The organism is Rhizobium sp. AQ_MP (genome assembly GCF_014237835.1).
In the GTDB taxonomy this organism is placed as follows: domain Bacteria; phylum Pseudomonadota; class Alphaproteobacteria; order Rhizobiales; family Rhizobiaceae; genus Allorhizobium.
In genome coordinates, this window is sequence record NZ_JACJVI010000008.1 from 1 (window position 1) to 223,433 (window position 223,433).

Below are 223,433 nucleotides of genomic sequence, written 5' to 3' on the forward strand. Positions count from 1 at the left end.
AGATCGGGGCTGATCGGCAGTGTTAGTGTCGCGTTTCTAAGTGGCTAGTGAGCACGCGTCTCTAACCAGCTTTGACACCGTTGGCTTCGGCGATGACGGCCGCTTCTGCAAGCCATTTTGCTTCGCGGCCGGCGAGCTGCACCATGTGCGGGGTCAGGCCCGCGCCCTTCAGACGCGTCCAGCTTTCTGCGGCATTGAAGACCAGTTCGCGGCTTGCCACCATTTCGGTCACAACAAGGCCGGCCCCGAAGCGGAAGGCCAGCTGACGGAACGGCAGATCGGTGACACCGGACATTGGCGCAAGCACCACCCGGTTCCGGACGGGAACCGGGCCGATACTGAATGGCGTGTCCAAGGCGACAGAAACCAACTGATTATCTTTCAGGCAAAGAATATATTTGCACTATTTTTAGCCAGCCATTGATGGCTTGCCAAGAGGCAAAGGTCACGCATCGACAAAAATTCGGGCAAATGCTGGAAAAGGTCGTTTCGAGCCGATAGAGCACGGTTGCGAAGGAAAGGTTGTCATGGACCAGGCGGGGCGATGGAGCAAGAGCTGAGCGGAACAATCGGGATTGTCGTTGTTGCCGCTGGCCGCGGCGAGCGCGCCGGCGCATCGGTCGACGGACCCAAGCAGTATCGGCGGATCGGCGGGAAGCCGGTCATCTGGCACACGCTGAAACTCTTTCTCGACTGGCCCAAAAGTGGTCCTGTCGTCGTGGTCATTCATCCTGATGATCGCGCGCTTTTCGACGCGGCCGTTTCGGACCTGCCTGCAAGGCATGCGCTTCTGGTCGTCACCGGTGGCGCAACGCGACAGGAATCCGTGCTCCATGGCCTGAGGGCCCTGCGTGAGAGCAATATCGAATCCGTGATGATCCATGACGGCGTGCGACCGTTTGCCGATCCGGCACTTCTCGATCGGATCGCGGAAGAGCTTGCGGCGGGCAAGCCAGCAGTTCTGCCAGCCGTTGCGGTGTCTGACACGCTCAAGCGGGCGGATGCGGGGAAGATCGTCACGGATACCGTGCCACGCAAGGACCTACATGCCGCGCAAACGCCGCAGAGTTTCCACTACCAGAGCATCCTGAGCGCCCATGAACGGGCAGCACGCGAGGCCGGATCCGACTTTACCGACGATGCCTCGATTGCCGAATGGGCCGGCATTCCGGTTCAGCTGGTCGAGGGATCGATCGACAATGTCAAACTGACCGTGAAGAGGGATATCGCCATGGCCGACGAGAAACTGAGGGGCAACGCCCTGCCCGACGTTCGCACCGGAAACGGCTATGACGTGCACCAGTTGGAGCCCGGCGATGGCGTGACCCTTTGCGGGATCTTCATTCCGCACGACCAGAAGCTCAAGGGGCATTCGGATGCGGATGTCGCGTTGCACGCGCTGACCGACGCGCTGCTGGCCACCTGCGGGGCCGGCGATATCGGCGACCATTTCCCGCCATCGGACATGCAATGGAAGGGCGCGCCATCACGGATCTTTTTGGAGCATGCGGCGAAGATCGTGCGCGACGCCGGCGGCACGATCATGAATGCCGATATTTCGCTCATTGCCGAAGCGCCTAAGGTTGGACCACATCGGCAGGCCATGCGGGAGAAGCTTTCGGAGATCCTTGGCATTTCGCTCGATCGCTGCTCGGTGAAGGCCACGACCAACGAGAAGATCGGCTTTGTCGGTCGCCGCGAGGGGATCGCGGCGATCGCCACGGCGACCGTCGTCTTCCAGGGAGCGGACTGATGGGGCTTTATCCGGCGGATATCGAAGACAAGGCACAGGCGATCATTGCCGCCTATCGCGACCTAGGCTGGATGATCGCAACGGCTGAATCCTGCACGGGCGGATTGATCGCAGGCGCACTCACGGAGATCGCCGGTTCATCAGCGGTCGTCGACCGGGGTTTCGTCACCTATACCAACCAGGCGAAGATGGATCTGATCGGCGTGAGCGCCAAAACGCTAGAGGGTTTCGGGGCCGTCTCAAGGGAGACCGCGCTGCAGATGGCACATGGAGCGCTCATGCGTTCCGATGCCCAGGTGGCCGTTGCGGTGACGGGCATTGCAGGGCCGGGCGGCGGCTCGCCGGAGAAACCGGTCGGGCTCGTGCATCTGGCGTTGAAGACCCGAAGCGGGCCGATCGATCACCGGGAGATGCGCTACGGTGATATTGGCCGTGATCAGGTCCGGCTTGCGACGCTTAGGACCGCACTGGACATGTTTCTCGCCGCGTGTCAGCCGCCGGCATAGATCTTGTCGGCCCGCTCCTCGAAGGCTTCCGAAAACATGCGGAAGGCGCGGTCGAACATAGAGCCCATCAGGGCGCCAAGGATACGGTTCTTGAACTCGTAGTCGATGTAGAAATGCACCGAGCAACCGCCCTCGCCTGCCTCTTCGAAGCGCCAGCGATTGTCGAGATATTTGAACGGGCCCTCGATGTATTTGACGTCGATGGCACGCTCGGCAGCCGTCAGCAGGACCTGGGTCGTGAACGTCTCGCGGATCGCCTTGTAGCCTACCGTCATATCGGCCAGCAGCAGCTCCTTGCCGTCGCGTTCGCGGCGCGAGCGAATGGTCAGCGCTTCACAGAGCGGCAGGAATTCCGGGTAGCGCTCGATATCCGCGACAAGCGCGTACATGCGGTCGGGCGAGTGTTTGACGAGACGGCGGGTTTCGAACTGGGGCATGCCAGCGACTTAATGAGGAAGCCCCGCAAGATCAAGCAGCTGCGCCATTTCGCCATGGGATTTCAGAATGACGACCGGTACATTCGGTCCGTGACGCTCGATTTCCTGGATGATGCGCGGGGCGAAGCGGCGCTCGAAGTTCCAGATGTAGGAGAGGAAATCGCGGTCGGGGAAGGGTTCGGGGCAGCCTTCCGCCATATCCGGTCTGACTGTACCTTTGTACCGCGCCACTCTTTTCGCAACGCCCAGAAGGCATCTCCATCTGGAAAGCCGCAGCCAAATGATGAGATCGGTGCGCGGCAGCCTGATGTCGAATGACGAAGAGCCGCTGCCATCAATTACCCAAGCTTCGCTGGTAACGAAAGCGCTCAATCGCGCACGTTGCTCCTCCCTGCCCCGCTCTTGCCACCCGGGCAGCCAGCGCACATCCCTGTCGATGGAGATGTACTGGAGACCGAGACCGCTTGCGAGTTTCTGCGAGAGAGTGCTTTTTCCGCCGCCGGAGGATCCGATGACGCAAATGCGACGCGCGTTGCGCAGGTGGTTTGCGGCTTCTTGAGCGATCGGAAGGTTACGCACTCGATCCCTCTCCCTCTCATGCAGTGCGCCAAGCTTTGACATTTTAGTCAGACGCGAGCAACATTCGGACACAGGAGACAGATGTATGGCCAAGCTCAGCATTCGGCTGCCCGACAAGATGAAGCAGTTCGTCGACGATCAGGCCCAGGAGGGTCAGTTCGCCAACGAGGAGGCCTATATCCAGGACCTGATCACCCAGGACCAAGAGCGCCAGAGAGAGGTTGCCCGTGTCCAGGCAATTGTCGACGAGGGGATCGCCAGCGGCGAGAGCGATGAGAGCATGCAGGATATCCTCCACTCCCTGAAGGACCAACGGAGCAGATCTGCTTGAGCTATCGGCTCACCCGTCGAGCAGCGGAGGATGTCCGCAAGATCTATCGGCGCGGTGTTGAGACGTTCGGCGAGGCGCAGGCCGAGGCCTACCATCTCCATCTCGTACACGTTTTCACTCTGATTGCCGAGAACCCTCGCATGGCGCGCGAACGTTGAGAAATCAGGCCACCCGTGCGCGTTCATCCCACCGGATCACATCTGGTGATCTACAGCATCAAGCCCAACGGCGACGTCCTGATTATAGCAGTCCCGAACGCACGCGAAGATTGGCAGGACAATCTCGGTTACCCCGTCACGCCTTGGCGATAAGCTTCTCTCGCGCCGCCTTCAACCGCGCAAAGTCATCGCCGGCATGGTGCGACGAGCGGGTCAGCGGGCTCGAGGACACCATCAGGAAGCCCTTGGTATAGGCGATGTCCTCGTAGGATTTGAACTCTTCCGGCGTGACGAAGCGCTCGACCTTGTGGTGCTTGCGGGTCGGCTGGAGATACTGGCCGATGGTCAGGAAATCGACGTCGGCGGAACGCAGGTCGTCCATCAGCTGCAGCACTTCGTTCCGCTCTTCGCCAAGGCCGACCATGATCCCCGACTTGGTAAACATGGTCGGGTCGAGTTCCTTGACCCGCTGCAGAAGACGGACGGAGTGGAAATAACGGGCACCCGGGCGAACCGTCAGATAGTTGCCCGGAACGGTTTCCATATTGTGGTTGAAGACGTCGGGCTTCGCGGCGACGACGCGCTCAAGCGCGCCCGGCTTCTTCAGGAAGTCGGGGGTGAGGATCTCGATCGTCGTTTCCGGCGATGCCTCGCGGATGGCCCAAATGACCTTCTCGAAATGTTCGGCGCCGCCATCAGCCAAGTCGTCACGGTCGACTGAGGTGATGACAACGTGCTGCAGTCCCATCTGGCGGACGGCCTTGGCGACGTTTGCGGGCTCTTCGAGATCGAGCGGGTTCGGCTTGCCGGTCGCGACATTGCAGAAGGCGCAGGCGCGGGTACAGATCTCACCCATGATCATGAAGGTCGCGTGCTTCTTGTCCCAGCACTCGCCGATATTCGGGCAGCCGGCCTCTTCGCAGACCGTCACCAGCTTGTGGGAGCGAACCAGCTCGCGGGTCTCGTGATAACCCTTTGATGTCGGCGCCTTGACGCGGATCCATTCCGGCTTGCGCAGCACTTCGGTGTCGGGCTTGTGGGCCTTTTCGGGGTGGCGGACGCGCTTTTCCTCGCCGGATGCCACGGGGGCAACGATCGGAAGATTGGTCCTGTCGAGAATGGTGACCATGGTCAAAACCCTGTCCCGCCGCGTCTGCGGCCTAGTCGATTGTCAGCGCCGAACCAGCTTTGCGACGAAGAGCAGAATGCTGGCGCCCACGAAGCTGGTGATCAGGTAGCCGAGCCAGTCGCCTTCAACGAAGATGCCGAGCCGGCGGAAGATCGCGGCAGCGATCGCGGCACCGACAATGCCGATGATGATGTTCAAGATCACGCCAAAGCGCATGTCCATGAGCTTGCCGGCCAGCCAGCCTGCGAGACCGCCAAAGAAAATCGTCGCGATGATGCCCACTTCGAAACCAGCCATGTCGAGCCCCTTTCGGACCGTTCAGTTGGAACCTGCCGCTGATATAGGCGGCAGAGTTCTGTTTCACAACCGGACTTTAGGCGTTCAGCACCCGCCCATAGGCGTCGAGCACGCTTTCCTTCATCATCTCCGACAGGGTCGGATGCGGGAAGATCGTGTGCATCAGCTCTTCTTCCGTCGTCTCGAGGTTCATTGCGACGACGAAGCCCTGGATGAGTTCGGTGACTTCCGCGCCGACCATGTGGGCGCCGAGCAGTTCACCGGTCTTCTTGTCGAAGATGGTCTTGATCATGCCCTGGTCTTCGCCGAGCGCGATGGCCTTGCCGTTGGCCGCAAAGGAATAGCGGCCGACGCGGATGTCGCGGCCCTCAGCCTTCGCCTTGGCTTCCGTCAGACCGACAGAGGCGACCTGCGGGTTGCAATAGGTGCAGCCCGGGATCTTCGCCTTGTCCATCGGATGCACGCCCGGCACACCGGCGATCTTCTCGATGCAGATGACGCCCTCATGCTCGGCCTTGTGGGCGAGCATCGGCGGGCCGGCGACGTCGCCGATCGCGTAGAGGCCGGGCACGTTCGTCTTGCCGTAGCCGTCGACGACGATGCAGCCGCGATCGGTCTTCACGCCCAGCGCTTCGAGACCGAGGTTCTCGATATTGCCCTGGACGCCGACGGCGGAGATCAGGCGATCAGCGGTGATCGTCTGGACCTTGCCGTCCTTGGTCTCGACATGGGCGGTGATGGAGTTGGCACCCTTCTCGACCTTCGAGACCTTGGCTTCGGTGATGATCTTCAGGCCGCGCTTTTCCAGCTGCTTGCGGGCGAAGGTGGAGATTTCGACGTCCTCGACCGGCATGATGTTCGGCATCAGTTCGACGACGGTGACATCCACGCCCATGGAGCGATAGAAGGAGGCGAATTCGATGCCGATCGCGCCCGAGCCCATGACAACCAGCGACTTCGGCATGAAATCCGGCTTCATTGCCTCAAAATAGGTCCAGATCAGCTTGCCGTCCGGCTCGATGCCCGGAAGCGCACGCGGGCGGGCACCGGTCGCGACTATGATGTGCTTGGCGGTGTAGGTGCCCTCGCCCAGAACACCCTTCGGAACCGGGTTCTGCGGCTCGACGACGGGCTTTGTCATCTTGCCGACGACGATTTCGCCGGGCTTCGTCAGCTTGGCTTCGCCCCAGATGACGTCGATCTTGTTCTTCTTCATCAGGAAGGCGACGCCGCCGTTGAGGCGGGCTGACACGCCGCGCGAGCGGGCGACCACGTCCTTGACGTCGGCAGTCATCGTGCCGTTCAGCGTCAGACCGTAGGATTTGGCGTGGTTGGCATGGTCGAGGATCTCGGCCGAGCGCAGGAGAGCCTTGGTCGGGATGCAGCCCCAGTTGAGGCAGATGCCGCCCAGATGCTCGCGTTCGACGATCGCGGTTTTCAGGCCGAGCTGGGCCGCACGGATGGCGGTGACGTAACCGCCGGGGCCGGAGCCGATGATGATGACGTCGTAAGCATTCGACATGGGCGCTTCCACTCCTCGGTTTCTTGCGAGCCCCCGCTCCAGCGGAGGCCCGTTTCGGGACTGGAAGCGAGACCCTCAGGCTGCGGGTGTCTCGGCCTCCGGTTCATGACGAACCAGCATCCCGTAGATTTCATCCTTGAGCTGCATCCGCTTCTTGCGCATTTCCACGACATGGAAGTCGTCTGCAGGCTCGACGTCTGTTTCGGCACGGTGGATGGCCCGATTCACCTCGTGATAGGTTTCGAACAATCTTGCGAAATGACCATCCGTTTCCTTCAGATGACGCATCAGCGCGACGTGTTCCGGGAATTCCACTGCCAGTTCGTGCGGTGTGTTCGACATGATCCCATCTCCTCTTTCGGGGTTGATGGGCTCAGGTTAGACGCAGCGCACAAGACCTCCTTGATTTTGATCAACGCGCCCCGACGGAGATTTCAGGCCGCGGTTTTTCTTCAAAGACCGAGCATCATCCGGACGATCGGCTCGAGGCCGCGTCCAATGGCGCGGGTGTTTTCGGCGTCCAGATGGATGCCATCCAGCGGCGTGGTTTCGGCAACCGATCCCGCGTCAAAGAAAGCACATCCCGATTCGTCTGCTGCATCGCGGTACATACTGGCGAGCATGGCGCCTTCTTCCACCGAGTGGTTGAACATGGCGCCGAACACCGAATTGGCCGTCTCGCGGATCGCGGGCGGTGCGACGATCAGGATTCCGGGCTCCTCGAACTCAAAACCCCAGTCATGCTTCTGGACGAGTTTGACCAGTCGGTTCACGCCACTGGTCGCGCCGATTGCCGTTCCCTGGATGCCACGCTTGAGGTCGTTGGTCCCCAGCATGATGATCACGAGATCGATCGGCTTGTGCGTCGCAAGGATCGTCGGCAACAGCTTTGCGCCATTGCGTTCACAGTCACCCAGATGATCATCATAAGCCGTCGTGCGTCCGTTCAGGCCTTCGGCGATCACCCGGACACCGTGGCCGAGCGCCTTCTGCAAGACGCTTGTCCAGCGATCCTCGTGGGCATGCCGACCCAGGTTTACCGGGTCGTATCCCCATGTCAGGCTGTCGCCATAAGCGAGAACGGTCTTCATCGCACCGCTCCCTGATCAGACCAGCATGCCCATCGGATTTTCGATGTAGCGCTTGAAGGCGCCAAGCAGTTCGGCTCCCAGCGCGCCATCGACGCAACGGTGGTCGGTGGAAAGCGTCACGGTCATGACATTGGCGATCTTCATCTCGCCGTTCTTCACAACCACCCGCTCTTCGCCGGCACCGACCGCGAGGATCGTTGCATGCGGCGGGTTCACGACAGCCGAGAAGCTCTTCACGCCCATCATGCCCATGTTGGACACGGCAGTCGTGCCGCCCTGATATTCCTCGGGCTTCAGCTTGCGGTCCTTGGCGCGCTTGCCCAAATCCTTCATCTCGTTCGAGATGGTGGACAGGCTCTTTTCCTCGGCCTTGCGGATGATCGGGGTGATGAGGCCGCCCGGGATCGAGACCGCCACGCCGACATCGGCATGCTTGTGCTTGACCATGTTGGTGTCGGTCCAGGAGACGTTGGCATCCGGCACGTCGCGCAGAGCGAGAGCCAGAGCCTTGATCACCATGTCGTTGACCGAGAGCTTGTAGGCCGGCTTGCCGTCCTTTTCGGGGGCAGCGGCATTGAGCTGGGCACGCAGGGCCAAGAGCGCATCCAGTTCGCAATCCACGGAGACGTAGAAATGCGGGATGGTCTGCTTGGATTCCTGCAGGCGCTTTGCGATCGTCTTGCGCATGCCGTCATGCGGCACGAGCTCGTAGGAGCCTTCGGCGAAGTTCTTGAGAACCGACTCGTCGGACGGACCCTTGGCGAGAGCCGGTGCCGGTGCGGCGCTTGCGGCCGCTGCTGCCGGTGCCGGAGCAGCCTTGGCACCACCGGTGCTGACGGCCTTTTCGACGTCGCTCTTGACGACGCGGCCCTTCGGACCGGAGCCCGAGACGGCCTTGAGGTCAAGACCGGCTTCCTTCGCCAGGCGACGGGCGAGTGGCGAAGCGAAGACGCGCTCGCCGGTCGAGGCCGCCGGTGCAGCCGATGCGGCCGCGGGAGCCGGTGCCGGAGCAGCCACAGGGGCGGCTTCAGCCTTCGGAGCCGATGCAGCCTCCGCCTTCGGGGCGGCAGCGCCGCCACCGGCCGCAGCCGCAGCGAGATCCTCGCCATCAGCGGCGAGGATTGCGATCACGGCATTGACCTTGACGGCTTCGGTGCCGGCGGGGACGACGAGCTTGGCCACGACACCTTCATCGACGGCTTCCACTTCCATGGTCGCCTTGTCGGTTTCGATCTCGGCGATCACGTCGCCGGACTTGACCTTGTCGCCTTCCTTGACCAGCCACTTCGCCAGATTGCCCTCTTCCATGGTCGGAGAGAGAGCCGGCATGGTGATATTGATCGGCATGAGCCTCGCCTCCCCTTACTTGTAGCAGACGGCTTTGACCGCCTGGATCACTTCGCCGACGTTCGGCAGAGCGAGCTTTTCGAGGTTTGCCGCGTAAGGCATCGGCACATCCTTGCCGGCGATCGTGATGACCGGGGCATCCAGATAGTCGAAGGCTTCGCGCTGGACAGTGTTGGAGATGAAGTCGCCGACGGAGGATTGCGGGAAGCCTTCCTCGACGGTGACGAGGCGACCGGTCTTCTTCACCGATTCGATGATCGCCGGCAGGTCCATCGGACGAATGGTCCTGAGGTCGATCAGTTCGACGTCGATGCCTTCCTTGCTCAGCTCGTCCACGGCCTTGACCGCATAGGTCATGCCGATGCCCCAGGAGACAACGGTCACATCCTTGCCGGCCTTGTGCAGGCGAGCCTTGCCGATCGGCAACACGAAATCGTCCATCTTCGGCACTTCGAACGAGTGACCATAGAGGATTTCGTTTTCGAGGAAGATGATCGGGTTTGGATCGCGGATGGCGGCCTTCAGAAGACCCTTGGCGTCAGCTGCCGAATAGGGCTGGATGACCTTGAGACCCGGGATGTGGCTGTACCAGGCGGCGTAATCCTGGCTGTGCTGGGCGGCAACGCGGGCTGCCGCACCGTTCGGACCACGGAAGACCATCGGGGCGCCCATCTGGCCGCCCGACATGTAGAGCGTCTTGGCCGCCGAGTTGATGATCTGGTCGATCGCCTGCATGGCGAAGTTGAAGGTCATGAATTCGACGATCGGACGCAGGCCAGCCATGGCGGCACCAACGGCGATACCGGCAAAACCATGCTCGGTGATCGGAGTGTCGACAACGCGCTGCGGGCCGAATTCCTGCAGCAGGCCTTGCGTGATCTTGTAGGCACCCTGATATTCAGCGACCTCTTCACCCATGATGAAGACATCAGGGTTGGCCCGCATTTCCTCGGCCATGGCTTCACGCAGCGCTTCGCGCACGGTCATGGTCACCATTTCGGTGCCGGCCGGAATAGCCGGATCGGCGGCGACCTCGATCTTCGGTGCAGCCGGGACCTTGTTGTCAGCGGAAGACGCCGGCTCGTCCGATGCCGCGCGGGCCTTGCCGCCGGCGTCACCAGCAGCAGCGGCCGGCGTGTCCGCATCGGCCTTTTTCGGCGCAACGGCAGCATCGGCGCTTTCACCATCCTGCAGGAGGACGGCAATCGCTGTGTTGACCTTGACGTTTTCGGTGCCGGCGGCGACCAGGATCTTGCCGAGGACGCCTTCGTCGACGGCTTCGACTTCCATGGTTGCCTTGTCGGTCTCAATTTCGGCGATCACGTCACCAGACTTGATGGTGTCGCCTTCCTTCTTGACCCATTTGGACAGCGTGCCTTCTTCCATGGTCGGAGAGAGGGCGGGCATGAGGATTTCGATCGGCATGGGTTCCCTCCCCGATTAGAGCAGAATGTCGGTGTAGAGCTCGGATACGTCCGGCTCCGGATCGGCCTGGGCGAAATCGGCCGAGTCGGCGACGATGTCGCGGACGTCCTTGTCGATCGCCTTCAGCTCGTCCTCCGTGGCCCAGCCCTTTTCCAGGAGACGGGCGCGGACCTGCTCGATCGGATCCTGTTCGGAGCGCATCTTCTGCACTTCTTCCTTGGAGCGGTACTTGGCCGGGTCGGACATGGAGTGACCGCGATAGCGATAGGTCAGCATCTCGAGAATGATCGGACCCTTGCCGGCGCGGCAGTGCTCGACGGCCTGATCGGCCGCAGCCTTGACCGCGCGGACGTCCATCCCATCGACCTGAATGCCCGGGATATTGAAGGACACGCCGCGCTGCGAGAAGTCGGTCTGGGCCGAGGCGCGCGAAACGGATGTGCCCATGGCATAGCGGTTATTCTCGATGATGTAGATCACCGGCAGGTTCCACAGGCGAGCCATGTTGAAGCTCTCGTAGACCTGGCCCTGGTTGGCAGCGCCATCGCCGAAATAGGCGAGCGAGACATTGTCATTGCCGCGATACTTGTTGGCGAAGGCGAGACCGGTGCCAAGCGACACCTGGGCACCGACGATGCCGTGACCGCCATAGAAATGCTTCTCCTTCGAGAACATGTGCATCGAGCCGCCCTTGCCCTTCGACAGGCCGCCGCGACGTCCAGTCAGCTCGGCCATGACGCCACGGGCGCTCATGCCACAGGCCAGCATGTGACCATGGTCACGATAGCCGGTGATGACCTGGTCGCCCTCCTTCAGCGCCATCTGCATGCCGACGACGACAGCTTCCTGGCCGATGTAAAGGTGACAGAAGCCGCCGATAAAGCCCATGCCATAGAGCTGGCCGGCCTTTTCCTCGAAACGGCGGATCAGCAGCATCTCGCGATAGGCCAGGATTTCCTGGGCCTTGTCGAACTCGACGATCGCTCCTTGAGTGAATTCTTTCTTGGCAGGCTTGGCCGCGGATTTCCGGCCGGTCGCAGTCGCAGGCTTGCGAGCCATGCATCCCTCCCATGGGTTATTATGGTCCAGAGTGGGCCACAGAATAGGGAAGAAAGACGACGGCGGCAATGCCATAAATGCATGGCTCTCATTCGCCGCAAGCAACTGTAAACAAATAAAAATTTCTGATTAACCAAATTCAGGTTAATCAGAAATACGTGTTGAATATCACGATTTCATCGGGGCGCGACATGTTCAGCTGATAACGCGCCTTTTCATCGATAATGTCTTCGTCCAGCGAGCCATCACTGAGCAGACCGACTTCCTTTTCGAGCGTCATCCGCTGCGCGACAAGCTTCTCCAGCTCGGCCGCGCGCTCCTGCCGAATGCGCTCGAACTGCTGCCCGGCCTTCAGGCCATAGTCGCCGTGAACCGAATGATAGCCAAAATAGGAGAGGAAAGCGATGGTGACGGCAGGAAGGACGAGTCGACCGTATTTCTTCTTTTTGTGATGTCTGGTCCACATGCCGACAAATGCCCTGAAACGCGAAACTTGCCGCAAGGGTAACCGTCATATCTTAACCGACCGTTGACCTTGATTGCAGCGCAAAAGAAAAAGCCCGCGCCGGAGGGAACCGGCACGGGCTTCCAGTCAGGAGAGGCGTAAATCAGCCGCGCAGGATGGACGTGCCTGCATAGACCGCCTGCGGACCGAGTTCTTCCTCGATACGGATCAGCTGGTTGTACTTGGCGGTGCGGTCGGAGCGGGCCAGCGAGCCGGTCTTGATCTGACCGCAGTTGGTGGCAACCGCGAGATCGGCAATCGTCGAGTCCTCGGTCTCGCCCGAACGGTGCGACATCACGGCGGTATAGGCCGCGCGGTGGGCGGTCGAGACGGCATCGAGCGTTTCAGACAGCGAGCCGATCTGGTTGACCTTGACGAGGATCGAGTTGGCGACACCCATCTTGATGCCGTCGCGCAGGCGGGCCGAGTTGGTGACGAAGAGATCGTCGCCGACGAGCTGAACCTTCTTGCCGATCTTGTCGGTCAGCGCCTTCCAGCCATCCCAATCGTCTTCTGCCATGCCGTCCTCGATCGAGAAAATCGGATACTTGGCAGCGAGTTCGGCGAGATATTCGGCCATGGCTTCCGGCTCAAGCGTGCGGCCTTCACCTTCCAGAACGTATTTGCCGTCCTTGAAGAATTCGGTCGAGGCACAATCGAGCGCGATGTGCATGTCTTCGCCCGGACGATAGCCGGCCTTTTCGATCGACTTCATGATGAAATCGAGAGCGGCAGGAGCAGATGCCAGACCCGGGGCGAAGCCGCCCTCGTCACCGACATTGGTGTTGTGGCCGTCGGCGGCGAGCTGCTTCTTCAGCGTGTGGAAGACTTCCGAACCCATGCGGACGGCGTCGCGGATGGTCTCGGCACCAACCGGCACGATCATGAATTCCTGGAAGTCGATCGGATTGTCGGCATGGGCGCCGCCATTGATGATGTTCATCATCGGGACCGGCAGGACATGGGCGTTCGGGCCGCCGACATAGCGGTAGAGCGGCAGACCGGAGGACTGCGCAGCAGCCTTAGCGACGGCGAGCGACACGCCGAGGATCGCGTTGGCGCCGAGGCGCGACTTATTCGGCGTGCCATCGAGCTGGATCATCAGGTTGTCGATCTGGATCTGGTTCTCGGCATCGTGACCGCCGATCGCGTCATAGATCTCGCCATTAACCGCTTCCACGGCCTTCTCCACGCCCTTGCCGAGATAGCGTTTTCCACCGTCACGCAGTTCGACGGCTTCATGCGCACCGGTCGACGCGCCGGAGGGAACGGCTGCGCGGCCCATGCTGCCGTCTTCAAGATAGACGTCGACCTCGACGGTTGGGTTGCCGCGGCTATCGAGAATTTCGCGGCCGATGATGTCGGTGATGGCAGTCATGTTCACTTCCTGATGGCTGGAACGGTTGGAAACTTACCGCCCCCTCATAATCCAAGAGGCAGAAAATACAATGGCAGGTTCATGACAGGCTTCCGGCAAACCGCCATCGCCACAACCCCGCCTTTCAAAACCCTGCAAGAATTAACACTATGAGTTTAATAGAATTTTAACCGACTGGTAAGTGGCGGATCATACACTGAGCAAACAATCGGCCGACGATGAAGCGCTCGGCGCATTTCACTGTGTTGGAGGACAGATGAAAATCAGCATTTCCCAGAGCATCACCCTGTTTGGCTGCGTCGTCGGTGTCGGCATCACCCTGGCGGTTGCGAGCAACCAATATGCCCTGCGCGAATTGCAGGTGAACGGTCCCGCCTATCAGCAGATCGTCAACGGCAAGGACCTCATTGCCGACATCCTTCCGCCGCCGCTCTTCGTCATCGAAGCCTATCTCCTCGCAACCGAGGGGGCATATCACGAGGAGCTGGCAAAACCCAATCTGGAGCAGATCCGTACGCTCAAGGCATCCTACGACCTGCGTCGCGACTTCTGGGCTGCATCCGACCTGGCACCTGGTCTCAGACAAAGCCTGAAGACCAACGCGATCGAGACCGCAGACAAACTCTGGGCGATGATCGACAGTCAGTATGCGAATGCGATGCAGTCCGGAGATGCGGCGGTGAAAATGGCCGCGCTCGACGCGATGATGGACGCCTACAAGGCACATCGCGACGCCGTCACCGTGCTGGTCAACGAGGCCAACACGTTCCTCGCCGAAGCCGAGAAAAATGCCGCCGTCGAGTCGGGGCAGTTGTCTAGCCTTTCGGCCACGATGGCAGCGCTATCAGGGATCATCCTAATCGTTGGCCTGTTCGCCCTGCGCAAACGGGCGATTTCGCCCCTCAACGCCATGAAGGCCTACATGAGCAATCTCGCTCGTGGCGATTATTCACAGCCGGTGCCCTACGTGGAACGGGGTGACGAAATCGGTCAGATGGCCGCTGCCGTCCAGGTGTTCCGCTCGGCAGCCATGGAACGCAGGGCCAATCGCGAGCGCCAGGAGGCAGAGCAGGCGTTGGCGACAGACCGCGAACGCGCCGAAATGGAAGCAAGGGCTGCCGCCGATCACCAACGGGCGCGCGTCATCGACAGCTTGAGCGTTGGTCTTGAAAAGCTCGCATCCGGTGATCTGACCGTCGAAATCACCGACCCCTTTGCGCCGGACTACGAAAAACTGAGGCTGGAGTTCAATGCCAGCATTCGCTCGCTCGCGCTCACCCTCACCGACATATCGAAGACGGTCGGCACCGTCCGTTCAGGCGCTGACAACATTGCTAGCGGTACCAATGATCTGGCACGGCGAACGGAGACGCAGGCAGCCTCGCTTGAGGAGGCTGCTTCCGCTCTCGACGAAATCACAGCGACCATCCGGACTTCATCGGAGCGGGCACGTGAAGCCAACATCATGATGACCCGGACCAAGCAGAGTGCCGAAGTCTCGGCCTCCGTGGTGCGCGACGCGGTCGTCGCGATGGCCAAGATCGAGGAGTCCTCGGCGCAAATAGGTCAGATCATCTCCGTCATCGACGACATCGCCTTCCAGACGAATCTGCTGGCGCTGAATGCCGGCGTGGAGGCAGCACGTGCCGGTGAGAGCGGCAAGGGGTTCGCCGTTGTCGCGCAGGAGGTCCGGGAACTGGCCGGGCGATCCGCGAGTGCCGCCAAGGAAATCAAGGCTCTGGTGGATGCCTCGGCAACCCAGGTCGGGAATGGCGTGTCGCTTGTCAACCGCACCGGCGAGGCGCTTTCGGCCATCGACCAGGAGGTACAGCAGGTGCACCAATTGATCCACGCGATCGAAATGTCGGCCGTGGAACAGTCAAGCGCGCTGGCCGAGGTCAACGCTGCGGTCAATCACATGGACCAAGTGACCCAGCAGAACGCCGCCATGGCGGAAGAGGCGAATTCCGCCTGCCGCGAACTGAATGGCGAGGCGGAACATTTGCGGCAGATGCTGGCCCGCTTCCAGCTCAGCGGACGCTCTTCAGCAGAGATGCGGCAACCCGGCGCCTATCGCCTGGCATCGTGATCGATCACCTGGGCTGCCATCAGGCAGCCTTGGCAATGTCGTCGAAGGCGATCAGTTTTTCGAGCAGACGGCGCATGTCGGTGATCTTGACCATGTTCGGGCCGTCCGAGGGTGCGTTGTCCGGGTCCTGGTGAGTCTCGATGAAGAGACCGCCGACGCCGACAGCGACCGCGGCACGCGCCAGCGTTTCGACGAATTCGCGCTGGCCGCCGGAGGAGCCGCCCTGCCCGCCCGGCTGCTGCACCGAATGGGTGGCGTCAAAGACGACTGGCGCACCCATCGCCGCCATGATCGGCAGCGAGCGCATGTCGGAGACGAGCGTGTTGTAGCCGAAGGACGCACCGCGTTCGCACAGCAGCACGTTGGGATTGCCGGAGCCGGTGATCTTGTTGAGGACATTCTTCATGTCCCAGGGGGCGAGGAACTGGCCCTTCTTGACGTTGATCGCGCGGCCGGTCCTGGCTGCTGCGATCAGGAGGTCCGTCTGGCGGCAAAGGAAGGCAGGGATCTGAAGGACATCGACGGTCGGGGCGACGGCGGCGCACTGCTCTTCCGTGTGGATGTCGGTGAGAACGGGAACGCCGAATTCCTTCTTGATGTCGGCGAAGACTTCCATGGCCTTTTCCAGACCGATCCCGCGCTCGGCCGACAAGGAGGTGCGGTTCGCCTTATCGAAGGAGGACTTGTAGACGAGGCCGAGGCCGAGCTCGCGGCAAAGCTCGACGAGCTGGCCGGCGATCATGAAGGCGTGGTCACGGCTTTCCATCTGGCAGGGGCCGGCGATCAGGGCAAAACGGCCCTTCTGGGAGAAGACGGCCTTGGCCGAACCTTCGCCGACCACGACTTCCGAATTGGGAGACACGCTCATTTCAACTCCTCGAAGGCGAAGGCGACACCCTGCCCCTTTTCCGGCGCGACAACGAGGCGCGCGCCCGTTTTGTGATGGTGGATGCCATTAGCAGCGAGGCAGGCTTCTGTCACGCCGAGATCGGCGACGGCGACAACCACGGCGGCTCCGATCAGGCCTCGCTCCGCAAGCGTGCGCTCAAGGCCGTAATGGGCGTGGAAACCATCCGGAGTCAAAACCTCGACCGTAGCATTGGCGGTTGCGATAGACAGGCCAAAGGAATGAGCGGTGATATCCCGCTGCCTGAGGACCGTTTCCAGGAGATACTGGAAGTCACTGGGGTTGTCTTCGACAAGGACGACGCGAGCCAGACCCGCCGCACCATTCGCATGAACCAGCAAGGCACCACGATCGGTCGGAAGCGGGTTCACGCGCTCGCAGGCAAAGGCGAAGAAATCGGGCGCTCTCAGATCCGCAGCGAACGCAAGACGAAAAGCCCCTTCAGCCGTCCGGCCATCCGGGAAGCGAAACTGGCGGGCAAACTCAAGGACTTGGCCGCCGCTTAGCCCCTGCTCCCGATAATGCGCATCATCGGCTGCTGCACCCTCGGTCTTGACCACGATGGCAGACAGTCCCTCGCCGCGACGGAAGCGGAAAGCCTGGTCGCGCGCCACAAAGACATTGCCTTTGCGCGCCGCCTCAAGACAGTCTTCCCGGCTGCCGACGGACAGAGGTTCGAGATAGGTGTCGTCAGCGAAGAATATGCAAGCGTTTTCGGTGCCGAAGGGGTGCCGCGCATCAGCCGCCACCGTAAAGCCAAGCGCAGAGAGGCGCTGCCGGCTCGTTACAAGATCTGTCACCGGCAGGACGAGGTGATCAATCGGGCGTGGTGGGCCAAGCGTCTGGGACATCATTGTTTCTTTTCGCCGGTGAATGAAGAGATATCCTGCATCTAGGAAGCAGGCTTCTCACTTTGTAGAGCCTCGATGGTCTGCCGCAGCGAACTCAGTTCCTGCCGCGCCTCGCGAAGTTCCTTCAGCACGAGTTCGTCGATCTTGTGATGCAGAGCAAGTACCTCGATCTCGGCCTTCAGATTGATCTCGTAGTCCTTGGCCGCCATGTAGCGGTCGCGCTCGGCCTGGCGGTTCTGGCTCATCATGATGATCGGCGCCTGGATCGCGGCAAGCATCGAGAGCAGCAAATTGAGAAAGATAAAGGGATAGGGATCAAGGGAGCCACGGGCGAGGATGACGGTGTTGAGGATCACCCAGGCGACCAGAAACAGCATAAAACCGATGATGAAGGCCCATGAACCGCCGATCCTCGCAATTCCGTCGGCCAGTCGTTGACCGAAGGTTGCGTTGGCCAGAAAGTCTTCGCTGGCATTGGTCGAGACGGTTCGGCGCTCACGCGCTCGCACCAGAACCTTTCTTTCCGCCGAAGACAGCTCCGACGCGGCCTTGCCCAAAACGATTCTCTCCAAATCCTTCAGCATGTGCAGCTTCCCAATTGCGGCCACGACAGCCGTTCAACGCATGTTCGGGCGACCTCTGGCGCAGACCCTCCGACCCTTTTCAGGAATTTTCCAGCGTCATGCCGCTTTTTCAGCCGTTCTTCACGAAAATTTATCCACTTGCGGAACACAAATGGAACATATAGTGTCTGTTCTGGATTTGTTTCACCCTAGGGGCACCGAATATGCTGACGCGCAAGCAACAGGAACTGCTTCTGTTCATCCATGAAAGGATGAAGGAATCAGGTGTCCCGCCGTCCTTCGACGAGATGAAGGATGCGCTGGACCTCGCATCGAAATCCGGCATCCATCGATTGATCACGGCGCTCGAGGAACGCGGCTTCATCCGTCGCCTGCCGAACAGGGCACGGGCTCTCGAAGTCATCAAGCTTCCGGAGGCCTATTCCCCGAGCATCCAGCCGCGTCGTGGCTTTGCCCCGAGTGTTATCGAGGGCAGCCTGGGCAAGGCCCCGCCGCCGCCAGCGCCCACCAAGTCCGCCGAGCAGGACAACGGCTCGTCGGTCTCCGTCCCTGTGATGGGCCGCATCGCGGCAGGCGTACCGATTTCGGCTATCCAGAACAACACGCATGACATCACCGTCCCCGCAGAGATGATCGGTTCCGGCGATCATTACGCGCTCGAGGTCAAGGGTGATTCGATGATCGAGGCCGGCATTCTCGACGGGGATACGGTGATTATCCGCAACGCCTCGAACGCCAATCCGGGCGACATCATCGTGGCCCTGGTCGACGACGAGGAAGCAACGCTCAAGCGCTTCCGGCGTCGCGGCGCGTCCATCGCCCTCGAGGCGGCCAATCCGGCCTATGAGACGCGCATCTTCCCTCCGGACCGCGTCAAAATCCAGGGCAAGCTGGTTGGCCTTATCCGCCGCTATCACTGATGAGCGTCCCCGCAGGGGCCTGCTTTGTCTTGAGCAAGCCTTCCGGCAGTGCGTGTTCAGGCGCAGTGGATCCGCTGCGCCAGTCGTAGAGACGGTGCGCAGTCCAGGGACGCGGGGGGCCTGCATACGCTGGAACGACCTTGATGGCGTTGAGGTCACCGTCCAGTCCGGAGACTTCCAGGGATCCGGTTGCTCGAAGGCTTGTTTCGGAGATCAGCAGCGCACCGGATCGGCATTCCTGCATGTGCGTGCGCGCCGAGAGAACCACAATGTCGGCACGATCACAGGCCATTCCGACAAGATCCGGCCGCTCCAGCGTCATGAGCGTCGCGCCGTTGTTCAGCTTGATCGTGCAAGCCTGCTTGATGCAGACGAACTGACCTTCGACGGCCGACATGTGCAGAGCGTCTAGCACGTCTTGTGCGGCTTTGCGCTGCTCGGGCAGGAAGCCCTGTCGCAATTCTCTCTCGGGGGCCGGTGGCAGAGGGCCGAAGGGCAGCATGGCCGGAGGAATGGCGTCTTCAATGCCAAGCACCGGCCGCCATTGATCGAAGATGAAGGCGGCCGGGCGTGCGCGGTTGATCGCAATGGCGGTTGCCTCGCCCCCTCTCACTTTGAGCGCCACCAGGCGGGCATCCTCACTGATCGACAATTCACCGACCGGCGCCCTGGGAGCACTCCAGGTCACGACGATCGTTGCGGCAATCACAGCCGTTCCAATATGCCGCACAGGTGTCCGCAAGAGCGTCAGCAACAGCATGCCGGCGATGCTGCCCAGCATGAAAATGTCAGGCAGTCGCGGAAAGACGTATCCCTCACCCCAACTCGAGACTTCGTAGGCGACAGCGAGGACAAGTTCGAGCCCCTGCCCCATGATCCAGAAGAAGGGTGCGTCCAGCCCGAAGGGCATCAGCAGCATCGCGATGAAACCCGACGGCATCACGACGAGGGAGATCAGCGGCATGGCGGCCAGATTGGCTTCCAGGCCGTGAGTCGAAAGTCGGTGAAAATGACTGATGGCAAATACCGCTGTCGCGATCCCGCCGATCAGGGAGGTTGCGAGTGTACCGCCGACAAACTTCGCGCCGCTCGCCGCAATCCGCATGGGCAGTGAGCGGGGCGGCGGAATGATCGCTCGCGGTCGCGCCCGCCAGCCGGCATAGCCGGCGATGAGGGCGGCGGTCGCGGCGAACGACATCTGAAAGCTCGGCCCCATTACGGCGGAGGGCTGCACCGCCAGGATCGCCGTGGCCGCGAGTGCGAGATTGTGCAGGCTGACGGCCGGGCGATCAAAAAGCACGGCTCCCAGCATGATGGCCGTCATCAGGAAAGCGCGCAGCGCCGACACCTGATAACCAGAGATCAGGACATAGCCGGTCGTCGCCATCAAGGCACCGGCCGCGGCGATCTTCTTGATCGGGTATCGATGCGCCAAGGAAGGGAACAAGCTGAGCAGTCCCCGCAGGCCAACGAAGAAGATGCCCGCCGCCAGCGCCATGTTCAGTCCCGAAATGGCGGTGATGTGCGCCAGACCTGAGACACGCAGAGCCTCCGTTGCCTCTTGCGACATCGATCTGCGCTCACCGGTGATAATCGAAGCGGCAAAGGCCCCGGGGTCACCGGGCAAAACTGTCCGGATGCGATGCGAGATGGAATCCCGCACCGAGAACAGTGCGGCATCGAAACGGGTGGCGAGATCCCCTGCGTTACCGTTTGTCGCGGCCCGCGCCTCAGGGGGGCCGAGAAAGAAGCCGACGGCACCGATGCCGGCGAAGTAGCTCTGAAAGGCAAAATCATTCAGTCCGGGCAAGGCGGGCCCCGATGGCGGCGACAGACGCGCGCGGCCCGTCAGGTCTTCGCCGATTTCTGCCGCGACATGGTTGCTGCGTGCCAGCAGCGACACCCGTCCCGGAGGCCGACGGATGGACGGCTGCACGGTCTGGGTCACCCGCAGCGTGTATCGCCACTCTCCCGATGCCCCCTGCTCGCGTCGTTCGACCACGCCTGTAACAGTCGTGACGACTGGCTGGTCCAGGATCACAGTCGAAGCCCGCCAGGTTTCCCAAGCGGCCAACAGCATTCCCAGGCAGATCAGGCACGCGCTCCAGAGAACGATATGGCCGGCAGTGCCACGAACCGAACGTGAAAGGACAAGGCTCAGACAGCCGAAGGCAAGTCCGAGTGCGACCGGGGACGGGGGTTGCCTGATGGAAAACCAGATTGCGGCGCCAGTCCCGATCCATACAGGGAGAAAGAGGAAAAAATGACCGTATCGACTTTCGTCTGAAACATACCGACGGACACGACCGATCGCCTGCCGTGCGAAGTCTTTCACCAAGGCCGGATGCCCCAAGGCGGTTGGTCTTGGGGCATATGGGAATTCCGGGGGTCGCGATTGCTCTGGCCGGACCAGCGCTCGACTGGACCGGCTATCCGCTTGCCCCTTTGTTTCCGCCACTTCCACCATCCGGCACACCCGTCCGGAGCCACCCAATCCGCACCCAGAATAGGCGAAATTGCTGATCAATCAATGCGTGCAAAAAGCTGTTATTCCGCGCCCTATCCTTGCTTCAAACGATTAGAACCGATCGGTTCGATTGTTGCCGTTTTCGCGACGCACAATTTGCCCTTTGGATAGCTTGGCATTAACTTCGGTATCATATAGCTACATCACACGCTTAACCGATGGCGGCTTTTTCGAGACGCCTTCCCGCCAATTCCGGAGGATCAGCATGACGGACAAAAGCGCTACTTTGAAACTCGGGGACAAGACCGTCGACCTGAGCGTCAGGGCCGGCACGATCGGCCCCGACGTCATCGACATCGGAGCCCTCTACAAGCACACCGGTACGTTCACATACGATCCGGGCTTTACGTCCACTGCATCCTGCGAATCCAAGATCACCTATATCGACGGTGACGAAGGCGTCCTTCTGCATCGCGGCTACCCGATCGAACAGCTGGCTGAAAAGGGCGACTTCCTGGAAGTCTGCTACCTGCTGCTCTACGGCGAACTGCCGACGGCTGCGCAGAAGAAGGATTTCGACTACCGCGTCACCCACCACACCATGGTGCACGAGCAGATGAGCCGCTTCTTCACCGGCTATCGTCGCGACGCCCATCCTATGGCGGTCATGGTCGGCACGGTCGGTGCACTCTCGGCCTTCTATCACGACTCAACCGACATCACCGATCCGCACCAGCGCATGGTCGCTTCGCTGCGCATGATCGCCAAGATGCCGACGATCGCCGCCATGGCCTACAAGTACCATATCGGCCAGCCCTTCGTTTATCCGAAGAACGACCTCGACTACGCATCGAACTTCCTGCGCATGTGCTTTGCCGTGCCGTGCGAAGAGTATCAGGTGAATCCGGTTCTGGCGCGCGCCATGGACCGCATCTTCATCCTGCATGCCGACCACGAGCAGAACGCGTCCACCTCGACCGTGCGTCTTGCCGGCTCGTCGGGTGCCAATCCGTTTGCCTGCATCGCGGCCGGCATCGCTTGCCTCTGGGGCCCGGCGCACGGCGGGGCGAACGAAGCAGCCCTCAACATGCTCCAGGAAATCGGCTCGGTCGACCGTATCCCGGAATACATCGCCAAGGCCAAGGACAAGAACGATCCGTTCCGCCTGATGGGCTTCGGTCACCGCGTCTACAAGAACTACGACCCGCGCGCCAAGATCATGCAGAAGACCATGTACGAGGTGCTGGAAGCGACCGGTCACGGCGACGATCCGCTGATGAAGGTGGCGCTCGAGCTCGAGAAGATCGCGCTCAACGACCCCTACTTCATCGAGAAGAAGCTCTACCCGAACGTCGACTTCTATTCGGGCATCACGCTGCGTGCGCTCGGCTTCCCGACGACCATGTTCACCGTCCTCTTCGCGCTTGCACGTACCGTCGGCTGGATCGCGCAGTGGAACGAGATGATCGAGGACCCGCAGCAGCGCATCGGTCGTCCGCGCCAGCTCTATACCGGCGCTCCGCAGCGCGACTACAAGCCGCTCTCCGAGCGCTGAGACGCAAAGACGTCGAACAAACTCTGGAAGGCCGGCTTGTCCGGCCTTCTTGCGCTTTGATGGCCATTCCTGCGCCGCGGCTCCGAAGGACGATCAAACTCCCCGTGAAGCCTGCGCATTTCGCCTCGGCATGCCTTCATTTCCCGGAAGCTTTGTTCTAAGGAAGTCAACCTGCTTCGTCCCGGACGAAGATTTACAATGAGGTTTATGCGTCCCGATGCTCGTCTTCTTGAGAAAAGCTTCCCAAACCCTGTTCGCCAAGATCTTGCTTCTGCTGCTCGTCGTATCCTTCGGCGTCTGGGGCGTTTCGGCTTCGCTGTTCAGCAACACGTCGGACACCGTCGTCGCCGTGGGCGACCAGAGCGTTTCGTCCGCCGACTTTGCCTTTGCCTATCAGCGGCAGGTGGCGGACATGAGCAACCGCTTCGGGATGCAACTGACGACCGAACAGGCGCGCGCGTTCGGCATCGAGGCACAGGTATTCTCACAGCTTGCCGCTGGTGCGGCACTCGACCAGCTGGCCTCCGACATGAATCTCGGCCTTTCCCAGGATCGGCTGGCGCAACTGATCGCCGATGACCCTGCGTTCAAGAATGCAGCGGGCAATTTCGATCGCGCCCTGTTCTCGTCGCGCCTGCGCAGTGCCGGTCTGCGTGAGGACGATTACATCGAAGAGCGTTCCAAGGTCGCGATCCGCAGCCAGATCGTCGACGCGACGGCAGACGGCTTCGTCGCTCCCAAGGTGCTGGTCGATGCCATCAAGGCCTATCGCTACGAGAACCGTGACATCAACTACGTCCTGCTGACCAATGCCAATATCGAGCCGATCAAGGCGCCGGATGACGCAACGCTCGCAGCCTGGTTCGAAACCACGAAGTCCGGTTATCGCGCGCCCGAGTATCGCAGCTTCAGCTATGTGAAGCTGGAACCGGCCGATATCGCCGACCGGGCGTCCGTCACGGATGAGCAGATCCGCGAGGACTACGAGAGGCGCAAGGCTTCCTATGAAATTGCCGGCACGCGGACGGTCGAGCAGCTCTCTTTCGAAAACCGGGAGATGGCGGAAGCAGCCCTGCAGGAACTGAAGAATGGCACGAGCTTCGATCAGCTTGTGACGGATCAGGGGAAGACTGCCGGCGACGTCCTGCTCGGTGACTTTACCCGCGACCGCCTGCCTGACCCGGCCTTGGCCGAGGCTGCCTTTGGTGTGACGACGGAAGGCGGGACGACTGGCGTCGTCGACGGCGCGCTTGGACCGGTCATCCTGCGCATCACGAATATCAAGGAAGGCCGCACGCAGAGCCTTGACGAAGTGAAAGACACGATCCGCGAAGCGCTGGCAGAAGCTGCGGCGATCGCAGACATCACCGCCGTGCATGATCAATTCGAGGACCTGCGCGCAGGTGGTTCGACCCTGAAGGAAGCCGCCGACCAGTTGAAGCTGCAGACGGTCACCGTCACGGAGATCGATCGCCGTGGTCTGGACGCGCGCGAAACGGAGGTCGCCGGCATTCCCGAGCGCGACAGGCTTCTCAACGAAGTCTTCCGCACCGACATCGGTGTCGAAGCACTTCCTGTCAATCTCGGCAGCAGCGGCTTTATCTGGTTCGAAGTCACCGACATCAAGGCGGAGCGGGATCGCGAACTCGCCGAGGTCCGTGAGAAGGCCGTCACCGACTGGACGGCCGAGCAGCAGCGCATCGCGCTTGGCGCCAAGGCCGAAAGCCTCCGCAAACGGGTGGCCGATGGTGGCAAGCTCGAAGACATTGCAACGGAGCTCGGTGTGGCGGTTGAAAGCAAGGCCGGGATCACGCGCCGTAGCGAAGATGCCGTTCTCGGTCCTGCGGCAATCCTTGCAGCCTTTTCCGGCCCGCAGGGCACGGCTGCGACGGCATCCGGTGCCGATCCCGCCACGCAGATCCTGCTGACCGTGACGGCTGTGCGGGACCAGCCCACTGGCGGGGTTCCGCTTGGCGAAGATGAACAGATCGCCCAGATGGCAAACTCTGCCGGCGACGACATCCTGGATCAGATGGTCGGGCAGTTGCAGGCCGAGTATGGCGTCACGATCAATCAGGCGCTGGCCCAGCAGGCAATCGTGCGCTAAACGTCGGCAAAGGGGGAGCTGAAGTATGTCCGGGTTGAAGCCCTTCATCGCCAAGATCGCCGCACGCCAGCCGCTGACCCGGCAGGAAGCGAGCGACGCGTTCGAAATCCTGATGTCGGGCGAAGCCAGCATGGCGCAGGTCGGCGGCTTCCTGATGGGGCTTCGCGTCCGTGGAGAGACCGTCGACGAAATCGCCGGTGCCGTCTCGATCATGCGGCAGAAGATGGTGCCGGTGGATGCTCCAGAGGATGCCATCGACATCGTCGGAACCGGTGGCGACGGCACCAATACCTACAACATCTCGACGCTCGCCGCCCTGATCGTGGCCGGCGCCGGTGTGCCGGTTGCCAAGCATGGCAATCGGGCGCTGAGCTCGAAGTCCGGCACGGCAGACGCGCTGTCGCAACTCGGCGTCAAACTCGACATAGATCCAGACCTTATCTCCCGCTGCGTTCGCGAAGCGGGGATCGGCTTCATGTTCGCGCAGTTGCATCATCCGGCCATGCGCCATGTCGGCCCTGCGCGCGTCGAACTCGGCGCACGGACGATCTTCAACATCGTCGGTCCGCTATCGAGCCCGGCGCGGGTCAAGAAGCAGCTCTTCGGCGTATACTCGCCGGAATGGCTGATCCCCGGCGCGGAAGCCCTGCGGGATCTTGGCCTGACCAGTGCCTGGGTCGTGCATGGCAGCGGCCTCGACGAGATCACCACCACGGGCCCGAGCCAGGTTGCCGAGCTGAAGGACGGCGAGATCCGGACCTTCGAACTCACCCCCGGCGATTTCGGCGTTGCAACCGTTTCGCTCGACGCGATCCGGGGTGGTGACGGAGCCGTGAATGCCGCAGCGCTTCGCGATGTCCTGGGCGGCGCCAAGACCGCCTATCGTGACGTGGCGCTCTGCAACGCAGCTGCTTCTCTCATCGTGGCCGGCAAGGCGAGCGATGTCACCGAGGGCATGCATCTCGCCAGCCAATCTCTGGACACCGGCAGTGCGGCGCGTGCGCTCGAAACGCTGGTTGCCATTTCCAACTCGGCCGCTTGAGGATAAATTCAAAGCATGACCGATATCCTGAAGCGCATCGAAACCTACAAGCGAGAAGAAATCGCGGCCGCCAAGGCCGCCGTTTCGCTTGCTGAACTCAAGGACCGGATCGCGGGCCAAGACGCGCCGCGCGGGTTTTACCAGGCACTTGCGCGGGCCCGGGACGAAGGCCGTTTCGGCCTGATCGCCGAGATCAAGAAGGCAAGCCCATCCAAGGGCTTGATCCGCCCGGATTTCGATCCGCCATCCCTGGCTGCAGCCTATGAGGCCGGTGGTGCTGCCTGTCTTTCCGTACTCACGGATACACCGAGCTTCCAGGGCGCCCCGGAATTCCTGACTGCGGCGCGCAAGGCCTGCGCGCTTCCGGCGCTGCGCAAGGATTTCATGTTCGACGCCTACCAGGTCTATGAAGCCCGCGCCTGGGGTGGTGACTGCATCCTCCTGATCATGGCCTCCCTGTCGGATGGCGAAGCAGCGGAGCTTGAGGCGGTCGCCTTTGAACTCGGCATGGATGTGCTGATCGAAGTGCATGATGCTGACGAGATGGAACGGGCGCTGAAGCTCAAGTCGCCGCTGGTCGGGATCAACAATCGCAATCTGCGCACCTTCGAGGTGAGCCTCACGGTGAGCGAGGAACTGGCGCCGATGGTGCCTGCGGATCGCCTGCTCGTCGGCGAAAGCGGCATCTTCACCTATGAAGACTGCCAGCGACTTCAATCGTCCGGCATCACCACCTTCCTCGTCGGCGAGAGCCTGATGCGCAAGGACGACGTGACGGAGGCAACCCGGATGCTCTTGACCGGCAAGACCGGCGCGCTGGCTGCGGAATGACGTCCGGGTCGAATGGTCTGACACATATCGGCGCCTCCGGCGAGGCGCACATGGTCGATGTCTCGGCCAAGGACGAGACCGTCCGTATCGCGGTGGCCGAAGGTTTCGTGAAGATGAAGCCGGACACCCTTTCGACCATCCGGGATGGCAACGCCAAGAAGGGCGACGTGATCGGAACGGCCCGGATCGCCGGCATCATGGCTGCCAAGCAGACGGCCAACCTCATCCCGCTCTGCCATCCCCTGATGCTGTCCAAGGTGACCGTCGATATCACCGAGGACGCGGAACTCCCCGGTCTCCGCGTCGAGGCGACAGTGAAGCTCACCGGCAAGACAGGAGTCGAGATGGAGGCTCTGACCGCCGTCTCCGTGACCTGCCTGACGATCTATGACATGGCCAAGGCCGTGGACAAGACGATGGAAATCGGCGGCATCCGCGTCATGGAAAAGAGCGGCGGCAAGTCGGGCGACTTCCGCCATCCGGAGCGAGGCTGATGTCGCTCCTGCCGGTAGAGGACGCGCTCTCACGACTTCTCGCCGCAGCGAGACCTATTGCCGAAACTGAGCAGGTTTTGCTGCATGAGGCCAACGGCCGGGTGCTGGCGGCCGATCTGATGGCCCGCCTCACCCAGCCTCCCTTCGATGCTTCGGCCATGGACGGCTATGCGCTGCGTGCTGAAGACGCCGCCGAAGTCGGGTCCATTCTGACGGTTGTTGGCGAATCGGCAGCCGGGCATGGTTTCTCTGGAACCGTCGCTTCGAGCGAAGCCGTGCGCATCTTCACCGGGGCTCCCGTTCCTGCGGGTGCTGACAGCATTCTTCTGCAGGAGGATGCCGAAAAGCTTGAGGGCGATCGGATCCGCACCAATTTCCCCGTCACGAAAGGCCGACATATCCGACCGCGCGGGCAGGATTTCGCCGAGGGCGATGTCGCGCTGTCTCAAGGCATCCGCCTCGATTTCAGCCACCTGACGCTTGCGGCCGCGATGAACCATGCCGAACTTCCCGTGTTCCGTCGTCCGCGAGTCGCGATCCTTGCCACGGGCGATGAACTGGTCTCTCCCGGGACTGCCCCCGGCCCGAGCCAGATCATCGGTTCCAACACCTTTGGGATTGCAGCACTCGCCCGAGACAATGGCGCCGAAGTCATCGATCTCGGCATCGTCGCCGACAACCGGGACCTGTTGCTTAAGGCAATCGAGCGGGCGCGTTCCAGTGGCGTGGATGTACTGGTGACCCTGGGCGGCGCCTCGGTCGGCGATCACGATCTCGTCCAGTCGACGCTTGTCTCGGCCGGCATGGAACTCGACTTCTGGCGGATTGCCATGCGGCCTGGAAAGCCGCTGATGGTGGGTCGGCTGGATGGTGTGCAGGTTTTGGGACTGCCCGGCAATCCCGTCTCCAGCCTCGTCTGCGGGCTTTTGTTTCTGGAGCCACTTCTTTGCAATCTCGGGCATCGGCGGCCGCCCCGGCGCTTGTCGACTGCGAAACTTGGTCACGCCCTGCCCGCCAACGACAAGCGGCAGGATTATGTGCGGGCAAGGCTGTTGTCCTATGCAGAGGCTATGCCGGTCGTCGAAAGCTTCGGCAAACAGGATTCGTCGATGATGCGGATCTTCTCGCAGTCAGACTGCCTGATCATTCGACCACCGCACGCGCCTGCGGCCAACGCGGGCGAAACAGTCCCGGTAATGCTTCTGCGGGTTTGAGGGCGATGGTCAGTCGAGGCTGACTGTCTTCGGACCGTCTTTCGCTGTGGCATCCTCCAGACCGTACTGACGCTTGATCAAGGCAGCGATTTCCTCTTCAACCGCCTTGCGGTCCTCATCCGGCATGTCGGCAAGCGCCTCTTCCGTGAGGCCGTGCTCCTCCAGGTATCGCTCACGGATGCGTTCGGCGGGTGTCTTGGCGCTTTCCTCCAGGAATTCACTCCGGAGATCGTCCCGCTTCGTGGCCGCCTCCAAAGCCGTCTTGCTGGAATAGACACCCGCCTGCAACTGCCAGAGGCTGGAGGCAAGGCCCGAAGCGGACTGATCGCGTACCAGCATGCCTTGAGCGGAAGTTTGAGGACTGGCGGTCATGGTCGCCACCTGTTCCTGCGCAGGCTTGCTGCGGGTGGCGTAGGTCGGGGTGTAATACTTCGAATCTGAAATGCGCATAGCGAACTCCTTTTCTACCGGAAGTAGCCGTTGTTCCTTGCGCAGGCCTTGAACGAAAAGACCCGGCACTCGGGCCGGGTCTCATGCATCTTCTCGCTATTGCTTGTCTCAGACCAGCCGGCTCTGTTCCAGCGCCGCACCGATGAAGCTCGCAAAGAGCGGGTGCGGGTCCAGCGGACGGGACTTCAGTTCCGGATGGTATTGCACGCCGATGAACCAGGGATGGTCGGGATATTCGACCGTCTCCGGCAGCAGGCCGTCCGGGGACATGCCGGAGAAAACCAGGCCGCAGGTTTCCAGACGATCCTTGTAGTCGACATTGACTTCGTAGCGATGGCGGTGACGCTCGGAGATATCCTGGGAGCCGTAGATCTCGGAGATCTTGGTGCCCTTCTTCAGCGAAGCCTTGTAGGCGCCAAGACGCATCGTCCCGCCGAGATCGCCCGCTGCGGAACGCTTCTCGAGCTCGTTGCCCTTCATCCACTCCGTCATCAGGCCGACAACCGGCTCATCGGTCTTGCCGAATTCGGTCGAGGACGCATTTTCGATGCCAGCGAGATGACGGGCGGCTTCGACGACGGCCATCTGCATGCCGAAGCAGATCCCGAAATAGGGAACCTTGCGCTCACGGGCGAACTGGGCAGCCAGGATCTTGCCTTCCGAGCCGCGCTCGCCGAAGCCACCGGGCACGAGGATACCATGAACTTTTTCAAGCCATGGGGCCGGGTCTTCCTTTTCGAAGATCTCCGACTCGATCCATTCCAGCTTCACCTTCACGCGGTTGGCGATGCCACCGTGATAGAGCGCTTCGATGAGCGACTTATAGGCGTCCTTGAGGCCGGTATACTTGCCGACGATCGCGATGGTGACTTCGCCTTCCGGCGTGCGGATGCGGTTGCAGACTTCTTCCCAGGCATCCAGACGTGGCTTCGGCGCCGGCTCGATGCCGAAGGCGGCCAGAACCTCGTTGTCGAGGCCTTCCTTGTGATAGGCCATCGGCACGTCATAGATGTTGGCGACGTCAAGGGCCTGGATCACGGCGCTTTCGCGCACGTTGCAGAACAGGGACAGCTTGCGCCGTTCGGCCTGCGGGATCTCGCGGTCGGCGCGGACGAGCAGGATGTCGGGATGGATACCGAGCGCCTGCAGCTCCTTCACGGAATGCTGTGTCGGCTTCGTCTTCAGTTCGCCGGCTGCCGGGATATAGGGCATCAGGGTCAGGTGAACGTAGACGGCGGTGCCGCGCGGCAGGTCGTTGCCGAGCTGGCGGATCGCTTCCATGAAGGGCATGGCTTCGATGTCGCCGACGGTGCCGCCGATCTCGCAGATGACGAAATCATAGTCGTCATTGCCTTCAATGACGAAGTCCTTGATCTCGTTGGTGACGTGCGGAATGACCTGAACGGTTGCGCCGAGATAGTCGCCGCGGCGTTCCTTGTCGATGATGTTCTTGTAAATGCGACCGGTGGTGATGTTGTCGGTCTTGGTGGCCGAGCGCCCCGTGAAGCGCTCGTAGTGACCGAGATCGAGATCGGTCTCTGCGCCGTCGTCGGTGACGAAGACTTCGCCGTGTTGAGTCGGGCTCATGGTGCCCGGGTCAACATTGAGGTAGGGGTCCAGCTTGCGCAGACGCACGCGGTAACCCCGTGCCTGCAACAATGCTCCGAGTGCCGCGGCCGCAATTCCTTTGCCAAGAGAGGAAACCACGCCGCCAGTGATGAATACATATCGCGCCATGGGCTTCACCGGATACCGTTTCAGATTCGATTCCGCCAGCCCCAATCGGGCTTGTCCCACATTTTTCGTGAGCAAGGCGGAATATGGACAAAAGAAAACCGGCGGACCCGTGAGCCCGCCGGAGTGATGGAAGTCGTTCCGATCAGTTGTTCGGAACGGCGTTGGGGTCTGTCGCCGGGGCAGGTGCTGCCGGGGTGGTGGCGGGCGCTGCGGGCGTCGATGCTGCCGGTGCGGTCGTCGACGGCTGTGCCGGTGCTGCACCCGGAAGCTGATCGAGAACGCTGCCGCCGCCCTGCGTCGTGCCATTGCCGGCCGGAATCCGGTCAAGGATATCGGTCGGACGCGACTCGTGACGGGCCAGGATGCCGAGCGCCAGCGAAATGACGAAGAACAGCGTTGCCAGAATCGCCGTCGTCCGGGTCAGGGCATTGGCGGTGCCACGTGCCGACATGAAGCCCGATCCGCCGCCGATGCCAAGACCACCGCCCTCGGAGCGCTGGATGAGGACGACGCCGATCAGGGCGACGACGACCATGAGGTAGATTACGAGCAATACGGTCTGCATGGAATGTCCATCCTGCCCTATCAGGGCAAAATCAATGAGGTTGGCGGCTCTTTACATGAGAGGACCGGGCTTTGAAAGCCCCTCTCCCGCTTTTCAGGGTTTGGCCCTCAGGCGGTCAATTCCTCGTAGACCCTGTATATGGCGAGGAAATCCGCAGCCTTCAAGCTTGCGCCACCGATCAGGGCGCCGTCGACATTTTCCACGGCCATGAGTTCACGGGCATTCGACGGTTTGACCGAACCACCATAGAGCAGCCGCATCTTCTTGCCTTCCTCACCGAAGCGCTTGACGAGCTCTGCGCGCAGGAAGGCATGGGCTTCGGCGACATCAGCGGCGGTCGGCGTCAGGCCCGTGCCGATGGCCCAGACGGGTTCATAGGCGATGACCGTGCGCTCCGCCTTCGCATCGTCAGGGACCGATCCGGCAAGCTGGCGCTTCAGGATGTCGAGCGTCTGGCCCGACTTGCGCTCTTCGGCTGTTTCGCCGATGCAAATCACGGCCGTCAGATCCGCCTTGAATGCAGCCTCGGCCTTCGCTCGGACCAGGTGATCGGTTTCGGCGTGGTCGGTGCGTCGCTCCGAATGGCCGACGATGACATGGGTTCCGAAGCAGTCCGCGATCATTTCGGCCGAGAGATCACCTGTATGGGCGCCAGACGCATTCTGATGGCAATCCTGCGCGCCGATTTCCAGCGGGCTGTCGGTGCAGAGCGCAGTTGAAACATAGAGCAGGGTCGCCGGCGGGCAGATCAGGGTGTCGACCTTCTCCGACAGCGGACCCTGCACACCTTCAGCGATGGCCTTGATCTGGTCGAGCGAATCCCGTGTGCCGTTCATCTTCCAATTGCCCGCAACGAGCGGACGAACATCCGGTGTCATGTCGTAAAAATCCCCATTTCGCTCCTGCGAACTAGCAAATCCGGACCGCCAATGGAAGCTTAAGACACGAAATTGGCTTCGCAATCAGGCGATATGGTGAAAACGTGAAGCTTCCCTGCCCTGACATCTGCACCGGCTCGTCACTCTGTGCGCATTCGATGGCATTTCCTGCAGTCATGTATTCAGCGAGTTTTCAGATTTGACGAATAGAATTCAACAGGAAATGGAGAGGGTGACTTGGACAAGCTGGGGCTCGACAGCATCGAACGGCAGATCCAACGCGGCTTCCGCTGGCTCCGCTTCATGCCTGAAATCGAGGCCGGCTACCGGCAGGAGTTTGCCGAGCACCGCATCCGGCGAGCGCCTCTGTGGGCAGTCGTAGGCACGGTCATCTATGATCTGGTCTTCTTCGGCGACGCGACCATGGTGCCTGATCAGCTCCATGCGCTAATCTTCGCCCGCTTCGCGATCTTCACACCCTTCGCAATTCTGGCGACCGCGCTCGTCCTGAAATGGCGTAGCGCCAGAAATTACGACCTCTTGTCCCTGGCCGTCGTATTGCTTGGCGGCTCGCTACCTATGCTGGTTGCCATGCACAGCACGAGCGAGCACCTGTTCATTTATCAGACGGGCAATGTCGCGACCTTCCTGTTTCTGGTGGTCGGGCTCAGACCGCGTTTTCCAGCGGTTCTCTCGGGCCTCGTATCGCTTTGCGCGATCCATCTTACACTTTGCGCCCAGATCCCGAGCTTCGGCGAGATCAGCTACCAGGGCCTTGTGACATTCTACATCACGATCTCGATCTTCCTCGCCCTCGGCGCCTATTTCCAGGAACATGCGGATCGCATGAACTATCTCAATCGCATCCGGGCCACCTCGCTGCATCGCCAGTTGGAGGTGCAGTCCGAACGGGACGAATTGACGGGTCTGCTCAACCGGCGCTCGCTTGCGCGGGTCGAGCGTGAACTCTGGCAGTTCGACCAAAGCCGTTCGGTGTCCGTCATCATGCTCGATATCGATCGCTTCAAGCTGTTCAACGACGTGCATGGCCACCTCGATGGAGACGATTGCATCCGTGCCGTTGCAAGAACGATCGTTACAACAGCCGATGACCGGAGCACGGTCTTCCGCTTCGGCGGCGAAGAAATCCTCATCGTGACGCCCGATATCGGCTGCGACGAAGCAGCGGTGATGGCCGAACGCATCCGTCGGGCCATCGAGACACTCGCGATCCCACATCGGGGCCTGACACCTTCTGGCGTGGTGACGGCCAGCCTAGGGGTTGCCTGCGGCCAGACGCACGACGTGTCCCTGCAGGACCTGCTGAGGCGGGCTGACCAGGCGCTGTATGACGCGAAGAAGCTCGGGCGCAACCGTGTCAGCACCGGCAATGTTTGCCTACAGCGGATTTCATGATTTCAGACCAGGCGTTCCCGCCTAGCGGATGATCCAGTTCAGAACTGCGCGCCAATCAGTCATGCGGACAGGCGTGCCGTGGGAGCCGGTTTCGAACAGCGTGAAGCGAACCGGTTGGCCGGCGGCTCTCAGCTTCCGGTAGATAAAAATCTGGTCCTCGGCGGCATATACGCTGTCACGGCTGCCATGGGTAAACCAGATTGGCAGCTTTGCCTTAGCCGCCGCACTCTTCGGCAAGGCCGGATCGGGTGCACCGCCAAGGATCGCCATTCCGGAGAGTTTCGCAATGGTTGCCGCATCGCGCGATAGGCCCCAGCAGATGAAACTGCCCATGGAGGCGCAGGCGAGGACCACGGGCTTTCCGCCGGACTGCGTCGCGGCGTGGGCGATCAGTGCGGCAACCTCTGCCACGCCCTTGTCGTCGAAGCTTCTGACCGAGGGCGCGTAGTATGTTCCGCCGTTTTCCGCAGCGAGGTTCTTCAGGCGGTTGAAGTTGCCGCCGAAACTGATGTCGTTCAGCCCGAGACGCCGGTCGCCGCCCCGGCCGTGTATGAAGATCACGGTGAAAGCCTGCCCCTGGTCGCGCCCGACGCGTCCGAGCTCCATTGGCCCCGTCGAAAGCTGCAGCGTCTGGTTCTCCTGAACCCGCCGGACCTTGAGGGAGACGTAGCGATCCTTCACGCGTCGCTCGGGAATGCTGTCACGACCGTTGATGTCCCGCAGCTCATCGTAGTCCACACGGGTAAAGTCGCCGCCATCCAGCGATTCAATCACCGTCTGCGCCGAGAAAAGCTCGTCCTTGAAGGGTCCGACAGTCTCGGCGCGGACACTGGCGAGAAACAGAAACGGAAAGAGAACGCAGGAAATCGCCGCAGTGCGGAAATGAGCTGTGGACATCTGCATGGAAGATGGGTTTCCTCTCGCCTCGCGCTTGCCTTCGCGAAATGGCCCACGCAAAGCTGGCCCGAATTCAACATGCGCCGGCTGTCTGGCCCTTCGCGCCTGCCCTGCCTTTCTGGCACAATCCGACCGATTCGCAACAGCGACGGGCCTGGAGCGGCGGCTTTCCGAAGGGGCCGCAGATCCGGCAACGAACAGCAACAGAGTATCGAACGACGCCATGGACGACAACGATCTCTTTTCCGGCATGCCGATCGACCGCAAGGTCGAGGCAGAACCGACGCCCGCGCCCTCCCCGGCGCCGGTCGCCCGACCCGCAGCAACGGCTCCGACGCCGGGTGCGGAAGAATACGGCGCATCCTCGATCCGCGTTCTCGAGGGGCTCGAGCCGGTACGCATGCGTCCCGGCATGTATATCGGCGGCACCGACGAGAAGGCGCTGCATCACCTCTTTGCCGAAGTCATCGACAACTCGATGGACGAAGCCGTCGCAGGCCATGCCAACTTCATCGACGTACATCTGGATGCCGAAGGTTTCCTGACGGTCACCGACAACGGCCGCGGCATCCCGGTCGAGCTCCATCCGCAGGTGCCGGGCAAGTCAACGCTTGAAGTCATCATGACCAAGCTGCATGCCGGGGGCAAGTTCGACGGCAAGGCCTATGAGACCTCTGGCGGTCTGCACGGTGTGGGTGTCTCCGTCGTCAATGCGCTGTCCGATCTTCTCGAAGTCGAGGTCGCGCGCAATCGCAAGCTCTATCGACAGCGCTTCTCCCGGGGCGTGCCGCTGGGCGGGCTTGAGGAACTGGGCGAAGTCCACAATCGTCGCGGCACGCGGGTGCGTTTCCATCCCGATCCGCAGATCTTCGGCGACCACGCGAAATTCGATCCGGGCCGCATCTTCCGCATGGCGCGGTCCAAGGCCTATCTCTTTGGTGGCGTCGAAATCCGCTGGTCCTGCGACCCCGGCATGGTGCCGGAGGGTGGTGATATTCCGGAAAAGGCGGTCTTCCATTTCCCCGGAGGTCTGAAGGACTATCTCGCTGCCACACTCGGCAAGGACTTCACGGTTACCCGCGAGATCTTCGCCGGCAAGACGGAAAAGACCGGCGGCCACGGCGCGCTGGAATGGGCCATCACTTGGTATGGTGGTGATCCACAGGTCCACTCCTATTGCAACACGATCCCGACACCCGAAGGCGGCACGCATGAGGCGGGCCTTCGCATTGCGCTGACCAAGGGCCTTAAGAACTACGCGGAACTCACACAGAACAAGCGGGCGCAGCAGATCACCACCGACGACGTGATGATCTCGGCGGTCGGAATGCTCTCGGTCTTCATTCGCGAGCCGGAATTCGTCGGACAGACCAAGGACAAACTCGCGACCGTCGAGGCCCAGCGCATCGTCGAAAACGCACTGCGCGACCCCTTCGACCACTATCTCGCCGACAACCCGAACGAGGCGGCAAAGCTGCTCGACTGGGTGATCGAGCGCGCTGAAGAGCGCCTGCGCCGCCGCAAGGAGAAGGAAGTCAACCGCAAGACGGCCGTGCGCAAGCTGCGCCTGCCGGGCAAGCTCGCGGATTGCTCGCAGAATACGGCCGAAGGTGCGGAACTCTTCATCGTCGAAGGTGACTCGGCCGGTGGCTCGGCCAAGCAGGCGCGCAACCGTGCCAATCAGGCGATCCTGCCGCTGCGCGGCAAGATCCTGAATGTCGGTTCGGCAAGCCGCGAAAAGCTGATGGCCAACCAGCAGATCGCCGATCTGATCCAGGCACTCGGTTGCGGTACGCGCTCAAAGTACCGCGAGGAAGATCTGCGCTACGAGCGCATCATCGTCATGACAGATGCCGACGTTGACGGCGCGCATATCGCGTCGCTGCTGATCACCTTCTTTTACCAGGAAATGCCGGAACTCATCCGGGGCAATCACCTCTATCTGGCGGTGCCGCCGCTTTATGTCATCCGCCAGGGTGCAAAGACGGTCTATGCCCGTGACGACGCGCATCGGGCGGAGCTGATGGAAACGGTGTTCAAGGGCAAGAAGGTCGAAATCGGTCGCTTTAAAGGTCTCGGCGAAATGATGCCGGCACAGCTCAAGGAAACCACCATGGATCCGGGCAAGCGCACGCTGCTGAAGGTGGAGATCGATGAAGTCGACTTCGAGGGTACGCGGGACGCCGTGGATGCCCTCATGGGAACCAAGCCCGAAGCCCGCTTCCGGTTCATCCAGGAGCGTGCTGCCTTCGCTGAGAATCTCGACATTTGAGGCGGCAACCGCGATGAGTGGCGCCGCCGCTTGTGTCCAGAGCGATAATGCTCCATATGCAGGGCAGCTTCAACGGGACGTTCGAGATCGTGAGCCAGGCTGAAATCCACACCCCGCCCAGAGGGCCGCGTTGGCTCGGTCAGGCGACTGCCCACCGAATGGCACTGATCACACCGATCTCGATGGCACGCTGGTTGCTGGTGCTGATCGGCATAGCCGCCATCTATTTCTTCCATGGATTCGTCGTGCCGGTGCTGGCCGCGCTGGTCATTGCCTTTGCCAGCTGGCCGCTTTATCGCCGGCTGCTCGCTCGGATCGGCGGCAATACGACGATCGGCGCAACCATCGCGCTGATCGCCATCCTGACCTTTCTCATCATCCCCATCGGAATCGCGATTTCCTATGCCGTGGATGAAATGCGCCAGTGGATCAGTTGGGCGTCACAGGCCAATGAAACCGGCGCCGCGCCGCCGGCCTGGATTGCCGCGCTCCCCCGCGTTGGCGATTGGCTCGCGGAACAATGGTACGAGTATATCGGTGAGCCGGGTGCGATCGGAGAACTGATCCAGATGGTGAGCGGTGCCAATATCGGCAACATCTACAGGGCTGTCATCGCGGCCGGCGACGGTATCTTCCATCTCGTTCTGACGCTACTCTTCATGCTGATCGCGCTGTTCTTCGTCTATCGCGATGGCGCCAGCTTCTCCCGTCAGCTCGACCTGCTCGGTGAGCGCATTCTCCCCAATCGCTGGGAACGTATTTCCCGCGTCGTTCCCGCAACGATCAGCTCGACCGTGACCGGCATGACGCTGATCGCTATCGCTGAGGGCATCATTTTGGGTATTGCCTATTGGCTGGCCGGCGTGCCCTCGCCTGTCACGCTCGGCGTCATCACCGGCGTCATGGCACTCATCCCGGGCGGCGCACCGCTGTCGTTCACGCTTGTATCGATCTATCTCGTGGCCAGTGGTTCGCTGGTCGAGGGTGTGGCGCTCTTCGCGTGGGGTTCCATTGAACTCTTCATCGTCGACAAGACGGTTCGCCCAAGACTCGTCGGTGGCCCCATCCAGCTCCCTTTCCTGCCGACCTTCTTCGGCCTGGTGGGCGGTGTGAAAACCATGGGTTTCCTGGGGCTGTTCCTGGGGCCGGTGCTGATGGCGCTGCTCGTGTCGATCTGGCGGGAGTGGATCCGCGAGGTCGAACTGTCCGACGAAGGGTCAAGCGTCGAGGCCCAGGGGGAACTCGATCTAGTTCAGCAGGCTGAGCCGGAAGCGCGTCGACTTTCGACGGGATGACACCGGACCGCCCAACTTAGTCGGCTCCATGACTTTTTCGATGTAATCGATCCCCCGGAAATTCCAGGCCCGGCACGCCTTGGTTTGGCTCCAATCCTCATGTTTCTTCCTCCCCCTAAGAAGTCCTTCGGAGCGCAGAAATGAAGACCGCCCTGATCATGATGACGATCCTTGGCTGCGACGATAGCGTCAGCCAATGCGAGTTCGTCGAAACGCCTCCGGAACGCTTTGTTTCCATCGACCTTTGCAACGCGGCTTCTGAGCAGGTTCTCGGGCGCTATACGAATATCGGCTATCCCACTGCGGTCGCCGTCTGCCAGATGCCACCGCCGGAGATCACCGACGCGCTTGCGGCACAGCCCGACATGACGCAGGCAGCCGCCGTGCCTGAACCAACCGAAGAGCAGAAGAAGACCCTCAAGGACAAGGCCATCGACGCAGTACGCGAGGTCCTTCCCGGCACGGCTGAGATCAAGATGATCTTCGAGAAGCCCATCCACGTCGTGTCGGAGAGTTACTCCTGGGTGGCGAAGAAAATCATCCCCTGACCGGATCAGGCTGCGGCCAGGGCAAAACCGGTTGCATAATCGCGTGCCATCCGTCGCTCTTCCGCAATGGCCAGCCGCTCGACCATGTCGATCAAGGCGCGAGCCGGCTCGCTCAGACTGGCATCGCCACGGTAACGCTGCACGAGACGCTGGGCAATGTGATCAAGCTCAATGCCGCTGGCCGACTGGATCAGATTTCTCCACAGCATGATCGCTTCAACAAACAGCGAGCTTACGTCGCGACTCAGTCCCGCTGATTCCAGGAGAGCACGGACCGCATGGAAGCGCCCCGTCGCCAAGATCGATCTGACGCGGCGTTCCTCCAATCCGGAGATTGCCACGATCGCTGAGGAGAAGAAGTCGGTGCGCGCGGCACAAAGCGCATGCATCAGGAAGGCGGGCGTCAAGCGACCGGCACAACGCAGTTGATCGGTCAGTCGGGTGAGTTCATCTCCATGGACATCAGCCAGAAGCGCGATCGTCGCAGTGTCGCCGGCTTCGCGTGCGATTCGCTCAATGCGGCGGCTGCCGATGGCTCCGACCACCAGATCGGACCCCGCAAGAGCTTCGGCGACAAACTGGACCAAGAGCTGGCGCACGGCGCTTGTCAGATCCTCGCGTTCCAGAAGAAGGGCGCGGATGCGGTCGCTCCGGCCATGACGCTCGGCAATCCTGCGCAACGTGAAAACTGTGATTCGGGCTCCGGGATTCTCCAGGAGCACCTCGAGTTCAGCCGCATCGCCGATTTCGGCAAGCGCTGCCGCGACGCCGACGTTAACCTCACGGCGCGCAGCGATCAGGGCGCGCGTTTCCACCGTACCGCGTCCCGCGATGTCGACGAGGTCCGCGTCACACAAAACGGGGGAATGAAGGATGACAGCCGAGGCGATCTCTGGCTGATCCTCTGCTAGAGAGACCATCAGCGTGCGGGGCGCCCGCGCTTCATGGGCAAGAGCGTCGGCCAGGGCCAGGCGAACCTGAGGCGACGGGTCATCCAACAGATAGGTCATCGCCATCAGGGCAGACTGGCGCTCCTGCGGCTCCATGTCGGACTTCAGATAGGCGCGCGCCAGAGCGTTTGCGGCACGCGCCCGCTCATGCGACTTCGCTGTTTCGACCCACCTGAGAAAAGCTGCAACGATCAAAGCCGAACCCACTCTTTACCAGTCCAGATACCGAAGCATTTCGGTGATTTCGACAGTAGGTTCAAAGTGTTTAAGAAACGTTCACCACGTCCGTTAACCAGAAAAACATCACGCTGAAGGGCTCTTGGTCCCGATGGTCGCAGATCAGGTTTGCTGGTTCGGCCGCCTCAACTCGAAGACCGGGCCCATACCGGCATAGTCCATATAGCCGAGCCTCATGATCGGATCGGCAGCGGCGAGATCGAAGCGGCCATCGCGGATGACCGCTTCGTCGATATGAATTCCAACCACCTGGCCAAAGACCGCGTGACTGTCGGTCTCGTTTCCATGCATGTCGGGCAAGGTCAGGACCTTGGTCACGCGGCATTCGAGCGCAGCCACCGCTTCACCGACATAGGGCGCATCTACGAGCTTGGCGGGGGTTGCCGCCAGGCCCGCCAGATCGAATTCGTCCGTGCCATAGGGGACTGCGGCAGATGATGCATTCATCCGGTCGATCAGCGCACGGCTGACGAAGCTTGCGGTGAAGACACCGGTTTCTTCGACATTGCGCAGACTGTCCTTGCGGCCACTGGACGAGAACATCACCATCTTCGGGCGATCGCCGACGGCGTTAAAAAAGGAGTAGGGCGACAGATTGCGGCTGCCGTCCCTCCCCTTGGTGCCAATCCAGCCGATCGGTCTCGGTGCCACGATCGCCTTGAAGGGATCGTGCGCCATGCCATGGGCATTCGTTGCGGTATCCCAGAACATCAGTGCCCGTCGCCGCGCCAGGAGACGACGTCCTCCAGCGCTGGTCGCGGACGCTCGACGATCGGGAACTCGGTCGAGCCGATATGGATGAAACCGGCCACCTTTTCACCCGGTTTGACGCCGAGAAGTGGGTAGGCCCGTTCATCGAAGGCAAACCATTCCGTGAGCCAGTTGGACACGTAGCCATGGGCGTTGGCCGCCATCAGCAGATTGAGGCAGACGGCACCAGCGGACATGACCTGTTCCCATTCCGGAATTTTCGCATGCGGAGCGGCCGTCGATACCACCGCGATCACGACGGGGGCGCGGGTAAAGCGGGCGCGCTCGACCTGAACCATCTCCTCGGACAGGTCCGGGTTCTTCTGCAAAGCCATCGTCAACAGTTGCTCACCGATCCGAACGCGCTCTTCACCCCGGTAGACGATGAAGCGCCAGGGGGCGAGCTTGCCATGGTCTGGAACGCGGACCGCCAGCGTCAGAATCGACTCGATTTGCTTCTTGTCCGGTCCCGGCTCACACATCTGGAATGCAGGCACGGAGCGGCGAACTGCGAGATAATCGAGCAGCTTGATGTCTTTTTTCATTTTCTTGATACCTTCATAGGCCTTGGCGGTGTCGGCAGGTCTTGAAATTGCCACGCGGTTCGGCTTGAAGTTGCCGGCATTGGGAAGGAAGTCAACACATAGTGCGTCGCATGCTCCGCCAAGATGGTCTGGTTCGACTGCTGCTCTGGCTCCTGGTGGCCTCGGCTGCGGCGTTTCCTGTTTTTGCCCAGGAAGCTTTCGATACCTTCAAGCAATTGAACGGCTCGACCAAGATGCCGAAGCTGAAGGCTTTTTCTGCGCCAGCGGCCGGGGCTATTGCCAATGCCACCCAGGGGCGCAGCGTGAGGCTTGATGCGAAGCTCACCGAAAATGGCCAGCCGATGCAGCACGGCCTGTCCTGGCGGGTGTTCAGCCCCATCCCCGGTGCCGATGGGAAGCTGCCGCTTCTCGCCAGCGCCGAAGGCGGTTCGGCTGCGTTCCAGCTCGCGCCGGGCGATTATTTCGTGAATGTTTCCTTCGGTCGGGCCGGTGCGACGAAGAAGTTGAGCGTGCCCACGGAAGGTAATGTCGACGATCAGGTTCTGGTGCTTGATGCGGGCGGCATGTCGCTCAACGCCATTTCGGGTTCCGACACGCATATTCCCGACAAACAGCTGAGCTTCGACATTTATTCTTCCGAAGTGCGGGAAGACGGTGAACGGGGTCTGGTCCTTGCAGATGTCAAGCCGAATACCATCGTTCGGCTGAATGCCGGCACGTATCATGTGGTGTCCGAATACGGCTCGATCAACGCGGTTGTCCGGGCCGACATCTCGGTCAAGGCCGGGGAACTTACGGAAGCGACCATTCAGCATCGTGCTTCCCAGGTCGGCTTCAAGCTTGTTTCTGAAGAAGGCGGGGAAGCCATCGCAGATACCGCCTGGTCGGTCCTGACATCCGGCGGTGACATCGTTGCAGAAAGCGTCAGTGCCTTTCCCGTCATGGTCCTTGCTGAAGGGCAGTACACGGCTGTTGCGCGCAACAAGGACCAACTGTTTCAAAAGGACTTCGAGGTCAAGGCCGGCGTCAACATGGATGTCGAATTGCTGCTCGACCAATCCTGATACGTTCAGGCCGCGCGGCTGACCTTCTTGCGTTCAACGGGCGCCATGCTGAAGACCGCGCCAAACAGCCGCGCGAGCAGATCCTTGCGATCGGCATGGCTGCTTAGTTCGGCCCAGGGGATGAGTTCGCCGACGCGTGCCCGTATCGTTGACCCCGACAGGCGGCGGAATTCACGGATCAAGAGGGAGATGCGAAGCGTCAGCGATATCTTGCTGGCGAGATGGAAGAGCCTGCCGTTCTGTCCTTCAAAATACACAGGCACGACATTGGCCTTGGCGGCCTGGATGAGCTTGGCCGGGAACATCTTCCACGGCAAATCTTCGGCACGGCCAAAGCCTTTCTTGGCGGTTGCGACACCGCCCGCAGGGAAAATCACCACGGTGACACCTTCCTTCAGCAGCCGCAGGGCCTCGTGGCGTGTCTGCATGTTGATCGCCAGCGCTTCCTTGGTTTCCTCGAAGGAGACGGGCAGCGAGTAAGGCGCCATTTCCGGCACCTTCAGGAGTTCGTTGTTGATCAGGACCCGGAACGGCCGACCGAGCTGCTCTGCGAGCGCGAGAACAGCGATGCCGTCGCCGATACCGAAGGGATGATTGGCAACAATGACGATCGGACCATCGGGAATGTTTGCCGGCGGCCACGCCCCATCGACCTTCAGATCGACATTGATCAGATCGAGCATCTTGCCGAAGACGCGATCGGTCTTGCCGACGATGTCGTTGCGCCAGATCTCGTAGAGCCGTGTGTATCGGTCGCGGCCGGACAGGCCTTCAATCGAGCGGATGAACCAGCGCTTCAGCTTGGGGTCGCGCTCATTGGCATAAGACAGTTCTTTGAACTTCACGGGAAGGCTCCAGATGGGCGGGGAGTCATTATACCGTCATATGCCGTTTTAGTGACAGCCGTCTGACAGCGACAAAAGCGCTGCCAGACGGTGTTTTTTTGTCAGACCTTGTGGCTGGCAAGCTTGCGCTTGACATCCGGAGGGGTCGCTTCGCCCGCCAGCATGGCAACGGCTTCGGCCAGGGGCAACGACACCTGCTCCTGAGACCCGAGGCGGCGGATGTTGACGGTCTTTTCTTCCGCTTCGCGCTTGCCACAGACGATGATGACCGGGACCTTGGTCACGGAGTGCTCGCGAACCTTGTAGTTGATCTTCTCGTTGCGGAAGTCCGTTTCGACATGCAGGCCGGCATCGCGGAGCTGCTCGGCCACTTCGCGACCGTAGTCGTCGGCATCCGAAGTGATCGTTGCCACGACAACCTGCAGCGGAGCGAACCACAGCGGCATATGGCCGGCGAAGTTCTCGATCAGGATACCCAGGAAACGCTCCATCGAGCCGCAGATGGCGCGATGGATCATGACCGGCTGAACCTTTTCCGAGTTCTGGTCGATGTAGAAGGCCCCGAAACGTTCCGGAAGGTTGAAGTCGACCTGGGTCGTGCCGCACTGCCATTCACGGCCAATGGCGTCGCGCAGCGTGTATTCGAACTTCGGACCGTAGAAGGCGCCCTCGCCCGGCAGGATCCCGGTCTTGATGCGTCCGCCGGACTGTTCCTCGATCTGCTTCAGGACATCCATCATCACGCTTTCGGCGCGATCCCAGAGCTCGTCGGAGCCAACGCGCTTTTCCGGACGGGTCGAGAGCTTCACGACGATTTCGCCGAAGCCGAAGTCCTCGTAGACGGATAGAATCAAATCGTTGATGCGCAGGCATTCGGCTGCCATCTGCTCTTCCGTGCAGAAAACGTGCGCATCGTCCTGCGTGAAGCCACGCACACGCATCAGGCCATGCAGCGCGCCGGAGGCTTCATAGCGGTGAACCGTGCCGAATTCGGCGAGACGGACCGGAAGCTCGCGATAGGATTTGAGACCATGCTTGAAGATCTGCACGTGGCCCGGGCAGTTCATCGGCTTCAGCGCGAAGACCTTTTGGTCGGCTTCTTCGTCGTCCGGGTGGGTGAAGGCATGGGCGGATTTCACCGCAAACATGTTCTCCTGGTACCAGCCCCAGTGACCGGAGGTCTCCCACAGCGACTTGTCGAGCACCTGAGGGGCGTTGACTTCCTGGTAGGTGCCTTCGAGACGGCGACGCATATAGGAGGTGAGCGTCTGGAACATGCGCCAGCCCTTGCCGTGCCAGAAGACGACGCCCGGGCCTTCTTCCTGGAAATGGAAGAGGTCCATTTCACGGCCGAGCTTGCGGTGATCGCGCTTTTCGGCTTCGGCGAGGATGTGCAGATAACGGTCCAGATCTTCCTGTTCGGCAAAGGCGGTGCCGTAGATGCGGCTCAGCATGGCATTGTTGCTGTCACCGCGCCAATAGGCGCCGGCCACCTTCATCAGCTTGAAGGCCATGCCGATCTGCCCGGTGGAGGCCATATGCGGCCCACGGCAGAGGTCGAACCAGTCGCCCTGATAATAGATCTTCAGATCCTGGTCTTCCGGGATCGCATCGACCAGCTCGACCTTGTACTTTTCGCCCTTGGAGGCAAAAACTTCCTTGGCCTTGTCGCGCGACCAGACTTCCTTGGTGAAGGGCTTGTTGCGCTGGATGATCTCTTTCATCTTCTTTTCGATCTTCGGCAGATCGTCGGGCGTGAAGGGCTCAGCCTTGGCGAAGTCGTAATAGAAGCCGTTCTCGATCACCGGGCCGATGGTGACCTGCGTGCCGGGCCAGAGTTCCTGCACGGCCTCGGCCATCACATGGGCGGCATCGTGGCGGATGAGTTCCAGCGCACGCGGATCGGTGCGGGTGACGATCTCGATCTTGCCGTCAACGATGGGGTCTGAGAGGTCGCGCAAGGTGCCATCGAGCGCAATGGCGACGGCCTTCTTGGCAAGCGACTTGGAAATGGATTCAGCGACCTGCGCACCGGTCGTGCCGGCTGCGAATTCGCGGATGGAACCATCGGGGAAAGTGAGAGATACGGAAGCCGACATAAATGTCTCCTGATCCAGTCCCGCCAACGAATGCGGGTGGTGAAAATTGCGGGATAATGAACCCCGCCACGAACCGGCGCTTGATAGGCCGAAAGTGCTGCGGAGTAAAGGATCTTGCTAGGCCTGGTTCATGAACCAGAAGCTGTGCGCTTCCGGTGGAAGTGCGCTGAGGATCCGCTCGAAGGCTGCCGAATCGACGTGGCGGCGGATGGTCGACGTGACGTCCTCGATGGCGGTATCGGTCGAGAGATTGTGGTCGTGGCGAAAGGCCAGAACCTCCTTCATCAGCGTATCACGATCGGCAAAGGGCTTTATCGGCGCCTCGGTGTCCCAGTCGCTGACAAAGATGGCGCGCAGGACAGGCGGCAGGACATTGGCAAAGGCAATCGCTTGCCCGACTGTCAGGCGGTGCCGGAAAACCTGCAGAACCGCCTGCAGCATGGTGTATGCCTGGTGAGACGTCTGGATCATCGAGGTGGCGACCAGATCCTTCATGAAGGCGTCAAAGTCGGCGGAGGCCTGACGATATTCGAGCGGCATAGGCATGGCGCGGTGCTTCCGTAAAGCGAATCGACAGTCCAACTATGCCGCGAACCTCGATCGCCGTCAGCCGCCTTGCTTGCGGCCGAAGATCCAGAGGCGCCAGGGCGTGTACCAGGAAAAGCCGCTCCCCAGCGTTTCCGGTACGGGATCGGGACCCCAGGTGCCGCCGGGTCCACAACGGGCGACCCTGAAAAGGGTCAACCAGCCACCGGACCAGAGGCCATGACGCGCCACGGCCTCGTAGCCGTATTCAGAGCACGTCGGCATATGCCGGCAGGAGCTGCCGACAAGGCTCGAGAAGGTCAGCTGGTAGAGGCGAATGAAGCCCATGCCGAACAGGCGGCCCGGGGTCTTGCGAAACGGACCCTGCCAGTTGCGGCTTCTTGGGACTACAGGAGACCGCTCATGCCCACAGTCGGGGCCGTTGCACATGATCAGCTCGCCTCGGCAGGCATGGCGGGATGTTCGATCTGATCCAGACAATCGACCACAGCATCGAAGGTCAGCATGGTCGAGGCGTGGCGGGCCTTGTAGTCCCGCACGGGTTTGAGGAAACGCATGTCCTCGAAACGCCCTTCCGGCCCCTCGCCGTCCTCCTTCAGCATCGCCAGCATATCGAGCCGTGCCTTGCGCAACTCCCCGGCGCTTGCACCGACCACGTGGCGGGCCATGATGCCGGACGAGGCCTGGCCGAGCGCACAGGCCTTCACCTCATGGGCGAAATCCGTGACCATGCCATCCTTGACCTTCAGATACACCCTCACCTTCGAGCCGCAGAGCTTCGAATGCTTTTCAGAGACGGCGTCGGCATCGGCGAGTTGCCCGATGCGGCCGATGTTTCCGGCAAATTCGAGGATCTTGGTGTTGTAGATGTCGTCCATGGTCAATCCGCTCCGGCGCTTCTCCCGTATATAGGGACTGACTGCAGCAATGCAGCCATCATCATGTCGCAGGCACCGTCTTATCATCCTACTGATCAGCCACTATATCGGAGGGACGGGCACAGAACAAACGCAAGCCGTCCCTTGGGGCGGACAATCTTCTCTCCGAACCGATCGACAACGGACTTGCATTATGAGCCGCATTACGCATTTACAATCCGGCAAAGCCAAACCAGCGGCTCGCCTTGGGCGGGACCGGGAGATCAAGGCCATGGATGCCATCGTCAAGAAACTGACCGTCGAAGCCCCGCGCCCCACCCGCGAAGAAGCCGAGCAGGCTGTGCGTACGCTTCTGTTGTGGGCGGGCGATGATCCGGAACGCGAGGGCCTGCTCGATACGCCTTCGCGTGTCGCAAAGGCCTTTGAGGAATTGTTCTCAGGCTACAGCGCCGACATTGACGACGTGCTCGGCCGGACCTTCGAGGAAGTCGGCGGCTATGACGACATGGTCCTGGTGCGCGACATCTCCTTCTTCTCGCATTGCGAACATCACATGCTGCCGGTGATCGGCAAGGCGCATGTCGCCTATCTGCCGAAGGGCCGCGTGCTTGGCCTGTCGAAGATCGCGCGTATCGTCGATGTGTTCGCAAAGCGCCTGCAGACTCAGGAGAACATGACCGCGCAGATCGCCCAGGCGATCGACGAGACGCTCAAGCCGCGCGGGGTTGCGGTTTTCCTTGAGGCCGAGCATATGTGCATGGCGATGCGCGGGATCCAGAAGACGGGGTCCACGACGCTCACCACAACATTCACCGGCGCCTTCAAGGACAATGCAGCCGAGCAGGCCCGCTTCATGTCCATGGTTCGGGGCCGTTAAGCTCGCGAGTTTTGACATGTCTGGTTTTGCTTTCGATGCGCCCTCGAGCGACAAGAAAATCCTTGAGGAAGGCCTCGCCTTCACGCCGAAGTTCGACGATCACGGTTTGGTCACCGCCGTGGTCACCGATGCGCGTGACGGCGAACTGCTGATGGTCGCGCATATGAATGCCGAGGCCATCGCGCTGACGCTCGAGACCGGCATCGGCCACTACTACAGCCGCTCGAGGGGCAAGATCTGGAAGAAGGGCGAAAGCTCCGGCAATCTGCAGACGGTCAAGGAAATGCGGGTCGATTGCGACCAGGATGCGATCTGGCTGAAGGTGGAAGTTGCCGGGCACGATGCCACCTGCCACACGGGCCGCCGCTCCTGCTTCTATAGGACGGCTCAGGTCGTGGATGGCAAAGCGTCGCTGACGATTGCCGACGATCACCGGCATTTCGATCCCGATCACGTCTACGGCCATTGACGCATGCCCCTTGCATAACGAAATCGTAAGCAGACAGTGTCCTAATATGAGCCGGAGTGTTCAGCTTATGGGGTACGGAGATGCTGAACTGGAGTATGATTTCGCATGGCGGCGCGACGGTAGCGCAGCCCGCCAAGGATGGCGCGACATCGCCATCCGGACCGGTTCTTCCTGAAAAGAAGGCGAAGGCAAAGGTGGCGCTCGCCCTGGGCGGTGGTGCCGCCCGTGGCTGGGCGCATATCGGCGTCCTCAGGGCGCTGGACGAGGAGGGTATCGAAGTCGGCATGATCGCGGGCACCTCGATCGGCGCGCTCGTCGGCGGATGCTATCTGGCCGGCAAGCTCGACGAACTCGAAGCCTTTGCGCGATCGCTGACCATGCGCCGCATCGCATCACTGCTCGATCTCACCATCGGTGGCGGCGGGCTTTTGGGCGGCATGCGGCTCACCAAGCGTATGCAGGAGCATCTCGAGGGGCTGAGGGTTGAAGATTTGCCGAAACCTTTTGTGGCGGTCGCCTCAGAGCTCAATAGCGGCCACGAAGTCTGGATCGATGGCGGAAGCCTGATTACGGCGCTTCGGGCGTCCTATGCCCTGCCCGGCATTTTCGAGCCCATCCACTGCAACAATCGCACGCTCATCGATGGCGCCCTGGTCAATCCGGTGCCTGTTTCGGTCTGCCGGGCCTATGAACAGCCGCTGGTGATGGCCGTCAACCTGCATTACGACGTCTTCGGGCGCTCGGCGGTGGTGAAACACAAGGCCTCCACGCCTGACAAGGCCAGTGAGGAGACGTCAAGAGCGCCGAACAAGGTTGGCCTCACCGGGGTGATGGTTCAGGCCTTCAACATCATCCAGGACCGCATATCGCGGGCACGCCTTGCCGGAGATCCGCCGGATCTCGCGCTGCATCCCCGACTCAATGATATCGGCCTGTCGGAATTCCACCGCGCCGGCGAAGCGATCGAGCGGGGCTATGAAGAGACCAAGGTGCGGGTGACCGAAATCCGACGCATGCAGGAAGCCGTTCTTCGTTGAAGGCGGCGCAGGCACCGCCTTCAAACATGTGCATGCGCAAACCGCTGGGTCAGCCGGCGATGTACGCCTTGATGTGCTCCGCTTCCTGTTCGATCTCGCGAATGCGCGACTTGACCACGTCACCGATGGAGATAATGCCGGACAGCTTGCCGTTGTCCTCGACGGGCACGTGGCGGAAACGGCGGCTCGACATCAGTTCCATCAGTTCGTTGACGCTGGTCTCCTCGCGGCAGCGATAGACGTTTGCGGTCATGAAGACGGAGACGGGCTGGTCGAAAGCGTCCTTGCCAGCGGTTCCGATAGCGCGCACAACGTCACGCTCCGTGAAGATTCCGACGATGCGGCTTTCCATGCCGACAACGACGACAGCACCGATCTTGTGCTCTTCGAGCACCCGGGCAGCCTCGCCGAGGCTAACGGTCGGGCTGATCGTGATGACGTTACGGCCCTTTTGTTCGAGTATGCTTCTGGCTGATGCAGGCATGCGTTCCTCCTCGCATAGAACACTCGGAAGGCAGCCCGATCCTCCTCAGGCCGCCCATCAAAAAGGGTGCCCTCAATTCAGCAAGAATGCAACTGGCACGGTTTCAAGCGGCCGTGTGGCGATGGCTATGGGGATCAAAAACGGCGAAACAGAAGAATCCGAGCAGGAAGCCTCCGATATGGGCGTCCCAGGCAATCGCCGCCGAATCGGCACCGATCATCGGCAGACCGAGGGCAATCGCGAGGTTTCCGAGAAACCAGACGATGATGAAGACACGTACCGTGCGATCAGCGAGCGCCTGGCCGACGGAGAGCAAGGGAGGCTCGCGGCCACCCGAACGCATCAGGCTGCGTTGCCGTTCGCCAAATGCGAATCGGCATGCCGCACCCATCAAGGCCGAGATAACGCCGGAGGCACCGACCATCAGCGATGGCACTCCCCAGTTCACCAGCGCATGAAGTGCGGCGGCCGCGACCGACGATATCACCCAGAACAGGAGAAAGCGTGTTTCGCCGATGCGGCGGCAAACCGGTGTGCCGAAGGCGGCCAGCCAGAGACTGTTGAAGGCGAGATGTTCGAAGCTGCCATGCAGAAGGGAATAGCTAATCGGCGTCCACAGCCACGCCAGGGATTGCTCGTCAAGCGGATAAATGTACCGGATGGGAGAGAAGCCGAACTCCACTGCAATCCATTGATTCAGGGCGGGAGACAGCAAAAATTCCTGAATGCCGTAAATGCCACAGATCAAGGCAAGGGCGGCCAGGATACCCGCCGGCAGGTTGAAGACGGGAGGATTGGACGGTGGGTCCTGCAGATATGACGTCTGACCTGCCTCATTGGTCGCGCTGCCTTCGCCACGAGATCCTGTGTCATCCTGCATCTAGCTATCCTTCCGCTGCGCCATCCATCAGGTAATGCAAGCAGAGACCAAAAAAAAGGCCGCCCGGTGGACCGAGTGGCCTTGGTGGCGCCGGGCGGATCGTCGCGCCGACTGGAGTTGGTGCCGAAGGCTTTGCTTCGCGTGTGATGAGGCCGTCATGCCATTTCCGCGGCAGCCCGACAATGGAAAGCCACTTTTAACCTTAACCCAGAACAGAATGACGTTCCGTCTGGAAAAAGCATGGCCAAAAGCAAACACTATATTAACGGCTCAACGGCTAATCTTGAGACACAGAGGAACAGACAGAACTTCCATGATGTACTCGACCCAGGCAAGCCAGAGCAACACGATCGCCTCGCCGGGACAGCAGCGCGCATTCCAGCGCGTCGCCGTCAGCCTGCAGGGCAGGCTCATGCTTGCCAATTACGAAGAGTATGTCTGCAAGGTCGTCGACATGTCGCCGGGCGACGTGCGTTTTGCCTGCGCGGGCATGCCGCGACCGGGTGAACGGGTTGTCGCATACATCGATCACCTTGGACGCATCGAAGGCACGGTCGTCAAGCTTACCGAAGACGGCTTCGTCATTACGATCAACGCCACCATCCGCAAGCGCGAGAAGCTCGCGGCCCAGCTCACCTGGATCGCGAACAAACATGAACTCGGCCTTCCGGAAGACCGTCGTCACGATCGTCTGACACCGCGGCAGACCCGCACCGAACTTACACTCGAGGACGGCAAAACATATCCCTGCCGCCTGATGGACCTCTCGCTGTCGGGTGCAGCTGTCGATATCGACATCCGGCCTCCTATTGGGTCTGCGGTCCGGCTCGGCAATATGCGTGGTCGCGTCGTTCGTCACTTCATGGAAGGTGTTGCCATCGAATTCCTATCCCTTCAATCGAAGGAAGCGCTCACCGAATTCCTCTGAAGGCATTCATATCTGGCATTCAAGGCGCCCACGGACCCCGTGAGGCGCCTTTTTCATTGCCGCATGCCGAGATCGTCCCAGAGCGGCACATGTTTTCCAAAAAATTTTTGTGCCAGATCGGACGAAAAACTAAGGCCCGACGGTCTGGTCCACGCCCCTGACCCCGTCAGCCTCGCACCCAAACACGCGTCCGATCGGCCGCACGACCTTGGCCGCCTCAACAGTCATCATTCAACTGCAAGCCATCAAGCCCATGTTTCCTAACGACAAATCCGGATTTTCAGGCCCTGACCCCGATGCAATCGGTAAAATGTCGCTCAAATTTGATCTTTATTTTCATCAATACATAATCAAATAAAACGCAAATACATGTAAATATAGAATCTGATTTGCATTTATTTCTCGCCTAATCTTACCGCTATTCTTCGCGGCCCATCAAATTATCTCTGTCATTGCTGTCTCCACTACCAGGAGGCAACCAATGACAACAAAGAAAAATCTGGGTATTGGAACTCTGGCCGCCGCCATCGCAGGCGCTCTGGCCTTTCAGGTTTCGGCGATGCCGGCCAACATGCAAATCGTCGGCAAGGCCAATCCGCCGATCGGACACTATGAATTCTGCCAGACCTATTCCGGAGAATGCGCCGGAAGCCAGACTGACAGCGGCCCGATGGTGCTGACCGAGGACCTTTGGAAGGCAATTCTCGAAGTCAACTACACCGTCAACAGCTCGATCACGCCCCTGACCGACATGGAAATCTATGGTGTCGAAGAGCGCTGGGCCTACCCCCGCAGCGTCGGCGACTGTGAAGACTTCGCGCTGCTGAAGCGCAAGATGCTGGTCGATCGCGGCGTCGATCCCGCCGATCTGCTGATGACCGTCGTGCTGCAGCCGAACGGTGAAGGCCACGCCGTGCTGACCGTCCGCACCGATCACGGCGACTTCATTCTCGACAACATGCGCAACAAGGTGCTGCTGTGGTCGGAAACGGAATACACCTACCTGAAACGTCAGTCCTCGAGCAATCCCGGTCGCTGGGTGAAGCTCCAGGATGGCCGCGCAGGAATCGTCGGCAGCGTGTCGCCGTAAGTCGCTTCGTATTCGCTTCTGGCCCGGTCTGTCCCCGCCTACCCGTCCCCCGACCGGAGCCAATGAGCCGGTCCCGTCCAACCGGGACCGGCTCTCCTTTTTTGACGAGGTCCGCGCCCCGCCTTTAACTGCAAATTAACCACGATCGCCGAACTCTGATGTCGCGGCCGCCATGGGATGTGCCGCGCCGAAAGGACGAGGGCATGGTGCGGGGCAACCCCAACAGTTTGCAGGCCGATGATGGGCGCATGCCGCTGATCTCCACGCGCTTCCTCGTCATGGCCACCCTCAGCATCCTGGTGCTTGCCCTTGCCTCGGTCGCGATCAGCTGGTTCGGCCGCTCCTATGGTGAGCGCCTATCACGCGCAGGGCACAGCGAGAGCACCGAGATCGTCAACATGATCGTTGGTCGCGACAGGCTCTCCGTTCCCGCCAATACCATCCGGTTCGAAAATCAGCGCACGGCTGGCATCGCCGAGCGGGTCGACATGTATCTGCTCTGGCCCGAGATGACAGGCTACTCCAGTGCCCAGCGCCGCCGGTTCGACGACCTTTCGCTCGCACATTCGCTGCTCTTCCTACAGATCTCGCAGAGCACCATGTCCCGCGACATGTCAGGGCGGGTGGAGCCGATCTATCGTCACCTGCTGTCGGACGGGAGCGCCACCGGCCCGGCCGGGCTGACCCTTCACACCTTCGAGACGGGCACCGGCTACGAAGGCGAGAGCCTGCTGACCGGCGAGCTTCCGGACGGATCGAGCTACGCCATTCGGTGCATGCTGCCCAAGGCAGGCGAAAAGCCGACCGGGAGCGATTGCCAGCGCGACATTCATGTGGGCGAGGATCTGACCGTCCTTTATCGCTTCTCGAGCGAGCAACTCGGACAGTGGAAGGCCATCGACATGGCGGTTCGCGACTATGTCGAAAGCCGCGCGAGCGCTGCGCTGCCGGCCTCGGCGCTTAAAAATCAATCCAAAACATCAACCGACCGTTCATCATAAACCTCTTGGTAAGCCTATTTCCGTAGGGTCCACCGAGATGGTCGCGATTGGGGGAGAGCGTCCGGTCGTCAATGGTGAGATTTAAAGAGTATCGTGGTGCATAAAGTTTTCGGAAGCTCCAACTTCGCAGCCGCTGTGCGTCGGCTAGTCCTCGCGGCGTTTGCGGTCTTCGTGACACTTGTCGCTGCCGTTGGCACTGTCCAGGCAAATCCCAAATATGCCGGCATCGTCATCGACGCGAAGACAGGCAAGGTGCTCTACAGCGAGAATGCCGACAGCCTGCGATACCCAGCCTCGCTGACCAAGATGATGACCCTTTACATGGTCTTCGAAGCGCTGGAGGCTGGTCGCATCTCGTTGAACAGCAAGGTTCCCTTTTCTGCCAATGCTGCCAAGGAGCCCCCGTCGAAGCTCGGCGTCGGGACCGGTCGCAGCATCACGGTCGAGCAGGCAATCCTGGCACTCGTCACCCGTTCGGCCAATGACGTGGCCACGGCTCTCGCGGAACATCTCGGTGGCTCTGAGCAGAGATTTGCACAGATGATGACAGCGAAGGCTCGCGGCCTCGGCATGACCAAGACGACCTATCGCAACGCCCACGGCCTGCCGAATACCGCGCAAATGACGACCGCGCGCGATCAGGCGCGGCTCGGCATCGCCCTGCGACAGCATTTCCCGCAGTATTACGGTTACTTCTCGACCCGCAGCTTCCGCTTCGGCAAGCAGACCATCGGCAACCATAACCGCCTGCTCGGCCAGGTGCGCGGCGTCGACGGCATCAAGACCGGCTATACGCGTGCTGCCGGATACAATCTTGCCACATCCGCAGAGGCTGGTGGACGCTCGATCGTGGCCGTGGTGCTCGGCGCCACCTCCGGCGCACGCCGCAATGCACAGATGACCAATCTGGTGCAGCGCTATCTGCCCGCAGCTTCCAGCACCCGCGGCGGCAGCAACCTGATTGCCAAGAACGATACGTCCGTCGCGCCGGTGGCTGCGACCGCATCGGTCTCCGCAGATTTGCCGAACCTGCCGCACACGGGTCCTCTGCCTGACCCGCGCTACAATGGCGTGGCGCAGGCCTATGCGGCCTCGCCTTCCGGTAATGCGGCCAGCGCCGCTCTGAACACGCTGCGCCCCGTGGCGCCGGCGGCTTCCAATGCTTCTCCGGTTCCGGTCCCGCAGCCTGCGCCTGCCTATCTGCCGAACGAAGGTGCGGCCGTTGCGCCTGCTCCCGCGACGCAGTCCGTTGCTGCTGCGGCGACGACGCCCCCAGATGTCGATGCAATGACCACCGCATCTACGGTGCCGTCAGCCGGCTGGGTGGTTCAGATCGGGACTTCGCCAGACAAGGAGCTGGCCATGAATCTGCTGCGTGATGCGCAGGAGAAAGGCGGAAAGGTATTGCGTTCCGCCACCCCCTTCACGGTCGCCTTCGGTGATGGCGCCAGCCAGATCTACCGCGCCCGCTTCGGCGGCTTCGACGACCAGCGTGACGCGGTGAATGCCTGTAATGCACTGAAGAAAAAGGGAATCCGCTGCTGGGCTGCAGCCCAGTAAAACGGTCGCCCAAAACCCTCGATTTGTACTGTTTACGAGGATAGTGGAATGGCATCGAAAGACTTCAGATACGGTCCCGTCGAGGATCAGGACAATGGCGGGCAGCTGGCGGCGACCAGTGTTCTCCATCCGCTCCACGAAGCGGCCTACCGGCTCGCAGATCTCGGGCTACGGGAGAAGCGGTCGAAGACCAAGGACCTGATCGGGCTGCTGCTGAGCCATGGTGCCCGCGCATGGCGCTATTCCCAGCCCGAAGCCAATATTCATCTGCACGTCTCGGCCCAGGGCGGTCGTTTCCCCGTCGTGCTACGGCTGCGCTGAGAACGGCGATCCTTCTATGCCGCTCTATCGCCTGGGTGACCGGATCCCTCAATTGCCCGCCTCCGATCGGTTCTGGCTGGCACCCGATGCGCAGGTCATCGGTGATGTGCGCCTCGGCGACGAGGTCGGCATATGGTTCGGGGCCGTCCTGCGTGGCGACAATGATCCGATCGTGATCGGTGCCCGGACCAACATCCAGGATGGCGTGATGGTGCATACGGACCCCGGCAAGGGTGTGACCATTGGCGAGGGCTGCACCATCGGCCACCACGCCATCATTCATGGCTGCAGCATCGGCAATAACTCGCTGATCGGGATGGGATCGACGGTTCTCAACGGGGCGCGCATCGGCGACAATTGCCTGGTGGGTGCCAATTCCCTGATCACCGAAGGCAAGGTCTTCCCCGACAATTCCCTCATCGTCGGATCGCCGGCGCGCGTCGTCCGGACACTGGACGACATCGCAATCGCGGGCTTGCGGCTCTCAGCAGAAAACTATGTGCGCAACTGGCGCCGCTTCGCAAGCGATCTGCAGCCTCTTTAATCTCTGAACTTTCAAGCAGCGATTTCGGCGCAGGACGAGCATGTCCCGCGCACTTCGATCGTGGTTTTCTCCGACTTGAACCTCAATCCGCGTGCGACCGTCGCCAGCTTGTGGTCGATATCGTGGTCGTGGAATTCGGTGACATGACCGCATTTGTTACAGATCATGAAGGCAACGGTGCCATGGCCGGAGCAGCCGTCATGCGGGTGGGCGCAGGCGACGAAGGCATTCAGGCTCTCCAGCCGATGGACCATGCCGAATTCCACAAGCTTGTCGAGCGCGCGGTAGACCTGGAGCGGGGCGCGAAAGCCATGTTCCCGCAGCTTGTCGAGCAGCGTGTAGGCCGAGAGCGGTCCTTCCGAATGGACAAGTGCGTCGAAGACGAGCGACTGGTTGCGCGTGAGATCGGTCTTGGTCATGGTCATGCACCCGGTCTGGCGTCTGAGGATCTGATGCCCGGCTTCGGCAGCAGGCTTATGAGGAAGAGCAGCAGGGCCGCAACGACAATCGAGGGGCCCGAGGGCGTGTCATAGGTCAGCGAGCCGAAAAGGCCCATGACGACGGCGACCGCGCCGATCACAGAGGCCAGAACCGCCATGACCTCCGGCGTCGAGGCAAAGCGGCGTGCGGCGGCGGCCGGGATGATCAGCAGCGAGGTGATCAAGAGGATCCCGACGATCTTCATGGCAATCGCGATGACCAGGGCCATCAGCAGCATGAAGATCAGTCGAGCCCGCTCAGGCTGCATGCCCTCGGCTTCGGCCAGTTCGACATTGACGGTGCCGGCGAGCAGCGGACGCCAGAGCCAGGCGATGATGGCGAGGACGAAAAGGCCGCCAATCCAGACAATGGCAACATCCGTCGGGGTCACCGCGAGGATATCGCCGAACAGGAAGGCGATAAGGTCGAAGCGGACCCAGCTCATGAAGGCGACCATGACAAGGCCGATGGCGAGCGTCGCATGGCTCAGGATGCCCAGGAGGGCGTCGGCCGACAACCCCTGCCGCTTCTGCAGGACGATCAGGATCAGCGACACCATGGAGGCGACGACAAACACGCTGATCATCAGGTTCAACGAGAAGAACAGCGACAGGGCCACACCCAGGAGTGCCGAATGGGCCATGGTGTCGCCAAAATAGGCCATGCGCCGCCAGATGACGAAACAGCCGAGCGGACCGGTGGTCAGGGCGAGGCCGATGCCGGCGAGAATGGCGCGGACAAAAAAATCATCCAGCATGGCCATGCTCCCTGTCCTTCACGACGGCCGCAACGCCATGCGCGTGGTCGTGGTCATGACTGTGGTCGTCGTGGTGGTCGTCATGACCATGGTCATGATGGTGATCATGGTCATCGTGATGGTGGTGGCCGTCATCCGGATGGCAATGGTCCGTGACGCTGCCATCGGCATGCAGAACGCGGCCATCGGGCAGATGGGTGTGATCGTGGTCGTGGCTGTAGACGGCCAGCGTCTGGGCCGCCTTGGCGCCGAAGAGCCGCATGTATTCGGGGCTTTGGCTGACAGCCGCCGGCGTTCCGCGGCAGCAGACATGGCCGTTGAGACAGATCACGGTGTCGGTTTCGGCCATCACCACATGCAGGTCGTGGGAGATCAGCAAGATGCCGCAGCCCGTTGTGTTCCGGATCGAGGTGATCAGGTCATAAAGTGCAATTTCACCGGAGAAATCGACGCCCTGGACGGGTTCGTCGAGCACCAGGATATCCGGCTTTCTGGCCATGGCACGGGCAAGAAGCGCGCGCTGGAATTCGCCACCCGACAAATGCTGCACTTCGGCATTGGCAAGATGTGCGATGCCGACCGCCTCGAGCGCGTTTTCAACTTCCGACGTCGACAGCGGGGCGGTCAGCGTCATCAGGCGGCGAACGGTCAGCGGCATGGTCCAGTCGACCGTCAGTCGCTGCGGGACATAGCCGACCGTGAGACCGGGCTTGCGCTCCACCCTGCCCTCGTCCGCCTTGATCACGCCAATCGCCATCTTGGCACTGGTGGATTTGCCAGAACCATTCGGGCCGATCAGGGTCACGATTTCACCCGGGCGGACGGAAAAGTCGACGCCGCGCACCAGCCAACGACCGTTTCTGCTGACACCGGCGCCGGTCAGCGACACCAGCGGCGCGGCCTCCCGTGATTTCATGGCATTCATGGAGTTCTCGAGATTTTGATGTTGCCACCTCCTATGCCACACGTTATAGCATAACGCAACGCAGGTAATAGTATTACATAACCACTCGCAGGAGCTTCGCATGACCCGCTATCGCCTCGGACTGGCTGCCTCGACGGCGTTTCTTCTTCTCTCGCCGACACTGGCGTCTGCCGCTCCCGACGTCGTGGTTTCGATCAAGCCGGTGCATTCACTCGTCGCCTCGATCATGAAGGGCGTGGGTGAGCCGTCGCTGATCGTTGAGGGTGCTGCTTCTCCGCATACCTACACGCTGAAGCCGTCCAATGCGCGCGCGCTGGAAAACGCCGACCTCGTCTTCTGGGTCGGCCCTGGCCTTGAAGCCTTCCTCGAGAAACCGCTGGAAGCGCTGCCGAAGGATGCCAAGGTGGTCGAGCTCGAAGATGCCGATGGCCTGACGAAGCTGCCCTTCCGCGAAGGCGGTGCCTTCGAGGGCCATGACCACGGCGAGCATGCCGAGGAAGGCGGTGAGCACGCCCATGGCGAGGCGGAGGAGCATGGACATGATCATGCTCACGAAGATGGCCACGACCATGGTGCGGAGAAGGCTGCAGCATCGGGGGGTCACGATGACCACGCGCATGGCGATCATGCCCATGACGAGCACGAGCATGGCGGCATCGACATGCATCTCTGGCTCGACCCGACCAATGCCAAGGCGATGGCGGCCGATATCGCGAAAAGTCTTGCTGAGGTCGATCCGTCGAACAAGGCCACCTATGAGGCAAACCTGACCGCCCTGAATGCGGAGATCGACGCGCTCGATGCCGAGATCGCCGCACAGTTAAAACCGGTCTTGGAAAAGCCCTTCATCGTCTTCCATGACGCCTACCAGTATTTCGAGAAGCGCTACGGTGTGCGTGTGGCCGGCTCCGTGACCGTCAGCCCCGAGACCATGCCGGGCGCCGAGCGCCTTTCGGCCATCCACGCCAAGATCGAAGAACTGGGTGCTGCCTGCGTGTTCGCGGAGCCACAGTTCGAGCCGAAGCTGATCGGCGTGGTGACCGAAGGCACCGAGGCGAAGTCGGGCGTGCTCGATCCCGAAGGCGGCGCGCTGGAGGCCGGCCCCGCGCTCTATGGACAGCTGATGCGCAACCTCGCAACGTCGATGAGCACCTGCCTGTCGCAGTAATCCTCCCTCCCCCGGGCAAGAAGGCGGGACCACGGTTCCGCCTTTTTCGGATAATCATGTGTTATGTTATTACATTAAGTGAGCCCATCATGAAGAAGCTTCCTGTCACCGTTCTCTCCGGTTTCCTTGGCGCCGGTAAAACGACGCTGCTCAACCACGTGCTTGCCAATCGCGACGGTCTGCGTGTCGCTGTCATCGTCAACGACATGAGCGAGGTCAACATCGACGCGGCCCTTGTGCGCGGTGGTGATGCTGCCCTCTCCCGCACCCAGGAACAGTTGGTGGAGATGAGCAATGGCTGCATCTGTTGCACGCTGCGCGATGACCTTCTGAATGAAGTGCGCGGGCTCGCCGAGCAGGGACGCTTCGACTACCTGCTGATCGAGGCAACCGGCATTGCCGAGCCGCTGCCGATCGCCACGACCTTTGATTTTCGCGACGAGGAGGGCCGCAGCCTGTCCGACATCGCGCAACTCGATACGATGGTGACGGTTGTCGACGCGGCCAATCTGATCGGCGACTATTCGTCGAGCGATTTTCTGGCTGATCGTGGCGAGACGGCCGGCGAAGGGGATAACCGGACGCTTGTCGATCTGCTTGTCGAGCAGATCGAATTCGCGGACGTCATCATTCTCAACAAGGTTGGGACGGCAACGCCGGATCAGCTCGATGCGGCGCGCAAGATCATTGCCGGCCTGAATGCCGATGCCCGCGTCATTGAAACGGATTTCGCCAAGGTCGCGGCACAGGACATTCTCGGGACAGGTCTCTTCGACTTCGCCAAGGCAGAGACCCATCCGCTGTGGTTCAAGGAACTGCATGGCTTCCGCGACCATGTTCCGGAAACCGAGGAATACGGGATCCGCTCTTTCGTCTACCGCGCCCGAGCGCCCTTCGATCCCAGCCGTTTCAGAACCTTCCTCGATCGTTCCTGGCCGGGTGTGATCCGGGCCAAGGGCTTCTTCTGGCTGGCGACCCGCCCGCATCATGTGGGGGAATTGAGCCAAGCCGGACCGCTGGTCCGGACCACCAAGATGGGGCTCTGGTGGGCTTCGGTGCCGAAGTCGCGCTGGCCCGACGACCAGGGCTTTCTGAACGCTATGGCACCCTATCTCGACAAGGAATGGGGAGACCGGCGGCAGGAAATCGTCTTCATTGGTGCCGACCCGATGAACCAGAAGACGATCGAGGCCGAGCAGGATGCCTGCCTGGTGCCTGCCAAGGCCTTCACGCCCTCGGCCTGGGAGGCACTGCCCGATCCCTTCGCCCGTTGGGCCTGAGGATCACAGGCGCCCTCTCTTTTCGAGAAGCGACAGAACCACGACCGCGCCGGTTTCGCCGGCCGACCGTTCCGTCGACAGGCGCTGCCAGACATCGTCGTAGCCCGACAGCATCGTCGCGCGCTGCGGTGTCTCGGTTGAGAGCCGCTCGGCCCAACGCACCAGGCTTGCGGGGCGCAGGACATCGTTGAAATATTCCGGAACCACCGCGTAATCGGCAATCAGGTTCGGCAGTGCACCGGTCCAGATCTTGATCCGGTGGCTCAGCATGCGGATGATCCAGTCGCCTCTGTAGGTCGAGACGACAGGGACATGGGCGAGTGCCAGTTCCAGGATCACGGTTCCGGAAGCGGCGATGGCGGCGTCAGCCTCTTCGAAGGCGCGCCACTTCGCCTCATCCCCCAGCACGATCTCCGGTCGCAGCGCCCAACCTGCGGTGATCTCCCGAACACGTGCCTCCTGGCGCGGTACGGTCGGCAGGACAAAGCGCGTGTCGCCGTTGCGGGCGACGAACTCCTCCATCGCCTGCCCGAAGATGGGCAAAAGCTGGGTAATCTCGCCCCCGCGTGACCCTGGAAGCAGGAGGATGGTTCGCCTCTCGCCGACTGGCCTCGTGCCGCTTGCCTTGCGCGCCTGGCGGACGCGGCGGATATCCGGATGACTTGCAAGGCGGTGCCCGACAAAGTGCGTCCCGGGTCCACCGAGCCGCTGCATTACGGCGGGCTCGAACGGCAGCACGGCCAGCACGGCATCGACATAGTCGAGCATGGCCTTGGCGCGGTATTCCTTCCAGGCCCAGACGCTGGGGCAGACATAATTCACGACCGGCAGATCAGGCAGTTTGCGCCTGACCTTCCTGGCCACCCGATGGGTGAAATCGGGGCTGTCGACGATCAGGAGCAGATCCGGCCTTGCCTTGACGATCTCGTCTGCGGTCCAGGAGATCAGCTTGATCAGCCTGGGCAGTTTCGACAGGACCTGCGTGATCCCCATGATCGAAAGCTCGGAGAAGTCGAAGAGTGACTTCAAGCCCTGAGCCTCCAGCGCCTCGCCGCCAACGCCGATGAGTTCGACGGGGCCTGAGTGCATCGTCCTCAAATGCGCGATCAGATCGGCACCCAGAAGATCTCCGGAAACTTCGCCGGCGATCACGGCAATCTTCAACGGTCTGTCGCTCATCAATCTCGCTCCTTGCCGGTGCGGTCAATGCCAACCACGAAAATGCCGGCTGCATCAGCCGCGACGATCACGGCCTCGCGTTCCACCACAAGCGCGCGCCCAGCCTCGACGGCAATACCGGCGAGGCCCGCAGCCTTGGCGTTTTCGACCGTCGACACACCGATCGTCGGAAGGTCGGCGCGCAAATCCTGCTGCGGCTTGCAGAGCTTCACCAGAACACCCTTGCGACGCTGAGAGATGCGCCCCTCGCCCCTGAGTTCCCTGACCCGGGCCAGCATGGCATCGGTCCCCTCGACGCCTTCCAGCGCCACGATGCGGCCACCGACCGCGACGGACCCCTGCCCCACATCGAGCCTGCCGAGCGCCTCGGCGGCTTCAGCGGCGCGGTCTATATCCTTGAGATCATCGGCTGTCGGCGTGACCGCGCCAATCGGACCTACCGTCGCGAGCAAGCCTGGCAGGATTTCATGGGCACCGAGAACCTCGCAGCCCTGGGCCTCGATCAGTGAAATCACCATGCGAAGCACAGCGTCGTCACCGCCGGCCAGCAGCGTGCGGATCGCCATCGGCAGCTTCAGAATCGACTTCCAGTTGACCCGGATATCAGCGAAAGCAGGCCGGCGCTTGACGGCACCCGACATGACAACCCTGCGAATATCATGCTGCCGAAACAGGGCCGACAGGCCTGCCATGTCGCCCACGCCGATCACGGCAGTGTCGAAACCCTGCCAGATGTCGTCGGCCTCGTTCTTCAGGCGAACCACGAAGGGGTCCTCGCCGGCTTTCCGGGCGGCTTCAGCAAGGAAAAGCGGCAGTTTTCCGCTGCCGGCGATGATCGCGAGGCGACCTTTCCGCGGCAGGCCGTCAGTGCGAGCGGCCGCCGTCATGGATCAGTTCTTGCCGCGATTGGGCGACGACAGCGCCCGATCGCTCTCAGCGGCGATGAAATCCAGGATTTCGATGACTGGCGGGCAGTCGAGATATTCGTCACGGATCGCGGCCGCATTGGTGCGGGCAGAGCCCTCGCTCTCGAAGATCTGCTTGAAGGCGCGGCGGACCTGGTGGATCACAGCGCGCTCGATGCCGGCGCGGGTCATACCGACCACGTTCAGACCGCCGAGGATGCCGGGATTGCCGTTCAACATGCCGTAAGGGATGACATCGTAGCTAACTGCCGACAGGCCGCCAATGAAGGCATGGCGACCGATGCGCGTAAACTGATGTACGGCACAGCCGCCGCTCAGGATCGCACGATCCTCGACACGGACATGGCCGGCGAGCATCACATTGTTCGACAGGATGATGTCGTTGCCGAGTATGCAGTCATGGGCAACATGCGAGTTCGCGAGAAACAGGCAGTTGTCGCCGACGCTCGTAATTCCACCGCCGCCGACGGTGCCGCTGTTCATCGTAACGCCTTCGCGCATGGTGCAGTTGGCACCCACAACAAGGCGCGAGTTTTCACCAGCTTCATGCAGGCTCTGCGACACGCCACCGATCACGGCCATAGGATGGATCGTCGTGCCGGCGCCGATTTCGGTAAAGCCCGTCACAACCGCGTTGGAGATCAGTTCGACCCCATCCTTCAATGTGACACGCGGGCCGACCCGACAAAACGGACCGATCTTCACATTCTCGCCGATCACCGCGCCGTCTTCGACCACGGCCATCGGATGGATGACGGCGCTTGCGGCGATCACACTCATTTCTGGTCCTTGCGCATGATCATCGCACCGATATCGGCTTCAGCGACCAGTGCGCCGTCGACCTTGGCGTCACAATGAAACTTCCAGATATTGCCACGCTGCTTCTGCTTCACGACATGAAATTCGACGCGATCGCCCGGAACCACCGGCTTGCGAAAACGGGCATTATCGATCGTCATGAAGTAGACGAGATTGCCGGCTTCGCCTTCCTTGCGCGCGCAGATCGCCCCGGCCGTCTGGGCCATGCCTTCGATCAGCAGAACGCCCGGCATGATCGGGCTTTCCGGGAAATGACCGGTAAAATGCGGCTCGTTTGCCGTGACATTCTTGATGCCGATGGCGGAGTTATCGCCGTCGATCTCGATGATCTTGTCCACCAGCAGGAAGGGATAGCGGTGGGGCAGAAGCTTCATGATCTCGAGGATATCAGCCGAACCCAATTCGCTCTTCGCGAGTTCAGTCATTGCTGGTTCCTTTTTCCTTGGCGCGACTGTCATAGCGGCTCAACGTGTCCGCCACTTCGCGCAGATAATCTCTCAAAGGTCGGGCCGGAACCCCACCATATTTCTCACCCGGCGGCACATCCGCCAGGACACCACTCTTGGCGGCGATCTGGGCACCGTCGCCAATCTTGATGTGACCGTTGATACCGGCGGCACCACCGATCATCACGCCGTCGCCGATGATCGTACTGCCGGCAATGCCGACCTGGCTGACGATACCACAATGGCGACCGATGCGGACGTTGTGTCCGACCTGCACAAGATTGTCGATCTTTGTACCCTCGCCGATCACCGTATCGTCCATGGTGCCGCGATCGATCGTGGTGTTGGCACCGATCTCGACATGATCCTGAATGATGACCCGTCCGATCTGCACGATCTTCAACATACCGCGCGGACCCGGGGCATAACCGAAACCATCCTGGCCGATCCTTGCACCGTTGTGAATGATGACATTGTTACCGACCAGGGCCACCTGGACCGTGGCGCCACCTGCGATCACGCAGTCGCGGCCAATCCGGACGCCCGGACCGATCACCGCACCCGGACCGATCCGGGTGCCGCTGCCGATCTCGACATCTGCGCCAATCACTGCCATCGCCTCGATCTCAACGCCGTCCTCGAGACGTGCCGTCGAATCGACATAGGCCGCCGGCGAAATCCTGGCGGGCTCGGACGTCATCAAGGGCGGCTTCAGGCCCTGAGGATAAAGCAAGGCGCCAGCCATGGCGAAGGCCGTGTGAGCGCTCTTGGCAAGCAAGACCGGGATATGCGGCGGAATGAGCGAAACAAGCGGTTTTTCGCAGAAGATTGCCGATGCCTGGCAAGTTGCCAGTTCTTCCTTGTTGCGACGGGACAGGATGTAGCAGACATCCCCGTCCTTCGCCCGAGACACCGGAGAAACGGATCGAACGATCCGCTCCCCCTGGCTCGGGTCCTGCAATTCCGCCCCCGTCTGGACTGCAAGCGCAGCCAGTGTCACCCCGGCATGGGGCGGAAAGAAATGATTATGTTCCATCAGCAAACGCTCCAGAACGTCAACCTGTCAGCAGTTCTGGACCGCCAGTCTTAGAACTGGTTCGCCATGCTGAAGCGGAATTCCTGCGTCTTGTCGAAGCTTTCCTTGGCGACCGGGACCGCGTAGTCGACGCGAAGAGCGCCGAACGGCGAGTTCCAGATCACACCGGCGCCCACGGAAGCGCGGAGCGACATGTCGGTGCCGATCACCCCACCCTGGTTGCGCAGGTCGCTGCCGTAGAGTGTGCCAGCATCTGCGAACACGGCACCACGGAAACCGAGATCCTCCGGTACTGCGGGAAGCGGGAAGGTCGCTTCAGCAGACGCCGTGAAGTAGGTCGTACCACCAAGCGCGTCGCCACTCAGACGCGGACCGATACCGCTGTTGTCAAAGCCGCGCACTTCCCTGCCGCCGATCTTGAACTGATCGAAAACATTGAGGTTGTCACCGAGAGCAACGACGTGGCCGGCAGAACCTGCCAACGAACCGACGATATCGAACTCGTCCGACAGCGTGTAGAACACACGAGCGCGAACGAAGGCCTTGTAGTATTCGGAGTCACCGCCCAAGCCCGCATATTCATGCGTGAAGCTCGCGTAGATGCCCTCGTGCGGGTTCTGGCGGTCATCGACCGTGTTGTAGACCAAGGAATGGCCCAGAATGGACTGCTTCCAGGTGCTGCCTCTAATCGCGTCGATGTAGGGTTGAGCAACCCGGTCATCGCCGCCACCGGCCACGCCATTCGGACCGAAGGCGCCATTGTTGATGTAGTCGATTTCCTTGTAGGTGTAGCGAAGCGTCGTCGCCAGATCTTCGGTGATCGGAGCCGTCACGCGTACGGTCGCACCCTGCTCTTCATACTTGTAGTTCGAGTTGGCACTGGTCGTGCTCTTGAAGACGTCGAAACCAGCGGCCAGACGGTAGCCCAGGAAGTAGGGCTCCGTGAAGGAGAAGTTGTAGGTCTGGGTCTCGTCGAAGCCGCCACCGGCAGCGATACGGATGAACTGACCGCGACCGAGGAAGTTCTTCTCTTCGACGGACGCTTCGAGCACGACGCCACCGCCGCCGACGGAGTAGCCAGCACCGATGCCGAAGGAGCCCGTGGGCTGATCCTGGACATCAACGATAACCACGACGCGGTCCGGCGAACTACCAGCCTGGGTCGAAATGTTCACCGAGGAGAAGAAACCGAGCGCTTCAAGACGACGCTTGGCGCGCGAAATGGTCTCCTGGTTGAAGGCGTCGCCTTCGGAAATGTCGAACTCGCGACGGATGACATAGTCACGGGTGCGGGTGTTGCCACGCACCTCGATGCGCTCGACATAGGCACGCTCGCCCTGGTCGACCAGGTAAGTCACGCCAATCGTATTGGTTTCGAAGTTGCGATCGCCACGCGGAACGACGCGAGCAAAGGGATAACCGGCCGACGAAACACGACGGGAGATGGCTTCCATCGACTTCTGGATGTCGCGGGCGCTGTAGGTCTGCCCTTCGCGGGTTTCGAGAAGACCCTCAAGCTCCGCACCGTCAATGCCTTCGACGGTCGACTCAACCGAGACCGCGCCGAAGCGGTAACGCTGGCCTTCGTCGACGGTGATGTTGATCGTGTATTCGTTGCCAGCCTCGTTGAGGACGGCTTCAGACGAAATAACGCGGAAGTCTGCGTAACCGTGGTTGTAATAGAACTGGCGCAGCGCTTCTTCATCAGCGCGCAGCTTGTCCTCGTTGTAGACGTCCTTACGGGTCAGGAAGGACAGGATGCCCGATTCCTTCGTCTGCAGAACGGCGGCCAGTCGGCCATCGGAATAGGCATTGTTGCCAACGAAGTTGATCGAGGTGATCTTGGTGCGCTCGCCTTCGTTGATGACAAACGCCAGGTTCACACGACCTTCGGCAACCGGAACGACCTGGGTCGTCACTTCGACATCGGAGCGACCGATGGCGGAATAGGCTTCACGGATACGCTGAATGTCGGCGCTGATCAGGCTGTCGCTGTAAGGACCCTGAGCCCGGGTCTGCACAATTGCCTGCAGCTTGTCGTCCTTGATCTTGCGGTTCCCGTTGAAAACGACCTGGTTGATCAGCTGGTTTTCGACGACGGTCACCACCAAAGTCCCGCCGGAGACGGCGATCCGGACATCGGAGAAGAAGCCGGTCGCGTAGAGGCGCTTGACCGATTCATCGATGTCGGCATTGGAAAAGGTCCGACCCGGCTGGATCGACAGATTGGATCGCACAGCTTCCGGACCCACACGCTGAGCTCCGCGCACGTCGACGCGCTGAACCACTGCGGCTTCGGCAGCTGCTGCCGATGCGAGAACGGCAAGACCTGCGCCCGAAGACACGACACCAGCAGACAGCGCGACCGCCGATACTGCGTTCAAAAACTTTGAACCAGCCTTCATGTGTATACTTTACCTTCTTCCATTGCCCCGCAGTCGGCACCCGACTCCGGCCCGTGTGTGGTTTTAACGGGTTTTACCCTACAAGCAAGTGCGCGCGTTAATTTCTGTTTACTTCATTTGAACGCGTGACCCAATCGCCACTATCAATTTGAAACAGCGTAAACAAATGGTTTCCCGCCCAACAAGCTCCCGCCTTAGCCAATCAACCGGCTGATATCATTCCAGGTGGCGAAAACCATCAGAGACAGGATCATCGCCATACCGATGCGGAAGGCGATCTCCTGGGCACCCTGCCCCATCGGCCTCCCCCGCACTGCCTCAATCGCGTAGAGAACGAGATGGCCGCCGTCAAGCACCGGAACTGGGAACAAATTCAAAAGCCCCAGAGAAACGGAAAGAACCGCTGCCAGATTTAACAGAGCGATAACGCCAAGTGTCGCCATCTCCCCGGATGCCTGAACCACCCGCACCGGTCCACCCAGCTGGTCGGCATTCATGCGGCCGGCAATCATATTGCCAATATAATCGAAGGTGCCCGTGACGATATGTCCGGTCTGGCGCACGCCTTCCCAGACGGCCTCCAGCGGGGACAATTCCACGATCCGGAAATTGCCGGCCTGCTGATCCGTGATGATACCAATCTGCCCGACTTCCATCTCGTTGCCAAAGCGATCGGTCGTGATGGCGCGTTTTGGCACCAGTGCGAAGGCGATTTCCTCGCCGTCACGCCGGACAGTCACTTCCACCGGTATCTCTGGGCGCATGGTGATGTAGCGGACGACATCATCGAAAGTCTCGATCGTGCGGCCATCCAGCGCCAGCAGCACATCGCCGCGCTCGATGCCGGCAGCTTCCGCGGCACTTCCCGGCTTGATGTCAGCGACGACAGGGTCGGAGACCGGCTTTCCCATCGTGGCGAACATGCCGGCGAAGATGACGATCGCAAGGAGGAAATTGGCGAGCGGTCCGGCAGCGACTGTCACGGCGCGCTTCCACAGCTTGGCGCCGTTCAAGGTCTGTGCACGCTCCTCCTCGGTCAGTTCCTCGGCCAGGGAACCATCGGGCCGACTTGCGACATCGGCATCTCCGAAAAACCGAACATAGCCGCCCAGCGGGATCGCCGAGACTTTCCATCGCGTTCCGTGCTTATCGGTGAAGCCAAGGATCTCCGGACCGAATCCCACGGAGAATGCCAGGATGCGGATTCCCGACCAGCGCCCGGCCAGATAATGCCCCATCTCGTGCACGAAGACGAGCAAGGACAGGATCAGGATGTAGGGCAGAATATAGCCGAAGAGGAAGTTGAAGACTGAGCTGATGTGTTCCATCTGTCCGTTTCCTGATCTCGCCGAAGCGAAGATTGAAGCCGTCTCGTGACGGCGGGTGCCCTATCTCAAAGCCCGAAGAGAATCGCCCCCATCGACACCGGCGCGCCGGCACCTCCGGCAGTGGTGCCTATCGCCAAGAAGAACGCTGCAAAACAGGCAAATACAAGGCCATCCACCCGGTCCATGACGCCCCCATGTCCCGGAATGAGCCGGCTTGAATCCTTCACCCCGAAACGCCGCTTAATGAAGGATTCGAAGAGATCGCCGATCTGGCTGGAAACGGAGAGCGCGAAGGCCACGACCGCCACCCAGAGCCCGACATCCTGGAAATGCGCCATGGCGACCAGCAGCCCTCCCGTGACGCCGGCCAGCGTGCCACCAATCGCACCCGACCAGGTCTTGCCGGGCGAGATTTTGGGAGCAAGCTTCGGTCCGCCGATGGCGCGACCGACAAAATAGGCAAGGATGTCGGTGGACCAGACGATGATGAAGACGAAGAGCATAGCGATGAAGCCGAGCGAATCCTCGCCTCGAATCGCCGACAGCGAGATGGCGCTCAGGCCGGCATAGAACAGCCCGCCGGGCTGCCACCAACTGACACGGCCCAACAAGGCGGGAATTGAAGTCGTGATCACGAGCCCGGCAAAAAGCGGCACCGTCAAATCCGCCTGACCGAACAACATGTTCAGGCAGATCAGGCCCATCGACAACCAGCCGAAAGCGTTTGCCCGCAGGCTCTGCTCGGCAAGGCGGGTCATCTTCGACCATTCATAGTAGACGAGCAAACCGATCGCAGCTGCGACCACACGGAAGGCGTTTCCCCCATACCATGTCGCGGTGAGGACCACCAAGATCATCACGATGGCAGAGACAATTCTGAGTTGGAGCTCTCGCGACATCGTAAGCGTCATGAGCCGACGGCCAAGGCTTTGGCCGACAAGCCGCCGAAACGCCGGTCGCGTGCGGCGTATCGTTCCAGTACAGAATCAAAGAGTGCGGGCGTGAAGTCCGGCCAGAAATCAGGCACGAACATCAGTTCAGCATAGGCGGCCTGCCACAGCAGAAAATTGGAGAGACGCTCCTCGCCGCTGGTCCGGATGACCAGGTCGGGATCGGGAATGCCAGCCGTGTCGAGGCGATCGTTGAGCGTCTGTGCGTCAATCTGGGACGGATCAAGCTTGCCCGCCTGCACCTCCGCCGCCAGTCTCGCTGCAGCACGGGCAATCTCGTCACGCGATCCGTAGTTGAAGGCGATGACCAGCGTCATGCCGGTATTGTTCACGGTGGTATCTTCCGCCTCCAAAAGAAGCGAGCGGATGTCATCGCGCAGGTTGACGCGATCGCCGATGATACGGATGCGCACGCCGGCCTGATGCAGATCGGCGAGGTCACGACGGATGAAGGCCTTCAGCAGACCGAACAGTTCATTGACCTCGGCCTCTGGCCGACGCCAGTTTTCCGACGAAAACGCAAACAGCGTCAGGAACCTGACCCCGGCATCGCCCGCTGCCTTGACGGTCTCCCGAACCGTTTCGACGCCCTTGCGGTGGCCGAAGGTCCGGGGCAGGCCCCGGGCGTTTGCCCAGCGGCCATTGCCATCCATGATGATCGCCACATGCTGCGGAACGATGCGATGTTGAACTGTCGACATGGGCGAGGATCCAAGCGAAATGGAGAGTACGGTGTCAGGCGACTCTGCCTTAAACCTGCATGATTTCCTTTTCCTTGTCCGCGAGCAAGCGGTCGACGTCGACAATCGTCTCATCGGTCATCTTCTGCACCTTGTCGGACAGAGAACGGCTATCGTCCTGGCTGATGGACCCGTCCTTCTCGGCCTTCTTGAGGCTGTCCATGCCGTCGCGGCGCACGTGGCGGATAGCCACCTTGGCCTTCTCCGCATAGTCATGCGCTACCTTGACAAGGGACTTGCGGCGCTCTTCGTTGAGCTCGGGCAGCGGGATGCGGAGGTTCTGGCCGTCGACGATCGGGTTGAGGCCCAGATTGGCTTCGCGGATGGCGCGGTCGACCGCATTGACCATCGACTTGTCCCAGATCGAGACGCCGAGCATGCGTGGCTCGGGAACGGTGACGTTGGCAACCTGGTTCAGCGGAACGCGCGAACCATAGGCTTCGACCACCACCGGATCGAGGACGTTGGCCGAAGCGCGGCCCGTACGCAGCGATGCGATATCGTTCTTGAATGCGTTGATAGCACCGTCCATGCGGCGCTTGATGTCGTTGAGATCAACCCCTGCGGTCATCATGGTTCTCCCATTGCTCTTCATTCGGCGGGACGAATTGCCCGCGCTTGCGTGTAATCAGTTGTCGGTAACGATCGTCATGCGGCCGGCGCCGGACAGGATCTCGCCGAAGCCGCCCTTCTCGTGAATCGAGAAGACGATGATCGGAATGCGGTTTTCACGGGCGAGCGCAACAGCGGCCACGTCCATGACGGCCAGTCCCTTCTGCAGGACTTCGTCGTGAGTCAGGCTGTCAAAGCGGGTGGCAGCCGGATCCTTCTTGGGATCGGCAGAATAGATGCCGTCGACCTGGGTGCCCTTGAAAATGGCTTCGGCACCGATTTCGGCCGCACGCAGCGCCGCAGCGGAATCAGTGGTGAAGAACGGGTTGCCGGTACCACCGGCAAAGATCACGACACGGCCCTGGGCCAGATGATGGAGTGCGGCGCGCTGCGAGAAGCTTTCGCAGATTTCCGGCATCGCGATGGCGGAGAGCACGACCGTGTCGATGTCGAGCTTGCGCAGCGAGGTCGCCAGCGCCAGAGCATTGATGACGGTCGCCAGCATGCCCATGTGGTCGCCGGTCACGCGGTCGCCGCCCTTGGAGGCCACGGCCACGCCGCGGAAGATGTTGCCGCCGCCGACCACAACACCCACTTCGACACCCATGCGCCGGGCCTCGGCGATGTCGCCGGCGATCCGGTCCGCCACTGCCACATCGATCCCAAATCCCTGGCTACCCATGAGGGCTTCGCCCGAAGCCTTGAGGAGGACGCGCTTGAACAATGGCTTGGCTGACATGAATGCTCCCGTGATCAATTCTGTGCCGGATACACGAAGGGCATCGCGTTGTCACGCGATGCCCGATGTTTTCCCTCGAAGAAGGGTAACTGAAATCAGCCCTTGGCGGCCGCTGCAACTTCGGCTGCGAAGTCGCTTTCTTCCTTCTCGATGCCTTCGCCGAGCAGCAGACGAGCCATGCCGGTGACTTCGATCGGAGCGCCGGCTTCCTTTTCGGCGGCCTTGATGGCGTCGCCGACGGTCTGATCCGGATTGATGACGAAAGCCTGCGAGAGAAGGGCGACTTCCTCGAAGAACTTACGCATGCGGCCTTCAACCATCTTTTCGATGATGGCGTCCGGCTTGCCCGAAGCGCGGGACTGCTCGATGAAGACGTTGCGCTCGCGCTCTGCAACAGCGGCGTCGACTTCTTCCGCACGGATGGCGAGCGGGTTGGTCGCGGCAATGTGCATGGCGACCTGACGGCCGATGGCAGCGAGAACGTCCTTGTTGCCGGTCGACTTCAGCGCAACGAGAACGCCGAGCTTGCCGAGGCCGTCAGCAACCGCGTTGTGAATGTAGGTGGCGACAACGCCATCTTCGACAGAGAGCTTGACGGCGCGGCGCAGCGTCATGTTCTCGCCGATATGGGCGATTGCGTCCTTGATGGTGTCGGTGACGGTCTTGCCGCTGGCCGGATAGGTGGCAGCGCCGATCGCTTCGACGGAACCGTCGGTGCCGATGGCAACCGAAGCCACGCCACGGACCAGGTCCTGGAAGGCGTCGTTGCGGGCAACGAAGTCGGTCTCGGAGTTGACTTCGACGACAACTGCTGCGGTGCCGGCGCCGTTGATGCCGATCAGGCCTTCAGCGGCCGTGCGGCCAGACTTCTTGTCGGCCTTGGCGATACCCTTGGCGCGCAGCCAGTCGATGGCGGCTTCGATGTCACCGTTGTTTTCGGTCAGAGCCTTCTTGCAATCCATCATGCCTGCGCCGGACTTCTCGCGCAGTTCTTTTACCAGTGCTGCAGTGATTTCAGCCATTGTGTGCCTCTTGTCTGTTCAGGCGGTCGATCCGTAACCTCAAGGCGACGGATGGCCGCTGTGTTGGGACGAAATGTACCCGGATGTATGACAACGTGATGAAGCAGGTCACCACGGAAACAATCGGCCGTCTTCGACGCCGTCACGCTTCAAGCGGTGGCATCCGGAAGAACGGAGGCCGCCCGTTGCTCTGAAGAGCGCACAGGCGGCCATTCCCTTGACGGGAAGTGCGGCGGAAACCCGCCGCGAACGCGATTACGCGTCGGCTTCGGTCTCAAGAGCCGGCTCGATCGGAGCTTCGGCAGAAGCGCCGATGTCACGACCGGAAGCGCCCTGCTGGCGAGCGATGCCGTCGATGGCAGCGCGCGAGATCAGGTCGCAGTAGAGAGCGATGGCGCGCGAGGCGTCGTCGTTACCCGGGATCGGATAGTCGATCAGGTCCGGATCGCAGTTCGAGTCGATGACAGCAACAACCGGGATGCCGAGGCGCTTGGCTTCGTCGATCGCGATCTTTTCCTTGTTGGTGTCGATGATGAACATCAGGTCCGGGGTGCCGCCCATGTCGCGGATACCGCCGAGAGCCTTTTCAAGCTTCTCGCGTTCGCGCTCGAGGTTCAGGCGCTCCTTCTTGGAGTAGCCGGACGCTTCCGAAGCCAGGATCTCGTCGAGCTTGCGCAGACGGGCGATCGAGTTCGAGATGGTCTTCCAGTTGGTCATCATGCCGCCGAGCCAGCGGGAGTTGACGTAGTACTGAGCAGAACGCTTGGCAGAATCAGCAATGATTTCCGAAGCCTGGCGCTTGGTGCCGACGAACAGGACGCGGCCGCCACGAGCGACGGTGTCGGACACGACCTGCAGGGCGCGCGACAGCATCGGGACGGTCTGAGCCAGGTCGATGATGTGGATGTTGTTACGATCGCCGAAGATGTACGGCTTCATCTTCGGGTTCCAGCGGTGAGTCTGGTGACCGAAGTGAACGCCAGCTTCCAGAAGCTGACGCATGCTAAAATCAGGCAATGCCATGCCTTTTTCTCCTTTTCCGGTTTAACCCCCGCGAGACAAACAGCAGGCCTTTCGGCCTGCCACCGGGCGGAAGCGGCAGGATTTCTCCCTGTCGATCCCAAGCCTCGCGTGTGGAATGACGCCGGCCATACAGGGGCGTTGGACAAAAATCAAGGGCGATTGCGCCGATTTCTCCAGCAGTCGTGCCGGTTTACGGGCAGCCGACGTCCGGCTTTCCAAGCACTTCCAGCTTGGTCAGCTTGCCAGCCAGAACGAAATCGCCGTAGTCCAGCGTCAGGTCACGGGTGACGCCATTCTCATAGAGCTTGAAGGACTGGCTGTAGATCGGCTCCTGATCGCCCTTGGTCTTCTCGTCGAAGTAAGCGATCGAAACCGGCCAGTAATCCTGTGTTCCAAGTGACGCCAATGCTCGAGCTTCCGGGTCTGTCGCGTTGGATTTCTGCGGGCCACCGACAATGGTTGTCGTCAGAAAGGTCTGATCGCCATCCTCGGAGCCATCGAAGATCCGCGATTCAAACACCCTGTCGCCCTTGCGGGCACGGGCAATCACTTCCAGCATGTGTTCGGCCGGAAAGCGGCTTTCTGCGAGTTCGACCGCCCGCTTGTCGGGACCGGTCAGCTCTATCTTCACCTTCCCATCCGCCTCCGAAGCCGCTCCGCTGACGTTCTTGTCGAGCTGATCGTCGGTGAAAGACTTGTTCTCGAAGCGGAAAGTGCCGGCAGCGACATTCTCGAAGGTCGTCGATCGCTGGTCAGTGACGCGCAACCCGTCGCCGACGTCGATCCGGGTCACGAATCGGAACTGAGTATTGAAGCCCTTGCAGGCCGAGCCACTGAACTCATAGACCATGCGACCACGCACGGACTCGATGCCGGAGCGATCGGAAGCTTCCTTGAGCACGACCTCGTAGACGGCGCGATGCGGCACCAGACCGACGGTGGCTGCGGATGCCACATTCCCCATGGCGACCACGGATGTCAGGGCCATCGTCGCGCCGATCGCCATTCGCAAAGGAAACATCGACACCCTCCTGTTGGACTCGTCGTTGATGTTATAAGAACACATCCGGCAAAAGCGAGACATGCTTTTCGTCGCCACAACTTTCTCAACTTTTATCAACAGACCGGGAAACGACCATGTCCGACACAATCGACGGCCGCCTTGCAGCGCTGGGCATCACCCTGCCGGAAGCCGCAGCCCCCGCCGCCAATTACGTGCCCTATGTGATCAGCGGAAACCTGCTCTTTCTCTCTGGCCAGCTGCCAATTGAAGGCGGAAAAGTGGCGGTGACCGGTCTCGTCGGCGGCGATGTGGCTCTCCCAGAGGCTCAACGGGCGGCCGAACTCTGCGCGATCAACATCCTGGCCCAGGCCAAGACCGCGCTCTCCGGCGACCTCACCCGGATTACCCGGGTGGTCAAGCTCAACGGTTTCGTCGCGTCCGCGCCCGGTTTCGTCGAGCAGCATCTCGTCATCAACGGCGCCTCCAACCTGATTGCCAGTGTGCTGGGTGAAGCCGGCAAGCATGCACGCGCTGCCGTCGGCATGGCCTCGCTGCCGCTGAACGCCGCCGTCGAGATCGATGCGATCCTGGAGATCTCCCTGTGAGCCACGTCGACTGGATCAAGGACCTGCCCGTTGCCCATCGCGGCTATCACGACATGAACCGCCAAATCTGGGAGAACACACTCTCGGCCTTCAGCCGGGCCATCGAGGCGGGTTTTGCCATCGAATGCGATATCCAGCTGTCCTCCGACAGCGTGCCGATGGTCTTTCACGACCATGATCTGCAACGGCTCTGCGGCATCGCCGGTGAAGTGCGCGAGCGCACAGCCGGCGAGTTGCGGATGCTCTCGATCGGCGGCACGTCGGACAAGATCCCGACGCTTCGCCAGATGCTCGATCTCGTCAAGGGCCAGGTCCCGCTCGTGATCGAGCTCAAGGGCATTGATGCGGAGCAGGATGACGGCTTCGTCGAAGCGGTCCTCGAAGTGCTCGAAGGCTATGAGGGCAAGGTCGCGCTGATGAGCTTCGACTATCACCTGCTGCGCGCGCTCAAAGTTGCCGAATGCCCCTGGCCGGTCGGCCTTACCGCTGAAGGCGTCAAGCCCGAGGTGCTGGACGTGCACCAGGAAGCCATGGATCTCGGCCTCGACTTCACATCCTACTGTGTCGTCCACCTGCCAAATCCGTTCGTCACCGGCCTGCGTGAAAAGGGCACACCCGTGATTACCTGGACGGTCAGGGATGAAATTGCGCGGGCACAGACCTATAAATATGCAGACCAGATGACATTCGAAGGCTTCGACCCGCGCCAGTCGCCGGCGATCGCCTGACGGGAGATCCATGGCAGACGAGGTGACGATCCGCGTAGTCCGCTCCTTCAAGGAGATCCCTTCGACGGAATGGGGAGAGCTCACGGGAGCATCCAGCTCGGCCCCCGGCTACAACCCCTTCACCTCTTATGCCTTTCTCTCGTCGGTCGAGGAGTCGGGCTCGGCGACCGCCGAGACCGGCTGGATCGGCCACCATCTGCTGCTCGAAGAGGAAGGGCGCCTGATCGGCGCCATTCCCTGCTATCTGAAGAGCCACAGCCAGGGCGAATATGTCTTCGACCATGGCTGGGCCGATGCCTTCCACCGGGCTGGCGGACGCTATTATCCGAAGCTCCAGGCCACCATTCCCTTCACGCCGGCCACCGGGCCACGGCTGCTTGTGCGTCACGGCGAGGACGTTGCGCGGGTGCAGGGCCTGCTCGCGCAGGGTCTGCAGCAGGTCGCGCGCGAACTCGGCACGTCTTCGGCCCATGTGACCTTCCTTCTGCAAGGTGAGCTCCCTGCCCTTACGGACGCTGGCTTTCTGCATAGAACCGACCAGCAATTCCATTTCATCAACCGTGGATATGCCAATCACGAAGCGTTTCTGGCGGAACTCTCCTCGTCAAAGCGGAAGAACCTGCGAAAGGAACGGCGGAATGCGCTGGAAAACGGCCTCTCCATCGACTGGCTGACTGGCAGCGACCTGACGGAAGAGATCTGGGACCAGTTCTTCCGCTTCTACATCGACACCGGCAGCCGCAAATGGGGCCGCCCCTATCTGACCCGGCAGTTCTACTCGCTGGTCGGCGAACGCATGGCGGATGACATTCTCCTCGTCATGGCCAAGCGAAACGGTCGTTATGTCGCCGGCGCCATCAACTTCGTCGGTGCGGATGCGCTTTACGGCCGACACTGGGGCTGCATCGAGGACCACCCGTTCCTGCATTTCGAGGTCTGCTATCATCAGGCGATCGATTTTGCGCTTCACAAGGGCCTCGCCCGTGTCGAAGCGGGCGCGCAGGGAGAGCACAAGCTGGCGCGCGGATATGAGCCCGTCACCACCCATTCGGCTCATTACCTCACCCATCCAGGCCTTCGCCGAGCGGTGGCCGACTATCTCGAGCACGAGCGACGTGAAGTTGCACATATGGGAGAGCTTCTCGGTGAGCATACCCCATTCCGCAAGGGCGAGCGTCAGCCACGCGAAGGCGAAGAATTCGACGGTTGAGAGTGGCGCGGCGGACTTGAAGACCGCCCATCCATGCCGTTAAGTGGCGCGACAATCGAGGAGACGACCATGACCGCCTATGACCGCGACAACATCTTTGCCAAGATCCTTGCCGGCACCATTCCCTCGGTGAAGCTCTACGAGGACGAAGACACGCTCGCCTTCATGGACGTCATGCCGCAGGCGCCGGGCCATCTTCTGGTTATCCCGAAGGCCGGTTCGCGCAATCTGCTCGATGCAGATCCGGCGGTCCTCGCCAAGCTCCTTCCGGTTGTCCAGAAGCTCGCCAATGCCGCGAAGGAGGCCTTCGAGGCCGACGGTGTCTACATCGCACAGTTCAACGAGCCGGCGGCCGGCCAGACGGTCTTTCACCTGCATTTCCACGTCATTCCACGGCACGACGGACTGCCGCTCAAGCCGCATGCGGGCGGAATGGCGGATGTCGAGCTGTTGAAGGCGCAGGCGGAGAAGATCAGGGCAGCACTCTGAGGAGTGCGCTCGCCTCGCGGAGGCTTAGCCGGCAAGGCCGCCTATGACCGCGATCGCCGCGACCGCAATCAGGGCAACGGCCATGATGGGGAACGACCCCGTGGCACTCCAGCCACCATGCCGGAACTCGGCCTTTCGCAATTTCTCGGGCAAGACCCTGAAACGGGGCGGATCCCCGTGTTTCAGCTTTCGGAAGCGTACCACCTTAGACATTTCGCTTTCCTCCTGTTGATCGAAAAATCGATCTGGGGAGGCAAATGTGGCAATACCACCCTCCTCGCGCGTCTTTGAACGGCGCGGCGTCAGAGCCAGAGCAGGCCGGCGCCGAGGATCGCAAGCGGTACCACGACACCAACGATGACCCGCTGGCCGGCCAGGAGGAAAACTGCGAAGCCGACCCCGGCGGCGGCAAGCCTTAGCCACAGGGGCGATGCCTCGAGCGTACCAGTCGGGAACACGACGAGCTTGGCAGTGACGGCCATCACCAGTGCTGTCGCAACCGCCCTCACCCAGTTCAGCGCCTCAGATCCCTCCTGAAGGCGATTGCCGGCCAGAACGCCAAACCAGCGCCACATGTCGGTCGCCAGCCAGCCGGCAACGATGATGACGATATAGGGCCAGTAATCCTGCATCAGACCACCTCCTCGGGCTGCGGCTTCACCGTCTGTTCCTCGGGAGCCACGGAGGTCTCCCCACGACGGATGACGTATCGATCAAAGAGATAAGCAAGCGTGCCGCCGCCGAGACCGGCGATCAGGATATCGAAGCCCGGGACGAGCACGGCCAGCAGCGGACCGGCAACAACGCCGACAACAAATGCCACCTTGACCACCGTCTGCCGGCCCGTCGCCCAGATCGAGGCAGTGAAATAGACGGGCGTGAGGAAGAAGAGAAGTCCGGCAACGATCGGCGGGAACTCTGCGACCAATCCGTAGCAGATGCCGACGAGGACGGTGTTGATCGTCACCAGCGTGATCCCGAAGCCCGCAAAATAGGCCACGCGCCCCTCCCTCGGCACATCCTTGAAACTGCCCATGGCGAAGACCCAGGCGGTGATTGCAACGAAATGTGACAGGAAGAGCAGAAGCCAGGTCGGTGTGCGCTCGGTTCGCATTTCCGGAACCAGCGAAGCGACCATCGGCATCAGCCGGATCGACGAAAGGGAGACCGCGAGAAATATGGCCAGCAGGTTTGCGCCGCTGGTCATGGTGCCGATCAGGATCATCTTGGCGGGCAAGGCCCAGACCGAAGCGGTCATGAACATGGCCTCGGTGCGGCTGACGCCCGATTCGAGCGCAAAGGCAGAGAAACCAACGAATGAAATCATCAGGATGATTGCGGGAAGGCTGAAAAGACCCCGCATACCGGTGAAAAACCACCGCGCCTGAGAAAGTTCGGGGGAAGCCGAAGACATCTGAAATTCCGGATCGGCAAAATGAAAGTGCCGGGCTTTGCGCCCGGCACGGTTTTTCGTTCTGGTCGGCGCTTACTGCTTCTTCGGCACCTTCGGCACCGCCGAACGCTTCGGCTGCTTCGGCGCCTCGTCGATCACCGCCACATCGCCTTCATCGGCAACCGCCGTCGGCTTGGCCGAAGGCTTGCGCTTCGCCTTGACGGGCTTGGCAGAGGCGACCTCCACTTCCGGCTTCGGCTTGACGGGTGCCACTTCGGCAATCGCCTCGAGATCAAGCACTTCGGCGCCCGCTTCGTCGGACTTGGTGCCAACCTTGACGACGCCACCCTTCTTCAGCTTGCCGAAGAGGATCTCGTTGGCGAGCGGCTTCTTGATGTGCTCCTGGATCACGCGCGACAGCGGGCGCGCACCCATCTTTTCGTCGTAACCCTTGGTCGCCAGCCAGGCGATCGCCGGTTCCGACAGGTCGAAGGTGACGTTGCGTTCCGAAAGCTGCGCTTCCAGCTGCATGACGAACTTCTGCACGACCTGATGAATGACGTCCGTCGGCAGCGGCGCAAACGGGATCGTGGCGTCGAGACGGTTGCGGAATTCCGGCGTGAACAGGCGGTTCAAAGCCTCTTCGTCCTCGCCGGTGCGCTTGGACGAACCGAAGCCGATCGCCGACTTCGCCATTTCCGAAGCGCCCGCATTGGTCGTCATGATCAGGATGACGTTGCGGAAGTCGATCTTCTTGCCGTTGTGGTCCGTCAGCTGGCCATGGTCCATGACCTGCAGCAGGATGTTGTAGATATCCGGATGCGCCTTTTCGATTTCATCGAGCAGCACCACCGAATGCGGATGCTGGTCGACACCATCGGTCAAGAGACCGCCCTGGTCGAAGCCGACATAGCCGGGAGGTGCACCCAGCAGACGCGAGACCGTGTGCCGCTCCATGTATTCCGACATGTCGAAGCGCAGGAGCTCGACGCCCAGCGACGAGGCGAGCTGCTTCGCCACTTCGGTCTTACCCACACCTGTCGGACCGGAGAAGACATAGCAACCGATCGGCTTGTTGGGTTCGCGAAGGCCAGCACGGGCGAGCTTGATCGATGTCGCGAGCGCCTCGATGGCCTTGTCCTGGCCATAGACCACGGAGCGAAGGTCCTTTTCGAGGTTGGCCAGCACCATCTCGTCGTCCTTGGACACCGTCTTCGGGGGAATGCGGGCCATGGTGGCGATGGTGGCCTCGATCTCCTTCTCGGTGATCAGCTTGCGACGGCGCGAGGCGGGTAGCAGCATCTGGGCCGCACCCGTCTCGTCGATCACGTCGATCGCCTTGTCGGGCAGCTTGCGGTCGGAGATGTAACGGGCCGAAAGCTCGACAGCCGACTTGATCGCCTCGTTGGTGTAACGGAGCTTGTGGTAGTCCTCGAAATAGGGCTTCAGGCCCTTCATGATCTCGATCGCATCATCGATCGACGGCTCGTTGACGTCGATCTTCTGGAAGCGGCGGACCAGCGCCCGATCCTTTTCGAAGAACTGGCGGTATTCCTTGTAGGTGGTCGAACCGATGCAGCGGATTGCGCCGGAGGAGAGAGCCGGCTTCAGGAGGTTCGAGGCATCCATCGCACCGCCGGAAGTCGCACCGGCGCCGATCACCGTGTGGATCTCGTCGATGAAGAGAACCGCACCCGGATATTCCTCGAGTTCCTTGACCACCTGCTTCAGGCGTTCCTCGAAATCGCCGCGATAACGGGTGCCGGCAAGCAGCGTGCCCATGTCGAGCGAGAAGATCGTGGCATCTGCCAGCGCTTCCGGCACCTTGCCTTCGACGATGCGCTTTGCGAGGCCTTCGGCGATCGCCGTCTTGCCGACGCCGGGGTCGCCCACGTAAAGCGGGTTGTTCTTGGAGCGACGGCACAACACCTGGATGGTGCGGTTCACCTCGTCGTGGCGACCGATGAGCGGGTCGATACGGCCGGTCTTGGCCTTTTCGTTCAGATTGACGCAATAGGCCTTGAGGGCCTCCTGCTTGCCCTTGGCCGAGGCCTCATCGGGCTCACGACCGCCCTGCTTGGCCTCGGGCTCGCCCTCATCCGCGCCGCGCGGGCTGCGGACCTGCGAGGAACCGGGGCGCTTGCCGATGCCATGCGAGATGTAATTCACCGCATCGTAGCGCGTCATTTCCTGCTCCTGCAGGAAATAGGCGGCATTGCTCTCGCGCTCGGCGAAGATGGCGACGAGCACATTGGCACCGGTCACTTCTTCACGACCGGACGACTGCACATGGATGACGGCACGCTGGATGACGCGCTGGAAGCTCGACGTGGGCTTCGAGTCCTCGTCATAACCGGTGATCAGATTGGCGAGATCATTGTCGACGAAATCGGTGACAGTCTTGCGCAGGGCATCGAGGTTGACGTTGCAGGCCCCCATCACGGCGGCGGCATCAGCGTCGTCGATCAAAGCAAGCAGCAGGTGCTCCAGCGTCGCATATTCATGGTGACGCTCGTTCGCGTAGGTCAGGGCCTGATGCAGCGCTTTTTCGAGGCTGGGTGAAAATGTTGGCACGTCTGATCCTCACTTCTTTTCCATGACGCATTGAAGCGGATGTTCATGTTGCCTGGCGAAATCCATCACCTGTGAGACTTTGGTTTCGGCGACTTCGTAGGTAAAGACACCGCATTCGCCCACGCCATGATTGTGAACATGCAGCATGATGCGGGTGGCGGCTTCCCTGTCCTTCTGGAAGAAGCGCTCCAGGATATGGATCACGAATTCCATCGGGGTGTAGTCGTCGTTCAAAAGCAGGACGCGATACAGGTTAGGCTTCTTCGTCTTCGGCTTGGTGCGGGTGATCACCGAGGTGCCGCGATTGGCATTGTCCCCGTCACCCTGGCTCTGCATGAAGACCGGCTTGGCAGTCATTTCAGTTCATTCTCCGTTGTCCGGCCGGTTTGCCGTTACACATCGGTGCGGACGAACACTCAGCACAGTAAGGTAGTTCATTATGCGGTGATTTTAAGCCCCCCCAACGCCGGTGACGACAATTTGTCACGAAGCCCGGAAAAGCGAGGAAATCGAAGGTTTAGGTTATACCAGCATGCACAAATGACAAGACCGGCCGCGCGGTGCACGGCCGGTCCTGCAGGTTACGCGCAAGCTTGGATCAGGCTGCCTGAGACATCGGCACCACGGCCTTGCCCATCGTCGCTTCGTAGGGCTTGTAGGCGATCTTGGCGAGATCCGCATACATTTCGCCCATCTTGGTCGCTTCGGCGACAAAGCTCTCATAAGAAGACTTCATGAAGGACGTCTGGAGCTCGAACGCCGCCTCGACGCTCTTCACCGACGTCATGGCTTCCATGAAGGAGGCGAGATCCTGGAAGGACTTCTTGGAGTAGTCGGTTGCCTCGGTCGCGATGGCCTGGAACCCTTTGGTCACTTCCGAATAGTTCTTCAGCATGGTGTCCATGGCTTCCTTGCTCTTCTTGCTGGCGTCATCGATGTTGAACATGCGAGCATCCTCCTTCTGTCAGCATATCAGATGGCTCGAAGATATCAGCCGCACACAAAGGGTCAAGGGAATTTGTGCGGCGCACAACAATCGTCAATTGTAAGCCGGATAAGCAAATGGGGCCACACCAAGGGCGCGACCCCATCAATTCAGGCTTGGTCCGATGAACCGGCGCACCGGGCGAGGCGGCCGGAACTCGAATGCATCAAAGGTCCACGTCGAGGATCGCCATGGAAAAATTGTAGGAGAGATCGCCATCTTCCTCGTCCTTGAAGACGACGCCGAGAAACTCGTCACCTACGTAGACTTCAGCAGAATCGTCCTTACGGGGACGGGCCTTCACGCTCATCGTCGGATTGAAGGTGCGCTTGAAATAGGCGTCGAGTTTCTTCAGTTCTTCGGGCTTCACACTGCGTCTCCGTGGACTGTTTCTTGGGTGCGCGCTTGTCGCACGGGCATTCCGGACATGTAAAGACGCGAAAGTAAGTTTGCCCAACGAAGCCGGGCCCAAACCTTGCCGCTCACATGATCGTGCTATCAGTCGTCCGAGGCGATCATCTGGTCCATCGATCGGCTCGGCTCGGCGCAACCGGCTTCCCCGACAACACGCGCCGGCACGCCTGCCACGGTGGTGCATCTCGGAACCGGCTTCAGCACGACAGAGCCTGCGGCGATGCGGGAGCAACTGCCGACCTCGATGTTGCCGAGAACCTTTGCCCCTGCCCCGATCATCACACCATCGCCGATCTTCGGGTGGCGGTCCGCCCCTTCCTTGCCGGTGCCGCCGAGCGTGACACCATGCAGGATCGACACGTTGTCGCCAATGCGCGCCGTCTCGCCGACCACGAGCCCTGTGGCGTGATCCAGGAAGATACCCTTGCCGATCCGGGCAGCCGGATTGATGTCCGTCTGGAACATGTTCGACGAGCGGCTCTGCAGGTAGAGCGCAAAATCGCGGCGGCCGTTGTTCCACAGCCAATGCGCCAGACGGTGAGTCTGGATGGCATGGAAGCCCTTGAAATAGAGCACCGGCTCGATGAACCGCGTGCAGGCCGGATCACGATCGTAGACCGCCTGGATATCCACGCGCAGGATTGTCGACCATTCCGGCCAATCCGCCATCATCGCCTCGAAGGCCTGACGCAGGACGATGGCCGGAACGTCGGAGTGATCGAGCCGCTCGCAGATCCGGTAGATCACACAATCTTCCAGTGACCGATGGCTCAGCACCGTCGAGTGGAAGAAGGCTGCCAGCATCGGGTCACGATCGGCAGCTACGCGGGCTTCGTGCCGCAGGCTGTCCCAGATCGGATCCATGGACTTGACAGTTTCGGTCTTGAGGACGTCGTTGTGTGCGACCATTGCCGGTCTCCTCATTCGTCTTGGAACCGCATTATATAGTCGAAGACCTGATGAACTCAAATGGGGGCCGCATGAAACAGTCGAACAGCTTTGCCAAAGGCTTTATCAAGGCTTTCTGTGAGACTGGAACCGGCCTGCTGGTGCTCGACAATCCACAGCGCAAGAACGCAGTCACCGCCGCCATGTGGCGGGCCATTCCCGACGCCATCCATTGGCTGCATGCCGAGGCCGGCGCCCGCGTCATCGTGCTGACCGGAGGGGGAGCGACGGATTTCTCAGCCGGAGCAGACATTTCGGAATTTACCGAATTACGGAAAGATTCTGCGACCGCGCGCATCTACGAAGCATCGAACAGCCGCGCCTTTGGCGCGATCCGCGAGGCTCCCGTACCGGTGATCGCGGCGATCCGGGGCATTTGCTATGGTGGCGGCTTCGGGCTTGCGGCAGTTGCGGATCTCAGGCTCGCCTGCTCGGATGCGGTCTTTGCCGTGCCGGCCGCGCGGCTCGGCCTCGCCTATCCGGCCGATGCGGTGCAGGATTTCGTCCGCAGCCTCGGGAGCCAAATGGCGCGACGCGCCCTCTTTACCGGAGCCGCGATGAGAGCCCCGGAGCTTCTCGATTGCGGCTTCCTGTCGGAGACGACGGAAGCGGATCAGCTTGAACAAAGGGCCCAGATCCTGGCCGACACCATCGCCGCCAATGCGCCCCTGTCGCTTCGGGCATCGAAGCTTGCGCTGCGCGCCGTCGAGCAGGCGGACGAAGACCTGCTGCGCGAGGCAGAGATCATCGGGGCGCTTACCTTCGAGAGCGAGGATTATCGCGAAGGGCGTGCAGCCTTTGCCGAACGCCGGCGACCGATCTTTACTGGCCGCTGACGGTCAGCGGCTTTCCAGCTCGGAATAAAAATCAAGCGCCGCCTTCTTGAAGACCCTGTCGCCGACGGCCAGCATGTGGTCGCGGTTCGGAATGTCGAGGGCGATTGCGCGCGGCATCAATTCCGCGAGTTCGTGCGGCGAGCCGGCGATATCGTCCTTCGTGCCGACGCCGATCAGGGTCGGGATGTCGACCTTGGCGATATCCTGGCGGCTGACGAGGTCGCGGGAGGTGCGGATGCAGGCCGCGAGCGCCAGACGGTCGGACTTGGTCTGATCGGCAAAGGCGCGGAACATCCGGCCTCGTTCATGGGTAACATCGTCAAGCGAGGCAGCAAGCAGCGCATCGGCGATCGGATCCCAGTCGCCGACACCGTCGCACATGCCGATGCCCAGGCCACCGAATACAAGTGAGCGGACACGGTCGGGATGCTCGATGGCGAGAAAGGCCGAAATGCGGGCCCCCATGGAGTAGCCCATGACATGAGCATCGGCTAAGCCCAGATGGGTCAGCAGGGCTGCAGCGTCCCCTGCCATCGACGTCGGATGATAGGCTTCCGGGTCGTGCGGCTTGGCACTCGCTCCATGACCGCGATTGTCGATGGCAATCACCCGGTAGCCGGCATCGCCAAGCGTGCGCAGCCAGCCGGGATAGACCCAGTTGACGTTCGCCGATGATGCAAAACCGTGGATGAGCAGAATCGGTTCTCCGGCCGGGTCACCATCGTCGAAATAGGCAAGGTCGAGCCCGTCATTGCGGAAACTGGAGAACGGCGGCGCGTCGAGATTCATCGATCAGTCCTTGGTAAGCACGGGCGGGCAACCATAGCCATCGCCACACTGACATCAATTGCCGCAGGCCGATTTTCTGTGGTTTTTGGCAGTCTGCGGCTCTACACTTTTGCAAACGACGGCGCTAATGTCCGCGCCAATTCGCAAAGCAGTCTCGGAGCACATCATGGCCGGTCACACTATTCCCCATTTCCAGAACGACGGCGGTCACCGCGTGATTGAGGTCGGCGTGAAGGAATTCATGTGCACCGGCGCCTCCGTGCCGTTCGACCATCCGCACATCTTCATCGATATGGGACATGACAACGAGAAGGTCTGTTCCTATTGCTCGACGCTCTACCGCTATAATCCGAGCCTCAAGGCCGAACAGACCAATCCTCCTGGCTGCGTCTTCCACGTCAAGGCGGCGTGACGGCGGCGTCACGATCGGCATCATCCATGTCCATCAAGCACGCCGCCATCGTTGGAGCCGGGGTGGCGGGCCTGACTGCGGCCCTGTCGCTCGCAGCCAAGGGCATATCCTCCGACATCATCGAGCAGGCACCGCAGCTCGGCGAAGTGGGCGCCGGCCTGCAGCTCTCGCCGAACGCGACTCGGGTGCTCGGCCAGCTCGGTGTGCTGCCGGATCTCGAACGGCACTGGGTCGAGCCACGCTCGATCAGCCTTGTATCGGGCCGTGATCTTCGTGCCCTTGCCAGCGTGCCCGCGGGCGATTTTGCCCGGCAACGCTGGGGCTATCCCTACGGCGTCCTGCATCGTTCGACTCTGCAGCAATCCCTTCTGCGCGCCGTGCTCAACCAGCCGCTCTGTCGCCTGCATCTTGGCCACCGGGTCCAGGGTGTGGGCGCGGACGCGCTTACCGCCGTCACCCCGCGAAAGCCCGATCTCATCGTCGGAGCCGATGGCGCCTGGTCGGTGGCGCGTGATGCCATCGCCGACAGCCCGACGGTCAGCTTTTCCGGCAACATTGCCTGGCGCTTCACGATCGGCCAGGCCGGCGCACCGGCCTTTCTGTCACGCACCGGCGTCACAGCCTATCTTGGCGCAAAGGCCCATCTCGTCAGCTATCCGCTGAAAGAAATCGATGGCTTCAATCTGGTCGCGATCGCAGCCGGCACGAGAAGCGACGAGAGCTGGGCGATCGATGCCGATGCTGCCCGGCGCGCCATGCTGCTTGAGCAGTTTTCCGGCTGGCACCGTGACATCAGGACGATTCTTGCGGGTGCTGAGCGCCCGACCTTCTGGCCGCTCTACGAAGCCTCCGACGGGACCTGGCACAATGGGCGGGACACGGTACTGATCGGTGATGCCGCGCATGCGATGATGCCGTTCTCGGCCCAAGGCGCCGCCATGGCGATCGAGGATGCGTTTGCGCTCGCCTCACATGTGGCCAAAACCTCCCTGCCCTCAGCGCTTGTCGCGTTTTCCGTCGAGCGCAAAGCGCGTGCGGCACGGGTCAAGGCACGCGGCGATTTCAACCGCTTCGCCTATCATGCGCGCGGCCCCTTCCGGATCGGCCGCGACATCGTGCTGTCGTTGCGGCCGGCGGAAAAGCTGGCCGCCGATCTCGACTGGCTCTACGGCCACCGGATCGGCGACTGATCTTTTACCGAGGTGCTTACACCGCTGCCGCCGCAGCAAATCCGCGCTCCAGATCGGCGGTGATGTCTTCGACATTCTCCAGGCCGATCTGCAGACGGATCACCGCACCATCGGTTGGTCCCTTGCGGATCTTGCGATCGTCAAGGTTTACCAGCACTGCCAGGCTCTCGTAACCGCCCCAGGACCAGCCAAGGCCAAAGAGCTGCAGCGCGTCGAGGAAGGCGTGCGCCTTCGGCTTGATCTTTTCCCGTGACGAGGCGGGCAGCACGAAAGAGAAGACGCCACTCGCGCCCTTGAAGTCCCGCTTCCAGATGGCGTGCCCCGGGAAACTTTCCAGCGCAGGGTGCAGCACACGCGCCACGTCGCCGCGACCTTCCAGCCAGCGGGCGACCGACAGCGCGCTCTTGTAGTGGTGGTCCAGACGAAGGCCCATGGTGCGCAGACCACGCAGGATCTGGTAGCTGTCATCGGGCGCACCACAGATCCCCAGCGTTATGTTTGCCTCCTTCAGCACCGGCCAGTGCTTTGCATTGGCCGAGACTGTGCCCATCAGAATATCCGAGTGGCCGGATGGATATTTCGTGGCGGCATGGATCGAGATATCGGCCCCGAAATCCAGAGCACGGAAGTAAAGCGGCGTCGCCCAGGTGTTGTCGATGGTCACGACGCAGCCATACTTGTGCGCTGCGTCGGAAATGGCCCTGATATCCTGCATCTCCATGGTATTGGAGCCCGGCGCTTCGGTGTGCACTAATCTGGTATTCGGGCGGATGAGACGTTCGATATCTGCACCGATTTCCGGGTCGTAATATTCCACCTCGACACCGAGGCGGATCAACATCGCGTCGCAGAAATGACGGCACGGCGAGTAGACGGAGTCGACGATCAGGGCATGGTCGCCAGCCGAGAGAAAGGCGAGAAAGGGCACCGTGATCGCGGCAAGACCAGAGGGCACCAGGATGGTGCCGTCGGAGCCTTCCAACTCGTCGATAGCACCGCAGAGCGCATCGGTCGTTGGGGTGCCGCGCGTGCCGTAGGTGTAACGTTGCGCTCTTGTCTCCATCGCCCTCGCATTGGGGAAAAGAACGGTCGAGGCATGCACGACGGGCGGGTTGACGAAGCCGTGATAGTCAGTGGGATCATAGCCGATATGGCAAAGCTTGGTATCGCTTCCGGCCGCGCTTAGCCATTCTTTGGATTTGCTCATGGATTCAGTTTCCTAACAGGCGAAGAGCCATGGTTTTCGCCCCTCACGCAGGCCGGGTCAAGGCGCACAATCGCGTGATACCGCGGCGCATGTCTTGCTGAAAAGTCGTGCCGATACTGTTGGAAAGGCGTCATTTTCATCACTTTAGACAAAAAACCACACATTTTTGCCTATTTGGAGGGCGTTTTTGGCAAATTAGCGCTTTTGTGGCCATTCTGCGGCATAAAGACTTGACCCTGCTCGAATTTGCGACTGAGATATGACGGCTCGCACCGGGAGGCCGCGAGCCGACGTGCGCTGCTAGTTTTTGAGCAGGTGGCCGTCGCTGGCATACAACAAGAGAAAAAAGGTTGGGAAAAATGAACAACAAGTTCCTGTCAGCCGCCATCGGCGCTGCAGTCCTGGGTTTTGGCGCGTCCGCTGCTTCGGCAGCCGTTCTCGATGACGTCAAGGCCAAGGGCTTCGTGCAGTGCGGCGTCAACACGGGTCTGGCTGGCTTCGCTTCGCCGGACGCCGCCGGCAACTGGACCGGCTTCGACGTCGACTACTGCAAGGCCGTTGCCGCCGCCGTTTTTGGTGACGCTACCAAGGTGAAGTACACGCCGACCACCGCACAGAGCCGTTTCACCGCACTTCAGTCCGGCGAAGTCGACGTTCTGATCCGCAACACGACCTGGACCATTAGCCGCGACACCGCGCTCGGCTTTAACTTCCGCACCGTCAACTACTATGACGGCCAGGGCTTCATGGTACCGAAGAGCCTGAACGTGAAGTCGGCCCTGGAATTGTCCGGCGCTGCTGTCTGCGTCCAGTCCGGCACGACAACCGAACTCAATCTTGCAGACTACTTCAAGGCCAACAACCTCGAGTACAAGCCGGTCGTTTTCGAAAAACTGGAAGAAGTCAACGCTGCCTACCAGGCTGGCCGTTGCGACGTCTACACGACCGACCAGTCGGGCCTGTATTCGCTGCGTCTGACGCTGACCAACCCGGACGAACACGTCATTCTGCCGGAAATCATCTCCAAGGAGCCGCTCGGCCCGGCCGTTCGCCAGGGTGACGACCAGTGGTTCGACATCGTTTCGTGGACCCACTATGCGCTGGTGACCGCTGAAGAATTCGGCATCACCCAGGCCAATGTCGACGAGATCAAGTCGACCACCACCAACCCGGACATCAAGCGCTTCCTCGGCGCCGAAGCCGACACCAAGATCGGTACCGACCTCGGCCTGACCAACGACTGGGCCTACAACATCATCAAGGGCGTCGGTAACTACGGCGAAATCTTCGAGCGTAACATCGGCACCAACACTCCGCTCAAGATCGAGCGCGGCGTGAACGCGCTGTGGTCGAAGGGTGGCCTGCAGTACGCACCGCCGATCCGTTAAGTTCGGCTGGAGGTTTGCGAGGCGGCGAAAGCCGCCTCGCGCTTATCGGGACTACGTGTTCAGACCGGCACGTGCGCTGCGGTCAGCAGCGTCAGCAAAGAATGCCGGCTGTCTCTAAAAACAATAACAGTTAAGGCTCGTAGAAGCCTCGGGGATTTGGCACAGCATGACAGATCACGCCACCAGTTTGCCTGCCGGAAGGCAGAGCTTTGGCTCGCTGATCTACGATCCGAAAGCAAGATCCATCTTCTTTCAGATCGCTACGATCGCCGTCATGACGTTTATCGTCTGGACAATTGCGAACAACACCATCGAAAATCTGGCCCGCAGCAATACTGCGACGGGCTACGACTTCCTCAACGGCCGCGCCGGTTTCGACATCGGCCAGAGCCTGATCGCCTATTCGTCGGATTCGACCTACGGCCGGGCTCTGATCGTCGGCCTCCTCAACACCATCCTGATCGCAGTCACCGGCATCATCACCGCAACGGTGATCGGTTTCATCATCGGGATTGGCCGCCTTTCGCGGAACTGGCTGATCGCCAAGCTTTGCACCGTCTATGTCGAGGCGTTCCGCAACCTGCCGCCGCTGCTCGTCATCTTCTTTTGGTATTCGGGCGTGCTCTCGACGCTGCCGCAACCGCGTGACTCGGTCGAATTGCCGTTTTCGTCCTTCCTCAACAATCGCGGCCTGGCCTTTCCCAAGCCGATCTGGGGTGAAGGTGCGGGCATCATTCCGATTGCGCTTGTGGTCGGCATCATCGCCACCATCCTCGTGGCACGCTGGGCCAAGGCCCGACAGATGCGGACCGGCCAGATCTTCCCGACGGGCTGGGTCGGCGCCGGCCTGATCGTCGGTCTGCCGATCGTTGCCTTCGTCGCGGCAGGCTCGCCGCTCACCTTTGACTATCCGGTCGCAAGCCGCTTCAACATGACGGGCGGTGCTGTGATCGCGCCGGAATTCGTCGCCCTTTATCTGGCGCTCTCCTTCTACACCGCCGCCTTCATCGCGGAAATCATCCGTGCCGGCATCAAGGGTGTGTCGAAAGGCCAGACCGAGGCCGCGTCCGCACTCGGATTGCAGCCCTCGACGACCACCCGCCTGGTGATCGTGCCGCAGGCCATGCGCATCATCATTCCGCCGCTGACCAGCCAGTATCTCAACCTGACGAAAAACTCGTCGCTCGGTGTGGCCGTCGGATTCCCGGAACTGGTGTCGACAGGCGGCACGACGCTGAACCAGACCGGCCAGGCGATCGAAATCGTCTCGATCTGGCTTGTCGTCTATCTCTCCATCAGCATTGTGACCTCGCTCTTCATGAACTGGTTCAATGCCAAGATGGCCCTGGTGGAGCGTTGATCATGGCGCGTGAACTGACGTATATCCGCCAGGAAATGCTGGCACCCCTTCCACCTCCGACTTCCGATGCCAGCATCGTGGGCTGGATTCGGAAAAACTTGCTCGCCACGCCCAAAGACGTCGTCCTGACGATCCTCGGGCTGGCCGTGCTGGCGCTCATCCTGCCGGGCGCCATCAACTTCCTGTTCCTCGATGCCGCCTGGTTCGGTACCGATCGCTCGGTCTGCGCCACGGTGGCCCAGGGCGGGATCCAGCCGGACGGCTGGAAAGGTGCATGCTGGGCCTTCGTCGAAAGCCGCTTCTCGCAGTTCATCTTCGGGCGTTACCCGCTTGAAGAACGCTGGCGCGTGATCCTGGTCGGTGTGATGTTCGTGGCACTGCTCGTGCCGCTGCTGATCCCGAAGGCGCCGCGCAAAGGGCTGAACGCACTGCTTCTGTTCATCATCTTCCCGGTCGTCGCTTTCTTCCTGCTGCATGGCGGGTTCGGCCTTGCGATCGTCGAAACCCCGCTCTGGGGTGGCCTGATGGTAACGCTGATCCTCTCCTTCGTCGGCATCGCGGTTTCGCTGCCGCTCGGCATCCTGCTCGCGCTCGGGCGCCGTTCGGACATGCCGGTGATCAAGGTCATCTGCGTGACTTTCATCGAGGTGGTGCGCGGTGTGCCGCTGATCACGGTTCTCTTCATGGCGAACGTGATGCTGCCGCTCTTCATGCCGACCGGCTGGACGATCGACAACTTCCTGCGCGCGCTCGTCGGCGTGTCGCTGTTTGCCTCGGCCTATATGGCGGAGGTCGTGCGCGGCGGCCTGCAGGCCATCCCGAAGGGACAGTATGAGGGCGCCGATTCCCTCGGCCTCTCCTACTGGCAGAAGACCCGCCTGATCATCCTGCCGCAGGCGATCAAGCTGGTCATCCCGGGGATCGTCAACACCTTCATCGGCCTGTTCAAGGATACCTCGCTCGTGTCGATCATCGGCATGTTCGATCTGCTTGGCATCGTCCGCCTCAACTTCACCGATGCCAGCTGGGCAACGCCCGTGACGCCGCTCACAGGTCTGATCTTCGCCGGCTTCATATTCTGGATCTTCTGCTTCGGCATGTCGCGCTACTCCGCCTTCATGGAGCGGCACCTCGACACCGGTCACAAGCGCTAAGAACAAGGGGAAAAACCATGGCTGAAGCCAATTCCGCTAAGAAGACCGTGTCGGGCACCGACGTTGCGGTCGAACTGATCAACATGAACAAGTGGTACGGTGACTTTCACGTGCTGCGCGACATCAACCTCAAGGTCATGAAAGGCGAGCGCATCGTCGTGGCCGGGCCGTCCGGCTCGGGCAAGTCCACCATGATCCGCTGCATCAACCGTCTTGAGGAGCATCAGACCGGCAACATCATCGTCGATAATATCGAACTGACGAATGACCTGAAGAAGATCGACGAAGTGCGCCGCGAAGTCGGCATGGTGTTCCAGCACTTCAACCTCTTCCCGCATCTGACGATCCTTGAAAACTGCACGCTTGCCCCGATCTGGGTGCGCAAGATGCCGAAGAAGGATGCCGAGGAAATCGCGATGCACTTCCTGAAGCGCGTCAAGATCCCGGAACAGGCCAACAAGTATCCCGGCCAGCTTTCGGGTGGTCAGCAGCAGCGCGTGGCGATTGCCCGCGCGCTCTGCATGAAGCCGAAGATCATGCTGTTCGACGAACCGACCTCGGCGCTCGACCCCGAGATGGTCAAAGAAGTGCTCGACACCATGGTCGGTCTTGCCGAGGAAGGCATGACCATGATCTGTGTCACGCATGAAATGGGCTTTGCCCGTCAGGTCGCCGACCGCGTCATCTTCATGGACCAGGGCCAGATCGTCGAGCAGAACGCGCCGGCAGAGTTCTTCGACAATCCGCAGCACGAACGCACCAAGCTCTTCCTCAGCCAGATCCTGCACTAAGCCGCGTCAGGCTGACAGGCGCCATGAAGAGCCCGCCGCGACAACGCGGCGGGCTCTTTCAGTTTGTCCGGAAACTGTCGTCAGGGGCACCAGCTCTGCTGGCGGGCCATGCGTGGCTTGGCAAGCCCTTCGGACACCAGGATCGAGCCCAGCGAACGACCATTGCGGGTCGCAACCCGCATCACGCCCGGCGCATTGCTTGAGGCCTCAGCCTTCAGCGTTTCGAGATCGAAGCGTCCGGAACTCAGAAGATCCTTCAGCCGCACCTTGGCGGCGAAGCCCCGATCCCGCTCCTGCTGGCAGGCAGCGCCTTCGGTGCGCGGGGCGGCAATATCCGCCAGCACGATCCTGGTTTTCCGGTACCAGAAGGTGTCACCGCTCATGACGCAATTATCGAGGCCGGAGGTGCCGCAGAAATAGAACTTTCCGGAGAAGTTCTCGCCTGTAAGCCCGGCCGTCTCGGTCACCGCCGCGGCTGGCCGGGAGGCTGGGAAGGCTGCCTTGGCGATGCCGACATCGGCCGGGGGCACCGGTGCCTTGGCCGTCTGTGCTGGCGGCCGGCTCTGTGCCGGCTGTGCTTTTTCGCGCTCAGGCTTTGCCTTGTGCTGGGTTTCCTGCGCTGTGATGCGCTCACGCGGCAAAAGGGGAGCGAGTTCCTTGAGGACCACGGCGCGGTTGTCATACAGCGCGATACTGCAGGCCACGAGGGCGAGCACGACCAGCCAGGACGTCATGCCCTGACCGCCGGAAGACCGGCTCGACTTGCGGCGTTTGGTGGGGGCGCGGCGGGAAGAAGCGGTGCGACTGGACATGGTTAACCTCTCGTGAGCGGCATCATGACGCCCAAGGGTTTCCGAAAGGTTGGCAGGGAGACAGTTTTCAGTGTATGCCGCTGCGGCCCTGCCATGATCCACATGAGATAGGCCGGGAGAGCTCCCCCGGCCTAGAGAAGCCGCACGTCGCCAGCCATGGGGAAGCCGCCTCTTTGGTGACCGATCTACGTCGTGGCGCAGGCCCGGCCTTGCGGCGCGTCAAACACGGTATATGGGGGTTATCAGCTGTAAGATCAAAAGAATGGCGATCCCTGTAGGGCTCGAACCTACGACCTAGTGCTTAGAAGGCACTTGCTCTATCCAGCTGAGCTAAGGGACCGTCTTTGCGCCGCGTGAGGCGGCGAGAACAGGATCAGTGCGTCCAGGGCTGCAGGCGATTGTAGCGGAAGTTGTCGGTGTAGGAGACAACCTGGCGCTTGGCTTCCTTCGGCAGGATCACGCGGTACTCGATGCCCTCGCGCTTCGCATAGGCTTCGGCCTGCTCAAGCGTTTCGAAGGTGAGCTTGACCTGCTGGCGGGTGTCGCCCGAGGTGGTGTAGCCCATCATCGGGTCGATCTTGCGCGGCGCGGACTGGTCGAATTCCAGGACCCAGAGATGAGTCTTTGCCTTGCCGGACTGCATGGCGGTTTTCGCGGGGCGGTAGATCTTCGCAGACATGGGTCTCATCCATCTCCAAGACTTCGCGGCATGATCTGCCGCACATTTCCGGGCCGCCGCATGCGGTGGCCTTTGATTGCTGGTCGGAGTGGAGAGATTCGAACTCCCGACCCTCTGGTCCCAAACCAGATGCGCTACCAGACTGCGCTACACTCCGTTCCAGCAATGCTGCCGGAATACACGGTTCACCCTGCCCCCGCAACAGTAAAAAAGCGGTTTTCCGGGCGCTGATTTTTCAGGCGAAAGCGGCGTACTCGGCGACATCAGCGGGGAAGGTCGAGCGGTAGAACGAGCCGAGCGGTCTTGTCGAGGCCGAGTTCTGCCGCGTGGCCGCCACGGATCTCCAGCACGTAACGAACCGGTTCCCCCGATGCCACGATCGATTCGGAGAGAGGCGTGGTCCGCTCGGCGATGCGGACGATCCGCCCTGTCTCATCGATGAAGATCATGTCGAGCGATTCGGGCGTGTTGGCCATCCACATGGTGACCATGCGGGTTTCGCCGAAATCGAAAAGCATTCCCGTGCGATCCGGCAGCGCCGGACGCTCCATCAGGCCCCTCGCCCGCTGCTCCGCCGTCAGCGCCCATTCGACATCGAAGGTGATCCGCTCGCCGCCCTTCGTCTCGAACACGAGCTGGCCACGCTGAAAGCTTACCTCGGCTGCAGCGATCGACGGCAGCGACAAAAACAGAAAAAGCGCCGCAAGGGCGCCTTTCATAACATTCGCGATGCCACGCATTGGCTCAATGCGCCCGTGCAGCGGGGCCCGGATTGTCCGGGTGGATTTCCGCAGCCATCAGGCCCTTATCGCCAGGCCCGAAGCGGACCAGAACCGTCTGGCCGGGGCGCAGTTCCGTCAGACCGAAGCGGCGCAGGGTTTCCATATGGACGAAGATGTCTTCCGTGCCTTCGCCGCGTGTCAGGAAGCCGAAGCCCTTGGTGCGATTGAACCATTTCACCAGTGCCCGCTCGAGACCGCTGGTCGGCGTTACCTGGACATGGGTGCGCACAGGCGGCATCTGCGAGGGGTGGATCGCCGTCGACTGGTCCATGGAGAGAATGCGGAAAGCCTGATAGCCGCGCTCGCGCTTCTGGATCAGCGCAACGATGCGGGTTCCCTCGAGAATGGTCTGGTAACCGTCCCGACGCAGGCAGGTTACGTGGAGGAGGACATCCTGCATGCCGTTATCAGGAACGATGAAACCGAAACCCTTCGCGACATCGAACCATTTGACGACGCCGGTGATCTCGATCAGGTCAACGGCCTCCGAAGACAGTTCCTCGAACTCGCCGAGCCCTTTCGATGAAATCCTGTCCGCCATTTCCCCAAGCCCCTCGAAAACGCGTCACATTGCTCAGTTAACTGATTCTTGAGATTCAGATTAACATTTGGTCAACGGATCTGCGCAAGCCCTAGTTTTACATTTCACCAATTGCTTTTGCACCACAGCCTTGCTCGAAGCTGACGGCTGTTCCATATCGTCCGGGTCAAAGGAGAACACCCATGCGCTACCTACACACCATGGTCCGAGTGAAGGATCTCGAGGCCTCGCTGCACTTTTATTGCGAGCTCTTCGGCCTCACCGAAATCCGTCGTTATGAAAATGAGAAGGGCCGTTTCACCCTGGTCTTCCTGACTGCGGAGAAGGATCTCGACAAGGCCAAGGCCGATATGTCCCCGTGCCTGGAGCTCACTTACAACTGGGACACGGAAGACTATACGGGCGGCCGCAACTTCGGTCACCTCGCCTATGAGGTCGACGATATCTATGCGATCTGCCAGAAGCTGATGGACAATGGCGTGACCATCAACCGTCCGCCGCGCGACGGCCACATGGCCTTTGTCCGCTCGCCGGATGGCATCTCGATCGAGATCCTGCAGAAGGGCGAGAACCTTGCGCCCGCCGAACCCTGGGCCTCTATGCCGAATACCGGCGCCTGGTAAGCCGCACCGCTTCGCGCAAGTTTGCGCGGCTAGTCTCACGATCAGACGAGGGTCGCCCCGGCGGCCCTTTTTCTTGGCCGGCAAGCGACTGACGGAGACTGGACATGAACCGAATTTCCCACCCATGCAGGCCATCGCTCGGCATCCTTGCGGTCATGGGGGGCCTCTTTCTCGCATCCTGCCAGACAAGCGCGGACGAGGTGTTGTCTCTGAACGAGGCAAGTCCGTCGCAAGAGGCTGCGGCCGCCACGGGCAAAAAAGCATTCCGTGATCCCTATGTCGTTGCCGTTTCGGGACAGGTGGCCGACGCGTCCGGCGCGCTGGCGTCCCAGGTTGAGACAGATCCTCCGCGCTTGAAGCGCCAACCGGTCGCGATTGCAGCGGCCTATTCGGACATCGCCGAACCGCCGCCGGAAGTGCTGGCCTTGCAGCAGCAGGCGAGCCAGGGACGGCCACAAGCCCCTGACCAAGCCCAGGTGGCAGCCAATCTTGGCGAACTCACCATGCAGCCGACGACGGTCACGCCGGGGAGCAACAGCCTGTTTTCCGCTGCCCAGAAGACGCAGGCGGCGGCTGCCGTCGATCCCGCAGCCGCGCAGCAGGGTGCCGTGGCCTCGGCGGAGCAACGCGGAAGCCTGGTCCCCAGCGAGATGCCGACACTGGGTGTCAACGCGGTGCGCAAGAGCCTCTTCAGCCCCTCGCCTGAACAGCAGATGCTGATGCAGCAAAAGGCGCTTCAGGAACAGGCGCGCGCGTCCGAGGCCTCTTCGCTGCCGCTGACGGAGGAGGCGGCGACCGGCGCCGAAGAACCGTTGCTGAAGCGGCTTTCCGATCCGCGCCCCAAGCGCAAGATGCTCGCGCTGCGTGAACCTGCCGGCAGCGTGCCTGAGCAGGTCCAACTGACGCCCGATCAACTCGCAGCCATGGGCGCCGTGGAGGAGCCTGATCCGGCCGAGCCTCTGCCGGCAGAAGAGCTGGCGGCTGCGGCGAGCGAGAAGAAGAAGGGCTGGCTTCCCTCCCTGTCGGACCTCTTGAAGGGTGGCAAGAAGAAGCAAGAGGTCGCTACGACACCATGACATTGGCCGATGCCAGGAGGTTGCAAGTCTTTCCAAACGCTGGATTTCCCGGCGTTTGTGCATGTGACCGAAGACGCTGTCACCAATTTTGCATGAAAGCTCAAAAAGCCGCTTGCGGACTGGGAACAGCCTGACTATAAGGGCGCCACGAAGCAGACGCGCCCTTCGTCTATCGGTTAGGACACCAGATTTTCATTCTGGGAAGAGGGGTTCGACTCCCCTAGGGCGTGCCACTTCGTTGCCATTTTCCCCGACATGTCAGAGACTTAGACTTCCGCTGCCCTGGACAAAAAGCAGTGCCGTTTCGCGCGCAAGGCGGCTTAATTTTTTCTCCTGAAGATCGTCAAATTTCTGCTTGCGGTCATTCGGGTGCCTGACTATAAGGGCGCCACCGAAGCGCACGCGCCCTTCGTCTATCGGTTAGGACACCAGATTTTCATTCTGGGAAGAGGGGTTCGACTCCCCTAGGGCGTGCCACTTCGACCTCCCCCATACAATCGAGAACCTGTGGACGGAAAAGCGCCAAGTGCTTGTTTGCGCTTGCGATCCCGCCCGGTGCCGTACCTGTGGAAAAAGTTGCCTGAGGCAGCCTCTGGCCTCTTGCACTTGAGCCAAGTTCCGGCCATAAGGGCGCCACCGAAGCGCACGCGCCCTTCGTCTATCGGTTAGGACACCAGATTTTCATTCTGGGAAGAGGGGTTCGACTCCCCTAGGGCGTGCCACTTCGATCTCCCCGACATCAGATCAGATCAGATCGGCGCCTCACGGCGCCTTTGCGGCGTCCATGACGCGGAACTGCACGCGCCTGTTTCCCTGCCAGTGGTCGGCGCTCAGCGTGCCGGCAACATGCACCTGATTGCCGCGATTGTTCATCAGAAAATGGCCGAGATCGGTTTCGGCGGCGCGAAAGGCGATTCCATCCAGGCGACTGCCGTCCATGCCTTCGAGGGTGATCTTGATGTGAGTCGTGCCGACGGGACGAGCGTCCTTGAGCCGATGCAGCGGCACGGCAAAGATCGGCTGCGGATGGCCCGAGCCGTAAGGGCCAGCCGCTTCCAGCTGGTCGACCAATGCCAGCGTCGCGCCCGATGCACCGATCGCGCCATCGATCTTCAGTGTCTGGTTTGCCGCGAGCGCCGAGACCTGTGCGGAAGCCTGCTCCTCGAAGAAGCTGCGCAGGCGGCCGAGATTGGCGCGCTCCACGGTCAGGCCGGCCGCCATGGCGTGGCCGCCACCCTTCACCAGCAGGCCCTCGTCCACCGCGGCGCGCACCATGCGGCCCATGTCGAAGTCGTTGATCGAACGCCCCGACCCGGTGCCCTTGCCAAGCGGATCGAAGGCAATCGCAAAGGCCGGACGCTTGAACTTCTCCTTCAGCCGCGCAGCGAGCAGACCGACGATGCCGGGATGCCAGTTTTCCTTGGCAGTGACGATGACAGATGCCTTCTCGCCTGTGCCGTATTCGGCCATGGCTTCGGCTTCGGCCTCCGCCAGCATGATGGCTTCCATCGCCTGGCGCTCGCGGTTCAACTCATCGAGCTTGGTCGCGATCTGGTCGGCTTCGGCCGCATCGTCAAGCGTCAGCAAACGACTTCCAAGCGCTGCATCGCCGATGCGTCCGCCGGCATTGATTCTCGGGCCAACGAGGAAGCCGAAATGATAGGGCGTCACGGGACCGCCAATGCCGGCCACGCGCAACAGCGATGCGAGCCCTGCATTGTTCTGGTGGCGTGCGGCAATCAGGCCCTTGGTGACATAGGCGCGGTTCAGGCCTTTAAGCGGCACGACGTCGCAGACGGTCGCCAGTGCCACGAGATCGAGCCAGGCGAGCAGGTCCAGCGACCGCGCATGCGGATGGCCTGCCTCGCGCAGAACACGCAGCGTCGCCACCAAGACCATGAAGACGACGCCGGCAGCGCAGAGATGCCCCTGCCCTGACAGATCGTCCTCCCGGTTGGGGTTTACCAGCGCATGGCAGACCGGCATTTCGTGGCCCATCTGGTGGTGGTCAATGACAACGACATCGACACCACGCCGTTCAGCAGCGCCCAGCGCCTGGATGCTGGTGGAACCGCAGTCGACGGTGATCAGGAGGTTTGCGCCGCGCTCGATCAGCTGGTCGATGGCCGCAGCGTTCGGGCCATAACCTTCGAAGATGCGGTCCGGGATGTAGATTTCGGCCTCCACGCCGAAATGATGCAGGAAACGGTACATCAGCGCGGATGATGCTGCGCCATCCACGTCATAGTCGCCGAAGATGGCGACGCGCTGCTTGCGATCGATCGCTTCGACGATCCGTGCTGCCGCAGCATCGCAATCGGTCAGCTTCGATGGATCCGGCATGAGATTGCGGATGGTCGGATCGAGAAAGGCCGGCGCCTCTTCGACACCAACGCCCCGGCCCGCAAGCACGCGGGCGACCAGTTCCGGGATCCCGTGCAGCTGGCTGATGGCGAGTGCACGGTTCTGGCCCGCCTGATCGGTGCGGGACATCCAGCGCTGGCCACTTGCGGATTGCTCGACGCCGAGGAAGGCGCGGATAACGGGATCTACCGGTTCGGTCGACATGACTGCTCTTTGCACGTGTGCAGGCGTTCATGCCAGCACCACAGAATTGGCGGACACTGGGCCGCCCTGCCCCGTTCTATTATATCGATTGCAGAAAATCACCAGAGATCAGACGGATGCCGCTGCTGCTCGTGGCGCCTCAGGCCATGAGCCAGGCGACGAGCGCGAAGGGTATCGTCATGATGGCCGTGAACACAAAGAGCAGAACCCAATCCGGCTGCGTCTTGACCGCAACATGCTTGGCGGACGCTTCGGCTGACCGACCGCCGCGTCGTTGATCTGCATCCTCCGGCGTCTCCCCGGCCAGGTCGCCCCAGGGCGTGCTGCTCTCCCCAACTCCCATCGAAGAGCCCCTCCCCAAGAACCCGATCGTGGCAGAAGCCTACGCCCGCCTTAGACTTTTGGCGAGAGATCAAACATAGAGTTTTTGCAAATTATCAGATGAATAACGGAAAATGGCCATCGCTTGAACCAGCAACGGCCATCCGAAACCTTTGAACCCCTGAATTTTCTCAGGTCTTGGGTCGTTCGATGCGAATCACCTGAGGCTCGCCGATCAGGTAGCCCTCGCCCTTGATGGCGCCGACGGCCTTGCGGACGGCGCTTTCCATCGTCGCGTGCGTGACGAGAATGATCGTCTGCGGGCGATCGGGAGCCGCCGGCTGCTTGGAGTGCTGCACGATCGATTCGAGTGAGATCGCGTTTTCCGCCATTTTGGTCGCGATGCTTGCAAAGACACCGGTGCGGTCCTGAACCGTCAGGCGAATGAAGTAGCCACCTTCGTGGCTCTGCATCTCCGCCTGACGATAGGGCTCCAGCAGATGGGCGGGACGGCCGAGAACCGGCACTTCCTGCGCACCGGGACGGCTCTTAGCGATATCGGTGATGTCACCCAGCACGGCGGATGCTGTCGCATTGCCGCCGGCACCGGGGCCGACCATCAGCAGTTCGCCGAGAATGTCGGATTCGAGCGCCACCGCATTGGTCACGCCATCGACCTGGGCAATCACCGAATCGAGCGGCACCATGGTCGGGTGGACGCGTTGCTCGATGCCGCTTTCCGTCTTCTGGGCCACACCCAGAAGCTTGATGCGATAACCGAGATCGGCTGCCGCATGGATGTCCTCGATCGAGATGTTGGTGATGCCTTCGAGATAGATCTTGTCAGCCGAGATTTCGCAGCCAAAGGCGAGCGTCGTCAGGATCGACAGCTTGTGGGCTGTATCATTGCCCTCGATGTCGAAGCTCGGATCGGCTTCGGCATAACCGAGGCGCTGGGCTTCCTTCAAGCAATCTGCGAAGGACAGGCCTTCACGCTCCATCCGGGTCAGAATGTAATTGCAGGTGCCGTTCATGATCCCGTAGATGCGGGAAAAATTGTTGCCGGTGAGCGACTCGCGCAGCGTCTTGATGACCGGGATGCCGCCGGCCACCGCCGCCTCGTAGTTCAACAGGCGGCTCTTTTCCTCGGCGAGTTTCGCGAGCTCGACACCATGGCGGGACAACAGCGCCTTGTTGGCAGTGACGACATGCAGGCCGCGAACGAGAGCTGCACGGACCGACTGCTCGGCTGCCCCTTCGGCCCCACCGACCAGCTCGACGAACACATCGATATCGGCTTCTTTCGCCATCTCCACCGGATCGGCGTACCAGGCAATGCCATCCAACAGGATGCCGCGATCCTTGGAGGCGTCACGCGCCGACACCGCCGTGACAGCGATTGGACGACCGCAGGCGACGGTCAGAGCATTGGCACGGGTCTGAAGGATGCGGACAAGCGAGGCACCGACGGTACCGAGACCCGCCACGCCGATTTTAAGCGCATTTGCCATGAGGCATTCCTGACGTCATCAAAAGGAAGTGAGGCGGTCCCGACCGGACCGCCTGGGTGTCAACGTGGGCTCAACGGTGGGCGTTGAGCGAAATCACGTTGTGCATCGTCTCGTCAGCCGTCGACAGGAACTTCTTGATGTTGCGCGCGGCCTGGCGGATGCGGTGTTCGTTCTCGACGAGGGCGAGACGCACGTATTCGTCGCCCATTTCGCCAAAGCCGATACCCGGCGCCACGGCCACATCGGCCTTCTCGACGAGCAGCTTGGAGAATTCCAGCGAACCGAGGTGGCGGAACTTCTCCGGGATCTTCGCCCAGGCGAACATGGTGGCCGCCGGCGGCGGGACTTCAAAGCCAGCCTTGCCGAAGCTCTCGACCATGACGTCGCGGCGACGCTTGTAGACGCTGCGGACTTCGGCGATGTCGGAACCATCGCCGTTCAGCGCGTGGGTTGCGGCCACCTGGATCGGCGTGAATGCGCCGTAGTCGAGGTAGGACTTCACACGGGTGAGCGCCGAGATCAGCCGCTCGTTGCCGACGGCAAAGCCCATGCGCCAACCGGGCATGGAGAAGGTCTTGGACATCGAGGTGAATTCGACGGTGCAGTCCATGGCGCCCGGAACTTCGAGCACGGACGGCGGCGGATCGCCATCGAAATAGATTTCCGAGTAGGCGAGGTCGGAAAGCACGATGATGTCATGCTTCTTCGCGAAGGCGATGACATCCTTGTAGAAGTCGAGGCTCGCAACACGGGCGGTCGGGTTGGACGGGTAGTTGATGATCAGCGCCAGCGGCTTCGGGATAGAGTGCTTCACGGCACGTTCGAGCGGCGGGAAGAACGTCTCGTCCGGCTCGATCGAAATCGAGCGGATGACGCCGCCGGTCATCAGGAAGCCGAAGGCATGGATCGGATAGGTCGGGTTCGGGCAGAGGATGACGTCACCGGGTGCGGTAATCGCCTGCGCCATGTTGGCGAAGCCTTCCTTAGAGCCCAGCGTCGCCACGACCTGCGTGTCGGGATTGAGCTTCACATTGAAGCGACGGGCGTAATAGGCCGCCTGGGCGCGACGCAGGCCCGGAATGCCCTTGGACGAGGAATAGCGATGGGTGCGCGGGTCCTGGACGACTTCGCAGAGCTTGTCGACGATCGCCTGCGGGGTCGGAAGGTCGGGATTGCCCATGCCGAGGTCGATGATGTCGGCCCCACCGGCTCGCGCGCTCGCCTTCAAACGGTTGACCTGTTCGAAAACGTAGGGCGGCAGGCGCCGGACTTTGTGAAACTCTTCCATCTTCAACCCCTGAAACCGCGCGGATCATCACCGCGGCAGGCGCGCTCGTTTTCCCAGTGATCACCCGCATCGCAACGAGGCGCGAAACCGAATGCGGTTGATGATATGCCAATACAAGCGCTCGCAGGAAAATTTGTCGCAAATCCGGCTGCAGGTCCTGAATCGCCGACGCAATTTTATGTCAAAAACGCCCCGGTTGCTTTGCGAAAAAAACGCCGGCAGCGCAAGCCTTAATTGGCGATCTGGGCCTGGGTTTCCGGTCCGTGCTGCGCTGCGAGCTTGCGCAGTTCTGCCAGACGCGCCTGATACTCGGCTTCGCTGATGGTGCCGGCCGAGCGTGCAGCACCCAATGAGGTCAGCTGGGCCTGCAGGGCAGTAGCCTCGTCATTGCTCATCTGCACGTTGGCGGCATTGAGCGAGCCCCCGAAATTCGGATAGCCATCGCGATAGGTCGAGCGCGCCGGTGCCGCATCCGGGTTCTCGGGGTCTTCCACATTCACCTGCAAGGCAGTCGGAACCGAGGCGACCTCAGTCGTTGCGGGTGGGGTGGTCGACTGGCACCCCGTGCCCGCCATCAGCGCCACAACTGCGGCGGCAAGCGCCTGTCCCGAAAGACCTGATAAACTGAACTTCTTGTGCACCATGGCCCCGACCGCCCGCGCTCACGCGGAAAACTGACATTCCTCAAGGGTGCAATCGTCGATCCTCTTCGAAAGACTATGACCCAATCGCTGGAACTTGTAGTCGTTTTCATGCAGGATAGGCAAACACAAAAGACGCCAGAACAATCCTGGGGAGGACGGCATGGACAGGACTCGGGAAGAAGCCGAAGCGAATGCCGCGTTCGATCCAAAACTGATCGAGCCCTATATCATCAGGGATCCGCAGGCGCTCACCATCAATGCCGCCAAGGCGCTCGAGAACCTCGGCAAAGCCGCCTCTGTCTGGCTGAAACCCCGCGAAACCGGCGAAATCGTCGATCCGGTCTCCGAACCCGCGGCCGAAATGGTCAAGACCATGGGCAAGGTCGCCGAATACTGGATGTCCGACCCCAAGCGTACGCTCGAAGCTCAGACGCATCTGCTCAATGCCGTTTTCGGGGTCTGGAGCCGGTCGCTGGCGCGATTCGCCGCACCCGAACAGCCGGTCAGCGATCCTCTTCCCAAGGACAAACGCTTCTCCGACGAAGACTGGGAGCGCAATCCCTTCTTCGACTTCCTGCGCCAGACCTATCTCGTTCTGTCGCAATGGGCCGAGAAGATGGTGAATGATGCCGGCGGGCTGGATGAGCACACGCGGCACAAGGCCAATTTCTACATGCGGCAGATCACGGCAGCCCTGTCGCCGGCCAATTTCGTCGCCACCAATCCACAGCTCTACAAGGAGACGGTGCAGAGCAGCGGTGCAAACCTGGTCAAGGGCATGCAGATGCTGGCCGAAGACATCGCTGCCGGTGGTGGCGACCTTCGCATCCGGCAGACAGACACAAGCAAGTTCGCCGTCGGGGAAAACATGGCGATCACGCCGGGCAAGGTGATCGCCCAGAGCGATGTCTGCGAGGTCATCCAGTACGAGGCGTCCACCGAAACGGTGCTGAAGCGCCCTCTGCTGATCTGCCCGCCCTGGATCAACAAGTTCTACATCCTCGACCTCAATCCGCAGAAGAGCTTCATCAAATGGTGTGTCGACCAGGGCCATACGGTCTTCGTCATCTCCTGGGTGAACCCTGACGAACGCCATGCCGACAAGGATTGGGAAGCCTATATTCGCGAGGGCGTCGATTTCGCGCTCGACACGGTGGAGAAGGCGACCGGCGAACGGGAAGTGAATGCGATCGGCTATTGCGTCGGAGGCACACTGCTTGCGGCGGCCCTTGCACTGCATGCGCAGGAGAAGAACAAGCGCATTGCCAGCGCCACGCTGTTCACGACCCAGGTCGACTTTACCTATGCCGGCGACCTCAAGGTCTTCGTCGACGAAGGCCAGCTGACGAGCCTCGAACAACGCATGCACGAGACCGGCTATCTCGATGGCTCGAAGATGGCGGCGGCCTTCAACATGCTGCGCGCCTCCGAGCTCATCTGGCCCTATTTCGTCAACAACTACCTGAAGGGCCAGGATCCGATGCCCTTCGATCTTCTCTACTGGAATTCCGATTCGACCCGAATGGCGGCGGCCAATCACTCCTTCTATCTGCGCAACTGCTACCTCAATAATACGCTCAGCCAGGGCAAGATGCAGCTTGCCGGCAAGACGCTGTCGCTCAAGGACGTGAAGATCCCGATCTACAATCTGGCGACCAAGGAAGACCATATCGCCCCGGCAAAATCCGTCTTCATCGGCAGCAGCCTGTTCGGCGGACCGGTCGATTACGTCGTCTCGGGCTCGGGGCATATCGCCGGTGTCGTCAATCCGCCAGACAAGCTGAAGTACCAATACTGGACCAACGGGGCCGCCAGCGGCACCTACGAAGAGTGGATGGCAAACGCCAAGGAAACCCCAGGGTCCTGGTGGCCCCACTGGCAGATCTGGATCGAGAAGCTGGACGACGAACGGGTGCCTGCCCGGAAGCCCGGCGGCGATGCGCTGAACGCGATTGCAGACGCGCCCGGCCGCTATGTGCTTGCCCGAGTCTGAGCTTAGCGCCCGCACCGGATGATCTTCTCACCGCCCCTTATCCCCGCGCGGCTCGTGCGCCGCTACAAGCGGTTCCTGTTCGACGCCATCCTCGAAGACGGCAGCGAGATCACCGGCTTCTGTCCGAACACCGGCTCGATGCGCGGTCTGACCGAATCCGGATCGCGGATCTGGTTGTCGCGCCATGATTCTGCCAGCCGCAAATATGCCCATGCGCTCGAGCTGGTGGAGGCCGATGGCACTGTGGTCGGGGTCAACACGGCACTTCCCAATCGTCTTGCCGAAGAGGCAATCTTAGCCGGGATCGTGCCGCAGCTTGCAGGCTACTCCACATTGAAGCGCGAACAACGCTACGGCCGCAACTCGCGCATCGACATCCTGCTGGAGGACGAGAGTAAGGGCAGCGTACACGTCGAGGTGAAGAACGTGCATTTCATCCGCGAGCCGCGCCTTGCCGAGTTCCCGGACAGTGTGACGACACGCGGCGCCAAGCATCTCGACGAGATGGGCGACCTGGTCGAGGCCGGAAGAAGAGCGGCGATGCTCTTCGTCATCCAGCGCGCCGACTGTGATCGGCTGAAGATCTGCTCCGATCTAGACGCTGCCTATGGCCGAGCCTTCGCCCGAGCGATTGCGCGCGGCGTGGAGGCCTATGCCATCCGATGTGCGCTCGATCGCTTCAAAATCGTACCCGAAAGCCTCATCCCGATAGACGAGGACGGTCTGCGTGCTTTATGAACGGCCAAGATCCTAGATTAGACGTTTCGAAAGCCACCCCATGGTCACCTATATCGATGCGGCGACTGCGCCGCTGAAGAACACCGGCGCGATCCGGCTTTACGGCGCAGACGACTTCGAAGGCATGCGCCGCGCCTGTCAGCTGACGGCCCGCTGTCTCGATGCCCTCGTGCCGATGGTGAAGCCGGGTGTGACGACGGCAGCGATCGACAAATTCGTCTTCGAGTTTGGCGCCGATCACGGCGCCCTGCCCGCGACGCTGAATTATCGCGGCTACAAGTATTCCGTCTGCACCTCGATCAACCATGTGGTCTGTCACGGCATGCCGGACGACAAGCCGCTGCGTGACGGCGATATCGTCAACATCGACGTCACCTTCCTGCTCGATGGCTGGCATGGCGATTCGAGCCGCATGTATTCGGTCGGGCAGATCAAGCGCGCAGCCGAAAGGCTGATGGAAGTGACCCATGAATGCCTGATGCGCGGCATTGCCGCCGTGCGCCCCGGCGCCCGTACCGGCGCCATCGGCGAAGCGATCCAGACCTATGCGGAAGCCGAGCGCTGCTCTGTCGTGCGCGATTTCTGCGGTCACGGCGTCGGGCGCCTGTTTCATGACAGCCCGAACATCCTGCATTACGGCAAGGCGAATGAAGGGCCGGAACTTCGCGAAGGTATGATCTTCACCATCGAGCCAATGATCAATCTCGGCAAGCCGCATGTGAAAGTGCTTTCGGATGGCTGGACCGCAGTCACCCGCGACCGGTCGCTGACGGCACAATACGAGCACACCGTCGGCGTGACGGCGACCGGCTGCGAGATCTTCACCCTCTCGCCTGCGGGCTTGGACCGTCCCGGCCTCGCCTGAGGCCATTCGCCCGGCACCACCATCCGCAACTTGAACTTGCGCGCGGCAGCAGTCGTGTCACTATATCCGTGCGGCCTGCGGCCGTTCGACCATGATGGTCAGGATTGGGGTGGCATGACGGGCAAGCTTCCATTCGCAGACGATCCTTCACGCGTGCAAGGCGTCATGGCAGACAAGGCGGGCGATCTTTTTGGGTCGCCAACCGCCTCTGCGGTCGATGATTTCCATGATGTCGACGAACGCAGTTTCTTTGCCGAGCAGACCACGCGGGATAGCAATATCGCCAAAGCCGCATCTGCACGCGCGACCATGCAGCCGGAGGCGCATTATCTCGGCCATCGCGAGAGGCTTCGCAACCGCTTTCGCGAGGGGGGAGAGACGGCGCTTGCCGATTACGAGGTCCTCGAACTCCTGCTCTTTCGGCTGATTCCGCGTCGCGACACCAAGCCGATCGCCAAGGCGCTGCTCGCCCGCTTCCAGACGCTTGGCGGCGTGCTCGGTGCGCCTCCTGCCCTGCTGCAGGAGGTCAAGGGTGTGGGCGAGACCGTCGCGCTCGATCTCAAGCTGATCGCCAGTGTCGCCCAGCGCATGCTGAAAAGCGAATTGCGCGAAAAGCAGGTTCTCTCCTCCTGGTCTGCGGTCATCGACTATTGCCATGCCGCGATGGCATACGAGACCACAGAGCAGTTCCGAATTCTCTTTCTCGACAAGCGCAATGTGCTGATTGCAGACGAGATCCAGGGGCGTGGGACCGTGGATCATACGCCCGTTTATCCACGCGAAGTGGTCAAACGCGCGCTCGAGCTTTCGGCGACAGCGATCATCCTGGTGCACAACCATCCCAGCGGCGATCCAACGCCGTCGCGGGCGGATATCGACATGACGCGCACGATCGTCGAAACGGCCAAGCCGCTTGGTATCACTGTCCACGACCATATCATCATCGGCAAGGACGGCCACGCGAGCCTCAAGGGTTTGAGGCTGATCTGAACCTTCGGCTCTTCTCTCCCCAGATCGTGGGAGGCCCCGGCGGACCCGACCGACATGGCGATAACGAAACGGTGACGTTGCACTGTCATACTCTGCGTGAATAGATGTGCGCTGCAGCATGGCAGCAGGCGAATCAGAGGTAACCTCATGAACCAGTATGACTTCGTCGTCATTGGCAGCGGACCGGCCGGACGCCGCGCAGCGATCCAGGCGGCCAAGCTGGAAAAGAAGGTTCTTGTCATCGAAAAGGGCACGCGCGTCGGCGGCGTCTCGGTTCATACCGGCACGATCCCATCCAAGACGCTGCGTGAAACCGCGCTCAACCTCACTGGCTGGCGCGAGCGCGGCTTTTACGGCCGGAGCTACCGCGTAAAGCAGGAAATCAGCGCAGACGACCTGCGACGTCGCCTGCTGATCACGCTGGATCACGAAGTCGAGGTGCTTGAACACCAGTTTTCCCGCAATCGCGTGCATCAAATGCGTGGCACCGCCCATTTCATCGATGCTCACACCCTCGAAGTGGTGAAGGACGACGGGGAAGTGGTGCATGTACAGGCCAAATCGGTCCTGCTTGCCGTCGGCACACGCCCGTTCAAGCCGTCGCATATCCCGTTCGACGGTGTCAGCATCATCGACAGCGATGAGATCCTGGAGATCAGGGAGCTTCCACGCTCGATGATCGTTATCGGTGCCGGCGTCATCGGCATCGAATATGCGACCATCTTCTCGGCGCTCGACACGGTCGTGACGGTTGTCGAACCGCGTGACACGATGCTCGACTTCATCGACAAGGAGATCGTGGAGGATTTCACCTACCAGCTGCGGGACCGCAACATGAAGCTGATCTTCGGCCAGACTGTCGAAGACGTGGCAAAGGCCGACGGCAAGTGTCGGGTGACGCTGAAGAACGGGCGCGTCCTGACCTCGGAAATGGTTCTCTTCGCCGCTGGCCGCGTGGGCGCCACCGACACGCTGAACCTTCAGGCCGCCGGCCTCGAAGCCGACAACCGCGGCCGCCTCAAGGTGAACCCGGATACGTTCCAGACCTCAGTGCCCAGCATCTATGCCGCCGGCGACGTGGTCGGCTTTCCGTCACTTGCCTCCACGTCCATGGAACAGGGCCGCATCGCCGCACGTCATGCGGTCGGGGCGCCGGCGCATGAGCCGCCCCAGTATTTTCCCTATGGCATCTATGCCGTGCCGGAGATTTCCACCTGCGGCCTGACGGAGGAAGAGGTCATCCAGCGCGGTATCCCCTACGAGACAGGGATCGCGCATTTCCGCGAGACGTCGCGCGGCCACATCATGGGCCTCGATAGCGGCATGCTGAAGATGATCTTTTCACTCAAAACACGGCGCCTGCTCGGCGTGCACATCGTCGGCGAAGGGGCCACCGAACTGGTTCATATCGGCCAGGCGGTTCTCAACCTCAAGGGCACCGTCGAGTACTTCGTCGAGAACACCTTCAACTATCCGACGCTGGCGGAGGCCTACAAGATCGCCGGGCTGGACGCCTGGAACCGGATGGGCGAATTGAAAGTGGAGAAGGTCGAACGCCGGGCGGCGGAATGACGTCCCAACTGGCGAACCCGCAGTTCTGAGAGGAGACGGGGCGTTGCCCAGCTGCTAGTGAGGCGGCTCCCTCGCAGAGCTTCGAGTCGCCCATGTCCTCATCGTTCCGCCAGATTGCGGCCAGGCCGCAGTTGGTCCTCCTCTCGATCATGATCTTCGTGCAAGGTTGCGCCTACGGCGCCACCCTGCCCTATCTCGGCGTGACGGCCATCGGGGCGCTCGGCATGAGCGACCAGGCCTATTCGGCGCTGACGGTGGTCGCCTCGATCATGACAGTAACCATCAGCGTCTCGCTTGGAATCCTCTCCGACGGCATGAGCGATCGGCGCCGGATGATCGCGCTTCTAGGGATTGCGGGCACCATCGGCTACGGGGCGATCTTCCTCTTTCCGTCAATCCCCGTCTTCGTCATCGCCACGGCTTTCGTCATTCCCTTCGCCCAGGCCGTGCATTCGCTGCTGTTTGCCTCGGCACGCATCCAGACGGCGGATCTTTCACAGCGGGACGCGGCAGCCGTCAACACCATCGTGCGCTCCTTCATGTCCGCGTCCTGGGTGGTGATGCCGGCGATCCTCGGCCTTGTCCTGGCGCAATCGGCGAACATGATTGGCGCTTGGGGCGCTGCAGCGGCTTGTACGCTTCTGATCGCCGCCGCCGCTATGCTGCTGCTTGCGCCCCCGAAGGAAGGACGCGAGGCGGGCGGGACCACCGGTGCCGCATTTCGTGACGCTCTGCGCGAACTGGTCAGGGCGGACATGCTGGTGCGGATGATCGCGATGGCCGCCGTGACCGGGACGACCCGGCTTGCCGCCACGATATGGCCCCTCATTCTCACACTCGAACTGGGCGGCTCAACGCGGGACGTCGGCTTCATTGCTGCGCTGATCGCCTTCATCGAGATCCCCTTCATGCTGATTGCGGCCTCGCTCCTGAAGCGCTTCAGCCTGCTCGTCCTGATCGTCGCCTCGGCCCTTCTCTACGGTCTGCACATGGTGGGGTTCGCCTTTGCCACGGCGCCTTGGCATTTCTATGCGCTTGCTTTGCCGGGCGCGGCCACCGCCGCAGCGCTTCTTTCGTTGCCGATCACCTATTTCCAGGATCTGTTTCCGACGCGCCCGGGTCTTGGCACGGCCTTCATGCCGATCAATTCGTTCCTCGGAAATGCCGTGAGCGCTACCACTTTTGCGACGGGGGCGCATTTCTTCGGCTATTCCGGCACAGCCTGGCTCGGTCTTGCTTTGGCAATCGTCGGCGTCGCCGGGCTGCTGGCCGTCGATCGGGGTCGGCTGAGACTGAGCTGAGTTCTCAAGCCTTCAGAAAGCAGGGCACTCTCTTTCGTCCCAAATGAACAGGCGGTTCGTGGCGGCGACCCGATCGGCTGCCATGGCACGGCTATCGGCGGGTTAAATGGTTGCACGATCGGCGGCCCCGAGGTGGGTGACGATGATCGTAGCCTGAGCTGTCCTTTCCGGCACCCGTCTCCCGCCAGCCCGGGATCGATCAGAAGCCCGACAAAGCAAGTTCGACGAAGAGCGTGGCACTCCCGATCCTCCTTCGTCGCATGGAATCCTATACTCCCAGACATGAAAAAGCCGCCCCGAAGGACGGCTTTCTCTGAATTCAATACGGCGCGGAGATTATTCGGCGTCGCCTTCGGCGGCCTTCTTCTTCGGAGCTGCCTTCTTCTTCGGAGCGGCTTCTTCGCCTTCGGCAGCGTCTTCAGCCTTGGCAGCAGCCTTCTTCTTCGGGGCTGCCTTCTTTGCCGGCTTGTCGCCTTCCTCGGCGTCGTCGGCGAGCAGCTCTTCCTTCGTTACCTTCTTGTCGGTGACGGAGACTTCAGCGAGAAGCTTGTCGATGACCTTCTCTTCGAAGATCGGCGCACGCAGGGACGCGGCAGCACCCGGCGTGTTGCGGAAGAAGTCGAGGATCTGCTTTTCCTGGCCCGGGAACTGCTGCAGCTGGGCAAAGAGCGAACGCTGCATTTCTTCTTCGGTCACTTCGATGCCGGCCTTTTCGCCGATTTCGGAGAGGACGAGGCCGAGGCGGACGCGACGCTCGGCAAGCGCCCGGTATTCTTCGCGGGCTGCTTCTTCGGTCGTGTCTTCGTCAGCGAAGGTCTTGCCGGACTGGGCGAGATCAGTGTTGATCTGGCGCCAGATGTTTTCGAACTCGGCGTCGACGAGCTTCGAGGGCGACTCGAACTTGTAGAGCGTGTCGAGCTGGTCGAGGATCTGACGCTTGACCTTCTGGCGGGTGACGTTGCCGTACTGGCTTTCGATCTGGCCGCGGACGATTTCCTTCAGCTTCTCCACCGATTCGACGCCGAGCTTGGTGGCCAGCTCGTCGTTGATCTCGATGGCGGCCGGAGCAGCGACTTCCTTGACGGTGATGTCAAAGGTTGCTTCCTTGCCGGCAAGGTTGGCGGCCGGGTAGTCAGCCGGGAAGGTTACGGTGATGACCTTTTCGTCGCCGGCCTTGACGCCGACGAGCTGGTCTTCGAAGCCCGGGATGAAGCGGTTCGAGCCGATGACCAGTTCTGCGTCTTCGTCCTTGCCGCCGTCAAAGGCAACGCCGTCGACCTTGCCGAGGTAGTCCATGGTGACGCGGTCGCCTTCAGCGGCCTTGCCCTTCTTGGTTTCGAAGGTGCGGGCGCTTTCCGCGATCTTGGTGATCTGCTCGTTGATCTCGTCTTCAGAGACGTCGACCACTTCGCGCGTGACCTTGATGCCGTCGACCGACTTCAGTTCGATCGCCGGGATGATTTCGTAGGAGAGCGTGAATTCCAGGTCAGCCTGAGCGGACAGGATCTTTTCTGCTTCCTTCTCGTCCTCGGTCATGACGATTTCCGGCTGGGTCGCCGACTTTTCGCCACGCTCCGAGAGGATCGCCGACGGCTTGTCGCGGATGATCTCGTTGACGAGCTCAGCCATGATCGACTTGCCGTACATCTTCTTGACATGGGCGACCGGCACCTTGCCCGGGCGGAAGCCGTTGATGCGGACCTTGTCCTTCACCTCGGCCAAGCGCTCGTTCATGCGCTGTTCCATGTCCTTGGCCGGAACGACGACCTTGATTTCGCGCTTCAGCCCTTCAGCGAGCGTTTCGATAACCTGCATGTTCTTACCTTCATGTCGTGGCGGCCGTGCTCGGACAGCCGGTGGTTTTCCCTGAGCACGACGCCGGAATTGATTTTCCCGGACGTGGCTGCGTCGCAATTCGTCAACAATCTGCCAAGCAAAACGGCGCCGGACTGACGGGAGCCACACCTCGGTGCTTCTCTCATCGATCCCGCGCGGCTCAGCTGGTGCGGGTAGAGAGACTTGAACTCCCACGCCTTGCGGCACCAGAACCTAAATCTGGCGTGTCTACCAATTTCACCATACCCGCGTCCAAAAGCGCATGCTGCATCGCGCATGGCCCCTCCGGAGCGCGCGTCTCTATAACACCCGTTTTCCCCCACGCAAAGGAAAAATGACAGTGTTGCAGGCCCCGCCGGACAGGCTTCACAGGCTTTGCAGCGAGAGAATGGCGCCGCTCAGTAGAGCGGCTCCTCGTAGAGCGGCTCGCCATCGAGCATCAGGGCGCGAATCTGTGCCTGACCGTCTTCGGAGACACGGGCTGCGACCGAGACTCGCCCCTCGTTGCGGCCGTCCTCGATCGGCTTGCCCTCGCCTTCGGGGACATAGAAGCGCTCGATGCCATACGAGACGATCAGGTTCCCGGCATTTTCCCATTCCCAGCCATAGATCGTGATCGGCTGGGACAGCAGGACGACGCTGCCATCTTCCGCTGCCAGCGGATCAAAAGATGCCTGGGAGACAATCCAGAAACCATCTGCCCCGGGCTTGAGACGCACATTGAGCCTCGCCACCTCGCCCTCCTTCGGTCGGGTGCCGGCGATCGAGGCCGTCGAGATATTCGAGATGTCATAGGTGAGGATGACATAGTCGCCACGCAGCAAATCGCGGGGATCGACGGGCGCCGTCTTGAGCAGAATATCGGTTCCGGACCGCAAGATCGAGGCGCGCCCCTCGATCATGTATCCAAGGATCGCTGTCTGGACGAGCGCGACGAACAGCGCAGCGGCGGCAAAGGGTCTTGCGGCGATCATGGCGTCACCTCGGAAACAGGCCGGGAGAAGCGGCGCTCCAGGCGAATGACGATGAAGGCGAGCACGGCGACCACGAGACCCGACAGCAGGAAGAAGGCTGAGGTTCCGAGGATGCTGTCGATCGTCTCGTAAGAGAGGAAAAGGACCTCTGCGGCAAAGGCACCATAGGCCAGGAAGCGCACAGCGCCGTTATCGCGTCCATCCAGCGCGATTGCGGCGATCGAAAGCGAAAGGATGACAACGCCGAGCACGGCCGTCATCAGCGCATCGAGGCCGCTCAACTGAAAATAGGCATATCCTGTCAGGGCCATGACCAGAGCATAGAAGCTTCCCGACGCGCCAAGCCGACGGTGAAGGCTCGCCAAGGGAGAGCGCGGCACCGTGAGGACCAGGAACACGACCGTTGCGACTGCGGCAACAGCGAGCGCATAAACCTCGGCGCGTTCAAGGATCGTCATCCACCAGATCCAGACGATGAGAAGGATGTAACCGAAATGTTTGGCGCGGATGGCACCCGTCCAGTGCGCCAGCGCGAAAACTGCGATGGCCCCAACCGGCGGCCACCAGGCCCAGAGACCATGGGCGCCGATGTTCCAGCCGAAGCTGTCGAAGCCGCCGCCAAAGGTCGCCAGCGACAAGGCTCCGGTAACAACTGCCAGCGCCCCGGACCGGAAAAGCGCGGCGGACATTGCGGTTACCACGAACCAGAGGAACATCGCCGAAAAGGTATCGCCGGAGAGATGATAAAGCTGGCCGATCAGCGCGATGGCCCCGCCGAAGGCTGCTGCGCCCATAATGAGCGCCCCGGCGGCAATGCGATCTGCGTCTCTGGAGCGCGCAATCAGTGCCGCGATATGGAAGACCCAGATCAGGGCGATGATACCGACCACCTTGACGAGACGCGGAATGAGCTCCCAGTTGGCGGCAATCAGCATCAGCAGCGAGGCAGCGATCAACAGCGCCGCAAACATCGACAGGACACTGCCGATGCTGAAACCAGCGCCCCTGCGGTCCACATCCGCGAGCAGCCTTTCGGCCGTGCCTGCGTCGATCAATCCGCGTCCCACCCAGTCATCCAGGTCGCGCTTCAACCTACCCCTGTACATATTCATTATCCCCGTTAGTTCCGGCGCAATCTGAAACGGTCGATGCCGAAAGACAAGCGGGGCGCCGGAACCTTCGCCGGGGGAATTGCAAGCCCATGCAAACATCGCATGCCTTCCATGCTGATTTTGCACTGCACAAAGTCGTATGTGTCGCCTATATTCATATTCAACAGAGCGACGGAACTTCTGGCGCTTCTTCTTCGACCCGCTTACTCCTCCTCCCAAAGCGGGATCGATTGACCAACGACACTCCTCCTCCCAGTCGTTGGTCTGCAAAAATGACGCTCACCGGACCTCCTCCCCCGGTGAGCGTTATTTTTTTGTCCAGCCGCCACCTCAAGCCTTACCTGATCCGCACGGCCGCATGCGGGCGCCTGTTTAGCGATCCCTGTTCTGGATGATGCAACCGCTCAAAAAAGCATCAATTAACAAAGCGTTAAAGCCCCTGTTATGCATGTAATGCATGGGTGCTCTGCCGCATTATGTCTTCAATCATTTCGCATCGCAGCATATATTCGGCTCAACAAATTCGAAGGGGCCCACGGATGGGTCCAAACCACCAAAGAGGTAGACCCAAATGAACATCGCTCGCTCGCTCAACAACTGGCGCAAGTATCGTCAGACCGTCACCGAACTCGGCCGCATGTCGGATCGCGAACTGCGTGACCTCGGCATTGGCCGCGACGACATCCGTCGCGTTGCCCGTCACGCCGTCAACGGCTGATCGGCCCCGGCTTCGGTCGGACCAGGACAGAACAGAGAACCCCGGATCTGCAGGCAGATCCGGGGTTTTTCTTTGCCTGCTGATGTCGGATCTCAGTCTTCGCGAACCGCGACTATCACGTCGTGAATGAGCTTAAGCACTGCCGGGGCATCGATCTCGGTGCAGATTTTCTGGCTTGGCAGATCACCGTCCCAATCGGAGGGACCGAATCCGCGACCATCGGGCTTCTGGATCGTCTGGCCATCGGCGATGCCGCCGCAGACGACGCGGATCACACCACTGCGGGTCTTGAAAAGTTCCGGCGCCACGACATAGACGCAAGCGCAGCTGTCATGCACGACCATGCCGTCATCGACGAGGCCCTCGTAGAAGTCGATGTAGAACTGCGACAGGTCGAAGAGCAGGCGCGCGCGGCTGGTGCCGGCGGCGTCCCGGATGTCCGCCAGCTGCGAACGCGTCATGACCGTCTGCATGGTGACATCGAGACCGACGACGACCACCGGCCAGCGAGCGGTCATCACAACGTCAGCCGCTTCCGGGTCACCATGGATATTGGCTTCGGCCGCCGGCGTCACGTTACCGTTGACGTCGAAGGCGCCGCCCATAATGACGATCTCCTTGACGAGATTGACGATCTCCGGGTCTTCCTTCAGCGCGTTGGCGAGGTTGGTCATGCGTCCGACGGCAACGATGGTCACCTCGCCCGGATTGTCGCGGACCGTCTCGACGATAAAGCGATGGGCAGGCCGCGGATCGGGATGCACATCCGTCACCTCGGGCACGCCGATATTGCCGAGACCGTCGTCGCCATGGATGAATTTCGGTGGCTCGTGGCTGACGCGATGGGGAATGAATGTCTCCCCGGCGCCGCGAGCGACAGGGGCGTCAATCTTCCATTCGCGCTTCAGGAACAGCGCGTTGCGCGTGGTCACATCGATTTCGGCGTTGCCGAAGACCGTGGTGATGCCGAGCAGGTCGATCTCCGGATGATGATGCAGGAAGAGGAGCGCCATGGCGTCATCGACGCCCGGATCCGTATCGAAGATGACCTTATGCATGGGAGAAGTCCTTTTCTTGTTGTTGTTGATCGGCGTCCGCCGGGCGGGCGCGACGATAGACCCGAAGCGTGACGACGGGAAGACGGGCGATTAGGCGCTCGCCTTCTTCTTTTTCCCGACATTGCGCAGGACATGGCTGAAATCGGAATTGTAGAGGTCACTGTCGCGGAACTCGACATGGCCGAAGACCTTGCCGACCATGATCAGGGCGGTCCGCGTGATCTTCGCCTTGCGCACTTCCTCGGCCATATCCTTCAGCGTGGTGCGGATGAAGAGTTCATCCGGCCAGGTGGAGCGATAGGCGATGACAACAGGGCAATCCTCGCCGTAATAGGGCGTCAGCGTATCGCGGATATGGGTGAGATTGCGAATCGACAGGTGGATCGCAAGCGTCGCCCGCGACTTGCCCAAAATCTCCAGCGTCTCGAATTCAGGCATCGACGATGCCTTCATCTCGGTGCGGGTGACGATGACCGTCTGGGCGATTTCGGGCAAGGTGAGCTCGGTCTTCAGCCGTGCGGCGGTCGCCGCAAAGGCCGGTACGCCGGGGACGACGTCATAGGGAATGCCGAGCGCATCGAGACGGCGCATCTGTTCGGCAATCGCGCCATAGATCGAGGGATCGCCGGAATGCACACGGGCGACATCCTCGCCGCGCGCATGGGCTGCCTCGATCTCTGCGATGATCTCGTCGAGATGCATGGGAGCCGTGTCCTTGACGAGGGCATCCTCGGGCGCCGCCTTGACGATCTCCTCCGGCACCAGCGAGCCGGCATAGAGGCAGACCGGGCAGCGCTCAATGAGGCGAAGGCCCCGCACGGTGATCAGATCGGGGGCTCCGGGGCCGGCGCCGATGAAATAGACGGTCATGCTTCATTTCCCTTCATGCCACTGTCTGCCTTTCCCGAATAACCGCGAGGCGTGTAAACCCAGGTCTTTCCGTCGCCTGTTGTCACCGTCCGGCTCTCCGACGAGCCGACCACCACGACAGTCAGCATATCGACATCGTCGACGTTCAATTCGCCCAGCGGCACGGTGCGGACGTTTTCGCCCTCGCGGCCGAGATTGGTGGCGAGGATCACCGGGGTCGTCGCCGGGCGATATTTCAGCAATTCGTCGCGGGCATAAGCGAGCTGCGTGCGGCGCTTCATCGAGACCGGATTGTAGAAGGCGATGACGAAATCCCCCTCGCCCGCCGCCTTCACCCGGCGCTGGATATGCTCCCAGGGGGTCAGAAGATCCGAAAGCGAGATGGTGCAGAAATCATGACCGAGCGGCGCGCCGATTCGCGCGGCGGCAGCCTGCAGGGCGGAGATGCCCGGCGAGACCTGCACTTCGATGCGGCTTGCGGCATCGGTAATGCCGCCCTTGTCGAAGAGTTCGAACACCAGCGTCGCCATCGCGTAGATGCCCGCATCGCCAGAGCAGACCAACGCCACGGTCTTTCCCTCACCGGCCAGCTCCATGGCATGCACGACGCGCGCCTCTTCCTTGCCGAGATCGAAATCGTGACGCGTCTTGCCGTCGGCCAGGGACCCAAGCAGGTCGAGATAGAGCGAGTAGCCGACGAGATCGGTGGAGACTGCAACCATGCGCGAGACCTCCGGCGACCGCCAGCCTTCCGAACCCGGACCGATGCCGACGACGAACAGCGTGCCGCGGGCACGGCCAATGGTATCAGGGTCGACGATGTCGGCAGCCCTGGCGATGGCGGCCGTTGCGCCTTTCGACTTGATCTTTTCGACCACAAGCTCGCCCGCAGCGCTGACAGCCGCCAATGCTGCCCCTTCCGCCACGCCATGGCAGCCGACTTCGGCGAAGACCACTTCGGAGGGGTTCTTCAGACGCGGCGCCTCGGCTTCGAGCGTGGCTGCCGTGAAGAAACGGGCCGGCACGCCGAAATGGGTGGCCACCGCATGGATCGCCGTCTCATCCGCCTTCAGGTCGATCGAGCAGACGGCCGCCAGGCTTTCCCTCGCGAAACCACCCTTTGCGAGCGCTTCCTCCGCCAAGGCAATCGCCTCTTCCGGCTTTGCATGGCGCTCGCAGCCCATGCCGAGCACCAGCGTCTTCGGATGATAGACGAGTTCCAGCTCGCCTGCGGATTTCTGTTGGTCGGTCACGGAGAGCGTCACGCGGGCCTCTTGTTGAAATGGAAGTCTTGATTGGATGAGCCAGGCGGCGATCCCCCCTCTCCCCGCCTGCGGGGAGAGGGTTGGGGTGAGGGGCAGGTCAAGCGCGGCGGTGTGCTGCAGCCCCTCATCCGCCCTTCGGGCACCTTCTCCCCGCAGGCGGGGAGAAGGAAGCTCGAGCCGGGCGCCCGCCCCCGCGACAAGCTCGGCCATGACGGCCTTGGCCTTGTCAGGATTGGCAAGCACATAACCATGAGGCGGCTGATCGAGCGCCACGCCAAATTTCAGATCGCCGGCTGTGGTGATCGCGGCATGCGCGCCAAGGGAGGAGGCAATTTGCCTCGCCAAATCATTGGCGCCGTAGTGACCGCCGAGCAGTGGCACAACGGAGGATCCGTCGTCGGCAACGGCGAGCACCGGAGGCTCGGTGTGTTTATCGGAGAGCAGCGGGGCGAGCAGCCGGATCAGAGCACCAGAGGCCATGACGGCAACGATCGGCCGGCCTGCGGCAAACAGCGTCTGGAGATGATCCTTGGCAGAGGCAAAACGAACATCAGCCTCAGCGACACGCAAGGCGGCACCATGCAATTCGCCGCCGATGTCCTCCGCTATGCGGCGCCCAAGGGAAGCGGCTGATGCACTGAGGATGACGACAGCGGGTGTGACCGGAGATGCGAAGACAGGTGTCATGCGGCTCCGCTTCCAAGCTTTTTGGCAAGTGCCGGATGCCAGCGCTCGTCGCCCTTGTAGATCAGGATCATCGAGAAATAGGGCGCAGTGCCCTCTACCACCTCGGCAAGCGGTATGAGCTTCTGTTCGGCAAGGCTGACGCGCTCCGCATAACCGGCCTGCGCTGTCAGGCCCAGGCTTTCGATCAGCGCGCGGATCCGGGCGAAATGCCGGCCGAGCTTGATGATGGCAACGGCGCCAGAGGCCTCGATCCGTGCGGCGAGTTCGTCATCCGAGAGAGGTCCCGGCAGCACTGTCAGGACGTCGTTGCGGGCCGCGAGCGGACGACCGAGACCCGCGGCGGCCGCCATCATCGAGGAGACACCCGGCACGACCTCTGTCGGATACCGGTCGGCAAGCCGCTCGAAGAGATACATGAAGGAGCCGTAGAAGAAGGGGTCGCCCTCGCAGAGCACGGCGACATCGGAGCCGGCATCGAGATGATGCGACAGCGTCTCTGCGGCTTTCGTGTAGATGTCCTGGGCCGGAAAGCGCTCGACGCGCATCGGCACGATGATCGGCACTTCCAGTTGGGCGGCGGTCAGATAGGGAGCCGCGATCTGGCGGGCAAAGCTCGGGCCGGTATCGGGCGCCGGATAGGCCACGACCGGGCAGCTCGTCAGGATGCGATGCGCCTTCAGCGTCATCAGTTCCGGATCGCCGGGGCCGAGACCGAGGCCATAGAGTTTACCAGTCATGTGGACTGCTCCCGAATGTTTAGGTGCCCCTCATCCCCCTGCCGGGACCTTCTCCCCGTGTACGGGGAGAAGGCGGCACGACGTCGGCCACGATGGCCTTCTCCCCGCCTGCGGGGAGAAGGTGCCCGAAGGGCGAATGAGGGGCCAAGTCGCAATGTCATGCGCCCTCCCCCTTTACGACCGTCCAAATCGTAACAGGCATCAGCGACTTCCAGCCGCAATAGCGGCCGACCGGGGCGGCGCGTGCTACCTGAATTCGGGAGAGATCACCACCGTGGCGGCTGCGAAGCTCGACAAGCTTGGCCTCGCCTTCGATCGTTACAGCGTTGGCGACCAGACGCCCGCCGGGGGCAAGTGCTGCCCAGCAGGCTTCAAACAGTCCCTCGCCGCTGATACCGCCGCCGATGAAGATGACGTCCGGGGTCTTCAAACCCGCGAGAACGACCGGCGCTTCGCCGTCGACGATTTCAAGATCGGGCACGCCGAGGATTTCGGCATTCTCGCGGATCATCGCCAGCCGTTCGGGCTTGGCCTCGATCGCAATCGCCCTGGTCCCCATGCCTGATCGCATCCATTCAATCGCAATCGAGCCGCAGCCGGCGCCGACATCCCAGAGGCGGGCATTGGGGAAGGGCGCAAGCTGGGCCAGCGTTGCCGCCCGGATCTCGCATTTGGTGAGCTGTCCGTCGTGGCGAAAGGCCTCGTCGGGGAGACCGGGCACGGGTGCCAGCAATGGCCCGTCCCAGGCGCAGTCGATGGCCAGCGTGTTGAAATCCGAGATATCGGGGCAGGTCTCGGCCATTTCCAGCGCGGTCATGCGCAGTAAACGCTCTTTCGTGCCGCCCATATGTTCGAGCACATGCAGAACGGAGGCGCCAAAGCCGCGCTCGGCGAGCAGCACGGCAGCGGCCTGCACGGTCGATGCATCTGAGGTCAGAGCCAGGATACGAGCGCGCGGCATGACATGCCGGTTGAGGAAGGCGAGCGGGCGGCCATGCAGCGAGATCTGCGTCACCGACTGCAGCGGCCAGCCAAGCCGTGCGGCAGCAAGCGAAAAGGCCGACGGGCTCGGCAGCACGAACATCTCTTCGGCGGCGACATAGCGCCTGAGTGTCGCGCCGATGCCGAAATGCATAGGGTCACCGGTGGCGAGCACCGTGACCGGCGTGCCGCGCAGTTTCAGGATTTCGGACAGAGTCTCGCGGAAACCCGCACCCCAGGTGAGGATGCGCTTGAGATCCGGCAGGCTCGATCCGTCGATGACCGCATCCAACCGCTCGCCGATGACGAGCGTTTCCGCCTGCCAGACGATCGCCTGGGCCTCAGGCGTCAGGCTTTCGAGCCCGTTGTCGCCGATGCCGATGATGGTGAGCCAGGGGGTGTGGGCCGCGTCAGACATTGGTCCCGAGCCCTCCCGCCAGGGCATTGACGGCGGCCGATGCCATGGCCGAGCCACCCCGGCGACCGCGCACCGCGATATAGGGAATGCCCCTGGAATCGGCGATCAATTCGTCCTTGCTTTCGGCGGCTCCGACGAAGCCAACGGGAAAACCGAGGATGATCGCCGGCTTCGGCGCGCCGGCGTCGATGCGCTCCAGCAAACGGAATAGCGCCGTCGGCGCATTGCCGACCGCGACCACTGCACCTGCCAGATGTTCATCCCAGAGGTCCACCTGGGCAGCGGAGCGGGTATTGCCGATTTCGTCCGCCTTCGGCCGCACGCGCTCGTCATTCAATAGGCAGAGGATCTGGTTGTCGACCGGCAACAAGCGGCGGATCACGCCGTGGCGGACCATCTCGACATCGACCAGAACCGGCGCACCCCTTTCCAGCGCTGCGGCACCGGCCTCGAAAGCGCCTTCGGACCAGCTGACATCATCGGCGAGATCGACCATGCCGCAGGCATGGATGAGGCGGATGACCAGCGGCTGGAGGACCGTCGGGAAGCGGTCTAGGGACGCTTCGTCGCGGATGGTGGCGAAGGACTGGCGATAGATTTCGGCGGGGTCGCGGATGTAGTCGAGGGAGGCAGTCATGCGGAACACCCCCCTCTGTCGCTGCGCGACATCTCCCCCACAAGGGGGGAGAGTGGGTTGTGCCGTGTGGCGGCCTCAGCGACAGTCGCAGAACTGGTGAATGTGCCAGCAGTCGGGGTTGAACCAGGAACATCAGAGGCTGCCTCGGGAGCCACCACAGTCCGCTCTCCCCCCCTGTGGGGGAGATGGCCGGCAGGCCAGAGGGGGGTATCCCCAACCGCGACATCCAGTTCTCGATGCCCGATCCCAAGCACCCAGCCCTCCTCGGCAAGCGATGTCGCGACCTCCTCATCTGATAGCATCGGCGGGCGATCGAGCAGCGTTGCAAGCCGCCCATCCGCATCGAAGCGAGCGAAAGCCTCGGCGACAGTACGAACCTGCGCCTGGTCCTTCACCTCGTCCCGTGAGGTCAGCGTAAAGAGCGAGGGATAGATCTCTGCAAAGACGATCGGCTTCTCGAAAGTCGTGCCAAAGCCTGTCTCGAAGGGCCAGACGGCGACGTGTTCACCATGGCCACTCTCATTCAGGAAGCGCGAAAGCCGTGCGATCCCGAGCAATGTCTGGCTGCCGACGGAACCGTTGTAGCTCAGTTGCCAGACGGATTTCGCCCCCTTGGCGAACTGCTCAGAGCGGCGGAAGGCGAGCGGAGCCTCTGTCGGGGCGGTCGGCTTTTTGTCGGAGAGATCGGCATAGACATGCTGATGCGGCCGTCCCCAGAAGCGCGGCTCGCCGGCAAAATAGGTGGCGTTCCAGCGCGAGGCGAGATCGAAGCGATTGTTGCGGTTATCCTCGCTATCCTCGATTTCGTCCGCGATCTTGCGCCACAGGTCACGCCAGTGTGGCTCCCCCGTCAGCCGCTCTGCGGTGCCGGCCGGATAGCCGAATGCGAAGTCGAAGCCGCAAAGCAGGCGTTGGCCTTCAGCGACCGCTGCGCTGACCACGTCCTCAAGCCGATGCATGAAGGCGTGGCGGGTCGAAAAATTTTCGATCCATTCGATCGCATGACCATCGCTCTCGCGCCGGGCGAGGCACGCCCAGAGTGAGTTCTTGCCGGTTACCGGTTGCCCGGCCCCCGACCAGTCGACGATCAGGATGCGATCGAAGAGCGGCATTACTTTTTCTTCTGCATCGACTTTGGCCCCAGCGGATGATCCGCATGGGGGTAAGGCGCGTGGTGATGATGGTGGTCGTGGCCATGCGCATGGCCATGGTCATGTCCGTGATCATGACCATGATGATGGTGGCCGTGATCATGGTCATCATGGTGGTGATGGTGCCCATGGTCGTGCGCATGGTTGTGGTCATGTCCATGATCATGGTCGTGGTGACCGCAGCCGCAGTTCGGTCCATGCTCGTGATGGGCTGCCTTGCCCGAGGACGGCGCGTCCATCACGGCCTGCAGATCGGAATCCGGCGTCTTGTCCTTGAGGCCGGCATATTTGCCGCCGAGCGTTAAGGACGGCGCATAGTCGAATGCTGGCTCGACCGGCACGGGCTTCAACGGTGCCGGTTCTGCATGGCTGTGCACGGGGGTCCAGGGAAGGCCGTGCTCGCGACAGAAATCGGGATCGCGGCAGGAAGCATCGCAATCGCCCTTGCAGGGACAGTTTTCCAGGCCGCCGCCAATGCCTTCGACATGGTGGTGGTGGCTTTCCTGCGGCTGGCCGACATCGGCTTCGAAGCCAAGCACCTGTTCGCGATACTTGCACATCTGGCAGTTCATCACCGCCGCACCTTCAAGGATCTCCTTGACCCGATCCTGGAAGGCATCGAGGACCAGCGGGTGGTCGTTCAAATAGCTCGCCTTGACGAACTGGATCTCCGGATGCCGCGCGGCCACCTCGTCGGTATAGCTGTAGATGCGCTTCACCAGGACGCCGGTGAAGAGGAAATAGGGGAAGACGACGATGCGCTTGTATCCAAGCTTGGCGGCATGGGTCAGGCCCGGCTCGACCAGCGGGAAGGTGACGCCCGAATAGCAGGTCTCGCCCCAGCCGAAGCCCATGCCTTCCCAGAGCATGCGCATGACCTTGGTGGCGTTGGAGTTGGCATCCGGATCGGACGAGCCGCGCCCCACGACCATCAGCAGCGTCTCGTGTTTATCGACGAAGCCGAGCGTTTCGTTCGCCTCGTCGACCGCCGTCTGGATGCGGTCACCGGCAGCACGGATCATCTTCAGGTCGATGCCGAGCTCGCGGCCGTAATTGATGACGAAATCCTTGTGCTGAGCCTGATAAGTGTTCAGCACCGAGGGGATGTCGTTCTTGGCGTGGCCTGCGGCAAAGAGCATGCCGGGAACCGCCAACACGCGGGTCACGCCCTGCTCGCGCAGGCTGTCGAGTCCGGCCGAAATTACGGGATTGCAGAATTCGAGATAGCCGTACTCCACCGGCATATCGGGATTGCGGGCGCGCAGCGCTTCCGCGATCACGGCGAATTCCTTCGCTGCGTTCTGATTGCGGCTACCGTGGCCGCAGACCATGATTCCGAGTTTTTCCGCCATGCGATAAAGGCCTCCCTGCTTCGTTTTACTTTCTGTACGAAGCGCCGGACTTATCGCACCTTGCGGCACGGTCCATGGCCTTTGGGACAGCTCCGGAATTGGCCCCCGGATTGGGTCGGCCGCACCGGACTATTTCCAGCCTGTCGAACAGGCGCCGTCGCACATTACCCTGAGCTTTATCGGAGGCTTATCGAACGGTCAAACCGGATTGCGGCGCTTTGTGTGACGGAAGCGCCAGTCCACAGAATGTCCCGTGTGCGACCCGCGCGACATGCCCGTGAGGTTGCGAAGCGTCGGCGATTGGTCCACAAGGTCCTCACCTTCCCTGCCCGCGTTCACAACCGCACTTCGAGTCTCTCCGTGGTCGACCTCGCTTTCCAAGCTCTTCTCCTGCTGTTCATTGCCGCGTTCATCGCCGGCTTCATCGATTCGATTGCGGGTGGCGGCGGGCTGATCACCATTCCCGCCATGCTGATTGCGGGCATTCCGCCGCTGGAAACGCTCGGCACCAACAAGCTGCAGTCGATGTTCGGGGCGGGATCGGCGACCATCGCCTATGCCCGCAAGGGTCATGTGGATCTCAAGAAGCAGTTGCCGATGGCGGCCATGGCGGTGATCGGCGGTGCGCTCGGGGCCGTGGTCGCAAGCTTCGTTCCCGCTGCGGTGCTGCGTGCCTTCATGCCCTTCCTGCTGGTCGCGATCGCGCTTTATTTCGCGCTAAAGCCGAACCTCTCCGACATCGACAGCCACCAGCGCATGACACCCTTCGTTTTCGGCCTCACCTTCGTGCCGATGATCGGCTTTTATGACGGCGTCTTCGGCCCGGGCACCGGCTCCTTCTACATGCTGGCCTTCGTCTCACTTGCCGGTTTCGGCATGCTGAAGGCGACAGCGCATACGAAGCTTTTGAACTTCGGCTCGAATGTCGGCGCCTTCCTCGTATTCGTCGCCGGTGGCGTCGTGCTCTGGAAGATCGGCTTCCTGATGGGTATCGGCCAGTTCCTCGGCGCCCAGACCGGTTCGAGGCTCGCGATGAAAAACGGCGCGCGGCTGATCAAGCCGCTGCTGGTGCTCACCTGCGTGGCGCTGGCAATCCGCCTTCTCGCCGACCCGACCAACCCGATTCGGGTGTGGATAGGGATCTGATCAATCAGTATTCCACACCGATCTGCGCCTTGATGCCCGAGCGGAACGGGTGCTTGACGAGTTCCATTTCGGTCACGAGATCGGCAAGCTCGATCAGCTCGTCCTTGGCGTTGCGGCCGGTCAGCACGACATGGGTCATCGGTGGCTTCTCGCTCGCCAGAAATTCCAGCACTTCGGCGAGGTCGATATAGTCGTAGCGGATGGCGATGTTGATCTCGTCGAGCAGCACCATGGAGTTGGCGGGATCGCGGATCAGTTCCTTGGCCTTTTCCCAAGCGGCCTTGGCCATGGCGATGTCGCGCGCCTTGTCCTGGGTTTCCCAGGTAAAGCCCTCACCCATGGTGTGGAATTCGCAGAGATCAGAGAACTGCCTCAGGATCAGGTCGCGCTCGCCGGTCGACATCGCCCCCTTGATGAACTGGACCACGGCGCATTTCTTGCCATGGGCGATGTGGCGGAAGATCATACCGAAGGCGGCGGAAGACTTGCCCTTGCCCTTGCCGGTGTGCACGATGACCAGGCCCTTTTCACCGGTCTTGGTCGCCATGATCTTATCGCGCGCGGCCTTCTTCTTGGCCATCTTTTCCGCATGACGGGCGAGATCGGCCTCGGGGTTGCTCATCGTTTCCTCGGTCATGTCGTACTCCCGGACCTGTTGAACTCTTTTGCAAACCAGATGCGCTGCGGGGCGTCGCCGACCTTCGGCAGGCGGCCAATCTCGCGATAACCCTCGCGCAGATAGAAGCGCGGCGCCTGGAACTCGAAGGTATCGAGGTAAATGCCGACCAGGCCATCCTCAAGCGCCAGGGCTTCCGCTCGGGCGAGAAGCTGCGCGCCAATGCCGCGCCCCCGTGCCTCCGGCGCCACGGCCAGAAACTTGACGAAAAACCAGCGCTGCAGATAGGCGCCGATCAGTCCTCCGACGAAGCCGCCGTCGGCGTCGAGGGCCCGCATCTGAACCTTTCGCGCCTCGAACGGGTGTCCCAGCCCTTCTGCTGCCTCATCGAGAATTGCGACGACGGCTCCGGCCAAGAGATCGTCATCGTTCTCCAAGAGCTCGATATGCACCGGATCCGTCACACACCGCCCTCGCTTTTCGGCAGATCATCGTCGATGTGGAGCCAGTCGACCCGTTCGTCCCAATGCCAGTGCTCCCGAATGGGGATAGAGAGTCCGTCATCGAGGCTCGCAACATAGAAATCGATGTCTTGCGGCCGCCGGATAGTCTCGAACGACATCGGCGATCCGCAATTGCCGCAGAAGCCGCGCCGCACGCCCGGCGAAGAGGCGTAGAAACGCAGGCTCTCCCCTTCGAGCGCGGCGCTGTCCCGCGCCACGGTCAGAAATGTCGTGATCGGGGAAGAGGCCGCACGCCGGCAGCTTTCGCAATGGCAATGGCCGGAACTTCGCACAGGTCCAGTTGTGCGAAAGCGAACGCCACCACACAGGCAATGGCCGCTCAAAGCCATCGGTTGACCGCGCTCAGTGTCCGACATGCTGTTCTCCCTGCGTCATTTCAACCAGGGTGAACTTGGCGGAATTGCTTTTCGGCGTCCATAGGCCGCGCTCCATTGCCTCGATCAGGCGGTCCGCGAGCTCCTTTTGCGCCGGAGCATTTTTCTCGGCCATGAAGTCGCGCACGCGCTCATCGAGGATGAAGGCCTGGTAGACGGCCTCGAAATGGTGATCGCGGACAGCCCCCGTCGTCGCAGCGAAGGCAAACATGTAATCGACCGTCGCGGTGATTTCGAACGCGCCCTTGTAGCCGTGGCGCATGACGCCTTCGATCCACTTCGGATTGACCACACGGGCCCGCACGACGCGGCCGATCTCTTCCTCAAGGCTGCGGATGACGGGCTTTTCCGGTCGCGAATGATCGTTGTGATAGACCTTCGGCCTGATGCCAGCGACATACTCGATCGCCGCCGTCATGCCGCCCTCGAACTGGTAGTAGTCGTCGCTGTCGAGCAGGTCGTGCTCGCGATTGTCCTGGTTCTGCACCACGGCCTGGACCGAACGTAAACGCTCCTCGAACAGACCACGTTCCGCCTTGCCCTCCTGGCCTGCGCCATAGGCATAACCGCCCCAGACGAGATAGCTTTCGGCGAGATCGGCGCGCTCGGCCCAGCCCTTTTCGTCGATCAGGGCTTGAAGGCCAGCGCCATAGGCACCGGGCTTGGAGCCGAAGACCCGGTAGCCGGCACGGCGGGCGGCCTGCTTGTCGTCCAGCCCCTCGCCTTTCAGCTTCTCGGTTTCAGCCCGCACGCGGGCCGCAATCGGATTGTCGCCCTCGTCCTCGTCGAGTACCGCCACCGCCCGCACCGCCTTGTCGAATAGCGCGATCTGTTCGGGGAAGGCGTCACGGAAGAAACCGGAGATGCGCAAGGTCAAATCGACGCGCGGGCGGCCGAGGACCGCCATCGGGATCACCTCGAAGCCGGTGACGCGGCGCGAGGCCATGTCCCAGAGCGGCTTGACGCCGATCAGCGCCAGAGCCTGCGCGATATCATCGCCGCCGGTGCGCATGTTCGACGTGCCCCAGGCGGTGATGCCGAAGGAGGTTGGCCACTCGCCATGGTCCTGGACGTAGCGCTGGATCAGGAGCTCTGCGGATTTCCTGCCGAGTTCGTAAGCCGCCGGCGTCGGCACGGCGCGGCTATCGACCGAGTAGAAATTTCGGCCCGTCGGGAGAACGTCCGGGCGTCCGCGGGTCGGCGCGCCGGAGGGGCCCGGGGGCACAAACTGCCCGGAAAGGCCTCTGAGGAGGCCCTCGATTTCGGCGGGGCCGGAGGAGACGACGGCGGGCTTCAGGCGGGTTTCGATCTCGGCGAGTACTGCGCGGGTGCGCGGCCAGTCATCGGGGCACGTGATCTCGCCGGAGGCGAACTTGGCAGCAAGCAGTTCGATGCGCTCGACGGTGTCGCCAGCGGTGCGCCAGGGGGCGTCGATGAGATCGGCGAGGATCGCAGGTTTTGCCCCCGTCCAGGGCGCGGACATCACGCAGTCGAGGGGATCGAATATCTTCGGCGTTGTGCCTAAGGTACCCCCCTCTGTCGGCTGCGCCGACATCTCCCCCACAAGGGGGGAGAGCAGATGCAGATCGCCCGCGATCGCCCGCGGCAGGCTGGCATCGCCACCCTCGCCCTGGCCGCGTGGCACACGCGCCAGCGCGACCACGAGGTCGGCCAGCAGCCTTCCCTCGGGCGCGCGCCCGAAGATGTGCAGTCCGTCGCGGATCTGCATTTCCTTGAGATCACAGAGATAGGCGTCGAGCTTTTCCAGCGCCGTCTCGTCAGGCTCGCCCTTGGAAATCCCGGCATCCTGGTCGAGCCCGATGTCTGCGATCAGTTCCAGGATCTGCTTCTTCAAGAGAACAAGCCGGCGCGGATCGCCGCCCGAGGCTTCGTAATACTCGTCGACCAGTGCCTCCAGGTCCTTCAGCGGTCCATAGCTTTCAGCCCGGGTCAAAGGCGGCGTCAGGTGGTCGATGATGACGGCGGACGTGCGGCGCTTGGCCTGGGTTCCCTCGCCTGGATCATTGACGATGAAGGGGTAGAGATGCGGGAGCGGTCCAAAGACGGCCTCCGGGAAGCAGGTTTCAGACAGCGCCAGCGCCTTGCCCGGGAGCCATTCGAGATTGCCGTGTTTGCCCATGTGGATCACCGCCTGCGCCCCGAATTCTCGCCTCAGGAAGGCGTAGAAGGCGAAATAGCCATGCGGCGGGACGAGGTCCGGGGAATGGTAGGTTTCCTTGGGGTCAATATTATAGCCACGGGCGGGCTGAATGCCGATCATGAGCTTGCCGAAGCGCATCAGCGGCAGCGCGAAGGCCCCGTCGAGATGGAAAGGATCGGCCTCGGGCGCGCCCCAACGCGCGGTAACTCGCTCCTGAACTTCTTTGGGAAGATCCTGGAGGAACGATCTGTAATCGCTGGTGGAAATCCGTTCACGGATCACGCGTCCATCTTTCGCCGCATTGGTCGGTCCCGCCATCAGCGCCAGCATCAACGCGTCGCCGTCGGCGGGCAAATCGGTGACGTCGTAGCCTGCGTCGCGCATGGCGCGCATGACCTCCACGGTACCGGCGGGCGTGTCCAGTCCGACGCCGTTGCCGAGGCGGCCGTCACGGTTCGGGTAGTTCGCCATGATCAGCGCCACGCGACGATCTGCGGGTTCGGTCGTGCGGAGTTTCGCCCAGTTGGCGGCGAGTTTCGCGACGAAATGCATACGGCCTGCATCCGACTCATGGCTCACAAGATTGGCCTCGACCCGCTCGTCAAAGCGCGCCTTCGACTTGAAGGAGACGGCACGCGTCAGGACCCGGCCATCGACTTCCGGCAGGGCGACGCTCATTGCCAGATCGCGGGCGCTGAGGCCCTGGCTCGAACTCTCCCAGGTGCTGCGCGGCGAAGACGAAAAGATCGCCTGCAGCACCACGGCACCGGTCTCGTCGAGCACCGTCGACGGCATTTCGGCGCCCGGGGTGGAGACGGCGAAACCTGTCGTGTTGATGACCACCGAGGGAGGGAATCGCGTGAAGATGGCACGAAGCGTATCGACGGAGACCTGGTCCTTGAGGCTTGAGACGAAGACCGGAAGCGGGATCAGGCCCTGAGCTTTCAAGGCTTCGACCATGGCCTCGACGGGAGCCGTTTCGCCGCTCTGGACGAGGGCGCGGTAGAAGCAGAGGGGGGTGATGGCTCGAAGCCCCTCCCCCTTGTGGGGAGGGGTTGGGGAGGGGCTTACCCCCTCTGGCCTGCCGGCCATCTCCCCCACAAGGGGGGAGAGACCATCTGGCACCATTTGCCCCTCATCCGCCCTGCGGGCACCTTCTCCCCGTGAACGGGAAAAAGGAGGCACGCCGCCAGCCACGAAGCCGCTCTCCCCCCTTGTGGGGGAGATGGCCGGCAGGCCAGAGGGGGGCGCCGCAAACGCCAGCCTCTCCCATTCCTCGACCCCGATCACGCCCCTGCCCGGCCACCAGATGCCGGCTTTCAGCAGGGGCCGCGCAGGTTCCGGGCGTTCCTCCCCGCGCAGCATAGCCTCGGCATAGGCGACGAAGGCCGAGGCATTCCCCGCCCCGCCTTCGGTGAGATAGGTCCAGAGCGCCTGACGGTCGTCATCCACGCAGGCCTGATAAGGCGAAAGCCCCTCGTCCGGCTTGTCGTCGCCGGGCAGCACGACGATGGCCGCGCCGCTGCGACGGGCTGAGGCATGCAGCGCCTCCAGCGCATAGTGAAAGTAGCTCGCCCCCCCCAGCGCCCTGACCACAATCAGCCGGGCATGGCGTGCCGTGCGCTCGATATAGGTATCGACCGACATCGGATGCTTCAGCGTCATCAGGCTGGCCAGCCGCCAGCGCAGCGCTTCTACGCCCCTCGCCTCAACGGCTGCGGCTATGGCCGCAAGCTCCGTGTCCGCCGCCGAGAGGAACAACACGTCCCCTGGCGTCTGGCCAAGATCGATCGCCTCGTCGCCGTCGCTGATCGATCCCTTCTGGGCTAGGAGGAGATGCATGACGGTTCCCAGTAGATGTTAGGTGAGCTGCTAACCGTCGGAGCTTGTAATAGCCCCCTCTGCCCTGCCGGGCATCTCCCCCTCAAGGTGGGAGATCGGAAGGCGGCAACGTCGCGCCCCTCTGGAAAGCCTTCAGCTGCTCCAGCCCTGGATGTCTGACCGCGACGAGTCGATGGCGTGAGCAAGAACCTCGGCAGACGGGTGCCAACTTGCCCGCGAACCAGAAGGCGCGCGGTTTTCCGATCTCCCCCTTTGAGGGGGAGATGGCCGGCAGGCCAGAGGGGGGTAACAACACACGCCATCGCTGAAGGACTTCTCAGACAGCCGCCGCCTGGACGTCCTCGACCACGGTGCCGAAATCCCATTCATGCAGGCCGATCACCACCAGCCGCGTCTCGCGCTTCTCGGTGCTCGTCCAGGGACGGTCGAAATAGGTGTCGATGCGGGTGCCGACGGCCTGGATGACAAGGCGCATGGGCTTGCCGGGCACGTCGATGAAGCCCTTCAGGCGCAGGATGTCGTGCTTCTCGATGACCGGCTTCAGGCGGTCGATGAAGTCCGAGGGGTCCTTGATCGCGCCAAGCCTGAGGACGAAGCTTTCGAACTCGTCGTGGTCGTGATGGTGGTCGTGATCTTCACCCGAGGCATGCAGCGCCTCGTGCTCCAGCTCGTGGTGAGACTTGCGGTTCTCGATGTCATCTTCGGTGCTGGCGCCGATGCCGAGCAGGACGAGCGACGGGACTTCGCCGTTCTTCGCCTCGATCATCGACGGCTTGCGGCTGGTGCGCCCAGTCACCTCGGCGCGGACGGCGGCGATGCCCGCCGCATCCAGCAAGTCGGTCTTGTTCAAGACGATAAGGTCGGCGCAGGTCAGCTGATCTTCGAACAATTCCTCGATCGGGCTCTCGTGGTCGAGATTGTCGTCCTCGGCACGCTGGGCGGCGACCGCGTCGTGGTCGTCGGCGAAACGGCCTGCCGCCACGGCAGCGCTGTCGACCACGGTGACGACACCATCGACGGTGACGCGGGTGCGGATATCGGGCCAGTTGAAGGCGGCGACCAGCGGCTGCGGCAGAGCAAGACCCGAGGTTTCGATGACGATATGGTCAGGCTTCACGTCGCGGTCGAGCAGCTTCTGCATGGTCGGCACGAAGTCATCGGCCACCGTGCAGCAGATGCAGCCATTGGTGAGCTCGATGATGTCGTCCTCGGTGCAATTATCAGCGCCGCAACCCTTCAGCACGTCGCCATCGACGCCGAGATCGCCGAATTCGTTGATGATCAAAGCAATCTTCTTGCCGCCTGCATTGGTCAGCATGTTGCGGATGATGGTGGTCTTGCCGGCCCCCAGGAAGCCGGTGATGACGGTGGCGGGGATCTTCTGCTGCAACATGGTTCAACCCTTCATTTTCAGCGGCAATCCGGCCGCAACGAAATAGACTTCATCCGCCTCGGCGGCGATGGCTTGATGGAGACGGCCGGCATGGTCGCGGAAGGCGCGGGCCATCTTGTTTTCGGGCACGATGCCGAGGCCGACCTCATTGGAGACGAAAATGACGGTAGCCTGGAGTTCCCCAAGACCGGCGGCGAGTGCCGCGCCGTCTGCGTCGACGTCACGGCCCTCTTCCATCATCAAGTTCGTGACCCAGAGCGTCAGGCAGTCGACGAGAATGACGCGACCGGGCTTGTCTAGTGCCTTCAGCGCGCCGACGAGATCCAGTGGCTCCTCATGCGTCGTCCAGCCGTCATTGGCGCGGTCGGCCTTATGGGCGTCGATGCGGGCACGCATCTCGTCGTCCCAGGCGCGTCCCGTCGCGAGGTAAAACCTGTCGAGGCCGGTGTCGCGCGCCAAGCCCTCGGCAAAACGCGACTTGCCCGAACGGGCGCCACCGAGAACCAGAATGGATCGGGAATGGGATGCGGTCATGGCGTGCCATGACCTTCGACCGGGCACAGACGGTCAGAGGCGCATGCCTTCAGCATGAACGAAAAATAGAACGGTTCCCGGCCAGAAAAGACGGGCCGGCACCGTCGGGTCGACAGGGACCCGCGGACGCAAGACGTCGCCACGACAACCTCCGTGCTGGCAACGGGGAAACCTCCCCAGTTTGGGCACCATGCCCGTGGATGGCAGGTCTCCTGGCTCGCAGGTCTTGGCCCATAAAGGACCGCCGGGTTCTCCTCGCCTTCCCAGGGTTATCAGCAACACGAAAGAGCGGACGATTCGTAGAGAAAGAGGCGTCCTGCCCCGGCTGATCGTGTTGCCACCCCAGTGGCTTTTCCGTTCTGTCGTTTTCGATTGGCCGATCGCACTCTGCGACCCGTCACCACCTGCACGACAAAGCGGATGGAGAACCCTCGCTGCAATACAGTCGCGGGGTCGGCTGCGTTCCGCGTGCCCGATTGGGGTCCACGCCTTCGCATTCCCTTTTGCTCTCCGGACAACATCTCTGTCGTCCGGAAACCATCCATCACGAGGATTAGGCCGAGGTTATGCCCAAGTCAATCACGGCAGCGGCATGGGCATGCGTCATCCCGCCTCAAGCCGTCGTCAGGGTGCGGGAGGGCAGGCTGGCGTCACCGCGGGGTCGCAGTCGGGCCGCAACCGGATCGTGCCGACGGCTCCCTGTTCGACGGGCGTGCCCTTGCCGGTATCGGCTGCACGCTTGGCCGGCTGGGAAGGAGACGCGGGTGGGACGGGCTGGATCTCGGCGACAGGCGGAGCGGCCATCTCGCGAGGTGGCGCGGATGCGGGCGCTTCGGGCCCTGTGACAACGACAGGTTTTTGCCGTTCGACCCGGGGCGGCGCAGCCGTGACACGGGGGCTGACCGGCAGCGGTGCCGGGCTCGTGAGCAAAGGCGGATCCGACACCAGCCGAGTCGACACCGTTCGGGGTGGCACAGCCTTGCGAATGCGGGGCGTGGTCAGCGAGAAGGCGAAGCGGATGCGTGCTGCGATCTCCTCAGCGAGGGCCTGCCGCGCCCAGCGCGGATCATCCGTCGGGCTGTTGACTGTAAAGAAGCCCTGGGCAACCGGCTGCCCCGTTTCGACCGACGTCGCCGTCACCGTGAACTTGGCCTGGGCCAGCTGACGACGGGCGCCCTCCCCGAAGCCGAGGCGGTCGATCTTGACCAATAGCACGACCCGCTCGGCGCCGTCGGGCGGACGCGTCGCGGCGATCGCCGCCGACACACGCCGATCCACGTTCTCGATCAGGTCGAGCGGAATGCGTGCATGCGCCATGACAGTGACGTTTCGAACGTAGTAGACCAGCGGACGGTCGATGCTGCGTCCGTGAAACAGAGAACAAGACGCGAGCAGCAGGGCAAAGCTCAGGGCAAAGACGATGCGAAGGCTGCGAGCGAACATGACGACCCCGGACAGGTGATTCTGGACCTGTCCGAGAATTCGTCATTTATGGTTAGTGGAGAGTTAACTTTGCGGCTGGATCGCGTGGAAGAGCGCTGCGGCAGAGGCATATTCGCCGTACCTGGCTTCGCGGCGCGCCTCGGCCTCTGCATCCGAGCCCCAATGCTCGATCGTCCAGTCCTCGTCGAGATGGGCAAGCGACCAGACATCGTCGAGATCAAAGGCCCCATCCGCAAAGGCGAGCGCCAGCACGGCCGAGCCGGTCAGCGTCGTCACGACATTGAGGCATGAAATCTGGAAGGGATCACGATAACGCTCGAGCGCCCGTGCATAGGCGGCGATCGCCTCGCGCGGCTGCTCCTGATGCATCACGCCCTCGACGAGGATGAAGCGTGCGCCGTGGGCGGTCGCGATCCAGCCGAGGAGAGGGTCCCAGCGGGCCGACTGGCGGTCGATCAGTTCTTTCGGGCCGTCGGCGCGATAGCACAGAAGGTCTGTGCCGGCAAAACGCACGATCTCATCGAAAACCTCGTTAAGGCTGCTGGTCACTGCGTCGATCGCCGTATTGGCGAGCTTGGTGATCGGCATGGTCGCCGGGTCGATGTGTTCCCCCTGCCCGGCCCATTCGGCCACGACGAGTTCGGCTGCCTCGCGGGTCGGTAGCGTCAGCAGGTTCTTCGCGGGCGTCTTCACCGGCTTGCCGTCAAGCGTGATCGAGAAGCCGTCTTCGCACGCCTCAATGCCAACACTCTCGTAGAAGCGCTTCGGCAGCGGCCGTTTCATCTGGATCTGCGCCCGGCGCACCGGATCCTCGTGGCTCGGCTCCGGAATGAAGGTCCCGAAAATGTCCTGACTGAGTTCGTCGCGCATCAAAGGCTCCTAGTGGATATAGGCCAGAAGGTCGGCGGGGCGTTCGACAACCGCATCGGCACCGGCGTTCCAGAGATCGTCCGCCTTGGCGTAGCCCCAGGAAACGCCAATCGCGGTCGCACCGGCGGCCTTGGCCATCTGCATGTCGTAAATCGCGTCGCCGATCACAATGGTCTCGCGCGGGGCGATGCCGGCCTCGTCACAGCATTCGGTCACCATGGCCGGATGCGGCTTGGAGGGGCATTCGTCGGCCGTCCGGCAGAAGAGGAAATGGGGCTTCAGGCCATGACCTTCAAGGATCATTTCAAGGCCACGGCGCGACTTGCCGGTGACGGCGCCGAGCCAGATGTCGTCGCGGGCGATCAGGGCGTCCAGCACCTCACGAATGCCGTCGAACATGATTTCGCCGAAACCGGAGGCCCGGCGGACATCGGCAAAGACCGCCTTGTAGTGGGCAGCCATGGCGACGGCCTCGTCGTCGGCATGCGGCTTGCCGTCCATGCGGGCGATCGCGATGTCGAGCGTCAGGCCGATGATCGACTTCGTCGTCTCAAGTGCCGGTTCCGGCTTGCCGAAGGCCAGAAAGGTGTGGCGCATGACTTCATGGATCAGGCCGGCGCTGTCAACCAGCGTGCCGTCGCAATCGAAAAGGACGAGTTTCATTCGGCGTCCCTGTCGCCATCCGCCTGGTCGAAGCCAAGCAGGTTCCAGCTCTGCACCATGTGCGGCGACAGCGGTGCCGTCACCTTGAGGCGGCCACCGTTCGGATGCGGCAGGTCGATATGCCGGGCATGCAGATGCAGCCGCTTCTGGATGCCGCCGGGGAAATCCCAGTTATGGTCATCGATAAAGTATTTGGGATCGCCGATGATCGGGTGACCGATATGGAGCGCATGGACGCGCAGCTGGTGGGTCCGCCCGGTATAGGGCTCCATCTCCAGCCAGGCGAGGTTTTGGGCCGCCGTGTCGATGACGCGGTAGTAGGACACGGCGTGGTCGGCCCCCTCCTCGCCATGCTTGCAGACGCGCATCCGGTCGCCTTCGTCGGTCTGGTCCTTGGTCAGCCAGGTCGAGATCTTGTCCTCATGCTTGCGCGGCACGCCCTTCACCAGCGACCAGTAGATCTTCTTGGTGTCGCGTTCTCGGAAGGCAGCCGTCAGCTTCTGGGCCGCGCCGCGCGTCCGGGCAACGACGAGAACGCCCGAGGTGTCGCGGTCGAGGCGATGCACGAGGCGCGGCTTCTCGCCCTTCCGGCTCGTCCAGGCTTCGAGCATCTTGTCGATATGGCGGGTCAGGCCCGAGCCACCCTGCACGGCAAGGCCGGCGGGCTTGTTCAAGACGAAGACCTTTTCGTCCTCGTGCAGCAGCATGCGCGACAGGAGTTCGTGGTCGTCGCCGTGCTTCAGATCGTGGCTGGCAATCGGGCCGGTCTTCTTGGCGTCGACATCCATGGGGGGAACGCGCACGACCTGGCCAGGCTGCACGCGGGCGTCGGTCTTCACGCGACCGCCGTCAACGCGCACCTGACCGGAGCGCAGAAGCTTCTGGAGCGCGCCGAAGCCGAGACCCGGATAGTGGATCTTGAACCAGCGGTCGAGCCGCATGCCGGCCTCGTCGGCCTCCACGGTGATATGTTCGATGCCTGCCATGAGGATACTTTCTGCTCGGGTTCTCCACCCACTTATCCCGTGCCTTTAGTAGATTTCGGGCGGAAAGGGAAAGCCGAAATGCGCAGATGCCGTTCAGAACAGGCTGCGACCAAGGGCAAGTCCACCGAAAGCGGCGGCAAGCGAGAGCAGGACGCTGGCGGCGACATAAACGAAAGCCGTCAGCCCCTCACCACGCTCAAAGAGCGCCATGGTGTCGAGCGAGAAGGACGAAAAGGTGGTGAAACCGCCCAGGAAACCCACGACGAGCAGAAGACGCAGTTCCAGCGGCGCTGAGAATTTCCGCGCCATCATCTCGGTCAGCAGTCCGATAATGAAGGAACCGATGATGTTGACCGTGATCGTGCCCCAGGGGAAACCAGGGCCGAGCAAGCGGGTCATGGCGATCCCTGTCAGATAGCGCGCCACGGACCCCGCCGCACCGCCGACGGCAACGAGCAGGATATTGAACATAGATGCCTCCGGCTCGAACCGCCCTCTCAGTCGTTCAAGCCGGTCCAGGCCGCCGCGTCAAGCCTTGGCCGAAGCCAGAAACTCCGTCACGAATGCGGACAGAGCCGTCCAATCGGTGAATTCGTGATCTCTTGAGACATCCGTGGGCGCGTTTTCATGCTCGGCCATTCGGCGGATGATCCAACGCTTGAAGAAGTCATATTCGGTATAACGCAGTGCGCCGGCGGCATGGTGCATCCTGCGGGGCTTCCAATTGCTTTCAGCGAGCAGGGCATCGGGAAAGTGAATCGCCTCCTGCCGCTCCTCGTCGAATTCGCTGCGGATCAGCATGGAGACCGACACGAAGGCGGAAGGGATGCTGTTCAGCCAGGACGCCTCCTGACTGACGAAGGCCGCAAAGGCAGCAGGATAGCGCGCCGCATGGACAGGGGCGCAGAGGATCGCCGCCTCTGGATGGCCAAGCGCATATTCTCCGCCGGAGGTGATGTCGAAGAGAAGGGCTCTGTGGCCCGCCGCTTCGATGGTCGATGCGACCGTTTCGGCGACCTTGCGCGTCTGACCTTCGATCGTCGCGTAACCCACAAGTACGATCATCTGCCCGTTCCTCTGTTGCTGTGTCTTCATCCTGCAAGGCGGGGGCAGAACGCGCCTTGATCTGGCGCAACACGAGGCTTTGTCCGGTCATTTCCGAACGTATCAAGCTTTATTCGATTTTTCTCATTCGACTTAAAGATGCATAGATAGCCGTGGTTTATTCTAATATCGTTACATAGTATCTGGAAACGCCCATGACACAGGTTGTCACAGTCTCTGCCCATACCGCGGCCTACGCGATGGAACCGGTGAAGCCGCCGCAGCGCGTCTCCCGCGCGACCTATGTTGAGGAACACACGCGTTTGCTCGCGCAGCAGGCGGCACAAAGCGAAGATCTGCGTCTGAGGGCTCTGGTCAACGTCGTGCAGCCACCGGCACTGGCCCTCTACTTCCTGACATCGGCGCAACAACAATTCGAGCAGGCGACGCTGAAGGAAACGATCGAGGCCTACAAGAACTCCGTCGCCTGATCGCTCAGGATCAGAGCAGTCAATGAAAAACCGCGACCGGTGACGGCCGCGGTTTCGTGTTTCAGGCGATGAAGATCGCGCTTAGTTGCCGCGAGCCGAACCGACCGGGAGCGCAACCTCAACCGTGCCGGCCTTCTCGAAGGTCAGCGTGACGTTGACGGTCCCGCCCTCCTGGAAAGGCTCGGCCACCTTATAGAACATCAGATGCAGACCGCCCGGCTTCAACTCGACCGTCTGACCGGCCGGGATGGCGATGCCATCTGTCAGCTGACGCATCTTCATGACGTCGCCTTCCATCGCCATCTCGTGCAGCTGGACCTCACCGGCCTGCGCCGAGGTCGCCGAGACAAGCCTGTCGTCTTCGCCACCCTTGTTGGTGATCGTGACAAAGCCGCCACCGACAGGCTGGCCCGGGAGCATGGCTTTCGTGAATCCGGCTGTCAGTTCGAGATCGCCTGCCGTGACAGTCTCGAAACCGCCCGGGTTAGTGGCCGCCATATGATCGCCGTGACCGGCATGGTCGCCATGGGCCCCATGCGCACCATGACCGCCGGCAGCGGCCTGGTCTGCAGGAGCGCCGTGACCCGCATGGGCGCCGTGGGCCCCATGGCCACCATGGGCATCGCCCTCGGCCGCGGCGAGCTTGAGGACTGGGGCCGGGCCGTCGAGATCATGCGGATCCTGGCCGGGTGCCGCGATCTGATCCCAGGCAACCTTTGCATCGGAGCCGCAGAGTTGCACCGTCGGGAAGGCAAGTCCGACCGCGGGGTCTCCGGCAGCGACCTTCCCGTAGACAACGAACGTGTCGTAGAAATTGTCGGGCAGTTCGCCATTCTTGAAACGGATTTCGACAGGGCCCGATGTCACCGACTTGCCGTGGTTGTCGTAGCTGTTCTGATAGTCACCGGTGATGACCTCAACTTCCCAGCCGGGTTTCGGCATGGGTTTCGCCGAGATGAAGCCTTCCGGCAGCTTGATCTGAACTTCATTGGTTGCCTTGCCGTCACAACCATGCGGCACTTGCAGGGTCGCGGCGACGTAAGAGCCGATCTTGGCGGGCTGGTTGGCGAAGGTGGCGTGGGCGAACACGGCCGTGGTCGAAGCGAGCGTGGCTAGGGCGGTCGCGAGAATCAGTCTGGTCGTCATGGGTGTCTCTCCTGGCCGCGGTCCCTTTTGGCCGTCGGCATCTATCGGTCTGAATCTGGTGTTGACAGCAATCAGGCGGAGAGCGGTGGACCACGCAGACGCGGACGGTCGAGAAGGTGGCGGGACCGGATGGTCGTCTCTGCGAGCGCGACTTCGCCGAGACTTGCGAACTGGCTGAGCAGCCAGGACTGGGCGGAGGGTTCCGGCAGGAGGATGGCCCCGGCGAGGCGGCAGACCTCGCAGTCAGCCATGGGCTTGATGCGCTTCTGCCCCTGATCGGCAATGCACAGGTCGGCGAATGTGCCATCAGGCATAACATAGACTGATGACTGGACATCATTGGCGATGGCCGCCGGCGTCCGGTGCGCGAAACCGACGGACAGGAAGACCAGCGCGCAGAGAATGCGCAGGATCATCGTCGCTGTCTTCGCCTTCGGCTTCATCCTGTCCCCCGTTTCATCCGATCCTTTATCGCGATGACGAGGTCAAGCCAAGTGGCGAGATGCCGCGGCCGGCGGTCAAATTCCAGGTTTGTTGAGCAGGCGCAAACAGGGCGCTTGAGCGACAATTATTTGTTCAAGAGCGACGCCTCCCTCTTGCCAAGGGGGTCCACGGACAGATAATGGCTTGCATGACCTTGTTGGGAGAAACCGGTTCAATCCGGTGCCGAAGGAGCAACCGCCCCGGAAACTCTCAGGCGAAAGGACCACAAGGCGTCGACTGCACTCTGGAGAGAGGCCCGTTTCCAAAGCGGGCCAAGCCGAAGGGATAACAATCTCAGGCACAAGGACAGAGGGGGCTCATGAACCGGCACAACCGTGCCCAGACTTGAGCAAGCGCGTGAGCGCGAACCCGGAGGCGACGTCTTGGACGATCAGACCCAACTGAAACGCACCCCCCTTTACGATTTCCATGTTTCGCTCGGCGCCAGGATGGTGCCCTTTGCCGGTTACGACATGCCGGTGCAATATCCGGCTGGCGTCTTGAAGGAGCATTTGCATACCCGCGCCGCTGCCGGCCTTTTCGATGTGTCGCACATGGGCCAGGTCGAACTCGTCGCCGCCTCCGGCACCTATGATGATGCCGCCAAGTCGCTGGAAACGCTCGTTCCGATCGATATCCTCGGCCTGAAGGACGGGCGCCAGCGCTACGGCTTCTTTACCGACGACAACGGCGGCATTCTCGATGACCTTATGATCTCGCGGCTGGGCGAACGGTTACTGGTCGTGGTCAATGCCGGCTGCAAGGATGCCGATATCGCGCACATGCGCGCAAAGCTGCCCGATGGTGTGCAGGTTCTCGTGCATGACGACCGCGCGCTTCTCGCCCTGCAGGGGCCGAAGGCGGAAGCCGTTCTCGCGACGCTCAATGCCGATGTCACCGCCATGAAGTTCATGGATGTGCGTGAACTGTCTCTGGGCGACATCCCTGCCCTCGTCTCGCGCACCGGCTATTCCGGCGAAGACGGTTTCGAGATCTCGGTGCCGGCCGATCGCGCCACCGATCTCGCCAAGGCGCTGCTCGACCAGCCGGACTGTCAGCCGATCGGGCTTGGCGCCCGTGATTCGTTACGCCTCGAAGCCGGCCTCTGCCTCTATGGCAACGACATCGACACGACAACCTCACCGGTCGAAGCCTCGATCGAATGGGGCATCCAGAAGGTCCGCCGCTTGGGCGGCGCCCGCGAAGGCGGCTTTCCGGGGGCGGGCCGCATCCTCGGCGAACTGGAGAATGGCGTTTCCCGCCGCCGCGTCGGGTTGAAGCCCGAGGGCAAGGCCCCGGTGCGTCCACCGGCCAGGCTGTTTGCCGATGCCGAAGGCAAGACCGAAATCGGTCACGTCTCCTCCGGCGGCTTCGGCCCGAGCGCCGAAGGTCCAATCGCGATGGGTTACGTGCCGACCGCCTTCGCCGAACCCGGCACCCAGGTTTTTGCGGAGGTCCGTGGCAAGTTCTTGGCCCTGACCGTTACCGCCCTTCCCTTCGTCACACCCACTTACAAACGCTAAAAACATCTCCGGAGAGAACCATGTTGAAATTCACCCCCGAACACGAATGGCTGAAGATCGAAGGCGATATCGCGACTGTCGGCATCACCACCCATGCCGCAGGCCAGCTCGGCGATCTCGTCTTTGTCGAACTGCCGGATGAAGGCACGAGCTTCAAGAAGGATGCGGGTGCCGCAACCGTCGAAAGCGTCAAGGCAGCGTCTGACGTCTACTGCCCGCTCGACGGTGAAATCGTCGAAATCAACCAGGCGATCGTCGACGATCCGTCGCTGGTCAATTCCGATCCGGAAGGTGCTGCCTGGTTCTTCAAGCTGAAGCTCGCAAATCCCGCTGACGCCGACGCGCTGCTCGACGAGGCCGCCTACAAGGAGCTGATCGCGTAATGACAACCGAATTCCAGTTCACGGATTACGATCCTTACGACTTCGCCAATCGGCGCCATATCGGCCCCTCGCCTGCCGAGATGACGGATATGCTGAAGGTGATCGGCTATCACTCGCTCGACGAGCTGATCGATGCCACCGTGCCCGGCTCGATCCGCCAGAAGGTGCCGCTCACCTGGGGTGCGTCGATGACCGAGCGCGAGGCGCTCGACAAGCTGCGCGAGACGGCCAACAAGAACAAGGTCCTGACCTCGCTGATCGGCCAGGGCTATTACGGTACGATCACACCGCCGGTCATCCAGCGCAACATCCTGGAAAACCCGGCCTGGTACACGGCCTATACACCCTACCAGCCGGAAATCAGCCAGGGTCGACTGGAAGCACTTTTGAACTTCCAGACCATGGTAACCGACCTCACCGGTCTCGACGTGGCCAATGCCTCGCTCCTCGATGAGGCCACCGCTGCCGCCGAAGCCATGGCGCTCTGCCAGCGCAGCGCCAAGACCAAGGCGACCGGCTTCTTCGTCGACAAGGACTGCCACCCGCAGACCATCGCCGTCATCCAGACCCGCGCCGAGCCGCTCGGCTGGACCGTTACTGTCGGTGACCCCTTCACCGATCTCGACCCGACCGAAGTCTTCGGCGCAATCTTCCAGAATCCCGGCACGCACGGCCATGTGCGTGATTTTTCCGGCCTGATCGCTCGTTTGCACCAGACCGGAGCACTGGCCGCTGTCGCGGCCGACATTCTCGCCCTGCTTCTGTTGAAGTCGCCAGGCGAAATGGGGGCTGATATCGCCATCGGCTCGACCCAGCGCTTCGGCGTGCCCATGGGTTACGGCGGTCCGCATGCGGCCTATATGGCGGTCAAGGATGCGATCAAGCGCTCCATGCCGGGTCGTCTGGTGGGCGTCTCCGTCGATGCGCGGGGCAATCGCGCCTATCGCCTCTCGCTGCAGACCCGCGAACAGCATATCCGCCGCGAAAAGGCGACCTCGAACATCTGCACGGCGCAGGTGCTGCTCGCCGTCATGGCCTCCATGTATGCCGTCTTCCACGGCCCGAAGGGCTTGAAGGCGATTGCCCAGCAGGTGCATCAGAAGACGGTCATCCTGGCTAAGGGTCTCGAAAAGCTCGGCTATACGGTGGAGCCTGAGACCTTCTTCGACACGATCACCGTCGAGGTCGGCCACATGCAGGGCCTCGTCATGCGGGCGGCCGTTGCCGAGGGTGTGAACCTGCGCAAGGTCGGCGACACGAAGGTCGGCATCGCCCTCGACGAGCGTACCCGTCCGGCGACGCTCGAAGCCGTCTGGCGTGCCTTTGGCGGCAATTTCAAGGTTGCCGATTTCGAGGCCGATTATCGCCTGCCCAAGGATCTCTTGCGCACCAGCGAGTATCTGACGCATCCGATCTTCCACATGAACCGCGCGGAAAGCGAGATGACCCGCTATATCCGCCGGCTCTCCGACCGCGACCTTGCGCTCGACCGGGCGATGATCCCGCTCGGCTCCTGCACGATGAAGCTCAACGCCACGGCGGAAATGCTGCCGATCACCTGGCCGGAGTTCTCCGACATCCATCCCTTCGTTCCGGCCGATCAGGCGCTGGGCTATAAGGAGATGATCGATGATCTCTCGGAAAAGCTCTGCGCCGTCACCGGCTACGACGCGATCTCGATGCAGCCGAATTCAGGTGCCCAGGGTGAATATGCCGGGCTTTTGACGATCCGCGCCTATCACCTGTCGCGGGGCGATACGCACCGCACGGTTTGCCTGATTCCAACCTCGGCACATGGCACCAATCCCGCATCCGCCCAGATGGTCGGCATGACCGTGGTGCCGGTCAAGTCGAAGGAAAACGGCGACGTTGATCTCGATGACTTCCGCGCCAAGGCGGAAGAGCATGCAGAGAACCTCTCCTGCTGCATGATCACCTATCCCTCTACCCATGGCGTGTTCGAGGAGACGGTGCGCGAGATCTGCGAGATAACCCATCAGCATGGTGGCCAGGTCTATCTCGACGGAGCCAATATGAACGCCATGGTCGGGGTTGCCCGTCCCGGTGACATCGGTTCGGACGTCTCCCACCTCAACCTGCACAAGACCTTCTGCATCCCGCATGGCGGCGGTGGTCCGGGCATGGGGCCGATCGGCGTCAAGGCGCATCTCGCCCCTTACCTGCCGGGCCATGTCGTGACCGACGGTCGTCCGGGTGCGGTCTCGGCCGGTCCCTATGGCTCGCCGTCGATCCTGCCGATCAGCTGGTCCTACTGCCTGATGATGGGTGGCGAAGGTTTGACCCAGGCCACCAAGGTCGCGATCCTCAACGCCAACTATATCGCGGCACGGCTGAAGGGCGCTTATGATGTGCTCTATACGTCGGCCTCGGGTCGCGTCGCGCATGAATGCATCATCGACACCCGTCCTCTGCAGGCGTCCGCCGGCGTGACCGTCGATGATGTGGCAAAGCGCCTGATCGACTGCGGTTTCCATGCGCCGACCATGAGCTGGCCGGTTGCCGGCACGCTGATGATCGAGCCGACGGAATCGGAAACCAAGGCCGAGATCGACCGCTTCTGCGATGCCATGCTGGCGATCCGCGAGGAAGCCCGGGACATCGAGGAAGGCCGGATGGACAAGGCCAACAATCCGCTGAAGAACGCACCGCATACGGTGGAAGATCTGGTCGGTGAGTGGACCCGTCCCTATAGCCGCGAACAGGCCTGCTACCCCCCGGGAGCGTTTAGGGTCGACAAGTACTGGTCCTCGGTCAACCGCGTCGACAATGTCTATGGCGACCGCAATCTCGTCTGCACCTGCCCGCCTATGGAAGCCTATGCGGAAGCTGCCGAGTAAGGCCCCGCTGGATTAATCGACCAGGAGGCGTCTCCATCAAGGGGGCGCCTTCTTTCTTTTCCCACTCGTCTTGCCGGCCACTCGTGAATTGTCCGGATCGGCAGTCAGGCGTAACCTGCTGGCCACGTGCCACTGTCGACGAGGAGGCTGCCGTTGTCCGAAATCTTGCCGCTTGTCTCAGAGATCAACGAGGACAATCTGCCGCTCTTCGAGGGTATGCTCGATCTCTTTGCCGAAGCTTTCGAGGATGAGGAGAGCTACAGCAGCCGGCGGCCGTCGAAAGCGCACATTCTGAAGCTTCTCGGTTCGGGTCAATTCATCGCGCTCGTCGCTGTCCGTGACGGAGGCGTGGTCGGCGCTCTGACAGCCTATGAGATCGTCAAATATGAGCAGGAGCGGAGCGAGCTCTACATCTTTGACCTTGCGGTCAGCCCTGCCCTTCGCCGCCAGGGCATCGCGACGGCGCTGATCTCCCGGCTGCTGGATATCGGACGATCGCGCGGCGTGTCATCGGTCTATGTGCAGGCGCATGCCGAGGATGAGCCGGCCGTTGCGCTCTACTCCCGCCTCGGTGTCCGAAGCGAGGTGCTGCATTTCGATTTGCCGGTCTCCTGACGAACCGCCACGCTCAAGGAGGCCCGGTTTCACCCTGCCAATGCCACTTTTATGGCGGCGGGCCTCAATTGTCGTGACCGGCCGCAAACCCCTGTGATGGAACGGAATGCGCCAGCGCCCGTTCTTCTGCTGCTCAACACAGGAGAACCGACATGCGCAAAACTCTTATCCTCGCCGGGGCAGCGGCCCTTATGACGCTCTCGGCGTCGGCCTATGCGCAGGAAACCGTTATCATCCAGCAGGCGCCCGTTGCCACCCAGTCGACCATCGTCGTACCGGCGCCGGTTGAAACCTATGTCATGCAACGCGAGGTTCGGTCCGTGCCCTATGAAGGGGATGTGCTGGTCGGCCGCGTCATTGAAGATCCGGTCGAACTCTACCCAGTGGATGGCTACGAGAACTATTCCTACACCGTCGTCAATGAGCGCCGCGTGATCGTGGATCCGCAGACACGCCAGATCATCCGGATCATCGAGTGATTGCACGGAAGATCCGCAGGCATCCGAGCCCGGCCGAAAGGCCGGGTTCTTCGTATGGAGGCCACTGGCGGTCGACGCGACCGGCGGCGTCCCAAGATGACGCATCCCGCTGATTGCCATCGAGGAACTGGAAACCAACTGAATTCGGGAAGTGCTAACCCGCCTCGATTATCCTGTTCTCATCATCAGGTTTGGGCACGGTCGTATGAGCATCTCCGCCGTCATGGGCATTTCACTCTCCGGCATGCAGGCGCAACAGACGCGCCTTTCGGCGACGGCAAACAACGTCGCCAACGCGCTCACTCCCGCCTATGACCGGCTGGAGACGCGGTTTGGCAACAGCCAGGGCGGCGGGGTGACAGCCTCAGTTAGACCTTCCGGCGGAGCCACCTTTGAGGACGGTTCCAATGTCGACCTCGCCTCTGAAATGGTCGCGCTGGCCGAAGCCGAGACCGCCTTCAAGGCCAATGCGGCAGCCTGGGAAACCGGCGCCGATATCTGGGACGTGCTGCTCGCGATCAAGCGCGAATGAGGCGTCCACTCTTCCGACCCTTAGCCTGCCGGACACAACCTCGATCCGATCCGGCATGCCCTGGAGGGATTATTTTAAAAGCCGTCTATCAGGTTGAGCATTTTTGGGCCGTCGCTCTTTCGGCGAGCAAAGGCGGAGCCGTTGGAGTATTCGTCGACTGACGGGATGTCCGGCTTGCGGACACGGTCGACGGCAGGCATCAGGTTGCACCGGAGAGTTCATGTATCACGACGCACTCAATCAGCTTAAGGCAGACCTTCTTGCGGCGGAGATCGGCGATGTGCAGCAGCTGAGGAGCCTGTTTGATCGCAGGCTGCAACAGGCACTCGCGACTGTCGAGCACAACACCTATGTGGAGGATTGTCTGTTTCAGATCGCAGAGGCGCTGGAGGCACTTCAGGCACGCCCAGACGAACACCTGCGGCTCCGCCTGTATCTACTGGGCGCGATCGAGGCGCTGCGCGACGAACTCGATCTTTGCGACGTCGACATGGATCTGCGGCAGACCGCCGTCGGCTTCTGACATGCTGCGTTTGCGACCGCCACCGAAGCGCCGGCGGTCCAGTCCATCGGCCGCAGCCAGAGAGACCATCAGAAGAAGGTGATCCAAAAACAGGATGTCATCGCTCAGCGGTTCCTTCTGCGCGACACCCCTGATGATTTCTCGAAGGCCACGGACCTGCTCTTCAACGATCGAGCGCACGTAGAGATCGGAGGATGGGACTTCGCTATCCGGCATGTGATTCTCCTGCCATTCTTGAAAACAGCCTGCCTGCCTGTGGCGGCTCGACGGAAGCGCGATGCGAGGGCTGCGACATATCGAAATGAACTTCGGACAACATCTTGCGGTCGAGCACGCTGCCGCTGATGCCATAAAGCTTGTGGTGCCTGAGCAATCCCGCCATGGTGGGCCTGGCGGTGATCGGCACAATGAGCGAGCCATCATCCAGCACGGTCGGCGCTGCGAGCGGCCTCACGTCCCAGCCGGCGGTCAGCAAAAGGTTCACAAAGTTCTGATGGGTCTCAACAATCAGCAGCTCAATGCCGGTGACGAGACAGTATTCCATTACGCCCATGATGAGCATGCCTGAGACCGAAATGCCCCTGACGGTCATGTCGGATGGGTCGGCGATACACTTCGTCCATTCGAAGATGCACTTGCCTCGCGGATACTCCCCGCCGTCCGTCAGATGCGGATAGACATCCGACAGCAAATGCGGCTTCAACGTCGGAAGAAGCCGACTGTATGCAACCACCTCGCCGGCATGGATCAGCGGCAGATGGACCGCCTCGTCGCCATCGAACTGGTCCATCTCGCGGCCATCGGCGCGGCGACAGGCATCCCATCCCAGCCGTTCGACGAATTGCCGGTGCCGGAAGCGCCAGACTTGCTGCAGAAGCTCGTCATAATCCTGCGAGTTTGAGCCTCGGATCGTCGCAAGCATTTGGCCCCCATGAAAAGTCTGGAGGACATTGCGGCATCGCGATCAAACCCGACATAGGCAGTTCTGCCTATTTATCTGATTATTCCAAGCCTGATTGATTCAGCAATCAACTGCGCCCGATTCACGGAGTTCAACCTTCGGCTTGCAGAGGCGATTTCGTGCTGGACCGTTTTCTCCGAGATTCCGAGAATCTGGCCGATCTCCCAATTGGTCTTTCCGGCAGCACACCAGAGGATGACTTCACGTTCCCGTGGGGTCACCTTTGCGGCGGCAGCGGCATTGCGCTCGCCGCTCTCCGTCATGAAGGCGCGCAGCCTGTTGTGCGCATAAATCGAGACGATGTGCAGCACCCCGCGCTGCTCTTGGGACAATTCGACCTTTCGAGCACCGAAAGTCACGATCGCCTGAAAACCGCCAACAGAATGCAGCGGAACACTGTAGCCGTCGAGCATGCCGAACTCCGTCGCCTCGTTCATGACCCGCCGCGCGCCCCGGTTCAGCGGTCTATCGGCAAGAGCTTCCGACCACACAAAGGCATCGCTGTTCATCTTGGTGTGGTGGATGACCGGATCGACATGCACGTAGTTCTGCTCGACATAACGCTCGAACCAGCCCTCCGGCCAGGCATTCAGCATGAAGTAGGGGTCAATCCGTTCGTTCGGCAAGGGGATGCCGGAAACCGCAAAACAGTCCATGCCGAACGCGCGCGCTGCTTTCCCGAGGCTTTCCAGGACTTCGTCCTTATCGCCGGCTCGCGCCGATTCGGTGATGAAATCGAACATCACATTGGCCGTTGCCTGCCTGTCTGACATCCACACCTCATATCGGCCGCATGCCACATCTGTTCACGATGCTAGCATGGGCGCGCGAAATCCCACTCGGTAAACATTAGATTTCGTGGAGATTTTCACGACGAAGATCGCGCACCGGCTCACATCGTCTGGAATGGTGAGTCTGGTGGCGACACAGCCCTGGCAATCAGGCGGTTTTATTCGCCGCCGATGACGTAGCTGCGCTCGCTGGTGGTCGACAGGGCGATCATGGTTTCGCTGCGGGCAATCAGACGCTCGCCCTTGAGATCGGCAAGAAAGGTCTCGATCCCGCTCAAATCCGCCGTTCTGATCTTCAGCATGTAGGACCAGCTGCCCGTGACGTGGTGACATTCCAGCACGGCGGGATGTGATTCGGCATAATCTCGAAAAGCGGCCTGCTCGGTGTCCTGAGGCAGGGTCACCAGCATGAAGGCCGTGATCGGCAGGCCCAGCGCTGCCGGATCGACCTCAAGAGTGAACCGTCTGATTGCACCCGATGCCACCAGGCGGCGGATGCGTTCATTGACGGCGGAAGGAGAAAGCCCTACCACATCGCCTATGCTCGCGAGCGAGCGCCGCGCATCCTCAGCCAACAAATCGATAATTTTGCGGTCACTAATATCCATAGCCGCAGCTTATTTGCGTAAATCGGCATTCCGCAAGATATTTTTTGTTTTCAGCGGAAAATCCATAGGCAGCGGCATCGATACACTCGCTCACCTATGAGGCAGAACAACCGATCACGCTTCTCAGACCGCCGCCGCCTGGCGCTGCTTTGCCAGTTCCGCAAGGTCGGCGGCCTTAAGCTCAACCGATTCGCCGCAACCGCAGGCGGATGTCTGGTTCGGATTGTGGAACGTGAAGCCAGAGCGAAGCGTGGTTGTCTCGAAGCCCATTTCGGTGCCGAGAAGATAGAGTACGGCCGCAGGATCGATCCACACCGTTGCACCGTCGCGCTCGATCCGGTCGTCCTTCGGGTTCGGTTCGCGCACCAGATCGATGGTATACTCCATGCCGGCACAACCACCCTTTTTGATGCCAACCCTGATCCCCTTCGCATCGGGACCGGAATTTTCCACGATCGCCTTGACGCGTGCGGCAGCCGCATCGCTCAGCGTCATCACCTGAAAGCCCATCGGCACAGTCTCCACCAACAACCGGGTTCAAGGTCCGGCGTTTCTCCAACGCAATGTAAGGGACGCGCCACGGCCGTTCAATAGCTTAAGCGCTGCCATTCAGCAGTGGGCAGGCTTGGCCCCGGTGACGGGCATGGTACTTGAGGAACAACCGCTCCGTTCGCAAGACCCCACAATGCAAAACGGCCCGCGCAAAGCGGGTCATTTCGCCAATTGCCTAATTCATTTAATACCAGCCGACAGCGACCTGCGCCTCTTCGGACATGCGGTCCGGCGTCCACGGCGGATCGAAACTCATTTCCACTTCGACACCCGAGACGCCCTCGACCGAACCCACGGCATTTTCGACCCAGCCCGGCATTTCACCGGCGACCGGGCAACCCGGAGCTGTCAGCGTCATGACGATCTTCACCGTGCGGTCGTCCTCGATGTCGATCTTGTAGATCAGCCCGAGTTCGAAGATGTCCGCCGGGATTTCCGGGTCATAGACGGTCTTCAACGCCGCGATGATATCGTCGGAGAGGCGGGCGACCTCTTCCGGCGGGATCGCCGTGTTGATGATGCCTTCGCGGACTTCGGGCTTGGTTTCCGTGTCACTCATGGTGTTCATTCCTCAGGCGAAGAAGCTGCGGGCGTAATCCAGAGCGTCCGCCAGCGCATCGACTTCTTCCCGTGTGTTATATAGGCCGAACGACGCCCGGCAAGTGGAGGTCACGCCGAAACGTGCCAGAAGCGGCTGGGCGCAGTGCGTGCCTGCGCGAACGGCGACGCCGCGCCGGTCGATCATCGTCGAGACGTCGTGGGCATGGATGCCGGCGAGCTCAAAGGAAAAGATCGCCCCCTTGCCCGGCGCGTTGCCGATGATGCGCAGCGAATTGATCGCCGACAGACGCTCATGCGCATAGGCGCGCAGGCTTTCCTCATGGGCGGCAATCGCCGGGCGGCCAAGGCTTTCCATATAGTCCAGCGCATAGCCAAGGCCGATCGCCTGGACGATCGGCGGCGTGCCGGCCTCGAAGCGATGCGGCGGCTCGTTATAGGTCACGCGATCTTCGGCCACCTCGATGATCATCTCACCGCCGCCCATGAAGGGGTCCATGTCGCGCAGGCGGTCCATCTTGCCCCAGAGCACGCCGATGCCCGAGGGACCGTAGAGCTTGTGGCCGGTGACGGCATACCAGTCGCAGCCGAGATCCTGGACGTCGACCGGCATGTGAACGGCACCCTGGCTGCCATCGACCATGACGGCGATGCCGCGCTCACAGGCAATGCGGCATACTTCCTTGATCGGCACGACGGTACCGAGCGCGTTGGACATATGGGTGATGGCGATCAGCTTGGTACGTTCGGTCAGGCACTTTTCGAAGGCTTCCATGTCGAAAGCGCCTTCGTCGGTGACCGGAGCCCAGACCAGCTTGGCGCCCTTGCGTTCCCGAAGGAAATGCCAGGGCACGATGTTGGAGTGGTGCTCCATGATCGAGAGCACGATCTCGTCGCCCTCGCCGATATGCTTCATGCCCCAGCCATAGGCGACCGTGTTGATCGCCTCGGTCGAGGACTTGGTGAAGATCACCTCGTCAATCGAGGGGGCATTGAGAAAACGGCGCACCTTCTCGCGCGCGCCTTCATAGGCGTCCGTCGCGGCGTTGGACAGGAAATGCAGGCCACGATGCACATTGGCATATTCGTTCGAATAGGCGTGGCTGATCGCGTCGATCACCTGCTGCGGCTTCTGGGCCGAGGCGGCATTGTCGAGATAGACCAGCTTCTTGCCATAGACCTCGCGCGACAGGATCGGGAAATCCCGCCTGACGGCTTCAACGTCGTAACCTGTCCGTGCCGCGATCGTGTCAGCCATGGTGCTCCAGCCAGTCGGTGATGATCTCTTCCAGAGCCTCGACGAGCGGCTCGTTTTCGAGCTCCTCGACGATTTCGGCAACGAAGCCATTGATTAGCAGCGCACGGGCCTTCTTTTCCGGAATGCCACGCGACATCAGGTAGTAGAGATGGCTCTTGACGATGTCGGCGACCGTCGCGCCATGGGCGCACTGCACGTCGTCTGCGAAGATTTCAAGCTCCGGCTTCACCGAGAACTCGGCATCGTCAGACATCAGCAGCGTGTTGCAGGCCATGCGCGCATCGGTTCTCTGGGCATCCGGAGCAACCCGGATCATGCCCTGGAAGACCCCCTTGGCGCGATCGAAGACCACATTGCGGATGATTTCCGTCGAGGTCGTGTTCGGGACGTTATGGCCGAGCGTCATGGTGACGTCGGTATGGGTGTCACCGCCGAGCAGGTTGACGCCGCGCAGCATGAAGTCGGAGCCTTCGCCTGCCGTCTTCACATGCACTTCCTGACGGACCAGTTTGCCGCCCGCATTGACGACGAAGAGGCGGAACTTGGCGTCTGTGCCGAGTTCGGCGCGGATCTGGCCGAGATGCGTGTCGGCATCGCCTTCGCCCTGCAGGATCACCCAGGTGATCTCAGAACCCTCGCCGAGCTTCAGGTCGGCGACAACAGAGGCGAGTGCGGCCGAACCGCTCTGGCCGATATGGCGCTCGATGACGGTGGCCTTGGACCCCTTGCCGAAGCTGGCCGGGAAGCGCAGATGCAGCTGGCCGGCGGCATGCACCGACTGCAGTTCGATCGGCGCTTCGATGTCGGCGTCTTCGGCCACGTCGAGCGTGAAGCCGTCACGCACGAAAGCGCCGTTCAGGCGGCCGATCGTGTCGTCGCCGTTGAAAGCGGTCAGGCCTTCAGCGGCGTCACCGTTCGTCAGCGCGTCACGGTAGAGCGAAACGGTCAGGCCTTCCGGCAACGATGCGGGCCTCTGGGCAACACCCTGCAGGATACTGAACACATGGGCGCCCGCCACCAGCGGATTAACCGCCTTGGCGACAGCCTGGGGCTCTTCGCCCGGAAGGGCACGCAGCAGCGCCTTGAGGTCCGTATAGTGGAAGGTCTCGACGCGACGCGTCGGCAGGCCCTGGCGCTTCAGCGCGTCGAACAGGCCGTCGCGCTTCAGTAGCACGGCGCCATCGCCGGGAAGGCTGCCGATCTGGTTGGTATAGGCGTCGATGAGCTGGGTCTCGGCTGCGGTGAGCCGGTTGGCCGCTTGCAATGTCATCGTTGCAACTCCTTCAAACTCGGCCCGAACTCAGGCAGCCTGCCCCGTGATGTCGGCATAGCCGTTCGCTTCCAGATCAAGCGCCAGCGACTTGTCGCCGGACTTGATGATCTGGCCCTTGTAGAGGACGTGAACGGTGTCCGGCACGATGTAGTCGAGCAGGCGCTGATAGTGGGTGATGACGACGGTGGCACGGTCCGGACGCTTCAGCGCGTTCACGCCATCGGCGACGATCTTCAGGGCATCGATGTCGAGGCCGCTGTCGGTTTCGTCGAGGATGCAGAGCTTCGGCTCAAGCAGCGCCATCTGCAGGATTTCGGCGCGCTTCTTCTCACCGCCGGAGAAGCCGACATTCAGCGGGCGCTTCAGCATGTCCGGGTTGATCTTCAGCTCGGCAGCGGCTTCCTTGACGCGGCGCATGAAGTCCGGCGTCGTCAGCTCGTCCTCGCCACGCGCCTTGCGCTGCGAGTTCATCGCAACCTTGAGGAACTGCATGGTGGCCACACCCGGGATCTCGACCGGGTACTGGAAGGCGAGGAAGATGCCCTTGGCGGCGCGCTCGGCCGGATCGAGTTCGAGAATGCTCTCGCCATTGTAGAGAATGTCGCCTTCGGTGACTTCATAGTCTTCGCGGCCCGACAGGATGTAGGACAGCGTCGACTTACCCGAACCGTTCGGGCCCATGATGGCAGCCACTTCGCCGGCCTTCACGGTCAGGTTCAGGCCCTTGATGATCTCGGTGCCGTCTTCGGCGATGCGGGCATGGAGGTTTCTGATTTCAAGCATGTCTGTGTTCCTGTCCATCGGGCGGTTCAAGGGCCGCCTGTCGTTTCCTGTTGCGCCGCGTGGCGCCTGTTCAATTTCGTCATCCTCGGGCTTGTCCCGAGGACACCCGGGCTATCGGCCTTGCGCCGTGCGCACTGGCTTATCAGCCCTCAGTCAATTCGAGCCGCTTTTCGATCCGGTCGAGACGCAGCTTCAACTCTGCGATCTCGCCGTCCTGTCGAGCCTCATCCGTCATGAAACCAGCCATATACTGCTTCATGGCCGGCATCTCGGAACGCATGCCGACCATTTCTTCCTTCAGGGAAGAGATGTCTGTCCGCATGATCCTCAGATGTTCGAGGATGAGGTTCTCGACCTTCTCGTTCATCACCCCACGCTTCCCTCGAGCGAGATGTTGATCAGCTTCTGCGCTTCAACCGCGAATTCCATCGGCAGCTGCTGGATGACGTCGCGGACGAAGCCGTTTACGATGAGCGCGATCGCCTCTTCTTCCGGGATGCCGCGCTGCATGGCGTAGAACTTCTGGTCCTCGGAGATCTTCGAGGTCGTCGCCTCGTGCTCCACCTTGGCCGTCGAGTTCTTCACCTCGATGTAAGGCACGGTATGGGCGCCGCAGGTGTCACCGATCAGGAGCGAATCGCAATTGGTGAAGTTGCGGGCGTTTTCGGCCTTGCGATGCATCGAGACCTGGCCGCGATAGGTGTTCTGCGACACGCCGGCCGAGATGCCCTTGGAGATGATGCGGCTCTTGGTGTTCTTGCCGAGGTGGATCATCTTGGTGCCGCTGTCGACCTGCTGGTGGCCGTTGGAGACGGCAATCGAGTAGAACTCGCCCTGGCTGTCGTCGCCGCGCAGGATGCAGGACGGATACTTCCAGGTAATCGCCGAGCCGGTTTCGACCTGGGTCCAGGAGATCTTCGAGCGCGCACCACGGCAATCGCCGCGCTTGGTGACGAAGTTGTAGATGCCGCCCTTGCCATCCTTGTCGCCGGGATACCAGTTCTGGACGGTCGAATATTTGATCTCGGCATCATCGAGCGCCACGAGTTCCACCACGGCTGCATGCAGCTGGTTTTCGTCGCGCTGGGGTGCCGTGCAGCCTTCGAGATAGGAGACGTAAGCGCCTTCCTCGGCGATGATCAGGGTGCGTTCGAACTGGCCGGTGTTCTTCTCGTTGATGCGGAAATAGGTCGACAGCTCCATCGGGCAGCGAACGCCCTTCGGGATGAAGACGAAGGAACCGTCGGTGAAGACAGCCGAGTTCAGTGTCGCATAATAGTTGTCGGTCACCGGAACGACCGAGCCCAAATACTTCTTCACCAGCTCGGGATGCTCGCGCACGGCTTCCGAGATCGACATGAAGATCACGCCGGCCTTCTTCAGCTCTTCCTTGAAGGTGGTGACAACGGAGACCGAATCGAAAACCGCGTCGACGGCGATCTTGGAGGACTGGACGCCCGCCAGCATTTCCTGCTCTTTCAAGGGAATGCCGAGCTTCTCATAGACCTTCAGGAGCTCGGGATCGACTTCGTCGAGCGACTTCGGGCCGGCAGCCGTTTTCGGTGCCGCGTAGTAGTAAATGTCATTGAAGTCGATCTTCGGATAATCGACGCGCGCCCAGGTGGGCTCGACCATCGTCAGCCAGCGCCTGTAAGCGTCGAGGCGCCATTCAAGCATCCATTCCGGCTCTTGCTTCTTTGCCGAAATGAAGCGGACGATGTCTTCCGACAGGCCTTTCGGGGCCTTGTCGACTTCGATCGTGGTTTCAAAACCGTACTTGTACTGGTCGACGTCGATCTGGCGGACCTGATCGATCGTTTCCTGCACAGCAGCCATGGTCGTTCTCCAATCTTGCCGGGCCAAATTCCGGCAGCTTGTTAACGTTGGGCGGTGACCCGCCATATCTAAGGTCCCCGAGCCATCATTTCATCCCTCTTGGCAAGGGAAAAACGACGATCGGGCTGGTTTTTCGCCGCTTATGCGGCCTGTCCCGCTGGCTTGCGCCGAGCGGCAATCTTTGCGAAGGCTGCGACGAAGCGATCGATATCGCTTTGCGTCGTTGCCGGGCCGATCGACAGGCGCAATGCCCCGGTTGCGGCATCTTCGCCCATGGCGGTCAGCACGTGGCTCGCACCCACCTTGCCGGACGAGCAGGCGGCACCGGCCGACAAAGCCACCCCTTCGAGATCAAAGGCAATCTGACCGGTCTCTGCCTTGAGCCCCGGCAGATGGAAGAAACTGGTATTGCCGACCCGCGCTTCGCTCCGTCCGTAGATCACCGTGTCCGGTGCCGCCGACAGCATGGCCTGCTCCGCCCGGTCGCGAAGCGCAGACACTTGCGAATTCCGGTCGACCAAGCCTGCCGACATCTCGCGCGCAGCAGCGCCGAAGCCGGCGATTGCAGCAAGGTTTTCCGTGCCCGCCCTGTGCCCCTTTTCCTGGCCACCACCGCGCACCAGGGGTTCCGGCATCAAGGTCTCGCCGCGCGACACCAGCGCACCGACACCCTTGGGGCCACCCAGCTTATGGGCCGAGAGGATCAGGAAATCGGCACCAAGCTCGCCAATCGACAGAGGAATGCGTCCCGCCGCCTGCACGGCATCCACCACCAGCAACCCACCACTCTTCTTTACGACGGCGGAGATCTCTCGGATTGGCTGAATGATGCCGGTTTCATTGTTGACCAGCATCACGGCGACCAGCGGCAGTCCGTCTGCTGGATCATGCGCGGCCAACTGCGCGGAAAGTGCATCGAGATCGAGAACACCCGAACGCGTCACCGGTATTTCCATCACCTGATCAGCGGCGAAGCGCCCACCGGCCCGGACAGCCGGATGTTCGATCGCGGAAACGTAGAGCCGACCGAGCGCGACACGCGACTTGCCCATGCGATAGACCGGCGACAGCACCTGATTGGCGGCTTCGGTCGCGCTTGCGGTGAAGGTCACGTGGGCCGACTCGGCACCCACGAGGTGCGCCACATCGCGGCGTGCCTTCTCGATGACGGCCCGGGCCGCCCGCCCCTCGGCATGCACGGAAGACGGATTTCCTGGCATGGCCAGCGCGTCGAGCATGGCATCGCGCGCCGCACCCATCAGGGGCGCGGTGGCGTTCCAGTCGAGATAGATGCGCTCAGCGGCCATCCTGGCTTTTGGCTCCCTCACATCCGGCGGCGCATTTTCCTTGAAATTTCCGCCGGGCTTGCCTTATGACACCTTCACCCCGGATGCGACGCCATCCAGTTTCGAACGGTTCTAAACTTCGTTCTAGAAAAGCTGACTGACGCCGTCAAGTCAGCTTTCTAATTTGGTGTTGACGAACCGCAAAAATGTCAGGGACCGGAACCTAATGCCCGAAGTGATTTTCAACGGCCCGGCGGGTCGCCTCGAAGGCCGTTATCAGCCCTCCAAGGAAAAGAGCGCCCCCATCGCGATCATTCTTCATCCGCATCCGCAGTTCGGCGGAACGATGAACAACCAGATCGTCTACCAGCTGTTCTACATGTTCCAGAAGCGGGGCTTCACCACGCTTCGCTTCAACTTCCGCGGCATCGGTCGCAGCCAGGGCGAATTCGACCACGGCGCGGGCGAGCTGTCAGACGCGGCTTCCGCGCTCGACTGGGTGCAGAGCCTGCATCCGGATTCGAAGAGCTGCTGGGTTGCCGGCTATTCCTTCGGCGCCTGGATCGGCATGCAGCTTCTGATGCGCCGTCCGGAGATCGAAGGCTTCATGTCGATTGCGCCGCAGCCGAACATCTACGACTTCTCCTTCCTCGCCCCCTGCCCGTCCTCCGGCCTGATCATCCATGGCGACAGCGACAAGGTGGCACCGGAGAAGGACGTTATCGGCCTCGTCGACAAGCTGAAGACGCAGAAGGGCATCCTCATCACCCATAAGACGGTGCCGGGCGCCAACCACTTCTTCAACGGCCAGGTGGAAACGCTGATGGCCGAATGCGAAGACTATCTCGACCGCCGCCTCGACGGCGAACTGGTCCCGGAACCCGCCGCCAAGCGGATCCGGTAAAATGATCAGGATCGTGGCCGATACAAATGTGCTCGTCAGCGCTTGTATCGGCCGCGGCCCAGCCTCGAAGGTGATCGAGGCGTGTTTACGCGGGCAGTTGCTGCCAATGCTCAGCTTGGCACTCTACCTCGAATACGAAGACGTCGTGAACCGAGCAGGCCTCTTCCGCCGGGCACGACTGAACTTGGTCGAGCGTAACGAATTGCTCGACGCAGTTTTCGCGACATCAACACTCGTAGAAACCAAATATCTCTGGCGACCCAATCTGCGCGACGAGGCAGACAACCATCTGATTGATCTGGCGGTTGCGGCCAATGCCCGTTATCTTGTGACCAGCAACGTCAGGGACTTCATCGGTGGCGACCTGAGGTTTGATCACATCGAGGTCATAGAGCCCGCCAACTTGATTGAGGAGCTCAAGCTATGAGAGCAGTCACGATCAACCTACCCGAGCCGCTGGATGCACAGATCGAACAGCTGGCTCAGGAGAACGGCCTCACGCTGAGCGATTTTCTGGTCGAAGTCAGCAAGGACATCATCCGGCAGGACGAGGCCCGCAAGCGCTTCCATGAACGTGCAGAGCGTGGCAAGGATAAGATCGACGCCGCCCTCGCATTGCTCCAGCGTGACTAGCCTCCAATCCAGATTTCAGACAGCGATTTCTTGATGACCTCACCCATGACATTTGACGCCGTCGGCCTCGCAGGCGGTGGCAACCGTTGCTACTGGCAAAGCGGTTTCCTGAAAGCCTTCAGCGAGCATCAGCCGCTCAAGCCGCGTTTCTATGTCGCCGTTTCGGCCAGCGCCTATCACGGCGCGATGCATCTTGCCGGCGTCGGCGATCGTGTCAGGGCCTCGGCCTTCGCATTTGCCGAAAAGGGCCATCGCGGCGTGGACTGGCGCGCGCTGACGCGGCGGGAATCGCCGCTCGTGGTCGGCAGGCTCTTCTGTCAACTGCTCGCCGACGCGTTCGGCGAACAAGAACTCGCCACCCTGAAGAAGGCGCCGCCCATGCTGATCCAGCTCTCCGGCCTGCCCGACTGGATGCCGGGCGCACTCGGCGCGCTCGGCTCGATCGGCGCCTATCAGATCGAGAAGCTTCTGACGGATGGCACCCATTCCAAGGCGGGCCTGCGGATGAAGTTGCGCCCGACCTGGATCTCGACACACAATCTCGACTATCCCGGCGAACTGGTCGATGCGCTGATGGCAACCTCGTCCGTGCCGCCCTTCATGCCGGTTGGTCGTGTCAGGGGTCGCGCCTATCTCGATGGCGGGCTTGTCGACAATCCGCCGCTGATGAAGCTCAGAGAAGTCGAGGCGAAGGGCTGGAAGACGCTGCTTCTCACCACCCGATTTGGCCGCAAGCCGCCAGCGGTCGAAAATCGCATTGTGGTCGGCCCGAGCGAAGACATTCCGGTCAGCAAATTCGCAGTCGGTGACGCCGCGGGGATCCGGCATGCCTATGAAGTGGGATTGCGCGATGGGCTTGCCTTTGCCCGGCAAGGGCTGACTGCGGAGCCGGTCAAGTAAAGCTCACGGTTTTCGCGGCGCCGTCGAGAGCACTCCGCCGCTCACCGGCTCCCGGACACCCGTCGTGCCCGGAAAGGTCAGCGGCAGGCCCCGTGCCGACCGAACGGCGAGATAGGCCCAGGCTTCCGCCTCCATGGCGTCGCCATCAAAGCCCGCCTGCTCGGCGGTCACCACCCTTGCTCCCTGTTCGCCGGCGAGGTGCACCAGATCCGCCATGATCGTCCTGTTGAGGCGGCCACCGCCGCAGATCACATAGGTTTTCGGCGGGGTCGGAAGGTGGCCGGCCGACTTGAGGATCGCGGCTGCGGAGACGAAGGCGAGCGTGCGGGCGCCGTCCGACAGTTCTGCCTCATGCCCTTCCGGTGGACGGAAATCGTTGCGGTCGAGCGAGCGGCGTGTCTTTCCTGTGAAGAAGGGATTGTCGAGATAGCGCTCGGCGAGCGCCATGATCACCGAACCTTCAGAAGCGATCCGGCCGCCGTCGTCATAGGGAATACCGGCATGGGCCTCGACCCATTGATCGATCAGCGTATTGCCGGGTCCGCTGTCGAAGCCGATGATCGTGCCGTCGCGTTCGAGGAAGGTGAGGTTCGAGATGCCGCCGATATTGACGAAGCAGACCGGCCAGTCCGCTGCCGGAATCTGATGGGCGAGTGCCTGGTGATAGACCGGGACCAGCGGGGCGCCCTGCCCGCCATGGACCATGTCCTTGGCGCGCATGTCGTAGACGACGTCGATGCCGGTTTCGGCTGCCAGCAGCGGCCCGTCGCCGAGCTGGACGGTCAGCGCCTGATCCGGCCGGTGCAACACCGTCTGGCCGTGGAAGCCAATCAGGTCGATCTGCTCAGGCTTGAGCTGCTGCTGCCGCAGGAAAAGCGCCACGGCCTCCGCATGACGTCGAGTCAGGTCCCTTTCCATAGGTGGAAGGTCGCCCGGGCGTTCCTCACGGCGCCCGATCGTCTTGGCATCTTCCAGCGCCTGCTTCAGCCGGTCGCGGAAGGCCGGTTCGTAGGGCACGGAGAGAAAGGCGCCACGCTCGACGACCGTCTCGCCATCGGTGCGAACCAATGCCACATCGATGCCATCCATCGAGGTGCCGCTCATCAACCCGATCGCCGTCCTGATTTCCGCCATTTGCCACCCGATTCGAACGCCTGCGTTGCCGGACATTCATGACCGAGACGGGTGCACAATTCAAAAAACAATGCTAAAGCCCGCGCGGATTTTAAAGTTTGCCACCGAAAGACCAGAGAAACCGAAAGCCACAGCGTCATGACGAAGTTCAAGTCCGATTTCCTCCGCATCCTCTCCGAGCGCGGCTTCATTCATCAAATGTCCGATGAAACGGGGCTCGACGACCTGCTCGCCAAGGAAAGCGTGACGGCCTATATCGGCTATGACCCGACGGCTTCCTCGCTGCATGTCGGTCACCTGATGCAGATCATGATGCTGCGTTGGTTTCAACAGACCGGTCACCAGCCTATCTCGCTGATGGGCGGCGGTACTGGGATGGTCGGGGACCCCTCCTTCAAGGAGGAGGCGCGCAAGCTGATGACCATCGAGACGATCGAGGAGAACATCGCCTCGATCAAGCGCTGCTTCTCGCATTATCTGGACTACAACCAGGGTCCGAAGGGCGGCGCCCTGATGATCAACAATGCCGAATGGCTGCGCCCGCTGAACTATCTCGAGTTCCTGCGCGATGTCGGCCGGCATTTCTCGGTCAACCGCATGCTCTCCTTCGACAGTGTCAAGACGCGCCTCGACCGCGAGCAGTCGCTGTCCTTCCTCGAATTCAACTACATGATCCTGCAGGCCTACGACTTCGTCGAGCTGAACCAGCGCTATGGCTGCCGCCTGCAGATGGGCGGCTCGGATCAGTGGGGCAACATCATCAACGGCATCGATCTCGGCCACCGCATGGGCACGCCGCAGCTCTATGCACTGACGGCACCGCTGCTCACCACCTCCTCCGGCGCAAAGATGGGCAAGTCGGCCTCGGGTGCGGTGTGGCTCAACGCCGACCTCTTGCCGGTCTATGACTTCTGGCAGTACTGGCGCAATACCGAAGACGCCGATGTGGTGCGCTTCCTCAAGCTCTTCACCATCCTGCCGATGGACGAGATCACCCGTCTCGCTGCACTCGGCGGATCCGAAATCAACGAAGCCAAGAAGATCCTCGCCACGGAAGTGACGACGCTGCTGCATGGCCGCGACGCCGCCGAACAGGCAGCCGAAACGGCCCGCAAGACTTTCGAGGAAGGGGCACTCGCCGACACGCTCCCGACCGTGGAAGTGGCAGCCGCCGAGCTTGAGGCAGGCATCGGCCTGCTGGCGATGATCGTCAAGGCAGGCCTTGCCGCCTCCAACGGCGAAGCCCGTCGCCACGTCCAGGGCGGTGCGGTGAAGATCAACGATGCGGGTGTCTCCGATGAGCGCATGTCTGTCGGCAATGCACAGCTCACCGGCGAAGGCGTGATCAAGCTGTCGCTGGGCAAAAAGAAGCACATCCTGATCAAGCCCGTCTGATCCCCGATCAATCCACAAAATCCTCTGCGAAAAGCCCGCAAATGCGGGCTTTTCTGCCTTTGTAAAGAGCCATTAACCCATGGCGCGTTTTTGACCAGCCCGACAAGCCTGCCGCATATGACGGCAACCTCATGCACAAATGCATAGCAGTCGCACATTATTTGCACTGCACAATATTGTTTTACGGCTGTATAAGAAGGTCAATCGCTGATGCGGGAACGACCGCAAGATCAGCAACCAAGTTTGACCGAGGAAACGACCATGAACCCGATCCGCATTGCCAAGAACTGGATGAGCTACCGCCGTACGATGAACGAACTGGGCAACCTGTCCCAGCAGACCCTCAACGACATCGGCATTACCCGCTACGAAATCCGCAACATCGCTTCGCGCTCCTTCCGTTAATCGGAACGTCTGCAAAGCAGCCTGTCAGACGGCACCGCATGGTGCCGTTTTTGATTCCGGCGTCACGAGTCCTCCCGCTGCTCTTTCCAACCGATGGACCTTGCGCGCCAAGCCGTGATATGGAGCCGCCCATGACGAACAGCTCCTTCTCCCCCATACATATCATCGGCGGCGGCCTTGCCGGCTCGGAAGCTGCCTGGCAGGTCGCTCAGGCCGGCGTGCCCGTCATCCTGCACGAGATGCGCGGCGTGCGCGGCACCGATGCGCACAAGACCGATGGCCTTGCCGAACTGGTCTGCTCCAATTCCTTCCGCTCCGACGATGCGACGTCGAACGCCGTCGGCGTCATCCACGCGGAAATGCGGCTTGCGAATTCGCTGATCATGGCCTGCGCCGACAAGCATCAGGTGCCCGCCGGTGGTGCGCTCGCCGTCGACCGCGACGGGTTTTCCGATGCAGTGACCGCCGCCATTCACCAGCATCCGTTGATCACGGTCGTGCGCGAGGAAGTGACGGGGCTGCCACCGGAGGACTGGGACCTTGCGATCATCGCGACAGGTCCCCTCACCTCGCCAGCACTGGCCGAAGCCATCCGCGAGCGGACCGGCAAGGATGCACTCGCCTTCTTCGATGCGATCGCCCCTATCGTGCATACCGACAGCATCAACATGGATATCTGCTGGTATCAGTCGCGCTACGACAAGGTGGGACCTGGCGGCACGGGCAAGGACTATATCAACTGCCCGCTCGACGAGGCCCAGTACAATGCCTTCGTCGATGCTCTGATTGCCGGCGACGCCGTCGGATTCAAGGAATGGGAGGGTACGCCCTATTTCGACGGCTGCCTGCCGATCGAGGTCATGGCCGAGCGCGGTCGCGAGACGCTGCGCCACGGGCCCATGAAACCGATGGGCCTCACCAATGCGCACAACCCGACCGTCAAGCCCTATGCGGTCGTGCAGCTGCGCCAGGACAATGCGCTCGGCACGCTCTACAACATGGTCGGTTTCCAGACGAAACTCCGCTACGGCGCCCAGGCGGAAATCTTCCGGATGATCCCCGGCTTGGAGAATGCCGAATTCGCCCGTCTCGGCGGCCTGCACCGCAACACCTATATCCATTCCCCCACGCTTCTCGACCAGAGCCTGCAGCTGAAGGCCCGTCCAGGCCTGCGCTTTGCCGGCCAGATCACCGGCTGCGAGGGGTATGTGGAAAGCGCCTCGATCGGCCTGCTCGCCGGTCGCTTCGCGGCAGCGCAGCGCAAGGGCGAGACGCCGAGCATTCCGCCGGCGACCACGGCACTGGGTTCACTGCTCAACCACATCACCGGCGGCCATATCGTCTCCGACGAGGAGCCGGGCAAACGGTCCTTCCAGCCGATGAACATCAATTTCGGGCTTTTCCCGGAGCTGGAGCCGGGTTCGATCGTCAAGCCGGAGGGCGTCAAGCGTTTCCGTGGCAAGGACAAGACGATCATGAAGCGGCAGCTGATTGCGGCACGCGCGCTCGAACACTGCAAGACCTGGCTGGGTGCGACCTGAGATAAGCGTCAGCCAGCCGCCCCTGATGCCGCATCCGGCTCGCGGTCGGCATGACCGACATAGTTCCCGAGCAGCCAGAGCGACACCTCGGCGGCGACAGCTGGATTTGTGAAGGTGTATTCACCGTTGTGGGCGGGCGCGTCGAGGAATTCGACGGCCATGCCCGTGCCGTTTGGCAGAGGCTGAACGCGAACCGTCCCGGGCTCGATCAGGTGGCAGGCAAAGTGGTTGCGCAGGCTGCGCATGAAGCCGGCCTTGTTGTCATGCAGGCGGACGAAGACGGCCTTGCCGTCGGCGGTGGCATGCAGGCTGCGGATGGCTTCCTGCGGAAAGGCACGCCCGAACTCGAGAATCGCCAGCCCCGCATCCTGAAAACCCTCTTCCTCCTGACGCACCATGCGCGACGAGAAATAGGCCAGCGCCAGGATGAGCGCGAAGACGATACCCCAGGTCACCATTGTTCGAACTCGCCTCCTGTTCCACGCATCGTATCTCAAAGGCTGCTAGCAAGCGAGGCTTGCGTGAACGTGACGAGCGATGGATCTTAGAGATGGCCCGTCAGAAGCAACCGCATCATGGACAGCTGACGGCGCCATTGCGCCGGTCGGATGTCGGTTGCAAGGCACGCGCCCCCCAGCTTGATCGCACGTTTGAGCACTGGCTCTACGAGCGTCACGGGCAGATATGCCGCTAGCAGGCTCTTGGGGAGCCGACCGGCTGCGCGCGCCTTGCGGAGGTGATCGAGCCCGAAGCCGGCAAAGGCCTGGATGGCTGCCGTCACACGCGGGTCATCTGCATGGGTGAGAAAGCTCCCGCGGTCGAGCCCGACGGAGGCGAGAATCTGTGTCGGCAGGTAGACCTGCCCGCGTGCCCGATGGATCGGCATCAAGAGAAGCGTCCCGGCGACGGCAAGCGCCACACCGGCATGACCGGCGATTTCCGACGCCCCTTCCGCAGCCTTTGCATCCAGCACCAGTGCCACCAACTGGATGAGCGCGGCGGCCGTCTCGCCGGCATAACCCTCGAACATCGCGGTGGTCTCCATGGGATCGTCATAGAGATCAAACACACGGGCATCGGCCATCGCCACCAGGGGAGCGACCGGAAGCTGCCAGATCTGGACGGCGCGCAGAAGCTCGGCTGCGACGGGATTGGAGGCGGTATCGCCATGGGCCGAACCTTCGAGGAGATCCCGCCAGTATTGCAGGCGTACCTCGCCCGGCAGGGGTTCGCGCACCACGTCGCGAACACGGGCAAGCTCGGCGTTGTAGGCATAGAGGGCGACCACGGCAGCTCTCTGATCCGCCGGCGTCAGGAGGCTCGCGAGATAGCGATCGCGATCCGTCTCCTGTAGCGTCCGCAGGCACAGAGCCTCATTGGCGGAGGATAACGCGCTCACGATGCACCTTTCAGGGACGGGTTCAGACTGCGATCAATGCGGCTGCGACCGGGCGTTGCTCGGCCAGCATGATGTTATACGTGCGCACTGCCGCACCAGTTCCCATGGGATCGGTGGCAATGCCCCTCGCCTTCAGTGCGACACGCAGATCCGGATCGACGAGGCGCAGCTGTCGCCCCGTACCCAACAGCAGGAACTCGATACCCGTCTCGTCGAAGACCCGAGAAAGGGAGGCCTTCGTGATCGCTGCCTCTTCCGTCTGCTCCCAGCCATAAACTCCGGAGGGAAGCAGCAGCAGCGAACCACGATGCGACATGTCGGCGAAGCGGAACCCGCCGTTGCCATAGCTGTCGATGCCCGGCCGCCCCGGAAAATGAGCATCACGGACGGTGACGCCCTTGTCCCCGAAGCCGAAGATCATCAGGTCAGGCTCCTGCCTTGGCTGGCATCTTCTCGCCCTCGGCGTCGTCCCGCTGGAAGTTTTCCGGACGCAGTTTGAAGGCGATCAGGACCGGACCGGCGATGTAGATCGACGAGAACGTCCCGATCAGAACGCCCGCCAGCATAGCGAAGGTGAAGGAGGCAATGACCTCGCCGCCGAACAGATAGAGAGCTCCGAGAGCGAGGATCGTACTGCCCGCGGTGAGTACCGTGCGCGACAGCGTCTGATTGATCGATTCGTCAATCAGCACCTCGAGCGGCATCTTCTTGTATCGCCTCAAGTTTTCGCGCATGCGGTCATAGACCACGACGGTGTCGTTCAACGAGTAGCCGATGATCGTCAGGATCGCGGCGATACTGGTCAGGTTGAACTCGATCCCGGTCAGGACGAAGAGGCCGAGGGTGAAGATGACGTCATGCAGGGTGGCAATGATCGCACCCAGCGCGAACTGCCATTCGAAGCGGAACCAGATATAAATCAGGATGCCAAGCAGAGCAGCTGCCACGCCAATTGTCGCTGAGAAGGTCAGGTCGCTGGAGACTGACGGACCGACCACCTCGACGCGGCGGAATTCATAATCCGCTTCCAGCTCTCCGCGCACCTTGGTGAGCGCCGACTGTTCGGCGTTCTCGCCACCTTCCTGCGCCTGCAGGCGGATCAGTGCACTCGAATCGTCGCCGAAGCCCTGTGCCTGGACTTCTCCGAGGTTCAGCTGGCTGAGACGTTCTCGAATATCCGACAGATCCGCCGTTCCATCACGGGCCTGCACTTCGATGATCGAGCCGCCCTTGAAGTCGATGCCCAGGTTCATGCCGACGGTCGCAAAGCCGATCAAGGATGCGACGGAGATGAGCATCGCAGCGCCGAAGTTGTATTTGCGAACCGCCATGAAGCGGATGTTGCGGTTGTCAAAGAAACCGGTTCGCACGCTCGTCGGCATGTGCTTCGGGCGCTTCCAGCGATACCAGAAGGCCATCAGCCAGAAGGTGAGCGTGAAGGCGGTGAAGACGGTGGTGACGATACCGATCGACAGCGTCACGGCGAAGCCGCGGACAGGGCCGGAGCCGAGGAAGAAGAGAACCACGGCCGCGATCAGGGTCGTCAGGTTGGCATCGACGATCGTTGCAAAGGCCTTCTTGAAGCCGATATCGATCGCCTGGATCAGCGGTCGGCCGTTTCGTGCTTCTTCCCTTATTCGTTCATAGATCAGAACGTTGGAGTCGACTGCCATACCCATGGTCAGCACGATACCGGCGATACCGGGCAGCGTGAGCGTCGAGCCGATCAGCGACAGCGCCGCAAGGATCAGGGCGACGTTGGCCGCAAGCGCGATGTTCGCCATCACACCGAAGGTGCCGTAGAATGCAAGCATGAAGAAAACGACTGCCACACCGCCGATGATGCTCGCGGTGACACCGGCATTGATGGAGTCCTGTCCAAGGCCTGGACCGACCGTACGTTCTTCAACGACCGTCAATGTCGCCGGCAGCGCACCGGCACGCAGCAGTACGGCAAGATCATTGGCGCCTTCGACAGAGAAATTCCCGGAGATCTGCCCCGAACCACCGATGATCGGCTCACGGATGACCGGCGCCGAAATCACCTGCTGGTCGAGAACGATGGCGAACGGCTTGCCGACATTTTCCTGTGTCGCCTGGGCAAAGCGCTGGGCGCCACGGCTGTCGAAGCGGAAGCTGACCACCGGCTCGTTGGTGCGCTGGTCGAAGGCCGCCTGGGCGTCAACGAGATTTTCGCCCGAAATCAGCGCACGGCGCTCGATCAGATAGGGGACAGCCGGATCATCGGTCGAATAGAGCACCTCTGACTGCGGCGGCGGACGATTGTTGATCGCCTCCGTGACCGGCATGGTGGTGTCGACCATGTGGAAGGACAGCTTGGCGGTCTGGTTGAGCAGCGCCTTCAGGCGCTGCGGGTCGGTGAGACCGGGCACCTGGACGATGATCCGGTCCTCGCCCTGGCGCTGGATCAGCGGCTCGGTCGTTCCCAGTTCGTCGACGCGGCGGCGAACGACTTCCATCGACTGCGTCACGGCAGAGGAGACACGGTAGTCGATGCCTGCATCCGTCAGGTTCAGACGCAGCAGGCCGTCCCCGGCTTCTTCCAGCGCGACTTCCGTCACCGTTCCGCCCGTGAGACCGCCGACACTGACGGGATCGGTCAAGGAACGCAGGGCCTCGACGGCTGCAGGCACCTGCGCGACGTCGCTGATGCGGACCTGGATCTGCTGGCCGACGCCCGAAAGACCCGTATAGCGGATGCTCGCTTCACGAAGCTGGGTGCGCACGTCGCCGACGATGGTCTCGAGACGCTCCTTGACGATGTCCTGGCGCTCGAGCTTGAGCATGATGTGAGACCCGCCCTGCAGGTCGAGGCCGAGAGTTATCTTGTCTTTGGGGAACCACGAGGGGAGTGCTGCCAGTTCCTCGTCCGTGAAGGCATTGGGCAGGGCGACAAGAACGCCGAGCGCGACAGTCAACCAGATGAACAATGTCTTCCAGCGGGAAATGTAAAGCATGGAACTCTCGGATCAGGGTATCGGAAAATGGCGAAGGCCGGCACGAGGCCGGCCCAGCGGGATCAGGCGGCAGTCTCGGTCTTGACCGGCTCGCCCTTGACGCGGACTTCGGCCACATACTGGCGCATCGCGCGAACCTTGACGCCTTCGGCGATTTCGAGCTCGAGTTCCTTGTCGTCGATCACCTTGGTGACCTTGGCGACGATGCCGCCACCCATGATGACCTGGTCGCCACGGCGGATTGCGGACAGGGTTTCCTCGCGCTTCTTCATCTGCTGACGCTGCGGACGGATCAGGAAGAAGTACCAGACCACCATCAGCGGTGCGAAGAGCAGCAGCATCTCCAGTCCGGATCCCATGGCGCTCGGAGCGGCAGCGGCATCCTGGGCAAAGGCCTCGGTGAAAAACATGAAAGACTCCCTATTGAAGCATGTTGGAAGAGCCGCGCGGCCCCCTCGTCAGGTCGCCGGAATATAGTGAGAGAGCCCATGAATGCAACAGAAACAGCGCCGGGGCGTACCATTTTCGAATGCCCTCCCCTTTATGCGCTGAATTCTGCGTGATACCGGCCGACGGGAGGGTTCAGACACCGTGACCAGGCGACGAGGAGGATGACGATGGACGATCAGACCGTGAGCGCACTTCTGACCGAAGTGAAGCGTCTTGCCGAGGCCGTGGAGCGGCTGGCGGGACCAGCGCCCGCCGTCAATGACTGGGAGGCTGCGGACTGTTTCGTCTGGGCCCCTGCCCGGCTCCATCTTCAGCCGGTCAAGCGACCGAACCGGGTCGAACTAGGTCTGATCCGCGGGGTGGATCATGTCCGTGACATCCTGCACGAGAACACCTTGCGCTTCGCCGAGGGTTTTCCGGCGAACAACGTGCTGCTCTGGGGTGCGCGCGGCATGGGCAAGTCGTCTCTGGTCAAGGCGGTGCATGCCGATATCATCAAGAGCAACGGTATCGCGCTGAAGCTCGTCGAGGTCCATCGCGAGGAGATCGCGACCCTGCCGGCGCTGCTCGACATCATCAAGGACGCGCCCCACCGGATCGTGGTTTTCTGTGACGACCTCTCGTTCGACCATGACGACACTGCCTACAAGTCGCTCAAGGCCGCGCTCGACGGTGGGGTCGAAGGTCGCCCCGACAACGTGCTCTTCTATGCCACCTCGAACCGGCGCCACCTTCTGCCGCGCCACATGATGGAAAACGAGCAGTCGACGGCGATCAATCCGTCCGAGGCGGTCGAGGAAAAGGTCTCCCTGTCGGATCGCTTCGGCCTTTGGCTCGGATTCCACAAATGCAGCCAGGACGACTATCTGACGATGATCGACGGCTATGCGGCGCATTTTCAGCTGCCGCTGCCGCGCGAGAAACTGCATCACGAGGCGCTCGAATGGGCAACGACCCGTGGCGGTCGTTCCGGTCGCGTGGCCTGGCAATACATCCAAGACCTCGCGGGTCGGCTGAGGATATCCACCGCCTCCCGCTGAGGCGCCCCCATGACGGAACGGAGAAAGGCCCGGAGCGCGAACTCCGGGCCTTTTCACCAACCTGGCACGCAATACACTATTCCAGGTAAGTGATGGGGTTGACCGGCGCTGCATCCTTGCGGACTTCGAAGTGCAGCATCGGCCGCTTGACGTTGCCGGTCATGCCGGACGTGGCGATCGTCTGGCCGCGCTGGACCTTCTGGCCTCGCTGGACCGAAAGGCTGTCGGCATGGCCGTAGACCGTCACCTTGCCGTCGTCATGGCGAACCAGGACCGTATTGCCGAGTTCCTTGAGACCGTTGCCGGCATAGATGACCACGCCGTTTTCGGCGGCCTTGATCGGCGTACCCTGCGGAACGGAAATTGCGATACCGTCGCTTCGCTTGCCGTCGATGTTGGCGCCGAAATTGGCGATGACGGCTCCCCGCGCCGGCCAGCGGTACTTGCCAATGCCCGTCATTTCGGGAGCGGCGGTCTCGGGCTTGGCTGCAGCCACCTCGGTCACCGACTTGGTGGCAGCCGGCGCCTTGTATTCGGCAGGCTGGGCATTCGCCGGAACGGAGGCCGTCTGGACCGGGTCGGCAGCCTGGGGGGCGGCCGCCGGAGCGGCCCTGGTCGGAATGGCAAGTGCCTGGCCGATACGGATGTTACCGGTCGACAGGCCGTTGGCCTTCTTCAGATCATCGACCGAGACGCCGCTGGCCTTGGCGATGCGCGCCAGGGAATCGCCCGGCTTCACGACATAGGAGCCTGCGCCGGCCCCGGCAGCGGCATCGGGCTTGCCCGTCGCATTGGAGGCAGCCGTCTGCTGCTTCTCGCGAGAGTTCGGCGCGTTCGGCAGAACGGCGACGTTCTGCTGCTGATCACCCGGCAGGACAGGCTTGCGGCCGTCAGTCGGCAGACCTCCGGCGTCGGCTGCGGCACGTGCCGCGTTGGGCCCACCGAAGGTCGGGATGATGACAAGCTGGCCAGGGGCAGCATCGGTCGGCTGTGTCAGGCCATTTGCTTTCAGGATCTCCTTTTGCGGAACACCGTAACGGTCAGCGAGCGTGGCAATCGTTTCACCGGGTCGCAAGGTCACGCGGGCCGCACCCGCGGTGGACCAGCCACCCTGTTTGGGCGTCGAGCCGGTGGTCGCCGGCTCGACGAGGACCTGAGCGGCATTGGCCGAGGCCACCTGGCCCGCCTGCTGTTGCGGCGCAGCCGGGAAAGGCTGCGAAAGGGCGGCAGCGCGTTCGGAATTGTTGCTGGCGGCGGCCGAAAGACCCGAGGGTGCGGCGAGCTCGGAACGCTGCACGGAAGCCGGCGTGCTGGCTACACGGGCTGACGCTGGCGGCTCATAGGCCGGTGCCGTCGGCATCGGCTGAGCCATGGCCTGGCCCTGAGCCTGGCCATACACACCTCCACCCCCGATGTTTTCGGCAGGAATCGGCGGCTGATTACGCAGCGCGGACTGGCGGGGAATGGACGCCGTCGTCAGATTGTCCGTGGAGAATACCGAGCTGAAGCGCGAGGCGTCGGAACTGCAACCAGCTGCAGTGCCGGCCAGAAGGAGCGCACCGCATACACGAGCGATAGGCAATCCAGCTTTCGGCGAAACACTTTTACGCATGACTCGACCCACATATGACACAACTTGATGTGGGTTCATTAAAGCGCGTTAGTATTACCGGTCGGTTAACCCCGTGGATTCCTTATGAACGAATTCGCCGATACGCATATAAAATTCGCCGCAAGAACGATCATTTTCGTGGGCTGTCACTCTCGTGAAGCTGCAATCATCGTCTCAGAGCTCTCGGGATGATACCCATGGGCACAAGGTCTTGAACGGGTAAAGGATTCGTGCTGAACCCTTCGCCGTTGTCTTGTCTCTGCCGGTTCGGGCGGAGATTTTCCAGTCGGTGTGGAGCAAAGAAATGAAGCTTGTCGAGGCCACTATTGCGGAGCTGCGCGCGGCGCTGGAAGGAGGGCGCGTCACGAGCATCGGGCTGGTCGCGGCCTATCTGAACCGCATCGCCCGCTTTGACCGGCACGGAATCACGCTCAACGCCGTGCCGGTTCTGAACCCGGACATGTTTGCCGAGGCCCGCGCCTCCGATCTCAGACGCCGCGAAGGAAAAAGTCTCGGGCCGCTCGACGGCATCCCCTATACGGCCAAGGACAGCTACAAGGTGCAGGGCTTGAGCGTGGCCTCCGGATCTCCTGCCTTTGCCAACCTCATCGCCCAAGACGACGCCTTTGCGATTTCGAGGCTCAGGGCCGCCGGCGCGGTGCTGATCGGGCTGACCAACATGCCGCCCATGGCCAATGGCGGCATGCAGCGCGGCGTCTATGGCCGGGCGGAATCGCCCTACAACGCGGAGTGGCTGACGGCTGCCTTCGCCTCCGGCTCCTCAAACGGCTCGGGCACGGCGACTGCCGCAAGCTTTGCCGCCTTTGGCCTCGGCGAGGAAACCTGGTCGAGCGGACGTGCGCCAGCTGCCAATAACGGGCTCTGCGCCTATACGCCGAGTCGCGGCGTCATCTCCGTGCGCGGCAACTGGCCGCTCGTGCCCACCATGGATGTCGTCGTGCCCCATTGCCGGAGCATGGCCGACCTCTTGGAACTGCTCGATGTGATCGTCGCCGACGATCCCGAGACGCGCGGCGATCTCTGGCGGCGCCAGACCTGGGTGCCGATCCCCAAGGCCTCGGAGGTGCGGCCGTCCTCCTACACGGCGCTGGCTGAAACGGCATCCCTTGCCGGAAAGCGATTCGGCCTGCCGGCGATGTATATCAATGCCGATGAGGATGTCGGCACGGTTGGCAGCACCGGCATCGGCGGCCCGACCGGCCAGCGCATCGAAACGCGCGATTCCATGGTGGCACTTTGCAAGGCAGCCTGCGCGGCGCTGGAAGCCGCCGGCGCCGAGATCGTGGTGACGGATTTCCCCGTGATCACGAATTACGAGGGTGACCGGCCCGGCGCCCCCACGATCGCCACGCGCGGCCTGGTCAGCCCGGATTATCTGCGCCGCGAGCTTTTCGATCTCTCCGCCTGGGCCTGGGACGATTTCCTCAAAGCGAACGGTGATCCCGCGATCCCGGGGCTGGCCGGCGTGGATCCGGCCCTGATCTTCCCGCCGCCGAAGGGCAGCCTGCCCGATCGCTTCGACGGATTTGACGACTTTCTCCCGCAGTACCCGGCCTATCCTCGGGACAACCCAATCTCGTCGTTTTCTGAGATTCCCGAACTTGAAGCAGGCTGCAGGGGGCTGGAAGAAACACGACGGATCGATCTTGAAGACTGGATGACGGCGCAAGGGCTCGATGCGGTGATCTTCCCCACGGTTGCCGATATCGGACCGGCAGATGCCGACGTGAACCCCGCCTCCGCAGCGCTTGCCTGGCGCAACGGGGTGTGGGTCGCCAATGGAAATCTGGCGATTCGCCATTTCGGCATCCCGACCGTGACCGTGCCGATGGGCATGCTTGCGGATATTGGCATGCCGGGTGGCCTTACCTTTGCGGGGCGCGCCTGGGACGACAATGCGCTTCTCTCCTATGCCAGCGCCTTCGAGAAGACCGGCATCTATCGCGAGCCGCCGCCGCGGACACCGGAATTGCCCGCACTTCGAGCACCTGTGCCCACAGCGGGATCGTCGGACCTGCAGCTTACCGTCACGGTCGAAAGCGCGGGCCCCGAACGTCAGACGCTCATCATTTCCGCCACGAGCGCTGTGCCGCTTTCGTGGATCACCGTCAACGGCGAAGAGATCACCTTCAGCCAGGACGGGCAAACGGCGCGGGCCCGTGTGGAGCTGGCGGCGAACACCCGGCCCCACAGCGAATGGCGCGAACCCTATGGCCATCTGGTCATTGCCGCCACCGCCGATGACGCGGCCTATTGCGTGGCGGGCGGAACGGCCTGAACCAGGCCCTTCTCCGGCATTTGGTCCATAAGTTCGCTCTCGCCTTCAGGCCGGTCAGAGGTGCTGGGCAATCTTCGGCTGTAACGGCAGGAAGGGAACCTCAAAGAGATCCTCGCGCTCGAAACGGCTACCAGTCTTGGTCAAGCGGACCATGATGCAGCGCACTTCGTCCACCATCAGCGGTGCAAGCAGCATGCCGCCGGACACGAGCTGTTCCGCAAAGAACCGTGGCATGACCGGATAGGCCGCGGTCGAGACAATCCGATCGAAGGTCCCCTCGCCCGGGAGACCGTGCGACCCGTCTGCCTGGCGCAGGATGACGTTGCGGATGGACAGTTGCTCCAGCCTGCGCTGCGCACCTGCGATCAGCGTCTTGTAACGCTCGATGGAAATCACCCTTTCGGCAAGGCGCCCCAGAACGGCGGTGGCGAATCCGCTTCCCGTGCCGATCTCGAGCACGCGATGACCGGGCTTTATCTGGAGGAGCGACAGCAGACGCACCGCCAGATCCGCCCCTTCCATGAACTGGCCGCATTCGATCGGGATCGAACGGCTCGAATAGGCATTCTGGCCGTATTCTGGAGGAACGAAACTTGAGCGGGGTGTCTGCTCGACAGCCGTCAGCAGGTCGAGATTGGTGATGCCTTCGGCGCGCAGGCGTAACACCAGAGCGGCAAAGCCCTCACGCTCCACCAGGGCCGATCTCACGCCAGGTCTCCCCCGGCAAGAGCGTCGGCAACAAGGTCCTGCACCGCATAATCGGTCATGTCCAGCTTCAGGGGCGTCACGGAAATCTTCTTTTCGCGCAGGGCATGGATATCCGTGCCAGCGCGGAAGTTACCCTTCCGGTCGCCGAAACGCAGCCAGAAATAAGGGAGACCGCGTCCATCCTGTCGCTCCTCCACCGAGAGCCCGAATTCGAGCTTGCCCTGGGAGGTGACATCGATGCCCTGCACCTCAGCCGGCTCGCAATTGGGGAAGTTCAGGTTGAGGAAGGTACCCGGCGGCAGGTCGATATTGGAGAGTTTCCGAAGCAGATCCGGCGCAAGCGTTTCGGCCACATGCCACGGGATGGGCGAACCCGCCTCGTAGCTATAGGCCTGGCTCAGCGCGAAGGACCTGACACCGTGCACCGTCCCCTCGATCGCACCCGCAACAGTGCCGGAATAGGTGACGTCATCGGCGAGATTGGCTCCTGCATTGACGCCCGAGAGCACCAGGTCGGGCTTGCGATCCAGCACCTTGCGTATCGCCATGATGACGCAATCGGTGGGGGTTCCGCGCAAGGCGAATTTCTTCTCCTCGAGCTCCCGCAATCGCAGCGGCTCCGAGAGGGTCAGGGAATGGGCAAGACCGCTCTGGTCAGTCTCGGGTGCCACGATCCAGACATCGTCGGAGAGGCTTCGGGCGATCCGCTCCAGGGAGGCAAGCCCCGGAGCATGGATACCGTCATCATTGGTCAGCAGAATACGCATGGTCACTCCGGTTGCGGCGTGATCAGGCCGCCCTCTCGATTTTCTTGATGCCGCCCATGTAGGGCAGCAGCACGTCCGGCACAGTGATGGAGCCGTCTTCGTTGAGATAGTTTTCCATGACCGCGATCAGGCAGCGACCCACCGCCGTGCCCGAGCCGTTCAGCGTGTGCACGAAGGTCGTGCCCTTGCCGTCCTTGTTGCGGTATCGGGCGTTCATGCGCCGCGCCTGGAAATCGCCGCAGACCGAGCAGGACGAGATTTCGCGGTAGGTGTTCTGACCCGGCAGCCAGACCTCGAGGTCGTAGGTCTTGCGCGCGCCAAAACCCATATCGCCGGTGCAGAGTGTCATGGTGCGGAAATGCAGGCCAAGGCGCTTCAGCACCTCTTCGGCGCAGGCCGTCATGCGCTCGTGTTCGGCGATCGAACTTTCCGCATCAGTGATCGAGACAAGTTCGCACTTCCAGAACTGGTGCTGGCGCAGCATGCCGCGCGTATCGCGACCGGCAGAACCCGCTTCCGAACGGAAGGACGGCGTCAGCGCGGTAAAGCGCAGCGGCAGCTTGTCCTGGTCGAGGATTTCGCCAGACACGAGATTGGTCAGCGTCACCTCGGCGGTCGGGATCAGCCAGCGCCCATCCGTCGTCTTGAACAGGTCTTCGGCGAATTTCGGCAGCTGGCCGGTGCCATACATGGCGTCATCGCGCACCATCAGTGGCGAAGACACTTCCGTGTAGCCATGCTCCGTGGTGTGCAGGTCGAGCATGAACTGGCCGAGCGCACGCTCGAGGCGGGCCAACTGGCTCGTCAGCACGGTGAAGCGCGAACCGGATAGCTTGGCGGCGCGCTCGAAATCCATGTAGCCGAGGCCTTCGCCGATTTCGAAGTGCTCGAAGGGCTTGTGATTCCAGGTCGGCTTTTGCCCTACGACGCGGGCAACGACGTTGTCGTGCTCGTCCTTTCCGACGGGCACGTCGTCGAGCGGGATGTTCGGGATGCGCGATAGGGCATCATTCAGCTCCGCCGTGAGCTGGCGCTCCTCCTCTTCGGCCGCCGGCAGCGTGTCCTTGAGCGAGGCGACTTCGGCCTTCAGCTTCTCGGCCAGCTCCATGTCCTTACTTGCCATGGCGGCGCCGATTTCCTTGGAGGCGCTGTTGCGGCGCGACTGCATGTCCTGCATCGACTGGGCAACCGCCCGGCGCTTCTGGTCGAGCGCGATCAGGGATGCCGATAGCGGTTCGGCCCCGCGCTTGGCGAGCGCTGCGTCGAGAGCCTCGGGGTTTTCACGGATCCACTTGATATCGAGCATCGTCGTTCCAGGTCTTTGTTTTCGACCGGGAGCGGAATGGCCGGCGGCCAGGTCCGGCCCCATGTCTTGATGGGTTGGCTGCGGCAGGCCGCCCGGTTCGCCTCAGCTCTGCTCCGGGGAGCCGACCTCGGCGAGTTCCGTGGCAGCGCGCTTCTTCTCTATGAGTCGCGCCGCATAGATCGCCACCTCGTAGAGAAGGATCGTCGGCAGTGCAAGACCGATCTGAGACAGCGGATCCGGCGGCGTCACGATCGCCGCGATAACGAAGGCGACAACGATGAAGTACTTGCGCTTGTCAGCCAGCCACTGGCTGTCCAGAAGCCCGACACGAACGAGAAGTGTCGTCACCACCGGAAGCTGGAAGACCAGCCCGAAGGAGAAGATCAGGGTCATGATCAGACTGAGATATTCGGACACGCGCGGCAGGAGCGAGATCGCAACACCGCCATCCTCAGGCGCCTGCTGCATGGCCAGGAAGAACCACATCACCATGGGCGTAAAGAGGAAATAGACCAAGGATGCCCCGAGCAGGAACAGGATCGGCGACGCGACCAGGAAGGGCAGAAAGGCGGCGCGCTCGTTCTTGTAGAGGCCGGGCGCCACGAACTTGTAGACTTGTGACGCGATCACGGGGAAGGCCAGAACCATGGCGCAGAAGGCAGCCACTTTCACCTGGGTGAAGAAGAATTCCTGCGGCGCGGTGTAGATCAACTCTGTCTTGGAAACATCCAGCCCTGCCCAGCCCACGGCCCATTTGTAGGGCACGACCAGCATGTTGAAGAGCGGCTTGGCAAAATAGAAGCAGACGATGAAGGCGACGAAGAAGGCGCCGAGCGCCCAGATCAGACGCGAGCGCAACTCGATCAGGTGTTCGATCAGCGGCTGGGGCTTGTCTTCGATCTCGCCGCTCATGCGCGGTCCTCACTCTTGCTCTTGCGCGTCCTGGAAGCCGGCGTGGCCTTGGTCTGAGGAGCGGCCGGAGCGTCCGCCGCGACCACTTTCGCCGCTGCCGGCTGGACCTTCTGTTTCGTCGGCTTCGGCGCCTCGCCTGCAGACGCCGCATCGAGACCCTTCTTCACCGATTTCGTGGCGACTTTGGGCGGCTTTGACGCTTGTGCCACAGGTTTGCGGGTGGCTCGCTTCTTCTCCACCGCAGGCGGCGCCGCTGCCGGGGCAGATGTTGCGGGACTGGTCGCGGGTGCCACAGCCGTGGTCGTTGTCGCGTCAGCCGTCGAAGCTGGGATGGCCGGCGGCGCTGATGTTGCGGCGGCGGTCGCCGTTCCGGGCTGCGCCACCGGACCAGGTTGAGCGGGCTGAGCGGGCTGCTGCGCTTGCGGCCTCAGCTCTTCGGGGGGCTCATTCAGGCCGAAGGGCAGTTCCGGCAGGATGGAGTTGTGGGCCACATCTTGCTCGACACCTGGCTTGGCTTCGTAACGTGTCGACCGCTCAAGATCGGATCTGATCTCCTGCCCCATCTGGCGCAGCGGGTTCAAAGCTTCGCGGATGCTGTTGGCCGGATTGAGCGAGCGCACATCATCCACGGAGCGCTTGACGTCCTCAAGCTCAGCCTCTCGAAGCGCTTCGTCGAACTGCGCGCGAAACTCGCCCGCGGTCTGGCGCAGCCGCTTGGTCATCTTGCCAAAGGCCCTAATCATCGGCGGCAGGTCCTTAGGACCCACCACAACGATCAGGACGACGGCGATCACCAAAAGCTCGGTCCAGCCAATATCCAGCATGCAAACGGGCTCCTGATGCCACGCCAGGGCGCCATGTAGCGGCGCCGGTCTTCCACGATTTCAACGAAGGAAGGGCAGCCGTTTTGACTGCCCGCCCGATCGGCTGATACCGATCACTTTACCTCGTCGCGCTTGTGGTCGACCGTCTTTGTCACCGTGGGCTGGGCGTTCGAGGCGGTCTGCGTCTCGTTCTCGTCCTCGTCGGTCATGCCCTTCTTGAAGCTCTTGATACCCTTGGCCACGTCACCCATGAGTTCCGGGATCTTGCCGCGACCGAAGAGAAGCAGGACAATCGCCAGAACGATGATCCAGTGCCAAATGCTAAACGAACCCATGCCTGCCACTCCTTAGATATTGGTTTCCCCGATGTAGGGGCTTTCCGGTGTCTTTTCAAACACCAAAATGTCCTTGGGCTCAACCGCAATCGTGACGTCGCGGACACGTGGCGACAAGATGTCAGCCCGGATGCGCGCGCGCACGGGTCGCTCGGTGCCGGGCACGGCAAGGTCCAGCAGCTCGACGACCCCGAGGAAACGGCGGGCAATGATGCGGGCGGGAATGGAGCCGCCGCTTTCACGAACCGAGAGGCCCGAGAGGCGAACCGCGACCTCGACCTCGGCACCCTCGGCGATATCGCCGGAATCGGCAGCGCCCAGCGGTGTTTCGACGCGCCCACCCCGAACCCGACCGGAGAACTCGTTGATCTCCGAGAAGAAGGCGGCAGCGAAAATGTCTTTCGGCCGACGATATAGATCGTCAGAGGTTCCGACCTGCACAAGCCGGCCGTTCTTGAGAAGCGCGATCCGATCCGCCATGCGCATGGCCTCCTCCGCGTCGTGGGTGACGACGACGGCGGTCGCGCGGGTTTCACGAAGAATTGCGAGCGTGTCAGCACGCACGGTGTCCTTCAGACGCGAATCGAGACCGGAAAAGGGCTCGTCCATCAGGAGCACGCTCGGGCGGGGTGCCAGCGCCCGCGCCAAAGCCACACGCTGCTGCTCGCCGCCAGAGAGGGCATGCGGGAACTTTTCGGCATAATGGGCAAGCCCTACCCGCTCCAGGGCGGCCATGGCTTCGGCGACCGCCTCCTTGCGCGGCAGCGCGGTCAGGCCGAAGCGCACATTGTCGAGCACGCACATATGCGGAAACAGGGCGAAATCCTGGAACATCAGGCCGATGCCCCGCTTTTCCGGCGGTAAAAACGTATTGGGCCCGGCGACCTCCCGGTCATTGATCAGCACCTTGCCGGAGGCTTGGGCCTCAATGCCGGCGGCAATCCTCAGCAGCGTGGTCTTGCCTGAACCGGACGGCCCGAGAAGACACAACACCTCACCCGGCTCCGCCGTCAGTGAAACCCCGCGGATCGTATCCTTGCCGTGGTAGCGATGATGAATGTCCTCGAAGGTCAGGCGCGCGGCAAAGGTCACGCCCGCCGTGCGCTGGCCGTCTCCATGCTGGATCTTCGCTGGGTTCATTCTGCCGTCCGCGCGGCTCAGACCGGATCATCGCGGACATCAAGACCGCCGACGAGCCGGCTGGGACCGGTCACCATTCAAAAAAGCTGACCCTATTCCTCTGCTTCACCGCCCGGAGTCAAGAGGCCGAGTTCCTCCAGATCAAGCTGGGTGATCGGATCTTCCTCTTCCGAAAGCTCATCATGCCCCATCGGAAGCGGGATGTTGAAGTTCGCGGGGACACGACCGGAGAGCAGCCCTGCCCCCTTCAACTCTTCGAGGCCCGGCAGATCGCGCAGTTCCTCAAGACCGAAATGGTCGAGGAAATCGCGGGTGGTGCCGAGGGTCACGGGGCGGCCGGGCGAGCGTCGGCGGCCGCGAAAGCGCACCCAACCTGCTTCCATCAGGACATCCAGCGTGCCCTTCGACGTCTGCACGCCTCTGATGTCCTCGATCTCGGCTCGGGTGACCGGCTGATGATAGGCGATGATGGCCAGAACCTCGAGGGCCGCGCGCGAGAGCTTCTTGACCTCGGCCTCGTCATTGCGGATCGCAAAGGAAAGATCAGCCGCGGTCCGGAAGGCCCAGTGGTCCTCGACCTGCACGAGATTGACGCCGCGCGAGGCGTATTCGTCCTTCAGCTGATGCAGAATTTCGGTGGCCGAAATGCCGCGCGGCAGACGCTCCTCGATGAAGGCTGTCGAAACGGGCTGGGCCGAGGCGAAGACGAGCGCTTCGGCGATCCTCAGCGCTTCACGGCGGTCGAGTTCGGCGCGGAGCGATGCGGAATGACCGCCCTCCTCCGCGTCCACACCATCTTCCGGCCCGGGATCGTCAATATCGGCCAAGGGCTTACTCCACCGCTTTCAAGGCCTCGGCCCTCGGGCCGCTGCGCATGTAGATCGGCTGGAAGGCACCGTCCTGGCGGATCTCCAGGCGTCCCTCGCGCACCAGTTCGAGCGAGGCTGCAAAGGCGCTGGCAATCGCCGTCACGCGCTCCTCGGGGCTCGGCAGATAGCGCAGGAGGAAGTGGTCGAGCGCCGTCCAGTCGGAGATTTCGCCGATCATCCGGGTCAGGATGCCGCGGGCATCGGAGAGCGACCAGACGCGGCGCTTCTCGATCGTCACCTGGGTAATCGCCTGGCGCTGGCGAAGTGCGGCATAGGCCGTCAGCAGGTCGTAAAGCGAGGCTTCGTAGGCGCTGACTGAGCGTGACGGAACATGTTCGGGCGCGCCACGGGCATGGACGTCGCGGCCCAGCCTGTTGCGATTGATCAGCCGGGTCGCCGCCTCGCGCATGGCCTCGAGCCGCTTGAGGCGGAAGGCGAGCGTGGCTGCCATTTCCTCGCCCGAGGGGCCGTCGTCCTTGGGCTGCTGCGGGATCAGAAGACGCGACTTGAGATAGGCAAGCCAGGCGGCCATGACCAGGTAATCCGCAGCCAGTTCGATGCGGATGCGCCGCGCACTCTCGATGAACAGCAGATATTGCTCGGCCAGCGCCAGCACCGAGATGCGGGCCAGATCAACCTTCTGGTTGCGGGCGAGGTAAAGCAGGAGGTCGAGCGGCCCTTCGAAGCCTGCGACGTCGATCAGCAGTGCGGGGTCGCTTGCGGCCCTCTCCTCGGCATTGTCCTGCCAGAGGCTGTCCATCGGCGTCGGTGCCGGCGTCTCCCCTTGAGAGGGCCGGGTCAAGATCGTCGGCTGGACCGGGCCGCGCACCATCAGGCGACCGCCATCAGGCTGGCGAATTCGTCACGCAACGCCTGCTCATCGGCAGTGTCGGGGAGGCCGAAGGCCGCTTCCACGGCATCGGCGCGGGCACGTGCCTTTCCGGAGAGTTCCGAAACGGCTGCCGCGACCGCCTTCATCTCGTCCATATGGCCATGGCAATGCAGGACCACGTCGAGGGCGGCGGCAATGCGCACCGCGCGTTCGCCGATCGTGCCCTTGAGCGCATTCATTGAGATATCGTCGGACATCAGCAGGCCCTCAAAGCCGATCGCCTTGCGCAGGATTTCCTCGGTGACAATCTTAGAGGTCGAGGCGGGGTGATCGGGGTCGATGTCGGTATACACGACATGGCAGCTCATGCCCATCAGCTCGTTGGCCAGCGCCTTGAAGGGCACGAAGTCGTGCGCCGCGAGTTCAGCGCGCGGGACCGTCACGACAGGCAGTTCGTGGTGGCTGTCGGCCATGCCGCGACCATGGCCGGGCATGTGTTTCATCACCGGCAAAACACCACCCGCCTTCAAGCCATCGGCCGCCGCCTGCCCCATCTTCGCGACCACATGCGGATCATTCGAATAGGCGCGATTGCCGATGACGTTGGAGGCGCCTTCGATCGGGACGTCGAGCACCGGCAGGCAGTCGACATTGATGCCGAGGCGATAGAGATCGAAGGCATGCAGGCGCGACATCAGCCAGGCAGCGCGCAGGCCCTTCTCGGCATCCTGATGGTAGAGCGCACCGAGATCGGCGCCGGAGGGATAACGCGGCGCGATCGGTTCGCGGATACGCTGTACGCGACCGCCTTCCTGATCGATCAGAACCGGCACATGGGCGGCCCCACCGACCGTTTCGCGCATCTCTGCAACAAGGTCCTTCACCTGCTCCGCTTCGCCGATGTTTCGGCCAAACAGGATAAAGCCCCATGGCTGCTCATCGCGATAAAAGGCCTTCTCGTCGGCGGTAAGACGCTGACCGAGGCAACCGAGGATCATGGCTTTGGCGGGACGGGTGTTTGCTGTCATGGGAAGACCATATCGAGGGTGAGGAAAAAGCCGAAGGGATCGGGTGAGAGCGCGGCTGGCTCATACACAGGAAAAGAGGCGGAACACGCGGTTCCGCCTCTTCATCGTCGGGGTGTCGGATCTGAGATCAGCGCGAAACGAGGCAGCTGCCGCCGGCGGCACGATACTGTTCGCAAATCGCCACAGCCTGCTCCCTGGATTCCGCGACGATACGAACACGGTAGAAAGTGCCCTTGCCGGGGATGTCGGCCTGGCGGATCTCCCAGGGCTTGCCGGCCAGTACGTTGCCGAATTTGGACGACAGGCTGCGATAGCTCTTCTGGGCATCCGCCTCGGAGGGAAGCGACGCAATCTGGACGCCGAAACCGCCCGATGGCGTGGATGCTGCCGGCGCAGGTGCTGCGGCAGCCGGCGATGCAGCGGCGACTTCGGTCTGTGCTGCGGGCTGGGCCGGTGCCGGCGCGGGCGCCGATGCAGCCGACTGGGCCGGACGAAGATTGCCTTGATCCGTGACGGTGCCCACAACGTTGACCGGCTGATCGGCCGGACGGGTCGTCGGGATCGGCGCGCGCGGAGCGGACGCATCGACAGGGGCTGCGGGAGCCGCAGACTGGGCGGCCGTCTGCACGTCAGCCGGGGCTGCGGCGGCCGCCACGTTGGTCGGGGCAGAGGTCGCCGCCGGGGCAGCCGGGGCAGCCGCATCCGTAGGACCGCCCGGTGTCACCACGCGGGTGTCAACGGTCTGGACAGTGTCGCCCGTATTCGCGGTCGGCACGCTCGGTGCGGCAAGCACCGGTGCCTCGGCTGCGGCCTGCTGCGGCGCTGCAGCAGCCGTTTGGATCGGCGCCGGGGCCGGGTCAGCCGGGACCTCCTGAGCGACGAGCGTTCCATCCGGACGGACGATCATGGTGCGCACACGGCGCGGAGTAATGGTCGCCGGATCTTCGGCGGCTGCCTGTTGAGACTGACCCTCCGGCAGGAGACGGGGATCTTCGGTCTCACCGACCGGAGTCGCCATGCTGTCGTTTGCCCCTTCGAGGGGAACGGTCTCGGGGATCAGCGTCCGCTGCACAACGTCAACAGGCTCTTCTTCCGAGGAAATCAGGCTTGGCTGCTTGGGATCCTCGACACCGTTGCCGGCGACACGGTCATAAACCGCCTTGTCCTGGTTCGGCACCGACTTTCCGCCCGGATCCTCCGGAACGATCTTCACGGGCGTGTCATCCGCCGCAATGACCACAGGCTCACCGCCGCTCAGCGTGCCAACGGCGCCGCTGCCGAGCCAGGCATAGAGGCCACCGGCGCCCGCCAGAAGGACAATCACCGCAGTGCCAGCCATCAGATACGGCTTGATATGTCGGAAGCGGAAACCGCGCCCTTCTCCCGCAATCTCGATGTGGCCACGGCTTTCCGGCTCGAAGCCGCCTGGTGTTCTCATGGTGCTGCGGAAATCTTCCTGCAGCGCCTTTTCGAAGGCATCGAATTCATCGATGGGCGCTGAGGAAGCACGTGACGCAGACGCCGGGGCCTGGACAGCGACCGGCGCAACCGCGCTCGCCGTGACCGGAGTGGCCTGCCGCGAAATGGGCGCCGCCGGCTCTTCGAACAGCGTGGCGAGTTCCGCATCGATGTCGAAGTCATAATCCGGCTGGGTCGTCTGAGGAGCACGCGTCTCGGCGATCGGAACATCAGGCACGTCCAGCCCGATCAGAGTTTCGACAAGATCGTCCTGCTCGGAGATCTCGGAGGGATCGAAACCGAAGTTGTCGCCGGCAGGTGCCACCGGGCGCATCGGCTCTGAGGACTGCACAGGCGCTGCGATCGGCGCCTGATACGTCGTAGCGGGACCGGAAGGCGCCGAGGAGTAGGACGGCTGGAAGGGTTCCGGGCGATAGGATGGGGAAGCCATGGCAGGCTGCGTCCGAACCGGCGCGACGGAAGCAGCCGCTGCGGCGAAAACCGGCGCAGCAACCACCGGCGCCGCCGGCGTTGCCGGCTTCTCCGGAGCGACATCGAGTTCCGACAGATCAAGCTCGATATCATCGAGCTGGAGGTCGAAATCCTGATCATGGAACGGATCGAAATCATCCTCGGAGGCCTTCGGGGCCGGGCGCGCCGGCGCCGAGACTTCCGCCTTCGGCGCAACCTCGACATTCTCGTCGAGCGCCAATTCGTTCAGGAAATCGAAGCTGAAGTCAGGCTCGTCGCGCTGCGAAGGGTCCGCCATCTGCATAGGGGCTGCGACCGGCGTGATCGGTGTCGATGGTGCGCGCTGCTCCACCGCTGCCGCCGGACCATCGGTGCGCGCCGTGTATTCCATCTGCACCGGGGGCACGATCGGCTCCGACGGAGAGGCAATCGCCGGGATCGGCTCGACCGGACCGGAAGCCCAGTCAAAACTCGCCTTGCCGAAATCGAGGACAGCGGGTGCTTTTGCGACCGAGACCTCCGGCAGCGGGGCCGCATCGAAATCCTGGATGTCGAAGGAACTGCGGCTCGGCTCCACGACGAGCTCAGGCTCGGCACGACGAACCGGCTGGGCTGCAAAATTTGCAAGCGGCAGACGCAGGCGCGGCGGCTCCGACTGGACAGGCTTCTGCTGTGCGGCGGCAACAGCCGGCAGGACATCCGCATCCGCCATCGAATATTCAAGCTCATCAGCCAGATCGAAGGAGAGCTCAGGCTCGGCCTGCTGAACCACTTGCGCTTCGGCAAGGACCTGCCGCTCATCGCGGGCAGACTCAGACAGATCAACGCCCGGCCCGGAGACATCGACATCGCCGAGCGCCGTGGCGGCGTAGGCGACAGGCTGCACCTCATAGGACGGCAGCGGCGCAGCCTCGAATGCGAGGGGTTCAGGCTCGAAGCGCGGCTCTTCGCGCACCTGCACAGGCTGGTAACTTTCCATCACGGGCGCACGAGGCGCAACCGGCTCCGGCGGGGAAACCGCAGGCGCATAGGAAGAGGGAGCAGGCGAGGCTTCGTAACCCTCGAATTCGCGGATCAACTCGTCTTCGAGATTATACTCGGCAGACCCCATCTGCGGCGCCTGCGGCAGCGAGACAACCGGCTCGCGCTTCAGCGGTTGGTCAAAGCCGACAATGCGGGCGAGCTCCGCCAACGGATCATCATCGGCGAACTCGTCGCTATGCGACCGAATGCTGTTTGCAGCCTGCTTCTGTACCATACCTGTTCCACTCACTCACGCGACTCAACGCCTGCCAGCGCAATGTGGGGAATTGGTGACGATACTATCGCATTTCTACCGGAGCTTCGGTGCCAGTAATGGCCAGTCCCGACTTCAACACGGAGGCGACAGCATGCACCAGCCCAAGCCTGGCGATGGTTAATTCTCTATGTTTATCGTTAACAAAGCGTAATTCGGGCGAATCCTTGCCCTTATTCCAGTGAGCATGCAGCGAGCTTGCCAGATCATGCAGGTAAAATGCAAGTCGATGCGGCTCCTGCGACAGTGCTGCCGCCTCGATAATGCGGGGATATTCGGCAAGCTTTGCGACAAGCGACAGTTCCGTCGGGTCTTCGATCTGTCCCATTACGGCACCGGCGAGGTCGAGCGTCTCGATTTCGAGGTCCGGGAAGGCTTCCTTCGCCTGACGCAGGATCGACATGCAGCGGGCATGGGCATACTGCACGTAGAAGACCGGATTGTCCTTCGACTGCTCCGTCACCTTGGCGAAGTCAAAGTCCAGCGGTTCTGAGTTCTTCCGGTAGAGCATCATGAAGCGCACCGAATCGCGGCCGACCTCCTCGACCACTTCACGCAGCGTGACGAAATCGCCTGATCGTTTCGACATCTTCACCGGCTCGCCGTCGCGGTAGAGCTTGACCAGTTGGCAGAGCAGCACGGTCAGCTTCGACTTGCCCTCGGACACGGCGCGGTTGACGGCCTCGAGCCGCTTCACATAGCCACCATGGTCGGCGCCGAGCACATAGATCATCTCGGAGAAACCACGGTCGAACTTGTCCTTGAAATAGGCCACGTCGGCGGCGAAATAGGTGTAGGACCCGTCCGACTTCATCAGCGGCCGGTCGATATCGTCACCCACTTCGGTGGAGCGGAACAGCGTCTGCTCGCGGTCTTCCCAGTCTTCCGGCAACTGGCCCTTCGGCGGCGGCAGCGTGCCGCGATAGACATGGCCCTTGAAGGTCAGGTCGTTGATCGCGGTGCGGATCTTCGCGGCATTTCCAGCATGGAGCGTGCGCTCGGAGAAGAAGATGTCGTGATGGACGTTCAAGGTCGCGAGATCGTCGCGGATCATCGCCATCATCGCGTCAATCGCCTTGGCCTTGACGATTTCGAGCATGTCCTCTTCCGGCATGGCCAGAAGCTTCGTGCCGTATTCATCGGCCAGCGCCTTGCCCACCGGAACGAGGTAGTCGCCCGGATAAAGGCCGGCGGGGATTTCGCCGATCGTTTCGCCCAGGGCCTCGCGGTAGCGCAGGAAGGCGGAGCGAGCGAGCACGTCGATCTGCGCGCCCGCATCGTTGATGTAGTATTCCTTGGTGACTTCGTAGCCGGCAAAGCCGAGCAGGTTGGCGAGCGTGTCGCCGACCACGGCGCCACGGCAATGGCCGACATGCATCGGGCCGGTCGGATTGGCCGAGACATATTCGACATTGACCTTGTGGCCCTTGCCAACCGAAGAGCGGCCGAAATCCGTACCCTGCTGGATCATGGTGGCAAGCAGCCGCTGCCAGTAGGCGACCGAAAGACGAATGTTGATGAAGCCCGGACCGGCAACGCCGACCTCGGCGATATCAGGATCCTGCTTCAGCTTCTCGCCGATCAGGTCGGCCAATGCGCGCGGGTTCATGCCCATGCCCTTGGCGAGCACCATCGCGGCATTGGTCGCAGCATCGCCATGGCTTGCATCGCGCGGCGGCTCGACGACGATGCGGCTGAAGTCGAGGCTGTCGCGCTTCTCGCGCACCGCCTCGATCTCGTCGAGCGCTGCTTTGATCCGGATTTCGAAATCGGCGAAAAGGTTCATGGCGTGTCCCTGCGCGCCGAAGCGTCGCCCCGGCGTTTCCTTAAGAATTTCGTCGGGTGCCTATCGCAATTCGGGAGTCCGGTCAAACAGCTCGCGATGCGTACGCACCGCATAGGTATCGGTCATGCCGGCGAGATAGTCGCCCACATGCCGCGCCTTCTGTCCGTCATTGAGGCCCGAGATGTGGTTGACCCAGAAGTGGCTCTTCATCAGCTTCGGGTCGGCCATGTAGGCGTTGAAAAGATCGGTAACGATCTCGGCCGCCGCCGCCCTGATGCGCATGATGTCGGGATGGCGGTAGATGCGGCTGAACAGCAGCTTCTTGATCGCCTTATCGGTCTCGGCCATCTGATCCGAGAAGGACGCGATCGTCATCGAGGCGGCCCTGATATCCTCGACGCTTTGCGGCTCGACCTTTTTCAGCCGCTCCTGCGCAACACCGATCACGTCCTCGACCATCCGGGTGATCTGCCGGCGCATGATCTCGTGGGTGAAGCGGTCGGGATCGAGATGCGGATAGCGATCCCGCACTTCCTTCATCAGGCCGGCAAGGAAGGGCACATCCTCCAGCATCTCGAAGGTCAAATAGCCGGAGCGCAGGCCGTCGTCGATGTCATGGGTATTGTAGGCGATGTCGTCGGCGATGGCGGCAACCTGGGCTTCGAGACCGGCAAAGCTCGCCAGTTCCAGATCATGGATCTCGCAATAGTCGAGGATCGGCTGCGGAACAGGGCCACGCGTTCCCTGCCCGTCCCGCGTCAGCAGCGGGCCATTGTGCTTGACCAGGCCTTCCAGCGCTTCCCAGGTGAGGTTCAGCCCGTCGAAATCGGCGTAACGCCGCTCCAGCTTGGTAACGATGCGCAGCGACTGGGCATTGTGGTCGAAGCCACCGTAAGGCTTCAGCACCTCGTGCAGTGCATCCTCGCCCGTGTGGCCGAAGGGCGTGTGGCCAAAATCATGGACAAGCGCCACACCTTCCGCCAGATCCTCGTCCAGCTTCAGGGCACGCGCCAGCGCACGGGCGATCTGCGCCACCTCGATCGTGTGGGTGAGACGGGTGCGATAGTGATCGCCATCCGGACCGATGAAGACCTGGGTCTTGTGCTTCAGTCGGCGAAAGGCGGTCGTGTGGACGATGCGGTCGCGGTCGCGCTGAAATTCGGAGCGGGTCAGGCTTCCGCCCTCCTCGAAGAGCCGGCCACGGCTTTTCCACGGGTCGGTGGCGAATACTGCCCGCTTCCCGGTGCCAAAACCCAGTGCTGCTTGATCGATCGTCATGCGCGTGCCGCTTGCTCCCCATTGACGCAACTCTTGTGCCTTCATACCTATAGCGGACAAAGCCGCAAGGCGTTGCGGGTTCCCAACTGGTTTTGGACCGTCGCGCCGAACAATCATCACGCTTTCGCGTGACAATGCGGTGATTTGCGACGAATGGACCGTTTTCACCGGGCCTTGAACCCGGCAGGAGGCCGAAATGAGCACCGAGACCGTCACCCTTTCCGAAGCCGCCGCAAAGCGAATCGCGGCTATCGTTGCAGCCGATGCAGAGAAATCCGCACTGCGCGTTTCCGTCGAAGGCGGCGGCTGTTCCGGCTTTTCCTACAAGTTCGACCTCGATGGTCAGCCGGCCGGCGACGACATCGTCATCGAGCGCGATGGCGCCACCGTCCTGATCGACCCGACATCGCTCATCTACATGGCCGGGTCCGAGATCGATTTCGTCGACAACCTGCTCGGCCAGTCCTTTCAGATCAAGAATCCCAATGCGGTGGCGAGCTGCGGCTGCGGCACCAGCTTCTCCGTGTGAGTGATGATGAAGATAGCCACCTGGAACATCAACGGCGTCAAGGCGCGCATCGAAAACCTGTGCCAGTGGCTTAAGGACAGTCAGCCCGACATCGTCTGCCTGCAGGAAATCAAATCCGTCGACGAGGGTTTTCCGCGACTCGAAATCGAAGCGCTGGGCTATCACGTCGAGACGCATGGCCAGAAGGGTTTCAACGGCGTCGCTCTGCTCTCGAAGATCAAGCCGGACGAGGTCAATCGTGGCCTGCCCGGCGACGATACGGATGAACAGGCGCGTTTCATCGAAGGTGTCTTCTCGGTGGATGGCGGCGTGTTGCGCGTCGTCTCGCTTTATCTGCCGAACGGCAACCCGTCGGACGATCCGGTCAAGTATCCCTACAAGCTTGCCTGGATGGCGCGCCTGGAAGCCTTTGCGCGAGACCGCCTGGCGCTTGAGGAGCCTCTGATCCTGGCCGGCGACTACAACGTCATTCCAGAGCCCCATGACGCAAAGGACCCGAGCCAGTGGGTGACTGACGCCCTCTTCCTGCCGCAGACGCGGGCAGCCTTCCGGCGGCTTGAAAACCTCGGCTTCGTCGATGCCGTGCGCGCCACCCATGACGAGACGCCGCTCTTTTCCTTCTGGGATTACCAGGCCGGCGCCTGGCAGAAGAACAACGGCATCCGCATCGACCACCTGATGCTGTCGCCGGAAGCCTCCGACCGACTGCAATCAACCGGAATCGAGAAGCATGTCCGCGCGTGGGAAAAACCGTCCGACCATGTGCCTGTCGTCGGGCATTTCGCCTTCTGACGACTTTGACGAACTGCAGACACTGAAATGGGCGCCAAGGCGCCCATTTTTAATTCCCGAACCGCACCAACCGGCTCACTCGTTTTCCTGATAGACCTGCGGCGCGAGTGCCACGGCGACCCGGCGATCATCTTCCGAGGCGAGCGAGAAGGCGCGCTCCTGAAGCTCCTGCATCCATGGACAATCCTTGGGATTGCAGCGATCGAGAGCAGCGGTCAGGAAAGCGAGGCCGCGAACGGTCTGCCCCTCTTCGAAAAGCACGTTGCCGAAGACCGACATCGCGCCGGCATGACCGCTCTTGCGGGCCATGTTCAGCCACTTCTTGGCCTGCTGCACGTTCACGCCTCCGCCCTCGCCCGCCAGGATCATGCGGGCAAGCTGGAACTGCGCCTCCGGCACGCCGAAGGTCGAGGCCACCTGGAAATAGATCTGCCGCGCCTGGGCGAGATCCGCCTTGACCGGACTGTCGGGAATGCCCTGCCGGTAGTAGCGGGCAAGCGACAGCAATGCATTGACGAAGAAGCCGGTGTCTTCCGAGCCGGGTTCGATGCCCTGGTTGGCGATTTCGGCATAGATCTTGAAGGCTTCGAAGTCGTTCTCGACGACACCGTCACCCGCCGCATACATGTTGGCGAGCGCCCAGCGCGAGCCCGTGTGGCCCTTCTCGGCTGCGTAGCGATAGGCTTCGACCGCCTCTTCCTTCTGGCCCTTCTTGTAGGCGTTGAAGCCAAACTTGAAGAGATCGAAGGGACCGGATTCCTTATTGACGCCGGTGTCTAGATCGAAGGCGCGGGCAGACGGGCTTGAGGACAGCAGGAAAACTGCCGTCAGAAGCATTGCCGAAGTCTTCCAGTCACCGAGACGCATGGGTCCGTACAATTTCCAAGTCATGATGGACATCACAGGCCGCGCCCCGCATTTGCGCCGAGGTCAGCCGCGTCCGATTTCAAGAATACAGTCAATCGATGAATAGACGGTTCATGACCATTTGTGCGATCGGAGCTTCCGTCACCGCTCCCTGTCGATTTCGTCTTCATGTGGGGCAGACTAAACTTGATTTCCGGCAAGACCGGGGCGACCGACAGCGATCTTTCCGATTTTCCTTCAATACAGTCTGGCCACTCCCCAAAAGCGACCGAAGTCATTGCATTCAGCACCGAATTTTCGCCCCAGAGGCTCATGTGAAACTCTTAACGCCACCACCGGAAACAGCCCCCGCCGTTTCTGGCAACACCGGTGCTCTTCGTTTGTGGCGGGAAATGGACAAATTCGGCCCGACCGTGGCCCTGACAAAACGATAGATGAAATGTTGCAGAATCATCACATTTCGAAAGGCTGAACAAGGCGAAACGGGGAAAACGCAAGAAGCCCGGACGAGCCGGGCTTCTGCCACATCTTACCGTCGAAGGATCAGAAGCGAACCTTCAGCGAGGTGGAAACGGCGGCTGCCATGTCGTTGCCGTAGGTGTAGGAAACATCGTCACCGTAGGTCACACCGTTGGCGACAACGGCACCCGAGCGTCCAGACGTCAGGATGCTGACAGCACCAGCGACGCGCAGTTCGACATTCTTCGTCGGGGTGTAGGATACACCCGTACCGAAGGTCCAAACGTCACTTTGAGTGCCGAAGCCTTGCGACGTACCACGATCCCAGGTCACGGAGCCCGCAACACTCCACTGGTCGTTCAGCTTGTGGCCAATACCGCCGCTAACCGTCCAGCCATCACGATAGATCAGGTCCAGCGATGTCGCCTGGTTTGCGCGCGAGCAGCTGGTGCTGCCAACAACGCAGAACGGAATAGACTGAAGCTGGCTCCAGTCGGTCCACTTTACTGAGCCGAATGCCAGCCAGTCCGGCGCGATACCAGACTGGAGCTTGAGCTCAAGCGAGTCCGGCATCACAGTCGAGCCGAATACGGCGGTGTTTCGTCCCGCCAGCTGATTTCCAGCAAGACCCACAGGCAGTCCGCGAAGGTCAAGCGTACCGGTGATGTCGTTCAATTCGACTTCACTGTTGTACACGAGGCTGGCGCGCAGTGCGTATTCAGGGATTTCGTAAGCGGCACCGATACGCCAACCGTAGCCGTCACCCTCGAGATTCAGACGTCCGATGCCGGAAAGGCCACCCAGAGCCGCAGGATTGAAGACGATGCGTTCCTTGAAGCCATCAACTTCCTGGTAAAAGCCGCCGCCGATGATGCGCAACTGCCCCGGACCAGCGTCGAACTTGTAGGAGCACGTGAAGCCGAAGTTCTGGCTGTTGACCTTGGTCTCGACATTCTGGTTGGCACCAGCCCAGTTTGTACCCGGCTTTGTATGGGCACCCCATGGCTGCGAATAGTCGGCCAAGCACTCAACGCCCTCAGCAAGCGTTGCCTTGAAACCAACTTTGGGAACGAAATAGTTCTCAGAGTCATCAGCGCCAGTCGGACGACCGTTCAAATTGCCACCGCCTGCGATGGTGTTCGCCGTATTGGTATCCGTTACGTTTTCAACGCGACGCTGCGGCGCCACATAGGTCACGCCGCTTTCGAACACATACTGGCCCGGATCGAACAGAAGATCGATGTTGTAGCCGGCCCGCTCAAGACCGCCAGCCTGCGCGCCTCCCACGAATGCGCATGCTGCAATCAGACCGAGTGCGGTTGTCTTCATCAAATGGTTCGCCATGTCTCTCCCCAATTCAGGCAAAACTGTGATTTGGCATACTAGACATGTGCAACCAGATGGCAATCGGGTGATACGCATCACAGGCACGTTCCCATGCGGAAATTTTTACGTAACGCCGCTTACGCGCACGTCAAAACGCCTAGCAGTTGGATGAATTTTCCAACTTTATCGCTTTTTTTCCCCGCACTCGAAAAACAATTCCAATCCTCGAGCATTGCGTTGCACCTGCGCCACAGGTCTGCCGAAGATGCAACTGACCTGAAAATATGCAACTGCATCGTTTTGCGGTGGCCGATCCGGCGTTGCGCGAAAGATACCGGTCAGAATCGGTATCTGGAACTGCCAAATCGGCACAGAGATCCTGCCGCAATGCACAAACGGAAAGGCCGGGCACAAGACCCGGCCTCTGGAATATCATTTCTACCGGTTGTCGGCTCAACCGGCCTCCAGAACCCGCTGCAACGCCGTTTCCAGGCTCGCCTTCTGCACTTCAAGCTCCTGATAGCGTTCGCGCTCGGCGGCCACGACTTCGGGATTGGCATTGGCGACGAACTTCTCGTTGCCAAGCTTGCCGGCAATGCGGGCCATCTCCTGGTCTACCTTGGCAATCGCCTTTTCGATGCGCGCCTTCTCAGCCCCGAGATCGATAAGCGCACCCAGCGGCAAGCAGGCGGTCGCCTCACCAACGACGATCTGCGCCGCGCCCTTCGGCGCGACATCGGCCACGGTGATGGTCTCGACGCGAGCAAGCCGCTTGATTGCGGCATCGTGGCGGATCAGTCGCTCCTGGGTCACGCCATTCGCCCCAACGACGACAAGCGGTGCAACGGCACCCGGCGGCACGTTCATCTCCGACCGGGCCGAGCGGATGCCGGTGACGAGGTCGATCAACCAGTTGATGTCGGCGGCCGAATTCTCGTCGGAGAATTCCGGCGCCGGCCAGTCGGCATGGCAGAGCAGGGTATCGCGCGAAGCGCCCTCACCTGCCGTATGGGCCCACAGCTCCTCCGTCATGAAAGGCATGAAGGGATGCAACAGCTTGTAGATCTGCTCCAGCACATAGGCAGCGCAGGCCTGCGCTTCCTTCTTCGCCTGTTCGTCCTCGCCCATGAAGACGGGCTTCAAAAGCTCCAGATACCAGTCGCAGAACTGGTTCCAGACGAAGCGGTAGAGGGAGCCTGCGGCATCGTTGAAGCGATAATTTTCGATCGCTTCGGTGACTTCCCCCTCCGTGCGGGCAAGTTCCGTCAGGATCCAGCGGTTGATCGCCAGCGATGCCGTCTCGGGCAGGAAGGCGGGATCGGCCTTGACTCCGTTCATCTCGGCAAAGCGGGTGGCATTCCACAGCTTGGTACCGAAATTGCGATAGCCGGCGATGCGGGCGGGATCGAGCTTCACGTCGCGACCCTGCGCTGCCATGATCGCCAGCGTGAAACGCAGGGCGTCCGCGCCATATTCGTCGATCAGGTCGAGCGGATCGATGACGTTGCCTTTCGACTTCGACATCTTCTGGCCGTTCTTGTCGCGAACCAGCGCATGCACGTAGACCGTGTGGAAGGGCTCGACCGGGTTGCCGTCCTCATCCTTCATGAAGTGCAGGCCCATCATCATCATGCGGGCGACCCAGAAGAAGATGATGTCGAAGCCGGTGACCAGAACGTCTGTCTGGTAGTACTTCGCCAGTTCCGGCGTCTCGTCCGGCCAGCCGAGTGTCGAGAAAGGCCACAGCGCCGAGGAGAACCAGGTGTCGAGCACGTCCTCGTCACGGGTCAGGATCTCGCCGGGCTTGAAGTTCTCCAGCTTTTCCTCGACCCAGGCCTTCCAGGGGCCTTCATGGGCGATGTAATGCTGGATCGCCGAATGCAGCGCTTCCTCTTCCGTCTTCTCGACGAAGACCTGGCCATCGGGACCATACCAGGCGGGGATCTGGTGGCCCCACCAGAGCTGGCGCGAAATGCACCAGGGCTCGATGTTTTCCATCCATTCGAAATAGGTCTTTTCCCAGTTCTTCGGCACGAACTTCGTGCGTCCCTCGCGAACGGAGGCGATCGCCGGCTCGGCCAGCGTCTTGGCGTCGGCGAACCACTGGTCAGTCAGCATCGGCTCGATGACGACGCCGGAGCGGTCGCCGAAGGGCTGCATGATCTTCTTGGATTCGACGTAAGGCACGTCGTTACCTTCGGCGTCCTTGGTGGTGACGGCGAGACCCTCGGCATTGATCGCCTCGACGATCCGCTTGCGGGCTTCGTAGCGGTCGAGGCCGCGATACTCGTCCGGGACCAGATTGATGTCATCGACCTCGGCTTCGTTCGGCAGATGACCGGTCTTGGCGATCTCCAGAGCGCGCGCGGCGTAGACGGCATACTCCTCACCGTCATCCCGCATCTTCGCCTGGGTGTCCATCAGGCGATAGAGCGGGATCTTGTTGCGACGGGCGACCTGATAGTCGTTGAAGTCATGCGCACCGGTGATCTTGACCGCGCCCGAGCCGAATTTCGGATCCGGGTATTCGTCGGTGATAATCGGGATCAGACGGCGATGCTGCTTCGGTCCGACAGGGATTTCGCAGAGCTTGCCGACGATTGCGGCGTAACGCTCGTCCGAGGGATGGACGGCAACTGCGCCGTCGCCGAGCATGGTCTCAGGCCGCGTCGTCGCGATCGAGATGTAGTTCCGCTCTTCCTGGAAGGTGACGTTGCCGTCTTCGTCCTTCTCGACATAGGTATAGGTTTCCCCACCCGCGAGCGGATATTTGAAGTGCCACATATGGCCTTCAACTTCCTTGTTCTCGACTTCGAGGTCGGAAATCGCCGTTTCGAACTTCGGGTCCCAGTTAACCAGGCGCTTGCCGCGATAGATCAGGCCTTCCTTGTAGAGCGTGACGAACACTTCCAGGACGGCGGCCGACAGGCCTTCGTCCATGGTGAAGCGTTCGCGCGACCAGTCGCAGGAGGCGCCGAGGCGCTTCAGCTGGTTGAAGATCAGGCCGCCCGATTCTTCCTTCCACTCCCAGACCTTGTCGATGAAGGCTTCGCGGCCCATGTCGCGGCGGCTGACATTCTGGCCGTTTTCGGCGAGCTTGCGCTCGACCACCATCTGGGTGGCGATGCCGGCATGGTCCATGCCCGGCTGCCACAGCACGTCCTTGCCGCGCATGCGCTCGAAGCGAACCATGATGTCCTGCAGCGTGTTGTTCAGCGCGTGACCCATGTGCAGCGAGCCGGTGACGTTCGGCGGCGGGATCACGATGGTGAAGGTGTCCTCGCCCGGCTTCGCATTGGCGCCGGCGCGGAAGGCGTCCGCCTCCTCCCAGGCTTTCGCGATCTTCGGTTCGACGGCGGCTGAATCATAGGTCTTTTCGAGCATTTTCCGACCGGATTTTCGAGTTCTGGATGGGGGTTTGTAAATAGGACTGGCAAAACCAAGTCAATAAAAAAGGCCGCTCCTGCGAGCGGCCCCTGATCCCCAACGGGAGTTCGGTCAGCGTCGCGGGCCGCGGGCGACGCGTTCGATTTCCTCCCGCACGAGGCGCTCCACCAGCGTCGGCAGGTTGTCGTCGAGCCAGTCCTTCAGCATGGGACGCAGCATTTCCTCGGCCATCTCGTCCAGCGACCGGCGCTCGGTACCGTCAAAGGCGGCGGCGAGTTCGGAGAAGGAGCGAGAGACCTGCTCGACGGTCGCGGCGGACACCAGAGCCGTCAGGTCACGGCTTTCCTCTGGACGTTCCTGGCTCACCTCGACCGGCGGCAGAACGGCTTCGACCTCTTCCTCGCGCACCTCGTAGACCGTCTCCATCGGCTGATCGAGGAAAGTCGGCTCCTTGCGCTCGACCCGCACGTCCACCGGATCGAGCCGCGCAATGGAGGGCTGCGCTGCCGGAGCAGCCGACGGCTCGGCAACAGGAGCCGCGCGGTGCAAGGCCGGCTCAGGCGCATCAGCCGGGAGGGACGGACGGAGCTGCTGGTCACGCATTTCCGACAAGCGGGTTGCCATCATCGGGGCTGCGGCCCTTGCCTGCTCCTCGCCGCCCGGCGACGGTTCCCGGCGCGGCATCATCACCGTGGCCTGGACGGCAGCGGCCGAAATCGCGGGGGCCTGCGGCTGAACCGGACGCTCCATGCGTTCGGACGCCGAGCGAACGCGCGCGGCAAGATCAGCCAGAGACACGCTCTTCGGTGCCTCCATGGCCGGCTCCGGCATGGGTTCGCGACGCGGTGCTGCCTCCGCCTGAGGCAGTTCGCGTTCGAACATCGGGAAAGCCGGTCCGGCGTCATTGGCAGCCACGAAATCGCCGCCGTCATAGGCCAGGTCTTCGTCGTCCGGCACATGCCGTTCTGAACGCCCAGGTTCATCCTGAGAGGGGCTTGCGCCATTCACCGGATCGTTGCTTTCGATGATCCGGCGAATGGATGCCAGGATCTCTTCCATGGACGGTTCACGCGCTACGCTTGGCTGAGCCATACTAATCCCCGTTGTCCTCAGAAACCGTCGGCTCGCAGACATTCCGCCGGGCCGATTCGCGCTCACCCTAGGATACGCGCCTTGCGAAAAAAATCACGTCCCGATCAGGAATTGCCGTGATGCACAGCTTTGTTGCGCCGGCACGAAAAAGCCCGCACGCGGCGGGCTTTTGAAAATGCGCTCCCGGCTTTCGTTCAGAAGACGAATTCGGCAACCTTGCGGAAGCCAGGCAGGGGCTTCACGGCAGCGTTGAAGTATTCGGTATAGGAGGTGATGCCACCGTTCTTGACGTAGAGGCGGGCGCGCGCGGCATTGCCATAACCGACAACCGCCACCATACGGCCGCCTTCGCGCAGCTGCGACAGCAGGGCGTCCGGTATCTGCTCGATGGACCCGTTGACGAAGATCACGTCATAGGGGCCCTCGGCCGGATAGCCCTCTTCCAGCCTGGCGGAGACGACGGCGACATTGTCATATCCGAGTTCGGAGAGCTTTTCGGACCCCTTGGCGAGCAATGTCTCGTCGCTTTCGGTCGCAACCACCGATCCGGCGAGCAGCGACAGGAGGGCTGCGGCGTAACCCGCACCACAGCCGATCTCCAGCACGACATCGTCCTTGGTGATGGCAGCCAGCTGCAGAAGCTTGGCGAGCGGCGACGGCTCCATGATGTAGCGCGCCGGATTGCCGTTCGCGGCCGGAGCCACCTGCATGTCCTCGTCGATATAGGCAAGCGGTTTCATCTCGGCGGAAACGAATGCCTCGCGTGGCACCGAGAGAAACGCGGTCAGCACGGAATGGGACGTGACGTCCGTCGTCCTGATCTGATTGTCCACCATCTTGGTGCGTGCTGCAGCATAATCCATCATTTCATTCGCGCCCCGTGTCGACCGGCCATAGCGGCTTATTCATCCCCGTGTCTTTAATTGCAGGCCGAGACGCTTTCAAGCGGCTCCGCCTCTCGCGCACCAGAATCTCGCGGCAGCGTCGTGACGCAGCGGCGCAGACAAAGGCGCTATGCTGCCGGTCCGACAGTCAAGGCTTGTCTCGATGCGGGGAAATTCGGATGGAGGCCTCGCCCGGAATTGAACCGGGGTACAAGGATTTGCAGTCCTCTGCGTCACCACTCCGCCACGAGGCCATCCGGAAAGAAAAGTGCGTGTGGTGGGCGGCATTTAGAACGGATCGAGAGTGAGCGCAAGGGGAAATTCATCAAATCTCGCTGCGCTCATGTGGATGCGCAAAAGCACCCTTCCCCGATCGATTTTCCCTACGCCCCTCCTCGCCAGCGACGGCGGTCCAGCAGGCGCGTTGCGGCCATGGTACTTGCAGCTTCCGCCAGGCGTCCGGGATCGGTCATGCCCGAGGTGTAGAGCCGGATCACGGCCTTGCCCACCGCTTCGCGATGGCCGTCATCGGAAAACACGGCTTCAGCCGGCTCGGCAGCCCGCATGGCCTGATCGATGATGTGGAAATCTCTCGGCGTCAGAATCAAGGAACTCTCCGCCTGGATGGATACGATCATGTCGGTAGACCTTTCCGGGAACCAGACGGCGGTTGCCGCGTTCGGTATCCCGATTGAGTCTGCCCAGAGTATCGGAGGGGGCGCCTCAGGTCATTTCACTATGACATGTCCCAGATCAGGTAGAGGTGCCGCATCACGGACCTCATGGTTTGCGGCTGGAGCGCGGGCTTGCCTTGCGACGGCTCCACCACACGGCCATCTTCCGGCGACGGCGGCGAACGGCCGGGAGGTCGTGCGAGAGGACAAGCAAGCCGAGCGGCAGCATCCAGAAGCCGAGAATGGGCAGGAAACCGAGAAAGCCACCCCCGATCAGGGCGGTTCCGGTGGCGATTCTTCCCGTCCGGGAGCGCGGCACCGGGATCTCGACGCTGCCCAGGACGAGACGCCCCCGCTTTTGATCGAGGCGGTAACGGCGTTCTGGCATGCTGAAAACTCCTTGGATTGTCGCGGTTCTACGCCCCATCCCCCGGGCTGTGCAGATGGTGAGCCCACAAATAAAAACAAGAGGATGACATTTTTTTTGAAAAACCGCTTGGCAAACGGAGCGAGCATCAGTATTACCCCGCTCACACCGCGCCAAGCGGCTGTTCCCTGGTAGCTCAGCGGTAGAGCATTCGACTGTTAATCGACAGGTCGCCGGTTCGAATCCGGCCCGGGGAGCCATCTTATTTCAAGGCCCGCGCTGAACACAGCCGCGGGCCTTTTGCTTTTCAGTCTTGTTCGCGTCCCGCCAGATCTGGCGATGATGTTTCAGACAGGGCCCTCGAAACCCCCTCTTCACCTTTCCCTGCTATCTCCTTGCCTCAACCAACAGGCATTGAAGGAGGACGGCCGATGTGGCTTGAGCTTCACGACGGGGACGGCTTTCCCTTCTACGTCAACATGGACAATGTGGTAGATTTCCGCTGGTACGAGCGGGAAGGGTATACCTGCCTGCTGACGACCGCCCCGGTCGCCGAAAAGCTGCACCGCCTGTATGTGCGCGAAAACGCCCAGCAGATCATGGCCATGATCCGCGCCGAGCAGGCGCGTCGTGTCGCCCCGGGTCGCTCGGCCGCCTGACGCGCGCAGACCGACGACCATCGCCCGCGCCTTTCGACACGCAGATTCGCGATCACCGCGTGATCCCCTCCCCCTCCGCCTTCGTATGGCAGGAAAGGCCAACGAAGAAGATATTGCATGCCACATACTGACAAGACGCTCATCCTCTGGTTCCGCAAGGACCTGAGGCTCGCCGACAACGCAGCCCTTTCGACCGCCGTCGACGAGGGCTATCGCATTCTTCCTCTTTATATACGCGAGCCCGAGGCTGCCGGCACCGGAGCGCTCGGCGCGGCTCAGGCCTGGTGGCTGCATCATTCGCTTGAGGCGCTGGCCGAGGATCTCAAGGCTTTCGGCTCGCAGCTCATCCTGCGCAGCGGGTCGGCAGCAGAGGTGATGGGCGAGGTCATCGCCACGACCGGCGCGACCGCCGTGTTCTGGAACCGGCGCTATGATCCGCCGGGCATTGCCATCGACAAGGCGCTGAAGGCCCGGCTGATTGCCGAGGGCATCGACGTGCGCACCTTTGCCGGCCAGATCCTGCACGAGCCGACCAAGCTGAAAACCGGCGCGGGCGGCCATTTCCGCGTCTATACACCGTTCTGGAAGGCGCTCGACGGCGCCGGCGAGCCGCCGGAGCCTATTCCCACGCCGAAGGCCATCCCCGCGCCCGATCGCTTTGCAGACAGCGAAGCGCTCGACAGCTGGGCGCTTCTGCCGACCAAACCCAACTGGGCCGCCGCCTTCGACGGGCATTGGCAACCGGGCGAGAAGGGCGCGGAGAAGCGCCTTGCCGCCTTCATCAGACACGGTCTCACCAACTATCGCAGCGGCCGCGACCTGCCGGCCAGCGAGCATGTCTCCCGGCTTTCGCCACATCTGGCACTCGGCGAAATCTCGCCGTTTACCGTCTGGCATGCCACGCGCGGGCTGCCGGAAACCATCCCCACGGAAGACGTCATCCATTTCCGCAAGGAACTCGTCTGGCGCGACTTCTCCTATCACCTGCTCTTCCACTTTCCGGATCTCGCGACGAAGAACTGGAACGCCAAGTTCGACGCCTTCCCATGGCAAGAGGCGCCGGATCTGCTTCACAAATGGCAGCGCGGCCAGACCGGCTATCCCATCGTCGATGCCGGCATGCGCCAGCTCTGGCAGACCGGCTGGATGCACAACCGCGTGCGCATGATCGTCGCGTCCTTCCTGATCAAGGACCTGCTCATCGACTGGCGCGAAGGCGAACGCTGGTTCCGCGACACGCTTGTGGATGCCGACCCGGCGTCGAATGCTGCCAGCTGGCAATGGGTCGCCGGCTCCGGCGCCGACGCCGCCCCCTTCTTCCGCATCTTCAATCCAACCAGCCAGGGCGAGAAATTCGACCCCGAAGGCGCGTATATCCGCCGCTTCGTGCCGGAACTGAAGGACATGCCAAACAAGTTCATCCACCGGCCCTGGGAGGCGCCGCTTTCGGTGCTGAGGGATGCGGCTGTGAGCCTGGGTAAGACGTATCCGCTGCCGATCGTCGATCATGGCAAAGCCAGGGATGCGGCGATGGTGGCTTTTCAGGGGTTGAGGGCGGAGTGAGGGCAGCGGCAAGTTTGTTTTGTTGTCACCAAGACGCCGATTGTGTGCAAGCACCGCCAAGATAAACTCAGATGAAGCGGTCATTCGCATTCATCATTCTTGAAATCGCCACTTCCAACATTGTTTGCAAGAATTCGGTCGCCGATTGGTCCCGTTTGCCCAGAAAGCCTCAGCCGCTTAGACTTGTAATCACAGAGCCACCCCAGCACGTTATCCACCCGCCCCTCGGTTACCGGCTCATGGGTGATCGATAGGGTGACGGCATTGAGTCGATAGCCATGGCCGAATGTTGAGGCAAGGTTGCCGGGATCGACGCGGCGGACACTGGCTGGGTTGTTGATGTCGTCAAAGGTGACCAGCAGCGGATAGTGCTTTGGTGCAAGCGTCCGGCTGTCACGGATCGCCCCGATGCGAGCCAGCATGGCAATATAATCCTGACGCATGCCCGCCCTGAAATCGGGTCCCGCAAAAGCGTAGAACGCCGTCAGCGCCGAATAGTCCTGCAGGGCGAACAGGTATCTTTGCGGCTCAAGTTCCAGAACGACGGCTTCTCCTCGAAGACTGCCAAGGCCAGGCCCCCCGCCGCTGTCGCCGATCTTGAACCATGTCGGAGCCATGCTCCAGCTCCCTTCGGTGACCGAACTTGCGGTCTTCAATCCCTCCGGCGTCATCACGGACACCGTCAGTTTCTGGCGCCACTCCCAATGGTGGAAACCGAAGAGATCGCAGCCGGCGATCGGCAGACACAGGGCCAAAGCCACGACAAACCTCAATGTCCCCCTCCCCGCACAACCTTGAGCCGCATCAACAGCAGACTTCCCGGTCAGCCGTGAAGATCCGGTGAAGAGAATGCTTCAAATTGTAACGATCGGCAGACAATCTTGCCCTCAAACTCTTGCTTGCCCGATCCTCTGCCACGCATTAAATTGACCATATATAGTCATTTCAGGAGGTCCGCATGTCGAGCATGAGTATTGCCGATGCCAAGGCCGGATTCGCCAGTCTGGTGGATGATGCCGCCAACGGAGAATTCGTCACGATCACCCGCCACGGCAAGCCGGCTGCCATGCTGGTCAGCGTCGAGGCCGGAGAGGCGGCGAAACGGGCGATGGCGAAGCCCAGACCAAACTTCGGCGAGTTCCTGATGTCCTATCCCGGGCCTGCCGATCTCGATCGCAACCCATCCCCCATGCGGGATGCCGAGCTTGAGTAACGGCTTCCTGATCGACACCAACATCATTTCCCTCTTCTCGCCGGACCGGAAGCAGGCGCCATCCGAAGCCGTAAAAGTCTGGTTTCGGGAGCAGGGAGACGCAATCTATCTGTCCACAATCACGCTGGCTGAAATCGAAAAGGGCTTGCGCCGCCTGCATCGTCGCGGCGGCCTCGAGCGGGCCAAGAGCTTGAGTGTCTGGCTCGACTCCATCACCGAAACCTTCGGCGACCGCATCCTGCCCGTCGACCCTGTCGTCGCCCGGATCGCCGGCGCACTGGACGACACAGCAACGGCCAGCGGCCTGCATCCAGGGCTCGGGGACATCCTCGTGGCCGCGACCGCCAAGGCCTATGGCCTGACCGTGATCACCGCAAATCTCAGACACTTCATGCCACTCGGCGTGGCCTGCGATCTTCCGGAAGCGTTCCGGATATAGCCCTCCCCCGAACGCATTTTCCCTCCCCTTGGCCCACCGCGAAAACCCATTCCTTGCCTTTGGCCGCACCGAGGCGGAAAAGACGGGTTCAATCCCGCGCCAGCCGTTTTGCCCGCATAATCTTGTCCAGAAGGACAAATTCGTGTGGTTTTCCGGTTTTCTTCCCCGCGCTTTTGGTTCTAGTGTCCGCGTCAGACAAAAAAGGCAGACATCATGGCATTCCACCCTTCCGTGCTCGAGGCGATCGGCAACACGCCCCTCATCCGGCTGAAAGGCGCGTCCCAAGCGACCGGCTGCACCATTCTCGGCAAGGCCGAATTCCTCAATCCCGGCCAGTCGGTGAAGGATCGCGCCGCCCTCTTCATCATCCGTGATGCCGAGCGGCGCGGGCTGCTTCGCCCCGGCGGCGTGATCGTCGAGGGCACGGCCGGCAATACCGGCATTGGGCTGACGCTGGTTGCCAAGGCGCTTGGCTATCGCACCGTGATCGTCATCCCGGAGACCCAGAGCCAGGAGAAGAAGGACGCGCTGAAACTGCTCGGCGCCGAACTCGTCGAAGTGCCGGCGGTGCCTTACAAGAACCCGAACAACTACGTGAAGATCTCCGGCCGTCTCGCCGCCCAGCTGGCCAAGACAGAGCCAAACGGCGCGATCTGGGCAAACCAGTTCGACAACACCGTCAATCGCGACGCCCATATCGAAACGACCGCCAAGGAGATCTTCGAGCAAACCGGCGGCGCTGTCGACGGCTTCATCTGCGCGGTGGGCTCGGGCGGCACGCTGGCCGGCACCGGCATCGGCCTTCGCAACATGAAGCCTGGCGTCAAGATCGGCATTGCTGATCCGGAAGGCGCGGCCCTCTTCGAATACTACAAGAACGGCGAGCTCAAATCCTCGGGCTCCTCGATCACCGAGGGCATCGGCCAGGGCCGCATCACCGCGAACCTCGAAGGCTTCACGCCCGACTACGCCTATCAGATCCCCGATTCCGAAGCGCTCGACATCGTCTTCGACCTCGTCGAAAACGAGGGCCTCTGCCTTGGCGGCTCTTCGGGTATCAATATCGCCGGCGCCATGCGTCTGGCCCGGGATCTCGGCCCCGGCCATACGATCGTAACGATCCTCTGCGACTACGGCAACCGCTACCAGTCGAAGCTGTTCAATCCGGATTTCCTGCGCTCGAAGAACCTGCCGGTCCCTGCCTGGCTGGAGAAGCGCGCCGATTTCGACCTGCCCTTCGAGACCGTCTGATATCCATCGAAAGCAATGCCATGACCACCATCGCCCTCTACCGCGACGATTTTTATCTCTCGACGGCGGAGGCGGTGGTGACTTCAGTGCATGAGGATGGCGCGGTCGAGCTCGACCGGACCTGCTTCTATGCCGCCTCCGGCGGCCAGCCGGGCGATACCGGCTTCCTGGAGCGGGAGGATGGCAGCCACATCCAACTCACGGAGACCCGCCACGGCGCGACGAAAGATATCATCCTGCATCGACCGGCAGAGGGCGAGCCCCTGCCCGTTGTCGGAGAAAAACTCGTGCTGCATGTCGACTGGCCGCGCCGCTACAAGCTCATGCGCATGCACACGGCCTGCCACCTGCTCTCCGTCGTCTGCCCCTATCCGATCACCGGGGCTGCCGTCGGCGAGGAGGAAAGCCGGGTCGATTTCGATATGGGCGAAACCATCGACAAGGATCAGGTCACCGCTGACCTGATGAAGCTCGTCACCGAAAACCACCCCGTCTATCTCCAGTGGATCACCGACGAGGAGCTTGCGGCGAACCCCGGCATCGTCAAGTCGAAGAATGTGCGGCCGCCGGTTGGCCTTGGCCGCGTTAGCCTTGTCTGTATTGGCGAGAACTCCGCCGTTGACAGCCAGCCCTGCGGGGGCACACATGTTTCGGAGACCCAGGAGGTCGGTGCGATTCATATCGCCAAGATCGAAAAGAAGGGCAAGGAGAACCGCCGGTTCCGCATTCGCTTTGGAGCCCCGGACGCTTCTGCCTGAGAAAGATGCGGGAGAAGTGCATGTCGGGTGAAAGAAGCCGTTTCGTCGTCTCGGCGGACTGGGTCGAAAAGAACCTCGGGGCGCCCGGATTTAGAGTTGTCGATGCCTCCTGGTATCTTCCCGCACAGGGACGCAATGGCGCCGTCGAATATGCCTCCGGCCATATCCCGGGTGCGGTCTTCTTCGATCAGGACGTGATCGCCGACACCTCGACCGGCCTGCCCCACTCTCTCCCCTCACCCTCCTTCTTTGCCCAGGCGGTCGGCCAGCTCGGCATTTCCGCCGAGGATACGATCGTCGTCTATGACGGCCCCGGCTTCTTCTCCGCGCCACGCGTCTGGTGGATGTTCCGCGTCATGGGTGCGCGGCGCGTCTATGTGCTCGACGGCGGGATCGACGGCTGGAAGGCGGAGGGCCGCAAGCTCGAGACCGACCTGCCGGAACCGGCACCCGTCACCTTCGAGGCGCAGTTCGACCGGGCGAAACTCACCTCCTTCGACCAGATGTCGGCCATCACCGACAATGGCGACCGGCAGATCGCCGATGCCCGCCCCGCAGGCCGTTTCACCGGCGAGGAACCGGAACCGCGCGCCGGCATGCGCTCTGGCCATATGCCGGGTGCGCGCAGCGTGCCTGCCTCATCACTGTCGGAAAACGGTCGCCTCAAGGATCTCGCCACGCTCAGGTCGATCTTCACCGATGCCGGCATCGACCTCAACAATCCCGTCGTCACAAGCTGCGGCTCCGGCGTGACGGCTGCTGTCGTGACCCTTGCGCTCGAAAGTCTCGGGCATACCGACAATTCGCTCTATGACGGCTCGTGGTCGGAATGGGGCTCGAAGACGGACACGCCCGTCGTCACCGGCAAGGCCGATCCGCTGGGCTCGAAGACATCCGGGCCGCTGACGGCCCATGTCACGCGGCTCGAAATGACGGCGCCGCCAAAATCCAGCCTGCCGGTGCCGGTCAATATCCAGACGGCGATCATGCGCACGCACGAGATCCCGCTTTCCTTCTACCGCTTCCTGCATCGGCAGGTGGGCGCGCGCTGGCACTGGTACGAGCGGCTGCGTTTGCCGGATGACCAGCTGAAGGCCATCATCCATGCCGAGAAGGTCTCGATCTCGGTCCTCTATGTGAACGGCGCGCCGGCCGGCTTCTACGAGTTGTCCCAGGAAAGCAACGATCTCGTCGAGCTCTCCTATTTCGGATTGTTCGAGCATGCGCTGGGCTTGGGGATCGGCAAGTGGTTCCTCCTGCAGTGTCTCTATGCGGCCTGGGCAAGCAATCCCAAGACGGTGACCGTTACCACCAATTCGCTCGACCATCCGCGCGCGCTGCAGCTTTACCAGCAGTTCGGCTTTTCGCCCGTCGGAACCTACAATGCCCTGGTCGATCCGATGACCGACCAGGAGCTGCTTGCGCTCATCAAACGCGACGGCTGAGGGCGTTCGCCCTCATTCCTTCTTCTTCTTCAGCTTGACGGTGGTTGCTTCGGTTTCGTCCGACGCGCCGTCGTCACCCGCCGCTTCTTCCGAGCCTTGATTGGCAAACCAATTCGCGATGAGTTCCGCGTGGAAGGCGGCCATCTCGTAGCAATAGGTAATCTCGCGGGCCTCGGGATCCCAGAAGGCGTTTTCGACACCGCAGGTCTTTCCGGTGATCTTGATGCCGCCCTTCAGATTGTAGCCCTCGCCGAAGGCGGTGGCGATCGTTTCCAACGCGCCAGCGCTTTTCAGCAGATCGGCAAAGCCCTGCAGGTCCTCGTTGCCGGCGGGTTGATAGCTCACCTTGAACTTGGTCTTGGCCCCTTCCTTCATGTTTGCAGCGAGCAGGCTCATCCAGCTTTCACGCGCCTTCTGGTATTCGAAGACGCATTCCTCGCGGCGCTCCTCAGGGAATTCGAGCGAATCGGCAAAGACCTTGAAGAACTCGGCATCGGCGCCGGTCATCATGCAGACGATCGCAAAGGCGCGCTGACGGTCGAGGCCATGCGTACCCATGAAGTCATCGTCCTGGGGGCCATCCTCGTTCGCCTCGTCGAGGAGGAACCAGCCGTCTGCCGCGTCCTGTATCGTGGTGTTCAGCTCTTCGTCCTCAGCCCCTAGCAGCAGCACGGATGAGAGCGCATCCACAGCATCCTCTTCACGGCCGAGCACCGGCAGATTGAACTCCGAGACCAGCATGTGGCCGGCCTCGTGGAAAAGGATGAAGATCGCGTTGTTGACGACGAAACGCTGGCCTTCCTCGATCTGCTCGTCCGTCAGTTCCTGAGCCTCGAGCTTGTGAGACGGCATGGACAGCATGGCAGCACAGGTCAGGATCCCCGCGACCCAGACGGACTTCAAAAATCTCATGGAACCCCTCACCCGATGGTTCGAATATGCCGATATCTAACGCGAAGTGTGGCTGGCTGAGAACCATTATTTTTGGATGGCACGGCCAGGAATCGGGTGGCGGAAAGAGCAGCCGAAGGCGAAGCCGAACGAGAGCTGACCACGGAGGAATTCATGACATCTACGATTCGTTTTGTCCCGATATCCTCGGATGATGCTACCGCCTCCAGGGACGGCGCGCCGGACGCCTACGGCCTTGTTGCCGAACGGCGCATCTCTCCCGGCGGTTATCCCTGTTGACTATGTTGATGGGCGCTCGGCGCGCAACAATTGCTATCAGTGCCGGGTCAAGCGACGCTGATGCCACGCATGAAAACGGGCCGGCCGATGGGAAGGCCGGCCCGGATCGGCCGCATTACACGATACATTTGCGGACCTGACGCAGCGTGAGGCGGCCGGAGAGTGCAGCCTTACGCAACGTTCAGCACGGATTCCGGCGCATGGGCCGGATATCCCAGCGCATCGGCGACCGGCTTGTTGGTGATGCGTCCCTTGTGGACGTTTAAGCCGTTGCGCAGATGACGGTCCTCGGCAATGGCGCGCAAACCGCGATCGGCAAGCGCCAGACCATGCACCAGCGTGGCATTGTTCAGCGCATGGGCGGAGGTGATCGGAACCGCACCCGGCATGTTCGCCACGCAGTAGTGGACGACACCGTCAACGACATAGGTCGGGTCGGAATGCGTGGTCGCGTGGGAGGTTTCGAAGCAGCCGCCCTGGTCGATGGCGACATCGACGACGACGGAGCCTTTCTTCATGCCCGATAGCATTTCGCGGGTGACGAGCTTCGGTGCCGCCGCGCCGGGGATGAGGACCGCACCGATGACGAGATCGGCAGAGAAGACTTCCTGTTCCAGCGCATCGATCGTCGAGTAGACCGTGTGCACGCGGCCGTGGAAGATGTCGTCGAGCTGGCGCAGGCGTGGCAAGGAGCGGTCGAGGATCGTGACATCGGCGCCGAGGCCGACGGCCATCTTGGCTGCATGCAGACCGACCACGCCACCACCGATCACGGTAACCTTGGCCGGGAGAACGCCGGGTACGCCGCCAAGCAGGATGCCGCGGCCGCCATGGGCCTTCTGCAGGGCGGTTGCGCCCGCCTGTATGGCCAGACGTCCGGCCACTTCCGACATCGGGGCGAGCAGCGGCAGGCCGCCGCGCTCGTCGGTCACCGTCTCATAGGCAACGGCAGTAACACCGGAGTCGATGAGGCCCTTGGTCTGCTCCGGATCCGGCGCCAGGTGGAGATAGGTGTAGAGGATCTGGCCTTCGCGCAGTTGCACCCATTCGGAGGGCTGCGGTTCCTTGACCTTGACGATCATGTCGGACTTTTCGAACACGTCCTTGGCCGAGGCTGCGATCTTCGCGCCAGCGGCGATGTAGGCGTGGTCGTCGGCACCGATACCGGCCCCTGCTCCCGTTTCGATCAGGACATCGTGGCCATGTGCCACATATTCTCTGACGGCACCGGGGGTCAGGCCGACACGGTATTCATGGTTCTTGATTTCCTTCGGGCAACCGACACGCATCAAAGCGTTCCTCTCTTTTTTATTCGCAGCCGAAGCCGCTTGGTTTCAGATAAGGAAATTCAAACATTCTCTACGCAGAATGTCCTTGCAAAGTGGGGACTTCGGGGCGAGACAATTCGCAGCTTCTTGCGCCGACGGAACACAAAACGGAGAATTCTGCGAATGGCGGAACTGGATGCCATCGATCGTGCCATTCTCAAGGCGCTTCAGGAGAATGGCCGGATGACCAATGCGGAGCTTGCCGAAAAGGTCGGGCTGTCGCCCTCGGCCTGCTCGCGGCGGCACGACATGCTGGAAAAGTCGGGTGTGATCAGCGGCTATCACGCCCGTCTTTCGCACAAGGCGATCGACTACAAGATGATGGTGATCGTGCACATCTCCCTGTCGGGCCAGTTTGCCAAGACGCTGACGGAATTCGAGGCCGCCGTGAAGCGCTGTCCCAACGTGCTGGTCTGCTATCTCATGTCGGGCGAATATGACTATATCCTGCGGGTCGCCGCCAAGGACCTCGAAGACTACGAGCGCATCCACCGAGACTGGCTGTCCGCCCTGCCGCATGTGGTGAAGATCAATTCCAGCTTCGCCCTGCGCGAAGTCATCGATCGTCCCAATGTGGGGCTTTAAGGGCGGATGCTGAAAATCCTACTGAAATGATTTAGACCGTTCTCACAGATGCGGCGTAAGGATGCCCCATTGCATGTATTCGGGACGGCATCATGAGCAATAATCTCGGAATGGATGTTCGCAAATCGCCTCGCAGTCGCGTGCGGATCGACAGCAAGATCCGCTATTTTCAACAGGAAGCGATCGGCCGGGTTATCAATATCTCGCGCACCGGACTTGCGCTTGAGTTGGTCGGCAAACTGCCGGCGGCCGCTGGCAGCCAGGTGGTCATCGAGAATGATGACATCGGCCATCTGGAAGGCGTTGTCCGCTGGAATTATGGCGGCCGCATCGGTGTCATGTTTCGGCCCAACAGCAACTCGATCGCCAAGATCGCCGCCTATTTCCGCAATTTCCACCAGGAAGTCCGGCCCGTATTGAAGGGCTGAATCCAGAATTCACCCCCTGAGTTAACGGTAAATCGCCGCATCAGGGCATCAAATACCTAAAATCTCCTAGAGATAATACTTGCATTCTAATGATCTTGGCCAGATGCCGTTAAGGCGCCTGGCCGAGGCTTCACGCGTTTCTTTCAATCCCTTTGATGGAGCGCAACAGAATGCTTGCCGCCAAACTCAATTCCGACAAACTCAATTCCGCCAAACTCAACACCGACGGGCGCCGAAGCCAACGGATTCGCTGCCGGATTCGTGCCACCCTGCAGTTCATGGGCCAGACGCTCGACATTCGCATCCTCGACATTTCCCGTACAGGCATGGCTCTGCAGCTTGAGGGCTGGATTGAAGCCAAACGCGGCGCGACGGTCGTGATCCGGTGCCCCGAACTGGGGCATATCGAAGGCTCCGTCCGCTGGTACCGGGCAGGAAAGATGGGGTTGGAATTCGAGCAGACCAGCAACACGGTCGCCCAGATCACCGCCTATTTCCGTCATTTCCATCGGGATCCGCCCAAGCTAGCCGTGGTGTGAATGGCCAAAGGGAGTGTCTCACCCCTGTCATTCTATGGGTGCAACTGTCTTGAAAGCGACTTAACCTCTGCCGCTTTCAGCCGCTGTTGACCGTGAGGCTCCCTATGCCATCTCTGCTCGATCTGAACCCGATTTCCCGCCGCTCCTTCCTGAGCGGTATCGCCGCTTCGGCTGCACTCGTCACGCTTCATCCCTTCGCGGCGCGTGCCAATGGCAATCAGGCGCATCTGCGCCTGATGGAGACGACCGACATCCACGTCAACGTGATGCCGTATGACTACTATGCCGACAAGCCGAACGACACGATGGGCCTTGCCCGCACCGCCTCGATCATCGATTCCATCCGTGCCGAGGCCGGCAATTCGATGCTGATCGACAATGGCGACTTCCTGCAGGGCAATCCGATGGGCGACTACATGGCCTATCAGAAGGGCATGAAGCCCGGCGACGTGCATCCGGTCATCAAGGCGATGAACGTGCTCGGCTATGATTGCGGCACGCTCGGCAATCACGAGTTCAACTATGGCCTGGACTTCATGTTCAACACGCTGGCAGGGGCAACATTCCCCTTCGTCTGCGCCAACCTGACCAAGGGCCAGCTCGCCTCCGATCCGAAGCAGGATCCGCTTTACTTCAAACCCTACCACATCATCGAAAAGCAGATCCGCGACGGTTCGGGAGCGACGAGCCCGATCAAGGTCGGCTTCATCGGCTTTGTTCCGCCGCAGATCATGCTCTGGGATGCGAAGAACCTGGAAGGCAAGGCGCTCACCCGCGACATCCTGCAGGCGGCACGCGCCTGGGTGCCGCAGATGAAGGAGGATGGCGCCGATATCGTGATTGCCCTCTCGCATTCCGGCATCGACGGGCACGGAGAGACGGAAGGCATGGAAAATGCCTCGCTCTATCTCGCCGGCGTCGAGGGGATCGACGCGATCTTCACCGGCCACCAGCATCTCGTCTTTCCGGGCCCGAAAGATTTTGAAAACGTTCCAGGAGCAGACGCCGTCAAGGGCACGCTGCTCGGCAAGCCCGCTGTCATGGCCGGCTTCTGGGGGTCTCATATGGGTCTCATCGACCTGTTGCTCGAAAAGGACGGCTCGAGCTGGAAGATCGTCGATTTCACCTGTGAGGCACGACCGATTTATCACCGCGACGACAATCGCAAGGTCGTGGCCGATGTAAAGGACAAGCCGGAGGTCGTCGCCTCGGTCGCCGCAGAACATCAGGCAACGCTCGACTATGTCCGCACGCCCGTCGGCAAGACATCAGCTCCGCTGTATTCCTACTTCGCTCTGGTGGCCGACGACCCGTCGATCCAGATCGTGTCGATTGCCCAGGCCTGGTACATCAGGGACATGCTGAAAGACGGCGACTACAAGGACCTTCCCGTCCTCTCGGCCGCCGCCCCCTTCAAGGCCGGTGGCCGTGGCGGCGCCGACTACTTCACGGACGTTCCTGCCGGAGACATCGCCATCAAGAATGTTGCGGATCTCTACCTCTATCCGAACACGATCCAGGCGGTGAAGATCACAGGCGAGCAGGTCAAGAACTGGCTGGAAATGTCGGCCGGAATCTTCAACCAGATCGAGAAGGGCGCGAAGGATGCGGCCCTGATCAATCCGGGCTTCCCGTCCTACAACTTCGACGTCATTGACGGCGTGACCTACCAGATCGATCTCACACAACCCGCACGCTACGACAAGGACGGCGTGGTGATACATCCTGAATCAAGTCGCATCGTCAATCTGCAGTTCAACGGACAACCGATCGATCCCGGCCAACCCTTTGTCGTCGCAACCAACAATTACCGTGCGGGTGGCGGCGGCAAGTTCCCGGAGATCGCCTCCGACAAGGTGATCTTCGTCGGGCCCGACACGAACCGCGACATCATCGTCCGCTACATCGTCCAGCAGGGCACGATCGACCCTGCCGCCGACGACAACTGGTCCTTCGCGCCGATCGGCTACACGACCGTGATCTTTGAAACGGGACCCAGGGCTCGGCAGCATCTGGCAGGGTTCAAGGGCGGCAAGATCGAAGATGCCGGCGATGGCGTGGACGGGTTTGCCAAGTTCCGGCTGACCCTTTGAAGGCCGGGCAAGGGCTGAACCCAGCCTGACACTCAAGAATGGAGTCGATTCAGGATCTTGAGTCGATTCCTTAAACCGCTTCTGCAAGGGGTTCCGAGGGCAGATCGATCGGGCAGTTCGACAGTCGCTCTTCGAAGGCACGGACGAGCCAGGTGCCGGCCGGCCCCGGTGGATTGTCGGCCCTGCGGATAGCATAGAGATTGTAGGATCCCTGCTCGTAAGCCGGCAGGTCGAGATGCACGATGCGGCCCTTGGCGAGATCTTCGCGGATGACCGAGGCGGGCAGTCCACCCCAGCCGAGACCGCCGCGGATCAACTGATGTTTGGTCGCCATGTCGCTGACGCGCCAGGTCTTGAAGGACAGCACGTTGAAGTCGCGTCCGGAAGTCAGGTCCGAGGCATCGCTGACGACGATCTGCGTCTCCTCACGCACATCCTGCAGGGAAATGGTGCCCTTGCGCTGGGCCAAGGGATGATCGGCTGCGGCTGTCGGCAGCAGGAAGTTGTGGCCGATCCGCTCGACGATCAGTGTATCGTCCTGGCGCGTCGGTGCGCCGCCAATGCCGATCGTCGCCCGGCCGCTGACCACGAGCTCGACGAGGCGGCCCAGTTCGCCCACTTCCAGTCGCAGGGAGACCGAAGGGAAGCGGCGCTGGAACTCGCGCAGCACGGCAAGCAGGGCCGCCATCGGCACGAGCACGCTGATGGCGATCGACAGTTCTGCCTCGAGCCCCTGGCGCAGGCTGCGGGCCTTGGCGCGCATCACCTGGAGATCACCGACAATCCGACGGGCATCGGTCAGCATGGCCCTGCCTTCCTCCGTCAGCTTGGGCTGCCGCATGCCGGTGCGCTCGAACAGCGCCACGCCGAGCTGGCTTTCCAGATTTCCGATCGTGTAGCTGACGACCGACTGGGCCCGATTGAGCTGCCGGGCGGCGGCAGAGAAGCTGCCAGCATCGGCGACGGCGAGAAAGACCTGGAGCTGGTCGAGGGTGGGATTGGCATCCATGGCGGTCTGGCATCCATCCAGTTATTCGATAACATCGATCTAGATTATCACGGTTTTCTCGACGCGTGCTCGGGCATAGATGCATGGCTGGCCTGCTCCCAAGGCTCTCCATCATTTGAGGAAATGCACATGTCTTCCATCCTTCTCGTGACCTCCAGCCCGCGCGGCTCGGAATCTCTCTCCAACGCCATCGCAACCGAGCTTGCCGAGAAGTTCGCCGGCCAGACCGGCGGCAAGGTCGTGCATCGCGACCTCGTCGAAAGCCAGCTCGACCATGTCGACGGCGCCTTCACCACCGCGATCCGCAAGCCGGCTGACGCACGCACCGCTGAAGAAACCGCTTCCGTTGCCATGTCCGACGCACTCGTCGCCGAGCTCATGGCCGCCGACACGATCGTCATCGGTACCGGCCTGATCAACTTCAACATCTACTCGTCGCTGAAGAGCTGGATCGACCACATTGCGCGTGCCGGTCTGACCTTCAGCTACACCGAAAACGGCCCGGTCGGCCTCGCCAAGGGCAAGAAGGCTTATCTGGTGCTCGCTGCCGGCGGCATCTACTCCACAGGCCCCGGCGCGCCGATGAACCATGCCGAGCCCTATCTCAAGACCGTGCTCGGCTTCCTCGGCATCGAGCTCGTCGAGACGGTCTATGTCGAAGGTGTGGCCTATGGTCCGGAAGCTGCCGAAAAGGCGGTTGCCTCGGCCAAGGCCAAGGTCGAGGAACTGGCTCGCGCCGCCTGATCCACCGCCAGAGGCTCAAGCACTTCGACCGACGCCGGCAGTCCCCGCTGCCGGCGTTTTTTTCGGCCGTAACGCTGTGACGAACAGATCCCGGAACTCGCCGGAGCCGCAAACGGCATTCAGACGGTGCGCGTCTCTTCGCCGTCACCGAACAAAGCCGGGCCATGCTGATCGATGATCTGCTGCGCCTTTCTGAAGGTGCAGTCGAGTGCATCGTCGAGCGAGGTGAAGACGTCGGCGCGGATGAACCTGCGCTCGAGCGTCCGGCCATCGACCTGCCGCTCGATGCGACCGGCCAGCCGGAACTGGCTGCCCTCGCGGATCGGCTCGGCGTGGATCACGCAGTCCTTGTAGGTCTGCGGCTCGGCCATGGGCTTGGCGGCGCCTTGTGAAGACGAGCCACCGGTGAAAATCGAAAGAATGCTGGACAGGATCGACATGTCCGTTCCCTAGCACAGGCATCACCAACGAGGAAGAGCACGGGCAACCGCTTTCCGCGTCACCATGCCGTGATAAGGTCGCGGAAAGACCGGAGAGGATCCGTGCGGGTTCTGCTGGGAGGGACAGGGATGCGGGGCGTCATGGTTGTCTTGATTTCGGTGATCGTCATCGCGGCATTGCTTGCTGCCGTATATCTCTGGCCGCCAGAGCTTGCGCTCGAACGGGAAGCCGGCATCGGTGCCAGCACATCGATCGAGACGGTCGAGACTTTGATCGCGGCAAATGAAGGCAAGGTCGGTGCGATCCGCGAGGGGCTTGGCAAGCAGATCGTCTGGGCAGATCCCGCCCGCCGTCAAAAAACGAAGGTTGCCGTGGTCTATGTGCATGGCTTCTCCGCCTCGCCTGCGGAAGTCCGCCCCCTGCCCGATCTCGTGGCAAAGCGCCTCGGCGCCAATCTCTTCTTCACCCGCCTTGCCGGCCACGGGCTCATGGATCCCGAAGCCCTCGGCCTCGTGACCCTGGATGACTGGGCCGGGGATATCGCAGAAGCGCTGGCCATCGGCCGACTGCTCGGCGAAGAGGTCGTCGTCATCTCGACCTCGACCGGAGCCTCTCTCGTCACCTGGGCGCTGGCCCGCCCTGCCCTTGCGGAAAGCGTCGGAGCTTCCGTCTTCCTGTCGCCCAATTACGGCGTGCAGGCCTCCGGCAGTTTCCTGCTGACCGGTCCTTTCGGTCCGCAGATTGCGAGACTTCTGCTGGGGGCGCGTCGTGGATTCGAACCGATCAGCCCGCTCAACGCGCATAACTGGACAACCAACTACCCGGTCGAAGCCCTGATCCCGATGGCCCAGTCCGTGCGGCTTGCCACCCATACGCCGGTCGAGGACATCAGGGTTCCCGCGCTCTTCATCCAGTCGGCCAAGGACAAGGTCGTGCGGCCCGACCGAACGGCTGCCATCGCCGCTCGTTGGGGCGGTCCGCATGTGCTCATCGATCCCGGCCCGACGGGCGACGCCAACAATCACGTCATCGCTGGCGACACCTACTCACCCGGTACCACCGAGCCGATCGCGACGGCCATCCTCGATTGGCTGTCCCGGCAAGGAATCAGATGATCAGATTGGCGAGGATCTCATTCTCCGTGATGTCCTCGAAACCAAGCCCCGCCTGATCGAAGCGGTCGAAGAGTTCGGCAAAATTCTCGCGTTTGCCGGTCTCGATACCGATCAGGATGGAGCCGAAATTGCGGGCCGATTTCTTCAGATATTCGAAGCGGGCGATATCGTCTTCCGGGCCCAGCAGATTGAGGAAATCGCGCAGGGCGCCGGGACGCTGCGGCAGGCGCAGGATGAAGTATTTCTTCAGTCCCGCATGGCGCATCGCGCGTTCCTTGACGTCCGGCAGACGTTCGAAATCGAAATTGCCGCCGGAGACGACGGCAACGATCGTGCGACCGCTCAAGGCGACACGCGGCAAAAGGTCGAGGGCGGCCAGCGCCAGCGCGCCCGCCGGTTCCAGCACAACACCCTCGACATTCAGCATGTCGGTCATGGTCACGCAGATCGCGTTCTCCGGCACGATCAGCACCTGGTCGGAGCGGAAGTGCTTCAGAGCCTCGAAATTGTGGTCGCCGATCCGTGCAACGGCGGCACCGTCGACAAAGTTGTCGACCTTCGGCAGGGTCACGACCTTGCCGGCCTCGAGGCTCTTCTTCAGGCTCGGGGCGCCCTGGGGTTCGCAGAAGATCATCGCTTCGGGCGAGACCCGTCCCGCCATGTATCCGGTCATGCCTGAGGAAAGCCCGCCGCCGCCCACCGGCATCACCACGAGATCCGGCGTCACGCCGTCCGGCAGCTGCTGCAGCACTTCGGCCGCAACCGTCGCCTGGCCTTCGATGATATCGGGGTGATCGAAGGGCGGCACCATATAGCCGCCGATCGCCTCGACATGCTCGCGGGCGGCCTGATAGCACTGATCGAAGATATCGCCGATCAGGCGGATGGTGATGTATTCGCCGCCGAAGATGCGGGTCTTGTCGATCTTCTGCTGCGGCGTCGTCACCGGCATGAAGACAACGCCCTGCACACCGAAGTGGCGGCAGACATAGGCAAAACCCTGGGCGTGGTTGCCGGCCGAGGCGCAGACAAAGGTGGTGCCGGAGGGGCTGTCGGCGACGATCTTGCGAAAGAAGTTGAAGGCGCCGCGGATCTTGTAGGAGCGAACCGGCGTCAGATCCTCGCGCTTCAGGTAGACATTGGCACCGTAACGGGCGCTCAGATGTTCATTCAGCTGCAGCGGCGTTTCGGGAAACAGGCCGCGCATCGCTTCCAGCGCGTCATCGACTTGACTGGGGGTCACGTCACCCTCCGTTGAATTTTGAACCGAGCCCCGCTATGGCATAGAGACCGGGCGGAGACAAAGCCTCTTTCAGCTGCAAAAGACGGAAGAAATTCCTTGAATACCAATCTGCTCCGCGCCGTCGTCTACATCGCAGCCCTCTGCGGCCTTTATCTTTCCACAGCCATGCTCATTCCGGCGATGGTCAGCCTCTATTATGGCGATGCTGCCTGGTCGGTCTTCACGGTCTCTGCCGCCATGGTCGGGGGCCTGTCTCTGACGGCAGCAATGGCCACACGCGGGCCGCCGCCAGCCTTCACCAAGCGCATGGGCTTCCTGCTCGTCAACGTGCTCTGGGCGGTGTTTTCGCTGGTCGGCGCTATCCCGCTCTACTTCTCCGATCTCGACCTGACCTTCGCCCAATCCCTGTTCGAGGCAATTTCGGGCATCACCACCACCGGATCCACCGTCATCTCCAACCTGCATCAGGTCTCGCCCGGCATCCTGATGTGGCGTGCCCTGCTGGCCTGGCTCGGCGGCATCGGGATCGTGGCGCTCGGGCTCTTCGTCCTGCCCTTCCTGCGCGTGGGCGGCGTCTCCTTCTTCAAGATGGAATCCTCCGACATCGGCGACAAGCCGTTCGCGCGCATCGCCACCTTCACGCGTGCCTTCATGGCGGTCTATGTCGGGATAACGCTGGCCTGCATCATCGCTTATGACGTGACAGCCATGGGCCATTTCGATGCCATCGTGCATGCCTTCACAACGGTGGCGACCGCCGGTTTCGGCAATTACGACAATTCGTTTGCCGCCTTTGACAGCCATGCGCTGCTCTGGGTCTCGACCTTCTTCATGACGCTCTGCAGCCTGCCCTTCTCGATCCTGATCGTGCTGATGGTGCGAGGCCGTCTCGATGCGCTCCGTGACCCGCAGATCTTCGTGTTTCTTGCCTATCTCGGCGCCTTCGCGATCGCCGGGGGGCTCTACAACCACCTGCGCAACGGCGTTGCCCTGCCGGAGGCGCTCACCCATTCCTTCTTCAACTTCGCTTCGATCCTGTCGACGACGGGCTACGCGAGCGAAGACTATACGCTCTGGGGACCGTTTGGCGTTGCGGCCGCCTTCTTCGCCACCTTCATGGGCGGCTGCTCCGGTTCGACCGCCGGGGGCATCAAGGCCTATCGCTTCGTGATTCTGTTCAACATCATCGTCACCGGTCTGAAGAAGCTCATCTATCCCAATGCGGTCTATTCCGTGCGCTACGGTAACCAGATCGTCGATGCGGATACCCAGCGCGCCGTTTTCCTCTTCGTCAGTGCCTATATCTTCATCTGGGCCATCGGCTCGATGGCCATGGCGCTTGCCGGCTACGACTTCGCCACCGCCACCTCATCCGTCATCACGGCGCTGTCGAATGTCGGCCCGGGCATCGGACCGCTGATCGGCCCGGTCGGCAATTTCGCCATGATGCACGATCCCGAGCTCTACATCCTGTCGCTTGCCATGTTGCTTGGCCGTCTGGAAGTGCTGACCGTGCTCGTGCTCCTGGTGCCGATGTTCTGGCGTTCGTAAGCTTCAGCGCTTCGTGAAGGGCAGGCGCCGCTGCCGGCGCTTGACGGCCTGTGCCGGTTTTCCCCACACTTGATGCATCGAATCGCAGGAGAACCCCGTGTCCCAGACATCTGCTGCCCCTGCCCGCCGCCTTGCTCTGGCCCTTGTCGGAACATTGCTGACCACGGCACCGGCTGCGGCCGGGCCGCTCTTGGACACGGCTGTCGAGGCCGAGCGGCTGGCGGCTGCCAATGACGCGCGCGGTGCCTTCGAGGCGATCCGCTCGGGGCTTGCCGCCTTTTCCCAGAGCCTGCCGCTGACGGTTCCGCGCGCACTTTTCGTCACCGAGGTGCCCAAGGCCTATCGCTCCTACGAGCCGAAGGCCGAGCCGGTCTTCCTGACCGGCGAGAAACTCATCACCTATGTCGAGGTGACCGGCCTCAAGTGGCAGGCGGCCGACGGCAATCAGCGGCAATCGCATTTCACGGTCGATCTGGAACTCACCGACGACGAGGGCAAGACGCTTGCCCTGCAGAAGGAATTCGGCAACTTCACCTTCACCAGCCATTCGGATGCGGTCGAGGTCTACACCCATCTGACGCTGGATGTCGCCGGCGCCAAGCCCGGCGGCTACGTGTTGCGCTACACGATCAACGACGTGATCGCCGAGCGCTCGACGCCCTTCGAACTGCCGTTCACGCTGAAGGAGAAGGGTTGAGAGGTCGGGGACCGATCGCCAGATTGGTGCGGACGGCGGGGATCGAACCCGCATGACCTAAGGCCGAGAGATTTTAAGTCTCTTGCGTCTACCAGTTTCGCCACGTCCGCATGCGGGCCTTGTTTCGATCAGTTCGGCGGACGCGTCAAGGGTGGTGGGCGCTTCGAGCGCCCTGCCCCGTGTCATCGATCACTCAGCTGGCAAGCGCATCCAGGAATTCCACCCCGATCTCGCGGGGGCTTCGCCACTTGACGGCGCAGTCATGGATCGTGCCGTCCTCCAGGCGAAGGCGGAACTGAGGGGGAATGTCGGCGGTTGATTCGAAGGTGACCCTGGCACCGATGGGCGACAGGTTTCGAACCGTGCAGTCGAAGGTCGAGTGGCCGCCGGGGAGGATGGCGCGACCGGCCTTGAGGGCCCGAAGGCGAGGTTGGCGACGGCGTTCTGTCTGGGTCATGGCAAGCATCCGGTTCTACCGTATGCCAGGATCATGCATGAGAAGGCCAAAAAGAGCCTTGCAGAGACAAGTCAAATTTGACGAATCTGGTCCTCGGGGGAGGAACGCACAAAAAAGCGGAGCCGAAGCCCCGCTTTTTCGTTACATCCCGTCGACTTGATCAGGCGAGCTTGGCAGCCAGCTTTGCCACATGGGCGCCCTGGAACTTGGCAGCTTCGAGTTCGATCTCCGAAGGCTGGCGCGAGCCGTCGCCGTCGGTGATCGTCGATGCGCCGTAGGGCGAGCCGCCCTTGACCTGCTCGACACCCATCTGGCCCTGGAAGGCATAGGGCAGGCCGGCATAGACCATGCCGTGATGCAGGAAGGTGGGGATGAAGCCCATCATGGTGGTTTCCTGACCGCCGTGCTGGGTCGCGGTCGAGGTGAACATCGAGCCGAGCTTGCCGGTCAGCTTGCCCTGCGCCCAGAGGCCGCCGGTCTGGTCCCAGAAATTGCGCATCTGCGAGGCGACCGTGCCGTAGCGGGTGCCGGCGCCGACGATGATGGCGTCATACTGGTCGAGTTCGTTCGGGTCGGCGATCGGGGCTGCCTGGTCCATCTTATAGTAGGAAGCCTTTGCGACCTCTTCCGGAACCAGTTCCGGAACGCGCTTGACGGTCACGTCGGCGCCGGCCGACTTTGCGCCTTCGGCAACCGCATAAGCCATAGTTTCGATGTGACCATATGCCGAGTAATAGAGAACCAGTACCTTCGCCATGTCGTATCTCCCTTAGAACATGCGGCCCCGCCGCGCTGTGGATGTCCGACATGTAGCGCATTGCGGCGATCCGACCAGTCACGCGCATGGGAACGCAGTGTTCAATCAATGAGCGCCTTTACTTCTCTTCCCGGACACAAAACGGTAACGTCTTTCCTCTCCGCCTGCCTCATCCCCATAGGACAACATCCATGACTTCGACGATCAAGACCGCCGCCATGCTCGCCATCGGCGACGAACTCCTGTCCGGCCGCACCAAGGACAAGAATATCGGCCACCTCGCCGACCTGCTGACGGTTGCCGGCATCGATCTGAAGGAGGTCCGCATCGTCGCCGACGAGGAGGAGGCGATCGTCGAGGCGCTGAATGCGCTCAGGTCGAAATACACCTATGTCTTCACGTCGGGCGGCATCGGTCCGACCCATGACGACATCACCGCAGACTCCGTCTCGAAGGCCTTCGGCGTGCCTTGCCTGCATGATCCGGACGCCATGAAGCTGCTCGGCGACATGTATGCCGGACGGGGGCTGGAGTTCACCGAGGCCCGCCAGCGCATGGCGCGCATGCCTGAAGGCAGCCGCCACATCCCGAACCCGGTGTCGACCGCCCCCGGCTTCATCATCGGCAATGTGCATGTCATGGCCGGCGTTCCGCAGGTCTTCCAGGCGATGATGGCGCATGTCATCGAAACCCTGCCGGCCGGCCAGCGGGTTCTCTCCCGCTCCATCGCCTGCCCCTTCGGCGAGGGCGATATCGGCACGGCACTCGGGGCGATCCAGAAGGCGCATCCCGAAACCTCGATCGGCTCCTACCCGCATTTCGACGGCCGACGCTTCTCGACGGAGCTCATCGTCCGGGCGCGCGATCAGGCGATCGTCGATGCGGCCGCGGCGGAAGTGGAGGCGATGATCGAAGCGATCCGGAACGAGAAGGATGCGGCCGCCAAACGCGATCTCGGCACCGGCGAGGTGGCCTGATGCCCTTGCCACTTGACTGAGGTCAAGGCGGAACCGCTCTGCGGAACGCATAGTTATCCCATGCGGACACTGGATAAGGGCCGCAAGAGGAGACGACCATGGGTTACCGCACACTTCTTGCCATATTGGACACACCGAAAACCACGCAACAGGTGACGGATTTTGCCGTCGCCATTGCCAACCAGTTTCAATCCCACGTGATCGGCGCCCATGCGGAGGCCGTTGCCATGGTACCGCTCGTTGCTCCGATGGAGATCCCGGATCCCGCCACGGTCCAGGCGCTGCAGGACATGGCACATCAGGAAACCGAAGGCGTGGAAAAGATCTTCCGCGACATCGGCGGCCGCGAAGGCCTGTCGCATGAGTGGCGCAGCTTCATCACCTCTTCGGGCTTCAATTCCGCGGCACTGGTTGACAGCGCGCGCAGCGCGGATCTCGTGATCGCCGCACAGGGCGAAAGCGGCCTTCTGTCGGACAGCCGCTCGGAGCTGGAGAGCTTCCTGTTCGAGAGCGGGCGGCCGGTGCTGCTGATCCCGCATATCCTCAAGCAACCGAAACCGATCCGCCGGGTGCTGGTCGCCTGGAACGGATCGCGCGAGGCGGCGCGTGCCACCTTCGATGCCCTGCCCTTCCTGAAGGCGGCCGAAACCGTCGAGATCTTCACGGTCGACGCGCCCGACACTTCGAGCCAGAGCGGGTCCATGGCCGGGGCAGAGATCGCCGCCACGCTGGCCCGTCACGGGATCAAGGTCACGCTGACGGCCTCTGAAAAGAGCGGCCTTGATCCGGCAATGGCGATTGAGAACCGCCTTTCGGACAGTTCGATTGACCTTCTCGTCATGGGGGCCTATGGCAACAAGCGCTGGTGGGAAATCCTGTTCGGCGGCGTCACCCGCACGCTGCTTGATTCGATGACGGCGCTGACGCTGCTGTCGCGATGACGCGAGGCGATTAACCGCCGCAACAACATCACGCCGGCGATTGCATCGCCGGCAGCCGGGCCGTGCAGACGGTTCGGATCTCTGCCAACATCAACCTCTATCTTCAAAATCCGTATCCCGTCGGTCTCGTGCCCATGTCTCGCGTCCCTTTCCGGCGCATGCTTGTTTCGCTAGCGCTGCTGCTTCTCTTGGCGGCGGCAGCCTTCATGATGCGTGGTCTGCTCGATCAGGATCTCGATCGGCA

Annotated in this window: 226 protein-coding genes, 9 tRNA genes, 2 pseudogenes and 2 riboswitches (1 of these 239 running past the window's edge); of the genes and pseudogenes, 91 read left to right on the plus strand and 146 right to left on the minus strand. The window is 61.7% G+C overall.

What is annotated here, in order from left to right:
- Nucleotides 1-76: 76 nt before the first annotated feature.
- Nucleotides 77-394, minus strand: a pseudogene (locus H6M51_RS12675) (tRNA-dihydrouridine synthase); the annotation flags it as partial.
- A 150-nt stretch (nt 395-544) separates the two neighbouring features.
- Here H6M51_RS12675 and H6M51_RS12680 point away from each other — a divergent pair.
- Nucleotides 545-1,753 carry a bifunctional 2-C-methyl-D-erythritol 4-phosphate cytidylyltransferase/2-C-methyl-D-erythritol 2,4-cyclodiphosphate synthase gene (locus H6M51_RS12680; RefSeq protein WP_185810210.1) on the plus strand — a complete coding sequence of 403 codons (1,209 nt, stop codon included), beginning with the start codon at nt 545-547 and terminating at the stop codon, nt 1,751-1,753.
- On the plus strand, nt 1,753-2,259 hold the full coding sequence (locus H6M51_RS12685; protein ID WP_185810211.1) for a CinA family protein: 507 nt from the start codon (nt 1,753-1,755) through the stop codon (nt 2,257-2,259). Before H6M51_RS12680 ends, H6M51_RS12685 begins: the two co-directional genes overlap by 1 nt.
- On the opposite strand, the gene H6M51_RS12690 is transcribed toward H6M51_RS12685, so the two are convergent.
- Both H6M51_RS12690 and H6M51_RS12695 read right to left on the minus strand, forming a co-directional pair.
- The gene (locus tag H6M51_RS12690) at nt 2,244-2,696 is read right to left on the minus strand and encodes a type II toxin-antitoxin system RatA family toxin (protein ID WP_185810212.1); all 453 of its coding nucleotides are present in this window, start codon (nt 2,694-2,696) and stop codon (nt 2,244-2,246) included. The two genes, H6M51_RS12685 and H6M51_RS12690, sit on opposite strands and share 16 nt — an antisense overlap.
- A gap of 9 nt (nt 2,697-2,705) precedes the next feature.
- A complete protein-coding gene (locus tag H6M51_RS12695; RefSeq protein WP_185810446.1) occupies nt 2,706-3,317 on the minus strand; it encodes an AAA family ATPase in 612 nt (203 codons plus the stop codon).
- A 43-nt stretch (nt 3,318-3,360) separates the two neighbouring features.
- On the opposite strand from H6M51_RS12695, the gene H6M51_RS12700 reads away from it, so the two are divergent.
- Together H6M51_RS12700 and H6M51_RS24665 are read left to right on the plus strand one after the other, a co-directional pair.
- Nucleotides 3,361-3,606: a type II toxin-antitoxin system ParD family antitoxin gene (locus H6M51_RS12700; RefSeq protein ID WP_185810213.1), complete on the plus strand. Its 246-nt coding sequence runs from the start codon at nt 3,361-3,363 to the stop codon at nt 3,604-3,606.
- Complete coding sequence (locus H6M51_RS24665; RefSeq protein ID WP_246780509.1) at nt 3,603-3,764, plus strand: type II toxin-antitoxin system RelE/ParE family toxin; 162 nt, start codon at nt 3,603-3,605, stop codon at nt 3,762-3,764. Before H6M51_RS12700 ends, H6M51_RS24665 begins: the two co-directional genes overlap by 4 nt.
- A 136-nt stretch (nt 3,765-3,900) precedes the next feature.
- Here the strand turns inward: H6M51_RS24665 and lipA are convergent, their stop codons facing one another.
- The 10 genes from lipA to eno all read right to left on the minus strand — a co-directional run bounded on the left by lipA (nt 3,901) and on the right by eno (nt 13,517).
- Nucleotides 3,901-4,893, minus strand: coding sequence for a lipoyl synthase (lipA, locus tag H6M51_RS12710; RefSeq protein WP_185810214.1), 993 nt, complete (start codon nt 4,891-4,893; stop codon nt 3,901-3,903).
- A 42-nt stretch (nt 4,894-4,935) separates the two neighbouring features.
- Nucleotides 4,936-5,190 carry a GlsB/YeaQ/YmgE family stress response membrane protein gene (locus tag H6M51_RS12715; RefSeq protein WP_162547845.1) on the minus strand — a complete coding sequence of 85 codons (255 nt, stop codon included), beginning with the start codon at nt 5,188-5,190 and terminating at the stop codon, nt 4,936-4,938.
- A 76-nt stretch (nt 5,191-5,266) separates the two neighbouring features.
- Nucleotides 5,267-6,712: a dihydrolipoyl dehydrogenase gene (gene lpdA / locus H6M51_RS12720; RefSeq protein ID WP_185810215.1), complete on the minus strand. Its 1,446-nt coding sequence runs from the start codon at nt 6,710-6,712 to the stop codon at nt 5,267-5,269.
- A gap of 75 nt (nt 6,713-6,787) precedes the next feature.
- On the minus strand, nt 6,788-7,054 hold the full coding sequence (locus tag H6M51_RS12725; RefSeq protein ID WP_054148068.1) for a YdcH family protein: 267 nt from the start codon (nt 7,052-7,054) through the stop codon (nt 6,788-6,790).
- A gap of 110 nt (nt 7,055-7,164) precedes the next feature.
- Nucleotides 7,165-7,803: an SGNH/GDSL hydrolase family protein gene (locus H6M51_RS12730; protein WP_162547842.1), complete on the minus strand. Its 639-nt coding sequence runs from the start codon at nt 7,801-7,803 to the stop codon at nt 7,165-7,167.
- A 15-nt stretch (nt 7,804-7,818) separates the two neighbouring features.
- Nucleotides 7,819-9,150 carry a pyruvate dehydrogenase complex dihydrolipoamide acetyltransferase gene (locus H6M51_RS12735; protein ID WP_185810216.1) on the minus strand — a complete coding sequence of 444 codons (1,332 nt, stop codon included), beginning with the start codon at nt 9,148-9,150 and terminating at the stop codon, nt 7,819-7,821.
- Nucleotides 9,151-9,165: 15 nt separating this feature from the next.
- The gene (locus H6M51_RS12740) at nt 9,166-10,575 is read right to left on the minus strand and encodes a pyruvate dehydrogenase complex E1 component subunit beta (RefSeq protein WP_185810217.1); all 1,410 of its coding nucleotides are present in this window, start codon (nt 10,573-10,575) and stop codon (nt 9,166-9,168) included.
- Between the two features lie 15 nt (nt 10,576-10,590).
- Nucleotides 10,591-11,634 carry a pyruvate dehydrogenase (acetyl-transferring) E1 component subunit alpha gene (gene pdhA / locus H6M51_RS12745; protein WP_162547839.1) on the minus strand — a complete coding sequence of 348 codons (1,044 nt, stop codon included), beginning with the start codon at nt 11,632-11,634 and terminating at the stop codon, nt 10,591-10,593.
- A 148-nt stretch (nt 11,635-11,782) separates the two neighbouring features.
- Nucleotides 11,783-12,100, minus strand: coding sequence for a septum formation initiator family protein (locus tag H6M51_RS12750; protein WP_162547838.1), 318 nt, complete (start codon nt 12,098-12,100; stop codon nt 11,783-11,785).
- Between the two features lie 142 nt (nt 12,101-12,242).
- Nucleotides 12,243-13,517: a phosphopyruvate hydratase gene (gene eno, locus H6M51_RS12755; protein ID WP_185810218.1), complete on the minus strand. Its 1,275-nt coding sequence runs from the start codon at nt 13,515-13,517 to the stop codon at nt 12,243-12,245.
- 256 nt (nt 13,518-13,773) lie between these two features.
- Between eno and H6M51_RS12760 the strand changes: the two genes are divergently transcribed.
- Nucleotides 13,774-15,606, plus strand: coding sequence for a methyl-accepting chemotaxis protein (locus H6M51_RS12760; protein WP_185810219.1), 1,833 nt, complete (start codon nt 13,774-13,776; stop codon nt 15,604-15,606).
- Between the two features lie 19 nt (nt 15,607-15,625).
- On the opposite strand, the gene kdsA is transcribed toward H6M51_RS12760, so the two are convergent.
- Genes kdsA through H6M51_RS12775 form a run of 3 tightly spaced genes read right to left on the minus strand, consistent with a single transcriptional unit; the run spans nt 15,626 to nt 17,948 of the window.
- Complete coding sequence (gene kdsA, locus H6M51_RS12765) at nt 15,626-16,474, minus strand: 3-deoxy-8-phosphooctulonate synthase (RefSeq protein ID WP_185810220.1); 849 nt, start codon at nt 16,472-16,474, stop codon at nt 15,626-15,628.
- Complete coding sequence (locus tag H6M51_RS12770) at nt 16,471-17,364, minus strand: VOC family protein (RefSeq protein ID WP_185810221.1); 894 nt, start codon at nt 17,362-17,364, stop codon at nt 16,471-16,473. Before H6M51_RS12770 ends, kdsA begins: the two co-directional genes overlap by 4 nt.
- A gap of 41 nt (nt 17,365-17,405) precedes the next feature.
- Nucleotides 17,406-17,948 (minus strand): DUF1003 domain-containing protein, encoded by a 543-nt coding sequence (locus tag H6M51_RS12775; RefSeq protein WP_185810222.1) that lies wholly within the window; start codon nt 17,946-17,948, stop codon nt 17,406-17,408.
- 203 nt (nt 17,949-18,151) lie between these two features.
- Between H6M51_RS12775 and lexA the strand changes: the two genes are divergently transcribed.
- Nucleotides 18,152-18,868, plus strand: coding sequence for a transcriptional repressor LexA (lexA, locus tag H6M51_RS12780; protein WP_185810223.1), 717 nt, complete (start codon nt 18,152-18,154; stop codon nt 18,866-18,868).
- On the opposite strand, the gene H6M51_RS12785 is transcribed toward lexA, so the two are convergent.
- On the minus strand, nt 18,849-21,203 hold the full coding sequence (locus H6M51_RS12785) for a ComEC/Rec2 family competence protein (RefSeq protein WP_348644484.1): 2,355 nt from the start codon (nt 21,201-21,203) through the stop codon (nt 18,849-18,851). The two genes, lexA and H6M51_RS12785, sit on opposite strands and share 20 nt — an antisense overlap.
- A gap of 397 nt (nt 21,204-21,600) precedes the next feature.
- Here H6M51_RS12785 and gltA point away from each other — a divergent pair, with 397 nt between their 5' ends.
- From gltA to glp, 6 genes are all read left to right on the plus strand, one after another.
- Entirely contained in the window at nt 21,601-22,890 is a 1,290-nt protein-coding gene (gltA, locus tag H6M51_RS12790) for a citrate synthase (protein WP_185810225.1), read from the plus strand.
- Between the two features lie 217 nt (nt 22,891-23,107).
- Nucleotides 23,108-24,997 (plus strand): peptidylprolyl isomerase, encoded by a 1,890-nt coding sequence (locus H6M51_RS12795; RefSeq protein WP_185810226.1) that lies wholly within the window; start codon nt 23,108-23,110, stop codon nt 24,995-24,997.
- A gap of 25 nt (nt 24,998-25,022) precedes the next feature.
- A complete protein-coding gene (trpD, locus tag H6M51_RS12800) occupies nt 25,023-26,039 on the plus strand; it encodes an anthranilate phosphoribosyltransferase (protein WP_185810227.1) in 1,017 nt (338 codons plus the stop codon).
- A gap of 15 nt (nt 26,040-26,054) precedes the next feature.
- Nucleotides 26,055-26,870 (plus strand): indole-3-glycerol phosphate synthase TrpC, encoded by an 816-nt coding sequence (trpC, locus tag H6M51_RS12805; protein WP_185810228.1) that lies wholly within the window; start codon nt 26,055-26,057, stop codon nt 26,868-26,870.
- The gene (gene moaC / locus H6M51_RS12810) at nt 26,867-27,364 is read left to right on the plus strand and encodes a cyclic pyranopterin monophosphate synthase MoaC (protein WP_185810229.1); all 498 of its coding nucleotides are present in this window, start codon (nt 26,867-26,869) and stop codon (nt 27,362-27,364) included. The genes trpC and moaC overlap by 4 nt, the downstream gene beginning before the upstream one ends.
- Nucleotides 27,364-28,578 carry a gephyrin-like molybdotransferase Glp gene (gene glp, locus H6M51_RS12815; protein WP_185810230.1) on the plus strand — a complete coding sequence of 405 codons (1,215 nt, stop codon included), beginning with the start codon at nt 27,364-27,366 and terminating at the stop codon, nt 28,576-28,578. The genes moaC and glp overlap by 1 nt, the downstream gene beginning before the upstream one ends.
- Nucleotides 28,579-28,587: 9 nt before the next feature.
- Here the strand turns inward: glp and H6M51_RS12820 are convergent, their stop codons facing one another.
- The 4 genes from H6M51_RS12820 to tpiA all read right to left on the minus strand — a co-directional run bounded on the left by H6M51_RS12820 (nt 28,588) and on the right by tpiA (nt 32,208).
- Nucleotides 28,588-29,028 (minus strand): hypothetical protein, encoded by a 441-nt coding sequence (locus H6M51_RS12820; protein ID WP_185810231.1) that lies wholly within the window; start codon nt 29,026-29,028, stop codon nt 28,588-28,590.
- Nucleotides 29,029-29,136: 108 nt separating this feature from the next.
- On the minus strand, nt 29,137-30,774 hold the full coding sequence (locus H6M51_RS12825; protein ID WP_348644486.1) for a CTP synthase: 1,638 nt from the start codon (nt 30,772-30,774) through the stop codon (nt 29,137-29,139).
- Between the two features lie 133 nt (nt 30,775-30,907).
- Entirely contained in the window at nt 30,908-31,330 is a 423-nt protein-coding gene (gene secG / locus H6M51_RS12830) for a preprotein translocase subunit SecG (protein ID WP_185810233.1), read from the minus strand.
- 107 nt (nt 31,331-31,437) lie between these two features.
- Complete coding sequence (tpiA, locus tag H6M51_RS12835; RefSeq protein WP_185810234.1) at nt 31,438-32,208, minus strand: triose-phosphate isomerase; 771 nt, start codon at nt 32,206-32,208, stop codon at nt 31,438-31,440.
- Between the two features lie 237 nt (nt 32,209-32,445).
- On the opposite strand from tpiA, the gene H6M51_RS12840 reads away from it, so the two are divergent.
- Complete coding sequence (locus H6M51_RS12840) at nt 32,446-33,624, plus strand: GGDEF domain-containing protein (protein ID WP_185810235.1); 1,179 nt, start codon at nt 32,446-32,448, stop codon at nt 33,622-33,624.
- 21 nt (nt 33,625-33,645) lie between these two features.
- Here the strand turns inward: H6M51_RS12840 and H6M51_RS12845 are convergent, their stop codons facing one another.
- Nucleotides 33,646-34,527 (minus strand): alpha/beta fold hydrolase, encoded by an 882-nt coding sequence (locus H6M51_RS12845; RefSeq protein WP_407073580.1) that lies wholly within the window; start codon nt 34,525-34,527, stop codon nt 33,646-33,648.
- A gap of 217 nt (nt 34,528-34,744) precedes the next feature.
- On the opposite strand from H6M51_RS12845, the gene parE reads away from it, so the two are divergent.
- The 3 genes from parE to H6M51_RS12860 all read left to right on the plus strand — a co-directional run bounded on the left by parE (nt 34,745) and on the right by H6M51_RS12860 (nt 38,636).
- Nucleotides 34,745-36,793, plus strand: coding sequence for a DNA topoisomerase IV subunit B (gene parE / locus H6M51_RS12850; protein WP_185810236.1), 2,049 nt, complete (start codon nt 34,745-34,747; stop codon nt 36,791-36,793).
- 56 nt (nt 36,794-36,849) lie between these two features.
- Complete coding sequence (locus H6M51_RS12855; protein WP_185810448.1) at nt 36,850-38,088, plus strand: AI-2E family transporter; 1,239 nt, start codon at nt 36,850-36,852, stop codon at nt 38,086-38,088.
- A gap of 140 nt (nt 38,089-38,228) precedes the next feature.
- Complete coding sequence (locus tag H6M51_RS12860; protein WP_185810237.1) at nt 38,229-38,636, plus strand: hypothetical protein; 408 nt, start codon at nt 38,229-38,231, stop codon at nt 38,634-38,636.
- Between the two features lie 5 nt (nt 38,637-38,641).
- Here H6M51_RS12860 and H6M51_RS12865 read toward each other — a convergent pair whose 3' ends face one another.
- The 3 genes from H6M51_RS12865 to H6M51_RS12875 all read right to left on the minus strand — a co-directional run bounded on the left by H6M51_RS12865 (nt 38,642) and on the right by H6M51_RS12875 (nt 41,118).
- Nucleotides 38,642-39,781, minus strand: coding sequence for a DUF2336 domain-containing protein (locus H6M51_RS12865; RefSeq protein ID WP_185810449.1), 1,140 nt, complete (start codon nt 39,779-39,781; stop codon nt 38,642-38,644).
- A gap of 144 nt (nt 39,782-39,925) precedes the next feature.
- On the minus strand, nt 39,926-40,534 hold the full coding sequence (locus H6M51_RS12870) for a flavin reductase family protein (RefSeq protein ID WP_185810238.1): 609 nt from the start codon (nt 40,532-40,534) through the stop codon (nt 39,926-39,928).
- The gene (locus H6M51_RS12875; RefSeq protein ID WP_185810239.1) at nt 40,534-41,118 is read right to left on the minus strand and encodes a nitroreductase; all 585 of its coding nucleotides are present in this window, start codon (nt 41,116-41,118) and stop codon (nt 40,534-40,536) included. The genes H6M51_RS12870 and H6M51_RS12875 overlap by 1 nt, the downstream gene beginning before the upstream one ends.
- A gap of 110 nt (nt 41,119-41,228) precedes the next feature.
- Between H6M51_RS12875 and H6M51_RS12880 the strand changes: the two genes are divergently transcribed.
- Nucleotides 41,229-42,182, plus strand: coding sequence for a hypothetical protein (locus tag H6M51_RS12880; protein ID WP_185810240.1), 954 nt, complete (start codon nt 41,229-41,231; stop codon nt 42,180-42,182).
- A gap of 5 nt (nt 42,183-42,187) precedes the next feature.
- Here the strand turns inward: H6M51_RS12880 and H6M51_RS12885 are convergent, their stop codons facing one another.
- From H6M51_RS12885 to H6M51_RS12905, 5 genes are all read right to left on the minus strand, one after another.
- Nucleotides 42,188-43,027: a lysophospholipid acyltransferase family protein gene (locus H6M51_RS12885; RefSeq protein WP_185810241.1), complete on the minus strand. Its 840-nt coding sequence runs from the start codon at nt 43,025-43,027 to the stop codon at nt 42,188-42,190.
- A gap of 101 nt (nt 43,028-43,128) precedes the next feature.
- A complete protein-coding gene (gene thrS / locus H6M51_RS12890; RefSeq protein WP_185810242.1) occupies nt 43,129-45,126 on the minus strand; it encodes a threonine--tRNA ligase in 1,998 nt (665 codons plus the stop codon).
- Between the two features lie 117 nt (nt 45,127-45,243).
- Complete coding sequence (locus tag H6M51_RS12895) at nt 45,244-45,672, minus strand: DUF2267 domain-containing protein (RefSeq protein WP_185810243.1); 429 nt, start codon at nt 45,670-45,672, stop codon at nt 45,244-45,246.
- 60 nt (nt 45,673-45,732) lie between these two features.
- A complete protein-coding gene (yidD, locus tag H6M51_RS12900; RefSeq protein WP_185810244.1) occupies nt 45,733-46,101 on the minus strand; it encodes a membrane protein insertion efficiency factor YidD in 369 nt (122 codons plus the stop codon).
- A 2-nt stretch (nt 46,102-46,103) separates the two neighbouring features.
- The gene (locus H6M51_RS12905; RefSeq protein ID WP_185810245.1) at nt 46,104-46,550 is read right to left on the minus strand and encodes an iron-sulfur cluster assembly scaffold protein; all 447 of its coding nucleotides are present in this window, start codon (nt 46,548-46,550) and stop codon (nt 46,104-46,106) included.
- Between the two features lie 271 nt (nt 46,551-46,821).
- Here H6M51_RS12905 and folE point away from each other — a divergent pair, with 271 nt between their 5' ends.
- The 3 genes from folE (at nt 46,822) to H6M51_RS12920 (ending at nt 48,933) form a co-directional block, all read left to right on the plus strand.
- On the plus strand, nt 46,822-47,427 hold the full coding sequence (gene folE, locus H6M51_RS12910; RefSeq protein ID WP_185810246.1) for a GTP cyclohydrolase I FolE: 606 nt from the start codon (nt 46,822-46,824) through the stop codon (nt 47,425-47,427).
- 16 nt (nt 47,428-47,443) lie between these two features.
- Nucleotides 47,444-47,896, plus strand: coding sequence for a phosphoribosyl-AMP cyclohydrolase (hisI, locus tag H6M51_RS12915; protein WP_185810247.1), 453 nt, complete (start codon nt 47,444-47,446; stop codon nt 47,894-47,896).
- 80 nt (nt 47,897-47,976) lie between these two features.
- Nucleotides 47,977-48,933 carry a patatin-like phospholipase family protein gene (locus tag H6M51_RS12920; RefSeq protein ID WP_185810248.1) on the plus strand — a complete coding sequence of 319 codons (957 nt, stop codon included), beginning with the start codon at nt 47,977-47,979 and terminating at the stop codon, nt 48,931-48,933.
- 49 nt (nt 48,934-48,982) lie between these two features.
- Here the strand turns inward: H6M51_RS12920 and H6M51_RS12925 are convergent, their stop codons facing one another.
- Both H6M51_RS12925 and H6M51_RS12930 read right to left on the minus strand, forming a co-directional pair.
- Nucleotides 48,983-49,417 carry a CBS domain-containing protein gene (locus H6M51_RS12925; protein WP_185810249.1) on the minus strand — a complete coding sequence of 145 codons (435 nt, stop codon included), beginning with the start codon at nt 49,415-49,417 and terminating at the stop codon, nt 48,983-48,985.
- Nucleotides 49,418-49,520: 103 nt separating this feature from the next.
- Complete coding sequence (locus H6M51_RS12930; protein ID WP_185810250.1) at nt 49,521-50,297, minus strand: rhomboid family intramembrane serine protease; 777 nt, start codon at nt 50,295-50,297, stop codon at nt 49,521-49,523.
- A 316-nt stretch (nt 50,298-50,613) separates the two neighbouring features.
- Here H6M51_RS12930 and H6M51_RS12935 point away from each other — a divergent pair, with 316 nt between their 5' ends.
- The 6 genes from H6M51_RS12935 (at nt 50,614) to H6M51_RS12960 (ending at nt 55,741) form a co-directional block, all read left to right on the plus strand.
- Nucleotides 50,614-51,225 carry a PilZ domain-containing protein gene (locus H6M51_RS12935; protein ID WP_185810450.1) on the plus strand — a complete coding sequence of 204 codons (612 nt, stop codon included), beginning with the start codon at nt 50,614-50,616 and terminating at the stop codon, nt 51,223-51,225.
- Nucleotides 51,226-51,706: 481 nt separating this feature from the next.
- Nucleotides 51,707-52,315 carry a transglutaminase-like cysteine peptidase gene (locus H6M51_RS12940; protein ID WP_185810251.1) on the plus strand — a complete coding sequence of 203 codons (609 nt, stop codon included), beginning with the start codon at nt 51,707-51,709 and terminating at the stop codon, nt 52,313-52,315.
- A 203-nt stretch (nt 52,316-52,518) separates the two neighbouring features.
- Nucleotides 52,519-53,316 (plus strand): hypothetical protein, encoded by a 798-nt coding sequence (locus H6M51_RS12945; RefSeq protein WP_185810252.1) that lies wholly within the window; start codon nt 52,519-52,521, stop codon nt 53,314-53,316.
- Nucleotides 53,317-53,412: 96 nt separating this feature from the next.
- Nucleotides 53,413-54,876, plus strand: coding sequence for a serine hydrolase (locus H6M51_RS12950; RefSeq protein ID WP_185810253.1), 1,464 nt, complete (start codon nt 53,413-53,415; stop codon nt 54,874-54,876).
- Nucleotides 54,877-54,924: 48 nt separating this feature from the next.
- Nucleotides 54,925-55,197 carry a hypothetical protein gene (locus H6M51_RS12955; RefSeq protein ID WP_246780511.1) on the plus strand — a complete coding sequence of 91 codons (273 nt, stop codon included), beginning with the start codon at nt 54,925-54,927 and terminating at the stop codon, nt 55,195-55,197.
- Between the two features lie 16 nt (nt 55,198-55,213).
- Entirely contained in the window at nt 55,214-55,741 is a 528-nt protein-coding gene (locus H6M51_RS12960) for a gamma carbonic anhydrase family protein (RefSeq protein ID WP_185810254.1), read from the plus strand.
- Nucleotides 55,742-55,752: 11 nt separating this feature from the next.
- Here the strand turns inward: H6M51_RS12960 and H6M51_RS12965 are convergent, their stop codons facing one another.
- The 3 genes from H6M51_RS12965 to znuC are packed head-to-tail and all read right to left on the minus strand — an operon-like array spanning nt 55,753 to nt 57,903.
- Complete coding sequence (locus H6M51_RS12965) at nt 55,753-56,160, minus strand: Fur family transcriptional regulator (protein ID WP_185810255.1); 408 nt, start codon at nt 56,158-56,160, stop codon at nt 55,753-55,755.
- Between the two features lie 2 nt (nt 56,161-56,162).
- Nucleotides 56,163-56,978, minus strand: a complete 816-nt coding sequence (gene znuB / locus H6M51_RS12970; RefSeq protein ID WP_185810256.1) for a zinc ABC transporter permease subunit ZnuB — start codon at nt 56,976-56,978, stop codon at nt 56,163-56,165.
- A complete protein-coding gene (znuC, locus tag H6M51_RS12975; protein ID WP_185810257.1) occupies nt 56,968-57,903 on the minus strand; it encodes a zinc ABC transporter ATP-binding protein ZnuC in 936 nt (311 codons plus the stop codon). The genes znuB and znuC overlap by 11 nt, the downstream gene beginning before the upstream one ends.
- A gap of 100 nt (nt 57,904-58,003) precedes the next feature.
- Here znuC and znuA point away from each other — a divergent pair, with 100 nt between their 5' ends.
- Nucleotides 58,004-59,071, plus strand: a complete 1,068-nt coding sequence (znuA, locus tag H6M51_RS12980) for a zinc ABC transporter substrate-binding protein ZnuA (RefSeq protein WP_185810258.1) — start codon at nt 58,004-58,006, stop codon at nt 59,069-59,071.
- 86 nt (nt 59,072-59,157) lie between these two features.
- Nucleotides 59,158-60,351 (plus strand): GTP-binding protein, encoded by a 1,194-nt coding sequence (locus tag H6M51_RS12985; protein WP_185810452.1) that lies wholly within the window; start codon nt 59,158-59,160, stop codon nt 60,349-60,351.
- 3 nt (nt 60,352-60,354) lie between these two features.
- On the opposite strand, the gene lpxB is transcribed toward H6M51_RS12985, so the two are convergent.
- The 14 genes from lpxB to H6M51_RS13055 form a co-directional block, all read right to left on the minus strand.
- The gene (gene lpxB, locus H6M51_RS12990) at nt 60,355-61,530 is read right to left on the minus strand and encodes a lipid-A-disaccharide synthase (RefSeq protein WP_185810259.1); all 1,176 of its coding nucleotides are present in this window, start codon (nt 61,528-61,530) and stop codon (nt 60,355-60,357) included.
- Nucleotides 61,530-62,417: an LpxI family protein gene (locus H6M51_RS12995; protein WP_185810260.1), complete on the minus strand. Its 888-nt coding sequence runs from the start codon at nt 62,415-62,417 to the stop codon at nt 61,530-61,532. Before H6M51_RS12995 ends, lpxB begins: the two co-directional genes overlap by 1 nt.
- A gap of 3 nt (nt 62,418-62,420) precedes the next feature.
- The gene (gene lpxA, locus H6M51_RS13000; protein ID WP_185810261.1) at nt 62,421-63,236 is read right to left on the minus strand and encodes an acyl-ACP--UDP-N-acetylglucosamine O-acyltransferase; all 816 of its coding nucleotides are present in this window, start codon (nt 63,234-63,236) and stop codon (nt 62,421-62,423) included.
- Nucleotides 63,233-63,700, minus strand: a complete 468-nt coding sequence (fabZ, locus tag H6M51_RS13005; protein ID WP_185810262.1) for a 3-hydroxyacyl-ACP dehydratase FabZ — start codon at nt 63,698-63,700, stop codon at nt 63,233-63,235. Before fabZ ends, lpxA begins: the two co-directional genes overlap by 4 nt.
- Nucleotides 63,693-64,757: a UDP-3-O-(3-hydroxymyristoyl)glucosamine N-acyltransferase gene (gene lpxD, locus H6M51_RS13010; RefSeq protein ID WP_185810263.1), complete on the minus strand. Its 1,065-nt coding sequence runs from the start codon at nt 64,755-64,757 to the stop codon at nt 63,693-63,695. Before lpxD ends, fabZ begins: the two co-directional genes overlap by 8 nt.
- Nucleotides 64,758-64,807: 50 nt before the next feature.
- Nucleotides 64,808-67,162 (minus strand): outer membrane protein assembly factor BamA, encoded by a 2,355-nt coding sequence (bamA, locus tag H6M51_RS13015; RefSeq protein WP_185810264.1) that lies wholly within the window; start codon nt 67,160-67,162, stop codon nt 64,808-64,810.
- 194 nt (nt 67,163-67,356) lie between these two features.
- Nucleotides 67,357-68,490 carry an RIP metalloprotease RseP gene (gene rseP, locus H6M51_RS13020; protein WP_185810265.1) on the minus strand — a complete coding sequence of 378 codons (1,134 nt, stop codon included), beginning with the start codon at nt 68,488-68,490 and terminating at the stop codon, nt 67,357-67,359.
- A 65-nt stretch (nt 68,491-68,555) separates the two neighbouring features.
- Nucleotides 68,556-69,389: a phosphatidate cytidylyltransferase gene (locus H6M51_RS13025; RefSeq protein WP_185810266.1), complete on the minus strand. Its 834-nt coding sequence runs from the start codon at nt 69,387-69,389 to the stop codon at nt 68,556-68,558.
- A gap of 8 nt (nt 69,390-69,397) precedes the next feature.
- The gene (locus H6M51_RS13030; protein ID WP_185810267.1) at nt 69,398-70,141 is read right to left on the minus strand and encodes an isoprenyl transferase; all 744 of its coding nucleotides are present in this window, start codon (nt 70,139-70,141) and stop codon (nt 69,398-69,400) included.
- Between the two features lie 49 nt (nt 70,142-70,190).
- Nucleotides 70,191-70,751, minus strand: a complete 561-nt coding sequence (frr, locus tag H6M51_RS13035; protein ID WP_185810268.1) for a ribosome recycling factor — start codon at nt 70,749-70,751, stop codon at nt 70,191-70,193.
- 57 nt (nt 70,752-70,808) lie between these two features.
- Entirely contained in the window at nt 70,809-71,531 is a 723-nt protein-coding gene (gene pyrH, locus H6M51_RS13040) for a UMP kinase (protein WP_185810269.1), read from the minus strand.
- A 95-nt stretch (nt 71,532-71,626) separates the two neighbouring features.
- Complete coding sequence (gene tsf, locus H6M51_RS13045) at nt 71,627-72,553, minus strand: translation elongation factor Ts (RefSeq protein WP_185810270.1); 927 nt, start codon at nt 72,551-72,553, stop codon at nt 71,627-71,629.
- Between the two features lie 255 nt (nt 72,554-72,808).
- Entirely contained in the window at nt 72,809-73,576 is a 768-nt protein-coding gene (gene rpsB, locus H6M51_RS13050) for a 30S ribosomal protein S2 (protein ID WP_185810271.1), read from the minus strand.
- A 190-nt stretch (nt 73,577-73,766) separates the two neighbouring features.
- Nucleotides 73,767-74,597 (minus strand): cell envelope integrity EipB family protein, encoded by an 831-nt coding sequence (locus H6M51_RS13055; RefSeq protein ID WP_185810272.1) that lies wholly within the window; start codon nt 74,595-74,597, stop codon nt 73,767-73,769.
- 116 nt (nt 74,598-74,713) lie between these two features.
- Between H6M51_RS13055 and H6M51_RS13060 the strand changes: the two genes are divergently transcribed.
- The 4 genes from H6M51_RS13060 to H6M51_RS13075 all read left to right on the plus strand — a co-directional run bounded on the left by H6M51_RS13060 (nt 74,714) and on the right by H6M51_RS13075 (nt 77,611).
- Nucleotides 74,714-75,184: a RidA family protein gene (locus H6M51_RS13060; RefSeq protein ID WP_185810273.1), complete on the plus strand. Its 471-nt coding sequence runs from the start codon at nt 74,714-74,716 to the stop codon at nt 75,182-75,184.
- Nucleotides 75,181-75,912, plus strand: a complete 732-nt coding sequence (locus H6M51_RS13065) for a glycerophosphodiester phosphodiesterase (RefSeq protein WP_185810274.1) — start codon at nt 75,181-75,183, stop codon at nt 75,910-75,912. Before H6M51_RS13060 ends, H6M51_RS13065 begins: the two co-directional genes overlap by 4 nt.
- A 10-nt stretch (nt 75,913-75,922) precedes the next feature.
- Nucleotides 75,923-77,122, plus strand: a complete 1,200-nt coding sequence (locus H6M51_RS13070) for a GNAT family N-acetyltransferase (protein WP_185810275.1) — start codon at nt 75,923-75,925, stop codon at nt 77,120-77,122.
- A 69-nt stretch (nt 77,123-77,191) separates the two neighbouring features.
- Nucleotides 77,192-77,611: an HIT family protein gene (locus H6M51_RS13075; protein WP_185810276.1), complete on the plus strand. Its 420-nt coding sequence runs from the start codon at nt 77,192-77,194 to the stop codon at nt 77,609-77,611.
- Between the two features lie 24 nt (nt 77,612-77,635).
- Here H6M51_RS13075 and H6M51_RS13080 read toward each other — a convergent pair whose 3' ends face one another.
- The 8 genes from H6M51_RS13080 to cysE all read right to left on the minus strand — a co-directional run bounded on the left by H6M51_RS13080 (nt 77,636) and on the right by cysE (nt 83,886).
- A complete protein-coding gene (locus H6M51_RS13080; RefSeq protein ID WP_185810277.1) occupies nt 77,636-77,824 on the minus strand; it encodes a hypothetical protein in 189 nt (62 codons plus the stop codon).
- A gap of 89 nt (nt 77,825-77,913) precedes the next feature.
- Nucleotides 77,914-78,243, minus strand: a complete 330-nt coding sequence (locus H6M51_RS13085; protein WP_407073581.1) for an AzlD domain-containing protein — start codon at nt 78,241-78,243, stop codon at nt 77,914-77,916.
- Nucleotides 78,243-79,025 carry an AzlC family ABC transporter permease gene (locus H6M51_RS13090; protein WP_185810278.1) on the minus strand — a complete coding sequence of 261 codons (783 nt, stop codon included), beginning with the start codon at nt 79,023-79,025 and terminating at the stop codon, nt 78,243-78,245. Before H6M51_RS13090 ends, H6M51_RS13085 begins: the two co-directional genes overlap by 1 nt.
- A gap of 72 nt (nt 79,026-79,097) precedes the next feature.
- Nucleotides 79,098-81,578 (minus strand): ATP-dependent Clp protease ATP-binding subunit ClpA, encoded by a 2,481-nt coding sequence (gene clpA / locus H6M51_RS13095; RefSeq protein ID WP_185810279.1) that lies wholly within the window; start codon nt 81,576-81,578, stop codon nt 79,098-79,100.
- A gap of 9 nt (nt 81,579-81,587) precedes the next feature.
- On the minus strand, nt 81,588-81,935 hold the full coding sequence (gene clpS, locus H6M51_RS13100) for an ATP-dependent Clp protease adapter ClpS (protein WP_054151297.1): 348 nt from the start codon (nt 81,933-81,935) through the stop codon (nt 81,588-81,590).
- Between the two features lie 241 nt (nt 81,936-82,176).
- Nucleotides 82,177-82,524 carry a phasin family protein gene (locus H6M51_RS13105; RefSeq protein WP_185810280.1) on the minus strand — a complete coding sequence of 116 codons (348 nt, stop codon included), beginning with the start codon at nt 82,522-82,524 and terminating at the stop codon, nt 82,177-82,179.
- 205 nt (nt 82,525-82,729) lie between these two features.
- Complete coding sequence (locus H6M51_RS13110) at nt 82,730-82,933, minus strand: DUF3126 family protein (protein WP_166599392.1); 204 nt, start codon at nt 82,931-82,933, stop codon at nt 82,730-82,732.
- Between the two features lie 128 nt (nt 82,934-83,061).
- A complete protein-coding gene (gene cysE, locus H6M51_RS13115) occupies nt 83,062-83,886 on the minus strand; it encodes a serine O-acetyltransferase (RefSeq protein ID WP_185810281.1) in 825 nt (274 codons plus the stop codon).
- A 71-nt stretch (nt 83,887-83,957) separates the two neighbouring features.
- Between cysE and H6M51_RS13120 the strand changes: the two genes are divergently transcribed.
- Complete coding sequence (locus tag H6M51_RS13120) at nt 83,958-84,761, plus strand: enoyl-CoA hydratase-related protein (protein ID WP_185810282.1); 804 nt, start codon at nt 83,958-83,960, stop codon at nt 84,759-84,761.
- Nucleotides 84,762-84,764: 3 nt separating this feature from the next.
- On the opposite strand, the gene H6M51_RS13125 is transcribed toward H6M51_RS13120, so the two are convergent.
- Nucleotides 84,765-85,550, minus strand: coding sequence for an alpha/beta fold hydrolase (locus H6M51_RS13125; RefSeq protein WP_185810283.1), 786 nt, complete (start codon nt 85,548-85,550; stop codon nt 84,765-84,767).
- Between the two features lie 166 nt (nt 85,551-85,716).
- Here H6M51_RS13125 and H6M51_RS13130 point away from each other — a divergent pair, with 166 nt between their 5' ends.
- Both H6M51_RS13130 and H6M51_RS13135 read left to right on the plus strand, forming a co-directional pair.
- Nucleotides 85,717-85,962: a zinc-finger domain-containing protein gene (locus H6M51_RS13130; RefSeq protein WP_185810284.1), complete on the plus strand. Its 246-nt coding sequence runs from the start codon at nt 85,717-85,719 to the stop codon at nt 85,960-85,962.
- 26 nt (nt 85,963-85,988) lie between these two features.
- Nucleotides 85,989-87,152 carry an FAD-dependent monooxygenase gene (locus tag H6M51_RS13135; RefSeq protein WP_185810285.1) on the plus strand — a complete coding sequence of 388 codons (1,164 nt, stop codon included), beginning with the start codon at nt 85,989-85,991 and terminating at the stop codon, nt 87,150-87,152.
- Between the two features lie 16 nt (nt 87,153-87,168).
- On the opposite strand, the gene H6M51_RS13140 is transcribed toward H6M51_RS13135, so the two are convergent.
- Nucleotides 87,169-88,359, minus strand: coding sequence for a cystathionine beta-lyase (locus H6M51_RS13140; protein WP_185810286.1), 1,191 nt, complete (start codon nt 88,357-88,359; stop codon nt 87,169-87,171).
- A gap of 359 nt (nt 88,360-88,718) precedes the next feature.
- On the opposite strand from H6M51_RS13140, the gene H6M51_RS13145 reads away from it, so the two are divergent.
- The 4 genes from H6M51_RS13145 (at nt 88,719) to H6M51_RS13160 (ending at nt 93,052) form a co-directional block, all read left to right on the plus strand.
- Nucleotides 88,719-89,747, plus strand: coding sequence for an amino acid ABC transporter substrate-binding protein (locus H6M51_RS13145; RefSeq protein WP_185810287.1), 1,029 nt, complete (start codon nt 88,719-88,721; stop codon nt 89,745-89,747).
- A 166-nt stretch (nt 89,748-89,913) separates the two neighbouring features.
- Nucleotides 89,914-91,107 (plus strand): amino acid ABC transporter permease, encoded by a 1,194-nt coding sequence (locus H6M51_RS13150; RefSeq protein ID WP_185810288.1) that lies wholly within the window; start codon nt 89,914-89,916, stop codon nt 91,105-91,107.
- 2 nt (nt 91,108-91,109) lie between these two features.
- Nucleotides 91,110-92,261, plus strand: coding sequence for an amino acid ABC transporter permease (locus H6M51_RS13155; protein ID WP_185810289.1), 1,152 nt, complete (start codon nt 91,110-91,112; stop codon nt 92,259-92,261).
- A 17-nt stretch (nt 92,262-92,278) separates the two neighbouring features.
- Nucleotides 92,279-93,052, plus strand: coding sequence for an amino acid ABC transporter ATP-binding protein (locus H6M51_RS13160; RefSeq protein ID WP_185810290.1), 774 nt, complete (start codon nt 92,279-92,281; stop codon nt 93,050-93,052).
- An 80-nt stretch (nt 93,053-93,132) separates the two neighbouring features.
- Here the strand turns inward: H6M51_RS13160 and H6M51_RS13165 are convergent, their stop codons facing one another.
- From H6M51_RS13165 to H6M51_RS13190, 6 genes are all read right to left on the minus strand, one after another.
- A complete protein-coding gene (locus H6M51_RS13165; protein ID WP_185810291.1) occupies nt 93,133-93,864 on the minus strand; it encodes a nuclease in 732 nt (243 codons plus the stop codon).
- Between the two features lie 263 nt (nt 93,865-94,127).
- Nucleotides 94,128-94,204: transfer RNA gene (locus H6M51_RS13170), tRNA-Arg, on the minus strand.
- A gap of 33 nt (nt 94,205-94,237) precedes the next feature.
- Entirely contained in the window at nt 94,238-94,543 is a 306-nt protein-coding gene (locus tag H6M51_RS13175) for an ETC complex I subunit (RefSeq protein WP_102020343.1), read from the minus strand.
- 80 nt (nt 94,544-94,623) lie between these two features.
- Nucleotides 94,624-94,700 (minus strand) — tRNA-Pro (locus H6M51_RS13180).
- A gap of 106 nt (nt 94,701-94,806) precedes the next feature.
- Nucleotides 94,807-95,262: a DUF192 domain-containing protein gene (locus tag H6M51_RS13185; protein WP_246780512.1), complete on the minus strand. Its 456-nt coding sequence runs from the start codon at nt 95,260-95,262 to the stop codon at nt 94,807-94,809.
- 25 nt (nt 95,263-95,287) lie between these two features.
- Nucleotides 95,288-95,866, minus strand: a complete 579-nt coding sequence (locus H6M51_RS13190) for a cold-shock protein (RefSeq protein ID WP_185810293.1) — start codon at nt 95,864-95,866, stop codon at nt 95,288-95,290.
- Nucleotides 95,867-96,048: 182 nt separating this feature from the next.
- Here H6M51_RS13190 and gloA point away from each other — a divergent pair, with 182 nt between their 5' ends.
- The 5 genes from gloA (at nt 96,049) to H6M51_RS13215 (ending at nt 98,287) form a co-directional block, all read left to right on the plus strand.
- Nucleotides 96,049-96,489, plus strand: coding sequence for a lactoylglutathione lyase (gene gloA / locus H6M51_RS13195; protein WP_076396231.1), 441 nt, complete (start codon nt 96,049-96,051; stop codon nt 96,487-96,489).
- 104 nt (nt 96,490-96,593) lie between these two features.
- On the plus strand, nt 96,594-97,565 hold the full coding sequence (locus tag H6M51_RS13200; protein ID WP_185810294.1) for a hypothetical protein: 972 nt from the start codon (nt 96,594-96,596) through the stop codon (nt 97,563-97,565).
- A 158-nt stretch (nt 97,566-97,723) separates the two neighbouring features.
- Nucleotides 97,724-97,798 (plus strand) — tRNA-Glu (locus H6M51_RS13205).
- A gap of 169 nt (nt 97,799-97,967) precedes the next feature.
- Nucleotides 97,968-98,042, plus strand: a tRNA-Glu gene (locus H6M51_RS13210).
- A 170-nt stretch (nt 98,043-98,212) separates the two neighbouring features.
- A tRNA-Glu gene (locus H6M51_RS13215) sits at nt 98,213-98,287 on the plus strand.
- A 40-nt stretch (nt 98,288-98,327) separates the two neighbouring features.
- On the opposite strand, the gene recJ is transcribed toward H6M51_RS13215, so the two are convergent.
- From recJ to H6M51_RS13240, 5 genes are all read right to left on the minus strand, one after another.
- Nucleotides 98,328-100,133 carry a single-stranded-DNA-specific exonuclease RecJ gene (recJ, locus tag H6M51_RS13220; RefSeq protein ID WP_185810295.1) on the minus strand — a complete coding sequence of 602 codons (1,806 nt, stop codon included), beginning with the start codon at nt 100,131-100,133 and terminating at the stop codon, nt 98,328-98,330.
- A 139-nt stretch (nt 100,134-100,272) separates the two neighbouring features.
- On the minus strand, nt 100,273-100,476 hold the full coding sequence (locus H6M51_RS13225) for a hypothetical protein (protein ID WP_185810296.1): 204 nt from the start codon (nt 100,474-100,476) through the stop codon (nt 100,273-100,275).
- Nucleotides 100,477-100,645: 169 nt separating this feature from the next.
- A complete protein-coding gene (locus tag H6M51_RS13230) occupies nt 100,646-101,965 on the minus strand; it encodes a homoserine dehydrogenase (protein ID WP_185810297.1) in 1,320 nt (439 codons plus the stop codon).
- Nucleotides 101,966-102,035: 70 nt separating this feature from the next.
- Nucleotides 102,036-103,253 carry an LL-diaminopimelate aminotransferase gene (locus H6M51_RS13235; protein ID WP_102019947.1) on the minus strand — a complete coding sequence of 406 codons (1,218 nt, stop codon included), beginning with the start codon at nt 103,251-103,253 and terminating at the stop codon, nt 102,036-102,038.
- A 230-nt stretch (nt 103,254-103,483) separates the two neighbouring features.
- Entirely contained in the window at nt 103,484-103,897 is a 414-nt protein-coding gene (locus H6M51_RS13240) for an SHOCT domain-containing protein (protein ID WP_185810298.1), read from the minus strand.
- Nucleotides 103,898-104,057: 160 nt separating this feature from the next.
- Here H6M51_RS13240 and H6M51_RS13245 point away from each other — a divergent pair, with 160 nt between their 5' ends.
- The 6 genes from H6M51_RS13245 to H6M51_RS13270 all read left to right on the plus strand — a co-directional run bounded on the left by H6M51_RS13245 (nt 104,058) and on the right by H6M51_RS13270 (nt 111,356).
- Nucleotides 104,058-105,890: an alpha/beta hydrolase gene (locus H6M51_RS13245; protein ID WP_185810299.1), complete on the plus strand. Its 1,833-nt coding sequence runs from the start codon at nt 104,058-104,060 to the stop codon at nt 105,888-105,890.
- A gap of 18 nt (nt 105,891-105,908) precedes the next feature.
- Nucleotides 105,909-106,628: a DNA/RNA nuclease SfsA gene (gene sfsA, locus H6M51_RS13250; RefSeq protein ID WP_185810300.1), complete on the plus strand. Its 720-nt coding sequence runs from the start codon at nt 105,909-105,911 to the stop codon at nt 106,626-106,628.
- Nucleotides 106,629-106,668: 40 nt separating this feature from the next.
- A complete protein-coding gene (map, locus tag H6M51_RS13255; RefSeq protein ID WP_185810301.1) occupies nt 106,669-107,493 on the plus strand; it encodes a type I methionyl aminopeptidase in 825 nt (274 codons plus the stop codon).
- Nucleotides 107,494-107,658: 165 nt separating this feature from the next.
- Complete coding sequence (gene radC / locus H6M51_RS13260; RefSeq protein ID WP_185810454.1) at nt 107,659-108,483, plus strand: DNA repair protein RadC; 825 nt, start codon at nt 107,659-107,661, stop codon at nt 108,481-108,483.
- 147 nt (nt 108,484-108,630) lie between these two features.
- Nucleotides 108,631-110,055 carry a Si-specific NAD(P)(+) transhydrogenase gene (gene sthA / locus H6M51_RS13265; RefSeq protein WP_185810302.1) on the plus strand — a complete coding sequence of 475 codons (1,425 nt, stop codon included), beginning with the start codon at nt 108,631-108,633 and terminating at the stop codon, nt 110,053-110,055.
- 92 nt (nt 110,056-110,147) lie between these two features.
- Nucleotides 110,148-111,356, plus strand: a complete 1,209-nt coding sequence (locus H6M51_RS13270; protein ID WP_185810303.1) for an MFS transporter — start codon at nt 110,148-110,150, stop codon at nt 111,354-111,356.
- A 336-nt stretch (nt 111,357-111,692) separates the two neighbouring features.
- Here H6M51_RS13270 and tig read toward each other — a convergent pair whose 3' ends face one another.
- The 4 genes from tig to H6M51_RS13290 form a co-directional block, all read right to left on the minus strand.
- Entirely contained in the window at nt 111,693-113,171 is a 1,479-nt protein-coding gene (tig, locus tag H6M51_RS13275; protein ID WP_185810304.1) for a trigger factor, read from the minus strand.
- A 186-nt stretch (nt 113,172-113,357) separates the two neighbouring features.
- Nucleotides 113,358-113,442, minus strand: a tRNA-Leu gene (locus H6M51_RS13280).
- A 148-nt stretch (nt 113,443-113,590) separates the two neighbouring features.
- The gene (locus H6M51_RS13285) at nt 113,591-114,166 is read right to left on the minus strand and encodes a GDYXXLXY domain-containing protein (protein ID WP_185810305.1); all 576 of its coding nucleotides are present in this window, start codon (nt 114,164-114,166) and stop codon (nt 113,591-113,593) included.
- A complete protein-coding gene (locus tag H6M51_RS13290; RefSeq protein ID WP_185810306.1) occupies nt 114,163-115,272 on the minus strand; it encodes a DUF2157 domain-containing protein in 1,110 nt (369 codons plus the stop codon). The genes H6M51_RS13285 and H6M51_RS13290 overlap by 4 nt, the downstream gene beginning before the upstream one ends.
- Nucleotides 115,273-115,849: 577 nt before the next feature.
- Here H6M51_RS13290 and H6M51_RS13295 point away from each other — a divergent pair.
- Nucleotides 115,850-115,996, plus strand: coding sequence for a DUF1127 domain-containing protein (locus H6M51_RS13295; RefSeq protein ID WP_185810307.1), 147 nt, complete (start codon nt 115,850-115,852; stop codon nt 115,994-115,996).
- Between the two features lie 92 nt (nt 115,997-116,088).
- Here H6M51_RS13295 and H6M51_RS13300 read toward each other — a convergent pair whose 3' ends face one another.
- The 8 genes from H6M51_RS13300 to H6M51_RS13335 all read right to left on the minus strand — a co-directional run bounded on the left by H6M51_RS13300 (nt 116,089) and on the right by H6M51_RS13335 (nt 125,152).
- A complete protein-coding gene (locus H6M51_RS13300; RefSeq protein WP_185810308.1) occupies nt 116,089-117,054 on the minus strand; it encodes a nucleoside hydrolase in 966 nt (321 codons plus the stop codon).
- A 90-nt stretch (nt 117,055-117,144) separates the two neighbouring features.
- The gene (gene cobM / locus H6M51_RS13305; RefSeq protein ID WP_185810309.1) at nt 117,145-117,924 is read right to left on the minus strand and encodes a precorrin-4 C(11)-methyltransferase; all 780 of its coding nucleotides are present in this window, start codon (nt 117,922-117,924) and stop codon (nt 117,145-117,147) included.
- A complete protein-coding gene (gene cobJ, locus H6M51_RS13310) occupies nt 117,921-119,876 on the minus strand; it encodes a precorrin-3B C(17)-methyltransferase (protein ID WP_185810310.1) in 1,956 nt (651 codons plus the stop codon). Before cobJ ends, cobM begins: the two co-directional genes overlap by 4 nt.
- Nucleotides 119,873-120,613: a precorrin-2 C(20)-methyltransferase gene (cobI, locus tag H6M51_RS13315; RefSeq protein WP_185810311.1), complete on the minus strand. Its 741-nt coding sequence runs from the start codon at nt 120,611-120,613 to the stop codon at nt 119,873-119,875. Before cobI ends, cobJ begins: the two co-directional genes overlap by 4 nt.
- A gap of 157 nt (nt 120,614-120,770) precedes the next feature.
- Nucleotides 120,771-122,012, minus strand: coding sequence for a precorrin-6y C5,15-methyltransferase (decarboxylating) subunit CbiE (gene cbiE, locus H6M51_RS13320; protein WP_185810312.1), 1,242 nt, complete (start codon nt 122,010-122,012; stop codon nt 120,771-120,773).
- Nucleotides 122,005-122,649 (minus strand): precorrin-8X methylmutase, encoded by a 645-nt coding sequence (locus H6M51_RS13325; RefSeq protein ID WP_185810313.1) that lies wholly within the window; start codon nt 122,647-122,649, stop codon nt 122,005-122,007. Before H6M51_RS13325 ends, cbiE begins: the two co-directional genes overlap by 8 nt.
- Entirely contained in the window at nt 122,646-123,761 is a 1,116-nt protein-coding gene (locus H6M51_RS13330) for a cobalamin biosynthesis protein CbiG (RefSeq protein WP_185810314.1), read from the minus strand. Before H6M51_RS13330 ends, H6M51_RS13325 begins: the two co-directional genes overlap by 4 nt.
- Nucleotides 123,761-125,152: a sirohydrochlorin chelatase gene (locus H6M51_RS13335; RefSeq protein WP_185810315.1), complete on the minus strand. Its 1,392-nt coding sequence runs from the start codon at nt 125,150-125,152 to the stop codon at nt 123,761-123,763. The genes H6M51_RS13330 and H6M51_RS13335 overlap by 1 nt, the downstream gene beginning before the upstream one ends.
- Before the next feature lie 360 nt (nt 125,153-125,512).
- On the opposite strand from H6M51_RS13335, the gene H6M51_RS13340 reads away from it, so the two are divergent.
- Nucleotides 125,513-126,298, plus strand: a complete 786-nt coding sequence (locus H6M51_RS13340; RefSeq protein ID WP_185810316.1) for a TSUP family transporter — start codon at nt 125,513-125,515, stop codon at nt 126,296-126,298.
- A 4-nt stretch (nt 126,299-126,302) separates the two neighbouring features.
- Here H6M51_RS13340 and cobO read toward each other — a convergent pair whose 3' ends face one another.
- The 12 genes from cobO to H6M51_RS13400 form a co-directional block, all read right to left on the minus strand.
- Complete coding sequence (gene cobO, locus H6M51_RS13345; protein WP_185810317.1) at nt 126,303-126,935, minus strand: cob(I)yrinic acid a,c-diamide adenosyltransferase; 633 nt, start codon at nt 126,933-126,935, stop codon at nt 126,303-126,305.
- A complete protein-coding gene (locus tag H6M51_RS13350; protein ID WP_348644479.1) occupies nt 126,932-127,378 on the minus strand; it encodes a GNAT family N-acetyltransferase in 447 nt (148 codons plus the stop codon). Before H6M51_RS13350 ends, cobO begins: the two co-directional genes overlap by 4 nt.
- The gene (locus H6M51_RS13355; protein ID WP_185810318.1) at nt 127,375-127,794 is read right to left on the minus strand and encodes a GFA family protein; all 420 of its coding nucleotides are present in this window, start codon (nt 127,792-127,794) and stop codon (nt 127,375-127,377) included. Before H6M51_RS13355 ends, H6M51_RS13350 begins: the two co-directional genes overlap by 4 nt.
- Entirely contained in the window at nt 127,781-131,815 is a 4,035-nt protein-coding gene (gene cobN, locus H6M51_RS13360; protein WP_185810319.1) for a cobaltochelatase subunit CobN, read from the minus strand. The genes H6M51_RS13355 and cobN overlap by 14 nt, the downstream gene beginning before the upstream one ends.
- 316 nt (nt 131,816-132,131) lie before the next feature.
- On the minus strand, nt 132,132-133,208 hold the full coding sequence (gene cobW / locus H6M51_RS13365; RefSeq protein ID WP_185810320.1) for a cobalamin biosynthesis protein CobW: 1,077 nt from the start codon (nt 133,206-133,208) through the stop codon (nt 132,132-132,134).
- A gap of 3 nt (nt 133,209-133,211) precedes the next feature.
- Nucleotides 133,212-133,742 (minus strand): bifunctional adenosylcobinamide kinase/adenosylcobinamide-phosphate guanylyltransferase, encoded by a 531-nt coding sequence (gene cobU / locus H6M51_RS13370; protein WP_185810321.1) that lies wholly within the window; start codon nt 133,740-133,742, stop codon nt 133,212-133,214.
- Between the two features lie 184 nt (nt 133,743-133,926).
- Nucleotides 133,927-134,299, minus strand: a riboswitch (cobalamin riboswitch).
- A gap of 67 nt (nt 134,300-134,366) precedes the next feature.
- Entirely contained in the window at nt 134,367-135,185 is an 819-nt protein-coding gene (locus H6M51_RS13375) for a hypothetical protein (RefSeq protein WP_185810322.1), read from the minus strand.
- 63 nt (nt 135,186-135,248) lie between these two features.
- The gene (locus H6M51_RS13380; protein ID WP_185810323.1) at nt 135,249-136,055 is read right to left on the minus strand and encodes an ATP12 family chaperone protein; all 807 of its coding nucleotides are present in this window, start codon (nt 136,053-136,055) and stop codon (nt 135,249-135,251) included.
- A 9-nt stretch (nt 136,056-136,064) separates the two neighbouring features.
- Nucleotides 136,065-136,718, minus strand: coding sequence for an HAD-IA family hydrolase (locus H6M51_RS13385; RefSeq protein WP_185810324.1), 654 nt, complete (start codon nt 136,716-136,718; stop codon nt 136,065-136,067).
- The gene (locus tag H6M51_RS13390; RefSeq protein WP_185810325.1) at nt 136,715-137,704 is read right to left on the minus strand and encodes an RluA family pseudouridine synthase; all 990 of its coding nucleotides are present in this window, start codon (nt 137,702-137,704) and stop codon (nt 136,715-136,717) included. The genes H6M51_RS13385 and H6M51_RS13390 overlap by 4 nt, the downstream gene beginning before the upstream one ends.
- 93 nt (nt 137,705-137,797) lie before the next feature.
- Complete coding sequence (crcB, locus tag H6M51_RS13395) at nt 137,798-138,175, minus strand: fluoride efflux transporter CrcB (protein ID WP_185810326.1); 378 nt, start codon at nt 138,173-138,175, stop codon at nt 137,798-137,800.
- Between the two features lie 57 nt (nt 138,176-138,232).
- Nucleotides 138,233-138,769, minus strand: coding sequence for a flavodoxin domain-containing protein (locus H6M51_RS13400; RefSeq protein ID WP_185810327.1), 537 nt, complete (start codon nt 138,767-138,769; stop codon nt 138,233-138,235).
- Nucleotides 138,770-138,963: 194 nt separating this feature from the next.
- Here H6M51_RS13400 and H6M51_RS13405 point away from each other — a divergent pair, with 194 nt between their 5' ends.
- Nucleotides 138,964-139,239: a hypothetical protein gene (locus H6M51_RS13405; protein ID WP_185810328.1), complete on the plus strand. Its 276-nt coding sequence runs from the start codon at nt 138,964-138,966 to the stop codon at nt 139,237-139,239.
- Nucleotides 139,240-139,320: 81 nt separating this feature from the next.
- Here the strand turns inward: H6M51_RS13405 and H6M51_RS13410 are convergent, their stop codons facing one another.
- On the minus strand, nt 139,321-140,385 hold the full coding sequence (locus tag H6M51_RS13410) for a DUF1775 domain-containing protein (protein ID WP_185810329.1): 1,065 nt from the start codon (nt 140,383-140,385) through the stop codon (nt 139,321-139,323).
- Between the two features lie 71 nt (nt 140,386-140,456).
- Nucleotides 140,457-140,828 carry a hypothetical protein gene (locus tag H6M51_RS13415; RefSeq protein ID WP_185810330.1) on the minus strand — a complete coding sequence of 124 codons (372 nt, stop codon included), beginning with the start codon at nt 140,826-140,828 and terminating at the stop codon, nt 140,457-140,459.
- Between the two features lie 188 nt (nt 140,829-141,016).
- Nucleotides 141,017-141,104, plus strand: a riboswitch (glycine riboswitch).
- A 147-nt stretch (nt 141,105-141,251) separates the two neighbouring features.
- Here H6M51_RS13415 and gcvT point away from each other — a divergent pair.
- The 7 genes from gcvT to H6M51_RS13450 all read left to right on the plus strand — a co-directional run bounded on the left by gcvT (nt 141,252) and on the right by H6M51_RS13450 (nt 147,781).
- Nucleotides 141,252-142,391 carry a glycine cleavage system aminomethyltransferase GcvT gene (gcvT, locus tag H6M51_RS13420; RefSeq protein ID WP_185810331.1) on the plus strand — a complete coding sequence of 380 codons (1,140 nt, stop codon included), beginning with the start codon at nt 141,252-141,254 and terminating at the stop codon, nt 142,389-142,391.
- Between the two features lie 20 nt (nt 142,392-142,411).
- Nucleotides 142,412-142,774, plus strand: coding sequence for a glycine cleavage system protein GcvH (gcvH, locus tag H6M51_RS13425; protein WP_166599445.1), 363 nt, complete (start codon nt 142,412-142,414; stop codon nt 142,772-142,774).
- Nucleotides 142,774-145,632, plus strand: a complete 2,859-nt coding sequence (gcvP, locus tag H6M51_RS13430) for an aminomethyl-transferring glycine dehydrogenase (RefSeq protein ID WP_185810332.1) — start codon at nt 142,774-142,776, stop codon at nt 145,630-145,632. The genes gcvH and gcvP overlap by 1 nt, the downstream gene beginning before the upstream one ends.
- A 153-nt stretch (nt 145,633-145,785) precedes the next feature.
- Nucleotides 145,786-146,247, plus strand: a complete 462-nt coding sequence (locus H6M51_RS13435; protein ID WP_281418962.1) for a GNAT family N-acetyltransferase — start codon at nt 145,786-145,788, stop codon at nt 146,245-146,247.
- 152 nt (nt 146,248-146,399) lie between these two features.
- Nucleotides 146,400-146,726, plus strand: coding sequence for a DUF1236 domain-containing protein (locus H6M51_RS13440; RefSeq protein ID WP_185810333.1), 327 nt, complete (start codon nt 146,400-146,402; stop codon nt 146,724-146,726).
- A 205-nt stretch (nt 146,727-146,931) separates the two neighbouring features.
- The gene (locus H6M51_RS13445; RefSeq protein WP_185810334.1) at nt 146,932-147,258 is read left to right on the plus strand and encodes a flagellar basal body protein; all 327 of its coding nucleotides are present in this window, start codon (nt 146,932-146,934) and stop codon (nt 147,256-147,258) included.
- Between the two features lie 220 nt (nt 147,259-147,478).
- On the plus strand, nt 147,479-147,781 hold the full coding sequence (locus tag H6M51_RS13450; protein ID WP_185810335.1) for a hypothetical protein: 303 nt from the start codon (nt 147,479-147,481) through the stop codon (nt 147,779-147,781).
- Here H6M51_RS13450 and H6M51_RS13455 read toward each other — a convergent pair.
- From H6M51_RS13455 to H6M51_RS13510, 12 genes are all read right to left on the minus strand, one after another.
- Nucleotides 147,695-147,997 (minus strand): hypothetical protein, encoded by a 303-nt coding sequence (locus H6M51_RS13455; protein WP_185810336.1) that lies wholly within the window; start codon nt 147,995-147,997, stop codon nt 147,695-147,697. The genes H6M51_RS13450 and H6M51_RS13455 overlap by 87 nt on opposite strands.
- Complete coding sequence (locus H6M51_RS13460) at nt 147,987-148,703, minus strand: acyl-homoserine-lactone synthase (RefSeq protein ID WP_185810337.1); 717 nt, start codon at nt 148,701-148,703, stop codon at nt 147,987-147,989. The genes H6M51_RS13455 and H6M51_RS13460 overlap by 11 nt, the downstream gene beginning before the upstream one ends.
- Nucleotides 148,704-148,774: 71 nt before the next feature.
- A complete protein-coding gene (locus H6M51_RS13465; RefSeq protein ID WP_185810338.1) occupies nt 148,775-149,515 on the minus strand; it encodes a LuxR family transcriptional regulator in 741 nt (246 codons plus the stop codon).
- 176 nt (nt 149,516-149,691) lie between these two features.
- Nucleotides 149,692-150,141, minus strand: coding sequence for an Lrp/AsnC family transcriptional regulator (locus H6M51_RS13470; RefSeq protein WP_185810339.1), 450 nt, complete (start codon nt 150,139-150,141; stop codon nt 149,692-149,694).
- Between the two features lie 123 nt (nt 150,142-150,264).
- The gene (gene sufA, locus H6M51_RS13475) at nt 150,265-150,651 is read right to left on the minus strand and encodes a Fe-S cluster assembly scaffold SufA (RefSeq protein ID WP_185810340.1); all 387 of its coding nucleotides are present in this window, start codon (nt 150,649-150,651) and stop codon (nt 150,265-150,267) included.
- A 226-nt stretch (nt 150,652-150,877) separates the two neighbouring features.
- Complete coding sequence (locus H6M51_RS13480; protein ID WP_407073582.1) at nt 150,878-151,252, minus strand: SUF system Fe-S cluster assembly protein; 375 nt, start codon at nt 151,250-151,252, stop codon at nt 150,878-150,880.
- Nucleotides 151,253-151,264: 12 nt separating this feature from the next.
- The gene (locus H6M51_RS13485; protein WP_185810342.1) at nt 151,265-152,509 is read right to left on the minus strand and encodes a cysteine desulfurase; all 1,245 of its coding nucleotides are present in this window, start codon (nt 152,507-152,509) and stop codon (nt 151,265-151,267) included.
- Nucleotides 152,502-153,779 carry a Fe-S cluster assembly protein SufD gene (gene sufD, locus H6M51_RS13490; protein WP_185810343.1) on the minus strand — a complete coding sequence of 426 codons (1,278 nt, stop codon included), beginning with the start codon at nt 153,777-153,779 and terminating at the stop codon, nt 152,502-152,504. The genes H6M51_RS13485 and sufD overlap by 8 nt, the downstream gene beginning before the upstream one ends.
- Nucleotides 153,780-153,809: 30 nt before the next feature.
- Nucleotides 153,810-154,565 (minus strand): Fe-S cluster assembly ATPase SufC, encoded by a 756-nt coding sequence (sufC, locus tag H6M51_RS13495; protein WP_166599462.1) that lies wholly within the window; start codon nt 154,563-154,565, stop codon nt 153,810-153,812.
- A gap of 142 nt (nt 154,566-154,707) precedes the next feature.
- Nucleotides 154,708-154,932, minus strand: coding sequence for a hypothetical protein (locus H6M51_RS13500; RefSeq protein WP_185810344.1), 225 nt, complete (start codon nt 154,930-154,932; stop codon nt 154,708-154,710).
- On the minus strand, nt 154,932-156,401 hold the full coding sequence (sufB, locus tag H6M51_RS13505; RefSeq protein ID WP_185810345.1) for a Fe-S cluster assembly protein SufB: 1,470 nt from the start codon (nt 156,399-156,401) through the stop codon (nt 154,932-154,934). The genes H6M51_RS13500 and sufB overlap by 1 nt, the downstream gene beginning before the upstream one ends.
- Before the next feature lie 140 nt (nt 156,402-156,541).
- A complete protein-coding gene (locus tag H6M51_RS13510; protein WP_185810346.1) occupies nt 156,542-157,708 on the minus strand; it encodes a cysteine desulfurase family protein in 1,167 nt (388 codons plus the stop codon).
- Between the two features lie 205 nt (nt 157,709-157,913).
- Between H6M51_RS13510 and H6M51_RS13515 the strand changes: the two genes are divergently transcribed.
- The 4 genes from H6M51_RS13515 to H6M51_RS13530 are packed head-to-tail and all read left to right on the plus strand — an operon-like array spanning nt 157,914 to nt 160,124.
- A complete protein-coding gene (locus tag H6M51_RS13515) occupies nt 157,914-158,591 on the plus strand; it encodes an alpha/beta hydrolase (protein WP_185810347.1) in 678 nt (225 codons plus the stop codon).
- A gap of 1 nt (nt 158,592) precedes the next feature.
- Nucleotides 158,593-159,018 (plus strand): putative toxin-antitoxin system toxin component, PIN family, encoded by a 426-nt coding sequence (locus H6M51_RS13520; RefSeq protein ID WP_185810348.1) that lies wholly within the window; start codon nt 158,593-158,595, stop codon nt 159,016-159,018.
- Nucleotides 159,015-159,224 carry a hypothetical protein gene (locus H6M51_RS13525; RefSeq protein ID WP_185810349.1) on the plus strand — a complete coding sequence of 70 codons (210 nt, stop codon included), beginning with the start codon at nt 159,015-159,017 and terminating at the stop codon, nt 159,222-159,224. The genes H6M51_RS13520 and H6M51_RS13525 overlap by 4 nt, the downstream gene beginning before the upstream one ends.
- 45 nt (nt 159,225-159,269) lie before the next feature.
- Nucleotides 159,270-160,124, plus strand: a complete 855-nt coding sequence (locus tag H6M51_RS13530) for a patatin-like phospholipase family protein (RefSeq protein WP_185810350.1) — start codon at nt 159,270-159,272, stop codon at nt 160,122-160,124.
- Between the two features lie 3 nt (nt 160,125-160,127).
- Here H6M51_RS13530 and H6M51_RS13535 read toward each other — a convergent pair whose 3' ends face one another.
- Nucleotides 160,128-161,258, minus strand: a complete 1,131-nt coding sequence (locus H6M51_RS13535; RefSeq protein WP_185810351.1) for an anhydro-N-acetylmuramic acid kinase — start codon at nt 161,256-161,258, stop codon at nt 160,128-160,130.
- Nucleotides 161,259-161,396: 138 nt separating this feature from the next.
- On the opposite strand from H6M51_RS13535, the gene tyrS reads away from it, so the two are divergent.
- From tyrS to trmFO, 3 genes are all read left to right on the plus strand, one after another.
- Nucleotides 161,397-162,653, plus strand: coding sequence for a tyrosine--tRNA ligase (tyrS, locus tag H6M51_RS13540; RefSeq protein WP_185810352.1), 1,257 nt, complete (start codon nt 161,397-161,399; stop codon nt 162,651-162,653).
- Between the two features lie 261 nt (nt 162,654-162,914).
- Nucleotides 162,915-163,058 (plus strand): DUF1127 domain-containing protein, encoded by a 144-nt coding sequence (locus tag H6M51_RS13545; protein WP_185810353.1) that lies wholly within the window; start codon nt 162,915-162,917, stop codon nt 163,056-163,058.
- 131 nt (nt 163,059-163,189) lie between these two features.
- Nucleotides 163,190-164,599: a methylenetetrahydrofolate--tRNA-(uracil(54)-C(5))-methyltransferase (FADH(2)-oxidizing) TrmFO gene (gene trmFO, locus H6M51_RS13550; RefSeq protein ID WP_185810354.1), complete on the plus strand. Its 1,410-nt coding sequence runs from the start codon at nt 163,190-163,192 to the stop codon at nt 164,597-164,599.
- Between the two features lie 8 nt (nt 164,600-164,607).
- Here trmFO and H6M51_RS13555 read toward each other — a convergent pair whose 3' ends face one another.
- The 5 genes from H6M51_RS13555 to yajC form a co-directional block, all read right to left on the minus strand.
- A complete protein-coding gene (locus H6M51_RS13555) occupies nt 164,608-165,057 on the minus strand; it encodes a hypothetical protein (protein WP_185810355.1) in 450 nt (149 codons plus the stop codon).
- Between the two features lie 86 nt (nt 165,058-165,143).
- On the minus strand, nt 165,144-165,998 hold the full coding sequence (locus H6M51_RS13560) for a phytoene/squalene synthase family protein (RefSeq protein ID WP_185810356.1): 855 nt from the start codon (nt 165,996-165,998) through the stop codon (nt 165,144-165,146).
- 22 nt (nt 165,999-166,020) lie between these two features.
- Complete coding sequence (locus H6M51_RS13565) at nt 166,021-166,419, minus strand: Mth938-like domain-containing protein (protein ID WP_185810357.1); 399 nt, start codon at nt 166,417-166,419, stop codon at nt 166,021-166,023.
- A 4-nt stretch (nt 166,420-166,423) separates the two neighbouring features.
- Nucleotides 166,424-168,976: a protein translocase subunit SecDF gene (gene secDF, locus H6M51_RS13570; RefSeq protein ID WP_185810358.1), complete on the minus strand. Its 2,553-nt coding sequence runs from the start codon at nt 168,974-168,976 to the stop codon at nt 166,424-166,426.
- A 62-nt stretch (nt 168,977-169,038) separates the two neighbouring features.
- Nucleotides 169,039-169,386: a preprotein translocase subunit YajC gene (gene yajC, locus H6M51_RS13575; protein WP_185810359.1), complete on the minus strand. Its 348-nt coding sequence runs from the start codon at nt 169,384-169,386 to the stop codon at nt 169,039-169,041.
- Nucleotides 169,387-169,593: 207 nt separating this feature from the next.
- On the opposite strand from yajC, the gene H6M51_RS13580 reads away from it, so the two are divergent.
- A complete protein-coding gene (locus tag H6M51_RS13580; RefSeq protein WP_185810360.1) occupies nt 169,594-170,466 on the plus strand; it encodes an ATP-binding protein in 873 nt (290 codons plus the stop codon).
- Nucleotides 170,467-170,542: 76 nt separating this feature from the next.
- On the opposite strand, the gene H6M51_RS13585 is transcribed toward H6M51_RS13580, so the two are convergent.
- A complete protein-coding gene (locus H6M51_RS13585) occupies nt 170,543-172,078 on the minus strand; it encodes a peptidoglycan DD-metalloendopeptidase family protein (protein ID WP_185810361.1) in 1,536 nt (511 codons plus the stop codon).
- A 304-nt stretch (nt 172,079-172,382) separates the two neighbouring features.
- On the opposite strand from H6M51_RS13585, the gene H6M51_RS13590 reads away from it, so the two are divergent.
- The gene (locus H6M51_RS13590; RefSeq protein WP_185810362.1) at nt 172,383-174,377 is read left to right on the plus strand and encodes an amidase; all 1,995 of its coding nucleotides are present in this window, start codon (nt 172,383-172,385) and stop codon (nt 174,375-174,377) included.
- 54 nt (nt 174,378-174,431) lie between these two features.
- Here the strand turns inward: H6M51_RS13590 and H6M51_RS13595 are convergent, their stop codons facing one another.
- The 13 genes and pseudogenes from H6M51_RS13595 to H6M51_RS13655 form a co-directional block, all read right to left on the minus strand.
- Nucleotides 174,432-175,085 carry a protein-L-isoaspartate(D-aspartate) O-methyltransferase gene (locus tag H6M51_RS13595; protein ID WP_185810363.1) on the minus strand — a complete coding sequence of 218 codons (654 nt, stop codon included), beginning with the start codon at nt 175,083-175,085 and terminating at the stop codon, nt 174,432-174,434.
- The gene (gene surE, locus H6M51_RS13600) at nt 175,082-175,852 is read right to left on the minus strand and encodes a 5'/3'-nucleotidase SurE (RefSeq protein ID WP_185810364.1); all 771 of its coding nucleotides are present in this window, start codon (nt 175,850-175,852) and stop codon (nt 175,082-175,084) included. The genes H6M51_RS13595 and surE overlap by 4 nt, the downstream gene beginning before the upstream one ends.
- A 22-nt stretch (nt 175,853-175,874) precedes the next feature.
- Nucleotides 175,875-177,158: a serine--tRNA ligase gene (gene serS / locus H6M51_RS13605; protein WP_185810365.1), complete on the minus strand. Its 1,284-nt coding sequence runs from the start codon at nt 177,156-177,158 to the stop codon at nt 175,875-175,877.
- Nucleotides 177,159-177,260: 102 nt separating this feature from the next.
- Nucleotides 177,261-178,070, minus strand: a complete 810-nt coding sequence (tatC, locus tag H6M51_RS13610; protein ID WP_185810366.1) for a twin-arginine translocase subunit TatC — start codon at nt 178,068-178,070, stop codon at nt 177,261-177,263.
- A 146-nt stretch (nt 178,071-178,216) separates the two neighbouring features.
- A pseudogene (gene tatB / locus H6M51_RS13615) lies at nt 178,217-178,894 on the minus strand (Sec-independent protein translocase protein TatB); the annotation flags it as partial.
- A 113-nt stretch (nt 178,895-179,007) separates the two neighbouring features.
- Nucleotides 179,008-179,229, minus strand: coding sequence for a twin-arginine translocase TatA/TatE family subunit (locus tag H6M51_RS13620; protein WP_185810368.1), 222 nt, complete (start codon nt 179,227-179,229; stop codon nt 179,008-179,010).
- Between the two features lie 12 nt (nt 179,230-179,241).
- A complete protein-coding gene (locus tag H6M51_RS13625; RefSeq protein ID WP_185810369.1) occupies nt 179,242-180,369 on the minus strand; it encodes an ABC transporter ATP-binding protein in 1,128 nt (375 codons plus the stop codon).
- Nucleotides 180,370-180,461: 92 nt separating this feature from the next.
- A complete protein-coding gene (gene scpB / locus H6M51_RS13630; protein ID WP_407073585.1) occupies nt 180,462-181,160 on the minus strand; it encodes an SMC-Scp complex subunit ScpB in 699 nt (232 codons plus the stop codon).
- 40 nt (nt 181,161-181,200) lie between these two features.
- Nucleotides 181,201-182,070, minus strand: a complete 870-nt coding sequence (locus H6M51_RS13635) for a segregation and condensation protein A (protein WP_407073583.1) — start codon at nt 182,068-182,070, stop codon at nt 181,201-181,203.
- Nucleotides 182,070-183,098, minus strand: coding sequence for a beta-N-acetylhexosaminidase (gene nagZ, locus H6M51_RS13640; RefSeq protein ID WP_246780513.1), 1,029 nt, complete (start codon nt 183,096-183,098; stop codon nt 182,070-182,072). The genes H6M51_RS13635 and nagZ overlap by 1 nt, the downstream gene beginning before the upstream one ends.
- 127 nt (nt 183,099-183,225) lie before the next feature.
- Nucleotides 183,226-186,285, minus strand: a complete 3,060-nt coding sequence (locus H6M51_RS13645; protein WP_185810370.1) for an SPOR domain-containing protein — start codon at nt 186,283-186,285, stop codon at nt 183,226-183,228.
- A 64-nt stretch (nt 186,286-186,349) separates the two neighbouring features.
- A complete protein-coding gene (argS, locus tag H6M51_RS13650) occupies nt 186,350-188,110 on the minus strand; it encodes an arginine--tRNA ligase (RefSeq protein WP_185810371.1) in 1,761 nt (586 codons plus the stop codon).
- 60 nt (nt 188,111-188,170) lie between these two features.
- Entirely contained in the window at nt 188,171-189,388 is a 1,218-nt protein-coding gene (locus tag H6M51_RS13655) for a deoxyguanosinetriphosphate triphosphohydrolase (RefSeq protein ID WP_185810372.1), read from the minus strand.
- A 196-nt stretch (nt 189,389-189,584) separates the two neighbouring features.
- Between H6M51_RS13655 and erpA the strand changes: the two genes are divergently transcribed.
- On the plus strand, nt 189,585-189,917 hold the full coding sequence (gene erpA / locus H6M51_RS13660; RefSeq protein ID WP_185810373.1) for an iron-sulfur cluster insertion protein ErpA: 333 nt from the start codon (nt 189,585-189,587) through the stop codon (nt 189,915-189,917).
- A gap of 6 nt (nt 189,918-189,923) precedes the next feature.
- Nucleotides 189,924-190,709 (plus strand): exodeoxyribonuclease III, encoded by a 786-nt coding sequence (gene xth, locus H6M51_RS13665; protein WP_185810374.1) that lies wholly within the window; start codon nt 189,924-189,926, stop codon nt 190,707-190,709.
- Between the two features lie 75 nt (nt 190,710-190,784).
- On the opposite strand, the gene exoR is transcribed toward xth, so the two are convergent.
- The 9 genes from exoR to H6M51_RS13710 all read right to left on the minus strand — a co-directional run bounded on the left by exoR (nt 190,785) and on the right by H6M51_RS13710 (nt 199,786).
- Nucleotides 190,785-191,546: an exopolysaccharide production regulator ExoR gene (gene exoR / locus H6M51_RS13670; RefSeq protein WP_246780522.1), complete on the minus strand. Its 762-nt coding sequence runs from the start codon at nt 191,544-191,546 to the stop codon at nt 190,785-190,787.
- A 62-nt stretch (nt 191,547-191,608) separates the two neighbouring features.
- Nucleotides 191,609-191,890 (minus strand): hypothetical protein, encoded by a 282-nt coding sequence (locus H6M51_RS13675; protein ID WP_185810375.1) that lies wholly within the window; start codon nt 191,888-191,890, stop codon nt 191,609-191,611.
- A 229-nt stretch (nt 191,891-192,119) separates the two neighbouring features.
- Nucleotides 192,120-193,379, minus strand: a complete 1,260-nt coding sequence (locus H6M51_RS13680) for an OmpP1/FadL family transporter (RefSeq protein WP_185810376.1) — start codon at nt 193,377-193,379, stop codon at nt 192,120-192,122.
- A 435-nt stretch (nt 193,380-193,814) separates the two neighbouring features.
- A complete protein-coding gene (locus H6M51_RS13685; protein WP_185810377.1) occupies nt 193,815-196,745 on the minus strand; it encodes a valine--tRNA ligase in 2,931 nt (976 codons plus the stop codon).
- A 114-nt stretch (nt 196,746-196,859) separates the two neighbouring features.
- Nucleotides 196,860-197,840 carry a PopZ family protein gene (locus H6M51_RS13690; protein WP_185810378.1) on the minus strand — a complete coding sequence of 327 codons (981 nt, stop codon included), beginning with the start codon at nt 197,838-197,840 and terminating at the stop codon, nt 196,860-196,862.
- A gap of 194 nt (nt 197,841-198,034) precedes the next feature.
- Nucleotides 198,035-198,703 carry a protein-L-isoaspartate O-methyltransferase gene (locus H6M51_RS13695; protein ID WP_185810461.1) on the minus strand — a complete coding sequence of 223 codons (669 nt, stop codon included), beginning with the start codon at nt 198,701-198,703 and terminating at the stop codon, nt 198,035-198,037.
- A 201-nt stretch (nt 198,704-198,904) separates the two neighbouring features.
- Nucleotides 198,905-198,978, minus strand: a tRNA-Cys gene (locus H6M51_RS13700).
- Nucleotides 198,979-199,107: 129 nt separating this feature from the next.
- Entirely contained in the window at nt 199,108-199,362 is a 255-nt protein-coding gene (locus H6M51_RS13705; protein WP_185810379.1) for a hypothetical protein, read from the minus strand.
- Between the two features lie 142 nt (nt 199,363-199,504).
- Entirely contained in the window at nt 199,505-199,786 is a 282-nt protein-coding gene (locus tag H6M51_RS13710) for a hypothetical protein (protein ID WP_185810380.1), read from the minus strand.
- 164 nt (nt 199,787-199,950) lie between these two features.
- On the opposite strand from H6M51_RS13710, the gene H6M51_RS13715 reads away from it, so the two are divergent.
- From H6M51_RS13715 to H6M51_RS13725, 3 genes are all read left to right on the plus strand, one after another.
- A tRNA-Asn gene (locus H6M51_RS13715) sits at nt 199,951-200,025 on the plus strand.
- 171 nt (nt 200,026-200,196) lie between these two features.
- Entirely contained in the window at nt 200,197-200,424 is a 228-nt protein-coding gene (locus H6M51_RS13720) for a hypothetical protein (RefSeq protein ID WP_185810381.1), read from the plus strand.
- Nucleotides 200,425-200,541: 117 nt separating this feature from the next.
- Nucleotides 200,542-201,987: a deoxyribodipyrimidine photo-lyase gene (locus H6M51_RS13725; RefSeq protein ID WP_185810382.1), complete on the plus strand. Its 1,446-nt coding sequence runs from the start codon at nt 200,542-200,544 to the stop codon at nt 201,985-201,987.
- Nucleotides 201,988-202,067: 80 nt separating this feature from the next.
- Here H6M51_RS13725 and H6M51_RS13730 read toward each other — a convergent pair whose 3' ends face one another.
- The gene (locus tag H6M51_RS13730) at nt 202,068-202,658 is read right to left on the minus strand and encodes a hypothetical protein (RefSeq protein WP_185810383.1); all 591 of its coding nucleotides are present in this window, start codon (nt 202,656-202,658) and stop codon (nt 202,068-202,070) included.
- A gap of 287 nt (nt 202,659-202,945) precedes the next feature.
- Between H6M51_RS13730 and H6M51_RS13735 the strand changes: the two genes are divergently transcribed.
- The 5 genes from H6M51_RS13735 (at nt 202,946) to sseA (ending at nt 207,093) form a co-directional block, all read left to right on the plus strand.
- Nucleotides 202,946-203,200 carry a type II toxin-antitoxin system Phd/YefM family antitoxin gene (locus H6M51_RS13735; RefSeq protein ID WP_185810384.1) on the plus strand — a complete coding sequence of 85 codons (255 nt, stop codon included), beginning with the start codon at nt 202,946-202,948 and terminating at the stop codon, nt 203,198-203,200.
- Nucleotides 203,193-203,639, plus strand: coding sequence for a type II toxin-antitoxin system VapC family toxin (locus H6M51_RS13740; protein ID WP_246780514.1), 447 nt, complete (start codon nt 203,193-203,195; stop codon nt 203,637-203,639). The genes H6M51_RS13735 and H6M51_RS13740 overlap by 8 nt, the downstream gene beginning before the upstream one ends.
- A 213-nt stretch (nt 203,640-203,852) precedes the next feature.
- On the plus strand, nt 203,853-204,890 hold the full coding sequence (locus H6M51_RS13745; RefSeq protein WP_185810386.1) for a cysteine synthase A: 1,038 nt from the start codon (nt 203,853-203,855) through the stop codon (nt 204,888-204,890).
- 20 nt (nt 204,891-204,910) lie between these two features.
- Complete coding sequence (locus H6M51_RS13750; protein ID WP_185810387.1) at nt 204,911-205,648, plus strand: alanyl-tRNA editing protein; 738 nt, start codon at nt 204,911-204,913, stop codon at nt 205,646-205,648.
- A gap of 20 nt (nt 205,649-205,668) precedes the next feature.
- Nucleotides 205,669-207,093 carry a 3-mercaptopyruvate sulfurtransferase gene (gene sseA / locus H6M51_RS13755; protein ID WP_185810388.1) on the plus strand — a complete coding sequence of 475 codons (1,425 nt, stop codon included), beginning with the start codon at nt 205,669-205,671 and terminating at the stop codon, nt 207,091-207,093.
- 12 nt (nt 207,094-207,105) lie between these two features.
- On the opposite strand, the gene H6M51_RS13760 is transcribed toward sseA, so the two are convergent.
- Nucleotides 207,106-208,005, minus strand: coding sequence for a DUF4344 domain-containing metallopeptidase (locus H6M51_RS13760; protein ID WP_185810389.1), 900 nt, complete (start codon nt 208,003-208,005; stop codon nt 207,106-207,108).
- A 153-nt stretch (nt 208,006-208,158) separates the two neighbouring features.
- Between H6M51_RS13760 and H6M51_RS24860 the strand changes: the two genes are divergently transcribed.
- A complete protein-coding gene (locus tag H6M51_RS24860) occupies nt 208,159-208,284 on the plus strand; it encodes a hypothetical protein (protein WP_281418963.1) in 126 nt (41 codons plus the stop codon).
- Between the two features lie 170 nt (nt 208,285-208,454).
- On the opposite strand, the gene ald is transcribed toward H6M51_RS24860, so the two are convergent.
- Nucleotides 208,455-209,573, minus strand: a complete 1,119-nt coding sequence (gene ald / locus H6M51_RS13765) for an alanine dehydrogenase (RefSeq protein WP_185810390.1) — start codon at nt 209,571-209,573, stop codon at nt 208,455-208,457.
- A gap of 162 nt (nt 209,574-209,735) precedes the next feature.
- Here ald and H6M51_RS13770 point away from each other — a divergent pair, with 162 nt between their 5' ends.
- The 4 genes from H6M51_RS13770 to H6M51_RS13785 all read left to right on the plus strand — a co-directional run bounded on the left by H6M51_RS13770 (nt 209,736) and on the right by H6M51_RS13785 (nt 213,257).
- On the plus strand, nt 209,736-210,197 hold the full coding sequence (locus tag H6M51_RS13770) for an Lrp/AsnC family transcriptional regulator (RefSeq protein ID WP_185810391.1): 462 nt from the start codon (nt 209,736-209,738) through the stop codon (nt 210,195-210,197).
- A gap of 92 nt (nt 210,198-210,289) precedes the next feature.
- Nucleotides 210,290-210,625 (plus strand): PilZ domain-containing protein, encoded by a 336-nt coding sequence (locus H6M51_RS13775; RefSeq protein ID WP_185810392.1) that lies wholly within the window; start codon nt 210,290-210,292, stop codon nt 210,623-210,625.
- A gap of 170 nt (nt 210,626-210,795) precedes the next feature.
- The gene (locus tag H6M51_RS13780; protein ID WP_185810393.1) at nt 210,796-211,164 is read left to right on the plus strand and encodes a PilZ domain-containing protein; all 369 of its coding nucleotides are present in this window, start codon (nt 210,796-210,798) and stop codon (nt 211,162-211,164) included.
- A gap of 104 nt (nt 211,165-211,268) precedes the next feature.
- Nucleotides 211,269-213,257 (plus strand): bifunctional 2',3'-cyclic-nucleotide 2'-phosphodiesterase/3'-nucleotidase, encoded by a 1,989-nt coding sequence (locus H6M51_RS13785; protein ID WP_185810394.1) that lies wholly within the window; start codon nt 211,269-211,271, stop codon nt 213,255-213,257.
- Between the two features lie 70 nt (nt 213,258-213,327).
- On the opposite strand, the gene H6M51_RS13790 is transcribed toward H6M51_RS13785, so the two are convergent.
- Nucleotides 213,328-214,266, minus strand: coding sequence for a LysR family transcriptional regulator (locus H6M51_RS13790; RefSeq protein WP_185810395.1), 939 nt, complete (start codon nt 214,264-214,266; stop codon nt 213,328-213,330).
- A gap of 129 nt (nt 214,267-214,395) precedes the next feature.
- Here H6M51_RS13790 and H6M51_RS13795 point away from each other — a divergent pair, with 129 nt between their 5' ends.
- Entirely contained in the window at nt 214,396-215,010 is a 615-nt protein-coding gene (locus tag H6M51_RS13795; RefSeq protein WP_185810396.1) for an FMN-dependent NADH-azoreductase, read from the plus strand.
- Nucleotides 215,011-215,129: 119 nt separating this feature from the next.
- On the opposite strand, the gene H6M51_RS13800 is transcribed toward H6M51_RS13795, so the two are convergent.
- Complete coding sequence (locus H6M51_RS13800) at nt 215,130-215,450, minus strand: HlyU family transcriptional regulator (protein ID WP_185810397.1); 321 nt, start codon at nt 215,448-215,450, stop codon at nt 215,130-215,132.
- A 141-nt stretch (nt 215,451-215,591) separates the two neighbouring features.
- Between H6M51_RS13800 and H6M51_RS13805 the strand changes: the two genes are divergently transcribed.
- The gene (locus tag H6M51_RS13805; protein WP_246780515.1) at nt 215,592-216,566 is read left to right on the plus strand and encodes a carboxylesterase; all 975 of its coding nucleotides are present in this window, start codon (nt 215,592-215,594) and stop codon (nt 216,564-216,566) included.
- Here the strand turns inward: H6M51_RS13805 and ilvA are convergent.
- Nucleotides 216,559-217,773 carry a threonine ammonia-lyase gene (gene ilvA, locus H6M51_RS13810; RefSeq protein WP_210314829.1) on the minus strand — a complete coding sequence of 405 codons (1,215 nt, stop codon included), beginning with the start codon at nt 217,771-217,773 and terminating at the stop codon, nt 216,559-216,561. The genes H6M51_RS13805 and ilvA overlap by 8 nt on opposite strands.
- Nucleotides 217,774-217,905: 132 nt before the next feature.
- Between ilvA and H6M51_RS13815 the strand changes: the two genes are divergently transcribed.
- Both H6M51_RS13815 and H6M51_RS13820 read left to right on the plus strand, forming a co-directional pair.
- Nucleotides 217,906-219,360, plus strand: a complete 1,455-nt coding sequence (locus tag H6M51_RS13815) for a TrkH family potassium uptake protein (RefSeq protein WP_185810400.1) — start codon at nt 217,906-217,908, stop codon at nt 219,358-219,360.
- Between the two features lie 97 nt (nt 219,361-219,457).
- A complete protein-coding gene (locus H6M51_RS13820) occupies nt 219,458-220,057 on the plus strand; it encodes a hypothetical protein (RefSeq protein ID WP_185810401.1) in 600 nt (199 codons plus the stop codon).
- 24 nt (nt 220,058-220,081) lie between these two features.
- Here the strand turns inward: H6M51_RS13820 and H6M51_RS13825 are convergent.
- The 3 genes from H6M51_RS13825 to wrbA form a co-directional block, all read right to left on the minus strand.
- Nucleotides 220,082-220,167 (minus strand) — tRNA-Leu (locus H6M51_RS13825).
- Nucleotides 220,168-220,250: 83 nt separating this feature from the next.
- Entirely contained in the window at nt 220,251-220,514 is a 264-nt protein-coding gene (locus H6M51_RS13830; protein WP_185810402.1) for a PilZ domain-containing protein, read from the minus strand.
- 160 nt (nt 220,515-220,674) lie between these two features.
- The gene (wrbA, locus tag H6M51_RS13835; protein ID WP_185810403.1) at nt 220,675-221,271 is read right to left on the minus strand and encodes an NAD(P)H:quinone oxidoreductase type IV; all 597 of its coding nucleotides are present in this window, start codon (nt 221,269-221,271) and stop codon (nt 220,675-220,677) included.
- Nucleotides 221,272-221,462: 191 nt separating this feature from the next.
- Here wrbA and H6M51_RS13840 point away from each other — a divergent pair, with 191 nt between their 5' ends.
- The 3 genes from H6M51_RS13840 to H6M51_RS13850 form a co-directional block, all read left to right on the plus strand.
- Complete coding sequence (locus tag H6M51_RS13840) at nt 221,463-222,248, plus strand: competence/damage-inducible protein A (protein WP_185810404.1); 786 nt, start codon at nt 221,463-221,465, stop codon at nt 222,246-222,248.
- Between the two features lie 98 nt (nt 222,249-222,346).
- Nucleotides 222,347-223,189 (plus strand): universal stress protein, encoded by an 843-nt coding sequence (locus tag H6M51_RS13845; protein ID WP_185810405.1) that lies wholly within the window; start codon nt 222,347-222,349, stop codon nt 223,187-223,189.
- A 134-nt stretch (nt 223,190-223,323) separates the two neighbouring features.
- Nucleotides 223,324-223,433 carry the start of a S9 family peptidase gene (locus tag H6M51_RS13850; RefSeq protein ID WP_246780516.1) on the plus strand. 943 nt of this gene lie beyond the right edge of the window, so 110 of the gene's 1,053 nt are visible here — the first part of the coding sequence; it begins with the start codon at nt 223,324-223,326; the stop codon falls past the right edge of the window.

Excerpts from the sequence above, each read along its gene's own strand:
- H6M51_RS13680 (WP_185810376.1), bottom strand. The coding sequence starts at position 193,379 with ATGGCGAACCATTTGATGAAGACAACCGCACTCGGTCTGATTGCAGCA.
- znuB (WP_185810256.1), bottom strand. The coding sequence starts at position 56,978 with ATGCTGGATGATTTTTTTGTCCGCGCCATTCTCGCCGGCATCGGCCTC.
- recJ (WP_185810295.1), bottom strand. The coding sequence starts at position 100,133 with ATGTCGACCGAACCGGTAGATCCCGTTATCCGCGCCTTCCTCGGCGTC.
- H6M51_RS12685 (WP_185810211.1), top strand. The coding sequence starts at position 1,753 with ATGGGGCTTTATCCGGCGGATATCGAAGACAAGGCACAGGCGATCATT.
- argS (WP_185810371.1), bottom strand. The coding sequence starts at position 188,110 with ATGAACCTTTTCGCCGATTTCGAAATCCGGATCAAAGCAGCGCTCGAC.
- H6M51_RS12820 (WP_185810231.1), bottom strand. The coding sequence starts at position 29,028 with ATGCGCATTTCAGATTCGAAGTATTACACCCCGACCTACGCCACCCGC.
- map (WP_185810301.1), top strand. The coding sequence starts at position 106,669 with ATGGTCACCTATATCGATGCGGCGACTGCGCCGCTGAAGAACACCGGC.
- H6M51_RS13565 (WP_185810357.1), bottom strand. The coding sequence starts at position 166,419 with ATGATCTTCGGCTTCGGGGACAAGGGCGTCACCGTCCGTGATGCTCAT.
- glp (WP_185810230.1), top strand. The coding sequence starts at position 27,364 with ATGTCGCTCCTGCCGGTAGAGGACGCGCTCTCACGACTTCTCGCCGCA.
- H6M51_RS13500 (WP_185810344.1), bottom strand. The coding sequence starts at position 154,932 with ATGAACGAGAAGGTCGAGAACCTCATCCTCGAACATCTGAGGATCATG.
- H6M51_RS12775 (WP_185810222.1), bottom strand. The coding sequence starts at position 17,948 with ATGCTGAAGGATTTGGAGAGAATCGTTTTGGGCAAGGCCGCGTCGGAG.
- H6M51_RS12695 (WP_185810446.1), bottom strand. The coding sequence starts at position 3,317 with ATGTCAAAGCTTGGCGCACTGCATGAGAGGGAGAGGGATCGAGTGCGT.
- hisI (WP_185810247.1), top strand. The coding sequence starts at position 47,444 with ATGTCTGGTTTTGCTTTCGATGCGCCCTCGAGCGACAAGAAAATCCTT.
- znuC (WP_185810257.1), bottom strand. The coding sequence starts at position 57,903 with ATGAATGCCATGAAATCACGGGAGGCCGCGCCGCTGGTGTCGCTGACC.
- H6M51_RS12855 (WP_185810448.1), top strand. The coding sequence starts at position 36,850 with ATGCAGGGCAGCTTCAACGGGACGTTCGAGATCGTGAGCCAGGCTGAA.
- clpS (WP_054151297.1), bottom strand. The coding sequence starts at position 81,935 with ATGACTGCCAAGCCGGTCTTCATGCAGAGCCAGGGTGACGGGGACAAT.
- H6M51_RS13805 (WP_246780515.1), top strand. The coding sequence starts at position 215,592 with ATGGTTGTCTTGATTTCGGTGATCGTCATCGCGGCATTGCTTGCTGCC.
- H6M51_RS13270 (WP_185810303.1), top strand. The coding sequence starts at position 110,148 with ATGTCCTCATCGTTCCGCCAGATTGCGGCCAGGCCGCAGTTGGTCCTC.
- H6M51_RS13645 (WP_185810370.1), bottom strand. The coding sequence starts at position 186,285 with ATGGTACAGAAGCAGGCTGCAAACAGCATTCGGTCGCATAGCGACGAG.
- trmFO (WP_185810354.1), top strand. The coding sequence starts at position 163,190 with ATGACGAACAGCTCCTTCTCCCCCATACATATCATCGGCGGCGGCCTT.
- H6M51_RS13635 (WP_407073583.1), bottom strand. The coding sequence starts at position 182,070 with ATGGTGCGCGGCCCGGTCCAGCCGACGATCTTGACCCGGCCCTCTCAA.
- folE (WP_185810246.1), top strand. The coding sequence starts at position 46,822 with ATGGATGCCATCGTCAAGAAACTGACCGTCGAAGCCCCGCGCCCCACC.
- trpC (WP_185810228.1), top strand. The coding sequence starts at position 26,055 with ATGACCGATATCCTGAAGCGCATCGAAACCTACAAGCGAGAAGAAATC.
- gltA (WP_185810225.1), top strand. The coding sequence starts at position 21,601 with ATGACGGACAAAAGCGCTACTTTGAAACTCGGGGACAAGACCGTCGAC.
- H6M51_RS12860 (WP_185810237.1), top strand. The coding sequence starts at position 38,229 with ATGAAGACCGCCCTGATCATGATGACGATCCTTGGCTGCGACGATAGC.
- H6M51_RS13590 (WP_185810362.1), top strand. The coding sequence starts at position 172,383 with ATGAAGCTTGTCGAGGCCACTATTGCGGAGCTGCGCGCGGCGCTGGAA.
- H6M51_RS13545 (WP_185810353.1), top strand. The coding sequence starts at position 162,915 with ATGAACCCGATCCGCATTGCCAAGAACTGGATGAGCTACCGCCGTACG.
- gcvP (WP_185810332.1), top strand. The coding sequence starts at position 142,774 with ATGACAACCGAATTCCAGTTCACGGATTACGATCCTTACGACTTCGCC.
- H6M51_RS13150 (WP_185810288.1), top strand. The coding sequence starts at position 89,914 with ATGACAGATCACGCCACCAGTTTGCCTGCCGGAAGGCAGAGCTTTGGC.
- H6M51_RS12925 (WP_185810249.1), bottom strand. The coding sequence starts at position 49,417 with ATGCCTGCATCAGCCAGAAGCATACTCGAACAAAAGGGCCGTAACGTC.
- sufB (WP_185810345.1), bottom strand. The coding sequence starts at position 156,401 with ATGGCTGCTGTGCAGGAAACGATCGATCAGGTCCGCCAGATCGACGTC.
- H6M51_RS13235 (WP_102019947.1), bottom strand. The coding sequence starts at position 103,253 with ATGGAAGAGTTTCACAAAGTCCGGCGCCTGCCGCCCTACGTTTTCGAA.
- H6M51_RS13705 (WP_185810379.1), bottom strand. The coding sequence starts at position 199,362 with ATGATCGTATCCATCCAGGCGGAGAGTTCCTTGATTCTGACGCCGAGA.
- H6M51_RS13455 (WP_185810336.1), bottom strand. The coding sequence starts at position 147,997 with ATGCCGGATAGCGAAGTCCCATCCTCCGATCTCTACGTGCGCTCGATC.
- H6M51_RS13790 (WP_185810395.1), bottom strand. The coding sequence starts at position 214,266 with ATGGATGCCAATCCCACCCTCGACCAGCTCCAGGTCTTTCTCGCCGTC.
- pdhA (WP_162547839.1), bottom strand. The coding sequence starts at position 11,634 with ATGGCTCGCAAGCCTGCGACTGCGACCGGCCGGAAATCCGCGGCCAAG.
- tyrS (WP_185810352.1), top strand. The coding sequence starts at position 161,397 with ATGACGAAGTTCAAGTCCGATTTCCTCCGCATCCTCTCCGAGCGCGGC.
- H6M51_RS13725 (WP_185810382.1), top strand. The coding sequence starts at position 200,542 with ATGCCACATACTGACAAGACGCTCATCCTCTGGTTCCGCAAGGACCTG.
- H6M51_RS13410 (WP_185810329.1), bottom strand. The coding sequence starts at position 140,385 with ATGACGACCAGACTGATTCTCGCGACCGCCCTAGCCACGCTCGCTTCG.
- H6M51_RS13175 (WP_102020343.1), bottom strand. The coding sequence starts at position 94,543 with ATGTCTGCGAAGATCTACCGCCCCGCGAAAACCGCCATGCAGTCCGGC.
- lexA (WP_185810223.1), top strand. The coding sequence starts at position 18,152 with ATGCTGACGCGCAAGCAACAGGAACTGCTTCTGTTCATCCATGAAAGG.
- H6M51_RS13415 (WP_185810330.1), bottom strand. The coding sequence starts at position 140,828 with ATGAAGCCGAAGGCGAAGACAGCGACGATGATCCTGCGCATTCTCTGC.
- kdsA (WP_185810220.1), bottom strand. The coding sequence starts at position 16,474 with ATGAGCGTGTCTCCCAATTCGGAAGTCGTGGTCGGCGAAGGTTCGGCC.
- H6M51_RS12875 (WP_185810239.1), bottom strand. The coding sequence starts at position 41,118 with ATGAAAAAAGACATCAAGCTGCTCGATTATCTCGCAGTTCGCCGCTCC.
- H6M51_RS13760 (WP_185810389.1), bottom strand. The coding sequence starts at position 208,005 with ATGAGATTTTTGAAGTCCGTCTGGGTCGCGGGGATCCTGACCTGTGCT.
- H6M51_RS13335 (WP_185810315.1), bottom strand. The coding sequence starts at position 125,152 with ATGGCGGAAAAACTCGGAATCATGGTCTGCGGCCACGGTAGCCGCAAT.
- erpA (WP_185810373.1), top strand. The coding sequence starts at position 189,585 with ATGAGCACCGAGACCGTCACCCTTTCCGAAGCCGCCGCAAAGCGAATC.
- H6M51_RS13460 (WP_185810337.1), bottom strand. The coding sequence starts at position 148,703 with ATGCTTGCGACGATCCGAGGCTCAAACTCGCAGGATTATGACGAGCTT.
- H6M51_RS13225 (WP_185810296.1), bottom strand. The coding sequence starts at position 100,476 with ATGGGAGTTGGGGAGAGCAGCACGCCCTGGGGCGACCTGGCCGGGGAG.
- ilvA (WP_210314829.1), bottom strand. The coding sequence starts at position 217,773 with ATGCGCGGCCTGTTTCCCGAAACGCCGCTGCAGCTGAATGAACATCTG.
- yajC (WP_185810359.1), bottom strand. The coding sequence starts at position 169,386 with ATGTTTTTCACCGAGGCCTTTGCCCAGGATGCCGCTGCCGCTCCGAGC.
- H6M51_RS12730 (WP_162547842.1), bottom strand. The coding sequence starts at position 7,803 with ATGAAGACCGTTCTCGCTTATGGCGACAGCCTGACATGGGGATACGAC.
- H6M51_RS13105 (WP_185810280.1), bottom strand. The coding sequence starts at position 82,524 with ATGTTCAACATCGATGACGCCAGCAAGAAGAGCAAGGAAGCCATGGAC.
- secG (WP_185810233.1), bottom strand. The coding sequence starts at position 31,330 with ATGCAGACCGTATTGCTCGTAATCTACCTCATGGTCGTCGTCGCCCTG.
- H6M51_RS13840 (WP_185810404.1), top strand. The coding sequence starts at position 221,463 with ATGACTTCGACGATCAAGACCGCCGCCATGCTCGCCATCGGCGACGAA.
- H6M51_RS13580 (WP_185810360.1), top strand. The coding sequence starts at position 169,594 with ATGGACGATCAGACCGTGAGCGCACTTCTGACCGAAGTGAAGCGTCTT.
- H6M51_RS12735 (WP_185810216.1), bottom strand. The coding sequence starts at position 9,150 with ATGCCGATCAATATCACCATGCCGGCTCTCTCTCCGACCATGGAAGAG.
- H6M51_RS12690 (WP_185810212.1), bottom strand. The coding sequence starts at position 2,696 with ATGCCCCAGTTCGAAACCCGCCGTCTCGTCAAACACTCGCCCGACCGC.
- lpdA (WP_185810215.1), bottom strand. The coding sequence starts at position 6,712 with ATGTCGAATGCTTACGACGTCATCATCATCGGCTCCGGCCCCGGCGGT.
- H6M51_RS13485 (WP_185810342.1), bottom strand. The coding sequence starts at position 152,509 with ATGGCTGACACGATCGCGGCACGGACAGGTTACGACGTTGAAGCCGTC.
- H6M51_RS12715 (WP_162547845.1), bottom strand. The coding sequence starts at position 5,190 with ATGGCTGGTTTCGAAGTGGGCATCATCGCGACGATTTTCTTTGGCGGT.
- rpsB (WP_185810271.1), bottom strand. The coding sequence starts at position 73,576 with ATGGCATTGCCTGATTTTAGCATGCGTCAGCTTCTGGAAGCTGGCGTT.
- H6M51_RS13445 (WP_185810334.1), top strand. The coding sequence starts at position 146,932 with ATGAGCATCTCCGCCGTCATGGGCATTTCACTCTCCGGCATGCAGGCG.
- H6M51_RS13160 (WP_185810290.1), top strand. The coding sequence starts at position 92,279 with ATGGCTGAAGCCAATTCCGCTAAGAAGACCGTGTCGGGCACCGACGTT.
- cobU (WP_185810321.1), bottom strand. The coding sequence starts at position 133,742 with ATGACCGCATCCCATTCCCGATCCATTCTGGTTCTCGGTGGCGCCCGT.
- cbiE (WP_185810312.1), bottom strand. The coding sequence starts at position 122,012 with ATGTCTGACGCGGCCCACACCCCCTGGCTCACCATCATCGGCATCGGC.
- H6M51_RS12930 (WP_185810250.1), bottom strand. The coding sequence starts at position 50,297 with ATGCAGGATGACACAGGATCTCGTGGCGAAGGCAGCGCGACCAATGAG.
- H6M51_RS13585 (WP_185810361.1), bottom strand. The coding sequence starts at position 172,078 with ATGCGTAAAAGTGTTTCGCCGAAAGCTGGATTGCCTATCGCTCGTGTA.
- H6M51_RS13555 (WP_185810355.1), bottom strand. The coding sequence starts at position 165,057 with ATGGTGACCTGGGGTATCGTCTTCGCGCTCATCCTGGCGCTGGCCTAT.
- rseP (WP_185810265.1), bottom strand. The coding sequence starts at position 68,490 with ATGGAACACATCAGCTCAGTCTTCAACTTCCTCTTCGGCTATATTCTG.
- H6M51_RS13075 (WP_185810276.1), top strand. The coding sequence starts at position 77,192 with ATGACCGCCTATGACCGCGACAACATCTTTGCCAAGATCCTTGCCGGC.
- H6M51_RS13535 (WP_185810351.1), bottom strand. The coding sequence starts at position 161,258 with ATGGCGGAAATCAGGACGGCGATCGGGTTGATGAGCGGCACCTCGATG.
- H6M51_RS13785 (WP_185810394.1), top strand. The coding sequence starts at position 211,269 with ATGCCATCTCTGCTCGATCTGAACCCGATTTCCCGCCGCTCCTTCCTG.
- H6M51_RS13685 (WP_185810377.1), bottom strand. The coding sequence starts at position 196,745 with ATGCTCGAAAAGACCTATGATTCAGCCGCCGTCGAACCGAAGATCGCG.
- H6M51_RS13200 (WP_185810294.1), top strand. The coding sequence starts at position 96,594 with ATGAACCGAATTTCCCACCCATGCAGGCCATCGCTCGGCATCCTTGCG.
- cobO (WP_185810317.1), bottom strand. The coding sequence starts at position 126,935 with ATGACCGAGGAAACGATGAGCAACCCCGAGGCCGATCTCGCCCGTCAT.
- H6M51_RS12995 (WP_185810260.1), bottom strand. The coding sequence starts at position 62,417 with ATGACGGCGGCCGCTCGCACTGACGGCCTGCCGCGGAAAGGTCGCCTC.
- H6M51_RS12770 (WP_185810221.1), bottom strand. The coding sequence starts at position 17,364 with ATGTCCCAGACGCTTGGCCCACCACGCCCGATTGATCACCTCGTCCTG.
- trpD (WP_185810227.1), top strand. The coding sequence starts at position 25,023 with ATGTCCGGGTTGAAGCCCTTCATCGCCAAGATCGCCGCACGCCAGCCG.
- H6M51_RS12795 (WP_185810226.1), top strand. The coding sequence starts at position 23,108 with ATGCTCGTCTTCTTGAGAAAAGCTTCCCAAACCCTGTTCGCCAAGATC.
- sthA (WP_185810302.1), top strand. The coding sequence starts at position 108,631 with ATGAACCAGTATGACTTCGTCGTCATTGGCAGCGGACCGGCCGGACGC.
- H6M51_RS13245 (WP_185810299.1), top strand. The coding sequence starts at position 104,058 with ATGGACAGGACTCGGGAAGAAGCCGAAGCGAATGCCGCGTTCGATCCA.
- parE (WP_185810236.1), top strand. The coding sequence starts at position 34,745 with ATGGACGACAACGATCTCTTTTCCGGCATGCCGATCGACCGCAAGGTC.
- sseA (WP_185810388.1), top strand. The coding sequence starts at position 205,669 with ATGTCGGGTGAAAGAAGCCGTTTCGTCGTCTCGGCGGACTGGGTCGAA.
- serS (WP_185810365.1), bottom strand. The coding sequence starts at position 177,158 with ATGCTCGATATCAAGTGGATCCGTGAAAACCCCGAGGCTCTCGACGCA.
- H6M51_RS12880 (WP_185810240.1), top strand. The coding sequence starts at position 41,229 with ATGCTCCGCCAAGATGGTCTGGTTCGACTGCTGCTCTGGCTCCTGGTG.
- lipA (WP_185810214.1), bottom strand. The coding sequence starts at position 4,893 with ATGGTCACCATTCTCGACAGGACCAATCTTCCGATCGTTGCCCCCGTG.
- H6M51_RS13085 (WP_407073581.1), bottom strand. The coding sequence starts at position 78,243 with ATGCAGGATTACTGGCCCTATATCGTCATCATCGTTGCCGGCTGGCTG.
- H6M51_RS13140 (WP_185810286.1), bottom strand. The coding sequence starts at position 88,359 with ATGAGCAAATCCAAAGAATGGCTAAGCGCGGCCGGAAGCGATACCAAG.
- cobM (WP_185810309.1), bottom strand. The coding sequence starts at position 117,924 with ATGACCGTCTATTTCATCGGCGCCGGCCCCGGAGCCCCCGATCTGATC.
- H6M51_RS13120 (WP_185810282.1), top strand. The coding sequence starts at position 83,958 with ATGAAACAGTCGAACAGCTTTGCCAAAGGCTTTATCAAGGCTTTCTGT.
- H6M51_RS13675 (WP_185810375.1), bottom strand. The coding sequence starts at position 191,890 with ATGAGCCTCTGGGGCGAAAATTCGGTGCTGAATGCAATGACTTCGGTC.
- H6M51_RS13295 (WP_185810307.1), top strand. The coding sequence starts at position 115,850 with ATGAACATCGCTCGCTCGCTCAACAACTGGCGCAAGTATCGTCAGACC.
- H6M51_RS13770 (WP_185810391.1), top strand. The coding sequence starts at position 209,736 with ATGGCGGAACTGGATGCCATCGATCGTGCCATTCTCAAGGCGCTTCAG.
- H6M51_RS13735 (WP_185810384.1), top strand. The coding sequence starts at position 202,946 with ATGTCGAGCATGAGTATTGCCGATGCCAAGGCCGGATTCGCCAGTCTG.
- moaC (WP_185810229.1), top strand. The coding sequence starts at position 26,867 with ATGACGTCCGGGTCGAATGGTCTGACACATATCGGCGCCTCCGGCGAG.
- surE (WP_185810364.1), bottom strand. The coding sequence starts at position 175,852 with ATGCGTATTCTGCTGACCAATGATGACGGTATCCATGCTCCGGGGCTT.
- H6M51_RS13620 (WP_185810368.1), bottom strand. The coding sequence starts at position 179,229 with ATGGGTTCGTTTAGCATTTGGCACTGGATCATCGTTCTGGCGATTGTC.
- H6M51_RS13440 (WP_185810333.1), top strand. The coding sequence starts at position 146,400 with ATGCGCAAAACTCTTATCCTCGCCGGGGCAGCGGCCCTTATGACGCTC.
- gloA (WP_076396231.1), top strand. The coding sequence starts at position 96,049 with ATGCGCTACCTACACACCATGGTCCGAGTGAAGGATCTCGAGGCCTCG.
- H6M51_RS12740 (WP_185810217.1), bottom strand. The coding sequence starts at position 10,575 with ATGCCGATCGAAATCCTCATGCCCGCCCTCTCTCCGACCATGGAAGAA.
- H6M51_RS13385 (WP_185810324.1), bottom strand. The coding sequence starts at position 136,718 with ATGAAACTCGTCCTTTTCGATTGCGACGGCACGCTGGTTGACAGCGCC.
- H6M51_RS13695 (WP_185810461.1), bottom strand. The coding sequence starts at position 198,703 with ATGGATTATGCTGCAGCACGCACCAAGATGGTGGACAATCAGATCAGG.
- eno (WP_185810218.1), bottom strand. The coding sequence starts at position 13,517 with ATGACTGCCATCACCGACATCATCGGCCGCGAAATTCTCGATAGCCGC.
- H6M51_RS12955 (WP_246780511.1), top strand. The coding sequence starts at position 54,925 with ATGGCATCGAAAGACTTCAGATACGGTCCCGTCGAGGATCAGGACAAT.
- znuA (WP_185810258.1), top strand. The coding sequence starts at position 58,004 with ATGACCCGCTATCGCCTCGGACTGGCTGCCTCGACGGCGTTTCTTCTT.
- H6M51_RS12960 (WP_185810254.1), top strand. The coding sequence starts at position 55,214 with ATGCCGCTCTATCGCCTGGGTGACCGGATCCCTCAATTGCCCGCCTCC.
- H6M51_RS13795 (WP_185810396.1), top strand. The coding sequence starts at position 214,396 with ATGTCTTCCATCCTTCTCGTGACCTCCAGCCCGCGCGGCTCGGAATCT.
- H6M51_RS13240 (WP_185810298.1), bottom strand. The coding sequence starts at position 103,897 with ATGGTGCACAAGAAGTTCAGTTTATCAGGTCTTTCGGGACAGGCGCTT.
- H6M51_RS12760 (WP_185810219.1), top strand. The coding sequence starts at position 13,774 with ATGAAAATCAGCATTTCCCAGAGCATCACCCTGTTTGGCTGCGTCGTC.
- H6M51_RS13060 (WP_185810273.1), top strand. The coding sequence starts at position 74,714 with ATGTCCGACACAATCGACGGCCGCCTTGCAGCGCTGGGCATCACCCTG.
- H6M51_RS12750 (WP_162547838.1), bottom strand. The coding sequence starts at position 12,100 with ATGTGGACCAGACATCACAAAAAGAAGAAATACGGTCGACTCGTCCTT.
- lpxD (WP_185810263.1), bottom strand. The coding sequence starts at position 64,757 with ATGGAACATAATCATTTCTTTCCGCCCCATGCCGGGGTGACACTGGCT.
- lpxB (WP_185810259.1), bottom strand. The coding sequence starts at position 61,530 with ATGAGCGACAGACCGTTGAAGATTGCCGTGATCGCCGGCGAAGTTTCC.
- H6M51_RS13190 (WP_185810293.1), bottom strand. The coding sequence starts at position 95,866 with ATGGCGGACAGGATTTCATCGAAAGGGCTCGGCGAGTTCGAGGAACTG.
- H6M51_RS13780 (WP_185810393.1), top strand. The coding sequence starts at position 210,796 with ATGCTTGCCGCCAAACTCAATTCCGACAAACTCAATTCCGCCAAACTC.
- wrbA (WP_185810403.1), bottom strand. The coding sequence starts at position 221,271 with ATGGCGAAGGTACTGGTTCTCTATTACTCGGCATATGGTCACATCGAA.
- frr (WP_185810268.1), bottom strand. The coding sequence starts at position 70,751 with ATGACCGCAGGGGTTGATCTCAACGACATCAAGCGCCGCATGGACGGT.
- tsf (WP_185810270.1), bottom strand. The coding sequence starts at position 72,553 with ATGGCTGAAATCACTGCAGCACTGGTAAAAGAACTGCGCGAGAAGTCC.
- H6M51_RS13155 (WP_185810289.1), top strand. The coding sequence starts at position 91,110 with ATGGCGCGTGAACTGACGTATATCCGCCAGGAAATGCTGGCACCCCTT.
- H6M51_RS13520 (WP_185810348.1), top strand. The coding sequence starts at position 158,593 with ATGATCAGGATCGTGGCCGATACAAATGTGCTCGTCAGCGCTTGTATC.
- H6M51_RS12895 (WP_185810243.1), bottom strand. The coding sequence starts at position 45,672 with ATGCCTATGCCGCTCGAATATCGTCAGGCCTCCGCCGACTTTGACGCC.
- fabZ (WP_185810262.1), bottom strand. The coding sequence starts at position 63,700 with ATGACTGAACTCGCGAAGAGCGAATTGGGTTCGGCTGATATCCTCGAG.
- cobN (WP_185810319.1), bottom strand. The coding sequence starts at position 131,815 with ATGCATCTCCTCCTAGCCCAGAAGGGATCGATCAGCGACGGCGACGAG.
- H6M51_RS13285 (WP_185810305.1), bottom strand. The coding sequence starts at position 114,166 with ATGATCGCCGCAAGACCCTTTGCCGCCGCTGCGCTGTTCGTCGCGCTC.
- H6M51_RS13655 (WP_185810372.1), bottom strand. The coding sequence starts at position 189,388 with ATGACGATCGATCAAGCAGCACTGGGTTTTGGCACCGGGAAGCGGGCA.
- sufC (WP_166599462.1), bottom strand. The coding sequence starts at position 154,565 with ATGCTTGAAATCAGAAACCTCCATGCCCGCATCGCCGAAGACGGCACC.
- H6M51_RS13405 (WP_185810328.1), top strand. The coding sequence starts at position 138,964 with ATGACACAGGTTGTCACAGTCTCTGCCCATACCGCGGCCTACGCGATG.
- H6M51_RS13375 (WP_185810322.1), bottom strand. The coding sequence starts at position 135,185 with ATGTTCGCTCGCAGCCTTCGCATCGTCTTTGCCCTGAGCTTTGCCCTG.
- H6M51_RS13230 (WP_185810297.1), bottom strand. The coding sequence starts at position 101,965 with ATGGCAAATGCGCTTAAAATCGGCGTGGCGGGTCTCGGTACCGTCGGT.
- H6M51_RS13510 (WP_185810346.1), bottom strand. The coding sequence starts at position 157,708 with ATGGCCGCTGAGCGCATCTATCTCGACTGGAACGCCACCGCGCCCCTG.
- H6M51_RS12905 (WP_185810245.1), bottom strand. The coding sequence starts at position 46,550 with ATGGACGACATCTACAACACCAAGATCCTCGAATTTGCCGGAAACATC.
- sfsA (WP_185810300.1), top strand. The coding sequence starts at position 105,909 with ATGATCTTCTCACCGCCCCTTATCCCCGCGCGGCTCGTGCGCCGCTAC.
- secDF (WP_185810358.1), bottom strand. The coding sequence starts at position 168,976 with ATGCTTTACATTTCCCGCTGGAAGACATTGTTCATCTGGTTGACTGTC.
- H6M51_RS13625 (WP_185810369.1), bottom strand. The coding sequence starts at position 180,369 with ATGAACCCAGCGAAGATCCAGCATGGAGACGGCCAGCGCACGGCGGGC.
- pyrH (WP_185810269.1), bottom strand. The coding sequence starts at position 71,531 with ATGTCAGCCAAGCCATTGTTCAAGCGCGTCCTCCTCAAGGCTTCGGGC.
- tig (WP_185810304.1), bottom strand. The coding sequence starts at position 113,171 with ATGCAGGTTATCGAAACGCTCGCTGAAGGGCTGAAGCGCGAAATCAAG.
- H6M51_RS13380 (WP_185810323.1), bottom strand. The coding sequence starts at position 136,055 with ATGCGCGACGAACTCAGTCAGGACATTTTCGGGACCTTCATTCCGGAG.
- nagZ (WP_246780513.1), bottom strand. The coding sequence starts at position 183,098 with ATGACAGCAAACACCCGTCCCGCCAAAGCCATGATCCTCGGTTGCCTC.
- tatC (WP_185810366.1), bottom strand. The coding sequence starts at position 178,070 with ATGAGCGGCGAGATCGAAGACAAGCCCCAGCCGCTGATCGAACACCTG.
- cysE (WP_185810281.1), bottom strand. The coding sequence starts at position 83,886 with ATGGTCGCACACAACGACGTCCTCAAGACCGAAACTGTCAAGTCCATG.
- H6M51_RS13090 (WP_185810278.1), bottom strand. The coding sequence starts at position 79,025 with ATGTCTTCGGCTTCCCCCGAACTTTCTCAGGCGCGGTGGTTTTTCACC.
- H6M51_RS13355 (WP_185810318.1), bottom strand. The coding sequence starts at position 127,794 with ATGTCGGACACTGAGCGCGGTCAACCGATGGCTTTGAGCGGCCATTGC.
- H6M51_RS13465 (WP_185810338.1), bottom strand. The coding sequence starts at position 149,515 with ATGTCAGACAGGCAGGCAACGGCCAATGTGATGTTCGATTTCATCACC.
- radC (WP_185810454.1), top strand. The coding sequence starts at position 107,659 with ATGGCAGACAAGGCGGGCGATCTTTTTGGGTCGCCAACCGCCTCTGCG.
- H6M51_RS12935 (WP_185810450.1), top strand. The coding sequence starts at position 50,614 with ATGTACTCGACCCAGGCAAGCCAGAGCAACACGATCGCCTCGCCGGGA.
- H6M51_RS13145 (WP_185810287.1), top strand. The coding sequence starts at position 88,719 with ATGAACAACAAGTTCCTGTCAGCCGCCATCGGCGCTGCAGTCCTGGGT.
- cobJ (WP_185810310.1), bottom strand. The coding sequence starts at position 119,876 with ATGACACCTGTCTTCGCATCTCCGGTCACACCCGCTGTCGTCATCCTC.
- tpiA (WP_185810234.1), bottom strand. The coding sequence starts at position 32,208 with ATGACACCGGATGTTCGTCCGCTCGTTGCGGGCAATTGGAAGATGAAC.
- H6M51_RS13390 (WP_185810325.1), bottom strand. The coding sequence starts at position 137,704 with ATGGCAGGCATCGAACATATCACCGTGGAGGCCGACGAGGCCGGCATG.
- H6M51_RS13080 (WP_185810277.1), bottom strand. The coding sequence starts at position 77,824 with ATGTCTAAGGTGGTACGCTTCCGAAAGCTGAAACACGGGGATCCGCCC.
- ald (WP_185810390.1), bottom strand. The coding sequence starts at position 209,573 with ATGCGTGTCGGTTGCCCGAAGGAAATCAAGAACCATGAATACCGTGTC.
- H6M51_RS13030 (WP_185810267.1), bottom strand. The coding sequence starts at position 70,141 with ATGTCGACAGTTCAACATCGCATCGTTCCGCAGCATGTGGCGATCATC.
- H6M51_RS12680 (WP_185810210.1), top strand. The coding sequence starts at position 545 with ATGGAGCAAGAGCTGAGCGGAACAATCGGGATTGTCGTTGTTGCCGCT.
- H6M51_RS13330 (WP_185810314.1), bottom strand. The coding sequence starts at position 123,761 with ATGCCGCTCTTCGATCGCATCCTGATCGTCGACTGGTCGGGGGCCGGG.
- H6M51_RS12700 (WP_185810213.1), top strand. The coding sequence starts at position 3,361 with ATGGCCAAGCTCAGCATTCGGCTGCCCGACAAGATGAAGCAGTTCGTC.
- H6M51_RS12945 (WP_185810252.1), top strand. The coding sequence starts at position 52,519 with ATGGTGCGGGGCAACCCCAACAGTTTGCAGGCCGATGATGGGCGCATG.
- H6M51_RS12965 (WP_185810255.1), bottom strand. The coding sequence starts at position 56,160 with ATGACCAAGACCGATCTCACGCGCAACCAGTCGCTCGTCTTCGACGCA.
- H6M51_RS13025 (WP_185810266.1), bottom strand. The coding sequence starts at position 69,389 with ATGTCGCGAGAGCTCCAACTCAGAATTGTCTCTGCCATCGTGATGATC.
- H6M51_RS13800 (WP_185810397.1), bottom strand. The coding sequence starts at position 215,450 with ATGTCGATCCTGTCCAGCATTCTTTCGATTTTCACCGGTGGCTCGTCT.
- crcB (WP_185810326.1), bottom strand. The coding sequence starts at position 138,175 with ATGTTCAATATCCTGCTCGTTGCCGTCGGCGGTGCGGCGGGGTCCGTG.
- thrS (WP_185810242.1), bottom strand. The coding sequence starts at position 45,126 with ATGTCGGCTTCCGTATCTCTCACTTTCCCCGATGGTTCCATCCGCGAA.
- H6M51_RS13185 (WP_246780512.1), bottom strand. The coding sequence starts at position 95,262 with ATGAAAGGCGCCCTTGCGGCGCTTTTTCTGTTTTTGTCGCTGCCGTCG.
- exoR (WP_246780522.1), bottom strand. The coding sequence starts at position 191,546 with ATGCTTCTGACGGCAGTTTTCCTGCTGTCCTCAAGCCCGTCTGCCCGC.
- H6M51_RS12725 (WP_054148068.1), bottom strand. The coding sequence starts at position 7,054 with ATGTCGAACACACCGCACGAACTGGCAGTGGAATTCCCGGAACACGTC.
- H6M51_RS13515 (WP_185810347.1), top strand. The coding sequence starts at position 157,914 with ATGCCCGAAGTGATTTTCAACGGCCCGGCGGGTCGCCTCGAAGGCCGT.
- H6M51_RS13300 (WP_185810308.1), bottom strand. The coding sequence starts at position 117,054 with ATGCATAAGGTCATCTTCGATACGGATCCGGGCGTCGATGACGCCATG.
- H6M51_RS13775 (WP_185810392.1), top strand. The coding sequence starts at position 210,290 with ATGAGCAATAATCTCGGAATGGATGTTCGCAAATCGCCTCGCAGTCGC.
- H6M51_RS12845 (WP_407073580.1), bottom strand. The coding sequence starts at position 34,527 with ATGCAGATGTCCACAGCTCATTTCCGCACTGCGGCGATTTCCTGCGTT.
- gcvH (WP_166599445.1), top strand. The coding sequence starts at position 142,412 with ATGTTGAAATTCACCCCCGAACACGAATGGCTGAAGATCGAAGGCGAT.
- H6M51_RS12920 (WP_185810248.1), top strand. The coding sequence starts at position 47,977 with ATGCTGAACTGGAGTATGATTTCGCATGGCGGCGCGACGGTAGCGCAG.
- H6M51_RS13135 (WP_185810285.1), top strand. The coding sequence starts at position 85,989 with ATGTCCATCAAGCACGCCGCCATCGTTGGAGCCGGGGTGGCGGGCCTG.
- sufD (WP_185810343.1), bottom strand. The coding sequence starts at position 153,779 with ATGACATTGCAAGCGGCCAACCGGCTCACCGCAGCCGAGACCCAGCTC.
- H6M51_RS13710 (WP_185810380.1), bottom strand. The coding sequence starts at position 199,786 with ATGCCAGAACGCCGTTACCGCCTCGATCAAAAGCGGGGGCGTCTCGTC.
- H6M51_RS13290 (WP_185810306.1), bottom strand. The coding sequence starts at position 115,272 with ATGTACAGGGGTAGGTTGAAGCGCGACCTGGATGACTGGGTGGGACGC.
- H6M51_RS13325 (WP_185810313.1), bottom strand. The coding sequence starts at position 122,649 with ATGACTGCCTCCCTCGACTACATCCGCGACCCCGCCGAAATCTATCGC.
- xth (WP_185810374.1), top strand. The coding sequence starts at position 189,924 with ATGAAGATAGCCACCTGGAACATCAACGGCGTCAAGGCGCGCATCGAA.
- cobW (WP_185810320.1), bottom strand. The coding sequence starts at position 133,208 with ATGTTGCAGCAGAAGATCCCCGCCACCGTCATCACCGGCTTCCTGGGG.
- H6M51_RS13750 (WP_185810387.1), top strand. The coding sequence starts at position 204,911 with ATGACCACCATCGCCCTCTACCGCGACGATTTTTATCTCTCGACGGCG.
- H6M51_RS13830 (WP_185810402.1), bottom strand. The coding sequence starts at position 220,514 with ATGACCCAGACAGAACGCCGTCGCCAACCTCGCCTTCGGGCCCTCAAG.
- H6M51_RS13690 (WP_185810378.1), bottom strand. The coding sequence starts at position 197,840 with ATGGCTCAGCCAAGCGTAGCGCGTGAACCGTCCATGGAAGAGATCCTG.
- bamA (WP_185810264.1), bottom strand. The coding sequence starts at position 67,162 with ATGAAGGCTGGTTCAAAGTTTTTGAACGCAGTATCGGCGGTCGCGCTG.
- H6M51_RS24860 (WP_281418963.1), top strand. The coding sequence starts at position 208,159 with ATGACATCTACGATTCGTTTTGTCCCGATATCCTCGGATGATGCTACC.
- H6M51_RS13070 (WP_185810275.1), top strand. The coding sequence starts at position 75,923 with ATGGCAGACGAGGTGACGATCCGCGTAGTCCGCTCCTTCAAGGAGATC.
- H6M51_RS13450 (WP_185810335.1), top strand. The coding sequence starts at position 147,479 with ATGTATCACGACGCACTCAATCAGCTTAAGGCAGACCTTCTTGCGGCG.
- H6M51_RS13530 (WP_185810350.1), top strand. The coding sequence starts at position 159,270 with ATGACATTTGACGCCGTCGGCCTCGCAGGCGGTGGCAACCGTTGCTAC.
- H6M51_RS13125 (WP_185810283.1), bottom strand. The coding sequence starts at position 85,550 with ATGAATCTCGACGCGCCGCCGTTCTCCAGTTTCCGCAATGACGGGCTC.
- H6M51_RS13525 (WP_185810349.1), top strand. The coding sequence starts at position 159,015 with ATGAGAGCAGTCACGATCAACCTACCCGAGCCGCTGGATGCACAGATC.
- cobI (WP_185810311.1), bottom strand. The coding sequence starts at position 120,613 with ATGACTGGTAAACTCTATGGCCTCGGTCTCGGCCCCGGCGATCCGGAA.
- H6M51_RS13845 (WP_185810405.1), top strand. The coding sequence starts at position 222,347 with ATGGGTTACCGCACACTTCTTGCCATATTGGACACACCGAAAACCACG.
- sufA (WP_185810340.1), bottom strand. The coding sequence starts at position 150,651 with ATGGGCTTTCAGGTGATGACGCTGAGCGATGCGGCTGCCGCACGCGTC.
- H6M51_RS13470 (WP_185810339.1), bottom strand. The coding sequence starts at position 150,141 with ATGGATATTAGTGACCGCAAAATTATCGATTTGTTGGCTGAGGATGCG.
- H6M51_RS13130 (WP_185810284.1), top strand. The coding sequence starts at position 85,717 with ATGGCCGGTCACACTATTCCCCATTTCCAGAACGACGGCGGTCACCGC.
- H6M51_RS13400 (WP_185810327.1), bottom strand. The coding sequence starts at position 138,769 with ATGATCGTACTTGTGGGTTACGCGACGATCGAAGGTCAGACGCGCAAG.
- H6M51_RS13165 (WP_185810291.1), bottom strand. The coding sequence starts at position 93,864 with ATGTCCAGTCGCACCGCTTCTTCCCGCCGCGCCCCCACCAAACGCCGC.
- H6M51_RS13055 (WP_185810272.1), bottom strand. The coding sequence starts at position 74,597 with ATGTTTCCTTTGCGAATGGCGATCGGCGCGACGATGGCCCTGACATCC.
- H6M51_RS12940 (WP_185810251.1), top strand. The coding sequence starts at position 51,707 with ATGACAACAAAGAAAAATCTGGGTATTGGAACTCTGGCCGCCGCCATC.
- H6M51_RS13720 (WP_185810381.1), top strand. The coding sequence starts at position 200,197 with ATGTGGCTTGAGCTTCACGACGGGGACGGCTTTCCCTTCTACGTCAAC.
- yidD (WP_185810244.1), bottom strand. The coding sequence starts at position 46,101 with ATGTGCAACGGCCCCGACTGTGGGCATGAGCGGTCTCCTGTAGTCCCA.
- H6M51_RS12870 (WP_185810238.1), bottom strand. The coding sequence starts at position 40,534 with ATGTTCTGGGATACCGCAACGAATGCCCATGGCATGGCGCACGATCCC.
- H6M51_RS13730 (WP_185810383.1), bottom strand. The coding sequence starts at position 202,658 with ATGACGCCGGAGGGATTGAAGACCGCAAGTTCGGTCACCGAAGGGAGC.
- H6M51_RS13480 (WP_407073582.1), bottom strand. The coding sequence starts at position 151,252 with ATGAGTGACACGGAAACCAAGCCCGAAGTCCGCGAAGGCATCATCAAC.
- lpxA (WP_185810261.1), bottom strand. The coding sequence starts at position 63,236 with ATGAGTGTGATCGCCGCAAGCGCCGTCATCCATCCGATGGCCGTGGTC.
- H6M51_RS13745 (WP_185810386.1), top strand. The coding sequence starts at position 203,853 with ATGGCATTCCACCCTTCCGTGCTCGAGGCGATCGGCAACACGCCCCTC.